A 227,672-nucleotide genomic window follows, 5' to 3' on the forward strand; every position below is an offset into this window, starting at 1 on the left:
GCCTTCCAGCGAGGCCAGCACAGCGCGGACGTCCTTGGCGACAACGCCGGAGACTTCAGCGATGTGTGCAACCAGGCCCGACTTGGTCAGCACTTCCTTGATCGGCTTCGGAGCGGCCGGCTTGGCGGCGGCAGCCTTCGTCGCGACTTTCTTCACTGCCTTCTTCGGGGCAGCCTTCTTAGCGGTCTTTGCCATGGTTTCCTGTTCCGTGAACGGTTGGTTGTTTGGTCGGCGCCGAACCCCGTCGGCAAGCGCAATGTAGGGCAACTCTTGGGCGCCGCCAATAGCCTGGAGCGCTGAAAGTGCATGTTTTTTCATATCCAGGCCGATTCAGTACATGGCCGGTCGTGCGGGAAATGGGTGTCGTGGTGCACTGCACCGCAGTGTCCGTGTTTGCGGTCGTGTTGGCGAAATGACTGAAAACAAGGGAAAAATCGCCGGGTTGGTGGCGAAGAAGTGTCCACTCGCTGGCTCGGGACAGGCGCGGCGCATGCGGCGGAGCGACGCAGGGCTAACGTGGTGCGTGCCAGGGTATCGGTTCATCGCAGCCACAACGGAGCAGGACATGGGAATCTCGCGACACGCTACCGCGCATTGGGAAGGCGACCTGAAGTCGGGCAAGGGCCAGTTGAGCACGCCACAGAGCGGCCTGCTGGACAAAACCCGCTATGGCTTCAACAGCCGTTTCGGTGATGAAAAGGGCACCAATCCCGAAGAGCTGATCGCCGCCGCGCACGCCGGTTGTTTCACCATGGCGCTGTCGGCCAAGCTGGGCGAAGCCGGTTTCACCCCGACCTCGCTGGATACCGAAGCCAAGGTCGACCTGTCGATGGAAGGCGGCCCGCAGCTGTCGCAGATCCGGCTGAAAGTGAAGGCGGTGGTGCCAGGAATCGATGCGACGCAATTCCGCGCGATCGCCGATGACGCCAAGCAGAACTGCCCGGTTTCCAAGGCACTGAGCGCAGTGCCGATCAGTCTGGAAGCCGAGCTGGGCTGAGAAGGTGGTAGCGCCGGGCCATGCCCGGCGAGCGCAGCGGAAAGACGCCGGGCATGGCCCGGCGCTACCTCGTACGGGCAGTCACCAGTCGATGGTGCCGGAAATCACCGTCTGCACCTGGCCACCGGACCAGACCTCGCCGTCTTCGTCGACCAGCAGGGTCAGGCGCGCATCGTGGCCGACTTCGCGGCCTTGGCTGACTTCGAAGGGCTGGCGGCCGCGCGGCAGGGCATCACGCAGATCCAGCCAGGCCGCCAGTACGGCGTTGGCCGCGCCCGAAGCGGCATCCTCGAAGCGGCGTCCATTGCCGACGAAGGCGCGTACGGCCAGGTCGTAACCGTCGCTGCCATCGGCAAAGGCATAGGCGAACACACCCATGCTGTCGGTCGATTCAGCCAGCGTGGCGATCGCGTCCCAATCGGGGCGCAGGGCGCGCAACGCGGCTTCGTCCGCAACCTGCACGACCCACCAGCTTCGACCGCCCTGCATGCGCGCAGGTGGCAGCGTACCCAGCGGCCAGCCCTGCAGGGCGGGCTGCAGGCGCGGATCGTCGGCAACCGCGGTCTCGGCCAGCTGTGCACGCGGCGTACGGATCGCGATGCGCTGCTGGGCGCCTTCGCCGGTCACGCGCAGTGGCAACGCCCCGGCGATCCCGTCCTGCACCAGTACTCCGTCAACCGGCACGGCGATGCCTGCCTGCAGCACCGCGTGGGCAGTGCCGACGCTGGGATGGCCCGCGAACGGCACTTCCTTCTGCGGGCTGAACATGCGCAGCCGATAGCTGCTGCCGGGCGCCTGTGGCGGGAACACGAAGGTGGTTTCGGGCAGGCGGGTCCAGCGGGCGATGGCCTGCATCGCTGCATCGTCCAGGCCTTCGGCATCGAGCACGACAGCCAGCGGATTGCCAGCGCCCGGGCGCGGGGAAAACACATCCAGCTGCAGGAAACGGCGTGCGGACATCAGGCGGGAACTCCAGGAAACAGGCCGCATAGGGTAGCGCGGGGCCATGCCCCGCGAGCGCGCAGCGCAGCAGGCCGGCGGGCGTGGCCCGGCGCTACCCGCGGATGTGGCCGTCGATCACCGGCTGCACCTGGCCACCGATCCATACCGTGCCCTGCGCGTCGACGGTGATCTGGACGCGGCCGTCGCGACCGACCTCGCGGCCCTGGCTGGCCACATAGCTCCCGTTCTTGCCGGGCAGGGCATTGCGCTGCCGCAGCCAGGCGCCGATCAGCGCGTTGACGCTGCCGGTCACCGGATCCTCGGGTACGTTGGGCGCATCGGCAGGGCAGAACGCACGCACCACCAGATCATGGTCGGCACCGGGTTCGAGCGCGAACACCGCTACGCCGAGCGCATCGGTGGCCATGCTCCAGTCGCGCAGGGCCGCCATGTCCGGTACCAGCGTGCGTACGGCGTCGGCATCGCGCAACGGCAGCAGCCACCAGCGCGGGCCGTTTTCCCAGAGTTCGGCGCCCTGGCCCTCGGCGATGACGGCGCGCAGCACTTCCGGGACGGCGCCCGGTGCTGTCGGCAGCAGGCGCGCCGCTGGGCTGGCCAGCCGGATGGTGGGCGCGTTGGCCGGGCCGGCGACCTGCACCGGCAGCAGGCCGGCCGCGCACTGCTGTACCAGGGTCCCGTCGCGTGGCTGCACAAGGCCGCAGGTGACCGCGGCCCAGGCGGCGCCCACGCTGGGATGGCCGGCGAAGGGCAGCTCGCTGGCAGGGGTGAAGATGCGGATGTGGTAGTCGGCGCCGGCATCGGTGGGGCGCAGGAAGAACACGGTCTCGGACAGGTTCAGCCAGGCAGCAAGGGCCTGCATGCGGTCGGTGGACAGCCCATCCGCGTCGAACACGACACCGAGCGGGTTGCCGGTACCGGGGTGATGGGCGAAGACATCGAGCTGCAGGTAGCGGTAGGCGGTCATTGACGGGTGTATTGGGCTTAGAATCGAAGGTTCCGCCCCCAAGGGCGGCTTCCCCACATTACACATAGCCTATCCATGTCAGCTTCCCCCCTTGTCGATCGTTGGATCGTACTGAAGTTCGGCGGCACCTCGGTGTCGCGTCGCCACCGCTGGGACACGATCGGGAAGCTGGCGAAAAAACGGGCGGAAGAGACCGGATCGCGCGTGCTGGTGGTGGTTTCGGCACTGTCCGGGGTCACCAACGAACTGACCGCGATTGCCGATGGCGCGCCGGACAGCCGCGATCGCGTGGCGGCGCTGGTCGAACGCCACCAGGGCTTCCTGGCAGAACTGGGCCTGGGCGCCGAGGTGCTGGCCGAGCGCCTGGCCGCACTGCAGGGCCTGCTGGACGACCCGCGTGCGCCCAACCGTCCGCTGGACTGGCAGGCCGAAGTGCTGGGCCAGGGTGAACTGCTGTCTTCCAGCCTGGGCGCGGCCTACCTGCGCGCCAGCGGCCTGGATTTCGGCTGGATGGATGCGCGCCAGTGGCTGGACGCGCTGCCGCCGCAGCCGAACCAGAGCGACTGGTCGCAGCGCCTGTCGGTGAACTGCCAGTGGCGTGCCGATGCAGAATGGGCGCAGCGCTTCCGCGCGCAGCCCACGCGCCTGCTGATCACCCAGGGTTTCATCTCGCGTCATGCCGACGGTGGCACGGCCATTCTCGGCCGCGGCGGTTCGGATACCTCGGCGGCGTACTTCGGTGCGCTGCTCGGCGCCAGCCGCGTGGAGATCTGGACCGATGTACCGGGCATGTTCAGCGCCAACCCCAAGGACGTGCCGGACGCGCGCCTGCTGACCCGCCTGGATTATTACGAAGCGCAGGAAATCGCCACCACCGGTGCCAAGGTGCTGCACCCGCGCTCGATCAAGCCGTGCCGCGATGCCGGCGTGCCGATGGCGATCCTCGATACCGAGCGCCCGGAACTGCCGGGTACCAGCATCGACGGCAACGCCGCGCCGGTGCCGGGGGTGAAGGCGATCAGCCGCCGCAACGGCATCGTGCTGGTGTCGATGGAAGGCATCGGCATGTGGCAGCAGGTCGGCTTCCTCGCCGATGTGTTCGGCCTGTTCAAGAAGCACGGCCTGTCGGTGGACCTGATCGGTTCGGCCGAGACCAACGTCACCGTGTCGCTGGACCCGTCCGAGAACCTGGTCAACACCGATGTGCTGGCCGCGCTGTCGGCCGACCTGTCGCAGATCTGCAAGGTCAAGGTGATCGTGCCGTGCGCGGCGATCACTCTGGTCGGCCTGGGCATGCGCTCGCTGCTGCACAAGCTGTCGGACGTGTGGGCGACCTTCGGTCGTGAGCGCGTGCACATGATTTCGCAGTCGTCCAACGACCTGAACCTGACCTTCGTCATCGACGAGGCCGATGCTGACGGCCTGCTGCCGATCCTGCACGCCGAACTGATCGACAGCGGCGCGATGCCGGTGGAAGAGACCGAAGTGTTCGGCCCGCGCTGGCGCGAAATCGCCGGCACCGTGCGCCCGCGCGGTACGCCATGGTGGCGTGGCCAGCGAGCGCATCTGCTGCAGTTGGCCGATGCCGGCACCCCGCGCTACGTCTACCACCTGCCGACGGTACGGGCACGTGCCCGTGCGCTGGCGGCGATCAAGCCGATCGACCAGCGTTATTACGCGATCAAGGCCAACAGCCATCCGGCCATCCTGCAGCTGCTGGAAGCCGAAGGTTTCGGCCTGGAGTGCGTGTCGCACGGTGAGCTGAAGCATGTGTTCCAGGCCATTCCGGAACTGTCGCCCAAGCGCGTGCTGTTCACCCCCAGCTTCTGCCCGCGCAGCGAGTACGAAGCGGCGTTCGCGCTGGGCGTGACCGTCACTGTCGACAACGTCGAAGCCCTGCAGCGCTGGCCGGACCTGTTCCGCAACCGCGAGCTGTGGCTGCGCGTGGACCTGGGCCGTGGCGAAGGCCATCACGCCAAGGTCCGCACCGGTGGCAAGGAATCCAAGTTCGGCCTGCCGATCGCGCGCGTGGACGAGTTCGTGCGCGCGGCCACCGAGCTGGGCACCCGCGTGGTCGGCCTGCATGCGCACCTTGGCAGCGGCGTGGAAACCGCCCAGCACTGGCGCCTGATGTGCGATGAGCTGGCCGGTTTCGCGCGCCGTATCGGCAGCGTGCAGACCATCGACATCGGTGGTGGCCTGCCGATTCCGTACAGCGACGAAGACGAGCCGTTCGACCTGGATGCCTGGGCCGAGGGCCTGGCCGAGGTCAAGGCGCTGCATCCGGCGTTCCGCCTGGCGATCGAGCCGGGCCGCTTCCTGGTGGCCGAATCGGGCGTGCTGCTGACCCACGCCACCCAGGTGGTGGAAAAGGACGGCGTGCGCCGTGTCGGCCTGGATGCCGGCATGAACACGCTGATGCGCCCGGCCCTGTACGACGCCTGGCACGACATCGAGAACCTCAGCCGCCAAGGCGGTTACGCCGAAGCGGCGTTCGATGTGGTCGGCCCGATCTGCGAATCCAGCGATGTGTTCGGCAAGCGCCGCAAGCTGCCGGTGTCGACCGCGCCGGACGATGTGATGCTGATCGCCGACGCCGGTGCCTACGGCTATGTGATGTCCAACACCTACAACCAACGGGCGATGCCGCGCGAGGACGTGATCGAATGATCGCCGCCTTCCGCGCCCTGCACCCGCCCACCGACACGTCCCGCGCCTGCGCGCGGGCACGTGCCTGACCGTGCTTGAACTGGATTCACCATGACTGCTTTCGATAAACACCAGGTTTCCCGCTTCCGCTTCGTTCGCTGTGAATTCGCCGCGGACACCGGCGTGGCCAAGCTGGTCTACGCCTTCGATGACGGCCCGGAAATGGTGGAAACCGTTACCGTGCCCGGCGCCCCGTTCGTGCTGGAGCCGGCGCGTGCCGACGCCGTGCAGCGCGCGCTGCGGCTGCTGCACCTGATTGCCGGTGTGAGCTACTACAAGGCCGGTGTGCCCGATACGGTCAGCATCGACAGCTACAGCATCGATGCCGATACCGCGGCGCTGGTGGAGACCATCTACCTCAACGGCCTGGGTGAGTTCGCCTACCGCAACGGCCTGAACCTGCGTGGGCGCTTCCGCCTGCCGGTGCAGGGCGAAACGGTGCAGGCACCGGTGCTGGGCCTGCAGGCGCATGCGCTGGTGGCCATCGGTGGCGGCAAGGATTCGCTGGTCAGCATTGAAGCGCTGCGTCGCGCCGGCGTGGACGAGACGGTGACCTGGATTGGTGGTTCGCAGTTGATCCGTGCCTGTGCCGAGCGCACCGGGCTGCCGACATTGAACCTCGGTCGCGCGCTGGCGCCGGAACTGTTCGAGCTCAACCGCCAAGGCGCCTGGAACGGCCACATCCCGGTCACCGCGGTGAACTCGGCGATCATGGTGCTGGCTGCAGTGCTGCAGGGCGTGGACCAGGTGGTGTTCTCCAACGAACGTTCGGCCAGCTACGGCAGCCAGATTCCGGGCACCGGCGAGGTCAACCACCAGTGGTCGAAGGGTTGGGCGTTCGAGCAGGCCTTCGGCATGTACGTGCAGGAACAGGTGGCCGCTGATCTGCAGTACTACTCGCTGCTGCGGCCGATGTCGGAGCTGGCGGTGGCGCGCCAGTTCGCCAAGAGCGATTTCTACGACGCGCATTTCTCCAGCTGCAACCGCAACTTCCACATCCTTGGCGAGCGCCCGGTGAACCGCTGGTGCGGCGTCTGCCCGAAGTGTCACTTCGTGTTCCTGGCGCTGGCCCCGTTCATGCCGAAGACCCGCCTGGTGCGCATCTTCGGCCGCAACCTGCTGGACGACATCGAGCAGGCCGGTGGCTTCGACGCGCTGCTGGAATTCCAGGACCACAAGCCCTTCGAATGCGTAGGCGAAGGCCGCGAATCGCGTGCGGCGATGGCAACCCTGGCGCAGCGCCCGGAGTGGAAGGAAGACGTGCTGGTGAAGCGCTTCTGCAATGAAATCCGGCCGCAGCTGGATGCGGCCGAACTGGAGCTGGCGCCGTTGATGCAGCTGCAGGGCGAACATCGTATTCCGGCGACGCTGTGGGAACGGGTGCGTGAAGATTTCGCAGCTTGAAGGCAAGCGCGTAGCGCTGTGGGGCTGGGGCCGTGAGGGGCGTGCCGCGTTTGCGGTGCTGCGAACGCGCCTGCCATCGCTTGGCCTGAGCCTGTTCTGCCCGGCCACCGAGGTCGAGGCGGCGCGTGCGGAAACACGGGGCGTGCTGGATGTACGCGGCGAACCCACGGCCGAAGCGCTGGCTTCATTCGACGTGGTGATCAAGTCGCCCGGGATCAGCCCGTATCTGCCGATCGCGTTGGCGGCGGCCGGGCAGGGCACCGTCTTCATCGGTGGCACGGCGTTGTGGTTCGCCGAACATGCCGATGCCGAAGGCACCGTGCGCGACACCATCTGCGTGACTGGTACCAAGGGCAAGAGCACCACCACCGCGCTGGTCGCGCATCTGCTGCGCGCAGCCGGGCATCGCACCGGCTTGGTCGGCAACATCGGCCTGCCGCTGCTGGAAGTGCTGGACCCGCAACCGGCGCCCGCGTACTGGGCGGTGGAGCTGTCCAGCTACCAGACCGGCGAGGTCGCACGTAGTGGTGCGCACCCGCAGGTGGCCGTGGTGCTGAACCTGTTCCCGGAACACCTGGACTGGCACGGCAGCGAGCAGCGCTACATCGAAGACAAGCTGCAGCTGGTGACCGGGGCCGCGCCGCGCGTTGCCGTGCTCAATGCTGCAGACCCGCACTTGGCCGCGCTGACGCTGCCCGCCAGCGAGGTGGTCTGGTTCAACCAACCGCAGGGCTGGCATATGCGCGGCGACATCGTGCATCGCGGCGAGCAGGCGGTGTTCGATACCCGCAACACGCCACTGCCGGGCCGGCACAACCGCGGCAACCTGTGCGCGGTGCTGGCCGCGCTGGAGGCGATGGGCCTGGATGCGGTGGCGCTGGCGCCGGCCGTGCAGGATTTCCGGCCGCTGCCGAATCGCCTGCAGCGGATTGGCGAGGCCGATGGCCTCACCTACATCAACGATTCGATCAGCACTACGCCGCATGCCAGCCTGGCGGCGCTGGAGTGCTTCGCCGGCCAGCGCATCGCGCTGCTGGTGGGTGGGCATGATCGCGGCCTGGACTGGACCGACTTCATGCAGCACATGGCGCACGACGTGCCGCCGGTGGAGATCGTGACCATGGGCAGCAACGGCCCGCGCATCCACGCGATGCTGCAGCCGTTGGCCGACGCCGGCCGTTTCGGTCTGCATGCTGCTGCCGATCTGCCCGACGCGATGGCGCTGGCGCGTCGCGCACTGGGCGAGCAGGGTGGGGTGGTGCTGCTGTCGCCGGGGGCGCCGAGCTATGGCGCCTACCGCGATTACGTTGCACGTGGGCGGCATTTCGCCGAACTGGCCGGGTTCGACCCGGACACGATCAGCGCGATTCCGGGGATCGGGATCGCCTGAGGGGTCGGATCCCTTTCCGCAGGAAAGGGCTCTGACCCCAACGGGATACCGCGTGAATCCATCCACGCATGGCGTGGATCTACTGTAGAGCCGAGCCCACGCTCGGCTGCCTTCATTCGTCTTCGTTGATGAACGCGTAATCGCGATCAATCAGCTGCTGCAGGTACGCATCAAAGCTGGGGGCGATCACCACGTAGCTGTCCGGGTCGTGCAGGTAGCGCACCACCTGACCAACGCTGCCGCCGGGTGCGGGATCGAAATCCAGATACAGCATCGAGGTGCCGCCGTTGTTCATGCAGTGCGAGAAGCACAGGCGACGGCTCATCGGCAGGTCGGCATCGATGCCGGCACCGAGGATCTCCGGTTCTTCATCCAGCCATTCTTCGTAGATGGAGCGGATGCTGTCGTCCCACTGCTGCTGGTCTTCGAAGATCTGCGCCACCGAGCGCAGGTAGTACGGATAGTCGCCCACGTCCGAGCCCAGCATCAGCACGCAGACCTCGCCCTTCGGGTACTCGCGGAAATGCGTGCCGTCCACGCGCGACAGCAGCTCGACCAGGCTGGCGGGAACCTGCGGCCACTGCGCGCGCAGGCGTTGCAGATCGGCGTCGCTGGCGCCTTCGGTCCATGCCCAGTGCGGGGCATCGTCTTCGGGCAAGCGCGGGATCAGGCCGGAGAGAAAGCGTTCGACAGGGTTCATGCAGAAAAGGGGGCGGAGGGGATCAGGTGGTATCCAACCACACCTGCGTCACGCAGCCAATGCAGAATGCGACGCGGGAGGGGCGATTACGGCTTAATCCCCTCCGTCCCCTTTTTCTGGAGCAGGCGCATGAACCGTTGGCGTTGCGGCGTGGCGATGGTACTGGGGCTGGCGGCGATGCCAGCGTTTGCAGCAATGAAGACGCATCCGGTGGAGTGGAAGCACCAGGGCACGACCTTCAGTGGCGTGCTGGTCTATGACGATGGCGACAACGACAAGCGCCCGGGCCTGGTGATGGTGCCGAACTGGAAGGGCGTGAACGAATCGGCCATCGAGAAGGCCAAGCAGCTGGCTGGCGATGACTACGTGGTGCTGGTGGCCGATGTGTACGGCAAGGGCGTGCGACCGAAGACCGATGCCGAGGCCGGTCCGGTGGCGACCAAGCTGCGCAATGACCGGCCGCTGCTGCGGGCGCGGGCGCTGGAGGCGGTCAACGTGCTGAAGGCGCAGGCGGGCAAGGCACCGCTGGACGCCAGCCGGATCGGCGCGGTGGGCTTCTGCTTCGGTGGCACCACGGTGCTGGAACTGGCCCGTGCCGGTGCGCCGCTGGCGGGCGTGGTCAGCCTGCATGGCGGGCTCGGGTCGCCCTTGCCGGCGCAGGCCGGTGGCAGCCATCCGTCGGTGCTGGTGTTGAATGGCGCCGACGACAAGAGCGTGACCGCGGAGGATATCGGCAGCTTCCAGAAGGAAATGGATGCGGCCAAGGTGGACTGGGAGTTCACCAACTACAGCGGTGCGGTGCACTGCTTTGCCGAGCGTGATGCCAACAGCCCGCCGGGCTGCCAGTACAACGAGCGTGCGGCGAAGCGTGCCTGGAAGGCGCTGGATGAGTTCTTCGAGGAGCGCTTCATGTAGTGCCGACCAACGGTCGGCACCCACGGATATTTCCGTGCCGACCAACGGTCGGCACCCATCTGCCCTGGTAGGTGCCGACCGTTGGTCGGCACTCCTTCATCAATGCGAACGCTGTACCGCGTAGCGGGCCAGGCCGCGCAGGGCGGCGACGGCGTCGTTGTCGGCCAGGCCGTCGAGCGCGCGCTCGGCGGTTTCCGCATATTCCTCGGCGCGGCGGCGGCTGTATTCCAGGCCACCGGTGGCCTGGATCGCAGCCAGCACTTCCGGCATCGCCGAGGCGTCGCCGTTCTGCACGATCTCGCGCAGGCGCTGGCGGGTGGCCTCGTCCGAATGCGCCATCGCGTGGATCAGCGGCAGCGTGGCCTTGCCCTCGGCCAGGTCATCACCGAGGTTCTTGCCCAGCTCGTCGGCGTTGGCCGAGTAATCCAGCACGTCATCGGCGATCTGGAAGGCGTAGCCCAGATGCATGCCGTAGTCGTACAGGGCCTGCTGGGTGGCTTCATCGACGCCGCTGGCCAGTGCACCCAGGCGGGTACCGGCGGCGAACAGCACCGCGGTCTTGCGCTCGATCACGCGCAGGTAGGCCGCTTCGTCGGTGTCCGGGTTGTGCACGTGCAGCAGCTGCAGCACTTCGCCTTCGGCGATGCGGTTGGTGGTGTCGGCCAGGATCTGCATCACCGACATCCGGTCCAGCTCGACCATCAGCTGGAAGCTGCGCGAGTACAGGAAGTCGCCCACCAGCACACTCGGCGCGTTGCCCCACAGCGCATTGGCGGTGCTGCGGCCGCGGCGCAGGCTGGATTCGTCCACCACGTCGTCGTGCAGCAGGGTGGAGGTGTGGATGAACTCGATGATCGCGGCCAGCTGGTGGTGCTCGGGGCCGGCGCCGCCGACCGCATGGCCGGCCAGCATCACCAGCATCGGCCGCAGGCGTTTGCCGCCCGCGGAAATGATGTGGTCGGCGATCTGGTTGATCAGCACCACATCCGAGGACAGCCGGCGGCGGATCAGGGCATCGACGGCAGCCATGTCGGCTGCGGCAAGCGACTGGATCTGGGACAGGCCCAGGGCGGGACGGGTGTCTTCAGTGATGGTCATGCGATCAGGCTTTCAGGCTCATCCCTGATTATAGGCGTTGCCTGTGAATTGGGGAGGAAACCGGTTCCCAGGCCGCCGCCCGATGCCGCCGACCACGGTGTCCGGCGTGAATACGTATGCAGGCGGCGCCATCGTCGTGGGCCGCCGCTAAGCTTGCGGGAGTTGGTTTTCAGCCCGCTTGCAGCGGGTCCCGCATGCCCGGAGGGGGGCTGTCGATGTCGCACTATCCATGGTGGCGCGGAGCCGTCATCTACCAGATCTACCCGCGCAGTTTCCTCGACGCCAACGGCGACGGGGTGGGCGACCTGCCGGGCATCATCCAGCGCCTGGACCATATCGCCGCGCTGGGCGTGGATGCGATCTGGATCTCGCCGTTCTTCCGATCGCCGATGGCCGACTTCGGCTATGACATCGCCGACTACCGCGATGTCGATCCGCTGTTCGGCAGCCTGGACGACTTCGACCGGCTGCTGGCCAAGGCGCATGGTCTTGGCCTGAAGGTGATGATCGACCAGGTGCTCAGCCATACCTCGATCGACCATGCCTGGTTCCGCGAGAGCCGGCAGGACCGCCACAATCCGAAGGCGGACTGGTATGTGTGGGTGGATCCGCGCGAGGACGGCACCCCGCCCAACAACTGGCTGTCGCTGTTCGGCGGCGGCGCCTGGCAGTGGGAACCGCGCCGCGAGCAGTACTACCTGCACAACTTCCTGGTGGACCAGCCGGACCTGAATTTCCATCACCCGGAGGTGCAGCAGGCGACCCTGGACAACGTGCGCTTCTGGCTGGACCGCGGCGTGGATGGCTTCCGCCTGGATGCGATCAACTTCTGCTTCCATGACGCGCAGCTGCGCGACAACCCGCCCAAGCCGGCCGACAAGCGCGTCGGCCGCGGCTTCAGCGCGGACAACCCGTACGCCTACCAATACCACTATTACAACAACACCCAGCCGGAGAACCTGCCGTTCCTGGAGCAGCTGCGCGCCCTGCTGGACGAGTACCCGGGGGCGGTGAGCCTGGGCGAGATCTCTTCGGAGGACTCGCTGGCGACCACCGCCGAATACACCCAGGACGGCCGCCTGCACATGGGTTACAGCTTCGAGCTGCTGGTCAACGACTACAGCGCGGCCTACATCCGCGACACGGTGTCGCGCCTGGAAGCGGCGATGACCCAGGGCTGGCCGTGCTGGGCCGTGTCCAACCACGATGTGGAGCGGGCGGTCAGCCGCTGGGGTGGGCATCCGGCCGACCCGCGCCTGGCGCGGATGCTGGTGGCGCTGCTGTGCTCACTGCGCGGCTCGGTCTGCCTGTACCAGGGCGAGGAGTTGGGCCTGGCCGAGGCCGAGGTGCCGTTCGAGGCGCTGCAGGACCCCTACGGCATCACCTTCTGGCCGAACTTCAAGGGCCGCGACGGCTGCCGCACGCCGTTGCCGTGGATCGACGCGCCGCTGGCCGGCTTCACCACGGGCAAGCCGTGGCTGCCGATCCCGGCCGAGCACCAGGCGGCGGCCGTGGCGGTGCAGGCGCAGGATCCGCAGTCGGTGCTGTCGGCCTTCCGCGGCTTCCTGGCCTGGCGCCGCACCCAGCCAGCCCTGCTGCACGGTGACATCCGGTTCCTGGACAGTGCCGAACCAGTGCTACTGTTCGAGCGTATGCTTGCAGATGAAACTCTCCTGCTGGCCTTCAACCTGTCGGCCGAAGCGGTGACTCATCCGCTGCCGGCGGGTACCTGGCAGCAGGTGGCCGTACCGGGCCCGGATGCGGGCACGGTGCAGGGCAACGAACTCCAGCTGCCGCCGCGCGCGGTGTATTGCGCACGACGCAGCTGACCGATTTCTCCGGTGGCGGTACTTGCGGGGACGGGGCCGAAGCGCCCCGTCCCTTTTTTGTGGGCGCGGTTGCGGTGCAGGGCATCCACGCATGGCGTGGATCTACTGGAGAGGCGATGTTCCGGCGATCGGCATCCACGCATGGCGTGGATCTACTGGAGAGGCGATGTTCCGGCGATCGGCATCCACGCATGGCGTGGATCTACTGGAGAGGTGATGTTCCGGTGATTGGCATCCACGCGTGGCGTGGATCTACCGGGGCCGTGCGGCGGTGATCGGCATCCACGCATGGCGTGGATCTACTGGAGAGGCGATGTTCCGGCGATCGGCATCCACGCATGGCGTGGATCTACTGGGCCGTGTGGCGGTGATCGGCATCTACGCATGGCGTGGGTCCACCGGAGGCGACGTCGCGGTGATCGGCATCCGCACGTGGCAACGGTGCACCGATGTCAGTAGATCCACGCCATGCGTGGATGGGCCTTGCCGATCATCTGTCGGCACGCGCGCAAAAGAAAACCCGCTGCCTGCGCAGCGGGTTTTCGATGGGTTGCCGGCCAGCGGCCGGCGCTACCGTGCAGGTCAGAACTTGTAGTTCACGCCCAGCATGTAGGTGCGGCCCCACTCGATGTACTCCAGCGGACGATCCCGGGTGCCGGCGTAGGTACGGTACGGCTCGTTGGTCAGGTTGCTTCCCTGCAGCAGCAGGGTCAGCCCGCGCAGGCTGCTGCTGTCGCTGAAGGTGTAGCTGATCTGCGCATCGGTCACGTTCTCGCCCACCACGTAGCGCAGGGTGCGGTTGCCGTTGAAGTTGCCGATCTCGCCGATGAAGTCCGAACGACGACGCTGGCTGACGCGTGCTTCAAAGCCACTGCGCTCGTAATAGGCAGTGAAGTTGTACACACGCTTGGACAGGCCGGGCAGGCTGATCGGGTCGGTGCCGACGCTGGATGCGCTTTCCGGATCGAGGATCTGGATGTCGCTCTTGTTGAAGGTCGCGCTGGCCTGCACGCCGAAGCCACGCAGGTTGTCGGTCAGCATGTCCAGCGGGAACGACGCGGTCAGCTCCAGGCCCTTCAGCGTACCGCCCTTGCCGTTCACCGGGGTCGAGAACGTGCCGGTCGGCAGCACCGGCACCACCATGCCCGGCGGCGGCACATAGTTGCCCAGCAGCCCGGTGAAGTCGTAGTTGTCCACCGACTGCGTGTAGACGTAGCTCTTCAGGTCCTTGTAGAAGATCGCGGCGGCCACGTAGGCCTTCTCGCCGAAGTACTTCTCGTAGGACAGGTCGAGCGCGGTAGCGCGCCACGGATCCAGCAGCGGGTTGCCGCCACTGCCGCCGGGGCGGCCGGTACCGGTATCCACGCCGAACTCCAGGCCGGCCCGCATCTGGTCCACGCGCGGGCGGGCGACCTGCTTGGCTGCAGCAAAGCGCAGGGTCTGCTCGTGCGGGAACATGAAGGCCAGGTTCAAGCTCGGCAGCCAGTCGTTGTACTTGCGGCCATCGGAGTACGGCTGGATGTTGTTGCCGGCCGCCTGCGAGCTGTCCCAGTAGCGTGAGTCCGAGCTCTGGTCGGTGTGCTGCATCTGCACGCCGATGTTGCCGCGCACGCCGACGACGCCGATGTCGGTGTTGATGTTCAGGCGCGCCCAGGCGGTGGTGATCTTTTCCTGCACCGTCCACGACTTGGGAATCAGGTAGTCGAGGTTGTCGACCGGATTGAAGGTCATGTAACGACCGACCGCGCCCGGCACGTTCCAGGCCGGGATGGTGCCCAGACCGGCGAAGCCGAGGTTGACCGGGCGGTACTGCAGATCCGATGCGATGTTGGCATCGCCCTGCGCGCCCAGCAGGATGTTGCCTTCAGACTGGGTCTTCACCTTGCGGCGATCGGCGTAGTTCACGCCGATGTCGAGGTCCGGTGCCCAGGACGCCATTGCTTCCGGCAGCGCGATGGTCGCGGCCAGCTTGCCGCCCTTCAGGCGGTCTTCCACCTTCGGCACCTTGCCGTAACCAGAACCGTAAATGGTGTTGGTCAGGAACAGCGCATCCGGGTTGGAGTAGTTCAGGCCCGGGCTGATCTGCGAGAAGCCATCCTGGCGGAACTGCACGCCGACCGTATCCAGCTGCGGCATCGGGGTCAGCTGCAGGTTGTTTTCCAGGTTCAGCTCGTCACGGGTGGCCTTGGAATAGTTCAGGTCGGCGACCAGCTTGACGCTGCCGAAGGTGAACTCGTTGTTCCAGCCGAACGCATCGATCTTGTCCTTGCGCTTGTTGTACATGCCGCGCACCAGCGGGTACACGCCACTGGCGGTGCCACCGGTGAAGGTGCCATTGGCATTGACCTGCGGATTGCTGACCAGCAGCCCCGGGGTGTAGTTGCCGTTGTAGTTGCTGAGGTTGAGCTCGAACTGGTTGGCGGTGTCGATCTGCTCCGCCTCGGTATGGAACGCGTCGAAGGTGCTGGTCCAGCTGTTGTTCGGCCGGAACTGGATCGTGGCCATCACACCGTCACGCTTGTTGTTGCCGGTGCGGCGCAGTGCCTTGATGCCGTCGGTGAAGTAGGTGCCAGCGGCAACACCCGGGCGGTTGCCGTTGGTGGTGTGCTCGGTGGTCCACGGTTCGTACAGGCCGACCTGGTTTTCCTGGATCGGCATGTCGCTGTGCGCGTAGCCGATGGCGATGCCGAGCGTCTTGTCCAGGAACTGGTCGATGTAGCTGGCGCTGAAGCGGTTGCCGTACGGATCGGTGTCGGCGGCGCGGCCCAGCGAACTCTTCTGGTAGCGGCCGCTGATCGCGATGACACGGTCTGGGAAGCTGAGCGGACGTGCGGTCTGCATGTCGATGGTGCCCGACAGGCCCTGGCCGACCAGCGCCGCATCCGGGGTCTTGTACACGGTCACGCCGTTGACCAGCTCGGACGGGTACTGGTCGAACTCGACGCCACGGTTGTCGCCGGTACTGACCACTTCACGGCCGTTGAGCAGGGTGGTGGCGAAATCCGGCGACAGGCCGCGCACGCTGATCACCTGCGCACGACCGGCCACACGCTGCGCGGCGAGGCCGGGCAGGCGCGAGATCGATTCGGCGATGCTGACATCGGGCAGCTTGCCGATGTCTTCGGCGGAAATCGCTTCGACCACCGAGGTGGCGTCCTGCTTGGTGGCGATGGCGCTTTCGATGCCGCGACGGATGCCGGTGACCTGCACGGTATCCAGGTTGGTGGCGGCAGTGCCGGTCGGCGGGGTGGTGGTCTGCGTGGACTGTGCTGCTGCCAGCGACGGCGTCAGTACGACGGCCAACGCGATGCTCAGCGCACTGCGCTTGTGGTTCAACATTTTCCCCTCCCAGGCAATGTTGTAGTGCGATTCGTGGTCGTCCCGATGCTGTCGAGGACGTGCGACGCGGTGGCCGCTGTCGTCGCCGCTATGGTAGGCAGCGCGTTCTTCGTGGGAATCACCCTGCATACGTATTCAATGGCGTTTGCAGGGTTGTAATCGCTTTCAGGTGCATCGTTCCGTAGAGCCGAGCCCACGCTCGGCTGCGTTCCGGTGCTGCGCACCGCCGCCCGAGCACGGGCTCGGGCGCTACATGGGCGCGCAGGCCGGCAAGCGTTCAGTGGACCGGTGTAAATCGGATTGCCTGCCCGCCGCCCGGCGCCAGCACCAGGGTGAGTGAATCGTTGCTGCTGACCTCGCGGGTGTCGCGCTTGAAGGCGAAGGGATTGCTGCGGAAATCCGCGCCGTCGCCATCGCGGTAGATCTCGGCGCGGTAACGCACGCCCGGCTCCAGGAAGCCCAGCGACACCGGCAGCACGCGGCCGTTCTCATCGGTGATGCTGCCGAGGAACCAGTCGCGGCTGTTGCGGTCGCGGCGCACGATCGTCACATAGTCGCCGACCTCGCCATCGAGCACGCGGCTCTGCTCCCAGTCCACCGCGACGTCCTCGATGAAGCGGAACGCGTCGCGGTGCTGCAGGTAGTGCTCGGGCAGATCCGCGGCCATCTGGATCGGGCTGTACAGCACCACGTACAGGGCCAGCTGGCGGGCCAGCGTGCTGGGGATGGCCTGGCCACCGCGGCCCTTCAGGCTGAGGATGCCGGGGGTGTAATCCATCGGCCCGGCCAGCATGCGGGTGAACACCAGGTTGACCTCATGCTCGGGCGGGTTCGGTGGCTGGCCCCAGGCGTTGTATTCCATCCCGCGCGCGCCTTCGCGCGAGATCCAGTTCGGGTAGGTGCGACGCAGCCCGGTGTCCTTGATCGGCTCGTGCGGATTCACCGCCAGGTGCCGGCGCGCGGCTTCCTGCACCACCTTCAGGTGATGACGGGCCATGAACTGCCCGTCGTGCCACTCGCGCCACAGCGGGCCGCCTGCTGGATTGCGGCGATCGACCTGGCCGTCGTCGCAGACGTAGCCGGTCTTGAACTGATCCACGCCCAGCCGCGCATACAGGTCCAGCGCAGCATCCAACTGGTCTTCGTAGTGTTCGATCGCGCAGCCCGTTTCATGGTGGCCGATCAGGTGCACGCCCTTCTTCAACCCGTACGCCGACAGTGCTTCGATGTCGAAATCCGGCGTGGCGCGGGTGAAGTCGAAGTCGTAACCGTTGCCGACCCAGTTGCCGTCCCAGCCCGGATTCCAGCCTTCCACCAGCACACCACGGAAACCGTGCGCGGCGGCGAAATCGATGACCTTCCGCGTTTTCGCGGTGGTGGCGGCATGCTTCGGTCCGGTCGCCCAGCTCTCGTTGTCCAGGTGCATCGACCACCACACCCCCAGGTACTTGGCCGGCTTCACCCAGCTCACATCGCCCAGCGCATTGGGCTCGTTGAGGTTGAGGATCAGGTCGGACTCGACCAGCCCGCCGGCGCGGTCGGCAATCTGCAGGGTGCGCCATGGCGTGGCGAAGGGCAGGGCGCGGCGTACCTTCCAGCCTTCGGCCGAAGGCGAAAGCTGCGCGCGCAGGCGCTGGCCCTCGGTGCGGCGCAGCCACATGCCGGCGTAGTCGACCAGGGCCGCTTCATGGATGGCCACGTGCAGGCCGTCGTGGCTGCGCAGGGTCATCGGCGTGTGCACCAGCGGCACTTCGCGCAGCGGCGTGCGCTGGTACAGGTATTCGTAGTGGATCGGTTCGCCAGCGGGTATCCACCAGGCGGTGGACTCCGGTGCGATGGCGAACTCGGTCAGTTCGTCATCGATGATCGCTTCGCGCAGGTTTGGTTGCTCGGGGAACACGTAGCGGAACCCCAGGCCGTCGTCGTAGACGCGGAACACCACGTCCAGCCGGCGCTTGCTGCCGGTGGTTTCGGCCAGATGCACGGTCAGTTCGTTGAAGTGGTTGCGGGTGAGGCGGCGCTCGCCCCACGGCTGCTCCCAGCGGTCGTCGACACTGCGGCGTTCCTGCGCCAGCAGGCTGAAGTCGCGGTCGAGGCGACCATCCCGTAGTTCAAAACCCAGCTTCGAATCGGCCACCACGGTCTGGCCGAGACGCTCGACGCGGTAGCGTGCGGTGCCGCCGTCCAGCACCAGGCTGACCTTCAATACCTTGTCCGGTGATTCGACGCTGGCGATCTGCGGTGCAGCCGCCTGTGCCAGCGTGGCCAATCCCAACAGGGCCAGGCCGAAGGCGTGCGCGATCACTGCGCGTACCGTTGTGGGTGACGTCGGCATTTCCCCTCCCAAGGCGCCGTTGACAGACCCGGACCATAAGCCAGCGCAGCAGGTGCGCCGGTGCCGCGCGCCATGAATACGTATGCAGCTGGACGCAGCCGACAGCCCCGCGTCTACCATGGGGCCAGGGCACCTTGAGGGAGGTGCCGCGCCCGCACGCCGGCAACGGCAGTGCGGACCCACAACGGTGCAGAGAGGGAGGGAGGTCGACGGGCGCAAGCCGGTCTGCCGCTTCGATGCTGAAGATCATTTGCCTGACCGCTGCCCTGGGGGCAGCGCTGGGGACGACCGCGCACGCGGCCGACCTGACATTCGACGGCCGCCAGGCGCGTGCCGAAGCCGCTGCCAATGGCAGCTTCGTGCTGCATGCGCGCACACCGGAAGGGCGCGGCGAGGTGCGCATCGCCGCCGCGCCCATGCGCAGCCAGACCGGCAGCGTGATGTTCGACGCGCTGTTCGCATTGGCCCAGCAGGAAATGGACCAGGACCGGGTGGACGCCATCCGCGATCCGGCCTTCGATGAAGGCCGTCCGGTACCCTGCGAGTGCTTCCAGACCGGCGCGCGCTGGCCGTACGTGTGGACGCGCGACGTCAGCTTCGCTGCCGACCTGGCGCTGGCCAAGCTGGACCCGAAGCGCACCCGGCAGTCGCTGCAGTTCAAGTTGTCGGCGGCGCGCGACGGGCATACGCCCGGCCTGTTCGTGGCCCAGGACACCGGCTCCGGCGGCAGCTGGCCGATCAGCAGCGACCGCGTGGTGTGGTTCCTGGCCGCACGCCACCTGCTGGATGACCCTGCGTTTGCCGAGCAGGTCTGGCAGGCGCTGCAGGGCACGCTGGCGCAGGATCGAGCGATGGTGTTCGACGCGCAGATGGGCCTGTATCGCGGCGAGACCTCGTTCCTCGACTGGCGCGAGCAGACCTATCCGGACTGGACACGCGAGGACGTGCGCTTCATCGGCGACTCCTACGCACTGTCCACCAACGTGCTGCATTACCAGGCGCTGCGCCTGGCGCGGCAGATGGCCGCGCAGCTGGGCGACGAACGCAGCGAGCAGTACAAGGCCTGGGCCGACGCACTGGCGGTGCAGATCGACGCGCGTTTCTGGCGCGAAGACATGGGCCAGTACATGAGTTACATCGGCGAAGCGGCGCACCCGGTGCCGTACGCCAAGATCGATCTGCTCGGCCTGTCGCTGGGCATCCTCGCCGATGTGCTGCCTGCTGAGCGTGCGCGCCGTGCGCTGGCGGGTTATCCGATGGGTGCTGCCGGCAGCCCGGTGGTGTGGCCGCAGGAGGCGCAGCAGCCGATCTACCACAACCGCGCGATCTGGCCGTTCGTCAGCGCCTACTCGCTGCGCGCGGCGCGCAAGGTGGACGATGCGCCGCGCATCGCCGCGGAGATCCGCTCGTTGATGCAGGGGGCGGCGTTGGCCGGATCCAACATGGAGAACTACGAGCTGGTGACCCAGGCCGTGCACGTGGACGAAGGTGCCTTGAGCGGCCCGGTGGTCAACTCCGAGCGCCAGCTGTGGTCGGTGGCCGGCTATCTGTCGATGGTGACCGAGGGTGTGTTCGGCGTGCAGGACGACGGTCGCGTGCAGCCCAAGCTGCCGGCCGAGCTGGTGCCGGAGCTGTTCGGAAAGCAGAAGCGGATCAGCCTGGAGTCGGGTGGCAAGCGCTATGTGCTGGAGCGCCCGAAGCAGGTGGGCGCTGGCTTGCTGGTCGCGGGCAAGACGCGCACGCGTGGTGCCACGACGACCGTGCAGCTGGTCGCCGCGCCGGCAGCGGCGAGCCATGATGTGCTGCGCGCCGATGCCAATGCACGTGCGCCGGCCACGCCGCTGGCGCCGCAGGCAAAGCGCAACGGCAAGGGCTGGACCGTCGCGGTCGCCGCCGGCCAGGTGCTGTGGCAGGACGGTGTCGCGGCCACTGCCGCCAAGGGCGTGGTGCGCATCGGCGATGATGGCCTGCAGCACTGCTTGAGCCTGACCCGTCGCGAAGGTGTGCTGGAATCACTGCACAGTCCGATGGTCTGCGTCGGCCCGCAGCAGGTGCTGCGTGGCAGCAGGCAGTGGCAGTTCAACGCCGCCAAGGCGGGCCACGTGCGCCTGCGCCTGCAGTACAGCAACCCGAACGGTCCCATCAACACCGGTGTGACCGCGGCGGTGGAGCAGCTGGCCGTGCAGTGCAAGGGCCAGCCGCCGCAGCGGCACACGGTGGCTCTGCCGCACAGCGTGGCGGCGCAGGATTCGACCGCTGCAACCTTCGTGGTGCCCAAGGGCCGCTGCACGGTGACCCTGGAAGAGGGCTTCAACATGAGCGCGCTGCAGCACTTCGCGCACTACACCGGCGGCAAGGGCGGGCGTGATGGCGTGCTCAACCAGGCCCAGATACAGGCGCTGAAGATGGCGCCGGTGGCGGCAACAGAGGACGCACGATGAGTCGTCCTGCAAAGCCGCAGTTGTCGTTCTGGCAGATCTGGAACATGTGCTTCGGCTTCCTTGGCATCCAGTTCGGTTTCGCCCTGCAGAACGCCAACGCCAGCCGCATCTTCGAAACACTGGGTGCGGACATGGAGGCGGTACCGGGACTGTGGATCGCCGCGCCGCTGACCGGCCTGCTGGTGCAGCCGGTGATCGGCTACCTGTCCGACCGCACCTGGACGCGCTGGGGACGGCGCCGCCCGTTCTTCATGATCGGCGCGGTGCTGACCACGCTGGCCCTGCTGGTGATGCCGAACTCGCCGACGCTGTGGATCGCGGCCGGCACGCTGTGGGTGCTGGACGCCTCGATCAACGTATCGATGGAGCCGTTCCGCGCCTTCGTCGGCGACCAGCTGGCCCCGCGGCAGCGGCCGGCCGGCTATGCGATGCAGAGCTTCTTCATCGGCGTCGGCGCGATCGTTGCCAGCTTCCTGCCCTTCATCCTGGCCCACTTCGGCGTTGCCAACACGGCAGCGGCGGGCGAGGTGCCCGATACCGTGCGCTATGCGTTCTACTTCGGCGCGGTGGTGCTGCTGGCGGCGATCACCTGGACGGTGGTCAGCACACGTGAGTATTCGCCCGACGAGCTGGCCAGCTTCGATGACGCCGAACCACCGGCGCATCACGCCGGCACTGCGGTCACCGGCCCCGCGCCATGGGCGCAGGTTGCGCTGAGGCTGGGGCTCGGCGTGCTGCTGGCGGCGCTGATCGCGTGGCGCCAGGGCGACAAGATGCTGTACGTGCTGGCCGGCCTGTGCGCGGGCTACGGCGCACTGCTGGCGGCGGCGCGGGTACTGCCGGGCACGCACATGCTGGCAGCCATCGTCGGCGACCTGCGCGCGATGCCGATCACCATGCGTCGTCTAGCCTGGGTGCAGTTCTTCTCGTGGTTTGCTCTGTTCGCGATGTGGATCTTCACCACGCGCGCAGTGGCCGGCATGCACTTCGGTTCCACCGACGTCGAATCGGCGGCCTACAACGAAGGCGCCAACTGGGTGGGCGTGCTGTTCGGTGCCTACAACGGCTTCGCCGCACTGGCCGCGCTGCTGATCCCGCCGATGGTGCGGGCGATCGGGCTGCGTTGGAGCCATCTGGTCAACCTGTGGCTGGGCGGGGCAGGGCTGATCTCGATGATGTTCATCGACGATCCGCAATGGCTGCTGCTGTCGATGGTCGGCGTGGGTTTTGCCTGGGCCTCGATCCTGTCGTTGCCCTATGCGCTGCTGTCGGACAGCGTGCCGGCGGCGAAGATGGGTGTGTACATGGGTATCTTCAATTTCTTCATCGTGATCCCGCAGCTGGTCGCGGCCAGTGCGCTCGGTTTCGCCCTGCGCGCATGGCTGGGAGGCCAGCCGATGCATGTACTGGTGCTGGGTGGCTGCAGTCTGTTGATTGCCGGCCTGTGCGTGTTGCGGGTTCCGTCCCGTCCGGAGGTGGTGTGATGCGTGGTGCCCTGTCTGTTGCTGTATCCCTTGTGCTGTTCACTGGCCACGCCGCGGCTGCGCCACGTCCGTCCTATGTCGGCACCACCGAACCGTTCGCCAGCGACGCGGTGTATTTCGTGGTCACCGACCGCTTCGTCAACGGCGATCCGTCCAACGATCACCGCGACCAGGGCGGCAAGCACCGCACGTTCGATATCCCGGTGCCGTGCCCGGACAAGGTGGACGGCAACATCGGCTATCTCGGTGGTGACTTCCGCGGCGTGCTCGACAATGCCGATTACATCCGCAACCTCGGTTTCGGTGCGGTATGGATCACCCCCATCGTCGACAACCCGGATGAAGCGTTCACCGGCAGCAAACCGATCAGCTGCACCAGCACCCTGACAGACCGTGGCAAGACCGGCTACCACGGTTACTGGGGGATCAACTTCTACAAACTCGATGAACACCTGCCGAGCAGGGACCTGGACTTTGCCGGGTTGACCAAGGGCCTGCACGGCGCCGGCCTGAAGGTGGTGCTGGACATTGTCGGCAATCACGGGTCGCCGGCCTGGACCATGCCGAAGCGGCAGCCGCAGTTCGGCCAGATCTTCGACAAGGACGGCACGCTGATCGCCGACCACCAGAACCTGCCGCCGCAGAAGCTGGACCCGAAGCACAATCCGCTGCACGCGTTCTACAACAACATCGGTCCGGTCGACAGCAAAGACGGCTCGATTTTCGACGGCAACCTGGCCGAGCTGAGCGACTTCAACCAGGACAACCCGGCAGTGATGGATTACCTGGTGGGGGCCTACCTGCAGTGGACCGCGCAGGGCGTGGATGCGCTGCGCATCGACACCATCGGCTGGCTGCCGCATCCGTGGTGGCACGAGTTCGTCAACCGCATCCGCGCGCAGCACCCGGGCATGTTCATGTTCGGCGAAGCGTTCGACTACAACGCGGCCAGCATCGCCGAACACACCTGGCCGGCCAACGCCAATGTCAGCGTGCTCGACTTCCCGCTGCGCGGCGCGCTGGAACAGACCTTCGGCACCGCCGGCAAGGGGTTTGAAACCCTGTCCGAGCCACTGCACCTGACCGGTGGCCCGTACGCCAACCCGTACGAGCTGATGAGCTTCTACGACAACCATGACATGCCGCGCCTGCAGGCCAGCGACAACGGCTTCATCGACGCGCACAACTGGCTGTTCACCGCGCGTGGCATTCCGGTGGTCTATTACGGTTCGGAAACCGGCTTCATGCGTGGCCGTGCGGAACATGCCGGCAACCGCGCCTACTTCGGCCAGCCGCGGGTGGATGCCGCCCCGCAGAGCCCGATCTTCGCGCCGCTGCAACGCATCGCCAAGCTGCGTGAAGCCACGCCCGCACTGCAGCGCGGCCTGCAGGTGAACGAACGTCTGCAGGGCGATGAAGCGGTGTTCTTCCGCGTGCTGCAGCACGCCGACGTAGCGCAGACTGCGCTGGTGCTGTTGAACAAGGGCGATGCCGCGAAGACCTTCAACGTGGACCGCTACCTGCAGGCCGGCACCTGGCGGGACGCGCTGGACGGCGGCGAGGTGAAAGTGACGGGGGCGCTGAAGGCTGACGTGCCTGCGCACGGGGTGAAGGTGTTCGTACTGGATGCGGACGTGGAGCAGCCGGCGTTGCAGGCCGAGCTGGACAAGGCCGTGGCCGATCAGCAGGCGCGCGACCAGCGGTTGAAGCGCTGAGAGGTCCGGGCCGGGCGGTTGTAGAGCCGAGCCCACGCTCGGCTGCCGCCATCCACAGTCCGTGGAAGCGCAGCCGAGCGTGGGCTCGGCTCTACAATAGGCCCCTTACCTCCCTGTTGCAGCCGCCATGACCGACCTTGCCCCGCAGACCCCGATCGAAACCCTGCTCAAGGCCGCGATGGACGGAACAGTGCCGATCCGCGCGTTCATGGAGGCCTTCGTCGCCTCCGATGTGGTGCTGCTGACCGGCAGCCTGGTCACCCCCGATGGCAGCGGCTTCGATCCGCTGCTGTTCGACAAGCAGGGCACCCTGCACGTAGCCGTGTTCACCGATCCGGCGCGGGTGGGCATCTACAGCCAGCAGGCCGAGCATCAGGTCCGCTGGCTGATGCTCGACGTGTTGCGTCGCGTGCCGGGCGGTTACGGTGTGGTGATCAATCCGGGTACCACGCTGGGCTTTGAGATCTCGCCCAGCGGCGTCGGCGAGATCCTGAAGGATTTCGCGCAGGGCTGACCGTTCTGTAGCGCCGGGCCGTCGCTCGTCTGCTTCCAATTGAAGGCCGTACGTGATCCTCTTGCACGACATAGGGATCGAGGCTTCGCCATGGAATTCAGGGTGCTACCCGCTGACGCGCCGGAAAGGCTGCAGCTGGCACAGTGGTACAACGCGCAATGGGGCCGGGACGCCGGCGTGTCGCTGGAGCAGGAACTGCAGCGGCTCAACCAGCCGCAGGATGCGGAAGGCTTTCCGCACCTGATCACCGCATTCGATGGCGCCCAGGTGGCAGGCGCGGTGCAGCTCAAGCGCCGGGAGATGCAGGGCTTGCCGCAGTACGAGCATTGGCTGGGCAGCGTGTTCGTGGCCGACAGTCATCGTGGCCGCGGGCTGGCCAGCGGATTGGTCGAACAGGCTGCGGCGCAGGCGGTGCGGATGGGCGTCTCGCATCTGTACCTGCAGACCGAAGCCCTGGATGGCGGCCTCTACGCGCGGATGGGCTGGACGCCCCTGCAGGAAGCCGACAACCACGGCTGTCGCGTACTGGTGATGGTACGGGAGCTGGGCGCATGACCGCCGCTTCGGTACACCATTCCCGCCTGGCGCTGGTCTTCCTGATCGGCGCCATCGTCGCAGCACTCATCGCCATGCCATTGCTGCGCGCGGTCGGTTTCGTGCAGTGGCCGGTGTTCGTCATCGCCTGGCTGATCAACCTGGGGGCGGCCTGGCATCTGGGGCAGTGGGCGCGGCAGCAGGGCCGTTCGGAGTTTGCCTTCATGTTGCTGGCTGCACTCGGCACCGTGGCGTCGATCGTGATCTACGTGCTGCTGGCGGTGCTGGGGCCGAAGGCCGGTTCGCAGAGCCCCGCAGCGTAGCCGAGGGCGTCAACGGGGCAGCACGGCATCCACGCATGGCGTGGATGCGTTCCAGTAGATCCACGCCATGCGTGGATGCTTCCGCAAACGATGCCGGCCCGAAGGCCGGCACCATCACGCGTGTTACATCGTCACCTTGCGCCGGTTGTCCTCGCTCACCCGGTCGATCAGCTTGTTGTACGGATCGAAGCCCGCCTCATCCGGCCTGGCATCCACCGTCACCGTGATCTTCGGCTCGGCCGTGGTGATGTGGTGGCGCTGCAGGTACAGCACCTTCTGGTCATGTTCCTTGCCGGACGGACCATTGGCGAACACACCAATCTCCACCCAGTCATCCATCGTGCCGGCGGTCTCCTTGCCCTTGCCATCGGCGTACTGCTTGCTGGCATGCAGGTCCAGGGTCACGTCGTAGCGTCCGTCGGCACGCTTGCGCGCGCTGGCGGCCAACAACCGGTTGTCGTAGAAGCTCATCTTCTCGAACAGGTCGGTGACCAGCTGCTGGCGGTCGGCGGGCGTTTCGGCGCGAATGTAGGCCAGCAGCTCCCGCGAGGTGGTGTACGGCGGCTGCTGGTAGCCCTTGTCCTGCAGGAAATGCTTCAGGGCACGGTTCAACGCCTCCTCGCCGATTTCCTCACGCAGCCGGTAGAACACCAGCGAGCCCTTCTGGTAGTGGATGTACTGCTGGTTCTCGACACGCTCCAACGGCAGCTCCTCGATGGCCTCACCGCCGCGCCCGGACAGGTAGCCATCCAGCTCGCGCTTGAGGAACTGGCGCATGTGCTGGCGACCGTATTCCTGCTCCATCACCATCAGTGCCGAATACTGCGACAGCGACTCGGACAACACGGTTGCGCCCTGCACGTTGGCGCCGATCACCTGGTGCGCCCACCACTGGTGCGCGACTTCGTGGGCGGTCACGTAGAACACATAGTCCACCTTGTCCGGGTCGCGCAGGTCGGCGATGAAGCCGATCGACTCCGAATAGGGAATGGTGTTGGCGAAGGACTGGGCGAAGCGCTGGTAGCCCGGGAACTCGATGATGCGTACCTGGCGATGCTGGTACGGAGTGAAGTTGGCTTCGTAGTAGGCCAGCGACTTCTGCACCGCGTCGATCATGCGGTCCACGTTGTAGCCATGGGCGGGATCGAAATACACCTCGATCGGGATGTCCTTGTACCTCGCCCGGCGAACCTCCCAGCGTGCCGACAGGTAGGCGTAGAAGTTCAGCATCGGCCGGTCCATCGCATAGCTGAAGCAGCGCCGCCCGTTTACCGTGGTCTCGTGCTGCAGGTAGCCCGGCGCCAGTGCCACCTGGTCCGGTGCCGTGCAGATGGTGCTGCGGAAGTCGAGCCAGTCAGCGTCGTTGGTGACGTAGTTGTTCGCGCGTGCGGCTTCGTCCTCCAGCTTGGGCATGCGCCGTGGCTCGCCGAGGTCACGCTTGCGCCGCTCGTTGCGGTCGCTGATCTCAACGCCTTCGTTGTAGCCGAAGGACGGCAGTACGCGGCTGTTGAAGAAGCTGCCGTTGTCGACGATGTTGCTCGGCGCCTGATCCGCGGTGATGCCATGGGGCTGCTGCACCACACGGAAATGGATGCGGCGCTCTTCGCCCGGCTGCAACGGCGTGGCCAGGCGATAGATGCGGTAGCCAAGGTCGGCGTCGTGCATCGACAGCGTCTGTCCGCCCAGGTCGACGGCTACCAGCTGTTTGTCGTCGGCCGTGGCCACGTGCACCTCCTGGATGGGCGCGGCGTGGGTATTGCGGATCGTCCAGTTGGCGTCGATCACCATCGACTGGGTTTCGGGATGCAGGTCCACCCGGTTGTCCACGGCGATGATGCGCGGCTGCGGCAGGTTGCGGTATTTCGACAGTTCGCGTTCGTAACGGGCCTGCAGGTCCAGCTGCTGGTCCGGTGAAAGGAAGTCGTTGCGGATGTTGGTGCTCCAGTACAGCCAGCTGCCTACCGCGATGAACGCGACGGCGGACAGCGCTGCCATCGCGCCGGTCGGGCCACGCAGGCGTCGCCCGGCCAGGGCAAGCCGCTGGCGCAGGCCCTGGCTGACGCCACGTACCCAGAATGCCGATGCCAGGCACATCAGTGCCAGCAGGAACAGCGCCCAGTAGCCCTGGAAGGCCAACTGTCCGGTCAGGAAATGGCCGTAGCCGTTCATGTCCGAATAGGGGGCAATCGGCCAGCTGCCGAAGTTGTAGATGTTCTGGGTGTAGTCGAGCATGCCCAGCACGCCTTGGCCGATCATCACCACGATCAGCAGCGCGTAGCCGAAGAACTTGTTGTTGGTCAGCACCTGCAGCACCAGCGCCAGACCGCCCATCAGCACGTACACCACCGAATCCAGCGCAAGGCTGCGCAGGTACAGCAGCGGTTCGAGATGGGTATAGCCCTTGGCCAGCTGCACGGCCATGGCTGCCAGCGCGCCGGCCGCCTGGAAGCAGGCGATCACCGCCAGCAGTGCGACGAACTTGGCCAGCAACGGCACCCAGTTGGGTACCGGCATCGCATCGTTCACCTCGTTGATGCGTGCGCCTCGCTCCTTCCACACCAGCTCACCGGCGAAGAACAGCACGATGATGATCAGCAGCCAGCTGAAGGCGCCTTGCAGGGCCATGATCATCTGCGAGGTGACCGGCCAGATGGAGGTGCCGTACAGCGTCTGCCGGAACAGCGCGGACGGCAGGAAATTGGCCAGGCCCAACACCAGCAGCACGATGAAGGGCACGCTGCGCAGCACGCCGCGTGTATCGAAGCGCACCTGGCGCAGGAACTGCCGCCACGCGGTGCCTGTACTGAACACCGGCGTCACCCGCGGCAGCGTGGTCGTTGCCGGTCGCAGCGGCGCGGGATCGGCTGATGCCACCGCCTTGCCGCGCCCCCAGCGCCGGCGGCCGCTGCCGCTGCGCTCGGTACGGAACAGGGCGAAGGTGGCGGCGAACAGCGCGGCGGCTACGGTCAGCCACAGCACCCGGTTGGCCAGCAGGTAGCCGGCCAGTTCCGGAATGCCGCTGTTGCGCTCTTCGGTGGACCAGTAGCGGATGGTGCGCGACAGCGCACGCATGCCCAATGGCTCGGTCAGCACCGCGATCCAGGTGTTGTCGATGTCGCGCAGCAGGGCGGCGCTGACCCCATACAGTACGAAGTAACCGACCACGCCGATGTACACCCACAGGATCGAACGGGTGGTCACCGCCAGCAGCGACAGCAGTGCCGTGGTGAACAGCAGGTTGGGAATGACCACCACAGCGAAGGTCCAGGCATAGCCGGCCCAGTTGGTGGGCCCCAGGCGCTCGGCGTCGACCCAGGGCATGAACTGCGCCACCAGTATGCCAACGGCGATCAGCACGTATACCAGCAGGCCCGACACCAGCGCTGCGGCGATGCGCCCGGCCAGATAGTGGCGGCGTTTGATCGGGCTGGCGAAGATCAGTTCGGCTGTGCCCAGTTCGAAGTCACGCAGCAGCGCGTTGCTGACAAACAGGGTGGACACCAGCATGCCGAGCAGGGTGAAGATGCCCAGCATCGAGGCGACAACGGTGGGGGCATTGCTGTGCACGTTGCCGCTGCCGCCCCCGATCTGCACCGCATCGCTGGACGCGGCGCCGAAGGCGAGCAGGGCGAACAGACCGGCAAACAGCCACAGCAGCGGGGAACGCAGCTGCTCGCGCAGCTCGAACCGGAAGAAGTCGAGGGTCATGGTGTACTCCGCTCAGGCTGCACGGGCACGCGCCTGCAGGCGCAGGCGCTGGAAATACACGTCCTCGAGATCGGGTGCGACCGGCGCGAAGCCATCGCCCGGGTCGCTGGCGCTGTGCACGTGGATCACCGGACGGCCCCCCACCAGGCGCGAGGACAGCACCGTGTAGCGCGCCTCATGGTCGGCCAGTTCGGATGGATCCACCTGCTTGCGCCAGACCTGCTGCTGCAGCGCGTCGATCGCATCGGTGGGGCGGCCGGTCAGCAGCACCTGACCCTTGTTCATGATCGCCATGGTCGGGCACAGGTCGGTCACGTCCTCGACGATGTGGGTGGACAGGATCACCGCCACGTTCTCGCCGATGGCCGCCAGCAGGTTGAGGAAGCGGTTGCGCTCTTCCGGGTCGAGCCCGGCGGTGGGCTCGTCGACGATCACCAGGCGCGGATCGCCCAACAGCGCCTGGGCGATGCCGAAGCGCTGGCGCATGCCCCCGGAGTAGGTGCCCAGCTTGCGCTTGCGTGCATCCCACAGGTTCACCTGCTGCAGCAGGCCATCGACCACCTCGCGACGCTGGCCACGCTGGGTCAGGCCCTTCAGCACGGCGAAGTGCTCCAGCAGGTCCAGCGCGCTGACCTTCGGGTACACCCCGAAGTCCTGTGGCAGGTAGCCCAGGCGGCGGCGCACGGCGTCCTTGTCGCGCAGTACGTCGATCGGTGATTCACCCGGAATGCTCAGGGTGGCACTGCCACTGTCAGCCTCCTGCAGGGTGGCCAGGGTGCGCATCAGCGAGGATTTCCCCGCGCCGTTCGGGCCGAGCAGGCCGAACATGCCGCGGGGAATATCCAGGGTGACCCCGTTCAACGCGTGCACGCCGTTGGCGTACGTCTTGGACAGCGAATCGATCTTCAGCATGCGACGTACACCTTTCCGTGTATTGATCTGCTGTTTATCGCGCTGAACGGGGGCCGCGTCATGCCCCTTTGGTCATGGTGCCTTTGGCCAGCGGTCCAGCTGCCAGCACAGCAGCGCACCGTCCTCGGCATCCACGCGCCGACCGACCGTGCGGAAACCGTTCCGGCGCAGCACTGCCTGCGAGGGCAGGTTGTCCACCGCCGTTTCGGCCTTCAGCACGTGTATGCGCGGCTCCGTCCACGCCCATTGCACGAACTCGGCCAGTGCGGCGCCGGCCAGGCCGCGTCCCTGGTGGGCCGGGGCGATGCCATAGCCGAGGGTGAGAACACCGGCCTGCGGCGTGCAGGTCAGCGACAGCAGGCCCACCGTGCGTGCCGCCACGACGATCCGCCATGCGGCCGGCGCAAACTGCGGCTCGATGGAGGCGGTGAGGTCGGCCAGCAGGGCGATCACTTCGGGTGGGGCGACAGCGTTTTCAGCGGTATGGGTGCAGGACAGCAGAGCGCGCACGTCGTGTGCGGACGCAGGAATGAGCATGGGAACCTCGACAGGGAGTTGCCCGGAAGGGCATTTCCGGTGCGAGGGCAGGGCAGCGTGAGCCTCAGCCCAGGTGCAACTCGCCGTTCGCCGCCGTCACCGGTGCGGTGTGGGAACTGCTGGCGGAGGACAAAGGCCTTCTCTTGGCGGTAGGGAGTGCTGCGCGGACTGCGCCCGCATAGCGTAACTGCGGGTCGCTGGTGCAGTGAAGCGGCGGCCGTGAAATCTTCCTGAATGCGTTGGCATCGGTGCGCTGGATCACACAATGCGTCGACAGGGGCGCCGATACGCTCTGCCCCTCATACAGCGAAGTCAATGCGAGCGCGCATGCGGATCACAACCGGAATCGAAGGACTGGACAGCATCATTGGCGGCGGGCTGCCGCAGGCGCGGCTGTACCTGCTCGAAGGGCCACCGGGCTCCGGCAAGACCACGCTGTCCCTGCAGTTCCTGCTGGAAGGCCTGCGACGCGGCGAGCGCTGCCTGTACATCACGCTCTCGGAAACGGCCGAGGAGCTGCGCGAAGTCGCGTTGGCCCACGGTTGGTCGCTGGACGGCCTGCACCTGTTCGAGCTGGGTACGGCCGAAGGGGCGATGGGCAACGGCCGCCTGCAGTCGGTGCTGCACTCGTGGGAAATGGAGCTGGACGAGACGGTCAACCTGATCATGTCCAAGGTGGACAGCATCGGGCCGACGCGCGTCGTGTTCGATTCGTTGTCGGAACTGCGCCTGCTGGCACAGGATTCGCTGCGCTATCGCCGGCAGATCCTCGCACTCAAGCAGTTCTTCGCGCCCAAAAGCGCGACGGTGTTCCTGGTGGACGACCTGACGTCCACCGGCGATGAGCGCGATGGCCAGCTGCACAGCCTGTGCCACGGCGTGCTGTCGCTGGAACGCCTGACCCTGGACTTCGGCCCTGCGCGGCGGCGGATGCAGGTGCAGAAGCTGCGGGGCGTCGATTTCGTTGCCGGCTACCACGACATGGTGATCCGTCGTGGCGGCGTGCAGATTTTCCCGCGCCTGATCGCCTCCGAGCATCACGGCCGGTTCGTCGGAACGCCCATCAGCAGCGGGGTGGACGAGATCGATCGGCTGTTGGGCGGTGGACCGCTGCGCGGTACCTCCACGCTGCTGACCGGTCCGGCCGGCAGCGGCAAGACCAACGTGGCACTGCAATACGTGTGGGCCGCCTGCGAGCGCGGTGAGCGCAGCTGCATCTTCGAATTCGACGAGCGGGTCGGCACGCTGCTGGCACGCGCCTCCGCGCTGGACATCGACCTGGACAAGCACCTGCGTTCGAGCCTGCTGGAAATCCTGCAGATCGATCCCGCGGAAATATCGCCCGGCGAGTTCTCCTGGAACCTGCGCAAGGCCGTGGAAGAACGCAACTGCAGCGTGCTGGTGATCGACAGCCTCAACGGCTATGTCACCGCCATGCCGCAGGAAAAACAGCTGATGCTGCAGCTGCACGAGATGCTGTCCTACCTGAACCAGAAGGGCGTGGCGACCTTCATGATCAACCCCCAGCATGGGCTGGTCGGCACCATGTCCACCGGCAGCCTCAACGTGTCCTACATCGCTGATGCGGTGGTGCTGTTCCGCTTCTTCGAAGCCAAGGGACGCATCCGCAAGGCGATCTCGGTGATCAAGAACCGCGGCGGTGCGCACGAGGACACCATCCGTGAACTGAAGATCGACGGGCGCGGCATCACGGTCAGCGCCGCGCTGGCCGATTTCCAGGGCATCCTCACCGGTACGCCCGAATTCGTCGGCGACAGTGCGGCGCTGCTGGGCCAGTCCAATGTCCGATAGCGATGATGGCGGCACGGTTGTCCGCATCGTTGCTCCCTTCGGCCGCGATGCTGACAGCATTGCGGCGGTGCTGGCCAACGCGTGTCTGAAACCGCACATCGCACCCGGTCTGGAGGTATTGGCCAGCCAACTCGATGACCGCACCGGGCTGGTGGTGGTGACCCAGGAAGCAGTGGCGCGCGACAGCGAAGCGTTGCTGCAGGCGCTGCAGCAGCAGCCGGCCTGGTCGGACATTCCGTTCATCCTGCTGCGCTCGGCGCGTTCCTATCGGCGTTCCACCCGCGAACCGCTGCTGCCCGGCTCGATCAACGTGGTGGAGATGGACCGGCCGCTGGGCAGCATGTCGCTGCTCAGCGCAGTGCAGGGTGCGCTGCGTGCACGCGCGAAGCAGTTCGTGGTGCGCGACCAGGTCACCGCATTGGCTGATGGCCGCGCGGCGCTGGCACGCAGCGAGTCCGAACTGCGCCTGATCGCCGACGCGATGCCGGTGCTGATCGCGTTCGTCGATCGCGCGCTGTGTTTCCGCTTCGCCAACAAGGCCTACGAAAGCTGGTTTGAACTGGCCACCGGCGACGTGATCGGCAGGCATGTGCGCGAGGTCATCGGCGAGCCGGTATGGCAGCAGCGTCGGCCGGCGATGGAAGCGGCGTTGGTCGGCCGTGAGGCGGTGTTCGAGATCGTCTGGCCGCATCGCGTGTACGGGCGCCGGGACTGTGAAGTGCGTTACTCGCCGCGCCGGGATGCCGAAGGCCGCATCGACGGCTTCCATGTCTTCGTCACCGATATCACTGCCGCCAAGCTGGCCCTTGCCAGCAGCCAACAGCACGCGCACGCGCTGGAGGCGATGGTGGCCGAGCGTACCCGTGAGCTGGAAGCGCAGATGGCGGCGCGCGAGGCCAGCGACGCCGCACTGCGGCAGTCGCAGAAGATGGAAGCGATCGGCCAGCTGACCGGCGGCATCGCCCACGACTTCAACAACATGCTGACCGGCATCCTGTCCGCGCTGGACATCGTGCGCCTGCGTCTGGACATGGGCCGGGTCGACGACCTCGAACGTTTCCTCGACACCGCCACCGCCTCGGCCCAGCGTGCGGCGGCACTGACCCAGCGCCTGCTGGCGTTCTCCCGACGGCAGTCGCTGGATGCGCGGCCGGTGGAGATCAACACCCTGCTGGTTTCGGTACAGCACCTGCTGCACAGCACCCTGGGCGAAGCCGTGCGTATCCGCGCCGAGCCCTCGCCGCTGCCGTTGCACGCCACGCTGGATGCCAACCAGTTCGAAAGCGCGCTGTTGAACCTGGCCATCAACGCGCGCGATGCGATGCCGCACGGCGGTGATCTGACCCTGCGCGCATCGGCGGTCAGCGTTCGCCAAGGTCAATACACCGCCGTGCCCGCAGGCGACTACGCGATGGTGGCGGTGGCCGATACCGGTGCCGGCATGGCGCCGGAAGTGGTCGAGCGTGCCTTCGAGCCCTTCTTCACCACCAAACCCATCGGCAAGGGCACGGGTCTGGGCATGTCGATGGTGTACGGCTTCATGCAGCAGTCCGGCGGCCACATCGCGATCGAGTCCAGTCTGGGCGAGGGCACGACGGTGCTGTTGTTCATTCCGTTGTCGGAAGCCGTGGCGGAGGACGAGCCTGCACCCTCGCAGCCGATCCGGCGTGGTGCCGGCCAGTCCATCCTGGTGGTGGAGGATGACGAACAGGTACGGATGCTGGTGACGGTGGTGCTGGAAGACCTGGGGTATCACGCCCAGGTGGTGGGCGATGCGGATGCGGCCATCCCGATCCTGGCTTCGGCGCAGAACATCGACCTGCTGGTCACCGATGTCGGGCTGCCGGGGCTCAACGGCCGCCAGTTGGCGGAGATCGCGCGGCAATCGCGGCCAGCGCTGCCGATCCTGTTCATGACCGGCTATGCGGAAAAGGCACAGGAACGCGCGGCCTTCCTCGATGAAGGCATGGCGATGATCGCCAAGCCGTTCCTGCTGGATGAATTCAGCATGGCGGTACGCACGGCGATGCCGGGCGGCGCGTAGTGGCGTAGGTCCTGTAGAGCCGAGCCCATGCTCGGCTGTCGTCGGACTAGCGTCTCACGCATGTTGCCGAGCATAGCTCGGCACTGCAAAAGTGCTATGCGCGCAGCGACGACTCGCGCACCACCAGCTTCACCGGGATGCTCTGGCCTTCCACCGGCTGCCGGCCGATCAGCGCCAGCAGCTTCTCCACCAGCAGCTGGCCGGCCTGCTTGGTGTCCTGCTGCACGGTGGTCAGCGGCGGCGACACCGAGGCCGCCAGCGGGATGTCATCAAAGCCGGTCACCGCCACGTCCTGCGGCACCCGCAATCCCTGCTCGCGCAGGGCGCGCACCGCGCCGATCGCAATCAAGTCGCTGGCCGCGCAGATCGCATCGATGGAACGGTGCTGGGCCAGCAGTGCCAGGCAGGCCTCATGACCGGATGCCTCGGTGGTGATCGCATCGTGCTGCAGCGCCGGGTCGGCGGCCAGCCCATGCGCACGCAGCGCTTCCACGTGGCCGCGATAGCGCTCCTGGAATTCCGGGTAGTGGCTGGAGGCATGGCCGAGGAACGCGATACGGCGGCAGCCCTGTTGCAGCAGGTGGGCGGTGATGTCATGCCCGCCCTGGAAGTTGTCGCTGCCGATCGACACCCCCGGCTGGCCGGGCAGGGCCGCGCCCCAGCGCACAAAGTGGGTGCCTTGTTCCACCAGCCGCTGCAGGCGGTCGCGTGACTCGTGGTAGTCGCCATAGCCGAGCAGGATGATGCCATCGGCCTTGTTGCTGTCTTCGTAATCGGCCTGCCAGTCGGTGGACAGCTGCTGGAAGGACACCAGCAGGTCCTGCCCGTGCAGCGCGCAGGCACGGGTGATCGAGCCCAGCATCGAGTGGAAGAAGGGGTTGATCAGCGAGTCGTCATTGGTTGGGTCCTCGAAGAACAGCAGGGCCAGGGTGCCGGCGTTGCGCAGGCGCAGGCTGGAGGCGTTCTTGTCGACCTTGTAGTTCAGCTCGCGGGCGATGCGCAGGATGCGCTCGCGGGTCTCGGCGTTGACCATCGGGCTGCCGCGCAGGGCCCGCGACACCGTGGGCTGGGAGACCCCGGCCAGGTGGGCGATGTCCAGGGAGGTGGCTTTGCCTTTGATGGTCATGGGGGCCGGAAGGGGGATGATCGGGGAATGATGCCATGGGTGGACGGCGGTGCTGCTGGCCGGCGCTTGGCCCCGGCTGCCACACTTGGTGGCATCACCGTTGGAGCTGCGCTGTGACGTATCGCCTGTACCCGGTCGCCGATGACTTCGAGGCCCGCATCCGGATCCTGCGAGCTGATGAAGGCGGTCGCCTCAGCCCGCCCAGGAACGGCATCCGCTGGGATTTCGCCTACGCCGAGCGATCGGGCGAGCTGGAGCTGTTCATGATCTGGCCCGACTTCGTGCTTCCCAGCGGCGACAGCTGGGCCTGCGATGTGCCGCTGCCGGTTGACCAGATGCTGCTGGCGAGGATGTCGGTACTGAATGACACGCTGCGGCTACAGGTCCATCGGCCACGGATCCGGCCTGGCTTGCGCTTCCACTGCCATGAGGGGCCGAAGGTGGTCGCGGTGGGGGAGGTCACCCGCATCACCGGCCTGGATCGGGCGCGGCCTGCCGGCGCCTGAGCCGCACCCGCCACGCCTCGATCGCGGCTGGATCCGACGCGGATCCAGCGATTTCCCGACGGGGTGGGGCTGGCAGGAATGGTAAGATGACCCATTCCGATATCCCCCATTCTCAACCGTGGGCGGCCCAGCGTATCGGCACCCCGCTGGGTGTGCTATCACTGGAGCAGCCCCGGACAACGGAAGAACCCATCTATGGCGCGCGGCATCAACAAAGTCATCCTGGTCGGCAACCTCGGCAACGACCCGGACGTGAAGTACACCCAGGGCGGTATGGCGATCACCCGCATCAGCCTGGCCACCACCAGTGTCCGCAAGGACAAGGATGGCAACCAGCAGGAGCGTACCGAGTGGCACCGCGTGGTGTTCTTCGGCAAGCTCGGCGAAATTGCTGGTGAGTACCTGCGCAAGGGCAGCTCGGTGTACGTCGAAGGCAGCCTGCGTTACGACAAGTACACCGGCCAGGACGGCGTGGAGAAGTACTCCACCGACATCATCGCCGACGAAATGCAGATGCTGGGCGGCCGCGGTGAAGGCGGCGGCGGTGGTGGTGGCAACTTCAGTGGCGGCGAGCGTCCGCAGCGCCAGCAGGCCCCGCGCCAGGAGTACGGCGGCGGTGGCGGTGGCGGCGGCAACGCGCGTGGCGGCCAGGGAGGTGGTTACAACCAGGGCGGCAACCAAGGCGGCGGCTACGGCCAGCAGCGTCCGCAGCAGCAGCCGCAGCAGGCGCCGCCGATGGACGACTTCGCTGACGACGATATTCCGTTCTGATTGGCGGCCTGGCTGCAGACAGCACAAAACCCCGGCAGGGCCTTGAGGCTGCCGGGGTTTTTGATTTACCGCCTAAGTACTTTCTTTTTCAGCCGTAACCGAGCGTGCCGCTCTGTCTGGTCAGCACATGTTTCATAGCGAGGGTCGGCGCAGGAACCGCACTTTTCGCATATGAGTCGTCCACAAGCACAAGTTTTTTGCTTGCCGTACACCAGAGGGCGATGTCCGCATTCAACGTTCTTTTCTTCTAGTCGTCCTCCACAATGTGCCAGTAGGGTCTTCCGCTGTCCGTCGGGGAAAGTGCCAACCAGTACACCGTTGTAATAGATGGTGATGTCCGAAATGGCAATAAACTGCGACCGGGAGACGTGCTTCTCAAGGATAGATAGTGCGTTTAGCAGCGTCTCTATCATGTTGGCGGGATCGATAATTCCTATGCCTGAAACTGCTGATGGTTGGTTGGAAGCCGGGTCATTTTGGAAAATTGATGGGTCTGTAATTCTGAGATCTCTGGCTCTGGCTGTTCGCGCTAGGGATGCGGCATGCATAGCATCTTCGGGTGAATGAGCGTGCCATCTCAGAATGCTTAGAATAGATTTTGTATCTGCCAATTCACTCGCGGCGCGCCAGCGTGCCCATGCGTGAAGAGTGAAAAGATAGAGCCAAGGAAGTCGTGGAACGCATACTTCCTGTCGTGCTGCGATGCGATTCGATTGGGATGATCGGAGAAGATCCAGGAAGTCTCTCTGTTGCGTGGTCAGGCGGTCATTTCCGGGAGGTTCCATGCCCCAGAATGAAAAGAGTACAGGTGGAATTGCTGTGATGCAGCGCCGACCAACTGCAGTTTTTTCTAAGGATGAAAGGGAATTACGCAGCACCGCCATAGCCTGGTCGCGCTCCTCGTACTGAGCCTTTGGGTAGTCCCATGCCCAAGCCGGTAGCTCAATCAGTCTTGAAACTGGATTTGTTCGTAGCGTGAAAATATCTTTGAATTGCTCTAGAAGTTTATATATTTCTATTGATTTTGTGACGCCCAGAACCCGCATGTATTCTGAAGTTGTGCACCTTAATCTGCCACCAGTCTTCCATGTGTAAGGGCTACTGACCCCGCACAGTGTTACATCGTTACCGGCAGCATCGCTTTTGAAGCCCTTGACCTTCCAGCGGCTGGACTGTATCCCGCCGTTGATGTTGCGCCGGAGGTTTTTAACATCCACGCCATGCTTTCCGCCTACGCGCAGATCCATCTGTTGCCATTCCGTCGTGCTTCCATCCAGTTGATGCAAAGCGATATCTTCTGTGGGCAGCCCCAATCCGTTGATGTAAGTCGCAGCGCATTTTTCCGCTGCTCGCGCAGTCATCATTTGGGCGCTCAGGGCGTGCGCCATCTCTTCCGGCGTGTCAATTCCTAACTGTGGGATCCACATGTCGGATAAGCGTTGATCATTATGGTTGAGGCTGGAGAGAACAAGAGTTGCGTCCATGCGCCCAACTTCGTGGGATTGATTCGCAATGTAGCTAAGTCGTTCGATTGAATTGCCTGGATCTGCGTCACATTTTTGTAAGGCGATTGCGACTGTTGTCCAAGGCGCGTCTGTCCATTTTTCCCACTGCAGCCAGTGCGAATCCAATGGCAGTCCCGATTTTATCGATTCCTTAAGGACATCCCACCAGTTGGTCCCAGTTTGGGGCTGGTTTTCGAGGGCGAGACGTGCCCATTGCGCTGCTTCCGAAACCAACATCTGCGTCCTATTTGCAAATGCGATGCGTTGTAACTGATCTCGGTGGGCAGGTAATGATTCCCACATTGGCTTAAGCCATGTGATGTCAATTTCCCTCTTGTTATCCTTGATTTGGTCGAATAGTGTCTCTACTGCACGCGGCGTCCTGGCGTTAAGATGGTGCGAAATGGCGCGCTTCCATACTGGCTGTGGCGCAAGAGCTAAGGTGTCGAGCATTGCAGGTGAGAGCCACTCTGCTTCCGTCATTGCATCAATCATTGGATGCAGCAAGCGGTCGATTGCCGGGCTAATACCCGCTAGTAATCGAAGAATAGGGGCAGGGCCGACGTCGGCATCCGACGAGGCTTCTCTATGCGCAAGATGCTGCCGAGCCAGTTCGATAGTGTCTGCGTCGGTTGGAGCGAGTGGCCTGACACTGCTTGCGGATAGACGGCCGTCTGGCTGTCCAACCACGCGCATTCGGATTAGGCGACCTAGTAGCTGGCTATTTATCGATTTGAGAGATGAAATCCGGCTTTCATTAAGGAAAATCTCGCGATTCCGATCGCCAGTCAAACAGCATGCGAAGCCAAATCCACGATTGTGGACCTGTACCACAACGCCGAAATCCTCCATCTCTACTGTGACGCCCTGAGTGAAGCCTCGTTTTGAGCTATTTCCCATCCTTGGTCATGTCCTGAATGCGGCATCAGCATTCTACTTGCGTCCCGGCGGTTTCCATAATGCAGTTGGTAATCTGAGTGGTGATACTCCAGAATCCCTCACCCCGCCGCGTTCATACGATCCACCGCGTCATCGGCCCCGGGAGTGCGTACCGGCGCGTTCTCCTCGGTTGCCGCGCGCCATAGCGATTCGACCGTCGTCTCAAGCGTTGGGACGCGCCCGCTGCTGTCGCGGGCGCTGCCTATTACGCCCTGCACCCGCGGCTCATAGGCCGGTTGCTACATGCCCCGGATGTGGGAACGCGTTTTCGCCAGAACTCGTGGTGGGTGAGAGGCAGGGGCGCACCAGGCGCACGCGCAGGCTCAGCGGCGCGACTTCGATGGCCAGACGGGTCCGCTATGCCAGGGCAGTCAACCTCGGGGCGGCCTTTACGCGATTGGTAGGGATGTCGCAGGCGCGGATCGCGCGCCTGGGCGCTTGATTACTTGGCACGTCATTGGTGTTGTGCCCCGCAGCATGGACTTTCGTGCACTGCGTCTTGCAAAAAAACAATTTCCTCCCCATGGTGCAATCGATTGCATTGCAGCGAAATCGTCAGCGTTTGATACCGGTTGGGAGGCCGGAAAGTGGATGTCCATCCATTCGATCAGACCGGGCCCGGGGCTCACGCGGCGCGATGCGCTGCGCATCGCGGTTGCCGGCAGTCTCGGCCTCGGCGCTGCGGGCGTTCTGCCTGCGTTTGCAGCCACTGCGCCGCTCAAGGGCAACCTGAAGCATTCCGTGGCCCGCTGGACCTTCCCGCAGCTGTCGGTCGCCCAGCTCTGCCAGACGGTGAAGGGCATCGGTTTTGCCGCCATTGACCTGGTGGGCCCGGAGGATTGGCCCACGCTGAAGGCGCATGGCGTATACAGCTCGATGTGCAACGGCGCCGAGCTGGGCCTCACCAAGGGCTTTGCCGGCCGTGAGTTCCACGATCTGCTGGTGGAGCGCTACACGCGGCACATCGACCTGGTCGCCGATGCCGGCTATCGCAATCTCATCTGCTTTTCCGGCAACCGCAACGGCATGGACCCGCAGGACGGCATGGCCAACGCCGAGGCTGGCCTCAAGCGCATCCTCGGGCATGCCGAGAAGCGCGGCGTGGTGCTGGTGATGGAGCTGCTGAACTCCAGGGTCGACCACCACGACTACCTGTGTGACCACTCCGCCTGGGGCGTGCAGCTGTGCCAGCGGCTCGGCTCGGACAACTTCGGTCTGCTGTACGACATCTATCACATGCAGATCATGGAGGGTGACATCATCGCCACCATCGGCAGGCACCACGCCTGCTTCAAGCACTACCACACCGCTGGCGTGCCTGGACGGCATGAGATCGGGGACCAGCAGGAGCTCAATTACCCCGCCATCTGTCGCGCGATCCGCGACACCGGTTTCGATGGTTATCTGGCGCAGGAATTCATGCCTGCAGCGCCTGATGCCGTCGGCTCGCTGCGCGAGGCGATCCGCCTCTGCGACGTCTGAAACGATATCCACCCAGGTGATAGACCCATGGCAGATAATCATTACGACGCCATCGTTGTTGGCTCGGGAATCAGTGGCGGTTGGGCGGCGAAGGAGCTGACCGAGAAGGGCCTGAAGGTCCTGATGCTGGAACGCGGACGCAACATCGAGCACGTCAAGGACTACGTCAATGCGATGAAGGAGCCGTGGGATTTCCCGCATCGCAACCGGCCTACACAGGCGATGAAGGCTGCCTTCCCGGTGTTGATGCGCGACTACGCCCTGGCCGAGAACCTGCAGGGCATGTGGGCCGACGAACAGGAGTCGCCCTACATCGAGACCAAGCGATTCGACTGGTTCCGCGGCTACCACGTGGGTGGCCGTTCGCTGATGTGGGGCCGTCAGAGTTATCGCTTCTCCGACCTGGATTTCGAAGCGAACCTGAAGGACGGCATCGCCGCTGACTGGCCGATCCGCTACGCCGATATCGCACCCTGGTACGACCATGTGGAGAAGTTCGCCGGCATCGCCGGCACGCGTGAAGGGTTGGACGTGTTGCCGGACGGCGAGTTCCTGCCGCCGATCCCGTTGAACATCGTCGAAAAGGACGTGGCCGCGCGGATCCAGAAAGCCTTCGGCGGAACGCGGCACATGATCCACTCGCGCACCGCCAACATCACCAAGCCCATGCCGGAGCAGGGCCGCGTCAATTGCCAGTACCGCAACAAGTGCATTCTCGGCTGTCCCTTCGGCGCCTACTTCTCGACCCAGTCGGCAACGCTGCCGGCGGCCATGAAGACCGGCAACCTGACGTTGCGGCCCTTCTCGATCGTCAAGGAAGTGCTCTACGACAAGGACCGCAAGCGTGCGCGCGGCGTGGAGGTCATCGACGCAGAGACCGGCCAGACCTACCAGTACACGGCCAAGGTCATCTTCCTCAACGCGTCCTCCTTCAACTCGACCTGGCTGCTGATGAACTCGGCCACCGATGTGTGGGAAGGCGGGCTGGGCTCTTCGTCCGGCGAACTGGGGCACAACGTGATGGACCATCATTTTGGTGCTGGCGCCTCGGGCCGGGTCGAGGGCTTTGAGGACAAGTATTACTTCGGGCGTCGTCCCTGCGGCTTCTACATTCCGCGGTTCCGCAACATCGCTACTGACAAGCGCGGCTACCTGCGTGGGTTCGGCTACCAGGGCGGTGCCAGCCGCACCGGCTGGTCGCGCGAGATCGCCGAGCTGAACATCGGTGCCGACCTGAAGGACGCGCTGACCGTGCCGGGCGACTGGCGCATCGGCATGACCGGCTTCGGCGAGATGCTGCCGCACCACGACAACACCATCCGCCTGGACCGCGACCGCAAGGACAAGTGGGGGCTGCCGGTGCTGGCGATGGACGTAGCCATGCGTGCCAACGAACTGGCGATGCGCAAGGACATGGCTGCCGATGCCGCCGAGATGCTGGAGGCGGCCGGCGTCAAGGACGTGGAGATGCACGACAGCGACTACGCTCCGGGCAAGGGCATCCACGAGATGGGGACCGCGCGCATGGGTCGTGACCGCAGGACCTCCGTGCTGAACCAGCACAACCAGGTGTGGGATGCGCCCAATGTCTATGTGACCGACGGTGCCTGCATGACCTCCAGCGCCTGCGTGAATCCCTCGCTGACCTACATGGCGTTGACCGCGCGCGCGGCCGACCATGCCGTGCGCGAATTGAAAGCGGGGAATCTCTGATGGATCGCCGCGAACTGTTGAAGATGATCGTCGCCGCCACCGGCGCGGCCATGGTCGGCCTGCCTGCGCTTGTTCATGGGCAGGCGCCGGCTGCCGGTACGAAGCCTCACTTCTCCGACGCCGATGTCGGCACGCTGGACGAGATCGCCGAGACCATCCTGCCACGGACGAAGACGCCGGGGGCGAAGGACGCCGGCGCCGGTGCTTTCATGGCGACGTTCGTCAGCGACTGCTACACCGCCCGGCAGCAGGCGACGTTCCGCGCCGGTCTGGCCGATATCGATAAGCGCGCCGGTGGCCGCTTCGTTTCACTTGCGCCGCAGGCCCGCACCGAACTGCTGCGCACGCTGGACGCAGAGGCCAGGAAACACGCGGTCGAGGTGACCGAGACCGGCACTGCCGAGGAAGGAGAAGCGATGCCGCATTACTTCACGATGATCAAGCAGCTGGCCATCTTCGGCTTCTTCACCTCGAAGGTCGGTGCGACCGAAGTGCTGCAGTACGTTGCCGTGCCGGGCCGCTACGACGGCGACCTCGCCTATGTTGCCGGCATGCCCGCGTGGGGGACCAGCTGATGGAAAACGCCGTGATGATCCGCTCTCTGTTGCTTGCCGCCGGCCTGCTGATGGTAGCGCCCGCATTCGCACAGGCCGGTGCCGATCCTGCGCGCGATCCGAAGAAAACCGAGGTGTGGACGCCTGTGCCTGCAGTGGTGGCCACGCCCGCGGGCAGAGCGCCCTCCGACGCGATCGTGCTGTTCGATGGCAGGGATGTCTCCGCGTGGGAGTCCGAGCAGGGTGGGCGCGTGCCTTGGACCGTAGCCGACGGCGCGCTGACCGTGGTGCCGGGCAGCAAGGGCATCCGCACCAGGCAACGCTTCTGCGACATCCAGTTGCATGTCGAGTGGCGCACGCCCACCGATACGAAGGGCTTCGACGGCCAGAACCGGGGCAACAGCGGCATCTTCCTGCAGGAGCAGTATGAGCTGCAGGTGCTCGACAGTTACAACAATCCGACCTATGCCAACGGCCAGGCGGGCTCCATCTACAAGCAGGCCATGCCGCGGGTGAACGCTTCGCGTGCCCCGGGCGAGTGGCAGGCCTACGACATCCTCTGGAAGGCACCGCGCTTCTCGCCGGGTGGCGGGCTCACTTCGCCCGCGCGTATCACCGTGCTGCACAACGGCGTGCTGGTGCAGGACGACACCGTGCTGGCGGGCAAGACCGAGTACATCGGCGCGCCCTCGTACTCGCCACATGCGTGCGCGCCGATCTATCTGCAGGAGCATGATTCCAAGGTCAGCTACCGCAACATCTGGGTGCGCGAACTGTAACGGCTGCCTGCTACTTCGCCAGGAAACTGGCGATGTCATCGATTTCCTGCTGCGACAGCTGGGAGAAGGGCGGCATCAATCCGCCGCCCTTCCTGATCTTGTCCTTGATCTGCGCCGGTTGCAGCCGCTTGCTGACGTCGGTGAGGGCGGGGAACGCGCCCGGCATGCCCGCACGGTCTGCGCCATGGCAGGCCGTGCAGTTCGCGGTGTAGAGCTTTGCGCCGGCGGCAGGGTCATCCTTGCACCACGCCGCAGTCGTAAACACAGCACAGGAAAGAACCACGGCCACTGTCAGGATCGTCTTCAAGGAGGTCTCCTTCGCTAGCGCTGTGCGCTGGCGGGCAGGGTGACGGTCAGGTGTTCCCGCAGGTAATCCGCGCCGGTCTGGATGACTTTGGCCGGGTCGCGCGGCTGGTCGTGCTCGACGATGTACCACTGCACGCCGGCCTTTGCCGCGGCCGGCAGGATCGCCTTCCAGTCCAGCACGCCCTGGCCGACGGCGGCAAAGCCACCCTCGTCTTCGGCCTGGCCTTTGGGTGCGTTGTCCTTGGCGTGTACCGCGAACAGCCGACCGCGGAATTTCGCCAGCATCACCGCCGGGTCCAGGCCCGCACGCGCGACCCAGGCCAGGTCCAGCTCGGTCTGCAGGTCGGGCCCCGCCGCTGCGAACAGCAGTTCCAGTCCTGTCCGGCCATTGAAGTCGACGAGCTCGAAATCGTGGTTGTGGTAGGCCAGTCGCATGCCCTTGGCGCGTACCTGTTTCGCGATCCTGCCCAGCTCCGTGCCCAGTGCGGTCCAGCCCGCGGCATCGGTCGGCCGATCCTTCGCGTCCAGGTATGGCACCACCAGCGTGGTGTTGCCGATCAATCGGTTGAAGGCCACCACGCCGTCAAGGTCCTTGCGCAGCTCGGCCAATGGCACGTGCGAGGAAATCGCCTTGATCGAATACCTCCCCAGCAACTGCTTGAGTTCGGTAGCGCTGACGCCCTGCGTGCCCACCGTTTCCACCGCACCCACGCCCGCGTCTTGGACGATCTTCAGCTGCTGCTCAAGCGAGCCGGCATTGCGCAGGGTGTACATCTGTACCGCGATGGGCTTTTGTGGGCCGGCAGCTTCGCGTGCGAAAGCGGGCAGGGCAGCGAGCAGCAGCACTGCGAGCGTCGCAGCTCTACGAACAGGGGTGTTCATCAAAAGATCCTCCCGGGATTCAACCGATGGCGGTCCAGGCGCGCGTCCTGGCCGATGTGATGACGCGGTCGACGATCTGCGCCGAGCGCATGCCGTCTTCGAAGGTGGGCAGGCCGTGCGGCCGCTCGCCTTCGATGGCGCGATAGGTGTCGGCAACAAATGCTTCGAAGCAATGGCCATAGCCCTGCGCGTGCCCCGCCGGCAGCACCGACAGCCGGCGCTGTTCGGCACTGCCGGCGCCTGGCCCACGCACGAAGATTTCCTCGCGCTGCTCGGGCAGGCCGATCCACAGCCGCTCGGCGTCCTCCTGGTTGAAGGCCACGCTGGCTCTGGCGCCATCGATCTCGAACCAGAGGCGATTGCGGCGTCCCGCCGATACCTGACTGACCGTCAACGATGCCAGCGTACCGGCGCCGGTACGGAACATCGCCGCGGCCACGTCCTCGCTCGCCACCGCCTGCATCGCGCCACCTGCCGCCGCTGTCGTGAAGCTCTTGCCGGTGTCGGCGCTGCGTTCGGCGATCACCGTGTCGAACGCCGCGCTGACCTCGGTGAAACGCTCGCCGCTGACCCACTCCACCAGGTCGCACCAGTGCGAGCCGATGTCGGCGAACACGCGCGATGCGCCGCCCAGTGCCGGGTCCACGCGCCAGTTGTTGCTGGCCGGGTCCAGCAGCCAGTCCTGCAGGTAGCTGCCATGGATCAGGTGCAGCGGTCCCAGTTCGCCCTGCGCGATGCGTGCGCGCGCCTCGCGGACGACCGGGTGGTAGCGGTAGACGAAGGGCACCGTGGCGATCAGTCCGGTCGCGGCAGCCAGCGCAGCCAGGGCCGCGGCGTCTTCCAGCATGGTGGCCAGCGGCTTCTCGCAGATCACATGCTTGCCGGCCTGCAGTGCGGCCTGTGCCATGGAGTGGTGCAGATGGTTGGGCGTGCAGACATGCACGACCTGGACCTGTGGGTCGGCGACCACCTCCTCGATGTCCCGATAGCCGCGTGGAACATTCCACGACTGCGCCACTTCAAGCGCGCGTTGCGGGGAGGAGGCGGCCACGCCACGGATATCGGCGCCGGCCAGCAGTGCCGCGCGGCGATGCACGGCAGCGATCATGCCCGTACCGACGATGGCGATTCCAAGCTTTGGCATCGGGTAGTGTCCTCAGGGCGTGGAAGGTGCGGCCGCGACCACCGGCCGGTCGCGGAACAGCAACAGGAAGGCGACCAGCACGATCAGCGCGACGCCTGCCGGGAACAGCCAGATCTGCTGCCAGTCCGGTCCCGCCGCCGTGGTGAAGTGCTCCACCACCGCGCCGGACAGGAACGTGCCGATCAACATGCCCACGCCGTACGTGGCCAGGGTGATGAAGCCCTGCGCGCTGCTGCGCGCGGCCGGGCCGGCATGCGCATCGGTGTAGATCTGGCCGGTGACGAAGAAGAAGTCGTAGCAGATGCCGTGCAGCACGATGCCGATCACCAGCAGCGAGAAGCCGCCGCCTGCATCGCCAAAGGCGAACATGGCATAACGCACTACCCACGCGGCCATGCCTACCGCCAGCATCGTCTTCACCCCCAGCCGCACGAACAGGAACGGCATGGCCAGCATCAGCAGGACTTCGGAGACCTGCCCCAGCGACTGCAGGCCCGCTGCGCCGCGCACACCGAGATCATTGAGGTACGGGTTGGTGAAGTTGTAGTAGAACGCCAGCGGGACGCAGATGGCGATGGACGACAGGAAGAACACCAGATACGAGCGTGACTTCAGCAGCCGCAGCGAATCCAGCCCCAGGATCTGTCCCAGCCCGGCATCGCGCTGCTGCGCCAGCGGCGGCGTATGCGGCAGGGTGAACGCGTACAGACCGAGGGCCAGCGACGCCATCGCCGCCATCCGGAATGTCAGCTCAAGCCGGTGCGCCTGCTCCCAGCCCAACCAGCCGATCAGCACGCCGGCCACGATCCAGCCGATGCTGCCGGCCACGCGCACCGGGGGGAATTGTTTCTCGGGCGATTGCATGTGCCGCATCGCCACGCTGTTGGCCAACGCCAGCGTCGGCATGAACAGCAACATGTAGCCCATCACGCAGGCGAAGAACGTGTTGAAGTCCGTCGCCGTGGACGCCAGCCACATCAGCGCCGCGCCGGCCAGGTGAAGTACCGCGAGGATGCGCTGGGCGGCGAAGTAGCGATCCGCGATCAGGCCGACCAGGAAGGGGGCCACGATGGCGCCGATGGACTGGCTGAGGAAGGCCGTCGCCACCTGGCTTGCACTGGCCTGCAGCGGGCCTTGGACGAGATAGGTTCCCAGGGTCACGAACCACGCGCCCCAGATGAAGAACTGCAGAAACATCATCGCGCCCAAGCGCGACATCGCGTGCGTCATGGCTTGCCCTCCCGGGGCGGTATCGGCTCAGATTCCCAGCATGCGGTGCAGTGAAGCGGCGTCCGTGCCGCTGTCGGCAAAGTCGTCGAAGGCGCGTTCGGTCACGCGGATGATGTGGTCGCGGATGAAAGCGGCTCCTTCCCGTGCACCGTCTTCCGGGTGCTTCAGGCAGCACTCCCACTCCAGCACTGCCCAGCCGGGGAAGTCGTACTGCGCGAATTTCGAGAAGATCGCCTTGAAGTCGATCTGCCCATCGCCGAGTGAACGGAACCGGCCTGGACGATCGATCCAGTCCTGGTAGCCGCCATACACGCCACTGCGCGCGCTGGCGTGATATTCCGCATCCTTGACGTGGAAGATGCCGATGCGCGCGTGGTAGCGGTCGATGAAGCCGAGGTAGTCCATCTGCTGCAGCAGCATATGGCTGGGGTCGTACAGGATCTTCGCGCGGGGATGCTGGTCCACCACGTCGAGGAAGCGCTCGAAGGTCGCGCCGTCATGCAGATCCTCACCCGGGTGGATCTCGAAGCACAGGTCCACGCCGCACGCGTCGAACGCATCCAGGATGGGGCGCCAGCGGCGGCCGAGTTCGGCGAAGGCTTCTTCCACCAGCCCGGGCGGACGTTGCGGCCAAGGATAGAAATACGGCCAGGCCAGCGCGCCGGAGAACGTGGCATGCGCCGTCAGCCCCAGGCGCTGGCTGGCCTTGGCGGCCAGCAGCAGCTGCTCCACCGCCCAGGCCTGGCGGGCGGCAGGATCACCGCGTTTGTCCGGCGGCGCGAATCCGTCGAACAGGCTGTCGTAGGCGGGATGGACGGCGACCAGCTGCCCTTGCAGGTGAGTGGACAGTTCGGTGATCTGCAGGCCATGTCCGGTCAGCATGCCGGCGATGTCGTCGCAGTACGTCTGGCTGTGCGCCGCCTCGGCCAGATCGAACAGGTGGGGCGCGCTGGTCGGCACTTGTAGGCCAGAATAGCCCAGGCCCGCGGCCCATCCGGCCAGCGTGTCCAGCCGATCAAAAGGAGCTGTGTCGCCGATGAACTGCGCCAGGAACAGCGCTGGACCCTTGAGCGTCTTCAACGTGATTCGCCCTCGATGCAATCGATTGCATTATCCTAGCAGGGGCTCACGCAGGACCTGTTGTGCACTGCACAGCGGACAGGAGAACTAACGCCATGGCCACCATCTACGACATCGCAAAGCACGTTGGCGTCTCTGCCGGCACGGTGTCGCGCGCACTGTCCCGGCCGGACAAAGTCCTGCCGGCCACCCGCACGCGCATCGAGCAGGCCGCTGCGGCGCTGGGCTATGTTCCCAACACGGTGGCCAGGACGCTCAAGACCCAGCGCAGCGGCAAGATCCTGGTCACTGTGCCGGACATTGCCAACCCGTTCTTCGCCCAGATTCTGCAGGGCGCGGAGGACGCGGCGCAGGCCGTCGGCTACGCCGTCCTGCTGGGCGATACCCAGAACCTGCCCGAGCGCGAGGAGCGTTACGCGCAGATGCTCCGGCGCAACGAGGCCGATGGCCTGATCGTGCTGGGGCATCGCCTGCCGCCGACGGCACGCGATATCGTCGAGCAACGGGGGGTCGCCGCGCCGGTGGTCAACGGATGTGAGTTCGACCCCGCGCTGGGCATTCCCAGCGTCCACATCGACAACGCCGCCGCCGCGCGCGCGGTGATGGAACATCTGTACGGCCTGGGGCATGAGCGGATCGCCGTGGTAGGCGGGCCGCCCGACAATCCGCTGCACACGCAGCGACTGGAAGGGGTTCGCGCCGCCGGAAGGGCGCGTGGCCGCCTGCGCCACCTCAGCATCGTGCCGGGTGACTTTTCGGTGGAGTCCGGCCATGCGGCCGCGATGGCGCTGTTGGCCGTCGCGCCGGCGCCCACCGCGATCTTCTGCTTCAGCGACCAGATGGCGCTGGGCACCCTGGCAGCCTGCCGGGATCTGGGCATCCGCGTGCCGGATGACGTCTCCATCGTCGGCTTCGATGACCTGGCCTCATCACGTTACCTGACGCCTCCGTTGACGACCATCAGGCAGCCGATGCGGGAGATCGGCGAGCGCGCAGTCAACCTGCTGCTCGCCATCATCGAACAGGTCGATGTGCCACGTCAGCAGACGCTGGAGTTCAGTCTGATGGTGCGGGGCTCGACGGCGTCGCCCAGACGAAGCTGAGCGCAACGGCGGGGTGGCGTGATGCCGCGCTTTCCCCGCCTCAGGGCTTGCCGCGCTTTGCGTCCACGCTATAGCGCCCTGGCCCGCTGCACGCCAGCAGCAGGAAGCCGCCGGCGATGGCCAGATTCTTCAGGAACATGATCTGCTGCACCGGGTCGGCCAGCTGGTGGTGGAAGATGAAGGCCGTGACCAGGCTGAAGGCGGCCAGCACCGCTGCCACTGCCCGGGTCTGGAAGCCGAACAGGATGCACAGGGCCGTGCCGATCTCGAACAGGATGGTGGGCCACAGCAGGATGCCGGGAAGACCCATCGCCGCCATGTAGCCCTGTGTTGCCGCCGGGTCGGACAGCTTGCCCAGGCCGGATACCAGGAACAGCAGCATCAGCAACACACGGGCGGCCAGCTTCGCAAGAGAGTGAAGTGATGTGTTCACGGCAACGTCCTCAGGGTGGGCAGCGTGGATGGAGGTCGAGAACCTGTGCGGGCATCGAAGCCCATCACGAGTGAAGTCGGTGTTGAGACCAACAGCTCCGGCATCCTGCGGGACAGGTCCTTCGATTCATATCCCACACGCATGAGTGATATCCAGCTGATGCTCTGTTTCCATCAGTGCGCGGCCGTTAGCGTGGGGGCTCGTCGAATGAGCACGTGCCCCGATGCCAGCCAGAGCTACCTTCCGCACCCTTCTTCCGCGCACAGGCATGCTGGTCGCCCTGTTGGCCGTAGCCAGCCTTGCATCGGCGGCAGTACCGCAGCCGCTGCAGATACAGCAGCAGGGCAGCCTGCTTGCCGGCGGTTCGGTCGCCACTGCGCCGGGTACGTTCGATCCGTACCGGCCGCTGCTGCCTGAAGGTCAGACCTTCCATGGCGACCATGTCTATGCGTTCTACCAGATACCGGTAAATGCCCGGCCATTGCCGATCGTGATGCTGCACGGTGCGGGTCAGTCGTCCAGGAGCTGGGAAACCACGGCCGATGGGCGCGAAGGTTTCCAGAACCTCTTCCTGCGCCGGCGCTTTGCGACCTACCTGCTGGACCAGCCCCGGCGCGGAAAGGCCGGCAGGAGCATGGTCGAGCAGACCATCAAGCCATTGGCCGATGAGCAGTTGTGGTTCAACCAGTTCCGCATCGGCGTATGGCCCGACGCGTTCGCGGGCAGCCAGTTCCCGCCTGGCGGAGTCGCCCGCGAGCAGTTCTTCCGCTCCATGACGCCCAATACCGGGCCCTACGACAGCGCGGTTGTCGCCCAGGGGATCTCCGCGCTGCTGGACAAGACAGGCCCAGCGATCCTGTTCACCCATTCGCAGGGCGGTGGGCCCGGTTGGCTTGCCGCGATCAGCAACCCCGGCGTGCGCGCCATCGTTGCGTTCGAGCCAGGCAGCGATTTCGTGTTCCCCGAAGGCGAAGCACCGGCACCCATCACCAGCGCATTCGACACGCTTGTGCCACGCGTCGTTGCGCAGGACCAGTTCGATGCGCTGACCCGCATTCCGATCCTGATCTTCTACGGCGACAACATACCCGCCGACCCCGTGAGGCTGCCGGCCCAGGACAGCTGGCGGGCACGGCTGCAGATGGCGCGGCTGTGGCGGGACGCCGTCAACCGCCATGGTGGCGACGTGCGGCTCATCCATCTGCCGGAGATCGGCATCAAGGGCAACAGCCACTTCATCTTCTCCGACCTCAACAACATCGAGATCGCCGATCTCGTATCGACATTCCTTGCCGACAAGCACCTGGATTGAAGGGAGACATCCATGAAGCGAAATGCCCTCCACGCCACCCTGCTGGCCATCGCGATCGGACTGGGCGTGGGCAAAGCGCAGGCGGCCGATTACCGTGAGAACCCGTATACGTTGGCCTATGAAGGGGCCATCACCGGCAACGTCGCCGGTGAGGTGAACATCCATCCGGTGTCGTACACGCTCAATGGCCTGCGGATCGCCGCCAACGTCTACACGCCGCCCAACTACGCACCCGGCAGCAAATACCCGGCAGTCGTGGTGGCGCACCCCAATGGCGGGGTCAAGGAACAGGTTGCCGGCCTGTATGCCCAGCGGCTGGCCGCGGAGGGGTACATCACCATCACCGCCGATGCGGCCTACCAGGGGGCCAGCGGCGGTCAGCCACGCAACGTGGACAAGCCCGCCTTCCGCATCGAGGACATCCACGGCATGGCGGACTACATCACCCGCTATCCGGGCGTCGACACCACGCGGCTGGGACTGCTGGGCATCTGCGGCGGAGGTGGCTACTCGCTGGCTGCGGCGCAGACCGACAAGCGCTTCAGGGCGGTGGCAACGATCAGCATGTTCAACTCGGGGCGTGTCCGCCGCAATGGTTATGTGGACTCGCAACTGCAGACGATCCAGCAGCGCCTTCAACAGGCATCCGCCGCACGCGCGCAGGAAGCTGCCGGTGGCCAAGTGCTGTACTCGGGCGACGCCAACCTGACCGATGAGCAGATCGCCAGCCTGCCTTTCGATCTCTACCGGCAGGGATATGAGTATTACTGGAAGACGCACGCTCATCCGGGCTCCACCTTCAAGTACACCACCAGCAGCCTGCTGGACCTGATGCGCTGGGATGCGACCGACCAGATCGAACTGATCGACCAGCCGCTGCTGATGATCGCCGGCAGCAAGGCCGACAGCCGCTACATGACCGAGGACGCGTTCGCCAAAGCGACAGGGACCAAAGACAAGGAGCTGTTCACCCTGGAAGGTGCCACCCACATCGAAACCTACTGGGTGCCGCGGCATGTGGATGCGGCGGTGGCCAAGCTGACGACTTTCTATGGACGCACGTTGTGATCGACCGTGCCCGTCCGGGCGGCGACAAACAGAACGATCTGCATTGAGGACTTCATGATGACCAGAACACTGTTGGGCATTGCACTGGGTGTCGCCGCGCCCTTGGCGCAGGGCGCCGAAGCAGACACGCAGCAGATCGTGCGTGGTGGCACGCAGGCTTCCACCGCAGGTCCAGCCGAGTACTTCACCGGCAAGGTCCGCGTTGATCCGTTGTTCCCGGCCGAAGCGGGCATTCCTGCATCGGCGGCCTATGTGACGTTCGACGCCGGCGCGCGATCGGCGTGGCATACGCATCCCGCCGGGCAACGGCTGGTGGTGGTGTCCGGTGTCGGCCTGACCCAGCAATGGGGCAAGCCGGTGCAGGAGATCCGACCGGGGGATGTGGTGGTCTGTCCGCCGGGAGTGAAGCACTGGCATGGCGCATCGGCGAGCAGTGCGATGACTCATCTGGCGGTGAGCGGCACGGTGGATGGCAAGACCGTGCACTGGATGGAGAAGGTCAGTGATGACGCTTACAACGCCCGTTAGCCGGCGACGATGCGGCTGGGTTGCTGCCGGCATCTGCATGGCGGCCCTGACCATGCCACATGCCTACGCCCATCCGCCGCAGGAGACACGCGCCATGAGCAACACCCACGCCGACGCACAGCAGCTATCGGCCCGACAGCAGTCCATCCCGTTGATTGCCGCTGCGATGGCCACCAGCAACATGCCCCGGCTCGACATGGCGCTGAACCGTGGTCTGGATGCCGGCCTCACCGTCAGTGAAGCGAAGGAAATCCTGGTGCAGCTTTACGCCTATACCGGTTTCCCGCGCAGCCTCAACGCGCTGGCGGAACTGCTGCGCGTGACCGATGCCCGCAGGCAGCGTGGCATCGAGGACGCGCCCGGACATGAACCCAGTCGCGCCATTCCGGTAGGGAATGCATTGCTGGCCGCAGGTACCGCCAACCAGACGCGTATCTCCGGCGCACCGGTCACTGGCCCGGTGATGGAGTTCGCGCCGGTCATCAACCAGTACCTGCAGACGCACCTGTTCGGTGACATCTTCGAACGCGACACCCTGGACTGGCAGAGCCGCGAGCTGGCCACCGTCGGCGCATTGGCAGTCACGCCCGGGGTGGAAGCACAGCTGCGCTCACATGTTGCGGCCAGTCAGCGGGTTGGCCTGACCATCGCGCAGCTGCGCCAGGTTGCGCGGCTGCTGGCCGAAAGCGGAGAGGCCGCTGCGGCAGCGCGTGCCGATGCGGCCATTGACCAGAACGTCGCCGCTTCCGCGCGTTGATGCTTGCCTGCGCTGCGGGCCGGATCAGCGTGCGTAACGCAGCGCATCGCGCAGCAGGGTGAAGGCCGGTGAGGACTGCCGGCGGCTTGGGTAGTACAGGTGATAGCCCGGGAAGGGCGGGCACCAGTCGGCCAGTACGCGAACCAAGGTGCCGGCCTCGATGTGTGCGTGCACCAGATCCTCGGGCATGTAGGCCAGGCCCAGCCCTTCCAGCGCGGCCTGCAGGCGCATGGCGATGTTGTTGAACACCAGCTGGCCTTCCACTCTCACCTTCAGTTCCTTGCCCTTCTTCTCGAACTCCCAGGCGAAGATGCCGCCGTGGGTGGGCAGCCGGATGGTGATGCAGTTGTGCCCGGTCAGGTCATGCGGCGATTTCGGTCTGGGGTGCCGCTGGAAATAGGCGGGCGAACCCACCACCGCCATCCGCAGCTGCGGACCGACCGGCATCGCGATCATGTCCCGTGCCACCTGTTCCCCCAGGCGGATGCCGGCGTCATAGCCCTCGGCGACGATGTCGGTCAGTCCGTAGTCCACGATCACTTCGATGTTCAGATCGGGATGGTCGGGCAGCAGCTTGCCCAGCACCGGTTGCATGACGGTGATCGCCGCGTGCTCGCCGGCGGTGATGCGCAGGCGGCCGGCGGGTTTGTCACGGAAGGCATTGAGCTGGGCAAGTTCGCTGTCGATTTCTTCGAATCGGGGCGCGATGACGCGCAGCAGCTGTTCTCCAGCTTCGGTCGGCGACACGCTGCGCGTGGTGCGGGCAAGCAGGCGCACGCCCAGGCGTTCTTCCAGTTGCCGCATGGACCGGCTCAATGCCGGCTGGGACATGCCCAGCTGGGCGGCGGCGCGGGTGAAGCTGCGCTCGCGCGCCACCAGCGCGAAGAGGGCCAGCTGATCGTAATGTTCGATCCCCATTGATGCGCACCAGATATAAGCGATATCCGATTATGCCTCTGCAAGACCAGGTGCGGGAGGCGTAGATTGCCGCCATGACGACTCGGCTGCCCGATGCTGGCCACCCCACGTACCGCTCGACAAGGAGCCAGACATGAAGACCCGAAAGCTTGGACAAGGCCTGGAGGTATCTGCCCTCGGGCTGGGCTGCATGGGCATGAGTTCAGCCTATGGGCTGGCCGCCGACAAGCGGGAGATGATCGCGCTCATCCGCACCGCGGTGGAACGCGGCGTCACCCACTTCGATACTGCTGAAGCCTACGGTCCCTTCGTCAATGAAGAACTCGTGGGCGAGGCGCTGGCGCCGCTGCGCGACCAGGTGGTCATTGCCACCAAGTTCGGCTTCGACATCGACCCTGCAACCGGTGCACGGGGCGGCGGCACCAACAGCCGGCCCGAGCACATCAAAGCCGTGGCCGAAGCCAGCCTGAAGCGGCTGCGCACGGATCGCGTCGACCTGTTCTACCAGCACCGGGTGGACCCGGCGGTGCCGATCGAAGAGGTCGCTGGCGCCGTCAAAGAACTGATCGCTGAAGGCAAGGTCAAGCATTTCGGGCTATCCGAGGCAGGCGTGCAGACCATCCGCCGGGCACACGCCGTGCAGGCAGTGACCGCGGTGCAGAGCGAGTACTCGCTGTTCTGGCGAGGCCCGGAAGATGAGCTGCTTTCCGTGCTGCAGGAGCTGCAGATCGGCTTCGTGCCGTTCAGTCCCCTGGGCGCGGGTTTCCTGACCGGCAGGATCGACGAGCACACCCGGTTCGACGCCACCGATTTCCGCACTGTCGTGCCACGTTTCTCTGCAGCGTCGCGCAGGGCGAACATGGCACTGGTCGACGTAGTGAAGACCGTGGCATCGGAGAAGGGCGCAACGCCGGCGCAGGTTGCATTGGCCTGGTTGCTTGCGCAGAAACCCTGGATCGCGCCGATTCCGGGGACGACGAAGCTGCATCGCCTGGAAGAAAATCTCGGTGCCGTTGAACTGGTGCTTGATGCGCAGGACCTGGCCCGTATCGATCAACAGCTTGCGGACATCCACCTCAGTGGCGAGCGGCTTCCCGAGGCAGCACTGAAGATGACCGGCCTGTAGTCCATGCAAGCACGGCGCGGCCCCGCCTCAGCGTCGCTCATACCAGCCGCGCGACGCATTGACGATGCGCACCACCGACAACATCACCGGCACTTCGATCAATACACCGACCACCGTCGCCAGCGCCGCACCGGAATGCACGCCGAACAGCCCCACGGCAGTGGCCACTGCCAGCTCGAAGAAGTTGCTGGCACCAATCAGCGCCGAAGGACCGGCCACGCAGTGGGCGACCCCCAGGCGTCGGTTGAGCAGGTAGGCCAGCCCTGAGTTGAAGTAGACCTGGATCAGGATCGGTACTGCCAGGATGGCGATGACCAGCGGCTGCCGCACGATCTGCTCGCCTTGGAAGCCGAACAGCAGCACCAGCGTCAGCAGCAACGCCAGCAGCGAGACCGGCCCCAGCTTTCGCAGCGCGGACTGCAGGCCGGCCTGCCCGCCGCGGGCCAGCAGCCAGCGCCGCAGCAGTACGGCCACCAGCACCGGCGCGATGATGTATAGCGACACCGACAGCAGCAGCGTGTCCCACGGCACGCTGATCGCCGACAGGCCCAGCAGCAGTGCCACCACCGGTGCATACGCCACCACCATGATCGCGTCGTTCAACGCCACCTGGCTGAGGGTGAAGTTGGCATCGCCGCGGCACAGGTTGCTCCATACGAACACCATGGCGGTGCAGGGCGCTGCCGCCAGCAGGATCAGCCCGGCGATGTAGCTGTCGACCTGTGCGGCGGGCAGCGCATCGGCAAACACGTGGCGCAGGAAGAACCAGCCCAGCAGTGCCATCGAGAACGGCTTGACCGCCCAGTTGATGAACAACGTCACGCCGATGCCTTTCCAGTGCTGGCCGAGCTGGCGCATCGCACTGAAATCAACCCGCAGCAGCATCGGGATGATCATCAACCAGATCAGCACGGCGATGGGCAGGTTGACCTTGGCCACCTCCGCCGACGCCAGCGCAGCAAATGGCTGCGGCAGTGCGTGGCCAAGCAGGGTGCCGGCCACGATGCACAGCGCCACCCACAGCGTCAGGTAGCGCTCGAACAACCCCATCGGTGCCGTCGCGCTCACGCCTGGCCGTCCTCGGGTTGCACGAAACCGATGCGATCCAGCGCGTCTTTCAACTGCCCGCGGTCGGACCAGGTGGCAGCGGGCAATGCCAGCAGCGCCAGCAACCGCGCCTTGACGATGGCATGCGCCTGCGCGAACGCGGCCGCCTTGTCATCCGCGCTGCCCTCGACGGCGGCCGGATCTGGCAAGCCCCAGTGCGTGCGCACGAAGTCGCCGAACACCACCGGGCACGCCTCGGCCGCTGCGGCATCGCAGACCGTGATCACCAGGTCCATCGGCGCGGCATCGGCGAACTCGTCCCACGATTTGCTGCGCAGGCCTGCGGTGGCGATGCCCTCGGCCTGCAACTGGGCAAGGGCGAATGGATTGACCGCGCCGGCTGGCTGGCTGCCGGCGCTGAACACCTCGAAGCGGTGGCCGGCCCACGCCCGCAGCGTGGCTTCGGCAAGAACACTGCGGGCGGAATTGCCCGTGCACAGGAACAGGACGCGTTGGGTGGTCACGAAGCGGATCTCCGGTCAGCAGGCGCAATCAGGGGACGTCGGGCTGCAGGCCGGATCGGGCGAGCCTGCGCAGCAGTTGTGGGTGAGGTACTCGATCAGGCCGGTCATGGCACTGAAGTTGGCGCGGTAGCAGACGTTGCGGCCCTGGCTCTCGCTCTCGACCAGCCCGGCCTGCAGCAGCTCCTTCAGGTGGAAGCTGAGCGTGGCCGGCGGCACCTGCAGGGCGGTGCCGATGTCGCCGGCCATGCGGCCGGCCGGGCCGGCTTCCACCAGCAACCGGAAGGCGGCCAGGCGGGTGGCATGGCCAAGGGCGGTGAGGGCGGCGATTGCATTTTTCGTTTCCATATTTCTAGAATAGTCGAATGAATGAATCCATCGCAAGTCCCATCCTCCCGAATCTGGCCGAAGCCTCGCTTCCCCAGCCCGACCTGTCTCAACTGGGCACCGGCCGCACGCATGCGCCGCGGATCCTGCTGCTGTATGGCTCGCTGCGCCCGCAGTCGTTCAGCCGCAAGCTGGCGCTGGAGGCCGAGCACCTGCTGCGTCACCTCGGCTGCGAGACCCGGGTGTTCGATCCGCATGCGTTGCCCATGCTCGACAGCGTCGGCGCCGATCACCCTGAAGTGCAGCGCCTGCGCGCGTGGTCGCAATGGTCCGAAGGCCAGGTCTGGATCAGCCCGGAGCGTCACGGCACGGTCACCGGCGTGTTCAAGAACCAGATCGACTGGCTGCCGCTGGAAGATGGCAGCGTGCGCCCGACGCAGGGCAGGACGCTGGCGGTGATGCAGGTCAGTGGCGGTTCGCAGTCGTTCAACACGGTCAACACGCTGCGCGTGCTGGGGCGGTGGATGCGCATGCTGACCATCCCCAACCAGTCGTCGGTGGCCAAGGCATGGCAGGAGTTCGACGAGAACGGGCAGATGAAACCCTCGGCGTACTACGACCGGGTGGTGGATGTGATGGAGGAGCTGGTCAAGTTCACTCTGCTCACGCGGGACCGTTCGGATTACCTGGTGGATCGCTACAGCGAGCGCAAGGGTGATCAGCAGGCGGCCGCATTGGCGCGCTCGGCCGGGGCGGTGGTTGCACGTTGACGGCAGGCGGCGGCCGCAGGGATGCGCGTGTGCGCGGGCGCATCACCTCAATCCACTACCATGGGCCACCCCTCCAGGATGTGCCCCGATGTCGCTCGTCATCCCGACCCTGCCCAAGCCTCCCGCCGCACGCATCGCCGCCTGGTTGATGATGCTGCTGGGCATGTGGCTGGCACTGAAGCTTGGCCTGGTGGTGACCCTGCTGTCGGGCCTGCTGGTGTTCCAGCTGACCCATGTGCTCGCCTCCACCGTGGAAGGCAAACTGCGTCCCGGGCGGGCACGGGCGATCGCGGTGATCGTGCTGTCGGCGGTGATCATCAGCGCATTGGTGCTGGCAGGTATCGGCGTGGCCTCGTTCTTCCGCAACGAGACCGGCGGCCCTGACGTGTTGCTGGCACGGTTGATGGACATCCTCAACACCTCCCGGCACCAGGTGCCGGCCCTGCTGCAGCCCTACATCCCTGAAGACCTGACGGCGCTGCGTGCGGCCGTCAACGAATGGGCCGCCGAGCACCAGCGCCAGCTGGGCGTGGCCGGCACGTCGGTGGTGCAGGTGGGGGTGCGCGTGCTGATCGGCATGGTGCTGGGCGCGATGATCGCGCTGTACGACGAACTGCCGCTGCCGAAGATGGGCCCGCTGGCGCAGGAACTGATCGGCCGTACCAGCCGCCTGGCCACCGCGTTCCGCCAGGTGGTATTTGCCCAGGTCAAGATCTCGCTGCTCAACACCGTGTTCACCGCCATCTTCCTGCTGGGCGTGCTGCCGCTGTTCGGCGTGCACCTGCCACTGTCGAAGACGCTGGTGCTGATCACCTTCATCGCCGGCTTGCTGCCGGTGGTGGGCAACATCATCTCCAACACCATCATCACCATCGTCGCGTTGTCGGTATCGTTCTACGTGGCCGTGGCTGCGCTGCTGTACCTGGTGGTGATCCACAAGCTGGAGTACTTCCTCAACGCACGCATCGTCGGCGGCGAGATCCAGGCGCGCGCCTGGGAGCTGCTGCTGGCCATGCTGGTGATGGAAGCGGCGTTCGGCCTGCCTGGGCTGGTGGCCGCGCCGGTGTTCTACGCCTACGTGAAGCGCGAACTGGTGGACCAGCGCTGGATTTGACCCACCGTTACGCGAGCGCAGCGCTACACTGATCCGCACGCCAGGGGGTACATCGATGGGCCGCAGGGCATCGCCAAACGGACTGCAGACCTGGCTCTGGATCCTCGGTGGCCTGTTCGTGCTGTGCACCCTGCCGCTGATGGCCATTGCGCTGGTGCAGGGCACGCAGCGCTACACCGAAGCCGAGGCCAACCTGGTCAGCCTGCGGCAGCTGCGGCAGACCTTCGAGCTGGCCAATCTGGTGTCAGCCGAGCGTGGGCCAGCCAACAGCCTGCTCGGCGCCGACAGCACCGATGCGCAGGAGCAGCGCCGGTTGGCTGCACAGCTGGTGGTCGCCCGGCAGCGGGTGGACGCAGCGACGCAGCACCTGCAGAGCGTGTTCCAGACCGACCCGCGGGTGGTGGACGAAACACCGCGCCTGCATGAAGCGCAGCGGCGGCTGCAGACCGCGCGCGCTGCGGTGGACCGCGTCGCCGCATTGCCCAGGGGCGAGCGCTCGGCAGAGGATGTGGAGCACGCGATCAACAGCATGTTCGCGGTGTACGACCGGCTGCAGGCGCTGACGTCGGTGCAGATCAGCGACCTGGTCGCCGCCGATCGCGAAGCTGCGATTCCTGCCATGCAGGGGCAGATCCTGATCGACCTGCGCGAGCACGGTGGCCGCTTGGCATCCAACGTGATGGTGCCGCTGGCGGTGCCCGGCGCGTGGCGGGAGCCACAGGTGCGCGCTGCGCAGCAGACCGAGGGCCGCCTGCTGGAGCTGTGGCGGTTGGCGGCCAGCCACGAGTCTGTATTCCGCAGCGAGCCGACGCTGTCTTGGCATTGGGACATGGCGCGCCGGCAGTTCTTCGGCCAGTCGCTGCCGATGGTGGAACAGCTGATCGAAGATGGGCGGCGTGGGGTGCCGCCACCCTGGACGGCGGCCGAGTTCACCTCGCGCTACGTGCCCACCCTGCAATCGCTGGAAGCGCTGCGCGATGGCTACCTCGGCGTTTCGATCGCGCGCTTCGAGCACACCCGCAACAAGGAAGCGGTCCGCCTGGCCGTGCTGGCCGCCACGGTGCTGGGGACGTTGCTGCTGCTTGCGCTGGCCCTGCGCATCGCCCACGTGCAGATCCTGCGGCCGTTGCTGCAGGCGCAGGCGCAGGTGATCCAGATCGCCTCGGATACGCCGGGCACCGAGCAGCATGCCACCCACCCGATGGCGGAAATGCAGCGCCTGTTCGATGCCATCGAGGTACTGCGGGCGAAGTCGCATCAGCGCTCTGCATTGACCCGTGAGCTGCGTGAGCTGGCCGATACCGATCAGCTGACCGGCCTGTTGAACCGGCGCTCGCTGGAAGAGCTGGTACGACAGCGGCATGCCGATGGAAGCACGCAGGCGGTGGTGATTCTGCTGGATGTCGATCATTTCAAGTCGATCAACGATGGGCAGGGCCATGCGGCCGGCGACGATGTGCTGGTGCAGGTGGCGCAGCTGCTGCGCCGCCACCTGCGCCGCAACGACAGCGTCGCCCGTTACGGCGGCGAGGAATTCCTGGTGCTGCTGGCCGAAGGCGATCTGGCCAGTGGCCGGCAGCTGGCCGAGTCGCTGCGGGCGGCACTGCGCGGCAAGGACATCGTGCTGGGCAGTGGCGAGATCCTGCGGGTCACCGCCAGCTTCGGCGTTGCTCAGGGCACGCTTGACCCGATCGGCTGGCACGCGCTGGTACGCGCCGCCGACACCGCCATGTACGCGGCCAAAGCGCTGGGCCGCGACCGGGTGCAGGTGGCTACGGGTGGGCGTGCAGCACGCTGAGGGTAGCCTTGTTCATCGCCAGCGCACGCGCTTCTGCCTAGACTGGCCGCTCGTCTGCCGGAGGAGTACGCCATGACTCTGCGTTCCGTTGTGACTGCCACGCTGGTGGCGGGCCTGTTCGCTGGCTGCGCCAGCAGTGCACCGCAAGCCGATGCGGGCGCCGATGCACCGCGTCATCCTTCGATCGCCGCGGATGCCAGCCCGGTACCAGCCTTCACCGGCGGTGGTGAAGGCTGGTCCATCGAGATCGCCTCCACCGGCAAGGGCAACCACGATGCCACGCTCACCATCGCCGGCCGCAACAGCACCGGTACGCTGCGCTACCTCGGCCAGCCGGCCGGTGCGCCCAGTTCGTTGACAGTACTCAACGGTGAGCTGGGCAAGCAGCCCACCATCGTCGAGATCAAGCGCGAGCCTTGCCGCAATGCCGAAGGCGTGGATACATCGGCCAGCGTGCAGGTGACGGTTGAAGGCCAGCCACAGCGCCGCGGGTGCGGCTTCCTGGCCGTGTACTGACCGATACACGCATGATCGACATTCCGCTGCTGGAAACCCCCCGCCTGCGCCTGCGCGCGCAGCGCCTGGACGACTTCCCCGTGTATGCCGCATTCCTGGCCTCGCCCCGCGCACGCGGCATGGGTGGGCCATTTGGTGAGGTTGCCGCGTGGGGACAGTTCTGCCACGACCTGGCCAGCTGGCATCTGTTCGGGCACGGCGCGTTGATGATCGAGCGCCGCGATACGGGCGAGTGCATCGGCCAGGTTGGCATCAACCATGGCCCGCTGTTCCCGGAACAGGAACTGGGCTGGTTGCTGTATGCCGGGCAGGAAGGGCAGGGTTTCGCCAGCGAAGCCGCTGCGGCGTTGCGTGATTGGGCGTTCGTGGTGCGTTGCCTGCCGACCCTGGTCAGCTACATGGCAGCGGACAACCACGCCTCGCAGGCTGTGGCGGTTCGCCTTGGCGGTGTGCTGGATGGGGCGGCGGTGCGCAGCGATCCGGACGATCTGGTGTTCCGCTATCCGCGTTGACGCTCGAGTGTCACTGCAGCGCGAGCGCAGAAGCACCGCCGGGCTCACCGCGTGAAGAAACCGGCAGCAGTCATCCACGCCTCGGTCACCGCACTGGGCAGACGCTGGGCGCCCACCTGTCGAAGGAACTGCGCATGACCACGCTCACCCTGCCCGAACTGGCCAAGAAGATGGCCGGCATCGATTTCACCATGCTGCAGACTCATGCCGGTGGCCAGATCGCTGGGCGCCCGATGAGCAACAACGGCGATGTGGACTACGACGGCGACAGCTGGTTCTTCACCATGGAAGAGACCGACATGGTGCGCGAGATCAGCGCCGACCCGAACGTGGCGCTGGGTCTTACCGGCAGCAAGTCACTGCTGGGCAAGCCGCCGCTGTTCGTGCACGTGCAGGGCAGGGCAGCGCTGGTCCGCGATCGCGGCACGATGGCCCAGCACTGGGTGAAGGACCTGGAGCGGTGGTTCGAACAGGGTGTCGACACGCCAGGGCTGGTGCTGATCCACGTGCACGCCAGCCGCATCCACTACTGGGATGGCGAGGACGAGGGCGAAATCGTGGTCTGATCGCGGAACCCGTACAGGGCCCCGTGCCTTGCGTCCATGGGTCAGGAGTGCGCAGGCTCGCCGGACCACGCTGCCAGTTCCGGCGCCAGCGCATGTTCCACTGCGCGGCGCAGCAGGGCCGGGGCCACGTAATGCCGATGCGCGCTGTCGATCATCGCCATGTAGAAGCGACCGAACGCATTGAGCGTCTGCACGCGCGAGCCCAGGCTGATCTCGACCTGGCCGTCCTCGTTGAACTGCACGCGTACGCTGCTGCGGAAGCACAGATGGCGGTCATCGGCACCGAGCAGCACTTCGGCACACCGGTCTTCCGCATCCACCTGCGCATCCAGTACCGGGAAACGACCACCGAAGACGCGGCTGCGGTCGCTGGACAGCAGTGACGACACCGGACAGCCCAGCGGGGAGGTGCGCAGGCGCAGCGGCGCAACCAGGCGATTGCGCAGGGCCATCAAGCGGCCGACGCCGGCTGGCGGGTTGCGCAGGAATCCGTCCAGTACGTCGGCCAGCAGTGCGGAGGCGGAGCGGTGGCCGGTCTGCCCGCCGTGCAGCGCCAGCGTGGTCGTGTCGTTGTAGTGACTGTGCGGCAGTGCGCTGGCGAGCATCCCCTGCGTGGGCGCCGCGCTGCTGCAGACCGGGTACGCCGGCGTCGCCCGTTCCACGAATCCGCGCAGTGGCTCCAGGCTGAGGCGGCGCAGCGGCCCGAGCAACGTGCGCGTCTGCGCGCACAGGCGCGCGCGCAGGCTGGGTGCTGCCGCCTGCAGTGACAACTGCAGCAACGGTGTGGCCGCCAGCGTGGTTGCGGTGGGCCAGTGCGCTGCAGGCAGCACGTCGGTCAAGCTGGGGATGTCTGCGGCATTGGCCTGTGCCTGTGCGCGTGCCTGCTCGCTCATTGCCCCGGCCAGTTCATTGCTGTGGCACGAGAGCGCGAACAGCGCAGGGTGTGCCGGACTGTTCGAGGCGAACTGGTGCCAGGTGCCGCCGCCAAAGCGCACGGTGAACAGGCAATCCGGTGGGATGCGGACACGACGCAGTGACCGCAGGAAGTGTGCGGGATCGTCCGCCAGCTGCCCATCGGACGCGCTGGCAAACCGTAGTTCGGCACCCGCACTGCCGGCGATGGCGGTGAACATGCGCGGCCCGGCATGACGATGGAAGGGATGGCCACCGGCACCCACCACGAAGCTGTACAGCGACGACGCATCGCCGTGCTGCAGGTGCATGCCACCCAGCCGCGCTGAAGGCTCGTCCAGTGCATCGATGAAAGCGGGGTGGTGGCGCTGGCGCTGGCTGGCATCGCTCACCAGCGCATCGCCGGCACCGATGCCGAGCTGCGCGATCAGAGTGACTTCCACCGGGCCACCGCCGTCCTGTGCCGGAAGCTGGATACTCGGGAACGAACGGCTGGTGCGGGTCGAACCGGGCATCGCAGTGCTCCTCAGCGGGCGGGTGTCTTGCGGCGTGCGCGCGCTTCGCGCTTCAGCGGGCCACCGACCGGACAGACTTCGGCGGCCCAGGAAAACAGCGTGTTGGCCAGGCGCTCGGGCACCTGCCGGAAGTACACGAACTGGCCGCGCTTCTCGCGTTCGATCAGGCCGGCGTCTTCCAGGATGCGCAGGTGGCTGGACAGTGCCGGCTTGCTGAAATCGAAGCGCTCGGCCAGCTCGCCCGCGCTGAGCTCGCCGGCGCTGAGGTAGGCCAGGATCTGCCGGCGTGCGGTGGAGGCCAGGGCTTCGAAGATGCGGTCCATGGGGTTAGTTAACTAATTCGTTAACTGATGTTCTCCCTGGGGCTGGATGATGTCAAGCGCGGGCGTGCCCGTTGCGTTCTGCCACCCGGCTTTGCCATCCTCCCCGCTGTTTTCCGTTCCCTGGAGTTGCGATGCGCCCTGCGCCCTGGCTGACGGCTGGCCTGCTGCTGCCGATCGTGGTGATGGCCCAGCCCGCGCGTGCGCCGAAGGCACCGGCGCAGGATCCCTTCAGCGAACTGTTCGACACCGCCTGCATGCAGCACATCGGCGCACCGGCGCGCCTGCAGTCGCTGATGGATGCCAACGGCCTGACCCCGCTGCAGCCGGCCGAGGCGGCCACGTTGCTGCAGGGCCAGCCGGGCATGGCGTGGATGGTGCCGTTGGCCAGTGGCCGCTATGCGGTCAGCTGGGCCGACGATGGCACCTGTACCGTGTATGCCGAGAAGGCCGACCCGGCAGTGGTGCAGAAGGGCTTCGCGCGGCTGATGCAGGCCGCGCCGAAACCGCTGCAGATCCGCTCGCTGCCCTCGCGCGGTCCATTGTCCGGCGACCAGGTGGCGATCCAGTACGGCTGGGCAACGCCGGGCGAGAGCAAGCTGCGCGTGCGCTTCCGGCTGGTTACCCGGCAGGCCGCCGAAGCGGGGGTGCAGGCGATGGCCTCGGCCACGCCGGGCGAAGCGATGCGCGAACAGGCCGCGCCGCCTGCATCCGCACCCGCCCGGTAACGGCGCCGGAGCGGAAGCGATTCAGCCAACAGCCCCCGGATGTGATATATCGTTTATCGATAAATCCACCCCGGGGCGGCAGGGCCGCTCCACATCGGAGGCTGCTTGACCGTTCGTCCCGCCCGCGCCCTTCCTGCGCGCGGCTTGTTCACCCTGGCCCAGACCGCCGTGCAGGCGGTGCGCGCGATGTGCTGGCTGGGCATCCTGGCCGCGCTGCTGGCAGTGCCGCTGGTGGCCTACGACCGCAGCTGGCTGCTGGACAGCGTGCACGATGCGCACGCGGCGGCCATGCACGGTTCGCATCTGTTCCTGCATTTCTGCGTGGGCCTTGCCGCCATCGTCGCGCTGCTGGTGCTGTGCCTGGTGTTCCTGCGCCACCTGGCGCGGCTGCTGCGGTCTGCGGCCAACGAGCGCCCCTTCACCCATGCCAATGCCGTGCGCCTGCAACGCATGGCCTGGCTGATGCTGGCGATGGAGGTGCTGTCGATCGTGATCGGGCTCTACGCCAGCTGGATGGGGCCGGACTTCGCCTGGATGGAGGTGGGCGGCGGCATGTCGATCACCGGCCTGGTCGCGGTGCTGATGCTGTTCGTGCTGGCGCGGGTGTTCACCGTCGGCGCAGCGATGCGCGACGATCTGGACAGCGTGATTTGATGAGCATGAGCTGATGGCGATCATCATCACCCTCGACCGCATGCTGCAGCAACGTGGCATGACCCTGTCCGAGCTGGCCGGGCGCATCGACATCACCCTGGCCAACCTGTCGATCCTGAAGACCGGCAAGGCACGTGCGATCCGCTTTTCCACGCTCGATGCGATCTGCCGCGAACTGCAATGCAGCCCCGGCGACCTGCTCGGGCATGACCCCACGCAGGCGCAGGATGCGGATTGACCTTCGCCCCGCCGCGCGCCTGAATCGCATCACTTTCCCCTTACTGACGAAACGGACCTGAAATGGAATGGTTGGCTGACCCCTCGATATGGATGGGCCTTGCAACCCTGGTCGTGCTGGAGATCGTTCTCGGCATCGACAACCTGGTGTTCATCGCGATCCTGGCCGACAAGCTGCCGCCGCACCAACGCGACCGCGCGCGGGTGATCGGCCTGGCGCTGGCGCTGCTGATGCGGCTGGTGCTGCTGGCCGCGCTGGCCTGGATCATGAAACTGACCGAACCGCTGGTCACCCTGTTCGAGCACAGCTTCTCCGGGCGTGATCTGATCCTGCTGGGCGGCGGCCTGTTCCTGCTGTTCAAGGGCACGATGGAACTGCACGAGCGGCTGGAAGGCCGCGAGCATCACGAAGATGGCAAGAAGGTCTACGCCAGCTTCGCGATGGTGGTGGCGCAGATCGTGGTGCTCGATGCCGTGTTCTCGCTGGACTCGGTGATCACCGCCGTCGGCATGGTCGACAACCTCGGCGTGATGTATGCGGCAGTGACCATCGCGATGGTGCTGATGCTGTTGGCCAGCAAACCGCTGACCCGCTTCGTCAACAAGCACCCGACCGTGGTGGTGCTGTGCCTGGGCTTCCTGCTGATGATCGGTTTCAGCCTGGTGGCCGAGGGCCTGGGCTACAAGATTCCGAAGGGGTACCTGTACGCGGCCATCGCGTTCTCGATCCTGGTGGAAGCGTTCAACCAGTGGATACGTTTCAACCACGAGCGCAACGAGCAGCGCCAGCCGTTCCGCCAGCGTACCGCCGATGCAGTGCTGCGCCTGCTGGGCGCGCGCCAGGCCAATGGCCACGATGAAGAAGAAGCCGATGAACGTGGCAGTACCGAAGAACGCCTGCAGCCGGCCGAGCACGAGATGATACGCAGCGTGCTGGGCCTGGCTGACCGCCCGGTGTCCAGCGTGATGACCGTGCGTGCCGACGTGCAGTGGATCGACATGGCGCGCGGTGACGACGACGTGGTCGCCCGCCTGGTGGCGTCGCCGCATACGCGGATGCTGGTGGGCGACGGTGACCTGGACAGCCTGCGTGGCGTGGTGCAGAGCCGCGACCTGCTGGCCGACCTGCTGCAGGGCAAGCCACTGCAACTGGAAGGCAACCTGCGCGAGCCGCAGTACGTGCTGTCCAGCGCCAGTGCGTTGCAGGCCCTGGAGCTGATCCGCCAGCATCCGGTGCCGCTGGCGGTGGCGGTGGACGAGTACGGCAGCGTGGAAGGCCTGGTGACCGCCAACGACCTGCTGGCGGCCATCGCCGGTGATCTGGCCGATACCCAGGACGAGCGCTATGGCGTGGTCGCGCAGGGCGAGGACTGCTGGGACGCCGACGGCGCGCTGACCCTGGACGACCTGCAGCGGCTGGCCGGCGTGTCGCTGCCGCGCAGCGCGGACTACATGACCATCTCCGGGCTGGTGCTGGAACAGCTGGGGCGCCTGCCCGACATCGGCGACACGCTGGAGGTGGCCGGTATCCGCATCACCGTGCTGGCAATGGAGAAGCGCCGCATCACGCGGTTGCGGGTGGAGCGCTTGCCGGAGGCGTGACGACGGTAGAGCCGAGCCCGTGCTCGGCTCTATCCATTGCCATCTTCTGCCGTCACCATGGCGGGCCTGTTTACCGTTCTGGATTGTCGTAGTGCTGAGTACGATTGGTTTTCTGATGGGCCTGTATGTGGCCTGGCGCCTGTTCTGGCCACTGCGCCTGCCTGTCTGGTTGAAGGTGGTGCTGTCCGTGCTGCTGGTGGGCATTGCCGTGCAGCTGCGCATCGTCGCCAGCTTCTGGGGCACGATGGCCTCGCCGGAAATTCCGAAGATGGCCATCGCCACGCTGGCCACCGGCTCCACCGCGGTGCTGCTGCTGGCCCTGGCGCTGCTGGTGCTGGACGCCGGACTGTTGGCTGCCCGCCTGTTGCGCGCACCGCGTGCCCTGTCTGCACTGCGCAGCAGGGCGCTACGCCCGTCCGTTGCGGTGCTGGCACTGCTGCTCAGCGGCTTCGGTGTCAGCCAGGGCATGGCCGTACCCCAGCCGCGGCAGATCGAGGTGGCCATCGCCGGCCTGCCGCAGGCCTTCGATGGCTACCGCGTGCTGCAGCTCACCGACATCCATGCCAGCCGCCTGCTCACCGGCGACTGGGTGCGCCAGGTCGTAGCAGCAAGCAATGCGCTGCAACCGGACCTGGTGGTGATCACCGGTGACCTCATTGACGGCAGCGTGCAGGCGCGCCGCAACGATTACACCCCACTGGCTGACCTGCGTGCGCCGGACGGGGTGATCGTCATCACCGGCAACCACGAGTACTACGCGCAGTACAGCGAATGGATGCAGGCGTTCCGCGCGCTGCACATGCAGGTGCTGGAAAACAGCCACACCCAGGTGCTTCGTGGTGATGCAGCGCTGACCATCGCCGGGGTGACCGACCCGGTGGCCTCGCGCTATGGCCTGCCACTGCCCGACCTGGACGCCGCACTGGCCGGTGCCGACCTGACCGCACCGGTGATCCTGCTTGACCATCGGCCACGCAATGCACGCGAAGCGGCTGCACGCGGGGTGAAGCTGCAGCTTTCCGGGCACACCCATGGCGGCCAGATCATCGGCATGGACGAGCTGGTGAAGCGTGCCAACGGCGGCTTCGTTTCCGGCCGCTATGCGGTGGATGGCATGACGCTCTACGTGAGCAACGGTGCCGGCCTGTGGGCGGGATTCCCGGCGCGCATCGGCGTGCCGTCGGAGATCACGTTGATCACCCTGCGCCGGGCGCCGTAACAGAGTGGGGTCGGATCCCTTTGCCAGCGGCAAAGGGCTCTGACCCCATTTAACCCGGGGGGCATCCACGCATGGCGTGGATCTACTGCGTTCCTTCCGGGGCATCCACGCATGGCGTGGATCTACTGCATCGTCACTGCCGCCATGACACCCTTCGGCGATGAAGGAAAACACGCAATGACTGCGGGGCGGCAGCGCTCGATGTGGGTGGCCGGCCTGTCCACGGTGGTGGAGTGGTACGACTTCACCCTGTACCTGTACTTCGCCACGGTGCTGTCGCGGGTGTTCTTCGGCGGCGGCCAGGAGGCGATGCTGGTTACCCTGGCCGGCTTCGCGGTGTCCTACCTGATGCGTCCGCTCGGTGCGCTGTGCTTCGGCCACCTGGGCGACCGGCTCGGCCGGCGCTGGATGCTGCTGGCCTCGATGGCGCTGATGGCGGCGGCCATGCTGGCCACCGCGTTGCTGCCGACGGCGGCGACCGCTGGTGCGACTGCCGGCGTGCTGCTGTTGATCCTGCGCTGCGTGATGGCATTCTCGGTGGGCGGCGAATACACCGGCGTGGTCGCCTACCTGCTGGAAAGCGCGCCGGCGCGACGACGCGGCCTGGTCACTTCGTTGGCCTCGGCGGCCAGTGAAGTGGGCGCGTTGCTGGCGGTGGCGATCTCCGCGCTCACGGTGGCGCTGTTGCCTGCGCCGCAGCTGGACAGCTGGGGCTGGCGAATCCCGTTCTTCTTCGGCGCGGCGCTGGCACTGGTGATCCTGATCGCGCGTTCGGGCATGCACGAATCGCCGGAGTTCGAACGGCAGCGACGCGAAGGCAGCATTCCCGCCACGCCGCTGCGGCATGTCCTGCGCAACCATCCTGGTGCGGTGGCACGCACGTTCGCGATTTCCGCACTGGGGTCGATCACTTACTACGTAGGCATCACCTATGTGCCAGCGTTCCTGCACGCGCAGGGACACGACGAAGGCGATGCGCTGTGGCTGTCGACCATTGCAGCGGTGGCGGTGATCGCAATCACTCCGCTGTGCGGCGCGTTGTCCGATCGCTTCGGGCGGCGTCCGCTGCTGCTGGGGCTGACGGTACTGGCGGCGCTGCTGCCGTTGTCGATGTTCGGCTGGATGGCGTCTGCCGCGCCACTGGGCATCGTGCTCGCAGCAGTGGTGCTGGCCTGCGTGGCCGGTGGCATCAGTGCCGTGGCGGCACCGGCCACGGCAGAACAGTTCCCGGGCGAGGGCCGGGTCAGTGGACTGGCGTTGGGGGTGACCATGGCCACCGCGGTGTTCGGCGGGGCGACGCCGTGGTTGGCGCAATGGTGGGTGGAACGCAGCGGATGGTCAGCAGCGCCGGGGGCGATGATCGCGCTGGTGGCAGTACTGGTGCTGCCGGTGCTGTGGACGTTGCCGGAGACCGTGCCGAAGACCCGCCCCGTGTCCCGGGGCGGGCAGTGAGCGCTTAGACCTTCAGGGTCTGCTCGATGTCGGCCAGTACCGCACCCGCATCGACGCCGATGGCAATCGACTGCAGCACGTGGCCATCCCACACGCTGGGGCCGAAGCCCATGCCTTCCGGCTTGGGAATGGTCATGCCGCGGGCGACGCCGTCGGTGGCCACGCGCACGCTGGCGCGCTCGAACTGGAACAGTTCCGGGCGGGTCAGGGCGATGCAGGCGCAGCAGTCGTGCACGACCATGCCCTTGTGGCCTGCCTGCAGGTAGAAGTCCACGTAGTCCTGCGACAGGGCGCGCACCAGTTCGGCATCGGCGCCACCGATGGCGGCCAGTTTGTCCAGGCCGTCACGGTCCATTTCCACGCGGGTGGTCACGTCCAGGCCGATGGCGGTCACCGGCCAATTGGCGGTGAACACAATGTCAGCCGCTTCGGCGTCGCCCCAGATGTTGGCTTCGGCCGCCGGGGTGATGTTGCCGTTGACGTGGAACGCACCGCCCATCAGCACAACGCCGCGCACCAGACCGGCGATGTCCGGTGCCTGCTGCAGGGCCAGCGCCAGGTTGGTCATGCGGCCGACTGCCACCAGGGTCACTTCGCCCGGGTGGGCGCGGACCAGGTCGATGATCAGCTGGTGGGCCGGGCGGCCGTCGGTGGCCACATCCAGGGCCTCCGGCACCGGGTGGTTGCCCAGACCGTTGTAGCCATGGATATGCACCGGCCAGGCTTCCGGAGTGGCTTCGGGCTGCAGCGGGCCTCCAGCGCCGCGCGCGATCGGCGCGGACAGGCCCCAGGCCTGCTTCAGGTACAGCGCGTTGTGCGTGGTCGACTCCACCGAGGCATTGCCGAAGGTGGTGGTGACGCCGATCAGGTCGATCTGCGGGTGCTTGTGCAGGTACAGCAGCGCCAGCGCGTCGTCGACGCCCGGGTCGGTATCGAAAATGACTTTCAACATGTTGTTGTTCTTCTTCTTCCGTGTGGTGCAGGGGGGCCGGCGGCCCCGAGGGCAGGCCGGCGCGCCCTACATTGTCCCATCTTCATGACAGGCAGGGCGAACCGGCGGCGGTGGTATCGTCTGCGGGCCCGAACCCGTCGCAAGGAGCTGCGCCATGCTGGCTGTGACCCTCGTCCTGATTGCCCTGGTGCTGGGGCTGAACCTGGTGGCCAGCTTCGTGGTGCTGGGACGCGACGACCTTCGCGTCAGCAGCCGCGCCGGGCAGCTGCTGGTGGTGTGGCTGCTGCCGCTGGTCGGCGCGATCGTGTGCATGGCGATGGCTACTGCCGATGGCTCACCCGCGCGCGGCGATGGAAATGGCGGTGGCGCCTATGATTCTTCCGGTGGTTCTTCCGGCGACAGCCACAGCCACCCCAGCTACAGCAGCACGGACTGCGGCAGCGGCGACAGCGGTGGAGGCGGGGACGGCGGCAGCTGCGGCGGCGGCGATTGAGGAGACGTTCCAGGTTGCCGGCCAGCGGCCGGCACTACCGTGACCTGGCCTCGCCTTGGTAGTGCCGGCCGCTGGCCCGCAACCTCGAGACGTCACGCCCTGGTAGCGCCGGCCGCTGGCCGGCAACCTCGACAGGTCACGCCCTGGTAGTGCCGGCCGCTGGCCGGCAACCCCATGAACTCAGCTTCCACCTTCGGTCGGCAACGGCGCAGGCACGTTCAACAATCCGCCGCTGGCCACATACGCGGCCAAGGCTTGGCCCTGGCTGAGCAGATGCCGCTCCATCGTGCGTTCGGCGCCGGCCGCATCGCGCTGGCGGAAGCACTCCATCAGTTCGCGGTGTTCAGCCAGCGACTGCGCGGTGCGGCCCGGGGCCAGCAGCTGGCGCCCGCGATGCATCTTCAGGATACGGTGCAGGTCGTGGGTGATGCGGATCAGCCACGGGTTGCCGGCGTAGTGCTGCACCGTCTCGTGGATGAGGTAGTTGTTGCGGTAGTACTCGGCGATGTTGCCGTCTGCGGCCGCCGTTTCCATCGCTGCGTGCAGGTCCTCGAGCTGCTGCACGCCGGCGTCGTCGATGTGCTTGACCGCTTCATGCGCACAGCGTCCTTCCAGCATTGCCATCACCGGGAACAGCTGGTTGAGGTCTTCCAGCGTCAATCGGGTCACCCGCGCACCGCGGCCGGCATCGATCTGCACCAGGCCTTCGGCGGCGAGCAGCTTCAGCGCTTCACGCAGCGGCGTGCGGCTGATGCCCAGTTCCTCACACAGCGCCGGCTCGTCGATCCACTCGCCCGGTGGCAGGCGGTAGTCGTAGATCCGCTCGCGCACGTGTTCGGCCACCTCCTCATACAGAGGGGCGCGCTTCTTGGGTGTACGTGGAGCAGGAGCGATGGCCATGCACAAAGTGTAACGCCAGGTAGTGCCGGCCGCTGGCCGGCAACCCATGATCGCTGGATGGCTTCATGAGATTGCCGGCCAGCGGCCGGCACTACCGTTGGCTGGTTACATCCAGCCCGGCACCACGAACACCAGCCAGGCCAGCAGTGGGCCGAATGCCACCACCAGGCCGCTGTAGACCAGGAAGCGGCGGAACAGCGTTTCGCGTTCTTCCTTCGCGGCAGAGGCCACTACCAGTGCGCCGTTGGTCGAGAACGGGCTGACATCGACGATGGTGGAGGAGACCGCCAGCGCGCAGATCACGCCGGCGGCGCTGAGATGGCCCTGCATCAGGAATGGCACGGCCAGCGGAATGGTGGCACCCAGCACCGCTGCCGACGAGGCGAACGCGGAGACGATGCCACCCACGTAGCAGACCAGCAGTGCGCCCAGCAGCGGGATGCCGATGCTGGAAACACCGTGGCCGATGAAGTCCACGGCACCGGCATGTTCCAGCACGCCGATGTAGGTGACCACGCCGCAGATCAGCAGCACGGTGGACCAGCTGATGCCATCCACCGCACCCTTCTGGCTCTGCGGCGACAGCAGTGCCAGCACCACCGCAACGGTGATCGAGACCAGGCCGACGTTGAGGTTGTAGATCAGTGCGGCCACGCCCAGGCCGAGCAGGCCGATCAGGGTGAACAGCCGCTCGCGGGTCAGGCCCACCGCATCCAGTGCCACCGGATCGTTGGACAGGGTGCCACCACCGGCCGCGACCAGCGCACCGTGGCCTTCGATGGCGAACTGCCGCGACGAGGCCTGCGGACCACCGGCCATCGCCAGTTCCGCCGTGCCGACCGTGCCCGCCGCAGTGATCGAACCGCGACGCAGCAGCGCGATGCCGCCGAAGGCGAAGAAGCAGATCGTGGCCATCATGAAGTTGAAGCCGAGGCTGGTCAGGAACACCGCCATCTCGGTGACTTCCAGCCCGGCCTTCTGCACCACGCCATTGGTGATGCTGCCGTACACGCTGATCGGCGAGAAGCCACCCGCCTGCGCACCATGAATCACCAGCAGGCCCATCATCAGCGGGTTGATGTGGTACTGCTTGGCAAAGCGCAGTGCGACCGGGCCGATGATCGCCACTGCGGCCGGGCCCAGCGCACCGAAGGCGGTCAGCACGGCGGTGATCACGAACATCACCCACGGAATGGCCACGATATGGCCGCGTACTGCTTTCACCGCCCAGTGCACCAGCAGGTCGATGGTGCCGTTCTTCTGCGCGATGGCGAACAGGTAGGTGATGCCGACCAGGGTCAGGAACAGGTCACCCGGGAAGCCAGCGAGGACTTCCTTGCCCCCCATGTCGACCCAGAGACCGCCGACGATGAAGGCCAGCGCGAAGGCGACGGCACCCATGTTGATCGGCATCGCGGTGGCGACGATGAACATGATCACCAGACCGATGATCGTTGCAATTTGTGGAGTCATGCGCCCTCCCAGACACCTGATTCGCGTACTGCACGGATGGAAGCCCGCCATCCCGGGGTATGGCCTGTTACGTACTGCGCGTTACGTACTGCTCAAACCCGCTACTGCTCAAACCCGTTACTGCAGCCGCTGCAGCGCGCTGCGGACCCACGCCGCCGCGCCGTCCAGGCTCTGGAATTCCTCGATCGCGCGCACCTCGCAGCACGGATAGGCGGGCGCGATCATGCGTGCCGGCGCGTTGCCCGGGCCCAGCTGCAGGAACACGCGCGCGCCGCGCTCGAAGGCCTGGCGCATCACCTGTGCCCACTCGATGGTCTGCGCCAGCTGCGCGGACAGCGTATGCACCGTCGTCGTGGTGTCGCGCACCGGCCGTGCATCGATGCCAGCCAACAGCGGCAGGCGAGGGGCATGCAGGGTGGTGGACTGCAGCGCCACCGCAAACGGTTCGACTGCCGCCGACAGCAGTGGCGTGTGCGCCGGCACATGCACCGGCAGCAGGCGCACCTCCGCGCCCTGCGCGTGCGCGGCAGCGGCCAGCGCCTGCAGTGCCTGCTGCGTGCCGCCGATGATGAAATGATCTGCGCCGTTGGCGATGGCCACGTGCGCGCCATGGGTTTCGCACAGCGCCTGCACAGTCTGTCGATCCAGCCCCAGCACGGCCTGCATACCCGCACCGGTGGGACTGGCGGCATCCATCAAACGCGCGCGCTGGGCAGACAGCGAAAGGCAGGCGGTGGCATCGAAACTACCGGCGACGGCATGCGCCGCCAGTTCGCCGATGCTGTACCCAGCCACCACGATCGGGCTCGGCAGGGTGTCGCGCAGGACATGCCATTGCGCGATGCTGGCGGCGCACAGCAGCGGTTGCGCTCGTGCGTTGTCGAAGCGGTCGTCGGCGGCCGCGGCAGCGAACACGTCGCGGCCCAGAACGTCGCCCGCCGCGTCCAGTACCGCGCGTGCAGCGGCGATGCCACGCACGCGGTCGAACATCGCCGGATGCTGCGCACCTTGTCCGGGGCAGAGCAGGGCCAGGCTCATGCACCCTCCTGCTGCAGCAGGAACCAGGCGCAGGCCAGTAGATCGGCACTGCCACCCGGGCTGAGCCGACGCATCACGAAGGCATCGCCCATGGACTGCAGGCGCATGCGCCAGTCCGGCGCGAAGGCCCCGCCCGAGGAAAGGAATGTGGTCGCTTGTTGCTGGGCCCAACGCAGACCCTCGGCGCCACCTCGGTGCAGCAGGTTCAGATCGTCCACCTGTGCCACCAGTTGCATCAGCGTGTGGCACAGTGCGGCATCGTGCGGCAGGCCGTTACCCAGCGCGTGGCGCAGGGTAGGCAGGGCCAGCTCGCGCAGCACCGGGTAACCGGCGGCGGCCTGTTCGCGTACCCCGCAGACGCCATGCCGTGCACGCGCGCGCTGTCCCGGGCTGTGCGGGTCCAGTGGCGCCGCGATCAGCGCGTCTTTCCATTGCTGGACCGCCAGACACACCTGCGCGGCGGATACGGCCTGGCCATGCACGCGCCGGCACCCAGCCGCGGCGGCCACCAGCAAGCCAAGGCTGAAGATCGCACCGCGATGGGTGTTGATGCCGGCGGTGGCGGCCAGCATGGCCGCTTCGGCGGCAATGCCGTGATCGCGCAGCATCGTGAAGGGGGCACCCGCGGCACCGGCCCTGGCCACCGCAGTGAAGTAGTGGCGCAGGGCGAACAGGCTGCGCAGGAACGTGCTGGCATCCATGTCGTCATGGCTGCCACTGTTGAACGGCGTGACCAGGCCCGGTTTCGGGGCGCAGGCCAGCTCGGTGTGCAGGCTTGCAATGGCCAGCCGTCCCAGGCGTGCGCTGTCGACCGTCGCGCCGCATGCAGGCAACGGCTTGCGGGCGGCACTCATGCGATCGCCTCGCGCGTGGCGAACAGCGTATCGCGCGCTTCCAATGCGGCTCCGTCCAGGCGCTTCACCAGCACCTGCCGACTGCGGCCGGCAAGTTCGCGCCAGTTCACCGCGCCGCCATCGGGCAGGCACAGCTCGCCATCGAGACGATGCGGATGGCGGCTCTCCCATGCCAGCAACTGCGCGATCAGCGCCTCGGCCTGCGCGGCATCGGTCACCTGCCACAGCAGGTCGATGTCGGAACGCTCATGAACGTAGGGCAGGGCAGTCAGCCATTGCCAGGCGAAGGCGCCGAACACCCGGGCCGGGGCCAGTGCCTGCAGGTCGTGAAGTGATTCCTGCCATGCCTGCGGCACAACGGCGTCGCCTGCTGCCAGCAGCTCACTCAATGCCGGCGGTGCGTGCATGCGAGCAACGTGGCGCAACGGCACGCGCAACGACAGGCGATGCTTGCCCTCGGCCGGTGGCAATGGAACGCCCAGTCGCAGGCGCGGATCGGGATCATCCGCTGCACGACGCGCCACCACCGCAGGCAGGCCCTGCGCCAACCATGCGGCAAGGCGCGGCTCGTGCGTGGGCACGTCGGCCCGCCAATCGGCATCGGCCGACAGCCAGACCAGCGTGTGCCGGGCAGGCCGCTCAGGCATTGCCCTGGCTCACGGCAATGGCCACCTGCGCAGCCAATGTGCGGCCACCGCGTTCGGCGCCCAGCGCGGCGCGATGGTCACCGTCGGCGGGTGCGCGCAGTGCATCCAGCAGGTGACGCGCCAGATCACCATCCCACAGCGATTGCACTGCGCCCATCGCCACATAGTTCTCCACGCCCGGCGCGAACACCGGCGAGGTCAGGCTCAGCGCCTGCAGTTTTTCCAGCGGCTGCTTGGTCACCCGTGCCATCGCGCGCAGGTCCATCACCCGCACCTGTGCATCGGGCAGGGCATGGATGTGGTCGGCCATCAACCCGAACGACAGGAAGCCGCCGCTGACCGACTCGCCATACACCAGCGTGACCAGGCGCGCGCCACGGCGGCGGGCCAGGTCCAGGGTCTGTGCGAGGTGGGCGAAGTAGCCGTTGATGCCCAGCAGTTCATCGCGGCGCGCCAGCCGCTGGCCGGCGGTATCGACCAGCATCACGATCGGACGCTGCGGATGTACAGCGGTGCTGGCCAGCACGGTATCGGCCAGCACCAGGGCGTGATCCACGCCCACTTCGATCTTGTCGGTGGTGCCGATCACCGTCACCTCGCCGTCGTCGGTGGTCGCTGATCCGGTCAGTACCGAATCGTTTACCGCGATTGCGTGGCCACGCGGGAACAGCGCGTCCAGCAGCGTAGTCAATGGCAGGCTCATGGCAGGCTCCGGTGCGCGGTGGCGGCAAGGAAGGCATCGGTTTCCAGCAGCGCCAGGCGTTCTGGATCCGCAATGCCCTGGCGCGCCCAGATCTGCAGTCCATCGTTGCAGTCGCCCCATGCTTCCACGCGCGCTTTCAATGCGGCGTGGCGTGCCTGCAGCGCGGCCAGCGCCGCGTCGGTGTCGGCGCTGGCGGTGTCTGGCTGCAGTGCATCAAAGGCCGCCTGCGCAAAGGCGCTGATCGCATCGGGTACCAGCACCTGCGCCTGGTCGATCAGGTAGCGGTGCTTGCCGCCGGTTACCCGCCACACCAATGCGCGGTCGCGCGAATCGAATTCCTCCACGCCGCGCACGGTCTCGATCACTTCCGGGCCAGACAACGACAGCCGCCCCTCCTCGGACATGATCACCGTAGTGCAGCAGCGGGCGACGATGCCCATGCCGCCGAAGGCGCCGTTGCCACTGCCGATCAGCGCCACTACCGGAACACCGGCTGCACGTGCACCCAGGGTGGCGCGCATGATCTCGGAAATGGCGATCAGGCCGGCGTTGGCTTCATGCAGGCGCACACCACCGGTATCGAGCAGCAGCAGCACGCCGTCGGGCCGGGTGGCTGCCGCGCGGCGCAGCAGGCCGGTCAACTTGGCGCCATGCACCTCACCGACACCGCCGCCCATGAATTCACCCTGCTGCGCGGCCACCAGCACGTGTTTATCGCGCAGGCGTCCTTCGCCGACGACGATGCCATCGTCGAAGGCGGCCGGTTGGTCCAGCTGCGCCAAGTGCGGGCTGATGGCGCGCTGGGCAGGGCCGAGAAATTCGCGGAACGATCCCGCATCGAGCAGTCCGCCGATGCGCGCGCGGGCATCGGCTTCGTAATAGCTGCTGCGCTGTGCGAGCGTCATGACTGGCCTCCGGCATGCAGGGTCTCTACCGCCTGGTCCAGGCGCAGGCTGACCACGGCCGGTGTGGCGCCGGCATCGTTTATCGACACACGTACATCGCGTAGGGGGTGACGCTGGGCGAAGTCGGCGATCACCGCCTGCCATACCGTGCCGAAGCCACGCGCGGCGGTGATGATGCGCACCGTCATCGCACCTTCCAGGTCGGCCGGTTCCAGCAGGATTTCCAGGTTGCCCGAGGCCAGTACGCCCACCAGCACGGCATCGGTGGGGAAGCGGACAGGCGTCGTGCCGTCGAATCGATAGTCGAGGGTTTCCATGGCGTTCCCCTTACCAGTTGCGGAAGCGCTTGGGCGGGTCGTACAGACCGCCGGACCAGCGCACCAGGTCTTTCACCGAACGCGCGGCAAGAAGATCGCGGCTGGCATCGCGCACGTTGATGCCGAGATCGTCCGGGCGGCGGATCACTCCGCGGTCGCGCAGGTTTTCCACCATCGCGCGGTCGCGGCCCCTGCCGACGGCGGTGTAGCCGGCCACGCCGCGGATCGCCTGCTCGCGTTCTTCCGGGCTGCGGCAGAGCAGCAGGTTGGCGATGCCTTCCTCGGTCAGCACATGGCTGACGTCGTCGCCGTAGATCATCACCGGCGGCAGCGGCATGGCTGCGCGTTCGGCCAGCTCCCAGGCATCCAGTCGGTCGACGAAGGCCGGCGCCATGTGCTCGCGGAAGGTTTCCACCATCTGCACCACCAGCTTGCGCCCACGCGGCATCTCGCCCGGTCGCGCGGCCTGCTGGCCTGCCTTGATCCAGGCGTCGCTGGCATGGCGACGGCCGCGTGCATCAGAACCCATGTTGGGTGCACCACCAAAGCCTGCGATGCGGTCGCGCGTTGCGGTGGAGCTGTTGCCCTGCAGGTCGATCTGCAGGGTGGAGCCGATGAACATGTCGCAGGCATACAGTCCTGCAGTCTGCGAGAACGCACGGTTGGAGCGCATCGAACCGTCGGCGCCGGTGAAGAACACATCCCCGCGCGCGGCGATGTACTTCTCCATGCCCAGTTCCGAGCCGAACGAGTGCACCGATTTGACGAAGCCCGATTCGATGGCGGGAATCAGCGCCGGGTGTGGATTGAGCGCCCAGTGCTGGCAGATCTTTCCCTTCAGCCCCAGCGATTCGGCGTAGGTCGGCAGCAGCAGTTCGATCGCCGCGGTATCGAAGCCGATGCCGTGGTTGAGCCGGTTCACCCCGTACTCGGCGTAGATGCCCTTGATCGCCATCATCGCCATCAGCACCTGGATCTCGGAGATCTGCGCCGGGTCGCGGGTGAACAGCGGTTCGATGTGGTTCGGGCGCGGCGCCTGCACCACGAAGTTGACCCAGTCGGCAGGAATGTCGACGCGGGGGAGGGTATCGACGATCTCGTTGACCTGGGCGATGACGATGCCGCCACCGAATGCGGTGGCCTCCACGATCACCGGCGTGTCTTCGGTGTTGGGGCCGGTGTAGAGATTGCCGTGGCGGTCGGCGGCCTGCGCCGCGACCAGTGCCACGCGCGGGGTGAGGTCGATGAAGTAGCGGCCGAACAGTTCCAGGTAGGTGTGGATGGCGCCGATCTGGATGCGGCCCTCGGCCACCAGGTTGGCCAGCCGCACCGACTGCGGCCCGGAGAAGGAGAAGTCCAGTTTGGAGGCGATGCCGCGCTCGAACACATCCAGGTGCGAGGGCAGCGACAGCACCGACTGCACCATGTGCAGGTCATGCACCCTTGCCGGATCGAGGTCGGCCAGCGCCTGGGCGAGGAAGTCGGCCTGCTTCTGGTTGTTGCCTTCCAGGCAGACCTTGTCGCCCGGCTCCAGCAGCGCGTGCAGTAGATCGGCGATGTCGCCGGCCGCCACCTCGTGGCCCTTGGCCCATGGCGCGGCGCGCTCCAGCCGCGCCTGGCGGCCCCGCTCCAGCGTGTCCCAGCTCGGGTTCATCGACGGACTTCCGAATGGCGTTGGAATAATTACGCCATAATTATGGCGAACTGTGCAACCCGCAGCGCAGCAAATCTGACCGCCTGGCGTGCCGACCAACGGTCGGCACCCACCAAATGGCACCCAGCAAATGGCACCCACCAAAAAGAAGGGCCCGCGCGGAGGCGGGCCCATTCAGGTGGGCCACGACCGTTGGTCGTGGCGGAGCGTCGGCCGACCAACGGTCGGCACCCACCGTTTCCGCTGCGCGCCTCAGAACTTCCAGCGCAGGCTGGCCGCCACGAAGCGCGGTTCGCCGTAGTTGTTGTAGTCCAGGTTGGCCCAGTAGGTCTTGTCCAGCGCGTTGCGCACGCTCAGCGTCGCCGTCCAGTTGTCGCTGATGCGGTAGTTGGCGTTGAACTGCACCAGCGCATACGCCGGCTGGTTCACCGTCACCGTGGTGCCCACACCCACCGGGTAGGGGATGTTGTAGCCCTGCACCTTGCTCTGCCACTGCACGCCACCGCCGATGCTCAGGCGCTCCAGCGCGCCGCGCAGCTGCAGCTGGGTATTGAGCTGCAGCAGGTTCTCGGCCGGATTGGCGTACAGCAGGTCGGTGGCCGCGCGGGTCACCTTGACGTGGGTATAGCCGGCATTGACCGTCCAGCCCGGCAGGATCTCGCCGTTGACGTCCACTTCCCAGCCACGCGCCTTGGTGCCGTTGACGCCGATGTAGGCCGAGCTGCCATCGCTCAGCGAGCCTTCCGGCACGCCCATGTCACGCACCGCGTAGTTGTCCTGCTTGGCTTCGAAGATCGCCGCGTTGGCGGTCAAACGGCCATCAAACCACTGCGTTTTCAGGCCCGCTTCCAGGTTGGAGCCCTGCACTGGCGCCAGCAGGTTCTCGTTGCGGTCCTTGTAGTTCTGCGGGTTGAAGATCTCGGTGTAGCTGGCATAGGCCGCCACGTTCGGGGTGATGTCGTACACCAGGCCCACGTACGGGGTCACTTCATCGCTCACCTTGTACGCGCCGCTGGTAGCGGTATAGGCGCCGGCGGCGTTGTAGGCGCGGGTCTGGGTCTGCCAGCGGCTCAGGCGTGCGCCGGCGATCAGCGCCAGCGGGTCGGCCAGGCGCAGGCGGGTGGCCAGGTAGAAACCGCTCTGCGTGGTCTTGGCCACGCGGCGTGCGCCGGTAAGGGTGTACGTCACTTCGGAGATGTCGCCATCCCAGGTGTGCACGTTGGGGATGTAGTAGCAGCGCTCACGGCCACACGTCGCCCAATCGCGCGGGTAGTTCAGCGCCAGGGTATTGGTGGTGCCTTCCAGGTCGGCCCACTGCGCGCCCAGGGTCACGTCGTGCTCCTGGCCCCACAGGTTGAAGGTGCCGGTCAGGTAGGCGTCGACGTTGCGGCGGGTGTCTTCCGAATCGCCGGCGGCAGTGCGCAGGTAGATGCCCGCGCCGGTCACCGGGTCGGGATTGCCGGTGCCGTACAGGCGCATGTTCTGCACGTTGCCGCGGGTGTAGGCGGTGTTGATCTTCAGCAGCCAGTTCTCACCGAAGCGCTGTTCCAGGTTGGCGAATACCGTGCTGGTCTCGCGCTGCCAGTAACTCCACTTCGGTGCCAGGTTGGTCGAGCGCGGCAGATGCGCGAAGTTGCCCTTGCTGTCGAAGAACGGCACGGTGCCCCAGGTCGAACCCACCGGGTTGTTGTCCTGGGTCTGGTAGCCGACGGTGACCGTGGTGCTGTCGGTCACATCGCCTTCCAGCACGGCCATGCCGGCCATCTTGTTCTCTTTGTAGCGGTCGTAATAGAAATCGCGATCGGTGTAGGCGGCGACCACGCGGCTGCGGAAGCGGCCGTCGGCGGTCAGCGGCGCGGTCACGTCCGCCTCCATGCGGCGGTAGTCCCAGCTGCCGGCACTGACCGAGAACGAGGCGTCGAACTCCTTGCCCGGGCGCTTGCGCAGCAGGTTCACCGTGGCCGACGGCACGCCGGCGCCGCTGAGCAGACCATTGGCGCCGCGGATCACTTCCACCCGGTCGTAGAAGGCGGTGTCGTATTCCTGGTTGGTCGAGCCGCTGTAGGTGGGGATGCCGTCCACCTGGAAATCGGTGATGGCAAAGCCGCGCGCGTAGTACAGCGGGCGCTGGGTGTCATAGAAGGACACGCTGACGCCGGTGACATTGCGCAGCACGTCGTTGAGGCTGAACAACGATTCGTCCTGCAGGCGCTGCAGGCCGATCACCGTGGACGACTGCGGCGTTTCCTGCAGGGTGATCGGCAGGCGGGTGGTGCTGGACGGCGGCGCGGACTGCTCGGCGCGCACGCTTACCCGGTCCAGGGTCTTGGCGTCGGAGGCGTCGGCAGCGACCTCGGCGAACGCCGACGGTGCAACCACGGCGAGGGAGGACAGCAGGGCAGCCGGCAGCAGCGCACGGCGGGGCAGGCGGGTACGGAGAGTCAGGGACATGGCGGGCTCGAAGCGTGAAGGCGGGGAAGGGGCGGCAACAGTCGTCCAGCACCCGGGCGGCGGCTTCGGGCACATCAGGTCCATCTGGGAGCGGCGCGGTCACTGCGCAGGACGCAAATGTAAATAATTCTTAACAACATTACAATTCGCGTCATTGCGCACGGGTTTGTCGGCGCCTGGCAGGGGCTGGAGCGGGGTCGGATCCCGTTGCCCAGGCAACGGGCTCTGACCCCGCCCTCGGCGCTCAAGCGCGGGTCAGAGTCCTCCCGCACGGGAGGGCTCCGACCCGCCGCCGCATAAACGCAGACGGCCACCCGAGGGTGGCCGTCCGTTTGCATCCGTAAACCGCAGGCTTACAGCGCCTGCAGTTCCTCGTTGGCGTTGCGCTTTTCCTTGGCCGGGGCCGGCGCGGCCGTCGGTGCGAGGGCCGGTGTCGCGCCTGCTTCCACCGGGACCTCCAGGTAGGGCAGGTGCAGGGTCTGGCTGGTCAGCGTGCGGATCTCGTTGGTCAGCGCGGCACTGTCGTTGAGCTTGCGGCCGTACGACGGCACGATCTCGCGCAGGCGGGCTTCCCAACCGGCCTTCATCTGTTCCGGGAAGGCCTTGGCCATCAGGTCGAGCATGATCGGCGGCGAGGTCGAGGCACCCGGCGAGGCGCCCAGCAGCGCGGCGAGGGTGTGGTCCTTGTCGGTCACGATCTCGGTACCGAACTGCAGCACCGCGCCCTTCAGCGGATCACGCTTGATGATCTGCACGCGCTGGCCAGCGGTGACCAGCTTCCAGTCGCCCGGCTTGGCGTTGGGGAAGTACTTGACCAGTTCGGCCTGGCGATCGGCGTCGTTGAGGCGCGCCTGGCCCATCAGGTACTGCACCAGGTCCAGGTTGTCCTTGCCCACTTCCAGCATCGGGCCGACGTTGTTGTGGTTGACCGACGAATACAGGTCCCACCACGAGCCGTGCTTGAGGAACTTGGTGCTGTACAGCGCGAACGGTCCGAACAGGACCACCGGCTTGCCATCCAGCTTGCGCGCATCCAGGTGCGGCACCGACATCGGCGGGGAGCCGGTTTCGGCCATGCCGTAGGCCTTCACGCCATGGCGCGAGGTCACGTCCTGGCCCTGGAAGGCGAGGAACTGGCCGCCCACCGGGAAGCCGGCGTAGTCCTTCGATTCCGGGATGCCCGACATCTGCAGCAGCTTCAGCGCGGCGCCACCGGCACCGATGAACACGAAGCGGGCGTGGGTGGTGGATTCGGTGCCGGCCTTGAGATCCTTCACCGTCACGTTCCAGCTCTTGTCCGCGTTCTGCCGCAGGGCGCTGACCTCATGGTTGAGGTGCAGGCCGAAGTTCGGGCTGTGCAGCAGGCCGGCGGTCAGCTGGCGGGTGATCACGCCGAAGTTGACGTCGGTGCCCAGCGGCATCCAGGTCGCGGCGACCTTCTGCTTCGGGTCGCGGCCTTCCATCAACAGCGGTGCCCACTGCTTGATCTGCGCCGGGTCCTCGGAGTACTGCATGCCGTAGAACAGCGGGTTCTTCACCAGCGCCTGCTGGCGCTTGTGCAGATAGGCGATGTTGTCATCGCCCCAGACGAAGCTCATGTGCGGGGTCGGGTTGATGAAGTCGCTGGGCTGGCTCAGCCGGCCTTCCTTCACCTGGTGCGACCAGAACTGGCGCGAGACCTCGAACGATTCGGCGATGCCGACCGCGCGCTTGGTCTCGATGCTGCCATCGGGCAGTTCCGGGGTGTAGTTCAGTTCGGCGAATGCCGAGTGGCCGGTGCCGGCGTTGTTCCAGCCGTCCGAGCTTTCACCGGCGACGCCGTCGAGGCGCTCATAGACCTGGATGTTCCAGTCCGGCTGCAGTTCCTGCAGGTAGGTGGCCAGGGTGATGCTCATGATGCCGGCGCCGACCAGCACGACATCGACGGGCTTGTCGTTGCTCGCGGCGGGCACCGAGCGCTTGGTCAGCGGCCAGTACAGGAACAGTGCGGCGACCAGCAACAGCAGCACGAGCAGGGCGAGCAGGGCCTTGCCAAATTTCTTCATGGGGGCGGAATCGTTGGCGGGGGGAAGGGGTCAGGATGCGCAAGAAGCAGGGAAAGAGCGTGAAGAAACAACGCCTTGCAGCATTCCAGGGGCAATTTTAACCGCTTCTGGTCCGATTTTGATGCAACGCAGCATCCGGCCTGCGCGTTCGACCCCATCCCCGGTAGCGCCGGGCCATGCCCGGCGGCTGTTCCCGGCACCGCGCGTCAAGACAGCTCAAGTATCTCGTCACCGGCCTCGTCGACCTCGCCGGTCGCCTTCCAGCCCAGATGCCGATAGAAGCCATACGAGCGCGAACGCGGGTCCGCCGAGCAGGCCAGGAACAGGCGGGTGTGGCCTGAATCGCGGGTCAGGCTGACCACCTCCTGCAGCAGCTGCCGGCCGACGCCGCGGTTCTCGAATTCCGGCAGCAGGGCCAGCACCAGCACCTCGCCGCTTTCGCGGTCGGCAAAGCAGTAGCCGGCCATCCGCTCGCCCTCGCACGCGATGCGGCCAATCGAATCGCCATCGGCGATGCCGGCGGCCCAGCTCTCTTCGGTGATGCCCAGTTCGGCCAGCTGCGCGGCGCTGAAGGCGTTTTCGCGGGTGCGCCCGCGCAGGTCGATGCAGGCAGCGGCATCATCGGGGAGGGCATCGCGGTAGTGGATCGTCATCTGGGAAACCTGTGGTCGAACGGACCCACATGATTGTGGACGACCCGGATGGAGATTGGATGGAGACGGCGGCGGTCTTCAATCACTGCCGATGGTGAAGTATTCCGCCGCGAAGTAGGCCAGTTGATAGGCCAGTGTCGCTGCGGCCAGCACCAGTTGCATGCGCGCGCTGCGCAGATGCCATCCCAGCGCCGCAACGATGAGCATCAGCGCCGTGTGCAACGGGTAGGCATCCCCCAGCAGCCGCCATCGGCTTCCCCCTTTGATCGCGGTGTCCACAAGGTCCAGTAGCGTCAATATCGCGATCACCCCGAAGATCCAGCGCCGCCGCTGCATCAGGTAGTGGCCGTAACTGCCGTAGTCGCGCAGGTCGTCGGGAAACAGCAGCGCGCACAGCAGGAACCAGGTCGCGCTGTAGGTGATCACGAACAGATAGGTTTCAAACGTCCAGCGGTGCACTTCAACGAGGCGGAATTCCCACCACCAGAAGGTGACCAGCGACACCAGCGTCCACATCACCCAGCACAGGTGCAGCGCCGAACAGCCGCGCCGCTGCGGGTGTTCGATGATCTGCGCCAACCCCTTCAGCAGGGTGGTGATGGACAGGCCGAGGATGATCCCCATCACCACGCGGATATGCAGGAATACCGGTTCGGTTTCCATCAGCCAGCCCCCTCGTCGGTTGCGCCGATGCTTGCACAAAAAGGGGACGTAGGGATCAAGTCGTTTGTGGCAAGAAGGACTTGATCCCCTCGCTGCCCTCTTTTCAGCGCCTGCGCTGCACCAGCGCCGAGGCGGCGTCCAGCACCGCCCGGGTCAGCAGGGCCATGGTCTGCACGTCGCCCTTCCAGTGCTGCCAGTACAGCGGCACGTCTTCCCACGCGCGCTGCCGCACGTAGACCAGCCGTCCTGCATCCAGATGGCGCTTCACCAGCGGCAACGGGTTCATCGTCCAGCCGAGCCCGCCGAGATTGGCCTGGACGAAGGCGCGGGTCGAAGGAATCCACCAGGTCGGCGCGGTGCTGGGCAGGTCGGCACCGGCCATGCGCCGGGCAAAGCGCGACTGCATGTCGTCCTTGCGGTTGAACACCAGCACCGGTGCCTGCGCCAGTGCCTGCGCGGTGACGCCCTTGGCGAAATGGCGCTCGCGGAATTCCGGAGTACAGGTCGCGGCGTAGCGGATGCTGCCCAGCGCGTGGATCTGGCAGCCCTGCACCGGCTCGTCCAGGGTGGTCACCGCACCCAGCACGGTGCCCTGGCGCAGCAGCTCGACCGTGTGGTCCTGATCTTCCACCCGCAGGTCCAGGGTGGTGCCGGTGCCCTGCGCGAACTGCTGCGCCGCCTGCGGGAACCAGGTCTCCAGGCTGTCGTGGTTCACCGCCACCGGGATGCTGGCCTGTGGCAGGTCCTCGTCGGCCAGGCCCATGCGATGCAGGGCATCGTGCTCCAGCAGGGCGGTCTGCTCGGCCAGCTGCACCAGCAGCTGGCCCTCTGCGGTGGCGGTCGCAGGCGTGCCACGTTTGACCAGCAGCCGGCCGATGCGGTCCTCCAGTGCCTTGACCCGCTGCGAGATGGCCGAGGGGGTGACGTTGAGCGACTGCGCGGCACGGTCGAAGCTGCCTTCGCGGATCACCGCAGCCAGGGCCCGCAGCTGGGCATGGTCGATGCGCATGGCGATTAAGTTCCGCTAATGTTGGTTTAGTAAGTTTAGCTCGTCTTTTCTATGTTGCGGCGCGACAATGGCGCCCGTTCCGGTGCTGTCCGCCTTCGCGAGGCACCGCTCCCCCAAGCAAGACAAGGTAGTGAATCCCATGTTCTCGGTCATCTCCGCCAGCACCGGCCTTGGTGCCTGGTTCAGTGGTGCGGCTACCGGCATCGGCCTGTTTGCCGTGGTCGGCGCCCAGAGCGCCTTCATCCTGCGTCAGGGCATCCTGCGCAAGCACATCGTGCCGGTGGTGGCCACCTGTGCGGCCATCGATGCGATCTTCATCTTCGCCAGCGTGGCCGGCCTGCGCACGCTCACCACGGCGCTGCCGTGGCTGACCACCGCCGTCCTCTGGACCGGCGTGGCCTTCCTGGCCTGGTATGCGATGAAGTCGGCACGCCGTGCGATCGCCGGCGGCGGCGGCATGGGCGAAGCCGACAGCGATGACGGCAGCCGCCGTGCGGTGCTGATGGCGGCGGTCGGCTTCTCGTTGATCAACCCGCACTTCTGGCTGGACATGATGGTGATCGGCTCGATCGCCGAGAACTTCGGCAATGCACGCATGGCCTTCGCGGCCGGCGTGGTCACCGCCAGTTGCCTGTGGCTGACCGCGCAGGGCCTGGGCGCGCGCCTGCTGGCGCCGCTGTTCACCAAGCCCAGCACCTGGCGCGTGCTGGACGGCACCATCGCTGTGATCCTCAGCATCCTGGCCCTCACCCTGGCGGTGCGCGGGGTCCATTGACCCGGCGCACGCCCCCCGAACCCACGTCCTGACTCTCTCTCCAAGGTAAAGGTAGTGGTAACGACGGCACCGGTAACGGTGCCGTCGTTTTTTCTGTCCACTGGCGGATGCGTCGACGGGTTGCCTAGAATCGGCCTGCGGACAAGGGGTCCGTCTCCAAGGGGGAAGGATGCGCAGGACTGTGCTTGCCGTGCTGCTGTGCACGGTCGTGGGAGGGGCGACGGCGGGGGCCGGCGTGGTCGATCTGGACCGCTATCTGCGGCAGGAAGCGTTTACCGACATCCGGATTTCGCCCGGGGGGGAGTACGTGGCTGCCACGGTCCCGATCGAGGCCGGCACTGCGCTGGCGATCTACAGGATCGCCGACATGAAGATGGTCGGCACCTTCCGGCCGCCCCGCAACAACCATGCCCACACCTTTGATTGGGTCAGCAATGACCGTCTGCTGGTGGGAATGGCGCAGAAGTTCGGCGTGCTTGATCGCCCCGTGCTCACCGGCGAACTGTTCGGTATCAACGCCGATGGCAAGGGCGGTGAACTGCTGGTCGGCTACCGCACGGCTGAAACCGGCCTGGGCACCAACATCAAGGTCAAGCCGGCCGGCATGGTGGCCGCGTTCCTCACCGACGAATTGAAGGATGACGACCGCAACGTACTGGTTGCGGTAACGCCGTTCACGGCCAACGCCTTCACCCAGCTGGAGCGGATGGACGTGAACACCGGTCGCCGCAATGCCGTGGTGCGGGCGCCGATCGCACAGGCGGAATTCACTACCGATGCCCAGGGTGAGGTGCGCTTTGCCTACGGTTCCGGTACCGACGAGACGAGCAAGAAGCTCTATTACCGCGCAGGTGCCAGCAGCGAGTGGGTGCTGCTGAACGATGAGGCGCTCAGCCGACGCATCGAGGTGGCTATCGGCTTCTCTGCTGATGGTCGCCTGGCCTATCTGCAGACCGAGCAGGCCGAGGGACCCGATGCGATCGTAAGTTGGGACCCGCAGAGCAACGAGCGTCGGGTGGTACTGCGCGATGAGGTGGTCGATCCGCATCGGATCATCTTCCGGCCGGGAACCCGCGTGCCGGTGGGAGCCGAGTTCCTTGGAGACGTGCCACGGACGCGCTTCTTCGATGAAGCCTCGGCCGAAGCGCGCCTGTACCGCAGTCTCGAGGCAGGGCTGGGCGGCCCCGTGTACATCACCTCCAGTACCCGCGATGGCCGCACGGTGCTGGTGGAATCGCACTCCGCGCGCAACCCGGGCGACTTCTATCTTTACGACACCATCGACAAGCAGGCGCGCCACCTCATCAGCCGCAGTGACTGGATCGATCCGGCGCAGAGCGCCGTCGTCCAACCGGTCAGCCTGAAGGCGCGTGACGGGTTGGCGCTGCATGGCTTCCTCACCCTGCCGGCAGGCCAGCCGGCCACCGGCCTGCCCATGGTGGTGATGCCACATGGCGGGCCGATCGGGATCTTCGACGACGGAACGTACGACGTGGATGCGCAGATGCTGGCTGCTGCCGGCTATGCCGTGCTCCAGGTCAACTACCGTGGTTCGGCCAACTATGGGCGTGCGCACGCCCAGGCCGCGAAGCTGCAGTGGGGACGGGCGATGCAGGACGATGTCACCGATGCCACCCGCTGGGCGATCGCACAGGGCACGGCCGATCCGGCGCGCATCTGCATCTACGGCGGCAGCTATGGCGCCTATGCGGCGATGATGGGACCGGTGCGCGAGCCCGGCCTGTATCGCTGCGCTGCCGGCTATGTCGGTGTCTATGACCTGCCGTTGATGTACGCCCGCGGTGACATCCAGGATGATGCATCCGGATTGAGATACCTGCGCGAATGGGTCGGTCGGCCGAAGGAGCTGGTCGAGCAATCACCGGTCAACCTCGCTGCACAGATCCGCGTGCCGGTGCTGCTGGCGGCAGGAAGGGAAGATCAACGCGCACCGGTGGTGCATACCGAACGCATGGAAGCGGCGCTGAAGCAGGCCGGCACGCCGGTGGAGGCGCTGTACTACAAGGCCGAGGGGCACGGTTTCTACGGTCCGGCCAACCGGCGTGACTACTACACCCGGTTGCTTGCCTTCCTGTCGCGCAGCCTGGGCGGCGAAACCGCCAGCGCGACCGCAGGTGCTGACAAGGCGCCGTGAGGCAGACCAGCCGCGTCCTGCGGACCCGATGCCGGGCAGGGGATGCCCGGCTTCAAGGAGAACGTCATGAAGCATGCGAGGGTGCTGGCTGCATTGATGGCCATCTGCGGCGCGGTTGGGGTAGAGGCGGCGGAGGTTTCGCTGGACGGGTACGTGCGCCGCGCGGAGTTCAATGACATCCAGCTCTCGCCCACCGGCGAGTACCTGGCCATGACCTTGCCGCTGGACGGCGCAACTGCCGTGGCGGTGCTGCGTACCGACACGATGGAACTGGTCGGCAATTTCCGGCCGCCACGCAACAATCATGCAGCCCAGGTCGACTGGGTGAGTGATACCCGCCTGCTGATCGGTCTGGCCGAAAAATGGGGTCCGCTGGACCAACCGCGGCCGACGGGCGAATTGTATGCCATCGACGCCAATGGCAAACGCGGTGATCTTCTGGTCGGTTACCGTGCGCGCCCGGACGAGCCCGGCTTCGTGACCGGGCGGGTGGCCGAGCAGGTGGCTGCATTCCTGGCCGATCCGCTGCCTGCCGACGAACGCAATGTATTGATCTCGCTGTGGCCATTCGCCAACGACACCAATACGCGCTTGGAACGGATGGACGTCATCACCGGGCGCCGCATCCCCGTTTCGCGTTCACCGGTGCAGCGCGCGACGTTCACCACCGACAATCAAGGTGAACTGCGCTTCGCCCACGGTGCCGCTGCCGACAATGTCAACAAGCTCTACTACCGCGAAGGGCGCGATCGTTGGACGCTGGTCAACGACGAAGGCAACAGTCACCGCATCGAACGCCCGATCGGCTTTTCCGCCGACAACCGCCTGGCCTACCTGGTGGTGGAGCAGGCCCGCGGCCCGGACGCGGTGGTCAGCTGGGACCCGGTCAGCGGAGAGCGGCGCACGCTGCTGCAGGACGATACCGTTGACCCTACCCGCGTGGTCTACCAGCCCGGCACACGCGTGCCGGTGGGCATCCAGTTCGTCGGCGCTGTTACGCGTACGGCCTTCTTCGATGAGCAGTCGCCGACCGCCAGCATCCAGCGCAAGCTTGAAAAGGCGTTTCCAGGGCAGGCGGTGAGCCTGCTCTCCGGCACCCGCGACAACGCTCGCCTGCTGGTGAAGGTGAGCTCGGCGACCAATCCCGGCGATTATTTCCTGTACACCACCGCCACCCGCAACGCCGCTTTTCTCACCAGCCGCCATCGCTGGTTCGATCGCGAGAGCGGTGCCAGCGTGCGCCCGGTTACCCTGGCTGCGCGGGATAGCCTGCCGCTGCACGGCTTCCTAACCCTGCCCAAGGACAGTGATGGGCACAATTTGCCGATGGTGGTGGTCCCGCACGGTGGCCCGATCGGTGTGTTCGATGACGGTGGTTTCGAGCGCGAGAATCAGTTGCTGGCCGACGCCGGTTACGCGGTGCTGCAGGTCAACTTCCGTGGCTCGGGCAATTACGGCCGGGCGCATACACAGGCCGCTGCCCAGCAATGGGGCCGCGCGATGCAGGACGATGTGACCGACGCCACGCGTTGGGCGATCACCCAAGGCATCGCTGACGGCGGACGCATCTGCATCTACGGCGCCAGCTACGGTGCGTACTCGGCGATGATGGGCGCCGTGCGCGAGCCCGGGCTGTACCGGTGCGCGGCGGGCTATGTCGGCGTGTACGACCTGCCGTTGATGTTCAAACGTGGCGATATCCAGGATCGTGCGTCGGGCGTGACCTACCTGCAGCAGTGGCTGGGCGACCCGGCGACACTGGATGCCGTGTCGCCGGTCAACCTGGCGGCACGCATCAAGGTGCCGGTGCTGCTTGCCGCTGGTCGTGAAGACCTTCGCGCGCCCGTGCAGCACACCGAGCGCATGGAGGCCGCGTTGAAGCAGGCCGGCGTACCGGTGGAAGCGGTGTACTACCCACGCGAGGGGCATGGGCTGTACAGCGAAGCCAACCAGCGCGATTACTACACCCGGTTGCTTGCCTTCCTGTCGCGCAGCCTGGGCGGTGGTACGGCAGCAGCCGCGACGGCTCCGAGCAAAGCCAAGGCACCCTGAAACAGATGCGGCGGCAACCGCCATGGTTGCCGCCGCAGCCACTCGCCAATGGGGGTTACTTCACCCCGTGCATCATCCGCTTCAACAACGGCGCGGCGATGAAGGCCAGCAACGCGCAGCCCAGGCCGATCCACATCAGCAGCCAGAACAGGTGTGCATAGGCACCGGCGGCAGCGGCCATGTCCAGTGTTTCGCCTTCGGGCACGTCAATCGCCGCCAGCTTGCCGAACAGCGCGGCCAGTGTTTCCGAGAAGGCCGTGGCCAGGAACCAGGTGCCCATCATCAGGCTCATCACCCGTGGTACCGCCAGCTGGGTCACCGCCGACAGGCCCACCGGCGACAGGCACATCTCGCCGCTGGCCAGCAGGAAGTAGGCCAGTACCAGCCACCACACGCTGGCCATCTCGCCGGTGGCACCGACGTGCTGCGCGGCCAGTGCCAGCGGCACGAACGACAGCGCGCCGATCACCAGGCCCCAGGCTGATTTCACCGGCTTGCCCGGTTCCCAGCCGCGGCGGTCCATCCACGTCCACAGCGCAGCGAAGGCTGGCGCCAGCAACACCAGGAACAGGCCGCCCAGATAGGTCAGCGAACCGGCGGTCTGCGGAATCACCAGGCAGTCACGCACCAGCAGCACCAGCATCAGCGCAACGATGCCGATGAAGAACGTACGCGGCGCGGCCGAACCAGGACGGCGTTCGGACAAGCGCGCGCTGACCACGAAGCCCAGCGGCGCCAGCAGCAGCGACACGATCGACCACGGCAGCGGCGAGCCTTCGCGGATCACCAGCGCCGGCACGATGTCCTTGGTCAGCAGGCGATCAGTAAAGGTCACCCACGAGCCGTACGACTGCTCGTACATCGTGAAGAACACCAGCGCCATGAAGATCAGCACCATCAGCGCGATCATCTGCTGGCGCTGCACCGGCGTGCACTTCGTGCCGGTGAACCACGCGAACCAGACCAGCACGCCGCCCAGCACCACCAGCATCAGCATCAGCGCCAGGCTGATTTCACCGCCAAGCGCGAAGGCACCGTTGCCGGCCGCCCACATCAGCCAGGCCACCGGCAGCACGCCGATCACCGCGCACAGGTAGATCAGCCATTCGCGCGGCAGGCCCAGCACCTTCTGCTTCAACGTGGCCGGCTGCGGCGGTTCGGCGTGGCCCTGCAGGTACTTCTGGCCCCACAGGAACATCGCCAGGCCGGCGATCATGCCGATGCCGGCCGCACCGAAACCATACTTCCAGCCGTAGACCTCGCCGAGGAAACCGCACACCAGCGAGGAGAACAGGGCGCCCAGGTTGATGCCGGCGTAGAACAGCGAGAAGCCCGAATCGCGGCGCGGATCGTCCTGTGGGTAGAGCTTGCCGACGATGGTGGAGATGTTCGGCTTGAGGAAGCCGACGCCCATGATGATCAGCGCCAGCGACAGGTAGGTCACGGCCAGTGCCGAGGTGTCGCGCACCACTTCACCATTGACCCGGTACGCCGCGTGGCCCTCGAAGGCCATGCCGAGGTGGCCGAGCACCAGCAGGATGCCGCCGAACAGCACCGCCCGGCGCATGCCCAGCCAGCGGTCGGCCAGCATGCCGCCGAACACCGGGATGCAGTACACCAGGCCGCCGTAGGCACCGAGCAGGTCCAACCCGGCCTTGTCGCCGAACAGGTGGTATTTGGTGAGATACAGCAGCAGCAGCGCCTTCATGCCGTAGAAGGAGAAGCGCTCCCACATTTCGGTGAAGAAGCAGACGTAGACGCCCTTGGGGTGACCCAGGAAGTCGTCGGAAGCGATAGCAGTGGAATTCATCGCGGAATTATAGGCCCGCGCCCGCTTTCAGTAGATCCACGCCATGCGTGGATGGCCGCCCCGGTACATGGCCTACAGATACCGCAACCAGGCCAGGTCGCGTCGCCGTGCCTTGAACCGCGCGAACGCCCGCGTTGGTGGATACAGCACCACCGCCAGCGCGCAGGCCACCAGCAGCAGGCCGGCCACCGAGTCCAGTGCATACAGGCAACCGTGGGTCGGGCCCCAGGCCTTCAGCGCGGCCAGGTACAGCAGCTTCAGCACGTACAGGTGCAGCAGGTAGAAGAACATCGGCGCTGCACCGATATCGGCCAGCGGCCGCAGCGCACGCGCCAGCGGCGGCCACTCATACAGCCGCAACAGCAGCAGGCCCGCGCCAAGGGTCAGCAGCAGGAACTGCAGCGAGGGCGGGTACTTGGTGATGTTGAACACGCTCATCCACGTGCGCAGCGTGGTCTGCTGGTACTGCCAGGGCGCGTCGCCATAGTCGTTGGCGAAGCGCAGCAGGGCGAAGGCGGCCAGCGCGCCCAGCCCGGCCCACAGCAATCGCTGTCGGCGCTGTTCCGGGTCGCTGCTGGCAGCGAACCACGGCGCCATCAGGTAGCCCAGCGCGATCACCCCGATCCACGGCAGCACCGGGTAGGAGGTACGCAGGCTCAACGGCCCCGCCTCGATCCAGTCACGCTGGTGCAGCACCTTCCACAGCACCGCCAGGGCGCCGTCGCCCTGCACGCGTACGCCATCCAGCAGGTTGTGGCCAACCACCAGCGCCACCGCCAGCATCGCCAGCACCGGCCGCGGCAGCCACAGCAGGCCAGCCAGCGCGATCATGCTCAGGCCGATCGCCCAGATCACCTGCAGGTACACCGTGTCCGGCGGGAACTGGAAGGTCCAGGCGAAGTTGACCAGGGTCAGTTCCAGCACCACGAGGAACAGGCCGCGCTTGAGCAGGAAGGCGGCGATGGCGCGGCGCGGGTCGGCCTGGCGTTGACCATACAGCCACGCCGACAGGCCGGTCAGCAGCACGAACACCGGTGCGCACAGGTGCGCCAGCAGGCGGCAGGCGAACAGGGCAGGGGACACGGTCGCCGCGTCCATCGGGTCGCTCACCTGGTACTGCAGGAAGAACGTCTCGCGGACGTGGTCGAGCAGCATCAGCAGCATCACGGTGCCGCGCAGCTGGTCGATGGAGGCCAGCCGGGGGGAGGCAGAGGAGGGCATGCGGTGGGGGCGTATGGGGCGGCGGAAAGTTATAACATAGCGTTTGCGGCATGCCCACTCGGGCTTTGCCGCATCGGTTCGCTGGCCGTGCCGCTGCGGGTCTGTGTCTGTTCCGTGCTCGGCCCCCATCCTTTGGCACGCTGGACTTGCTGGCCCCTGAACGCTAGCGTGCAAGGGATTTTTTGCCAGCAGGGGCTTTCATGAACCATGACGCTGCGCCCAAGCAGCTCACTTTCCGCGCGGTGGTCCTTGCCATCGTGCTGGCGGTGGTGCTGTCGGCCGCAAACGCCTATCTCGGTCTGTTCGCAGGCCTGACCATCGCCACCGCGATTCCCGCCGCGGTCATTTCCATGGGCGTGCTGCGCCTGCTGGGTGGCGGTTCCATCCTTGAGAACAACATCGTGCAGACCGGCGCTTCGGCCGGTTCGTCGATCGCCGCCGGTGTGATCTTCACCATCCCCGCGCTGGTGATCATGGGCTACTGGCCGGACTTCAAGTACTGGTGGGTGCTGGGCATCGCCGGTCTCGGTGGCCTGCTGGGCGTGCTGTTCTCGGTGCCGCTGCGGCGTTCGATGATCGTCGAAGACCCGCTTCCGTTCCCGGAAGGCAAGGCGGCGGCCGAAGTGCTCAAGGCCGGTGAAAACCCCGGCCCGGGCCTGAAGATCCTCGGCCTGTCGGCAGTGATCGGTGCCTTCGTGAAGCTGGCCGCGGAAAGCGGCATGCGCCTGATCCCCGATGCCTGGGCCACCTCGGCCTATGTCGGCAGTTCCAAGATCACCGCGTTCATCGGTACCAACCTGTCGCCGGCGCTGCTGGGCGTGGGCTACATCGTCGGCCTCAACGTCGGCATCGTGGTGGTGTCCGGCTCGATCCTGACCTGGCACATCGCCATTCCGATCTACCAGGCGTTCTTCATGAACACCGATCCGGCGCTGGCCGCCTCGATCGCCACCGCCTCGTCCACCGAAGCGGCGTTCGCCATCTGGGGCGCGAAGATGCGTTACCTGGGCGTCGGCGCGATGCTGATCGGTGGCATCTGGACCCTGATCTCGCTGCGCAAGTCGCTGCTCAACGGCGTCAAGAGCGGCTTTGCGGCCGCGCGCAAGAGCGGTGGCCCGGTACTGGCGCACACCGAGCGCGACCTGCCGATGAAGTGGATGCTGGTGGCCCTGGTGGTGTTCACCCTGCCGCTGCTGGCGCTGTACCAGGCCATCGTCGGCCAGTGGCACGTATCGATCCCGATGACCCTCATCATGATCGTCGCCGGCTTCCTGTTCGTTTCGGTATCGGCCTACCTGGCCGGTCTGATCGGCTCGTCCAACAATCCGGTCTCGGGCATCACCATCTCCACCATCCTGTTCGCTTCGGCGGTGCTGGTGCTGCTGCTGGGCAAGGATGGCCTGCAGCCGGTCGGTGCCTTCGGTGCGCCGCTGGGCGCGGTGGCCGCGATCATGATCGGCGCGGTGGTGTGCTGTGCCGCCGCCGTGGGTGGCGACAACCTGCAGGACCTCAAGGCCGGCTACATCGTCGGTGCCACCCCGTGGAAGCAGCAGCTGATGCTGGGCATCGGCGCGTTCTCGTGCGCGCTGATCATGGCCCCGGTGCTGAACCTGCTGGCCACCGCCTACGGCATCGGCGTCAAGTCGGAGCTGCATCCGAATGCGCTGGCCGCACCGCAGGCGAACCTGATGGCGTCGGTGGCCAAGGGCCTGTTCGGCGGCGAGCTGCCGTGGACCTTCATCGGCATCGGTGCCGTGGTCGGTGCCGCCATCATCGCGTTCGACAGCTGGCTGAAGTCGCGCAACTCGCGTTTCCGCGTGCCGGTGCTGGCCGCGGCGATCGGCATCTACCTGCCGCTGGAACTGATGGTGCCGATCTTCCTCGGTGGCCTGATCTCCTACCTGGTCGAGCGCTTCCACAAGGTGCGCGCCGATGACGAAGAGGGCCGCGACCGCGTGCACAAGCCGGGCGTGCTGTTCGCTGCCGGCCTGATCACCGGTGAGGCGCTGATGGGTATCGCCATCGCCGTGCCGATCGTGGTCAGCAGCCGCGCCGACGTGCTCGCCGTGCCGTTCCACCTGCCGGCCGCGCAGTGGATCGGCCTTGCCGTGCTGTTCCTGGTCGGCTGGCTGATCTACCGCACCGGCAAGCGCGCCGTGGCATGACGCCCACGGGGTCGGATCCCTTCCCGCAGGGAAGGGCTCTGACCCCATGCTGGCAGCGTTTGGGGTCAGAGCCGATTCCTGCGGAATCGGATCCGACCCCGACCTCCGACAAACCGCGCTTCGGCGCGGTTTGCTTTTTCTGGCGGCAGCTCAGCCCGGGCCATGACCGATGGCCTTGGCAGGCCCGGCCGCGCAGGCCTACCATCGGTTTTTTGCCGTCCTGCGGAGACCCCGATGAAACTGCGTCATGCCCTGCTGCCACTGAGCCTGCTGGCTGCCCTGCCCAGCGTCGCCGCTGCCCGTGGCCTGGAAATCCGCGACATGGTGGCCATGGACCGCGTCTCCGCGCCGGTACTGACCGCTGACGGCGGCACCGTGGTGTTCGCCAAGCGCAGCACCGATGCCAACCTCAAGGCCAGCACCGCCCTGTTCGCGCGTAACCTGCGCACCCGCGATGCGGCACCGCCGAAGCAGATCACCCCGGCCGGCTGGAACGTCAACTCGGCCTCGTTGTCGGCCAATGGCCAGACCGTGTACTTCCTGAGCGCCAAGAACGGCAGCCAGCAGCTGTACTCGCTGCCGATCACTGGCGGTGCTCCGCACCAGCTGACCGATTTCCCGGTGGACGTGGACAGCTACCACGTGTCGCCGCAGGACGACCGCGTGCTGTTCAGCGCCGGCGTGTTCCAGGCCTGTGCCTCGGACCTGGCCTGCACCGAAAAGAAGCTGAAGGACGTGGCCGGCGCCAAGGCCAGCGGCAAGGTCTTCGATTCGCTGTTCGTGCGCCACTGGGATACCTGGAACGACGGCCGTCGCAACACCTTGTTCGTCGCCCCGCTGCCGGCGGCCAAGGCCGGTGCGGTCAAGGGCGCTTCGGCGCTGAGCGCGACCATCGATGGTGACGCTCCGTCCAAGCCGTTCGGTGGCAATGATGATTTCGCGTGGTCGCCGGATGGCAGCAGCGTGGTCGCCAGCATCCGCGTGGCCGGCAAGCAGGAGTCGTGGTCGACCAACTTCGACCTGTACCGCTTCGATGCCGCCGGCAAGCAGGCGCCGGTCAACCTGACCGCCTCCAACCCGGCCTGGGATGCCGGCCCGGTGTTCAGCGCCGACGGCAAGACCCTGTTCTACCGCGCGATGAAGCGCCCGGGCTTCGAGGCCGATCGCTTCGGCCTGATGGCGATGGACCTGGCCAGCGGCAAGACCCGCGAGATCGCTCCGCAGTGGGACCGTTCGGCTGGTGGCATCGCCCTGTCCGCCGACGGCACCAGCATCTACACCACTGCCGATGACCTCGGCGAACACCCGCTGTTCCAGATCGATGTGGCCAGCGGCAAGGCCACCAAGCTGATCGGCGACGGCAGCGTCACCGCTGTCGACGTGGCCGGCAACAGCGTGGCGATCACCCGCAACAGCCTGAAGAGCAACGACCAGGTGCTGGTCGGCCTGCTGCCGGCCGCTGGCGAGCCGATCGGTGCGCTGCGCGCGCTGACCCCCGCCGCTGGCGAGGTGCTGAAGGACGTGTCGTTCGGCGACTACGAGCAGTTCGAGTTCAAGGGCTGGAACAACGACACCGTCCATGGCTATGTGGTCAAGCCGCACAACTACCAGGAAGGCAAGTCCTACCCGGTCGCGTTCCTGATCCATGGCGGCCCGCAGGGCAGCTTCGGCAATGGCTGGAGCTACCGCTGGAACCCGCAGACCTATGCGGGCCAGGGCTACGCGGTGGTGATGATCGACTTCCATGGCTCCACCGGTTACGGCCAGGCCTTCACCGATGCGATCAGCCAGCACTGGGGTGACCGTCCGCTGGAAGACCTGCAGAAGGGCTGGAGCGCGGCGCTGAAGAAGTACGATTTCCTCAACGGTGACAAGGCCTGTGCACTGGGCGCCAGCTACGGCGGCTTCATGGTCAACTGGATCGCCGGCAACTGGAACAGCCCGTTCAAGTGCCTGGTCAACCATGACGGCGTGTTCGACCAGCGCATGATGGGTTACGCCACCGAAGAACTGTGGTTCACCGAATGGGAGCAGGGCGGTACCCCGTACCAGAAGGCGGCGAACTACGAGAAGTTCAATCCGGTCAACCACGTGGCTGACTGGAAGAAGCCGATCCTGGTGATCCACGGCCAGCAGGACTTCCGCATTCCGGTCGAGCAGGGCCTGGCCGCGTTCACCGCTGCCCAGCGCCAGGGCATCGAGTCGAAGTTCCTGTACTTCCCGGATGAAAACCACTGGGTGCTGAAGCCGAACAACAGCATCCTGTGGCATGACACCGTCAACGCCTGGCTGAAGCAGCACATCGGCGAATAAGCGATACCGGTGCCGCCCTTCGGGGCGGCGCTTTTGTTTCGCCATCTGCTTCACCGGTGGGTGCCGACCGTTGGTCGGCACACCTTCCTGAGCTTCCGCCAACAGCAGCCGAGCGCGGCTCGGCTCTACAAGAGCGCCTGCATGCCTTCGACTGCCCTGATCCAGAACGACATCGTCGTCTTCGGTTTGATCGCCGCCACTCTTGGCGCCGTGTTCTGGACCGCTTCGCGCGAGCAGGGCCTGTGGAAGCGCTTCTATACCTTCGTGCCGGCGCTGCTGCTGTGTTACCTGCTGCCGGGCATCTACAACACATTCGGCCTGATCGACGGGCAGAACACCAAACTGTACAACCCGGTCGCGCGTGACATCCTGCTGCCGGCGGCGCTGATCCTGTTGACCCTGGCGGTGGACATCAAGGGCATCCTGCGGCTGGGGCCGAAACTGGTGCTGATGTACCTGGGTGCCTCGGCCAGCATCATGCTGGGTGCGGTGGTGGCGTTCCTGGTGATGCGTGCGATCCATCCCGATACCGTCGCCGGCGATACCTGGGCCGGCATGGCCGCACTGGCCGGCAGCTGGATCGGCGGTGGTGCCAACATGCTGGCCATGCGCGAAGTGTTCGACGTCAACGCGACCACCTTCGGCCAGTTCGCGGTGGTCGATGTGGGGGTTGGCTACGTGTGGATGGCGGCGCTGATCTTCCTCGCCGGGCGCGCGGCGAAGATCGATGCACGCAGTGGAGCCGACACGTCGGCAATTGATGAGCTGAAAGAGCGCATCACCCGCTTCCAGGCCGAACACGAGCGCATCCCCAGCCTGACCGACCTGATGCTGATCGTGGCCGTGGCCTTCGGTGGCGTCGGTCTTGCCCACGCCATCGGCGCGCCGCTGGCGGCGTGGTTCAAGGTCAATGTCAGCTGGGCATCGCAGTTCAGCCTGGATGCGCCGTTCGTGTGGGTGGTGGTGCTGTCGACCACGCTCGGCCTGGGGCTGAGCTTTACCCGGGCTCGCAACCTGGAGGGTGCGGGCGCCTCACGACTGGGCTCGCTGCTGCTGTATTTCCTGATCGCCTGCATCGGCATGCAGATGGATCTGCTGGCGCTGCTGGATCGCCCGTGGCTGTTCCTGCTCGGCATCATCTGGATCAGCGTGCACATCGCGCTGCTGTGGTGCCTGGGCAGGCTGCTGAAGGTGCCGTTCTTCTACTTCGCCATCGGCTCGCAGTCGAACATCGGCGGCCCGGCCTCAGCGCCGGTGGTGGCCGCTGCGTTCCATCCGGCGCTGGCACCGGTGGGCGTGCTGCTGGGCACGATGGGGTATGCCACCGGCACCTATCTGGCGTATGTGGTCGGCATCACCCTGCGCGCGCTGGCAGGGCAGGGTTGATCCTGTAGAGCCGAGCCCATGCTCGGCTGCTTGTGCATTTGTGCAGGCAACGGCGAAGAGCAGCCGAGCATGGGCTCGGCTCTACAGTAGATCCACGCCATGCGTGGATGCTTTACGCCTGCAGCAACCCGCGTTCGATCAGCCACGCTCTGGCGTCTTCGGCATCCTGCTCGAACCACGCCTTCGTCGACCCCAAGCGATACGTGTAGCCCCACGCATCCATGTCGGCCATCAGCCGCTCGCTGCCGACGCCAGGCAGGTGCCCGGCCAGCACGATCTGCAGGTAGCAGGTGGCGTCTTCTTCGGGTACCGAATCGGTGGCGTCGGTATGCACCTGCGCGCGCCGCTCCGGCGGCAGCACGATCAGGTGGCAGGCCTCGTGCAGCATCGAGTGCACCGGCGTGTCATCGCGCACGTACACGTCGCTGGCGATGATGCCGGCCTCGGGCTCGCCCCAGTAACTGCCCGGGATCGGTTCGCCGGCCGCAACGTGGTGCAGCCGCAGCTCATGTGCAGCGAGCAGGCGCTGGGCATCGGCGAAGGCGATGTCGCCGACGCGGGTAACGTTCGGTTCGGGCGTGGTATCAGTCATGCGGGTCAGGCAGCCCCGCCCATGCAGGCACGGGCGGGGCAGGGGGTCAGGGTTTGTCCGGGCCTTCAGGCAGCGCCACGGAAATGTCCAGCACGTCGTGCTGGCCATCCTTGACCAGATCCACCTTCACTGCATCGACGTCGATGTTGACGTACTTCTTGATCACTTCCAGCAGCTCGCGCTGCAGCAGCGGCAGGTAGTCGGGACCGCCACGGTGGCTGCGCTCCTGCGCGATGATGATCTGCAGGCGGTTCTTGGCGGTTTCGGCGGTGGTCTTCTTCGCTTTGAGGAAATCAAACAGGCCCATGCTTACCCTCCGAACAGCTTGCTGAAGAAGCCCTTCTTCTCGACGTTGGTGAAGCGCATCGGGCGTTCTTCGCCGAGGATGCGTGCGACGGCGTCGTCATAGGCCTGGCCGGCAGCGGATTCGCCATCCAGGATGACCGGTTCGCCCTTGTTGGAGGCATTGAGGACGTCACCCGATTCGGGGATCACGCCGATCGCCTTCAGGCCGAGGACCTCCTCGACGTCGGTGATGCTGAGCATCTCGCCGCTTTCCACGCGCACCGGGGTGTAGCGGGTCAGCAGCAGGAAGGCCGGCACGTCCTGGCCGGATTCGGCCTTGTGGGTCTTCGAATCGAGCAGGCCGATGATGCGGTCCGAGTCGCGTACCGAGGACACTTCCGGGTTCACCACCACCACTGCGCGGTCGGCGAAGTACATCGCCAGGAAGGCGCCTTTCTCGATGCCTGCCGGGGAGTCGCAGATGATGTACTCGAAGCCGTCGGCGGCCAGGTCCTTCAGGACCTTGCCCACGCCTTCCTGGGTCAGCGCATCCTTGTCGCGGGTCTGCGAGGCAGCCAGCACGAACAGGTTGTCGAAGCGCTTGTCCTTGATCAGGGCCTGCTTGAGGGTGGCTTCGCCGTGCACGACATTCACGAAGTCGTACACCACGCGGCGTTCGCAGCCCATGATCAGGTCGAGGTTGCGCAGGCCGACGTCGAAGTCGATCACCGCCACCTTCTTGCCACGCTTTGCCAGGCCGCATGCAAGGCTGGCGCTGGAAGTGGTCTTGCCGACGCCGCCTTTGCCGGAGGTGACTACGATGATTTCAGCCAAAGGACTTCTCCTGATGATTCTGTTTGAGGTGCTGCGTCAGTCCAGCGCAGCGATCTTGATCTGGTCCTGTTCCAGCCACACCTGCACGGCCTTGCCGCGCAGGGTTTCCGGGACATCGTCCAGCACCTTGTAATGGCCTGCAATGGCGACCAGTTCCGCATGGAAATCACGGCAGAAAATGCGTGCCGCGGTGTTGCCCTGGGCCCCTGCCAGCGCACGGCCGCGCAGGGTTCCGTAGATATGGATGCTGCCATCGGCGATGACCTCGGCGCCGGCGCCGACGGTGGCCATCACGGTCAGGTCGCAGTTTTCCGCATACAGCTGCTGGCCAGAACGCACGTTGCCCAGCTGCATGCGACCCGGCTGTGGCGCGGCGGCATCGGCCGCCTTGCCCATCGGCGTGGCCGGAGCCGCTGCCGGTGCGGCCTTCGCCTCGGCCCGCGCGGCACGCCGCGGTTCCGGTGCGGGTGCCGGCGGCGGGGCAGGCTCTGCTTCGGCGCGCTCGTACTGGGCGCGGAACTTGGCCAGCAGCGGCAGGCCGAGCTGCTGCGAGAGCAGGTCGACCGCGCTGGTGCCATAGGCCAGTGCCACCGGCAGTACGCCGGCACCGCGCAGGCCATCCACCAGCGCCTGTGCCGTCGCCACGTCGGGCACCTGGCTGAGGCCGCCGAAGTCCAGGATCACCGCTGCACGGCCGAACAGCTTCGGCGCACGGCTCACCCGCTCCTGCATTTCCTGCACGAGGCGTTCAACATCAAGGGTGCGGATGCGCAGGTTGGCGATGCCCACCTGGCCGATCTTCAGTTCACCGGCCTGTTCGTAATCGAAATTCACCGCCACGCTCAAGTCCCCGTCGACCGCTGTGCCTGCGCCGGCAGCTGCCGGTCGCGTGCCCACGCCACATCGGGCAGCTTGCCGCCGTAGGTTTCGTTCACCCACGGGAAACTGCACAGTTCCTTGGCCAGCATGCTGGCCCGCACGTCCACCTGCGGCATGGTGTTCTGGCCCAGCTCGCGGAAGCCGAAGCTGCCGTGGAAGAGCAGGGCGGCATCGGCGCCGTGGTCCAGGAACACTTCGCAGGTCATCTGCGGGTAGCGCAGTTCGGCAAAGCTCTGCGCATCGGCGTAGAACGCACGGCCGACGCCACCACCGCGACGGCGGCTGGCGACCACGATGCGGTCGATATAGAAGAAGGGGGTGTTCAGCTGCTGCTTGAACCAGGCGAAATTGCTGCTGTCGTGCTGGCTGTCGCTGCCGAAGCCGATCAAAAAACCGGCCAGGTTGCCGTCGCGCTCGGCGACGCGGAAATACTCAGCGGTTGCATAGAACAGGCGCAGGCGCTCGGCATCCAGGGGAAGGATGGCCAGGCCAGCATTGTTGTTCAAAGCCAGGACGGAATCGAGCTCGTGCTCGCGCACGTCGCGGATGACAATCGACATTGTGACTCCGTGGGGTAACGCGGTTGGTCCATTACAAGACCCTGCGCACGATTATTGCATGCCCGGGGTGGGCTGCGGCATGAACAGGGGGATATGCCCAAGCATGACTTTCGGCGCTTGGGAGCAGCCACACACAGGCTACGATGGGTGATGCTGGCCCGACTCAACCACAATGCGATGCTGCGCTACTCCGGGTTGTTCACCTGGGGCACCGTCGGCCTTTGGCTTGCGATCTACCTGATCGACCCGGTGTCGCTGACGCTGGAGAGCCTGGACGGCGAGGCCGGCTTCCGGATCATTCCCTGGGCGTCGGCCTACCTGGCCTTCGGCTTCGTGTACTGGGTGCTGACCCGCTCGCTGGGCGAAAGCCGGCCCGGCTTCTTCGACCATGCCGCGCTGATCCTGCTGACCGCCTGCGCGATCGGCGTGAGCTATTTCTCCGGCACCGCGCTGGGCAGCATCCTGCTGATGGTGGTGGCCGGCCTGCTGCCCTGGTTGCTGGGCCCGCGCATCGGTGTGGTGTGGCTGGTGGCCAGCAACCTGGCCGTGCTGCCGGTCTACATCCAGCCACTGGGCTTCCCGCCGGTCATCGCCGTGCTGCAGGCCGTCGGCTACATGGGCTTCTCCAGCTTCGTGTTCGTGATCGCGCTGGTGGCCCGCCGCCAGGCCGAGGCGCGCGAGGAGCAGCGCCGCCTGAATGCCGAGCTGCGCGCCACCCGTGCGCTGCTGGCCGAAAGCGCGCGGGTGAACGAGCGCACCCGCATTTCGCGCGAACTGCACGACCTGCTGGGTCATCAGCTGACTGCGCTGACCCTGAACCTGGAAGTGGCCGGCCATCTGGCCGAGGGCCAGGCGCTGGAGCACGTGAAGCGTTCCCATGCCCTGGCCAAGCTGCTGCTGGGCAACGTGCGCGAGGTAGTCAGCCAGCTGCGCGAGACCGGCGCCATCGACCTGGCCGCTGCCCTGCGTCCGCTGACCGAGCACGTGCCTTCGCTGGACATCCAGCTGGAGATCGAAGAGCCGCTGAACGTGGAAGACCCGCAGCGGGCCCATGTGCTGCTGCGCTGCACCCAGGAGATCATCACCAACACGGTGCGCCATGCCGGCGCCCGCCACCTGTGGCTGCGGGTGTACCGTGAGGTCCCGGACCAGGTCGTAGTGGAAGCCCGCGACGACGGTGTCGGGGCGGAAACGGTCAATGTGGGCAATGGTTTGCGCGGCATGCGCGAACGCCTGCAACAATGTGGAGGCCAGCTGCAGGTGGAGACCCGCCCCGGCGAAGGCTTCCGGCTGCGGGCGACGGTACCGGCAACGGTGCTGGCGGCCCTTACCCAGGTTCCTGAAGGAGTGCGTTGATGATTCGCGTCTGCCTGGTCGACGACCAAACCCTGGTGCGGCAGGGGATCCGCTCGCTGCTGGCGCTCGACGACGGCATCGAAGTGGTGGCCGAGGCCGCCGATGGCCGCCAGGCCGTCGAGCTGATCCCGCAGATCCGTCCGGACGTGGTCCTGATGGACATGCGCATGCCGGTGATGTCCGGGCTGGAGGCGCTGCAGGTGCTGTCACGGCAGGAACAGCTGCCGCCGACCATCATCCTGACCACCTTCGACGATGACCAGCTGGTGCTGGCCGGGCTCAAGGCCGGTGCCAAGGGCTACCTGCTCAAGGATGTGACTCTGGCGCAGCTGGTCGGGGCGATCCGCACGGTGGCCGATGGCGGTTCGCTGGTGCAGCCGGCGGTGACCCAGCGCCTGCTGTCCGGGCTGGAGCACATGCGCAACGACTTCGTCAGTCTGGACCGCCCCGACCCGCTGACCGACCGTGAGACCGAGATCCTGCGGCTGATGGCCAGCGGTTTCTCCAACAAGGAGATCGCCAATTCGCTGGGGGTCGCCGAGGGCACGATCAAGAACCATGTGTCCAACATCCTCTCCAAACTGGGCGTACGTGACCGTACGCGTGCGGTCCTGAAAGCGTTTGAACTCCAGTTGGTGTGAGGAAAATCCTTTAACGACAAAGACTTGGCATGCAGTCCGGGCCCGGATTCAGGGTTGCCCCCTGTTTGCCCCCTACTTGCCGGGTACGCGGATGCGTTACCCTTCGAATTCTTTGTCCATACAAATGCGCAGCCGGCACGGAAACCGGTGCGCCAATCCCGATAACCAATGCCCGCGAAGCCTGCTAGGATTGGCGCTTCGCTTCAATCAACCCGGCCGTGGGATCGGCCCCGGAGACTCTCTGAATGACCCGTATTATCGAGTTCCTGATCGCCTTGGGGATCGTGGCTGGCCTGTTCGTCATCATTGGCGTCTGTCTGCCGGGCGAGCGTCACATCACCGAAAGCATCGAGACCAACCGCAAGATGACGATCGTGTACGACACGGTCAGCAGTCTGCGCCGCTTCAAGGACTGGAACCCGCTGGTACTGCGCGATCCCGCCGTTGAACTGAAGCTGTCCGGCCCGGTCTCCGGCGTCGGTGCCACTCTCGACTTCACTTCCAAGGACCTGGGCACCGGTTCCTGGAAGGTGACCGAAGCCGAAGAGAACAAGCGTGTTGTTATCGCCATCGACGACGCCACCAAGGGTCACGACAAGGTCAGCACCTTCACCCTGGAGCCGACCGGCAAGGGCGGTCGCAACGTCAAGATCACCCAGGACTACTCGGTGAAGTATGGCTTCGACCTGTTCGGCCGCTACGCAGGCCTGTATGTCAGCCGCCAGATCGGCGATGACATCAAGATGGGTCTGTCGCGCATGGCGAACATGCTGGCCACCGTGCCGAATGTCGACTACCGCACTTCCGAAGCTCCGCTGACCGATCTGGGTATCGTCGATGTCCCGGCCGAGGACCTGCTGGTCGTCACCGCCGGCAACGTCGATCGTGGCCAGGACTCCATCAGCAAGTCCATCAAGGACAACCAGGAGTGGATCAAGCGCGTGATCGAGGCCAATGGCCTGGAAGCCGCAGGTCCGCTGCGTATCATCACCACCGATTTCGGTGCTGAGAAGTACGCCTTCGACATCGCCCAGCCGGTGAAGAAGAAGGGTGCCGAAGGCGTGCCGGCCGAACAGCTGACCGTCAAGATCGACGGTGGCGCTCCGGTCAAGTACGTCCGCGTTGCTCCGCACCGTTCGGCGCATGCGGCCTACACCGGCCACATGGCAGGTCTGGACGTTGCCCGCAGCGCCCTGCGCGCCTGGGCCGTGACCTCGGGTAACGAAGTCATCGACCGTCCGTACGAAACCTGGAAGGACGGCGTGGACAAGTCGTTCACCCCGGAAGCGACGTACGACATCTACTGGGCCGTCAAGTAAGCCTCGGCTGACCCATGTAGTGTTGGACACGAAAACGCGCCGCTTCCTGCGGCGCGTTTTTTTTTCATCCCGAGCCCGGTGTCGGGCATTGCGCAAGGAGCTGTCATGTTCAATACCGAACGACGCGCGCGTAAACCGTCGTTGCTGGCCTGCCTGGGGGCGCTGCTGGCGGCCGCCTCGATCGGTCTGTCCGCCTATGCCGCGCATGGCGTGTCCGATCCGCTGGCGCAGCAGCACCTGAACATGGCGGCGTTGTACGCGTTTGCCCACGGTGCGGTACTGGCGGCCCTCGGCCCCCGCGCGCAGGGCGCGATCGCGCATCTGGCGTTGTACGTGTTGCTGCTGGGTGTGCTGCTGTTCTCCGGCAGCCTGCTGGGCGGTGCGCTGTGGCAGTTGCCGACGCGGCTGGCGCCGGTAGGCGGCACCACGCTGATGGCAGGATGGGTACTGCTGGCGATCAATGCACTGAGGCGGTGACCGCAGCGTCCAAGCATCGGTAGTGCCGGGCCATGCCCGGCTTCGAGCGCAGCGACCCGCGTCTGCCTTTGCTCTCTTGTTCCATTCCGTGGCGAACGCACGCGGAAACTGTCCGCGGCCGGGAGGGTGGGCGGCGCAGGGGCGTAAGCGCCATGGATGGCGCGCCCGAGCTTACATGGACGTACTTGCAGCGGCCCCTGCGCCGCCCACCCTCCCGGCCAACCCTGGATCGCAGTCAAGCAGCCGCCACGAGGGGCTCAGCCGTTGGCCGGTTTCCAGCACCAGTGCCACGGTTCGTAGACGATCCCATGCGGGTTGTCGCGCGGATAGCTCAGATGGAACCCGTGCGTTCCCGCATTGGCCTGCAGCCACGCAAACGCGGCCGTCGCCTCGAAGGTCTCTTCTGCCGGCGCATCCCCCGGCGTGCCGATGTCCAGTGCGTGACCACTGTGGTGTTCGCTGAAGCCGGGCGCTGCATTGACCTGCAGAATCTGCGGCACACTCTGCCCGCGCGCCAGCTTCCGTTCGAAAATGCCGAGCTGATACGCATGGCTGCGGAAGCCGGAGATCGCGTCCAGTGCAATGCCATCCCGCGCGGCATGCAGGCGCATCCGTCGCCAACCCTGCGCGGCACCGCGACGCAGCCACAACGGGCGCGCGAAGCGGTCACGTCCGGCGAAGTGCAGCAGGCAGGGCTCGGCCTCCAGCGCCAGCCCACTGTCCTGCGCATAGCGCTGCACATCCAGGCCCAATTGCTGCAAGCGCTGTTGCAGGCCGGCCAGCGGCAGCCACTGCTCTTCCAGTGCAGCGCCAAACGGCCGTGACCACGCGCCATCCAGCAACGCCAGCGCTTCCTCCACACCCGGTTCGCGTGGCAGGCGCGGCACAAGCGAGTGCACGCCGTGTGCCAGTACCGCCGCCAGGTAGCGGCCATCCTGTTTGCGCCTCAATACCCATTGCGCACGCGCCAGCAGGCGGGCGTCGAGATTGCTGCGCGCGCGCAGCAGCGGCGCTGGCCACAGTTCGACGGTCTCGGTGTTGATCAACAGTGGAGTGGTGCGGTGCATCGATCCAGCTTACTGCCGTGGCGCCGTGGCGGCCACCTTGCGCAGCGCTTCCAGCAGCGCCTGCGGGCGCTCCAGGCTGAGCAGCAGGGTGCTGCCGCCGCGCACCGGAATCACCAGCGTGCGCGCGCGGTCGGTGACCAGGGCAAAGCCCTTGCCGCCGCCCTGCAGGCGGAAGTGCCCGGAGTAGAAGCCGGGCATGCTGTAGCCGTTGGTCTTGAAGCGGATGCCGTAGCGGCGATCACGGCCGAGGTCGACCACCTCGGCCTGGTCCAGCAGCAGGTCGGCCACCGGGGTGCGGCGGCGGTACAGCGTCGAACGCACGTCCAGTACGTTATCTGCCAGCTCCACCCGGCGGCGGAAAAACGCCCAGCCCAGGCCGACGCCCATCAGCACGATCACCGCCAGGCTCCATGCCGCGCTGCCACCCATCAGGAAAAACGGGGGCGACAGCGTGACCTCCATCCAGGGAGCGTCGGTGCGGCTGTCGTGCAGCTGCGACCAGATGCCGACGCCCAGTACCGCCAGCAGTGGCAGCAGCACCCACAGCACCCGCAGCGAGGAGCTTTCGGCGACGTCGAACGGACGTGCATCACTGCCGCTCATCGTTGCGACTCCACCCAGCGCGCGACGTCATCGATCAGCTGCCCATCGACGTGGCCCGGCTGCGCGTATTCCTTCAATGAACTGGAGCCGCTGCCGGCGATGCCGATGTGGTTGAGGGCAGGGTAGGCCTTCCATTGCACGTCCGTGCGATCGGCCAGGGCTTTTTTCCACAGTGCCCAATCCGTTTCCGGTACCTGGAAGTCGCGGCCGCCGTGCAGCATCAGCAGTGGTTTTTTCAGTGCCGCCGCATCGCCACGAGCGTTCACCGATTCGATGCTTTTCCAGAACGCCTGCGGCACACCCAGCGGCAGTTCGCTGGCGGGTATGGGCTTGTCGCTGCGGGCCGCGGCGATCTGTGCGGCCAGCTTGTCCAGGAACGCTTGTTCCGGCGCACTGATCGAGCCGTCCAGCGACAACAGGTAGCGGTTCTGCTCCGGCAGCAGCTCAAGCAATGTGCGCGCCGGCGCGGCCCACAGGATCGCGCCGCGCGCCTGTGGCCAGCGGCTGGCGATGCGCGGGGCGAGCATGCCGCCCTGGCTGTGGCCGAGCACGAAGATCCGCTTGCCGTCGATGCGTGGGTCCGCAGCCAACGCGCTCAGCGCGGCGACGGCGTCGTCGGTGGTCTCGTCATCAACGTTGAAGCTGCCGCTCTGGAAATCCTGCGGGCGGGCATGGGTGCGCTTGTCGTAGCGCAGTACTGCGATGCCGTGCGCGGCCAGGCCGCGGGCGATGTCCAGGAACGGGCGGTTGCCACCGATGGTTTCGTCGCGATCCTGCGGGCCGGAGCCGTGCACCAGCACTACGGCCGGGAACGGTCCTTTGCCCTTGGGCAGGGACAGCGTGCCGGGCAGTGCACCGCGCGCCTGCGGCACGCTGAAATCGGCTTCGCTGTAGTCCGCGTCGGCCGGCGGCGGCGCTGCCTTGGCGGCCGGGGCAGGCCGCAGCAGCAGACCCGCTACTTTGTCCTGTGCGTTCACCGCCACCTGCGCAATCACCGCGCCACTGGCGAACTGCAGCGGTACGTCCACCAGGTGCAGGCCTTGCTGCTCGCTGCTGTGCGCTGGTCCGCGCTGCTTCAGTTCACCCAGCGATTGCCAAAGGCCCCGCAGCTTGTCGGCAGGCACGGCCGCGGCCATCTGCGGGGTCAGCATGGCTTCGGCATCGGCGATCCGCCCCGCCTGCAGGTGATCGAGCAGGCGTGCTGCGACCTGCTGCGGTTCACCAGCGGCTGCACTGGCGGACAACAGGGCGAGCGAAACGGCAAGCAACGAACGGCGTGCGCTCATGGTCACAGCTCCTTCTTGAAGACCAGCAGGGCCGGGCGCATCGGCGCCGGGATGATGATGTTGACCAGTTCCCAGCCGAGCTGGCCCTGGCGGCTGAGTTCGGCCTGGATGTCGTCGGCTTTCTGCAGTCCCATCATGGTGGTCTTGACCTCGACGGTCAGGTAGCTCCAGCGCTTGCTCATTCCTTGTCCTCCGGCGATGGCTTGGGTTTCGGCAGGCGTCCTGCCTTGCGCAGTGCGTCGCGCAGCACGTATTCGATCTGCGCGTTGAGGCTGCGCAGTTCATCGTCCGCCCAGCGCTGTGCGGCCGCCAGGACCTCGGCGTTGATGCGCAGCGGATAGGCTTTTTTCTCGCTCATGCAGACTCCTGGCGGGGCGGTGGGGCGCCCCGTTGCGAGGGTGGCTCAGTACAGCGAGCCGGTGTTGACGACCGGCTGCGTGCCGCGGTCCGAGCACAGCACGGTCAACAGGTTGCTGACCATGTGCGCCTTGCGCTCCTCATCCAGCTGCACCACGCCGTTCTTCTGCAGTTCGGCCAGCGCCATCTCGACCATGCCGACCGCACCGGCAACGATACGCGAGCGTGCGGCGATCACCGCGTTTGCCTGTTGACGCTGCAGCATCGCCTGGGCGATCTCGGCGGCGTAGGCGAGGTGGCTGATGCGCGCATCGATCACCTGCACGCCGGCATCGGCCAGGCGCTCGGCCAGTTCGTTCTTCAGGTGCTGGGAGATCTCGCTGGCGTGGCTGCGCAGCGCTAGCTGGCCGTCCTCGTGCTGGTCGTAGGGATAGCTGGTGGCCATCGCGCGCAGCGCCGATTCGGACTGGATGTGCACGAAGCTCTCGTAGTCGTCCACGTTGTAGACCGCTTCGGAGGCATCGACCACCTGCCAGACGATCACTGCGGCGATCTCGATCGGGCTGCCGTCCAGCTCGTTGACCTTCAGCTTGCCGCTCTCGAAATTACGCACGCGCTGGCTCACGCGGCGCTTGCTGAAGAAGGGATTGTTCCAGCGCAGGCCGTTGTCCTTGACGGTGCCTACGTACTTGCCGAACAGGCTGACCACCGCCGCCTGGTTGGGCTGCACGGTATACAGGCCGGCCAGCGCGACCAGGGCCAGCGCGGCGATCAGCAGGCCGGCCAGGATCAGCAGCACGTTGGGCGAGCCGGTGCTGGCCTTCGCCGCAACCCCGGCCACGAACAGGGCGCCGCCGGCGAGGGCCACGACCAGGGACCCGGCGAGCGCGCCGAGGCCGTTGAGGGAGGACAGCGACTTCTCTTTCATGGCGGTACGTCCTTGAGGGTTCGAAATGAAGATATCAAATTGATATCATATTCGGGCTGCCGTTCGTCGGGTGGGCTTGCTCAGGCACTTCGGCCGGACCGGATAGAATGCCCACCCGCCTTCACATTGCTGCTGGAACCCCGTCATGGCCAAGCTTGGAACCCCGCTGTCCCCCTCCGCCACCCGCGTGCTGCTGCTGGGCTCGGGCGAACTTGGCAAGGAGGTGGCCATCGAGCTGCAGCGGTTGGGCGTGGAAGTGATTGCCGCCGACCGTTACGCCGATGCCCCGGCCATGCAGGTGGCACACCGCTCGCACGTGATCGACATGCTGGATGCGATGGCCCTGCGCCAGTTGATCGCGCAGGAGCAGCCGCACCTGGTGGTGCCGGAGATCGAGGCGATCCATACCGAGACCCTGGTGCAGCTGGAACAGGAGCAGGACCTGCAGGTGATTCCGACTGCGCGTGCCGCGCGCCTGACCATGGACCGTGAGGGCATCCGCCGCCTTGCCGCCGAGACGCTGGGCCTGCCGACCTCGCCGTACCGCTTTGTCGATACCGAGGCCGAGTACCGCGACGCCGTGGCGGCGATCGGCCTGCCGTGCGTGGTCAAGCCGGTGATGTCGTCCTCGGGCAAGGGCCAGAGCACGCTGCGCAGCGAGGCGGACATCGCCCCGGCCTGGGAGTACGCGCAGACCGGCGGCCGTGCCGGTGCCGGGCGCTGCATCGTCGAGGGATTCATCGACTTCGACTACGAGATCACCCTGCTGACAGTGCGCCACGCCGGTGGCACCTCGTTCTGCGCGCCGATCGGCCACCTGCAGAAGGATGGCGACTATCGCGAAAGCTGGCAGCCGCAGCCGATGTCGGACAAGGCACTGGCGCGTGCCGAGGAGATTTCGCGCGCGATCACCGATGACCTGGGTGGCTGGGGCCTGTTCGGTGTCGAGCTGTTCGTGAAGGGCGACGAGGTCTGGTTCAGCGAAGTATCGCCGCGTCCGCATGACACCGGTCTGGTGACGCTGGTATCGCAGGAACTCAGCGAGTTCGCGCTGCATGCGCGGGCCATCCTCGGCCTGCCGATCCCGCTGATCCGCCAGAGCGGTGCATCGGCCTCGTGCGCGCTGCTGGCGCATGGCGAGGGCGTGCCGTACTTCAACAACGTGGCCGCCGCACTGCAGGTGCCGGACACCGCCGTGCGCCTGTTCGGCAAGCCCAGCGTGCACGGCCATCGCCGTGTCGGCGTGACCCTGGCGCGTGCGGAAACCATCGACGAGGCGCGTGCCATCGCGCGTGATGCCGCCGAAGCCATCGGCGTCGAACTGCGCTCTTGAAAAAGAAGCGACGACCAACGGTCGTCGCCTACCGAATTTCGGTGGGTACCGACCGTTGGTCGGTATAGATTTCCGGTGGGTACCGACCGTTGGTCGGTACTCCATCAACACCTGTTACGGCTTCACGTCCACCCACACCAGGTGGTGGTCGCTGCCGTCGGCGATCTTCGCTTCGGCACTTTCATTGGCAGGCCAGAACACGCCGCTGCCGATGTACTCGAAACCGGTCGAGGGCAGTACGTAGTCCAGGCGCATGGTGCCTGACTTCGGCCCGAAATCGCCGGTGGCATGGAACGGTGCGCCCTTGCGTTCGATGCCCTTGGCCGCATAGGCCAGGCTGGTCTGCTCGGCGCCGACGCTGCGCGGGGTGGGGTAGCGCAGAACGCGGGCGTTCTCGATCAGTTCGACGATCGCCTCGTGGCGGCCATCGCCATCGACCGGATCGTTGTTGAGGTCGCCAAGGATGACGAAGCGTGCATCCTGGGCCAGGCCGCCGCACTGGCCCTTGTCGTCGCACAACCACGGCTTGTCACCCTTGGACAGGTACTCCTGCCACAGGCGCAGTTCGTCGTGGTTGCGCGCGGCGTTGCGCTTTTCCGGGCCGTCGAACACCGGCGGCGTCGGATGCGAGACCAGCGCATGCACCACGCCGGCCGGAGTCTTCACCGGCACGTCCCAATGCGACTTCGACGACAGCCGCAGCTGCGACCAGACGGTGTCGTTGTAGAAGTTTTTGCCGGTACGCGGATCGATCGGGCGGATCGCGCCCGGCATCGCACTCCACTTCAGCAGCTGGAAGCTGCGCACCTTGGCTTCGTCGATCGGGTAGCGCGACAGCACCAGCATGCCGTACTGGCCCGGGTGCAGGCCGTAGCCCCAGGCGTCGTTGCCACGGCCTCGGCCTTCACCACCGACCACGCCGTTGTTGTCCAGGTCCAGGCCGCTGGGCACGCCGGTGTTCACCGGTGCCAGGTAGCGGTAGGCGAAGTGCAGCGGCTTGCCGCCACCGGGCTGGGCCACTTCCAGGTAACGCTTCTGGAACAGGTCGGCAGCGCGATGGGCGTCGTCGAAATCGAATTCGTTCAGCAGCACCAGGTCAGGGCGCGCCTGCTGCAGTACCGCAGCGATCTTGCGCGCGTGTTCGCTGTCGCCTTCCAGCTCGGCGATCAGGCCGCCGGCTTCGTCCGAATACAGCGAGGTGTTGTAGGTGGCCAGGCGCAGCGCTGCAGACGGTTTTTCGGTCATCGCGGGGGGCGTGGCGAAGGCGGGAGCGGTGGCGCCACAGAGCAGGGCCAGGCCGAGGATCAGGGGTTTGGCGTTCATGGGCCGTATTGTGCACCCGGCCCGGTGTCAGTGGTTTGTCAGCGTCCGTCCAGATCGTCATCGAAATCATGCCAGCGGCGGCCGTCGTAGGCCTCCAGCGGTCGATAGCGCCGCTTGTAGTCCATCTTCTGGTGCTCACGTATCCAGTAGCCCAGGTACAGATGTGGCAGGCCCTCGCGGCGCGCCCACTCCAGCTGCTGCAGGATCGCGAACGTGCCCAGCCCGCGCGCGGCATGGGCGGGGTCGAAGAAGGTATAGACCGCCGACAGCCCGTGCTCGGTCACATCGGTCACCGCCACACCCAGCAGCTGGCTGGGCTGGCCGTCGTGGCCGGGCAGGCGCATTTCCATGAAGCGTGTGTGTGACCAGCTGCCGATCAGGAACTGCTCGAACTCGTGCGGGCCGTGGTCGTCCATGCCGCCCTTGGCATGACGATGCACCAGGTAGCGGTGGTACAGCTCGAACAGATCCTCTCGCGGCATGGCTGCAGTGATGCGCACTTCCAGGTCGGCATTGCGGGCGGCGCAGCGGCGCTGGCTGCGGTCGGGGGCGAAGCGCGCCACCGGGATGCGCACGGCGACGCAGGCGTGGCAGTTCGCACAGTGGGGGCGATAGACCAGATCACCGCTGCGGCGGAAGCCCCAGCTCAGGGCCAGCGGGTACAGCCCGCCGAGGCGACGGTCCTGCGGGTCCAGCACCAGATCGCGCGCGACCCGGTCCGGCCAGTACCCGCAGGGGTGCTCGCCGGTCTGGAACAGTCGCAGTTCGTCGTCTCTGTCGCCGTGTCTCGCCATGGGCACAGCATAGCTCCAGCCTGTCGCAATGGCGGCGACTGTCCGCCGGATGAATGGAACGGGCGGCTGCGTCAACCGAGGTCGTGGTCAGGCGTTGTTGTCCTCCGAGGGTGAGGTGTTCACCCCGATGCCAATCCCATTCCCAGGAGTGACCCCATGATCCGTACCCCCCTGCTGCTGGCCCTGCTGCTCGGCACTTCCGCGACCGGTATCGCCTTGGCCGCCGACACCCCGGCTGCACCGGCACCGCGACCGGCCAAGCTGGATACCAATGGCGATGGCTTCATCGACCGCAGCGAAGCGGCGGCCAACCCACGCCTGGCCGCGAAGTTCGATGAGCTGGACAAGAACAAGGACGGCAAGCTCTCGCGTGATGAGCTGCCGCGCTGGAAGCATGGCCGCCACGGTGGTCGCGGCGGCGAGCGCTGGGCCAAGCTGGACGCGAACAAGGATGGCCGCATCAGCCGTGAGGAAGCCAAGGCCGATCCGCGCCTGGCCGAGCGTTTCGACCAGCTCGACCTCAACAAGGATGGCTACCTGGACAAGGCCGACCGCGAGCTGCGCATGAAGCAGCATCGTGACGCCTGGTTCGCCGCCGCCGATACCAACAAGGACGGCCAGCTGAGCAAGGCCGAGTTCGACGCCGCCAAGGGCCCGATGCACGGTGGCCCGCGCCACGGTGGCCCGCGTGACGGCGCCGCGCCGAAGCCGCAGCGCTGATTTTCACTGCAGTGATCGACGACAACGCCGGCGTGATGCCGGCGTTGTCCGTTACAGGCGGCCGCTGTGCATCAGCGAGTACGCCACCAGGCCGATCACGAACACGTTCGCGCCGATGATGCCGGTGCGGCCATACATGGATTCGAATTTCCAGTTGGTTCCGCTGCGCCCGCGCCGCGCCGAATCGCGCGCAATCATCGGTGCCATCACCCGCTGCAGCGGCACCAGACACTGGTAGTTGACCACGCCCAGGCCCAGTGCCAACGCCAGCAACTGCCCCCATACCGGTGCCTGCAGCAGCACCGCCAGCAGGATCAGCAGGCACCAGACCAGGCCGGTGCCGGTGTTGAGGCGTACAAAACGGCGTACCTGCGTGCGTTCGCTTTCGGTCTCGGTGTACGACATCAGGAAGCGGGCACCGAGATAGCTGCCGATCGCGCCGCCGATGACACCGCCGGCAATCGCACCCCAGCTTTCGGCTGGGAGCACGTGCAGCTGGCCCAGCGTAGCGGTCAACGTGCCCATCGCGGTGCCGCCCGCAGCGCTGACGCCACCCAGGCCGAGCTTGCTGCCACCGATACCGACACCGGTACCCAGCAGGATCGCTGCGCTTGCCGTGCCGGGCGCAGCGATCATCACCATCGACACCACCGTCGTTGCAAACGCGGCACTGGGCGCGCTGCTGCGGGCGAATTCACCGAAGCGCTGCAGCAGGCCCTCGCGCACCTGCGCACGGGCGCGTGACAGGCGCTTGCGTACCGCCGCGTCGCTCAGCCCGAGCAGGTCAGCGACCTGCTGCGAATGCTGGCCCTCGCGGTAGTACAGCAGCAGTACTTCGCGGCTGTCGGCGGGCAGGGTAGAGATGATGTCTTCGGCAGCGATTTCCTCTTCCAGCCGCTGCAGGCGATCCGCCGCACCGGGGGCCGGATCCGCTGCCATGGTCAACGCCACTTCGGCAGCTTCGCCACTCAGCGGTCGGCCACGTTGCGCGCGCAGCCAGTCACGGGCGAGGTTGCGGGTGATCTGCCGCAGCCAGGGCAGGAAGCTGCTCGCGCTGCGCAGCTGGTGCAGCTGCTGCCAGCCTTTCACGAACGCTTCCTGGGCGATGTCCTCGCTGGCCTGGCGGTCGCCGGTGATGGCCAGGGCGATGGCGGTGACCGTGTTCTGGCAGGCCAGCACGATGCGCCCATATGCATGCTGGCAGCCGCCGCTGGCGGCCGGCAGTTCGCGGTGCAGTGTGTCGTCGATGCTTGCGGCGAAGGTCGTCATGGCGGCGGGCTCCTGCAGGGATTGTGTCCCATGACGGAGGCGCGTGCGGAATGTGACCACGAAAAAAGGGGACGGAGGGGATTAAGTCGTTTGTGCCACAAACGACTTAATCCCCTCCGTCCCCTTTTTGCGGTTGCCGGCCAGCGGCCGGCACTACTTCGCCGGCTGGATGCGGACCCGCACTTCCTCTTCTTCCGGCGGTGCCGGCGCGGCCGGCTGGGCTTGCTGCGGCTGGGCCTGCGGTGCGGGCACCGGGGTTGCGGGGGCAGGGGTTGCGGGGGCAGGGGCACCGCGATGGCGCAGGCCGATCACCAGCGCCACGCCGGCGATCACCACCAGCAGGGCGATGCGGATGCGCCAGGCCCAGCCACGACCACCAGCACTTTCCTGCACATCATCGCGGAAGGCGAACTCGGCGGTCGGGTGGTCACGGCGGGTGGTGTCGAGCAGGCGGGCGTCGCGCAGGATTTCGCGCGCGCGCGGCTGGTCGTCGGCACGCACGACCCAGACCGCCGGGTAGGCACCGGCATTGCCCAGGTCGGTATAGCTGAACTGGCCCCGGCGGCGCGTCTTGTACGAGCGCCCGTTGGTGACCTTCACCTGGATGTCGTGACTGCGCAGGAGCTCGGCCACGCCTTCCACGGTTTCCACGCGCTGGCTGCTGAAAATCTGACGCATCGGATCAATCCTTGGCCGGCACGGCGGCCGCTGCTGCCTGGTCCGGAACCACGCGGATCAAGCCTTCCTGGGCGGTGCTGGCAACCAGCACGCCATCACGGGTGAAGAACTGGCCGCGGGCCAGGCCGCGCGAATCCTGCGCGCTGGGGCTGTCCAGCGAGTACAGCAGCCAATCGTCGGCGCGGAACGGGCGATGGAACCAGATCGCGTGGTCCAGCGAGGCCATCTGCACGTGCGGATGGTAGTAGCTGATCCCGTGCGGGAAGGTCGCCGTGCCCAGCAGGTGGAAGTCCGACGCGTAGGCCAGCAGCGCCTGGTGCAGCTCGGGAGCATCGCCTACACGCTCGCTCAGGCGCAGCCAGACCTGGTGGTAGGGCGGGCGCTTGGGCGGGTTCAGTTCATCGCGCGGATACACATGGCGGAACTCGAACGGACCACCGCGCGACAGCCAGCGCTGCACCTTGATCGGCAGGCGCTCAAGCACCTCCGCCGGCAGCGGCCTGTTCGGTTCGATGTCTTCCGGCTGCGGCACTTCGGGCATCTTGTGCTGGTGCTCGGCACCGGATTCGGCCTGCTGGAACGAGGCAGCACAGAAGAAGATCACCTTGCCATGCTGGATCGCGGTCACCCGGCGCACCGAGAAACTGCCACCGTCGCGGGTGCGGTCGACGTCGTAGACGATCGGATGGTCGATGTTGCCGGCGCGCAGGAAATAGGCATGCAGCGAATGCACATGGCGACCGTTGTCGACCGTGGCCTGGGCGGCCGCCAAGGCCTGGCCCAGCACCTGCCCGCCGAACACGTACTTGGTGCCGATGTCGCGGCTCTGGCCGCGGAACAGGTTGTCCTCCAGCCGCTCCAGGGTGAGCAGATCGATCAGCTCGGAGACGACGGGTTCGGGCGTGTCGTTCAAGGGGGCGGCCACAACAGGGAAAGAGGGCCTGATTATACCGGTGCAGGCCGGATGCCCGATCTTCGGTAGTGCCGGCCGCTGGCCGGCATCCGCAGGCGTCCCGGAAGGATCGCCAGGCTGCCGGCCAGCGGCCGGCACTACCGTTTACTTGCCGAGGCGGGCGGCAAGCGCCTGCAGCGCGTTCTGCGCATCCGGGGCGAACCAGGCCTCGACGAAGCGGTCGAGCTGGATCAGGTCCGGGTGCAGGGCGTCGTGCAGCTCCGCGCGGGCGATGGCCCGGGTCAGCAGCATCGGCTGCCGCGGCTGCTTCAGCAGGTCCTGCAGCCAGGCCACCGCGCGGGCCACCACCAGCTCGCCATCAACCAGTTCATCCACCAGGCCGATCTGCAGGGCCTGTTCGGCGGGTACCAGTGCGCCGGTGCCCAGCAGGACGCTGGAGCGGTGTGCACCCACCGCACGGCGCAACAGGCGCTGGATTCCTTCCGGTGCGATCAGGCCGACCTGCACTTCGTTCAGGCCGATGGCGTACGGGCGCGCCGGATCGGCACTGCGTGCCATCACCCGGTAGTCGCAGCACAGGGCCAGCACGCAGCCGCCGGCCGGTGCATGGCCGGTGATCGCCGCAACCACCGGGATGCGGCTCTCGGCAAGCGTGCGTACCGCGCCGAAGAACGCGTTCCAGGTGTCCAGCAGCTTGTGCTTGTCATCGCCATGCGAGAGCAGGTGCGGCACGTCCATGCCGCCGGTGAAGATGCGCTCGCTGCCGGACAGCACGATCCCGTGCGCGTCCTCGGCCATCGCCAGTTCGATGGCATGGATCAACTGCCGGCACAGCTCGGTGTCCAGTGCATTGACCGGCGGCCGCGCCAGCCGCAGTTCGCGGATGGGGCCATGGTTGATCACCTCGATGAGCGTCGTCATGCTGCGGGTCTCGTTGCGAAGAAGGAACCTGGGCGATGATAACCAAACCATGCGTTGGCGTACTGTTCGCGTTGTGTGCGCTTGCAGCATCAGCGTCGGCGGCCGAACAGCGCTGCGTGACGGTGGAGCAAGGCTGGGCGCGGATGCCGCCGAATCCAGCGATGCCGATGACCGCTGGCTACGGGACAATCCGCAACGGCTGCAGCAAGGCCGTGACCATCACCGGTGCCAGCAGCGTTGCGTTCGGTGATGTGTCATTGCACGAAACCACGGTGGTGGACGGCATCAGCCGGATGCGCGCGATCGAACGCCTGCCGCTGGCGCCGGGCGCGCGTGCCGAGCTTAAACCCGGCGGCCTGCACCTGATGCTGATGGATGGCAAGGGTGCGCTGAAGGAGGGGCAGGCGGTGCCGCTGCGCCTGCAGCTGGAAGGCGGTGGTGAAGCGGGTACGACGCTGACCGTGCGCAAGGTCGCGCCGTAACGCGGCGCTCGTTCCGCCGGGCATGGCCCGGCGCTACCCAGGCATCACGGCCGAATCGACACCGGTAGCGCCGGGCCATGCCCGGCGAGCGCGCAGCGCGGTGGGGCTTACGACCAGTCGTACGAGAACAGCACCGTGCGGCTTTCCGGCTCGTACAGCATCACGATCGCATCGGCACCGGTGGCGCACCAGTTGTAGCCGGCCACTTCGGCAACGGCGAAGAATTTCCTGCCATCGCGGGTGATGATCGCGCACTCGGCATCGTCCGGCGCATGGCGGTCGTCGGCCGCCTCGGTGAACGCCAGCGCGAAGGCGGCGGGAATCTCCGCAGTTTCAATCCAGTTGCCGGTCGAGATCTGCCCGCCCAGCACATCAAGGTAGGCCTGCTCGCCGGGCTCGCCATCGCCATAGCGCGAATAGCTGGCCAGGCGTCCATGCTGCTGGAAGTAAGCGTGTGCCTTGCTGTAGCTCTCATGCATCTCCGTGATGTGCTCCAGCGCGTCGTTGTCCTGCACCTGGTCGCCGATGAAATAGCCCTCCTCACCGAGGAAACGCATGCGGTTGTCGGCGGTCAATTCAAAGGCGATCCAGTTGGTGCCAGTGAACGCGTTGTGGTGATCTTCGGTGGATTCGCCGATGCAGCCGTCATAGGGTTCGATCGGGCACAGCATGGTGACCACGCTACCGGCCAGTTCCGGGCGCAGCACGCCGAGGTCGATCTTCAGCAGCGGCAGCAGGTGCTGGCCAAGCCAGGCCTGGTCATCGGGGAATACGTCGGCGGGGAAGGGGACCATGCCGGGCAGCAGGTCGCGCAGTTCAGTCTGGTGGATCATGTCAGTCCTTTGAAAAGTGTCGGTAGTGCCGGCCGCTGGCCGGCAACCTCCGCAGCAGAGGCGGAGAGCAAAGGATACGGGACGCGCGCCACGCATGCGTGCACTACCGTCCTGGCTGAGGCGCAGTGCCTGGGGCGCGATTCAGATGAGTCCTTCGAACGCCATCGCCTCTTTCGCGGCGGGTCGCTCGCCAATCCGCAGCAGCAGTGCCTGCAGGTGTGGCCATGGCGTGGTATCGATGCCCAGGTGCGCCGTCCAGCCGACAACCACGAACAGATAGAGATCGGCGATGGAAATGGACCCGCCCAGCAGGTAGCGGCGGTTGTCGGACAGCATCGCTTCGATGTAGTCGAGCTTGGTATGCAGCCGGTCCTGGGCCTTCTCCCGCGCCTCGGGCGACTCCGGGTGGAACAAGGGGCCGAACGTCGGATGCAGTTCCGCAGCAACGTAGATCAGCCATTCGTGAAGTCGCGCCGCACCGATCGCACTTGTCGGTACCGAGAATTCCACGCCGGCGACATCGGCGAGGTAAAGCAGGATCGCGGCGCCTTCGGTGAGGACCTCACCGTTGTCCAGCCGAAGTGCGGCGACATACCCCTTGGGATTGATATGCAGGAAGTCTTCGCCCTGCGCTGTGCGCTTGGTCGAGTGATCGACGCGATCGAGCTCGAAGCGGATTCCCAGTTCGCGCAGCAGGATGTGGGCGGCAAGCGAGCAGGTGCCCGGCGTGTAGTAAAGCTTCATCGTCGTTTCATCGTGGGGGGAGTGCCCGGAAGTATGCTGCGGGGAAACGGTGGTCGGAGCGCTTTGCTGCGACATGACGCGAGAATCGGGTTTCCATATGGATACCCGTCGAAGGAGCGGAAGAACATGGGGCTCAAGGTGCGGAAGAACCGGGCAGTAGATCCGGACAGTGTGTGTCCGTTGAGCAAGTGCATGGCGTTGCTTGCCGGCACATGGACGGCGGAGATCATCTGGTCATTGAGTGCTGGGCCGCGACGATTCGGCGAGCTGCGTGTGGACCTGGCGCCGGTGACGGCCAAGACGCTGACCGCGCGCCTTCGGGACATGCAGCAGAAAGGTCTGGTCACACGTCATGAAAGGGACACCTCGCCCCCTTCCATTGAGTACGAACTCACCCGCCTGGGCGCACGGTTGTTGCCCGCGATCCATGCAATCGCACAGGTTGGCAATGAACTGAAATTCGGCGCCGAGCCAGCGGGCTGAGCGATCTTCTTCCAGCAACGAAAAGGCCGCCCATGGGGGCGGCCTTCGCGGGTGCAGTGATTGGGCTGCTCAGCTGGAAGCGTTGCGGATCGCCTCCGGCAGCGGCGCGCTCTTGCCGGTCTGCGTGTCCATCCACACCACCACCACGTTGCCGTCCGAATACAGCTTCGACTCATCCTGCTGGTCGACGATGCGATGACCGATGGTCACGCTGCTGTTGCCCAGGCGCTCGACGAACAGCTCGACCAGGATGTCGTTGGGCCACACGATCGGCAAGCGGTAGTTGACGTTGGTGGCAGCCACCACCGGTGCGATGCGGTCGGTCATCGACACGCCATCCACGCCCAGCATCCAGCGCACGCGCGCCTCTTCCAGGTAGGAGATGTACTTGGCGTTGTTGACGTGGCCCATGCTGTCCATGTCACGCCAGCGCACGCTGATCGGAATGCGGGCCAGGATCTTGTGTTCGCTGCTCATCAGGCGTCCTTCTTCTTCTTGGTGCCGGCCGTGGCGGTCTTGCTGGCCTTGCCGGTGCTCTTGGCGGCGGCTGCCTTCTTTGCCGGCTTCTCGGGCTTCACCTTGCGCGGCGGGCGCGCATCGGGCTTGTTGGCCACGGCGGCGGGCTGGTCCGGTCGCGCAGTAGTGGAGGGCAGCATCCGGGCGAGGAACTGGCCGGTGTACGAATCCGGGCAAGCGGCCACGTCTTCCGGCGTGCCGGTCACCAGGATGGTGCCACCGCGATGACCGCCTTCCGGACCCAGATCGACGATCCAGTCCGCGGTCTTGATCACGTCCAGGTTGTGCTCGATCACCACCACCGTGTTGCCCTCGTCGCGCAGCTTGTGCAGCACGCCGAGCAGTGCCTCGATGTCGTGGAAGTGCAGGCCGGTGGTCGGCTCGTCGAGGATGTACAGAGTGCGGCCGGTATCGCGGCGCGACAGTTCCTTGGACAGCTTCACGCGCTGCGCTTCACCACCGGACAGCGTGGTCGCGCTCTGGCCCAGCTTGATGTAGCTCAGGCCGACATCGACCAGGGTTTCCAGCTTGCGGGCGATGGACGGTACCGGCTCGAACAGCTTCAACGCATCTTCGACGGTCATTTCCAGCACGTCGTTGATGTTGAAGCCCTTGTACAGGATCTCCAGCGTTTCGCGGTTGTAGCGCTTGCCATGGCAGACGTCGCAGGGCACGTACACGTCCGGCAGGAAGTGCATCTCGACCTTGATCAGGCCATCGCCCTGGCAGGCCTCGCAGCGGCCACCACGCACGTTGAAACTGAAGCGGCCCGGCGAATAACCGCGCGCACGCGATTCGGGCACCTGTGCGAACAGCTCGCGCAGGGGAGTGAACAGACCGGTATAGGTGGCCGGGTTCGAACGCGGGGTGCGGCCGATCGGCGACTGGTCGATGTCCACCACCTTGTCGAACAGGTCCAGGCCATCGATCTCCTTGTAAGGCGCGATCGGGTGCGAGGCGCCGTTGATCTCGTTGGCAGCCAGCGAGAACAGGGTGTCGTTGATCAGGGTCGACTTGCCCGAGCCGGACACGCCGGTCACGCAGGTCAGCAGCCCCGCCGGAATGGCCAGGTCCACGCCTTTCAGGTTGTTGCCGGTGGCACCACGCAGATGCAGGGTCATCTTCGGGTTCGGCTTGTGCCGGCGCGCCGGGATCTTGATCGCGCGCCTGCCCGACAGGTACTGGCCGGTCAGCGAACGCGGTGCATCGAGGAGGTCCTGCAGGCTGCCCTGGCCGACGATCTCGCCGCCATGCACACCCGCGCCCGGCCCGATGTCCAGCACGTAGTCGGCCAGGCGGATCGCATCTTCGTCATGCTCGACCACGATCACCGTGTTGCCGAGGTCGCGCAGGCGGGTGAGGGTGCCCAGCAGGCGCTCGTTGTCGCGCTGGTGCAGGCCGATGGACGGCTCATCGAGCACGTACATCACGCCCACCAGGCCGGCACCGATCTGGCTGGCCAGGCGGATGCGCTGTGCCTCGCCACCGGACAGGGTGTCGGCCTTGCGCTCCAGGGTCAGGTAATCCAGACCCACATCGACCAGGAAGCCGAGACGCTCACCGATCTCCTTGACGATCTTCGCAGCGATCTCGCCGCGCCAGCCCGGCAGGCTCAGTTCGCTGAAGAACTTCAGCGCTTCATCGATCGGCAGCACCACCAGTTCCGGCAGCGGGCGATCGGCCACGAACACGTTGCGCGCGGCCTTGTTCAGGCGTGCGCCGTTGCACTCGGGGCAGGCATGCTCGCTGATGTACTTGCCCAGCTCTTCCTGCACCGCCGCCGACTCGGTTTCCTTGTAGCGGCGTTCGAGGTTGGGAATGATGCCTTCGAAGCGATGCTTGCGCTGGGTGCGGCCACCGGCCTCGGTGAAGTAGGTGAAGGTGATCGCTTCCTCGCCGCTGCCGTACAGCACGGCCTGCTGCACCTTGGCCGGCAGCGAGTTCCACGCCGCGTCGGTGTCGAACTTGTAGTGCTTGGCCAGCGAGGCGATCAACTGGAAGTAATAGGCATTGCGGCGATCCCAGCCGCGCACGGCACCGGCAGCCAGCGACAGCTCGGGATGCACCACCACGCGCGAGGGATCGAAGAATTCGGCCATGCCCAGTCCATCGCAACCGGGGCAGGCGCCCATCGGTGCGTTGAACGAGAACAGGCGCGGCTCCAGTTCGGGCAGCGAGTAGTCGCAGACCGGGCAGGAATACTTGGACGAGAACAGGGTAGGGGTCGCACCGGCGTCGTCCAGCGACTGCACCGACGCCATGCCATCACCCAGCTTCAAGGCCGTTTCGAAGCTCTCGGCCAGGCGCTGCTTGATGTCTTCGCGCGGGCGGAAGCGATCGATCACCGCTTCGATGGTGTGCTTCTGGCGCAGTGCCAGCGGCGGCACCGCATCGATTTCGTACAGTTCGCCATCGACGCGCACACGCACGAAACCCTGCGCGCGCAGCTGGTCGAACACCTGCGCGTGCTCGCCCTTGCGGTCGCGGATCACCGGCGCCAGCAGCATGTAGCGCTGTTCCGGGTCCAGCGTCAGCATGTGGTCGACCATCTGGCTGACCGTCTGCGCTTCCAGCGGATAGCCGTGGTCGGGGCAACGCGGGGTGCCGACACGTGCGTACAGCAGGCGCAGGTAGTCGTAGATCTCGGTGATCGTGCCGACCGTCGAGCGCGGGTTGTGCGAGGTCGACTTCTGCTCGATCGAGATCGCCGGGGACAGGCCTTCGATATGGTCCAGATCCGGCTTTTCCATCACGCTCAGGAACTGCCGCGCATACGCCGACAGGGACTCGACGTAACGCCGCTGGCCCTCGGCATAGATGGTGTCGAACGCCAGCGATGACTTGCCCGAACCGGACAGGCCGGTGATCACGATCAGTTTGTCGCGAGGCAGGTCGAGGTCGATGTTCTTGAGGTTGTGCGTCCGCGCGCCGCGGATGCGGATGAAATCCATCGCCATGGGGAATCCGGTTGTGGGGGCGTGGCTGGGCCGCCGGGCCAGCGAGAGGGCGGCAATCGGTCAGCCTACCGAGGTGACCAGATGGGGGCAATGGGCGACAATGCCAGCCCGGTGTCTCACCTCGTGAGACGGCCAGTAGAGCCGAGCCATGCTCGGCTGGCCGGACCCCGAACCGTTCAGCCGAGCATGGCTCGGCTCTACTGAGGGCGGGGGACAGGTCCCCGCAGGCCCCGCCCAGGGGTTGACTTGACCCGTCCCCGGTGGTCCACGTACAATTCCGCTCCTGTCCGCCCTCGACGGCGGCAGTCCATAGACCACAATAACTACAGAGGAAGTCTGGTCATGTACGCAGTACTGGTCACCGGCGGTAAGCAATACCGCGTGGCGCAGGGCGAAAAGCTCCGCATTGAAAAGCTCGAAGTCGAAGTCGGCAGCGAGATCAAGTTCGACAACATCCTGCTGCTCGGCGACAGCGATGGCATCAAGATCGGCGACGCCCTGAGCGGCGCTGCGGTCACTGCCACCGTCCTGTCCCAGGGTCGTGCCGACAAGGTCCGGATCATCAAGTTCCGTCGCCGTAAGCACCACATGAAGCGCCAGGGTCACCGTCAGTACTACACCGAAATCGAGATCACCGGCATTGCCGGTGGCAGCAAGTAAGGAGATAGGTCATGGCACATAAAAAAGGCGTAGGCTCTTCGCGCAACGGTCGCGACTCCAACCCGAAGTACCTCGGCGTCAAGATCTTCGGCGGCCAGGCCATCGAAGCCGGCAACATCATCGTGCGTCAGCGCGGCACCCAGTTCCACCCGGGTTCCGGCGTCGGCCTCGGTCGTGACCACACCCTGTTCGCCCTGACGGACGGCAAGGTGGAGTTCACCGTGAAGGGCCCGAAGAAGCGTCGCACTGTCAGCGTCGTCTCGGTCGAAGCCTGATAAGGCAACGGCCGGCGCCCATGCCCCGGCATGGAGACGCTGCATGAAGAGCCCCGCTTCGGCGGGGCTTTTCGTTGGAATCAATGGTAAAACGGGCATCGCCCGGTTGTCGGCCAGCGGCCGGCACTACATCAAGGTGGCGGCGTGCATGCCGCGCCCATCGCAGGCATCGAAACAATGAAACTGGTAGACGAAGCAGAAATCGAAGTGTTCGCCGGCAACGGCGGCAACGGCTGCATTGGCTTCCGTCGCGAGAAGTTCATTCCGCTCGGCGGCCCGGACGGCGGCGACGGCGGTGCGGGCGGCAGCGTGTGGATCCGCGCCGACGAAAACCTCAACACCCTGGTCGACTTCCGCCATGACCGCATCTTCAAGGCGCAGCGCGGCGAGAACGGCATGGGCCGCCAGGCCTATGGCAAGGGCGGCGAAGACATGGTCATTACCGTGCCGGTCGGCACCGTGATCATCAACGTGGCCACCGATGAAATCATCGGCGACCTGACCCAGCATGGCGACCGCCTGCTGGTGGCCAAGGGCGGCCGCGGCGGCCTCGGCAACATGCATTTCAAGAGCTCCACCAACCGCTCGCCGCGCCAGGCGCTGCCGGGTGAGCCGGGTGAAGAGCGCACGCTGAAGCTGGAGTTGAAGCTGCTGGCCGACGTCGGCCTGCTGGGCTTCCCCAATGCCGGCAAGAGCACCCTGATCCGCGCCGTCTCGGCGGCGACGCCGAAGGTGGCCGATTACCCGTTCACCACGCTGTACCCGAACCTGGGTGTGGTGAAGGTGGAAAACTACCGCAGCTTCGTGATCGCCGATATTCCGGGCCTGATCGAGGGTGCTGCCGACGGTGCCGGCCTGGGCGCGCAGTTCCTGCGCCACCTGCAGCGCACCCGCCTGTTGCTGCACCTCGTCGACATCTCGCCGATGGAAGGTGGTGTGGAAGGTGTTTCCCCGGTCGAGCAGGTGCGTGCCATCGAGCGCGAACTGGAAAAGCACGATCCGGAGCTGCTGGCCAAGCCGCGCTGGCTGGTGCTGAACAAGGCCGACCTGATGTTCGAGGACGAGGCCAAGGCCGCCGCCGAGAAGATCGTGGCCGAGCTGGGCTGGAAGGAGCCGTGGTTCCTGGTGTCCGCACTGGGTCGCGAGGGCACCTTCCCGATCATGAGCCGGATCATGGCGTTCTTCGATCGCCAGAAGGAAGACGAGCTCGAGGCGGCACGCAACGCGCAGTAATGCCTGTTGCGGTTCCCGCGAAAAAACCCGGCTTCGGCCGGGTTTTTTGTGGGTGCCGCTCTTCTGTAGAGCCGAGCCCATGCTCGGCTGCTGTTCGCGCGGCCAGCCGAGCATGGGCTCGGCTCTACAGAGGCGGAAACTGCAGGCAACAAAAAACCCGGCCGAAGCCGGGCTTTTGCGTGCTGCCGGAGCCGGGGCTCCAGCAACCAACCGGATCAGGCGGCCTGGAGGGCCTTGATGCGGTCGTTCAGGCGGCTCTTGTGGCGAGCAGCCTTGTTCTTGTGGATCAGGCCACGCGCGCTGAAACGATCCAGGATCGGCTGGGCAACGGCGAAGGCGGCTTGAGCGCCGGCGGCATCGTTGGCGTCCAGCGCCTTGATCACTTTCTTGACAGCGGTGCGCAGCATCGAGCGCTGAGCCACGTTGCGCGCGTTGCGCACGACGGTCTGCTTGGCGCGCTTCTTGGCGGACTTGATATTGGCCACGGTGGTGGTTTCCTGAAAAATCGGTGTTATGGGAACAGCAAGCTAGCTAGTATGATGGCGTAAGAAATGTACGTCAAGTCGATTGTCAAGAGGGACGTTGAGTGAGTTCACCCAAGATGTTGCGGGGCCTGCTGTCGTTCAGCAGCATGACCATGGTCTCGCGGGTTCTCGGCCTGGTCCGGGACCAGGTGGTGACCTCGACCTTCGGCACCAACGCCATCACCGATGCTTTCTGGGTCGCCTTCAGGATACCCAATTTCCTGCGCCGGCTGTTCGCCGAGGGCTCCTTTGCCACCGCATTCGTGCCGGTGTTCACCGAGGTGAAGGAAACCCGCAGCCACGCCGAGCTGCGTGAACTGATGGCCCGCACTGCCGGCACCCTGGGCGGCGTGCTGATGCTGGTCACCGCGCTGGCGCTGATCTTCGCGCCGCAGCTGGCGTCGGTCTTCGCAAGTGGCGTCGACACCGACCCTGCCAAGCAGGGCCTGCTGATTGACCTGTTCCGCCTGACTTTCCCGTTCCTGCTGTTCGTTTCGCTGACCGCCCTGGCCGGTGGTGCGCTGAACAGTTTCCAGCGCTTCGCGATGCCGGCGCTGACCCCGGTCATCCTCAACCTGTGCATGATCGCCGGCGCGCTGTGGCTGGCGCCGCGGCTGGGTGGCACGCCGGAAAAGCAGATCCTCGCCCTGGGCTGGGCCGTGCTGGCCGCCGGCCTGCTGCAGCTGCTGTTCCAGCTGCCTTCGTTGAAGGGCATCGACCTGCTGACCCTGCCGCGCTGGGGCTGGAACCATCCGGGCGTGCGCAAGGTGATGACGCTGATGGTGCCGACCCTGTTCGGCTCGTCAGTGGCGCAGATCAACCTGCTGCTGGATACCGTCATCGCCGCCAAGCTGACCGATGGTTCGCAATCCTGGCTGTCGCTGGCCGATCGCTTCCTGGAACTGCCGTTGGGCGTGTTCGGCGTGGCCCTGGGCACGGTGATCCTGCCGGCGCTGGCCCGGCATCATGTCAGCACCGACCGCGAAGGCTTCTCGCGCTCGCTGGACTGGGGCTTGCGCATGACCCTGCTGATCTCGGTGCCGGCCATGCTCGGCCTGCTGCTGCTGGCCGAGCCGCTGATCTCCACGATCTTCCAGCACGGCCAGTTCACCGCCTTCGACACCCGCATGACGGCGCTGTCGGTGTACGGCCTGAGCTTCGGCCTGCCGGCCTTCGCGCTGCTGAAAGTGGTGCTGCCGGCCTTTTACGCGCGCCAGGACACCAGGACGCCGGTGCGTGCTGGTGTCGCCGCGTTGGTGGCCAACATGGTGTTCAACTTCGCCCTGCTGGCGGTGCTGTACCAGGTGATGGTGCCCGATGAGCTGAAGGCGCAGGGGGTGATGGCCGCCCTCGGCAAGCAGCCTGGCCTGCACCTGGCGCTGGGCATTGCCAGCGCGCTGTCCAGTTACCTGAACCTGGGGCTGCTCTGGTACTGGCTGGGCAAGACCGATGTCTACCAGCGGCGCCCGGGCTGGGGCGGCTACCTGCTGCGCCTGCTGCTGGCGTGTACGGCGATGGTCGGCGTGCTGCTGGCCCTGCTGTACTGGCTGCCTGGCTTCTCGTCGATGGGCGTGTGGGAACGGATCGGTGCCCTCGGCCTGCTGGTCGGCGGTGGCGGGCTGACCTATCTGCTGGCGATGGTGGCGATGGGCTTCCGCCCGCGCGACCTGCGTGGGCATTGATCGTGGCTCCCGGCGGCTATACTTCAGGGTTACACCATTGAAACGGCGGGCTTGGGCCGGCCGGAACGAGAGTTGATGAGCAGGCTGTTCAGAAGCGTCGAGGGCGGGGAGCTGTTCCCCAACGGAAGCGTGGTCTGCATCGGTGCATTCGACGGCCTCCACCTGGGGCATCGTGCGCTGGTGCGGCACGCGGTCGCGCGCGCGCGCGCCTTGGGTGTGGCTGCGGTGGCGGTCGCCTTCGAGCCGTTGCCGCGCGAGTTCTTCGCCCAGGGCACGCCGCCGCCGCGGTTGACCCTGGCCCGCAGCAAGGTCGAGATCCTGCGCGAACTGGGCGTCGATGCGATCGGCCTGCTGCGCTTTGACGCGGCGATGGCGGCAATGCCGGCCGAGGCATTCGTACGCCAGCTGCTGGCCCAGCGCTTGAACGCCCGCGAGGTCTGGATCGGGCCGGAGTTCTGTTTCGGCAACCGTCGCCGTGGCGATCTGGCCCTGCTGCAGGCGCTGGGCGCTGAGCTCGGTTTCAGCGCCGGTGAAATCGAAGCGGTCGACCTGCATGGTGATCGCATCTCCAGCACCCGTATCCGCCAGCTGCTGCAGGAAGGCGACTTCGCCCGTGTCGGCGATCTGCTGGGGCGTCCCTACTCGATCAGCGGGCGGGTGGTGCGCGGGCGCCAGCTCGGCCGTACGCTGGGCTTCCCCACCGCCAACCTGCGGTTCCCGAAGACCCCGGCGCTGTCGGGCATCTACGCGACCTGGGTGCACGGGGTGTTCGACCAGCCGTGGCCGTCGGTGTCCAGCTTCGGTACCCGGCCGACCGTGGACGGCGTGGAGCCGCTGCTGGAAGCGCACCTGTTCGATTTCCAGGGCGACCTGTACGGGCGCCACATCGAAGTGGAATTCGTCGCCAAGCTGCGTGACGAAGAGAAATTCAACGGTCTGGCGGCGCTGACCGACCAGATGCACCGCGACGCCGAACAGGCGCGTGCCATCCTTTCCGAACATAGATTGCGAGCCACTGCGTGAGCCAGGACTACAAGACCACCCTCAACCTGCCGGCCACCGAATTCCCGATGCGCGGCGACCTGCCCAAGCGCGAGCCGGGCATTCTGGCGCGCTGGGAAGAGCAGGGGCTCTACCAGCAGCTGCGCGACAACGCCGCCGGCCGCCCGCTGTTCGTGCTGCATGACGGCCCGCCGTACGCCAATGCGCGCATCCACCTGGGCCATGCGGTCAACAAGATCCTCAAGGACATCATCGTCAAGTCGCGCTACCTGGCCGGCTTCGATGCGCCCTACGTGCCGGGCTGGGACTGCCATGGCCTGCCGATCGAAATCGCGGTGGAAAAGAAGTGGGGCAAGGTCGGGGTGAAGCTCGATGCGGTCGAGTTCCGGCAGAAGTGCCGCGAGTTCGCCGAGGAGCAGATCGACATCCAGCGCGCTGACTTCAAGCGCCTGGGCGTCACCGGCGACTGGGACAACCCGTACAAGACCCTGAGCTTCGATTTCGAGGCCAACGAGATCCGCGCGTTGTCCAAGATCGTGGCCAACGGCCATCTGCTGCGCGGCGCCAAGCCGGTGTACTGGTGCTTCGACTGCGGCTCGGCTCTGGCCGAAGCCGAGATCGAGTACCACGAGAAGACCTCGCCGGCGATCGACGTGGCCTACGCCGCACGTGATGCACAGGCGGTGGCGCAGGCGTTCGGCGTCAGCCTGCCGGCCGATGTCGAAGTGGCCGTGCCGATCTGGACCACCACCCCGTGGACGCTGCCGGCCTCGCTGGCGGTGTCGCTGGGCGCGGACATCCGCTATGTGCTGGCCGAAGGCCCGGCGCACAACGGCAAGCGCCGTTGGCTGGTGCTGGCCGCGGCCCTGGCCGAACGGTCGCTGCAGCGCTACGGCGTGGACGCGGTGGTGCTGCATGGTGAAGCCGAAGGTTCGGCACTGGAAAACCAGCTGCTGGCGCACCCGTTCTACCCGGAGCGCGAGATCCTCGTGCTCAACGGCGAACACGTGTCCGACGAGGACGGTACCGGTGCGGTGCACACTGCGCCCGGCCACGGCCAGGAAGACTACGTGGTCAGCCAGAAATACGGCCTGCTGGACAAGTACAACGCCGGTCAGATCACTCCGATCGACGGCCGTGGCGTCTACCTGGAATCGACCCCGCCGGCCGGGGACGTGGTGCTGGCTGGCCAGCACCTGTGGAAGGCGCAGGAGGCGATCGTGCAGGTGCTGCGTGACAGCGGCGCACTGCTGGCCTTCGTCGAGATCCGCCACAGCTACCCGCACTGCTGGCGGCACAAGACGCCGGTTGTGTTCCGCGCCACCCCGCAGTGGTTCATTTCGATGGACAAGGCCAACCTGCGCAACGATGCGCTGGCCGCCATCGACACCGTCGGCTGGTTCCCGAGCTGGGGCAAGGCGCGCATCCAGAGCATGGTCGACGGCCGCCCGGACTGGACGATCTCGCGCCAGCGCACCTGGGGCGTGCCGATCGCACTGTTCACCCACCGCCAGACCGGCGAGATCCACCCGCGTTCGGTGGAGCTGATGCAGCAGGTCGCCGACCGCGTTGAAGCCGAAGGCATCGACGTGTGGTACTCGCTGGATGCGGCTGAACTGCTGGGCGCTGAAGCGGCCGACTACGAGAAGGTCACCGACATCCTCGACGTCTGGTTCGATTCCGGCGTGACCCATGAAGCAGTGCTGGCCGCGCGTGGCTTCGGCAAGCCGGCCGACCTGTACCTGGAAGGCTCCGACCAGCATCGCGGCTGGTTCCAGTCCTCGCTGCTGACCGGCGTGGCCATCGACAAGCACGCGCCGTACAAGCAGTGCCTCACCCACGGTTTCACCGTGGACGAGCACGGCCGCAAGATGTCCAAGTCGCTGGGCAACGGCATCGAGCCGCAGGAAATCATGAACAAGCTGGGCGCGGACATCCTGCGCCTGTGGATCGCCTCGGCCGACTACAGCAACGAGATGTCGCTGTCGCAGGAAATCCTCAAGCGCACCGCCGACGCCTACCGTCGCCTGCGCAACACCGCCCGCTTCCTGCTGGGCAACCTGGACGGTTTCGATCCGGCCCAGCACCTGCGCCCGCTCAACGAGATGGTCGCGCTGGACCGCTGGATCGTGCACCGCGCCTGGGAGCTGCAGGAGAAGATCAAGGCGGCGTATGACAATTACGACATGGCCGAGATCGTGCAGCTGCTGCTGAACTTCTGCAGCGTGGACCTGGGCTCGCTGTACCTGGACGTGACCAAGGACCGCCTGTACACGATGCCGACCGATTCGGATGGTCGTCGTTCGGCGCAGAGCGCGATGTACCACATCGCCGAAGCGTTCACCCGCTGGGTGGCGCCGATCCTGACCTTCACCGCCGACGAGCTTTGGGGTTACCTGCCGGGTGACCGTGCCGGCCACGTGCTGTTCACCACCTGGTACGAGGGCCTGGCACCGCTGCCGGCCGAGGCACAGCTCAGCGCTGCCGACTTCGACCAGCTGCTGGCCGTGCGCGAACAGGTGGCCAAGGTGCTGGAGCCGATGCGCGCCAATGGTGCGATCGGCGCCGCGCTGGAAGCGGAGATCACCATCGCCGCCAGCGAAGACCAGGCCGCACGCTGGCAGCCGCTGGCCGATGAACTGCGTTTCCTGTTCATCAGCGGTGACGTGCAGGTGCGCCCGGCGACCACCGACGAGGTGTTCGTCAGCGCCCAGCCGACGCAGAAGTCCAAGTGCGTGCGCTGCTGGCACCACCGTGCCGACGTTGGCAGCAATGCCGACCACCCGGAACTGTGCGGTCGCTGCGTGACCAACATCGCCGGTGCCGGCGAAGTGCGGAGCTGGTTCTGATGGCCGCCCCGCGCCCGCATCCCAACGCACTGATCTGGCTGCTGCTGTCGGCAGTCATCATCGGCCTGGACCAGTGGTCGAAGGCCTGGGTGCTGTCGAGCCTGCCGGAGTTCCAGCCGGTGGTGGTCATCGACGGCTTCTGGAACTGGTACCGCACCTACAACACGGGTGCAGCGTTCAGCTTCCTGAGCGACGCCGGTGGCTGGCAGAAGCATTTCTTCACCGTTCTGGCGATCGCCATCAGCGGCCTGATGGCCTGGTGGCTGCGTGCTACCGCCCGTGGCAACTGGAAGGCCGCCGTGCCTTATGCACTGATCATCGGCGGTGCGATCGGCAACGTGATCGACCGCCAGGTGCATGGTCATGTGGTGGATTTCATCCAGTGGTACGTCGGCGAGCATGTCTGGCCGTCGTTCAACATCGCCGATTCGGCCATCGTGGTGGGTGCCGTAGGCATCGCCCTGTTCGGCCTGTTCGACGGCAAGTCCGCCAAAAAGGCGGATAATGCCAACCCGAAACCGTAAGCCGGCCGCTGCCGGGAGACTGAACTGATGGATGTGCTGCTCGCCAACCCGCGTGGTTTCTGTGCCGGTGTCGATCGTGCGATCGAGATCGTCAAGCGCGCGATCGAAACGCTCGGCGCGCCCATCTATGTCCGCCATGAAGTGGTGCACAACCGCTTCGTGGTTGATGACCTGAAGCAGCGCGGCGCGATCTTCGTCGAAGAACTCGACGAAGTGCCGGACAACAACACCGTCATCTTCAGCGCCCACGGTGTTTCCCAGGCCGTACGCCTGGAAGCAGAGCGTCGTGGCCTGAAAGTGTTCGACGCCACCTGTCCGCTGGTGACCAAGGTTCATTTCGAAGTCGCCCGTCACTGCCGTGCCGGCCGTGACGTGGTGCTGATCGGCCATGCCGGCCATCCGGAAGTGGAAGGCACGATGGGGCAGTGGAACCGCGAGGCGGGCACCGGCCAGATCTATCTGGTCGAGGACGTGGAGCAGGTGGCCACGCTGCAGATCAACCAGCCGGAAAACTTCGCCTACACCACCCAGACCACGCTGTCGGTGGACGACACGCGCGGCATCATCGAAGCCATGCGCGCGCGCTTCCCGGCGATGCAGGGGCCGAAGAACGACGACATCTGCTACGCCACGCAGAACCGCCAGGACGCCGTGCGCGACCTGGCCAAGCGCTGCGACCTGGTGCTGGTGGTCGGTTCGCCGAACAGCTCCAATTCCAACCGTCTGAGCGAGCTGGCCCGCCGTGAAGGCGTGGAGAGCTACCTGATCGACGGTGCCCACGAGATCGACCCGGCCTGGGTGCTCGGCAAGCAGCATATCGGCGTGACCGCCGGTGCGTCGGCGCCGCAGGTGCTGGTCGATGGCGTGCTGGCGCGTCTGGCCGAGCTGGGGGCTTCCGGCATCGGTGAGCTGGACGGCGAGCCGGAATCGATGGTGTTCGCGCTGCCGAAGGAACTGCGCCTGCGGTTGGTTGACTGACCGATAGCGCTACGGGTGGGTGCGAACCTTGGTTCGCACGGCTTCGGGATGCATGTCATCCACGCATGGCGTGGATCTACCCGGTACTCCTCCGCTTTCCAGTAGATCCACGCCATGCGTGGATGCGGTCCGCCCTCGATGTCGCTGCGATGAGGCTTTGCTGCATCAGGTCGATGCACTGGCAACCATGACCTTCGGCCATGGGGCTCGGCATCGCACAGGCCTAGCATCGGGAAATCCTTCGCTGCTGGAAGTTGCCGATGAAAACCCGTGCCCTGGTGATGTCCGTGCTGATCGCGCTGGCGGCCACGCCCGCGCTGGCGCAGACCCCGCCACCGGGTGATGCCGCCGCCCCCGGCCTGCTGCGCATCGATGTCGACGCGCGCGACCTGGCCCGGCGCATCTTCAAGGTGACCGCCACCGTGCCGGCCAAGCCCGGCCCGCTGACCCTGCTGTACCCGCAGTGGATTCCCGGCAACCATTCGCCCACCGGCCCCATCGACAAGCTGGCGGGGCTGCGGGTGACCGCCAACGGCAAGCCGTTGGCCTGGCAGCGCGACCAGTTCAACGTGTACGCGTTCAAAGTGGACGTGCCGGCGGGTGTGAGTGAGATCGTCGCCCACTTCGATTTCCTGTCTTCGCAGGGTGGAAGCCAGGGCCGGGTGGTGATGACCCCGGAAATGCTCAACCTGCAGTGGAACGCCAACTCGCTGTATCCGGCCGGCGTGGACGCGCGCAATCTGCAGGCGCAGGCGAGCGTGACCCTGCCCAAGGGCTGGGCCTATGCCACCGCGCTGGAAACCGCACGCCGCGATGGCGACACCGTGGTGTTCAAGCCGATTTCGTACGACCACCTGGTCGACTCGCCGTTGTTTGCCGGTGAGCATCACCAGCGCATCGACCTCGACCCGGGCGCGAAGGCGCCGGTGCATCTGAACGTGTTCGCCGACGATGCCAAATCGCTGAAGCCAACCGATGCGCAGTTGAAGGTGCATCGTGCGCTGGTGCAGCAGGCCGACAAGCTGTACGGCGCGCGTCACTACGATCACTACGAATTCCTGCTTGCGCTGACCGATCGTCTCGGCGGCATCGGGCTGGAGCACCATCGCTCCAGCGAGAACAGTGCCGACCCGGGCTACTTCACCGAGTGGGACAGCAATGCCTGGATGCGCGACCTGCTGCCGCATGAGTACACCCACTCGTGGAACGGCAAGTACCGTCGCGGTGCCGACCTGGCCACGGCCAATTTCAATACGCCGATGGGCGACAGCCTGTTGTGGGTGTATGAAGGCCAGACCCAGTTCTGGGGCCAGGTGCTGGCCGCGCGTTCGGGCCTTTGGACCACTGAGCAGGCGCGCGACATGCTGGCGAACGTGGCGGCAACCTATGACCGCGGCCGCCCGGGACTTGCGTGGCGCCCGCTGCAGGACACCACCAACGACCCGACCATCGCCCAGCGCCGCACGTTGCCGTACCGCAATTACCAGATGAGCGAAGACTACTACTCCGGTGGGCAGATGCTGTGGCTGGAGGTGGAGGGCAAGCTGCGTGGGCTGACCGGCAACCGCCGCAGCCTGGATGACTTCGCGCGTGCGTTCTTCGGCGTCGGCAACGGCGATTGGGACGTCAATCCGTACACCTTCGATGACGTGGTGGCGACCTTGAACGGCATCGCGCCGTACGACTGGGCGGGCTTCCTTCGGCAGCGCCTGGACGGGCACGGATCGCTGACCGGCGGCCTGGAACTGGCGGGCTGGAAGCTGGTCTACCGCGATGCGCCGAACGAGGCCTACAAGGCACAGGAAAAGCGCGCGAAGGCAGCGCTGCTGGCCTACTCGCTGGGCGCGACGGTGCTCGACAGCGGCGTTGTCGGCGATGTGGTCTGGGACAGCCCGGCGTTCAATGCCGGCCTGGCGCCGGGCATGAAGGTGATCGCCGTTGGCGGTCGCGAATACAGCAGCCAGCGCTTGAAGGATGCGGTGGCTGCAGCGGCCACTGACAAGGCGCCGATCACGCTGCTGGTCAAACAGTTCGACCGCATCGATACGATGAAGATCGACTATCACGGTGGCCTGCAGTATCCGGTGCTGGAACGCATCACCGGCCGCCCGGACCGCCTTGCAGAGCTGTGGAAGGCACGATGAAGCTGCGCACGCGTGATGGGGTGATCCTGGTGGTGGCCGTGCTGGCCATCGTCGGCGCCTACCTGGACGACGATGGGCGCTGGCTGCACTGGTTGGCCAAGCCAGCGACCACGTTGCTGATCGCCGCCATCGCCTGGCAGGCGCGGCCGGTGGTGGATGCGTTCTACCGGCGCGCGGTGCTGGCCGGCATGCTGCTGTCCTGCGTGGGCGATATCGCGCTGATGCTGCCGGTCGACGCGTTCGTGCCGGGGCTGGTTGCCTTCCTGCTTGCGCATCTCTGCTACATCGCCGCATTCCGCGCCGGCCTGCGTGCGGGCCGCGGATTGCTCGCTGCCTTCGTGCTGCTTGCCGCATTCGCTTCGATCAACGTGGCCGGCCTGTGGCCACATCTGCCGCTGCCGATGCGCATTCCGGTGTTGGCCTACGTCGTGGTGCTTGCCGCCATGGCGGTGCTGGCATTGGCCCGTTACTGGAAGCGGCCGCACGCCGATGCGTTGGAAGCGGGCAGCGCGCGTTGGGCCGCCGGTGGCGCATTGCTGTTCGTGGCCAGCGATTCATTGCTGGCGTGGGATCGCTTCGGCGGTGGCCTGCCGCTGGCCAGCCTCCTGGTGCTGTCCACCTATTACGCCGCGCAGTACGCCATCGCCCGCTCGGTGAGATAGCAGAAAAGGGGACGGAGGGGATTAAGTCGCTTTGGCCATCGTCGCGCCACTTGCGACCTAATCCCCCCCGTCCCCTTTTTCTACTGCAGGTTGCCCTTGGTGTCGTAGCGCAGGCGCACGGTCTGGCGGTCGCCGGCTACTTCATCCGGCAGCCACACCAGCTTGCCGCCCTTGCGGATGACCACATACACATGGCCGACCTGGGCCGGCGTACGCATCAGTGCATTGCGCTGTTGCTGCAGGGCCTGCGTCACCCGTGGCACGGCATCGAAATCGATGTTGGCCAGTGCGGTGCTGCTGCGGCGCAGGCTGATGGTCGGCGCGAACTGTTGCGGGTTCACCGCATCGCCCTTGCGCCACTGCCCGCGTTGGTAGTGGTAACCATCCACGTGGCCCGGCTGCTGTGGATCGACCAGGTCGATGTCGATGCGGCCGTCGTCATGGAAGTGGATGCTGTGGAAGACGACCAGGCGTTCGCCGGCCAGTCCGGGCATCGCTTCCAGCGCCTGCCGTGCAGCCTGCAGGCGCTCGGCGTCGAGCAGCAGGTTCGGCCGCGTGCGCCCGGGTACCTGCATCGGTTCGGGTGCCGCCCGTGGCGTGGCGATGGCCGTGGTGCGCAACGGTTGTTCCCAAGGATGTTGCTGCGTTGCATCCGCAGGCGCGATCGATGCGGCGCCACGCAGGGTCGCGTTGACGGTCTGCAGTGCCCCGCCCGCCGTGGCGACACCGGCCAGGGCCAGCACCACGCCAGCGAACACCAGCGGTGTGGACACGGGCCGCTTCACGCGCGCTCCATGCGCACGCTGCGGCGATCATCCGGGTCGTACAGGATGTCGACCTGCCCGCGTGGAATGTTGGCCAGGTCGAGCAGCGCAACGAAGCGGCGCACGCTGGCCTGCTGTACGTTGCCCTCGCGGTCGAGATATTCCAGCTGGAATTCCACCTGCGGTTGTTCGTTGACGTAGGTGCCGGTCTGGCGCACGTCGAGCACCCGCGCTTCGGCAGCGACGCCGCGGTACTTGAGGGCTTCAGCGCGCGCGTCGATCTGCAGTGTGCCGGCAAGCAGTCGCGCCAGCAGGCGCAGGGCGATCAGGTAGCTGCACAGCACCAGCGGGCAGATCAGCAGTGGATGACCGAAACCCAGGAACGTCCAGCCCATGCCATCGCTTTGCAGCCGGTAGGCCATGACGTACGCAGCAGCGACCCCGACGATGCCGATCAGGCCGCCGATCGCGCGGCGCCACAGGCTGGCGCTGTCCAGTTCCGGTTGCGCTCCTTCCAGCATTACGTTGGGCGAAGGCCCTGGCGTGCGGCTGAGCAGCACGCCCAACTGCTTGCCCACGGCAAAACGCTGCAGCTGTGGCTTGCTGTCGACCACGACCAGCGTTTCGGTGATCGGCGTGCCGGACAGATTGTCGAAGGCCAGTTGCAGCCGCCACTGCGCGAAGCCACGCACCTGCACACCGGTCTGTTCGGCCTGCTCGATGCGCGCGCTGCGTGGCTCGCCGTCGGCGAGGATGCTGCGCACGCGTTGCAATGCGCGCGGTGGCGCCAGCAGCAGGTAATGCAGGAAGGCGTACAGCAGCACCAGCCACAGTGCCAGCGACGCCGCCAGCAGGCCCAGTGCCAGCCCTGGCGCGCTGCGGTCGCCCACGTCCAGCGGCCAACCGGTGCCGAAGTAGATCAGGCAGGGGAAGGGCAGCGCGAAGAACAACATGAGCGCGCCCAGGAACCAGAGGTAGGCTTTCATGACTCGCCTTCGACGCCGTGGAACAGGCGGCGTAGGGTACTACGCTCAGCGGAATTGCAGGGTCAGCAGGAAGTAGCGCCCCAGGGGATCGTCCAGCCCGGGCATCTGCCCGCCGCTGCCGACAAGGTAGTTCACCGGCCGCGTATCGAGCAGGTTGTGCACGTCCAGAGCGGCAATCACGCGCGGGCTCAGCCGGCGCGCCAGATGCAGGTTCCAGCGCAGCTGCGCAGGGTTCATGCAGCGGCGCTGGTCATGCTGCTCCTGCGTGCAGGCTTCACCGGCCAGCCATGCGCGGGTGCGGCCGACGCGGTTGCCACGCAGGGCGATGTCCCAGGATGGGTTCTGCCACTGCACGTTGAGGATGCCTGCGTTCGCCGGTGTGGCATGCCCGCGCAGGTCCACCGATTCGCCATGGCTGCGATCACGTCGCAGTTCCTGCTGTTTCAATGCATCCAGCGAGAACAGCCATTGCCCGTTGCGGCCGGCATCCACCCGGTACTCGCCACGCAGTACCCAGTTGCGCGAGGTGGTGCGGCCGATGTTGTCGAATGACAGTCGAAGATCCCGCAGGCGGCCCTGCTCATCCAGCTCCCAGGTACCGGGATTCCACAGTGCGTCGCTGGGTTGCAGGGCGAGGATCTCGTTGCGCAGTTCGACGATGTTGTGGGTCAGCGACAGCGAGAACGCATCATTCGGAGTCCAGCTGGCAGCCAGCGAGTGGCTGCGCGAGGTCTCGGCTTTCAGCGCATCGTTCTCGACCACCTCTACTTCCACCGCGCAGCCGCCACCGCGCAGCGGGCGCGCGCACGGCGGCAGGGAAGCCGATGCGGGCAGGGGATACAGGCCGAAGTAGCCCGGCGGTCGCCGCCGCTCGAAGATGCTGGGCGCGCGGTAGCCGCGGCCACTGGCCAGCAGGAACGACCAGTGCGGGCTCGGGCTCCAGCGCAGGCCGGCACGCGGCGAGAACGCGGTGTCACCGCCATCGCGGTCCAGCCGCGCGGCCACGTCCAGGCGCAGCGTCGGCGCCAACGGCAGGCCCAGTTCGGCGTAGGCGGCGTTGCTCTGCCGCGACAGACGGCGTTGCTCCAGCGGCAGGCTCAGCGCCAGCTCGCCCTTGCCCAGCAGCGGATCAGGAAGCGATGTCCAGCGCTCGCGGCGCAGGTCGATACCGGTGGCCAGTTGTGCGGCACCGCCGGGCAGTGTCATCAGGGTTCGCTGCATGCCCCACCAGCCCTGCCACTGTTCGGTGTGTCCGCGGTTGTGGATGGCCGGAAACAGCTCCTCTGCCAGCCCCGGTGGCAGAGTGGAAAAGCCGGGCAGGAAATCCAGCGTTCGCGCGGCCTCCAGCAGGCGTTCGCTGCGCACGGTACCTTCGGTGCGCAGGTCCACCTGGCTGCGCTGCGCGCTGAGGCCGGCATCCCAGCTGCGGCCCGCGCGCTCACGGCCCATGCCAAAACTGATGTCGCCCTCGGTGGCATGCACGCGCGGGCGCACTTCGCCGCCTTCCTGCAGGACCACATTGAGGATCGCGCCACGGTTGAATTCGAGTGCGACGGCGGTCGGGCCCAGTTCAAAACGCTGGCGGTTGTGACTGGCGCGTGCTTCCACATAGGCGTAGCGTCCGTCACCGCGTTCGTGGCGATAGCGCAGGTAGCCGGACAGCGTCTCCGATGCCGGTTGCAGCGAACGCGGACGTGCGCTGTCGAGCCAGCAGCCGTCGTCTTCGCGCTGCAACGGCGGATGGCACTGCGTGGCAGGGAGGTAAACACCGTTGGGTATGATCAGCCCGATCGGGTACAGCGAGGTTTCTGCATGCCAGTCGCGCTGGTCACCGGCTACATGCTGGAGGCGATGCAGGTCGATGCCGGCAAACCAGCGGTCGCCACCTTCGCGCACGCCACCGGTGGCTGCCTGCACACGGTACTGATCGCCATCACCACGGCTGCTGACCCCCGATTGCAGGGTGGCCTCCGGCCCCTCGGCCTGGTCGCGCAGGATGATGTTGACCACGCCGGACATTGCATCGGCGCCGTAGATGGCCGAAGCACCGCCGCGCACCAGTTCGATGCGCTCGACGAAGCTGAGCGGAATGCCACCCAGATCGGTCAGCCCGCCTTCTTCCAGTGAGACCATCGGATAGCGCGGCAGGCGCCGGCCATTGACCAGGAACAGGGTCGCGCGCGGGCCCATGCCGTCCAGGCTGGTGGTGGCTGCTGCGCCGACCGGCAGGTACAGCGAATCACCACTGCGCGAGGTGCTCAGCGGCGGGTGGCCGTTCATGCCGGGCAGGTGGCGCAACAGGTCGAACAGCGTGCCGTAGCCGCTGCGCAGGATGTCTTCGCGGTCGATCACCGTTACCGGCAGCGTGGTCTGCACGGAGGTGCGCGGCAACCGGCTGCCGGTGACATGGATCGGAGCCATTTCCACCTGCACCGGCTTCGGTGGCGCTGGCGGCGGTGGCCGCCGTACCGGCTGCGCGACCACATCGGGTGGCGCAGCATGCCGGCGCACTACGAATCCGCCGCTGGGTGTCTGCAGGATGTTCACCGGCATGCCAGCGACGAGTCGCTTCAGTGCGGCGGCCGGCGCCAGCGAGCCGGCGACGCCGCTGGTGCGCAGGTCTGCCAATTCACGTGCGTCGAACACCAGGGCGATGCCGCTCTGGCGCGCCCATTGCTGCAGTGCCGGCGACAGGGCGCCGGGAGCGATCCGGTAATCGACCTGGGTGACTGCCTCGGCAGCGCCTGTCGTGGCCGCCACACCGGGCACCAGCACAACGCACAGCAGGGCCTGCAGCAGGCCCCAGCGCAGCATGTCCCAACGAAGCACACCCGGCGCCGGCATCGGCCGCCGCCTCAGTAGGTGCGGCGCAGTTCCAGCGCGCCATCCGAGCGCGGCTGGCCAGCAATGGACCACCCCAGTTCCAGGGCGGAAAGCAGTTCGTGCGCGTCGCCTGCACGGAAGGTGCCGCTGACCGCGAGGTCGGCGATATCCGGGTCGGCGACCACCAGTGGCGTGCTGCCATAGCGGTTCATGCGTTCGACCACGGTGGCCAGGGGCGTGCCGTCGAACACCAGCTTGCCCTGCGGCCAGGCCTCGGCGGCGGCAGTTGAGGACAGCTGCGGGCCCGGTTGGATCTTCCCGGAGGCCAGGACCTGCAGCTGCTGGCCCGGCGAGAGGGTGTGCTGCGCGCTGCCACTGGTGACTTCCACTACGCCTTCCAGCAGCGCGACCTCGACCCGGCCGTCAGCCAGGCGCTCAACCTGGAAGGTAGTGCCGATATCGCGGATCGAACTGCCACCGGCCTGCACCCGCAGCGAGCGCGATGACGGTTCGACCTGCAGCTGGATGCGGCCCTGTTCCAGCGCCAGTTCGCGTTTGCGCCAGCCGAAGCGTGCGGTGAGCGTAGTGCCGGCGTCGAGCATGGCGATGCTGCCATCGGCCAGCGTGCGCTGCTGCGGCAGCAGGCTCGCGTTGGCATAGGTCAGGGGTGTGGGATTGCCATCGGTGTACAGCATCCAGCCCAGGCCAACGGCCAGGCATACGCCGGCAGCGGCGGCCACACTTGGCAGCCAACGACGCTGCGGCCTGCGTGCCGCGCGCGCGGCGGCGGTGCGCAGCCACGGGTCGCCGGCCAGGCCGGCACTGCGCTGGTGCAGCTTCTCGGCCTGCACCCATGCGCTGACGTGCGCGGGATCCTCGGCCAGCCAGTCCTCGAAGGATTGACGCTCTTCGGGGCTGCAGTCGGGGGCTTCCAGCCGGGCTACCCAGGCGCTTGCGTGTTCAAAAAGCAACGTGTCATCCCTGTTGTCGTTGCGGATCATTCGGTGTCTCCATCATTGTGGAGAGGATCGGGGCCCAGCTCCTTGCGCAGGCCCTGCAATGCACGGGCAATGTGTTTTTCCACGGTCTTGGCGGTGATGCCGCAATGCCGGGCGATCTGTGTATAGCTCATCCCGGTGATGCGGTTGAGCAGGTACACCTCGCGGGCACGTTCGGGAAGCTTGAACAGTGCCTGGCGCAGCAGGGCGAGCATCTGCCCGGATTCTGCCTGACGCAGCGGATCAGGAGAAGCACTGGCGGCTTCTTCGTTGCCGTCGCGTTCGGTCAGCGACAGGTGGTTGCGCGATTGCGGCGAGCGCCCGCGGTCTGCCAGGCGGTTGCGGGCGATGCGGTACAGCAGCAGCCGCAGTTCCTCGGTGTCGTGTGCGCGGTAGCGGATCAGGCGCTCCATGCAGTCCTGGGCGATGTCCTCGGCATCCTCGGGACCGACACCGCGGGCGCGCAGGAAAGCGCACAGCGGCGCGCGTTCCTCACGTACGAATGCAATGAAGACGTCCGGAATCCCAGGCAGTTCCGGCGCAGCACGGAGCAAAGGGGAGGGCACGGACAGGGGAGGACCTCGGACGACAATGACGGACGCGTCATCGAGTTTTACGCGACGGTGACCGGATGGGGAAGCCCGCATTTCTTCTGTATTTCCATTGTGAATGCATTCATCTTTTTTCTCGTCGCCGACTGGGGGCGTCTGCCCCGCTGCTGCGTTCTGCTTTCGACCCGCGTGGTGCGGGCGGAGAGAGAGAACGCAATGAAGCATTCGAAGTTGAGCATCGCCCTGGCGGGCCTGGTGGGTATCGCGACCCTGGGCCAGATGGATGACGTCATGGCAATGAATTATCACGTACAGGGCGATCGCGTCGTGCTCAGTGGCGGTGTCACCGTCGCCGACGTGGTCGCACTGCCGGCGTTGCTGGCCAAGGCACAGGCCGAAGGCCGTCCGATCCGCGAAGTCGTGCTGCGCACCTCCAATGGTGGCGCGCTGATCGCGGGTGAGTGGCTGCAGGCAGTGATCCGTACCAACGGCCTGAACACCATCGTGTCCGGCCACTGCATCTCGTCCTGCTCGATCATGCAGTCCGGTGGCGTCGAGCGTTACCTGGCCGGCGACCTGCCGCTGGTCGACTCGGTGCAGATCCACGCCGCCAGCAGCGGTGGCAAGGTGATCTATACGCCTTCGCCGCGGATGACCGAGATCTACACCGGCAACTACGGCGGCGGCATGGATGCCGGCCTGCTGCACAAGGCCATGTACGAGGTGGTGCAGCCCAACGGTCTGCTGGTGTTCCGCGATCCGGCCCGGACCACCGGCGCGTCGATCAGCTTCGATCCCGATGGCAGTGGCCGCAAGCTGGAGACCTTCCCGGGCCAGGACATCTACAGCAACAACATCATCACCGCCGCCGGTTACCGCGACCCGGGCGACACCCTGACGGTCACCGGCAATGTCAGCGGCGACATCAATCCGGGCTACCTGCGCACCGCACGCCAGCTGCAGGCGTTCGTCGACGACGACTTCTCGCGCTGGAACGATACCGACTTCGCCACCACGTACATCAACCAGGCCGTTTCCATCTACAACGAGGCTGCACGTGGTCCCAACGGCATCGGTCGCTTCTCGGTGCAGGACTTCCTCAGCGATCCGGGCTTCCAGGCCGACCTGCTGGCGAGCCTGCGCCTGTCGGAGCTGGATGCCTCCACGCTGGGCAATTCGGCCGGTGTGATCCGCGTGGCCAAGGGCGGCACCTGGCGTACCGCCGAGACCACCGGCGCCGATTTCATGCTGGTGGAGAACGGCACCATCGCCCTGGAAGGCGGCGCCCTGCGGACCCCGGAGCTGCGCGTGCTGGCGGCCGGCATGGTGGTCGGCCACGGTGACATCGCCTCGGTCGCCAACGACTCGGATGCGCTGTTCGCCGGCACCGGTCCGTCGTACCGCGAGGACGGCTTCAACCGCCTGCGCGTGTTCGGCACCCTGATGCCGCGTGGTGGTGACCTGGTCACCCACGGTTACGTCAACATCATGCCGGGCGGCAAGGTGCTGTTCGACGTCACCGAGGCGGGCGGCGCCAACAGTGGCCGCCTGCGCGTGGGCGACTTCTACGACAGCGGCGCCAACGAGGGCGCGTTGGTCATCTCGCCGGGCGCGCACCTTGAACTGAACGTGGCGCAGGGTTTCTACGCCGGCAACTACCAGCGCGAGCTGGTGAGCGGCCCGATCTTCCAGGGCTTCACCGATGCGGTGCGCCTGGGCGACACCGGCTATACCGCCAGCATCACCGGCGGCGAAGTATTCCGGCCGCGTCACAACTCGTTGCTGAGTTTCAACATCAACCAGACCGCCGAGGGCCTGTCGCTGACGGCGAACCCCGGCTTCGACCAGCTTGCGCAGCTCACCGGCAACAACGGTCTCGGCCGTGCGCTGGCAACCGCCGGCCAGCGCCAGGATGCCGGCCTGAAGCCGCTGCTGGGTGCATTGCAGTTTGCCGATCGCGATGTGATCGCACAGCAGGCCGGTGCACTGCGCGGTGATGGCCACGCCAGCCTGCGCCTGGCCGACAACGCGCTGGTTGGCAGCATCGGCAGCGTGGTGCAGCAGCACCAGGCCGCACGACGCAGCGGCAGCGGTGACGCCGGCGGCCTGGCGGCACAGGCCGCGCAGGCGGCTTCGGCGCAGCCCGGCATGGCCAATGGCAGCCTGTTCAACCAGTTGGCGATGCACCTGGTGGAGCCGGCGGGGGCGGGCGGTGGCAACACCAACTTCGGCGGCGAAGCACCACGCAACCACGGCCTCTGGGGCCGCGGCTTCGGCAGCCATGGCCGCATCGACGGTGAGGGCGGCGTGGCTGGCCTGAGCCATACCGTCGGCGGCATCGTGCTCGGTGCCGATACGCAGCTGGCCGATGACCGGGTGACCCTGGGCGTCAGCGTTGCCGCTGCGGACATGTCGACCAAGGGCCGCGATGGTTCCGGCTTCACCGGTGATGTGCGCGCGCTGGATGTGGGCGGCTACCTGGATGCCACCTACTCGCGTGGCTACCTCTCGGCCTCGGTGCGCTACACCGACCTGCGCCACGACACCCGCCGCAGTATCGAGGGCATCGATGGCCTGCAGGGCCCGCTGCGTGCCAAGTACAACAACGATGCGATCTCGGCCCGCCTGGAGCACGGCTTCTCGTTCACCACCGCCAAGGGTGTGGTGATCCAGCCGCTGCTGCCGGTGGTCGACTACGCGCGCACCTCGGCCACCCGTTTCAATGAAGGGCAGGGTGCCGGCGCGCTGGTCGGGCGTGGTGACAGCCTGGAAAGCATCCGCGTCGGCGCGGGCCTGCAGTTGTTCAAGACCTTCGAAGGCAACAACGGCGAGCGCATCACCCCGCGCGCGCGCGTGGTCTGGCAGAAGGAACTGGGCGACACCCAGGCCCGTTACAGCACCGGCTTCGCCGCTGCGCCGGACCTGGTGTTCGGTGCCAGCAGCCAGACCGTGGGCGAGCAGGTGCTGGCCTGGAATCTGGGCGTGACCAGCCGCGCCAGCGATCGCCTGTCGGTGATGGTCGACTACGTGGGCGAGCGCCGCGACGGCCAGCTGCAGAACGGCGTGATGCTGGGCCTGGGCTACACGTTCTAAGGCAGTACCGGCACCGGCGGCAGTCACGCCGCCGGTGCCATCCCCATCGATGTGCGGGTGCGCTATGGTCGTGGCGGATTTCCGCGCAGACCTTGCCATGCAGATCGCCGTTTTCAGTGCCCGTCCCTACGATCGCCGCTTTCTGGAGGAAGCCAATCTGCGCGAAGGGGCAGGGCAGCCGTTCCAGTTCGTGTACTTCGATGCCGCGCTGGACGTGCACACCGCCGCACTGGCACAGGACTGCGCCGCCGTCTGCGTGTTCGTCAATGACAGGCTTGATGCGCCGGTGCTGCAGGCCCTGCATGCGCTGGGCGTACGCGCAGTGCTGCTGCGCTGCGCCGGTTTCAACAATGTGGACCTGGCCGAGGCCGCGCATCTGGGCCTGTTCGTCGCCCGCGTGCCGGCCTACTCGCCCGAAGCCGTCGCCGAGCATGCACTGGCGCTGGTGATGACCCTCAACCGGCAGACCCATCGCGCCTACAACCGCGTGCGTGAGGGCAACTTCATGCTTGATGGCCTGCTCGGCCGCACCCTGCATGGCAAAACCGTGGGCATCATCGGTACCGGCAAAATCGGGCTGGCCACCGCGCGCATCTTTCGCGGCATGGGTTGCACCGTGCTGGGGCACGATCCGTATCCATCGCCCGCCTTCGCAGAGATCGGCGCGATGGTTGAACTGGACGAGCTGCTGTCGCGCTCGGACATCGTCTCGCTGCATTGCCCGCTGACACCCGATACCCAGCACCTGATCGACGATGCCTCGCTGGCGCGGATGAAGCCCGGCGCGATGCTGGTCAACACCTCGCGTGGCGGCCTGGTCGATACCCATGCGGTGATCCGCGCGCTGAAGTCGCGCCGGCTGGGCCACCTGGCCATCGACGTCTACGAGCAGGAAAGCGCCTTGTTCTTCCAGGACCTGTCCGGCGAGATCATCGACGATGAGGCCTTCCAGCGGTTGATGACCTTCCCCAACGTGCTGGTGACCGGCCACCAGGGCTTCTTCACCGTGGAGGCGCTGCAGGAGATCTCGGCGATCACGCTGGGCAACCTGGCCGATTTCGCGGCGGGGCGGGACTGCGGCAACCGGGTGATGGCGGGCTGAGGGGCTGGGTGGGCGGGCGTTTGGCGGCAATCGTCACGACCGGATTGACCGCAGGGGTAGGCCGACCGTAAAATTGCCAGCTTCGCCGGAATAGCTCAGTTGGTAGAGCGGCGCATTCGTAATGCGTAGGTCGTAGGTTCGATTCCTATTTCCGGCACCAGTTTCAGCAAAAGCCCCGGCCTTGGTCGGGGTTTTTTGTTTGGGCGGCACGGCCATTGGTAGTGCCGGCCGCTGGCCGGCTGGTTCAGTAGTGCCAGCCCATGGCTGGCAGTCATGAGCTTCCGGTAGCTGTTCAATCCCTCGCGAGGCATCGCCCTCGGCTTCGCTGGTGCTTATAGTCAAGCGTCTTGTCCAACTCAGAATGGCCCTTTTGGCTTCAGCCCTGGAGTTGGATTCCGAAGACCTCCTTGTTGTCATGAATGCCGAACCTTGCTTCGAGGCTCTTTCAAGGAGCGTAAAAGACCCTGCAAAGGTCGCCGAGCAGGTCGGTGGCAGGACTGCTTACAGCGGAAAGATGCGAAGGTAGTCCTGAATGGTGAGGGGAAGGTCATAACTGCCATTCCAAGAAGCAGCGATGGGTTGAGAGACCCGAAGGTGAAGTGAAATGAAGCGGTCTATCTCGTCCCGTCTGCATTCTCTGCTGGCTGAAATCGCAGCGAAGCACAGCTTTCACTTGCCTGAAGAAGGCATCAAGCACCTTGTCAAACAGGACCGCGAGTCGCTGATCGGTGCATTAGCGCAGGAGTTTTCGGAGACCGGTTTGGGATCTGACGATGAGCCTAATCAACGAGGCGTCGAGATCGAAGAGATCATCGATTTCGTTGGCGCTATCGCTGATCAGACTGATGCGTCCAGCGACTAGGCAATGGTTTATTTGGAGCCGTAGGCGGCTGGTCGTAGGTTCGATTCCTGTTTCCGGCACCAGTTTCAGCAAATGCCCCGGTCTCGGTCGGGGCTTTTTGTTTGGCCGGCACGCCTCCCCGTCAGACCTCGCCCCCTGGACCTCCAGCTCCCCCTATAATCGGCCGCGCAGATCACCTGCACCGGTTCACCCGCACGGAGGCTTCCCATCATGTCCATTGCCGCAATCCCCGATGTTTCGCTGGTCGACAACAGTGAGCAGCGCACGCCGCTGATCCTGGTGTTGGACTGCTCCGGCAGCATGGGCGGTGGCCCCATCGAGCAGTTGAACGCGGGCCTGAAGCTGTTGGAGCAGGAGCTGAAGGCCGATGTGATCGCGGCCAAGCGCGTGCGCGTGCTGCTGGTCGAGTACGGTGGCATGGACAACGCCGCCATCAGCGGTGACTGGTGCGACGCGATGGATTTCGCCGCGCCCACGCTGTCGGCCAACGGCACCACGCCGACTGGCGCGGCGGTGGAACTGGCGCTGCAGGAAATCGAAGACGAGAAGGCGCGCTTCCGCCAGGCTGGCGTCGCCTACACCCGGCCGTGGCTGTTCCTTATGTCCGACGGCCAGCCCACCGATGCCTGGGAAGCGGTGGCCGAGCAGTGTCGCGATGCCGAGCAGCAGAACAAGGTGGCGGTGTTCCCGATCGCCGTCGGCAATGCCGACATGAGCGTGCTGGGCCAGTTCAGCCGTAATGGCGAGCGCGGCGTGAAGCGCCTGCAGGGCCTGCAGTTCAAGGAGCTGTTCCTGTGGCTGAGCGCGAGCATGCGGGTGGTCTCCAATTCGACGCCCGGCGGGCAGGTGCAACTGCCAGCCACCGACAGCTGGTCACAAGTGCCGGTCTGACCATGGCCTGGCGCGTGATGGCCGCATCGGCCACGGGACGGTCCCATCTGGACCGCGGGCAGCCCTGCCAGGACGCCTATGCGTCGGTGCAGGTGGGGCAGACATTGGTCGCGGTGGTCTGCGACGGTGCAGGCTCCGCATCGCACAGCGATGTGGGCGCCCGGCATGTATCCAGCAGCGTGGCGGCGTCGGTTACCGGATCTGCCCAGCTCGGTGCCGATCCACTGGCACTGCCGGTGGATGCGTTGCGCGCCATCATCGAAACCGCCGTCGACGATGCGCGCGGTCAGCTGGCGATGCTTGCGCTGAGCCAGGGCCTGAAGCTCTCCGACCATGCCTGCACGCTGGTAGGGGCTGTCGCCACGCGCGATGGCGGCTGGTTCTTCCATGTCGGCGACGGCGTCGCCGCCTGTGCCTTCAGCAATGAGTCGCCCGATGCGGTATCGCTGCCCGCCAACGGCGAGTACGCCAACGAAACGTGGTTCGTGACCGGTGGCAACTGGCGCGAGCAGCTGCGGCTGACCCGCTTCGAAGGGGCGATCGACGCGCTGGTGCTGATGTCCGATGGCGTGCAGCCGTTTGCGATGTCGCGCGCGGGCGACAGCCTGTTCCAACCGTTCATCGCACCGGTGATCCGTTATCTGGCCGGCGTCGATGAGACCCACGGCAGCCAGGCGTTGCACGCGACGCTGGCCGACCCGCGCACCGATCAGATCACCGGCGACGACAAGACGTTGCTGGTCGCGCTGCCGGCCTGAGCACATGCCCGGGCGCAGCGGCGAACAGGTCTACGACACACAGCGCAGGCCGCTGACCCTGGAGCGGCTGCTCAAGAGTGGCGGCGCGGGCAGTGTGTTCACCCTCAAGGAGCGGCCGCGCGAAGTAGCCAAGCTGTATCACTCGGACAAGGACGCGCGCGTCTACGAGCGCAAGCTGCAGGCGATGCTGGAGCTGCAGCCGGACCTGCCGTCGATGGAGGGGCAGGGGGCCGACCAGGTGCAGATTGCCTGGCCGTTGACCCTGCTGCGGGACCGCAGTGGGCGCTTCATCGGCTTCACCATGCCGATCCTGGATCTGTCGGCCACCAGCGATCTGGAACATGTGCTGCAGGAGCGGCAAGCGCGTGCCGAGGGCCTGCCTACCGGCTTGGGGTCGAAGATGACGCTGGCGGCCAACCTGGCGGTGATGCTGGCTGCGCTGCACCGGCGGCAGCACTATGTGGTCGACCTCAAGCCGCTGAACGTGCGGTTCTATCGCAGCACCTTGTTCATCGCGATGCTCGATTGCGATGGTTTCAGCATCCAGGGCAAGGGCGAGCGTTTCCCGGCCGGGCAGGTCACCACCGACTATCTGGCGCCTGAGTTCCAGCAGCCGGGGGTGAAGCCGGGCCAGGAGGAGGCGCAGGATCGCTTCGCGCTGGCGGTGATGGTGTTCCAGCTGCTTAATTCCGGCCTGCATCCGTATGCGGGCAGGCCGCAGGGGGCGACGGTGCCCAGCGACCTGCCGGCGCGCATCGCCGCCAACCTGTACCCGTATGCGCGCGGCAAACCGCATCCGCGGATGTTGCCCTCGCCGGTCAGTGGGCATGAGATGTTCCCGCCGGCACTGCGCGACATGTTTGATCGTGCGTTTTCGACGCAGGCGCGGCGGCGGCCTTCGGCGCAGGAATGGGCCACGCTGCTGCTGGACTACGCGCGGCGCAACGCCGGGCAATTGGTGACGTGTGGCAAGGATGCGGCCCACCAGCATTTTGTCGGCATGCCGTGTGCTGCCTGCGCCCGCGTCGAACTGCTGGCCGGCAGCGCACGCGCGGCGCAGACCCGCTCGCGGCAGAAACCGGCCAAGGCCCGCAAGCAGCGCGGACGTACTGCCGCGCGCGGTAACCAGGCGCAGCCGGTGGCCGCACAGGCGTCGGCTGCAAGCGGCGTTCCCGGGGTGATGTCGCGGGTGACGATGGCGGTGATCGGCACGTTGTTGCTGGGTTGGGTGATGGGCTGGGGCATGCCGGCCTACCGCCGCTACAGCGCGCTGGTGGATCCGAGCATCTGGGATGGCGTGGGGCTGGCCGTGCAGATGGCCATGCTGGCAATCGCGATCCTGCTGTTCATCCTGTTCGTGCCGATGCTGATCATGAGCAAGCGTCCATGAAGCTGCTGGGTGTACTGGCCGTGCTGCTGCTGGCCCTGCTCGGGATGGCGCCGTTCTGGGGCGACCTCGGCGTGCTGGTCTACGGCTCGATCGGCTGGCTCGGACGGCTGCTGTCGAGCGGCGCGTTGAGCGACGGCAGGGCGGCACTGCGTGCTGCGTTGCTGATCGGCGGTGCGGTGTCGGTGCTGTCGTTCCTGCGCGTAGCGGTGCAGGACCGGGCCGTGGACTATCTGATCGCGTCGGTGATGTTCGGCTTCCTCTCGTTCGTCATCTTTGTTGTCACCGGCATTTCCGGGGATGGGGCTGCGGGCGCAGGGAGCATGCAGGGAGCGCGCTCGGTCGTGGTCGGCGAGGATCGCACGACGGTTCCGCGCTGGTATTCACGCGGTCATTTCGAGCGGGAAATGCTCAACAAGGTGCACGAAACCGCACGTGCCGCTGCCCGTGGCGATCTGCCGCGCACGCAGGCGCTGATGCAGGAGCTGGATCTGTGGGCGCGCAATGGTCCAGCGCTGCGCGAAGACCGCACGGAGTACGAGCGCTTGCGTGCGGCGTACAACGAGACGATCGAGACCCTTGCCGCCCGGTCCGGCCGCCGTACGCAAAGAACGGGAGGCCTGGCCAGCGACGCGGGCGCGATGGTGGATCGGCTTACCGCCGAGGAAGCGCGCGAGCTGGAACTGAAGCAGATCGAGTTGCTGCAGCAGATGTGGAAACTCTCGCCGTCGAGCACGACGGTAGCGATGCGCCTGCTGGCGACGGATCTGCAGGAGCTGGCGATCCGCTCACGTTGGTCGCCACGCAAGCCATTCGACCGAGAGGGCGACGCGGCACTGGAAGAGCGCCTGTGGCGCGTCCACGGCACGCAGGAGGTGTTGTTCGCCTATGCACCGCTGGAGGAGCGCCTGTGGAATGCCTACGCGTCGACGATGGTCGACACGGACGAAGAGCTCGCGCTGGGTGCGCTGGTGATCGCCGGGCTGATCGACCGCAGCGACAAGACCGCCTCGGCTGATCCTGCCCGGTTCGACGTGAATACACTGCTGCTTGGCAGCGACGTGTTCATGCTCTCGACGCTGCTGGCCAGTGCGTCCGAAGACCGCATGGAGATCCTGAAGGCGCGCGCGACGCTGCTGTTGGGCGATGACGACCGGCAGGCGGCGGCAAGCAAAGGCGAGACGCCGGACGCCTCCGGCACTGCTGCAGACCCGCCGGGCCCGGTGGTCTCGGAGCCCTCACCACCGGCAACCTCGAAAGTTGACACCGCCAGGCAGGCGCAACGCGCGATGCCGCCAGCGGGGATGCTGGTCGATCGCAAGGGCCTGGCGCTGCGTACGTCGCCACTGCTGCCACCGCCGTCGCCACCGGCCGAGTATGGACAGGTGCTGGTCGACCTGCCCGCCGCCGGGTTCAAGGACCTGCGCCACGGCATCCCGCTGCGCGCGCCTGTGCAGGCCGACAGCACGGTCATCCTGCAGGTGGATGTCTGGCAGAGCGGCGTGGTTACTTCGGTGCTGATTGAAAGCAGCAGTGGCAACGCCGTGCTGGATGAGGCCGCGCGGCAGGGCGCGCGCACCTGGCACAGTGCGTCGAAGGTGCTCACGGGCGGCGAGCGCAGGCAGGTGACGGTCATGTTCAAAGCGCCTGTGGCTGCCGCACCACCGCCGGTGACCGTGGACGCACCATCGCCGATCGCCATGAGCCCGCCGCCGCCCCAGCTGAACCCCGAACAGGCGCTGGGCGCGCAGCTGGCGGCGATGGCGCGCCGGCAGCCGCCGCGTTATCCGCGTGGTGACGGGGAGACGGCGCCGGAGGGCAGCGTCGAGCTGCTGATCACTCTGTCAGCCGAGGGCCGCGTTCTCGATGTGAGCGTGGACCGCAGCAGCGGGCACCCTGCGCTGGATCGCGCCGCCCGTGACGCTGCGCTGAAATGGCACGTCACTCCCACACGGCCGGTGACCACGGTCAAGCAGATCATCCTGCGTGTGCCGGTGCGGTTCCAGGGCGGATAGCGGGGGCATGGCACGGGTCGGAGGCAGTGGCCGCTTCATCGACTGGCTTCGTTCGCAGGTCCCTTCAGTTCCACCGTGTTGCCGTCCGGATCCTTGAAGTACAACGACAAGCCATCGCCCTCTGCGCCGAAGTTGACCTCGGCCGGCCCCAGTACCGGCACGCCGTGGGCAGCAAGGTGGGCGACCAGCGCGGTTTCGTCGAAGGGCTCGACGCGCAGGCAGAGGTGGTCGACGTTGCGACCTTCGCTGCCCGGCCCGCTACCGCCGTGGCGACCGAGCGTGCCGTCCAGACTGATCAGATCGATCATCGACGCACCCGCACGCAGGTGCACCAGGCCCAGGTGCTCGCGCTGCCGCACCGCCACGCACCCCAACACCTGGGCATAGAAGGCTTCGCTGCGGGCCAGCTCGCGCACCCGCAGCACCACATGGTCGATGCGTTCAACGCTGAAGGGTCTGTCCATGCCGGGTTCCTCGAAGAAAGGGAGCTCAAAACTTGCTGAACCTGTTCAGTGGACTTTGCCGAACGAGGGGCCTCGTCGTCGCCGAGACCGATGCTACGCTGCCGTCCCCGCGCGTTCTGCCCGCCACAATGGCGCGGTGCGACAACGTGTCGCAGCCAGATCCGGGCCTTTCCTGCGCCTGATCATTGTCAATGCCTTTCTTAAATGGTGGGTGACGGCCTAAAATTGAAAGGCTGACTCGACCCCACCTTACCTGCCTGTCTTCTGGACGGGTGGGCCCGGCTTTGGCCGGTGCGGGCAGGACGGGGAACGGCATTCCCTCGCAATTGGATCGACCGATGATTCCGTTGAAAACCCTTGGGCGCTGGTTGCGCCCGGGCTTGCTGCTCGCATTGCTGGTGATGCTCACCGGCTGCGATGCCGTGGCCATCCTCAGTCCGAAGGGCCAGATCGGCCAGGATGAAAAGACACTGCTGATCACGGCCACCGTGCTCATGCTGCTGGTCGTCATCCCGGTCATCATCATGACCCTGACCTTCGCGTGGAAGTATCGCGCCTCCAACACCAAGGCCCGTTACGAGCCGAAGTGGTCCCACTCGACGGCGATCGAGGTGGTGGTGTGGTCGATCCCCTGCATGATCGTGCTGGTCCTGGCGGTGCTGACCTGGCGGTCCTCGCACGCGCTGGATCCGTACAAGCCCCTGGAATCGGACGTCAAGCCGGTCACCATCCAGGCGATCTCGCTGGACTGGAAGTGGCTGTTCATCTATCCGGAAGAGAAGATCGCGGTCGTCAACGAGATCAAGTTCCCGGTCAACACCCCGCTGAACTTCGAGATCACCTCCGATACGGTGATGAATGCGTTCTTCATCCCGCACCTGGGCAGCATGATCTATTCGATGGCGGCGATGGAGACCAAGCTTCACCTGATCGCCAACGAACTGGGTGAATTCCCGGGCATGTCCTCGCACTACAGCGGTGCAGGCTTCGCCAAGATGCATTTCACTGCCTACTCGGTCACCGATGCGCAGTACCGCCAGTGGCTGGACCAGGTCCGTGCCGGCGAGCAGACCCTGGACAAGACCACGTTCAAGGCGCTGGGCGAAGCGAAGAATTCCGAGTGGTACCCGGTCACCTACTTCGGCAAGGTTGAAGAAAGCCTGTTCGATTGGGTCATCGCCAAGCACATGGGCGACAACAAGCACTACGGCATGAAGCATTCCCACGCCGGTGCCGCTGCTGCCGACGCTGCCAGCCATGAAGCGCACGAGGGCCATGCCCCGAGCGAGGCCCACGATTCCAAGGAATCCGGTGAGAACCTGGATGCCACCGAACACGAACACGCAGGCCATGCCGGCCACGCGGGTTCGGGAGAATGAACATGTTGGGAAAACTCTCTCTTGAGTCGATCCCCCACGATCCGATCGTGCTGACCACCCTGGTCGGCGCGATCCTTGGTGGCCTGGGCGTCGTCGCCCTGATCACCAAGTTCAAGCTGTGGGGCTATCTGTGGAAGGAGTGGTTCACCTCGGTGGATCACAAGAAGATCGGCGTGATGTACATCATCGTCGCCTTCGTCATGCTGCTGCGCGGTTTCTCCGACGCGATCATGATGCGTACCCAGCAGGCCATCGCCGTCGGCGGGTCCGAGGGCTACCTGCCGCCGCACCACTACGACCAGATCTTCACCGCCCACGGCGTGATCATGATCTTCTTCGTGGCGATGCCGCTGATCACCGGCCTGATGAACCTGGCCGTGCCGCTGCAGATCGGTGCGCGCGACGTCGCGTTCCCGTTCGTCAACTCGCTCAGCTTCTGGCTGTTCGTGTCCGGTGCGGTGCTGATCATGCTGTCGCTGTGGATCGGTGAATTCGCCGCCACCGGCTGGTTGGCCTTCCCGCCATTGTCGGGCATCGAGTACAGCAACAATGTAGGTATGGACTACTACATATGGGGACTACAGGTGGCGGGTCTGGGTACCACGTTGAGTGGTATCAACTTCTTCATCACCATCCTCAAGATGCGCACCCCGAGCATGAAGCTCATGCAGATGCCGGTCTTCACCTGGACCGCGCTGGTGACCAACGTGCTGATCGTCGCCGCCTTCCCGGTGTTGACCATCACCCTGGTGCTGCTGACCCTGGACCGTTACCTGGGTACGCACTTCTTCACCAATGACGGTGGCGGCAACGCCATGCTGTACATCAACCTGATCTGGATCTGGGGTCACCCGGAAGTCTATATCCTGGTGCTGCCGGCCTTCGGCGTGTTCTCCGAGGTCATCGCGACCTTCTCGCGCAAGGCCCTGTTCGGCTACAAGGGCATGGTCTACGCCACCGCCTGCATCGGCGTGCTGTCGTTCATCGTGTGGCTGCACCACTTCTTCACCATGGGTTCGGGTGCCAACGTCAATGCCTTCTTCGGCATCACGACGATGATCATCTCCATCCCCACCGGCGTGAAGATCTTCAACTGGCTGTTCACCATGTTCCGCGGTCGCGTGCAGTTCACCACGCCCGTGCTGTGGACCATCGGCTTCATGGTCACCTTCACCATCGGCGGCATGACCGGCGTGATGCTGGCGATCCCGGCCATCGACTTCGTGCTGCACAACAGCCTGTTCCTGATCGCCCACTTCCACAACGTCATCATCGGCGGCGTGGTGTTCGGCATGTTCGCCGGCATCACCTACTGGTGGCCGAAGATGTTCGGCTTCCGCCTCAACGAGTTCTGGGGCAAGTGCGCGTTCTGGTGCTGGTTCATCGGCTTCTATGTGACCTTCATGCCGATGTACGTGCTGGGCTTCATGGGCATGACCCGTCGTCTGCAGAGCACCGTCAACCCGGCCTACGAGCCGTTCCTGCTGGTTGCCGCTGTTGGCGCCTTCATCGTGGGTGCCGGCATCCTGTGCCAGATCATCCAGGTGGCCGTGTCGATCCGCGACCGCAAGAAGACTGCCGACCTGACCGGCGACCCGTGGGATGCCCGTACGCTGGAGTGGGAAACCTCTTCGCCGCCGGCCTTCTACAACTTCGGCACCTTGCCGGAAGTCACCGAGCTGGACGATTTCTGGGAGCGCAAGCAGCGTGGTGAGGCCTGGCCGAAGCCGGCCAAGTACACCGACATCCACATGCCGCGCAACACCGGCACCGGCGTTGTCATCGGCGCCTTCAGCATGGTGTTCGGCTTTGCGATGATCTGGCACATCTGGTGGCTGGCCATCATCGGCTTCGTCGGCATGATCGCCACGTTCATCTACCGCACCTTCGACCAGGACGTGGACTACTGGGTCCCGGCTGCCGAGGTGGAACGCATCGAGAACGAACACCGCAAGCACCTGGAAGCCCAGGGCCTGGTGAAGTCGGAGCTGAAGGCATGAGCACCAATACCTCCACCGTGAACCACGGGCACGCCGCACACGCGGCGGCCCATGGCCATGACGACCACGAGCACCACGACACCGGCGGCAACACCGTCTTCGGTTTCTGGGTGTACCTGATGAGCGACTGCCTCATCTTCGCCTCGCTGTTTGCCACCTACGTGGTGTTGGCCGGCGGCACCGATGGTGGCCCCGGCGCGAAGGACCTGTTCGAGCTGCCGTTCGTGGCGTGGGAAACCGCGCTGCTGCTGACCTCGTCGCTGACCTTCGGCCTGGGCATGATCGCCATGCACCGCAAGCAGGTCGGTCAGATGTTCCTGTGGCTGGGCATCACCTGGCTGCTGGGCTTCGGCTTCATGTGCATGGAAGTCTATGAGTTCCAGCACCTGATCCATCAGGGTTACGGTCCGGACCGCAGTGCCTTCCTGTCGGCGTTCTTCGCCCTGGTCGGTACCCACGGCCTGCACGTCAGCGCCGGCCTGCTGTGGCTGCTGGTGATGTTCGTGCAGCTGAAGAAGTACGGCCTGACCCCGACCAACAAGACCCGCATGGCGTGCCTGAGCCTGTTCTGGCACTTCCTGGACCTGATCTGGATCGGCGTGTTCTCCGTCGTCTACCTCAATGGAGCGCTGTAATGGCACATGACAACCATGCACACGACCACGCCGCCGGCGGCGAAAGCCATGGCACCGTGAAGTCGTACCTGATCGGCTTCGTGCTGGCGGTGGTGCTGACCGTCATCCCGTTCTACATGGTGATGTCGGGTGATTTCTCGCGCACCGTCAACGGTGTGGTGATCGCCATCACCGCGGTGCTGCAGATGCTGGTCCACCTGGTGTTCTTCCTGCACCTGGACCGCTCGTCGGAGAGCCGCTGGAACGTCAACGCTGCGGCCTTCACCGTGGTGGTGATCGGCATCATCGTGGTCGGTACCCTGTGGGTCATGCACAACATGAACGTGCACATGATGCACTGACGTCTTTGCGACGTTGCCACGCAGAAAGGCCGCCTCCGGGCGGCCTTTCTGTTTTTCCGTTGTCCGGTAGTGCCGGCCGCTGGCCGGCAGCCAGTAGATCCACGCCATGCGTGGATGCAGTTGCCTCTCAACCCACCTTGCGCAGGAACTCCTCGGCGTCCATCGGCCGTCCAAGGTGATAGCCCTGCAGCTGGTCGCAGCCCAGCTCACTCAGGTAATCGCGCTGCGCCTGGGTCTCCACGCCCTCGGCCACCACCTGCAGCTGCAGGGTGCGGCCCAGCGCGATGATCGAGGACACGATGGCCGCATCCTCGTCGTTGCGTTCGAGGTCATGCACGAACGCCCGGTCGATCTTCAGCTCGGTGGCCGGCATGCGCTTGAGGTACAGCAGGCTGGAATAGCCGGTGCCGAAGTCGTCGATGGCGATGTGTACGCCCATCGCGGTCAGATCGTTGAGGATCGCCAGGCTGGCTTCGACATCCTTCATGGCGATGGTTTCGGTGATCTCCAGGGTCAGCCGCGCCGGGTCGATGCGATGGCGTTCCAGCACCGACCGCACGCTGTCCAACAGGGCCGGCGAGGCGAACTGCAGCGGCGACAGGTTTACCGCCATCGTCCAGTCGCTGTGCCCGCCGTCATGCCAGGCGCGCAGCTGCGCGCACGCCTGGTCGAGCACCCAGTCGCCGATCGGCAGGATCAGGCCGCTGCGCTCGGCGATGGGAATGAACACGTCCGGTGCCAGCAGGCCCAGTTCCGGGTGCTGCCAGCGCAGCAGCGCCTCGGCGCCGGTGGCCGGTGCATCGGCCGCCGGGAATTTCGGCTGGTAGTGCAGCAGCAGTTCGTTGCGCGCGATCGCCTTGCGCAGGTCCTGCAGCAGGCGCAGCTGGCGGTTGGCACTGAGCTGCATTGAAGGGATGAAGAAGGTGTAGCCGTTCCGTCCGGTTTCCTTGGTGTGGTACATCGCCGCATCGGCATGTGCCATCAACTCGCGTTCGTCGCCGGCATCGTCCGGATACAGGGCAATGCCCAGGCTGGCGGTGACCTGCAGTTCCGCCGCATCCAGCACGAAAGGTTCGCTGGCCGCCGCGATCACCCGCTCGGCGACCACCGCCGCATCGTCAGGCGCATCGATGGCCAGCACGATCACGAACTCGTCGCCACCGAGGCGGGCGAGGGTGTCCTGCGGCCGCAGCTGCGCCCCCACGCGTTGGGCCACCGCGACCAGCAGGCGATCACCCAGCTGGTGGCCATAGGCATCGTTGACGGCCTTGAAGCCATCCAGGTCGCAGAACATCACCGCCACCGACTGCTGGCGGCGTTGCGCCTTCTCGATGGCCTGCTCGATCCGATCCTGCAGCAGCATGCGGTTCGGCAGCTGGGTCAGTGGATCGTGCAGTGCCGCCTGGATCAGCTTGTCATTGGCGTGGGCCAGGGAGTCGGCCAGCAGACCGGTGCGCACGCGCATCTGGCGGTCGAACAACGAGGCAACCAACGCGATGCCCAGCGTGGCCAGCGTGGTCACGATCACCAGCACGGCCAGCCAGCGGGGATCGATGCCGCCGCTGCCGACCGCGCCGCAGACGCTGCCTGCCGGGAAGCGTGCGGCGGCCATGCCGGTGTAATGCATGCCGACGATGGCCAGGCCCATCACCAGTGATGCCAGTATCCGCAGGCGCACCGTGTTGCGTTGCTCGACGCGCAGCCGGAAGGCGATCCACAGCGCTGCACCGGCGGCGCCGATGGCCACCGCGATCGATGCGGCAAACCAGCCCGGGTGGTAGTCGATGCCCGGCTGCATCCGCATCGCGGCCATGCCCAGGTAGTGCATGGCCGCGATACCCAGTCCCATCAGCACCGCACCGGCGGCCAGGCGCTGCAGCGGCAGGCTGGGCCGCGACACCAGCCACAGCGCATAGGCCGATGCGCCGATCGACACGGCCAGCGAATACAGGGTGATCGCCAGGTCGTAACCGACTGGAATCGGCAGCTTGAACGCCAGCATCGCGATGAAGTGCATCGACCAGATGCCCAGGCCCATCGCGGCGGCACCGCCGGCCAGCCACCAGCGTGCGACCCGGCCCTCGGCCGTGGCCAGGCGGCCGGCCATGTCGAGCGCGGTATACGATGCCAGCATGGCCACCAGCAGCGAGATGGCGACCAGGCTCTGACTGTAACTACCAGTCATGTTGAATCCAGAGGAGAAGGGAGGGGCGCCCGCAAGGCGCACGCCCGCCACCGCTATCGGCACCGGCGGGTGGGACTTGAGTGGTCGCAGCACGTGCGACCCGGCTCGGCTATCCTGCCACGCTCGTTGCCCCTGCAGGAAATCTCCGATGGCCAAAGCCCGCACCGCGTATGTCTGCAATGAATGCGGCGCCGAATACAGCAAGTGGCAAGGCCAGTGCACCGAGTGCAACGCCTGGAACGCGCTGTCGGAAATCGTCCTTGAGAGCGCGACGGCGGCCAAGGCGCCCGCCTCACGGCGTGCCGGCTGGGCGGGCAAGATCGACCCGCCAAAGATCACCGCACTGAAGGACGTGGCGCAGACCGAGCACAACCGGGTCAGCACCGGCATCGGTGAATTCGACCGCGTGCTCGGCGGCGGCCTGGTCGAGGGCGCGGTGGTGCTGGTCGGGGGCGACCCGGGCATCGGCAAGTCCACCCTGCTGCTGCAGGCCGTGGCCAAGATGGCCGCGGTGCTGCCGGTGCTCTACGTCACCGGTGAAGAATCACTGGCCCAGGTGGCCGGTCGGGCGCACCGGCTGGAGCTGCCGCTGGAGGGCGTCAACGCGCTGGCCGAGACCGGTGTCGAATCCATCCTGCAGCACGCCACCAAGAGTGGGCCGCGGCTGATCGTGGCCGATTCGGTACAGACGCTCTGGACCGAGACGCTGACTGCCGCGCCCGGTTCGGTCAGCCAGGTACGTGAGAGCGCTGCGCGGCTGGTGCGCTTCGCCAAGGAAACCGGAACCGCGGTGTTCCTGGTCGGCCATGTGACCAAGGAAGGCGGCATCGCCGGCCCGCGGGTGCTGGAACACATGGTCGATGCCGTGCTGTATTTCGAAGGCGAGAGCGGCAGCCGCTTCCGCCTGCTGCGCGCCTTCAAGAACCGCTTCGGTGCGGTCAACGAACTGGGCGTGTTCGCGATGGGCGACAAGGGCCTGAAGGAAGTCTCCAACCCGTCGGCGATCTTCCTGTCCGGTGCCAGCACGCACCAGCCGGGCAGCTGCGTGATGGTCACCCGCGAGGGCACCCGGCCGTTGCTGGTGGAAGTGCAGGCGCTGGTCGACGCATCGCCGCTGTCCAATCCGCGCCGCGTGGCGGTGGGCCTGGAGCAGAACCGCCTGGCCATGCTGCTGGCGGTGCTGCATCGGCATGGCGGCGTGCTGGTCGGCGACCAGGACGTGTTCGTGAACGTTGTTGGTGGCATCCGCGTGCAGGAGACCGCCGCCGACCTGCCGGTGCTGCTGGCGGTGCTGTCCTCGCTGCAGGACCGTCCGCTGGCCGAGAAGACCATCGCGTTCGGTGAAGTCGGCCTGTCCGGTGAGATCCGGCCGGTACCCAACGGCGAGGACCGCCTGCGCGAGGCGGCGACCCACGGCTTCAAGCGCGCCATCGTGCCCAAGGCCAATGCGCCCAAGGGCGGCTCGGTGAAGGGGATGGAAGTGATCGCGGTCGAACGCCTGTCCGAGGCCATCGACGCGGCGTGATGCCGGTACTGTAGAGCCGAGCCGATGCTCGGCTGCTTTTCCGGCAAAGGGCAGCCGAGCGTGGGCTCGGCTCTACAAACGTCACATGCGGCAACGGTCAGCCTGCCTGTGCTAGTTTTCCCGGCTCGACGAAGGCGCCCCCTGGCGCCTTTCCGTGGCAAGGAGTAATCGATTACATGCAGGACCCGATGTTCAGCACCCCCGCCGCCGAAATCCGCCGCGCCGGGGTCGATCTCAATGGACTGATGACGGTGCTGGGCAAGCACCTGTACTCCACCCCGATGGTGGCGCTGCGCGAGCTGGTGCAGAACGCGCACGATTCGATCATCCGTCGCCGTATCGAGCAGCCCGGCATCCAGAATGTGTCGCGCATCGACGTGCAGGTCGATGTCGCCGCCGGCGTGCTGCGCATCACCGACACCGGTGCCGGCCTGACCCGGCAGGAAATCCACGATTACCTGGCCACGGTCGGGGTCGGTTACACCCGCGGCCTGCGCCAGGACGGCGAGGACAATGAAGGCCTGATCGGCATGTTCGGCCTGGGGTTCCTGTCGGCCTTCGTGCTGGCGCGCCGTGTCAGCGTGCGTACCACCTCCTACCAGTCACCCGAGCTGGGCCACCTGTACGTGTCCAGCAATGCCGAGCAGTACACCGTCAGCGAAGTGCCGGCACGCGCGATCGGCACCGAGGTCGAGCTGGAGCTGCATCCGGACTTCCTGCCGCTGGCCAACGAAGCGCGCCTGCACGAGGTGCTGGGCCGCTACTGCGCGCTGCTGTCCGAGCCGATCTTCATCGGTGCGGCGACCGCCGCGATCAATCCCGAACCGCCGCCGTGGCGCGGGCAGGGGGACGTCGCGCTGCATCCGGTGCAGGCACGCCGCCAGGCGCAGCAGTTCGCGGCCCGCTTCGAACACGATTTCGAGCCCATCGTGACGATGCCGCTGCAGTCCGATGGCAGCAGTGACGCCATCGGCATGCTCTGGGTGCAGGACGGTGCCACCTACGGCACCAGCGACAACCGCAATCTGTCGGTGTTCGTGCGCGGCATGCTGCTGGACGACGACGCGCGCGACCTGCTGCCGCCGTGGGCCGGCTTCATCGGCGGGGTGATCGAATCGTCGAAGCTGACCCCGACCGCCAGCCGCGAGGACCTGCAGCGCGATGACCACTATCGCGCCGTGCAGCACGCCCTGCTGGAAGCGCTGATCGATGGCCTGGCCGACGTTGCGCGGCAGCAGCCCGAAGCCTGGCGACGCGTGCTCAGCCGCCACAACGAAGCCCTGCTGGGCGCGGCGCTGTGCGATGAGCGCCTGTTCGACCTGCTGCTGGAACACGTGCGCGTGCCGACCTCGCAGGGTGACCTGCCGGCCAGCGCGTTGCCGGCGCGCGGCGCCGTGCATGTGATCCTCGACAACGGTGGCGGCTTCGAGGAAATGCTGTTCCGTGCGATGGGCGTGCCGGTCGCGCATGGCCATCGCTATGCCGTGGTGCCTTTCCTGCGCCGCTGGGCCCAGGCCAAGGGCCTGCGCCTGGTCGAACTCGGTACCGAGCAGGGCAATCGAGCGCTGTTCCGCACCGACGACAGCCTTGACGATACGCAGTTGGCCTGGCTGCGCGAACACCTGGGCGACGGCGAACAATTGCTGCCGGCGCATTTCAGCCCCGAGGCGCTGCCGGTGGTGGTGGTGCCCGACCGCGAAGCCGAACTGAAGCAACGCCTGGAAGACGACGAGAACGACAAGCGCGTATCGATGGCCGCATTGCGGCTGGCGCGCCAGTTCACCGCGCGCATCGAGGCACGTGCACCGTCGCGGCTCTACCTCAACCTGGACAATCCGGCGGTGCAGGCCTTGCTGCAGGCCCAGCGCGATGGCCACCCGCAGGCCGCGTCTGCCGCGCGCCTGCTGCGCTCGCTGAAGATCATCGTGTCCGCGCAGGGCCGGCCGTTGCAGCGCACTGCGGCGACGCCGGGCCCCGATCTCAATAGTGCATTTACCGATATTGCCGGTGCCCTGCAGCAGATGCTGCGCTGAGCACCGCCCCCTCTCATCCAGCCTTCGCTAGACAGGAGCATTACCCCCATGGATATCTGGAACTGGGTCGAAAAACTGCAGGAAGACCTGCGCCAGGCCGGGCAGGCACAGAACGCCCACCTGCTGACCCGCCTTGCCGATGAAGTCAGTGAACTGCAGGTCGACCGCGTCGATGCGTTGCTTCCCGAAGCGCGCGCGCTGGGCAAGGCGCTGGACAACCCCTGGGTCGACGTCTACGTCGGCCATTGGGCGCTGCGCAACCGCGTCGGCAACCGCGTGGAAGGTGAAAGCGCGCTGGGCGAGTCAGTAGCGCTGTTCGAACGCGCACACCGTGCCGATACCCTGGACTGCCCGCAGTCGATCTGCGTCACCCAGGATCTTGCCGCCTGCTACGGCAACATCGATGGTCCGGGCTGGGTGCCCGAGCGCATCGAGGTCTGCGACGAGACGCTGGGACGCATCGACCCGAGCTGGGCCTGCTTCCAGTGCCTGAGCTGCGAGAAGGCCGACGCGCTGCTGGACGACGGCCGCGGCCAGGACGCGCTGGATTACCTGCAGGTGCAGGCGGCGGCGATCCAGGCGCGTGGCAAGGAAGTGTTCGACAGCTTCCCGGAAATGCAGATCAAGATCCTGCTGGCCAGCGGCCGCGCGGCGGAGGCGCTGGCGTTGATCGAGCAGCGTGAGGCCGAGGTGGCCGCTGCAGGCGAGTACGAGCCTGCCAACTGCACCGTGCCGCGCCGGCTGTCCAAGGCCTGGGCGCTGGCCCAGCTGGGGCGTGATGAAGAGGCGCTGCAGCAGCTGGTGCCCTGGAGCGAGCTCACACCGAACCACTGGCGGCTGTGGGCCAATACCGCGTCAACGCTGTGCAGTCGTGATGGCGAACGCAACACCTGGGATCTGGGCACGCGCTTCAACACCATCATCGAGCACTTCGCCACTGTTGGCGCGCATCGCCTGGTGATCGAGATCGCTGCATTGAGCCTGGAACTGGCCCTGCAGCGCGGAGCGCGCTGGGTGGCGCAGCGCCAGCTGGGCCTGGCCCGCACCCATCTGGCGCAACTGCGGCAGGACCGTGGCGCTGCCGCGCTGGTGGCGGGCTTGGCGGCACGGATCGAGGCGCTGCCGGAGACGGCACCGCTACCGGTGCCTGCTGATGAACTGCTGGCGTGGCTGCAAGTGCAGGGCGAACAGAACCAGTCGCGCGATCCCGAGCGTGAAGCGCAGTGGCTGCTGCAGGCGCACGCCGAGCGGCCGGATGACGGCGCATTGGCCGAGGTCGCCGCGTCGGCGCTGCATGCCTGTGGCGCGAAGAGCGAAGCGCAGGCACTGCTGTGGGACTTCGTGCGCGGCCACGCGCAGGAAGATGGTGCAGCGGCCTACACGCTGATGCGTTGGCTGGCCGAGCAGGGCGATGATGACGGCCTGCGCAGGCTGGCCGCGACCTACCGCGACAGCGTGCCTGTGTTCGCGCACTGGTGCGAGGTACAGCGTGCACGGCGCGCGTCCGACTGGCCGACGCTGGAGCAGGCCGCGCAGGCGTTGCTGGCGTTGTCGCCGGGCTCGAACGGTGCACGCGGGACGCTTGCCCGGATGTACATGGAGACCGGCCGCTTCAGCGAGGCGCAGGCCTGCTATGCGCAGCTGGTGGAACTGCTGGAAGAGCCAAACGCCGCGCACTGGGACCACATGAGTGCGGCCAGCGCGGCGCGCGACTGGGATGCGGTGCGCCGCTCGGCAGCAGCGATCGGCATGGAACTGTCCAGCCAGCAGGGTGTGGTCGAAGAGCCGTGGGGCTGGGTGATCATCCGCAGTGAAGAAGGCGGCGAGCCGATGGAGTACTACGCCCGCCGCAGCGGCCCGGTGACCGCGCGCATCGTCGAGAACGCACCGGCCAACCGTGCGCAGCAGGTGGGTGACTGGGTGGTGTTCGACGCCGGCCTGGTGCACCCGGCACCAGAAGACGAAGCGGAGCGCGAGCACTTCATTCCGACCTATGCGCAGGTGCATGTGCTGGAGCGGGGTGGTTTCGCACGCAGCTGGCTGGTCGACGGCGCGCACCCCGGTGAAGATGCATGGAACGCCTTCGTGGAAGCCGCCGAGGCACAGGGCTGGCAGGTGTGGTCGCACAGCCGTGCGGACTACACCGTGACCGATCCGGACGCGGAAGACGGCACGCTGCCGGGTCTGCTGTTCACTGTCGCCCAGCCGCAGGATCACGCGCCGCTGGCACTGCATCGTTTCCTGCAGCAGGCTACGGCGGATTGGGCGCACCCGCACTGCTGGCTGCGCCTGGCCGAGGCCTGCGACCAGGACCGCCAGCCGCACCTGGATGCGATCGAGCGGTACGGGCTGTAATCTCTGCTGCGCTGCGGGCTCGCCGGGCACGGCCCGGCGCTACGCCTACGTGTTGCCGGTAGTGCCGGCCGCTGGCCGGCAACCCCATGAGATCCTGTGTTGCCGGCCAGCGGCCGGCACTACCTCAAGGAGAAATACATGCGAAAGACAGGGATGTTGGTGATCGTCAGCCTGCTGTTGGCCCCCGCCGTGCAGGCTGCGCCTGCCTGCCAGCAACCGGCCGACGTAGCACGGGCCTTCTTCGAAGCGACCACCGGCAAGGGCGATCTGCTGCAGCCGCCGCAGGCACTGGTCAGCGCGGCATTTGCCAAGTCGCTGCACGCCGAGCGTGCCTGCCAGATGCGCGAAGAGGGCATCTGCACGATCGATTCCGATCCGTGGCTGGACGCGCAGGACGGGGATATCGACGGCCCCGTGCGCTACAGCTGGAAGCAGGCGTCAGCCACGGCGGGCCAGGTCGAGATGCGCTACTCGGTTTGGAACAAGGCCTACGTGACGAGGTTGCCGATGGTGCGCAAGGGCGAGGGCTGCTGGCAGGTCGATGACATCCTCACCAACAGTGGCCGCTCGGTGCGCAGGATCCTGGCCCAGCCGGTGCCCTGAGCATCTGGGGCATCCACGCATGGCGTGGATCTACTGTGCTCCGATTGCCGGCCGGCGGCCGGCACGCCTCTATCGCGAATGCCCGAACACCAGTTCGATCACGAACTGGCTGCCGAAGAACGCCAGCAGCAGCAACAGCATCGCCGTCAGCGTCCAGTGCACCGCCTTCGTGCCGCGCCAGCCGTAGCGACGGCGGCCGATCAGCAGCACGCCGAACACGATCCACGACAGCACGCTCAGCACCGTCTTGTGCACCAGCTTCTGCGCCAGCAGGTCGTCGACGAACAGCACGCCGGTGACGAGGGTCAGGGTCAGCAGGGCGAAGCCGACGGTGATCACCCGGAACAGCAGCGATTCAAGGTCGGCCATCGGCGGCAGCGCACGCAGCCACGGACGGAATTCACGGCGACGCAGCGCCCGTTCCTGCAGCCACAGCATGATCGCCAGCAGCGCTGCGATGCTCAACGTGGCGTAGGCCAGCAGCGCCAACCAGGCGTGGCTGGCCAGACGCCAGCCCAGCAGCTTGCTCGGTTCGTGGCCGTAGCTGTGATAGACCACCAGCAGCAGCGCGGCCAGCGGGAACACCACCACGCCCAACGTGGACATGCGCCCGCGCGCGCCCACCAGCGAGGTCAGCCAGGCCATGCCCAGACCCACCAGCGACAGCGCGGCGAAGAAGTGCATGTCCGGTCCGCCGGTCGTGCGCATCGCCACCAGCACGTGGTAGCCGCCATGCAGCAGCATCGCCGGCAGCGCAGGCCACAGCCACACAGGCGAGGTCACCCCGTCGTTGCGACCAAGGGCGCGCACCAGCAGGGCGCTGGCGGCCAGGTAGAGCAGGACGGCGATGAGAACGATTGTCATCGTTGAAGTTTCGCATACCCCCGGGGTGCTGGCGACGGGCCTGGCGTCGCAGTCCGGGGAGCGCGGTGGACCCGTTATACTGTGGGCCTTATTGTCCCCCGCTTTCAGACAGGTTGCGCCGCATGTTCGAGTCCCTGACCCAGCGCCTTTCCGGCACCATCGAGCGCCTGCGCGGCCGTGGCCGCCTGACCGAAGAGAACATCCGCGAGGCGACCCGCGAGGTCCGCATCGCGCTGCTCGAAGCCGACGTCGCGCTGCCGGTGGTGCAGGCCCTGATCGAGCGCATCAAGGTGCGTGCGGTCGGCCAGGAAGTGCTGAAGTCGCTGACCCCGGGCCAGGCCCTGATCAAGGTCGTGCGCGACGAGCTGACCGCGGTGATGGGCGCCGAAGCCAGCGACCTGAACCTCAACGTTCCCGCTCCGGCCATCATCCTGATGGCGGGCCTGCAGGGCGCCGGCAAGACCACCACGGTCGGCAAGCTGGCCAAGCACCTGAAGGAAAAGCGCAAGAAGAAGGTGATGGTGGTCTCGGCCGACGTCTACCGTCCGGCGGCGATCGAGCAGCTGAAGACGCTGGCCGAGCAGGTGGGCGTGCTGTTCTTCCCGTCCAGCGCCGACCAGAAGCCGGAAGCCATCGTCCGCGCCGCCATCGACGATGCACGCAAGTCGTTCGTCGACGTGCTGCTGGTCGATACCGCCGGTCGCCTCGCCATCGACGAAGCGATGATGGCCGAGATCAAGGCCCTGCACGCTGCGGTCAACCCGGCTGAAACGTTGTTCGTGGTCGACGCCATGACCGGCCAGGACGCGGCCAATACCGCCAAGGCCTTCGGCGATGCACTGCCGCTGACCGGCGTGGTGCTGACCAAGACCGATGGTGACGCCCGTGGCGGCGCCGCGCTGAGCGTGCGCTACATCACCGGCAAGCCGATCAAGTTCGTCGGTGTCAGCGAAAAGCCGGAAGGCCTGGACGTGTTCCACCCGGACCGTATCGCCAGCCGCATCCTCGACATGGGCGACGTGCTGTCGCTGGTCGAGCAGGTCGAGCAGCAGGTCGACAAGGACAAGGCGCAGAAGCTGGCCGAGAAGGTCGCCAAGGGCAAGAAGTTCGATCTGAACGACATGCGCGACCAGCTCGAGCAGATGCAGAACATGGGCGGCATCGGCGGCCTGATGGACAAGCTGCCGGGCCTGGGCCAGATTCCCGAGCACCTCAAGCAGCAGGTCAGCCAGGGCAAGGAAGTGCCGCGCATGATCGCCATCATCGGCTCGATGACCAAGAAGGAACGGCGCAACCCGAACCTGCTCAACGGCTCGCGTCGCGCCCGCATCGCCAAGGGCTCGGGCGTGACCCCGGCCGACGTCAACAAGCTCATGAAGCAGTACATGCAGATGGAAAAGATGATGAGCAAGATGGCCGGCGGCGGCATGAAGGGCATGATGCGCAGCATGAAGGGCATGATGGGCGCCATGGGCGGCCGTGGCATGCCGTTCCGCTGAGCGCTTGCTGTATCGAACGCTTGAACAACCCGCGGAATCAATCAAAGGAATGTGCATGAACAAGTCGATCGTGGTGATGGCGCTGGCCCTGGGCCTGGTTGCCTGCAAGGACGACACCTCCGTGTCGCAGAAGGCCGGCAGTGCCATCAGCGGCACCGCTGCCGATTTCGTCGCCGGGCTGGGCGAGGGCGTGGACAAGAAGATGAACGTGACGCTGCAGGCCGATCCGGGCCTGGCTGCGCGCGGGCTCACCGTCACCTTGGGCAAGAGCCGCGGCATGGGCTCCAAGGACGCAGCGGTCTACGTGGTGGCCGACAAGGCCTTCAAGGGCAAGCTGGTGGCGCGCGCACTGGATGCCGAGGGCACCGAGATCGGCCGCGCCAGCGCCGAGGAAGAGTTCGCCGCTGATGACGCGCGCTATGTGACGTTCAAGTTCAACGAAGAAATGGACAGCCAGCTGGTCCGCACCTACGCGGTGTCTGCACGCTGAGCAACGCGGGAGCGGATCGCCCGATGCGACGCTCCCGGCAACAATGTCTGGCGTATGCTGGCAGCGACTCCTCCCACAGGTGCGTCGCGTGAGCCTTTCGCCGATTCTCGAACGCGCCGACGATTTCTGTCGGCGTTTTTCATTGCAGCTGCCGATCCTGCTGGCACCGATGGCCGGCGCCTGTCCGGTTCCACTTTCCGCCACGCTGGCCAACGCTGGCAGCATGGGCGCGATGGGCGCCGTGTTGTCGCCCGCGGCGGATATCGGCCGATGGATGCAGGACTTCCGGGCCGCGTCCAGCGGGCCGGCGCAGGTGAACCTGTGGTTGCCCGATCCCGCGCCGGTGCGCGATGTGGCCGCCGAGGCCGCCACGCGTGCATTCCTGGGGCAGTGGGGGCCGGAGGTTGCGGCGAGCGCAGCGGATGCCACGCCTGCCGATTTCGAGGAGCAGTTCAGTGCGCTGCTGGCGGCACGCCCGGCGGTGGCCTCGACCATCATGGGTGTGCTGTCGCCGCGTCATGTGCAGCAGTTGAAGGGTGCGGGCATCGCCTGGATCGCCTGCGCTACGACGCTGGCCGAAGCGCGCGCTGCACAGGATGCGGGTGCTGACGCCGTGGTCGCGCAAGGTGCTGAAGCCGGTGGCCATCGCGGTGCCTTCGATCCGATGCGTGCCGAGCAGCAGCTGGTCGGCCTGTTTGCGCTGCTGCCGCGGCTGGCGGACAACCTGAAGATTCCGGTGATCGCTGCGGGGGGAATCGGCGATGGTCGCGGCATTGCTGCTGCCTTGATGCTCGGAGCCAGCGCGGTGCAGATCGGCACGGCCTTCCTGCGCACACCCGAAGCAGCGGTGGCACCGGCATGGGCCGATGCGTTGGCCCGCAGCGAACCCGAAGACACCTGGCCGACCCGCGCTTTCAGCGGGCGTCTGGGGCGTGGGCTGGCGACCGCCTACGTGCGTGCCGCTGCCACCGAGGGCGCACCCGCGCCGCGCCCGTATCCGGTGCAGCGTGGCCTGACCGGACCGATGCGCAAGCAGGCCACGCAGGAAAACCGGCTTGCTGCGATGCAGGCCTGGGCCGGGCAGTCGGCGTGGATGGCACCGGCAGCGCCGGCCGCCGACGTGCTGCGTGGCATGTGGGATCAGGCGCAGGCACTGCTGCGATGACGGTGACCTGCAACGGCGCCACGGCGCGGGTCGAAGACCTGTTGCCGGCGCTGACCAACTATGGCCACTTCACCTCGCTGCAGGTGCGCGGCCACGCGGTGCAGGGTCTCGATCTGCATCTGCAACGGCTGGCGCGGGCAACGCAGGCGTTGTTCGGCAGCGCGCTTGATGTCGCACAGGTGCAAGCGTGGATGGCGCAGGCGCTGCAGCAGGCCGGCCAGATCGATGCATCGATGCGGGTCACGGTGTTCTCGCGCCGTTTCGATTTCCGCGATCCGCTGGCCAGCGTACCGGTGGATGTACTGGTTGCCGTCTCCGCGCCGGTCGCGCTGACGGCGCCCAAGCGCGTGCGCAGCGTGACATGGCAGCGCGAGCTGCCGCAGATCAAGCATGTCGGCACGTTCGGCCTGTTCGCCCAGCGCCGTGCTGCGCTGGCTGCCGGCTTCGACGATGCGCTGTTGGTGACTGCCGATGGGCAGATCACCGAGGGCACGACCTGGAACCTGGCCGTGCATGACGGCGAACACCTGGTCTGGCCGCAGGCGCCTGCGCTGCGGGGAACCGCTGAAGCGCTGCTGCAGGCGGGCTGGGAGGGTCCACAGCAGGCCCGCCCGTTGCGGCTGGATGCGCTGGCCGGCATGCAGGCCGCCTTCGCCTGCAACGCCAGCGGGCTGTGGGCGCTGGACGCCATCGACGGTCAAGCGCTGCCGGGTTCGCAGGCGCTGGCCGAGCAGGGCAGGGCGGTGCTGGCGCGGGTGCCCTGGCAGCCGCTTTCCTGAACGGGAAGTCCTGAAAGCCGCCGGGCATGGCCCGGCGCTACCGGGCAGGTCCGTTTTTCCGCGGGGTTGGCTCGGCCGGAATCTGCCGCTATAATCGCCCGCTTACCGCGCCATCCTGGCGACTGGGCAATAGGAAAAAACCACCATGGTCAAGATTCGACTGACCCGCGGCGGCGCCAAGAAGCGTCCGTTCTACCACATCATCGTCACCGACGTCCGCAGCGCCCGCGACGGCCGCAACATCGAGCGCGTTGGTTTCTACAACCCGGTTGCACAGGGTGGCGAGAAGCGCATCGAGCTGGACCTGGCCCGCGTTGACCATTGGGTCAAGAACGGCGCCCAGCCGACCGAGAAAGTTCGCAACCTGATCAAGGAAGCGAGCAAGTCCCAGGCCGCTGCGGCCTGATCCTGACGGGCCGCGCCCTGGTGCGGCCCATCTGATTGAACGCAGATGAAAGATAACGAGCGCCGCATCCTGCTTGGCAGGATTGTCGGCGCTTTTGGTGTGCGCGGCGAAATAAAGCTCGAGTCCTGGACCGAGCCGCGTTCCGCTATTTTCCGTTACCAACCGTGGATCCTGCGCAGCCCCAACGGGCAGGAATCGACGCTTGAAGGCGCCCGTGGCCGGGATACCGGCAAGCACCTGGTGGCCCGTTTCCCGGGCATCGAGGATCGCGACACGGTCGAGGCGATGCATGGCACCGAGGTCTTCGTGGCCCGCAGTGCGCTGCCGCCGCCGAATGCCGACGAGTATTACTGGGTCGATCTGGAAGGCCTGGATGTGAAGACCGTCGAAGGCGTTGCCCTCGGCCAGGTCTCGCACCTGTTCAGTACCGGCGCCAACGATGTGGTGGTCGTACGCGGCGATCGCGAGCGGATGATTCCGTTCGTCGTGCCGGAGTTCGTCAAATCCGTCGACTTCGAGGCCAATCTGGTCGTGGTCGACTGGGACCCCGAGTTCTGAGTGTAAGCATGCGTTTCGACGTCATCACCCTGTTCCCCGATTTCCTCGCCCAGTCCGCTGGGCTGGGCGTGGTCGGCCGTGCGCAGGAAAAGGGGTTGTTCAGCCTGCATGGCTGGAATCCCCGTGACTACGCCGAGGGCAACTACCGCCGGGTGGACGATCGTCCGTTCGGCGGTGGCCCGGGCATGGTGATGCTGATCGAACCGCTGCAGGCCTGCCTGCAGGCGATCCGCGACGCCGATCCGACGCCTGCGCGGGTGATCCATCTCAGCCCGCAGGGCGCACCACTGACCCAGGCCAAGGTGCGGGAACTGGCGGCATTGCCGCGCATGGTCCTGCTCTGCGGCCGCTATGAAGGCATCGATGAGCGTTTCCTGGCCGCCGATGTCGATGAGGAGATCTCCCTCGGCGACTATGTGCTGTCCGGTGGCGAGCTGGGGGCTGCGGTCATCATCGACGCGGTGGCCCGGCTGCAGGAAGGCGCCTTGAATGACGCCGAATCGGCCGCGCAGGACAGTTTCGAGGGCGACCTCGGCCTGCTCGACTGCCCACATTACAGCCAGCCGGCCCAGCATCCGCTGGGTGACGTGCCGGACGTGCTGCGCTCGGGCAACCATGCCGCCATCGCCGCCTGGCGCCGGCAGCAGTCGTTGATCCGTACCGCGCAGCGGCGCCCGGACCTGCTGGATGAACAGGCGCTGGGCAAGGCCGACCGCAAGTTGCTGGCCCTGGCCCGCCAGGCCCCGGCAGAAAAGGGCAGGCCCTAGCGCCAGCCCCGCTTTATCGGCTATCATGGCCAATTACCGCCGGCCCAGGCTGGCGTGCAATACCCAAAACAAACGTGCAGCACAGTCCGGTGACTGCATGAGCCCACGCTGTCGAATGACACGCCCACCCGAACAATGAATCGGTGTAACCCATGAGCAAGCTGAACAAGTCCATCGTCGCGGAATTCGAATCCGCCCAGATCACCCGTGAACTGCCGCAGTTCAGCCAGGGCGACACCGTTGTCGTCAACGTGAAGGTGAAGGAAGGTGCCCGCGAGCGCGTGCAGGCCTATGAAGGCGTTGTCATCGCGACCAAGAACGGCGGCCTGAACTCCTCGTTCACCGTGCGCAAGATCTCGCACGGCTACGGCGTCGAGCGCGTGTTCCAGACCCACAGCGCCATCATCGACTCGGTCGAAGTGAAGCGTCGTGGTAAGGTCCGCGCCGGCAAGCTGTACTACCTGCGTGGCCTGGAAGGCAAGGCTGCCCGCATCAAGGAAGATCTGGCTGCTGCTGCTGCCGCCAAGGTTGCCCGTCTGGCAACCAAGGGCTGATAAACAACTTCGGTTGTTGCCGCGACGGCCGCCTTCGGGCGGCCGTTTGCGTTTGTGGTGTCGCCTCGTTAGTTTCAAGGGATGGATGAGACCGACCATCGATACCCGGCCGACATCCAGGTGGCATTGCGCTTCCTGGACGGTTCCGGCGTTCCGCGGCGGGAAGCGGCCCCTCTGCTGCACCGCATGCTGTGGCGGCTGGGTATCGCGCTGCCACCGCCGATACTGGCCGGGTTCCTGACCAATACGCTGCTGCAGGGCCTGCTGTTCGGCGTGTTCTGGACGGTGCTGATGTGGCTGCTGCTGTGGCAGGGCAGGGCCCCGGCAATGGCGTTGCTGGTGCTTGCTGGCGTGCTGGCAGGCGTAATGTTCGGCCTGGTGATGGCCACCCTGATGTGGTTCCTGCGCGGGACCCGCAAACTGCCCACCTGGCAGCAGTTCCGCCGCAGCCTCTGAGGCCATGGCGCAGTGCGCCGTGACCGCTGCCGGGCGGCGGCGTACGCTCGGGCCTTCAACCCCCATGGCCCCTGCGATGTCCGCCAAGCGAACCGCCAACAGTGCTGCGCCGAAGCTGCTGTCCGGCGGTAATCCGCAGATCGCCAAGGGTGAGGGCGATGCGCCCGTGCAGGCCTACATCGCCGCCATGCCGGACTGGAAACAGGCCGTCGGTGCACGTCTGGATGCACTGATCGAGCAGGCCGTGCCCGGCGTGCACAAGGCGGTGAAATGGAACTCGCCGATGTACGGCGTCGCTGCCGGCGAGGGCTGGTTCCTCAGCTTTCATTGCTTCGCCCGCTACATCAAGGTCGCCTTCTTCCGCGGTGCGCGGTTGCAGCCTGTTCCGCCGGAACCGTCCAGGAGCGCCGACACGCGCTACCTGCACATCCTTGAGGATGGCGTGCTGGACGAGGCGCGGTTCCTCAACTGGGTGCGGCAGGCCAGCGAGCTGCCCGGCGAACGCATGTAGTTCTCAAGGATCTTTCCCCGTACGAGACCACACGATGGCCACGCAGAAGACCGATCCCGCAGATGCTGCTCTCCCCGCCGCCGCACTGATCGATGCTCGTATTGCCGAGCTCGGTGATTGGCGCGGCGACATCCTCGCCCGCGTGCGCGCGCTGATCCACGAGGCGCTGCCGGACGTGGAGGAAACCTGGAAGTGGCGCGGCACTCCGGTGTGGGAACACAACGGCATCCTGTGCACCGGCGAATGCTACAAGCAGGCGGTGAAGCTGACCTTCGCCCACGGCGCTGCGTTGCCGGATCCGAAGGGCCTGTTCAATGCCAGCCTGGAAGGCGGCACGCGCCGCGCGATCGACATCCACGAAGGCGAAATGCCGAATGCCGCGGCGTTCAAAGCCCTGATGCGTGCGGCCGCAAAGCACAACGCCACGAAGAAAAAGCGGTAGTGCCGGGCCATGCCCGGCGGATTTCTGGCAACCGCTGCGCTCGCCGGGCGTGGCCCGGCGCTACCGGGTCACAGCATCCGGGTCGGCCACCGGCGACGGCGGGCAGGCCGGAATCTCCGATGGCGTGGCCAGTTCCTCCGCGTGCACCGGCTTGCTGATCATCCTCGCCTTGCGCCAGCCACCCCAGCGGTAATACGCCAGCGACAGCAGCATCGACACCAGTGAACCGGCCGGGAAGCTCCACCAGATCGCGTCGGCGCCCCAGTACGGCTGCAGGAATTCGGCGAATGGCACGCGCACGCCCCACAGCGACGCTGCCAGGATCAGCAGCGGCGGCAGCACCGCGCCGGTGGACCGCACCACGCCGGAGATCACGAAGCTGACGCCGAAGAACAGGAACGAACCGATCACGATGTGGTTCAGGTGCCGCGCGATCTGCAGCGACTCGCTGCCCTGCGGCAGGAACAAGGCCAGCGAATACTGGTCCAGCAGCACCAGCGGCAGGATCAACGCGCCGGTCAGCAGGAAGTTGAACAGGATGCCCTGGCGTGCGGTACCGCGCACGCGGTCCCAGCGCTGCGCACCGACATTCTGCGCGGCCATCGACGAACACGCCGCACCGATCGCCATCGCCGGCATCTGCACGTAGTTCCACAGCTGCAGCGACGCACCGTAGGCCGCGCCGGTGTCGGTGCCGTACTGGTTGACCATCGTCATCAGCATGATCACCGACAGCGAGATCAGCACCATCTGCAGGCCCATCGGCACGCCCTTGATCACCAGCGCACGCAGGATGGTCATGTCCAGCTTGAACAGGTGCATGTCGGCGCGGCCCAGCCACAGCGTGTGCCGCTTGTGCCGCATGTACAGCAGCAGGCCGGCCAGCGACAGCGTCTGCGACACCAGCGTGGCCCAGGCCGAGCCGGCGATGCCCAGTTCCGGGAACGGCCCCATGCCGAAGATCAGCACCGGGTTCAGGGCGATGTCCAGCACCACCGAGACCAGCAGGAAGCGGAAGGGCGTGCGCGAATCGCCGGCGCCACGCAGCGCCGCACTGAGGAAGGCGAAGGCGTACAGCGTCGGCATCGCCAGGAAGATGATGCGCAGGTAGGCCTCGGCCAACGGCAGCGAGGCGGCAGGCGTGCCCATCGCCGCCAGCAGCGGGTGGGCCAGGAACCAGCCGGCGATGGCGATGATCACCGACAGGCCGATGAAGAACGTGGCGCTGGTACCGACCACGCGCCGCGCCTGGGCGATGTCGCGCGCGCCGATGGCCTGGCCGATAAGGATGGTCGAGGCCATGCCGAAGCCGAACACCGAACCGATCAGGAAGAACATGATGTTGTTGGCGTTCGCGGTCGCGGTCAGTGCCGCTTCGCCGAGGAAGCGCCCCACCCATACCGCATTCACCGAGCCGTTCAGCGACTGCGCGATGTTGCCTGCCAGGATCGGCAGCGCGAACAGCAGCAGGTTGCGGCCGATCGGGCCGGAGGTCAGGTCAAGCGGCGCTTTGGCCATGGAGTGGTGATCGATTACCGGGAGGCGCACACTAGCATCAAGCCGGTTTGCAGGATGTGGCAATGCATCAACGACAGCAGGCGATGCGGATGATCGCGGTGGCCTTGATCGCAGCGGCACTGGCCGCATGTTCGTCAGGTGACCGGCTGGGCGATACCCAGGTGCGGCCGACCGACCGCCCCGAGTGCCTGGTCGGCAGCCAGCGCCAGGATCTGGCGGCCGGAACGCCGGCATTGATCGGGGGCACTGGTTGCCGTACCGACCCCGACAATCCGCGCCCCCTGAACAAGCGAACGGAGTAGTCCCTACCGATGTCCGAGCTTTCCCCGTTGGCGCCCAGCGTCCGTCTGGACATCTGGCTGTGGGCGGCCCGCTTCTTCAAGACCCGCAGCCTGGCAAAACAGGCGATCGAGACCGGCAAGGTATCCGTGGCCGGGCAGCGCCCGAAATCCTCGCGCGCGGTGCGTGTGGGGGAGCAGCTGCTGGTCGATCGCGGTGAAGAACACTTCGAGATCCAGGTGCTGGGCCTGAGCGACCAGCGCGGACCGGCGCCGGTGGCGCAGCAGCTGTATGCCGAGAGCGAGGCCTCCAAAGCGCGTCGTGCCGAACTGCGAGCGCTGCGCATTGCCGCGCGTGATGGCTACCAGGCGCCGGAGCACAAACCGGACAAGCGCGCACGCCGGTTGATCCGCGCCCTGGGTGATCTCGATGCGTTGTGACGCAGTGGCCGGACTGAAAGCGCTCTGGTAGCCGCCCACCTTGGTGGGCGCTGTGCCGCCTGCGCTCAGCCACCGTTCGGCTTGCGCCCCGCACGTTGGAACGTCCTCTTCATGGAAGCCCACCATGTTCCTGCGCCGCAGCCTGCTGTGCCTGGCCCTGTCCGCCGCCGTCCCGGTGTTCGCCGCCGACATCACCTTCTGGGATACCCCGCAGCGCGGTGGCAACAGCTTCAACGAAGCGCCGCCGGACAAGGCCTATTTCCAGGCGTTGCGTGCGACCGGCGCCACCTGGGTGCGACTGACCCCGGACAAATGGCGCAGTGCCGGCGGCCGCGATTTCCTGATGGGCGATGCCGACCACTATCAAGGACTGGTGCCGGCCGATGTGGAGACCCTGCGTCGCGCGCTGGATGACGCCAATGCCGTGGGCCTGAAGGTGGTGCTGGTGCCGCTGTCGCTGCCCTTGCTGCGCTGGAAACAGAAGAACGGCGACGTGGTCGACCAGCGCCTGTGGCAGTCCTTCGACAACCACGCACCTGCGCAGCGCTTCTGGCGTGACCTGGCCACCGCACTGAAAGGGCATCCGGCGCTGGCCGGCTACAACCTGATCAATGAGCCGGCGCCGGAATACGCCACCACGCTGGCCGAACATGCCTCCCGCGAGGACATGCTGAAGTGGTATGCGGGCGTGCAGGGCGGGCCGCGCGATCTGCGCCAGCTGTACATGGAATTGGTGGCCAGCGTGCGCGAAGTCGATGCAGAGATACCGTTGATGCTTGATGCCGGCTGGTATGCCGCGGCCGATGCGTTCGACTACTGGCCTGCGCCGCTGGACGACGCGAAGCTGCTGTACAGCGTGCACATGTACGAGCCGTATGCGGCCACCAGTGCGCCGAACCAGAAGCGCAGCACGCCGTACCGCTATCCCGCGGAAGTGCCGTTCGGCGACCGCAGCGAGCGCTGGGACGCCGTGCGCGTGCGCAGCTACCTGCAGCAGCCAATGGACTGGGCGAAGACCCATGGCATCGGCGCCAACCGCATGGTGATCGGTGAGTTCGGCTGCATGCGACGTTGGCCGGACTGCGGCCGCTACCTGCGCGATGTACTGGACGTGGCCGAGCAGCAGAAGGTGCACTGGGCGTTCTACGCATTCCGCGAAGACGGCTGGGACGGCATGGACTACGAACTGGGCGACAAGCCGCTGCCGGGATCGTACTGGCAGGCCGTCGAGAAGGGCGAAGCCGTGCAGCCGCCGCGTTCGATGCAGGCGCCGCTGTTCGCACCGATTCTGGAGCGGCTGAAGGCCGGAGCGCGCTGACGCCTACGCGGTAGCGCCGGGCCACGCCCGGCGGTTGCATCGGTAGACGCCCACCTTGGTGGGCGTTGTGCCGTGTGCCGCGTGCCGACCAAGGTCGGCATCTACCAGGGCAGGGTGCGAACGCTCTGGTAGTCGCCCACCTTGGTGGGCGTTGTGTTGTGTACCAATCAAGGTTGGCACCTACCAGAGCATGTCAGCCGTGCAGGTCGTAGCGGTCCAGCTCCATCACCCGCGTCCAGGCGGCGATGAAATCCTGCACGAACTTCTTCTCGCCATCGGCACTGGCATACACCTCGGCCAATGCACGCAGCACGGCGTTGGAGCCGAACACCAGATCCGCACGGGTGCCGGTCCAGCGTGCAGCGCCATCGTTGCGGCCGCGGCCTTCATAGCTTTCGCGGCCGGTCGCCTTCCAGGTCGTGCCCATGTCCAGCAGGTTGACGAAGAAGTCGTTGCTTAACGTGCCGGGGCGGTTGGTGAACACGCCGTGCTTACCGCCATCGACGTTGGCGCCGAGCACGCGCAGGCCACCGACCAGCGCGGTCATTTCCGGTGCGGTGAGGGTCAGCAGCTGAGCCTTGTCGATCAGCAGCGCCTCGCCAGGCACGCTGTAAGCGCCCTTGAGATAGTTGCGGAAACCATCGGCAGCCGGCTCCAGTACCGCGAACGATTCGACGTCGGTCTGCTCCTGGCTGGCATCGGTGCGGCCCGGGGTGAACGGCACGCTCAGGTCGTGGCCGCCGGCCTTTGCCGCTTGCTCGATGCCGACGCCACCGGCCAGCACGATCAGGTCGGCCAGCGACACCTGCTTGCTGCCCGAGTCGTTGAACTCGGCCTGGACCTTTTCCAGCGCGGCCAACACCTTGGCCAACTGCTGTGGCTGGTTCACCGCCCAATCCTTCTGCGGCGCCAGGCGCACGCGCGCACCGTTGGCACCACCGCGCTTGTCCGAGCCGCGGAAGGTCGACGCCGAGGCCCATGCCGTGGACACCAGCTCAGCCACGCTCAGGCCGGTCGCCGCAATCTTCTGCTTCAGCGCGGCGATGTCCTTGGCGTCGATCAGCGGGTGCTTCGCTTCCGGCACCGGGTCCTGCCAGATGAATTCCTCGGCGGGGATTTCCGGGCCGAGATAGCGCGCACGCGGACCCATGTCGCGATGGGTCAGCTTGAACCAGGCGCGGGCAAACGCATCGGCGAAGGCCTGCGGATCCGCAAGGAATTTCCGCGAGATCTTTTCGTAGGCCGGATCCATGCGCAGCGACAGATCGGTGGTCAGCATCGTCGGGCGGTGCTTCTTCGACGGATCGTGCGCATCGGGGATCACCGCATCCGCGTTCTTGGCGACCCACTGGTGAGCGCCAGCCGGGCTCTTGCTCAGCTCCCACTCGTGGCCGAACAGGATCTCGAAGAAGTCATGGCTCCACTGTGCGGGGGTGCGGGTCCAGGTGACTTCCAGGCCGCTGGTGATGGTGTCGCCACCCTTGCCGCTGCCGAAGCTGTTGGCCCAGCCCAGGCCCTGGCTTTCCAGGCCCGCTGCTTCTGGTTCCTTGCCGACGTTGTCGGCCGGGCCGGCACCGTGGGTCTTGCCGAAGCTGTGACCACCGGCGATCAGGGCGACGGTTTCTTCATCGTCCATCGCCATGCGGCCGAAGGTGTCACGGATGTCATGCGCGGCCAGCACCGGATCGGGATTGCCGTCCGGGCCTTCCGGGTTCACGTAGATCAGGCCCATCTGCACGGCGGCCAGCGGGTTTTCCAGTTTGCGCGAATGCACGTCGCCATCAGCGTCGTCATCGGACACCAGCACGCCGTGGTTCTCTTCCACACCCTCCGAGCCGTGCTTGTAACGCACGTCGCCGCCGAGCCAGGTGGTCTCGCGGCCCCAGTACACATCCTGGTCCGGCTCCCAGGTATCGGGACGGCCGCCGGCAAAGCCGAGCGTCTTGAAGCCCATCGATTCCAGTGCGACGTTACCGGTCAGGATCAGCAGGTCGGCCCAGGAAATGGCCTGGCCATACTTCTGCTTGATCGGCCACAGCAGGCGTCGCGCCTTGTCCAGGCTGACGTTGTCCGGCCAGCTGTTGAGCGGAGCGAAGCGCTGCTGGCCGCGGCCACCGCCGCCACGGCCATCGTCGATGCGGTAGGTACCGGCGCTGTGCCACGCCATGCGGATGAACAGGCCGCCGTAGTGACCGAAGTCGGCCGGCCACCAGTCCTGCGAGTCGGTCATCAACGCCTTCAGGTCGGCCTTCAGCGCGCTGTAGTCCAGCCCGTTGAAGGCCGTGGCGTAGTCGAAGCCCGCATCAAGGGGATTGGAGCGCGTGGAGTGCTGGTTGAGCAGGTCCACGCGCAGCTGGTTCGGCCACCAGTCGCGGTTGGTCGTCGCATCACCGACGACGGCATGGTTGAACGGGCACTTCGCTTCGCTTTTCATGGGTCTCTACCTGTGGACTGGCGAATGAGGGAATCAGATCGCTTACCCACCATAGGCATCGCCTAACGATGGGTAAATTCGATTGATTCAACCGCTGCGATAGTGGCTGCCTATGGTTGGCAGCGCTTGGATCGTTGTGCGCGATCAGCGCTTGAGCAGGCCCGCGCCGAGCTTGAGCAGATCGCTGGCGCCGAACTGGCCATCGCCGTCCTGGTCGAGCGCACCGCCGAGCAGGCTGCCGATGCCGCCGCCGGATTGCTGTGCTTCCTGGCCCAGGGCCTGGCTGAGCTGGCCGGCGTTGCCGCTCTGGGCAAACCGCTGGGCCAGGAACGACATGACGATGGGGGCGAGGATCGCCAGCAGCTGACTGGACTTGCCGCTGTCCAGGCCGGTCTTCTGGCCCAGCGCTTCGGCCGCCTGTGAGGTCTGCCCACCGAATACATGGCCGAGGATGCCGGCGCCGTTTGTGGCGTTGCCGCCGCCGCCGCCCATCACCGCGCCGAGGATGCTGCCGAGATCGAAACCTCCACCGCCGCCGCCGGCCGAACCGAGGTGGTCGCGCTGCAGGGCATTGAGCAGGGACTGCGCACCCTGCGGCTCACTGGCGTTCTGGCCCATCGCGCCGAGCAGCAGGGGCAGGGCGCTGCCGACGGCCTGGGTGGCTTGGCTGCTGTCCAGGCCGAGCTGCTGCGACACCTGCTGCAGGCCTTGGCCCTGCTGCAGCTGCTGGAAGAGGGATGCAGCGAGGGATTCGGTGTTCATGGCGGTCTCCGGTCTGTGAAGGACGAACCGCCCGAGCATAACGCCGTGTACACGACGGAAGTGCGAAAGGCAGCCGAGCGTGGGCTCGGCTCTACAACGGTAGCGCCGGGCCATGCCCGGCGGCCGGGATTACAGCAGCGCCTTCAACCGGTACAGCGCTTCCAGTGCCTGCTTCGGCGTCAGCTCGTCCGGGTCGAGCGCGGCCAGCGCCTCCTGCGCCTTGTTCGGCGGGGCGGCGAACAGTCCGAACTGCTGCGGTGCATCCAGCGCCTGCGGGGCGAGCTCGGCAGCATGGCTTTCGCCGCCGCGCTGCTCCAGCTCGGCCAGGCGTCGACGCGCCTGTGCCACGGTGGCACGCGGCAGGCCGGCAAGGGCAGCCACCTGCAGGCCGAAGCTGCGGTTGGCCGGGCCGTCCTTCACCGCGTGCATGAACACCAGCGCTTCGCCGTGCTCCACGGCATCCAGATGCACGTTGGCGATGCCGCTGCGGCCGCCCTCGTGCTGTTCGTCGGCCAGCGCGGTCAGTTCGAAGTAATGGGTGGCGAACAGCGTGTAGCAGCGGTTTTCGTAGGCGAGGTGGCGCGCCACCGCGTCGGCCAGGGCGAGGCCATCGTAGGTGGAGGTGCCGCGGCCGATCTCGTCCATCAGCACCAGCGAATGTGCGGTGGCGTGATGCAGGATGTAGCTGGTTTCAGCCATCTCGACCATGAAGGTCGACTGCCCGCGGGCAAGATCGTCGCCTGCGCCGATGCGGGTCAGGATGCGGTCGATCGGGCCGATCAACGCGCGGCTGGCCGGCACGAAGCTGCCGATGTGGGCCAGCAGCACGATCAGCGCGTTCTGCCGCATGTAGGTCGATTTACCGCCCATGTTCGGGCCGGTGATGACCAGCATGCGACGGTCCGGGTGCAGGTCCAGATCGTTGGGCTCGAACGGCTGGTCACGCACCGCTTCCACCACCGGATGGCGGCCGCGTTCGATCTTCAGGCACGGCCCGGCCTGCAGTTCCGGACGCGCCCAGTCCAGCGCCTGCGCACGCTCGGCGAAGGCGGCCAGCACATCCAGTTCGCTGAGTGCGGCGGCGCACTGCTTGAGCGGTTCCAGCTGCGTGCCCAGCGTGTCCAGCAGCTGCTCGTACAGATACTTCTCGCGCGACAGCGAACGGTCGCGGGCAGACAGCACCTTGTCCTCGAACGCCTTCAGTTCTTCGGTGATGTAGCGCTCGGCGTTGGTCAGTGTCTGGCGGCGGGTGTAATGCACCGGCGCGCGCTCGGACTGGCCCTTGCTGATTTCGATGTAGTAGCCGTGCACACGGTTGTAGCCGACCTTCAGGGTGGCGATGCCGCTGCTCTCGCGCTCGCGCTGTTCCAGGTCGACCAGGAACTGGTCGGCGTGGGTCGACAGGCGGCGCAGTTCATCCAGCTCGGCGTCGAAGCCATCGGCCAGCACGCCACCATCGCTGAGCTTGAGCGGTGGCATTTCGGCAATGGCGCTGGCCAGCAGGTGCGCGCACTCGTCGTGCTCGCCGAGCGCGGCGTGCAGGGTCTGCAGTCGCGGTGAATCCAGCGGTGCCAGCACCTCGCGTACGGCCGGCAGCAGGCCGAGGCCATCGCGCAGGGTCGAGAAGTCGCGCGGCCGTGCCGAGCGCAGGGCGACGCGGGTGAGGATGCGTTCCAGGTCGCCGAGGCGGCGGAACTGCTCGCGGATGTCGGCGTCGCTGCCGCGGTCGATCAGTGTCTCCACCGCGTGGTGGCGCTGCACCAGCACCTCGCGCAGGCGCAGCGGCCGATGCAGCCAGCGGCGAAGCAGACGGCCACCCATCGGCGTCACCGTGCTGTCGAGCACGCCGAGCAGGGTGTTGCGGGTATCGCCGTCGACGCGGGTGTCCAGCTCCAGATGGCGTCGCGTTGCCGCATTCATCGCAATCGCTTCGCTGGCGGTCTCCATCGAGATGGAGGTCAGGTGCGGCAGGCGCTGCTTCTGGGTTTCCTCGACATAGCCGAGCAGGGCGCCGGCAGCGGCCGTGGCGCGCGGCTTGTCGTCGATGCCGAAGCCGCTGAGGTCGTGCAGCTTGAAGAAGTTCAGCAGCTGGCGGCGACCACTGTCGGCGTCGAACAGCCACGGCGCGCGGCGACGCACGCCGCTGCGCTGGCGCAGGAAGTCGGGCCAGTTCTCTTCATCCGGCACCAGCAGTTCGGCCGGTTCCAGACGGGCCAGCTCGGCCTCCAGCGCGTCATCGGTGTCGACTTCGTTGACCAGGAATCGGCCGCCGGCCAGGTCGGCCCAGGCCAGCCCATAGCCGCTCTTGTTGCGCGACAGGGCCATCAGCAGGGTGTCGCGGCGCTCGTCCAGCAGCGCCTCGTCGGTGACGGTGCCGGGGGTGACGATGCGCACCACCTTGCGTTCGACCAGACCCTTGGCCAGTGCCGGGTCGCCGATCTGTTCGCAGATCGCCACCGATTCGCCCAGCGCCACCAGCCGTGCCAGGTAGCCCTCATAGGCGTGCACCGGCACACCGGCCATCGGAATCGGTGCGCCACCGGAGCTGCCGCGCTGGGTCAGGGTGATGTCGAGCAGGCGCGCGGCCTTGCGCGCGTCGTCGTAGAACAGCTCGTAGAAGTCGCCCATGCGGAAGAACAGCAGCAGGTCCGGATAGTCGGACTTGGCTGCGAAGAACTGCTTCATGAGTGGCGTATGCTCTGACGAGACCGTTGATTTTTTGGATTGTTCTTTTTTATCAGTCATTTAGAGCGCATTTTCACAAAGCGGAAGTGGTGGTGAGTAGGTGCTAGTGGAAGGGTTTGGAGACCATTGTAGTAGCCAAGGGTAGCCAAATCCCTGCAGGGGCCGATTCATGCCAGAATTTGGCTACCCGGCACCGGGCAGCGTGCCGCGACATTCATCCAAAGGACAGTGGTCGCCATGGCATTCCGACTGAAGCTCACCCCTGAACAGCTGAGACAGCTTCGCAGCACCCTGCGCCCGAAGCTAGACAAGAGCGGTGCGGTCGTCACCAACGCCAAGGGGTATGCGGTGCTCGAACCCAACCCCGACGGCAAGCAATGGCGGTTCCTCGATGGATCCCCAGGCGCGCCCATTGGGTTTGGGGTGTTCGTGGGCAAGCTCAAATCCACTTATGAAGTTCAGCGCAAGATCGGTGGCAAGGTCATGCGAATCAGCGTGGGGGACACCAGCGAACTGGCCCTCAAGGACGCCCACGACCTTGCCGGGGTGAAGGTGGCCGGGGCCAAGAAGGAGGGGCAGCACCCCAAGGCACTGGCGGAGAAGGAACTGTCGATCCAAGCCACCAAGGCGCTGACCGTTAACCAAGCGATCCAGCTCTACCACGACATGCTGGCCCGTCGGACCCGTCCGGCGACCGCGGGCACCCTCAAGGCGTTGACCAATTCCATGGCCCGCTTGGAGCGGCCGGAGGTGGGCATCGGCCACACCCCGATCATGGAACTGGACGAAGACAAGGTCAGCAAAGCCTTCGAGGCCACCCGCCTGTCGGCCGCCTTGCATTCCAACCGGTTGTCCCAGCCCATCAAGGACGCCATGGCGCGGGTGGGGCGGGTGGAGCTGACCGACGAAGAGCTGGCCAAGTTGGGCGTTGACAGCGAGGCCATGCGCACCCGCATTCGGGCGGCGGGGGTGTCGGCAGCCGAACAGACCTTCTCCACCGCGTTTCGAGCGATCAACTACGCGGTGGACAAAGAGGCCCGCGCTGCCAAGAAGGCCGAGCGCAAGGCGGTGCTGTTCGGAAATGACTTTGGCGTGCTGTGGGAGGAGGGGCGGATGCGCGACGCCGCGGGCCTTCACGTCTACTACGAGAAAGCACGCGTCCGAAACCCGTTGGGAAGCGAAGACAACACGCTGGGTCGGGCCATCGACTACCTGTGGAGCCGGCGCGAAGCCCAGCGGGGGCAGAACGAAAGCGGCGTTTACTACCTACTCACCACCTTGTTCCTGGGCGCGCGGCGCAACGAGACGGCGAAGCTGGCGTGGTTCGACCGGCTCACCCCGGTCGAGCGGGAAACCCAGTCTTGGGTGTGGCTGGATGAGATGGACCCCAAGGCCCGGCGAGAGGGGCGCGTGTCGGTGAACCCGCTCACCAAGAAGCCTGGCCCGCAGGTTTATTTTGCAAAAACGAAGAACAAACGCGACCACAGCATGCCGTTGGGCCCGTTCTCGCTCCAGCTCATCAAGCGTCGGTTTGATCAACGCCTGCCGGTGGAAGAACCTCGGGGGCGGTGGGTGTATCCGGCGCGCAGCTCGCGGGCGGCAGAAGGCCACTACAAAGACAGCAAGGCCATCATGAAAGGCTTGGGGGAAAAGCTGTCGGTGGAATTTGGGCCCACCCCGCACGACCTGCGGCGGACCTTGGGGCGCTATGCAACGCGCGTTGGGATCTCCAACCGCATCACCAGCCGGCTGTTCAATCACCTTCCGCAGAAGAAGGACGGCGAGGACGAGGGGTCCAAGTCCTCGGTGCGTTACCAGGAGCCGGAATGGTTTGAACTCCAGGATGCACTGCAGCGGGTGGAGCAGTTGATGGCGTCGAGTTCGCCCGCGTTCTACAACATGCTCAAACCGGTGGACTGGCCGCTGCTCCCTCCGCGCAACGACACGGCTACTCCGCAACAATAGCCACCGATAGAATGGGGCCATGGATGGCTCTTTCCCCTTACAACGTGATCCCGATCTCGCCTCGCCGGTCACCGACGCCAATAAATGGCGCCAGGAGATTGCCGAGGCCAAACAAGGGTTGCGAGCCAAGATCAGCACCAAAGCGGCTGCGCACTACGTCGGCGTGCACCACACAACCTTGAGGGAGTGGGTGCGCGAAGGCCAAGGGCCCCAGCCCATGCAGAACCCGGCAAAGGCCGGCACGATGGCTCGAAACCAGCACCTGGGTTTCAGCTTGGACGCGCTGGACGCGTTCTTGGCCAGCCGCAGCGGTGAACCCATCACGCGCGGCAAACGCACCGACGCGGACGACGTGGTCCGCAAAGCCGAACGCATCGAAGCCTTGATCGCGCTGAAAGAGGCTGAGGACCGGTTGGCCAAGGCCCGGGCCCGGGCGCGGCGGTTGGGCGTGGTGGCTTACGCCTCGCTGGCCGACGTGCTGGAGATCCAGCCTTGGGTCACCCTGGGTGGGCGCATCGCAGGCCACGCATGGGCGGTGGACGACACCACGTTCAACGCCGCCGATGAGGACCAGTGGGAAGGAACCTTGGAAGAAGCGTTGGCCCAGCCTTGGGCAAGCACGGAGGCACGTCAGGCTTACCAGGATGCGTTTGTGGCCGTGCTCACCGGCACCGAGCAGGCCATCCAGGCCGCACGGTCGCGGCAGCTTGCCAGTGATCTGGACGAGCGGTGGGACAGCGCGAACCACGAGCCAAAGCCCGTGCGGCCGTTCGAAAAAACAAGGGGGCGGCTTTGAGCCCGCGCGATCCAGACATTCTCGGCGGGCGCCCTGGCCGGCCGTCGAAGAAGCCGAAGCCTCTGGCGTTGACAGCGGCTGAAGATGAAGAGTTTTCCAGGGCAAAGTCAGGCAAGCTGGAATGGGTCGGCCCTGGCGTGGCTGCCTACATGCTGGGCATCTCGAAGGACGCGCTGAAGAAGCGCCGGCAACGAAACGAAGGGCTGATCCCGGAATACAGGCCCGTCAAAAGCAACCGCCAAGGGGCGCAATACCGGTGGTCATCGGTGGAGCGTTGCGGCGGTGCCGAACGCATGACCCGGTCCACGTTGCCGCTGGTTCAAGCCGTGGAGCCTTACGCCGGTGCCGAATGCATTCCGCCCAACGTCTTGGCGCAACGCCTCGACGACGTCGTGGCCTTGCTGAAGAAGCTCGGCGTTGAAGGCCTGAAAAAGGACCTTGCCTGGGCTTACAACGACGCCGATCGCCTGGTGGGGTTTGCTTCGCTTCATCCACAACTGCCCGCGCGTGCGCTCACGCTGCTTGAAGCGCTGGACGCCCCGTGGGTGAGCAGCGAAGCGCGTCAGCCCTTCCACGACTGGGCCATGGGCGTGCTCCACTCCGCCGCCGAGAGCGCCGCGAAAGCCGCCGACTAAACCCCATTCCCGACTTTTTGTCGGGAAACGCATGAGTAAGGCGCACCAACGCTTCTAGGCCGTTGTCGGGACAGTTGTCCCGATAAAGCGGCGTTTTCGCATGGGTGGCCTACAGGGCCAGAACTGCAATCTCGTGTCCGTTCCGATTGGGAACGACATGCGGGATCGACATGCAGTCCAACGTTCTTCAATTCAAACTGGCCACCCGACCCAAGCGCCTGTCGGTGTCTAAGCCCACCCGGCTCACCTCCGTTTGCTACAAGGCAAGCGACAAAGCCCACACGAGCGTGGATTGGTATACCCCGCCTGCCATTGTCAAGGCGCTGGGGGGCAAGCGCGGCTTTGACCTCGATCCTTGCACGCCCGAAGATCCGTCGCGGCTGCCGGCGCCCACGGCCCGCCGAATGATCCCGCCGAGTCAGGATGGCCTGCTCACGCCGTGGCCCTCGCAAGCGTTCGTGTGGATGAACCCGCCCTACGGAAAAGGGATGGAGAAGTGGCTGAGCAAGCTGGCAAACCACCCCGGCGGCGGTATCGCCCTGGTGCCGGTCAGCATGGAGACGGGATGGATGCACGACTGCGTGCTTTCCCACCCTAACGCCACGGCGATTCTGTTGACCCGTGGGAGGCTGAAGTTTGTGCGTCCCGACGGAACCACCGGCACGGCAGCGCCGTCGGGATCATTGGTGGTGGCTTACGGCAAGCGCGCAGCAGGGCACCTTCAGCAAGCGCAAGCAAGCGGTGTGCTGCTCGGGAAGTTCTTTGCCATCCAGCGGGTAGCACAGGTGGCCAATTCCAATCAGGGGAGTGCCAACGATGAGTAATCAGACCGACGCCGCTTTGCGCATCTTTGATGGAGAGATCTCATGATGCATAAGGAAATGTCTTTGAAGATGGCCAGTAAACTGCTCAAGGCGATCCGCGAAATCCCCACGCGGCCGAACCGTCCCTGGAACGCCCGTGAGGCCATGGAATTGTTTGTCCAGCATGCCTTGGTGGGTTTAATTCTTGCGGGTAAGAAGTCGGCGCTCAATGAGCTGGATGCTTCCTTCTACGGCCCCGAACTTGGTTTTCGGACGTTGAAGGAGCACAGCCCTCCCGTGGAGCCCTTGGCTCATGCCCTCAGGGCCTACATGGAACTGGTGATCGAGTGCCGACCATTCGAAGACGTGTTGGTATGGGTGCATGCCGAGTTCTTGGCCACCAAGCGCGGAGAAGGACTTGGTCAGTTCTTTACGCCGCCAGACATGGTGGAATTGCAAGTCGCTCTTTCTCGGCATGTCAAACCTCATTCGGCAAGTCCTCGCCGCATCAGGATCCACGAGCCGGCATGCGGTGCCGGTGGGTTGCTGTTGGGTCAGATTCGTTCGCTAATGAAAGAACTTGCCACCGACACGATCGAGGTGAGTGCCATTGATTTGGATCCGTTCTGCGTGGCGATGACCGCTTTGCAGCTGCAGGCAGCCCAGGTGCTGCACTACTCCCCGCTCAAGCATGTCGATCTCTGGGTGGGAAATGCCCTGGCTGGCCCACGGAAGCTGGGTTACGCCACCAACCGGTGGAATGGAACGATGGAGGAGTTGTTGCGCCGGAAGAGGATGATGGCTGTTTAGTCAGGCGTGGTCTCTGTTCTCGCCGTAACAAGCACCCGTTACACCCGTCACAGGTGCTTGTTACGGCAGTTTGTCCAATGGATTCAATGGCTTTGCAGCGGCGAAGGCGCGTGTAACGGGTGTAACGGGTGGGTAGGTATTACTTGCAGCTGCATCAGAGATTTTGGCGTCAGAGCCAATCACTTTTTTCAAATCAATGGATCTACTTGTTACACCTGTTACACCCGTGACAAACCTTGTCTGGTCAGGGTTTCAGCCGTAACGAGGGGTGTAACAAGCACCTGTTACACCTTGGCTGAAAAGCGTGAATTGCCTCTCGTTTATGCAAAAAATGCTGTTGAGGCAACAGATACTGGTTTTAGTCAAGAAGTCGATCTGGACAAGTTCGTGGGCTCTGTTTGGATGGGGTTGTGGCCACAACGGGACCACATCACCCAGGAAACGAGCAATGACGAACTCCCCCACATCGAAGAAGGCGACGCAACCGCGAGACGAAATGTTGAAGGCGCGGGTGAGTCGAGCGTTCAAGCGGCGGCTTCAAGCGGCGGCTGATGCCCAGGGCAAGACTTCATCGGAAGCCATGCGTCAAGCGCTGGTGGAATGGATGAGTCGCGTCCAGCAGGCCGCGTAATCAACAAAAAACCCCGGCGCCAACCGGGGTTCAAAAAAACGGACAACACACACATGAACGATACAACACCAACTTCGGGTGTCAATGGGCGCCCCAGCAATGTCCTTTCCTTCCGTGGGAATGCGGCCCCCAAGGCGGCTTTTGGAGCACCAGCGCCTAAGGCAACCTTGAGCGATCAAGCATTCGAGGCCGATTTTGCCGATCACCTGAAAGCGACGGAGGAGTATGCGATCGGCGGCAAGTTGCCGGATGGCGACGACGACTGCAGCTTCTTCCGCTGGCTTCCTGAGCAAGGCTACTGGGACCGTTGCTCGGAGAAGGACATGGCGGCCAAGGCGCTTTCCTGGCTCCGATTGGAGCGCAAGGACAAGGCGAACGCAGGTCATGCAACCAGCTGCATCAACACAGCGGTGCTTGAGCTGATGGGGGATCGGAAATGCTGGTTGCCCAAGAAGTCCGATCGCAGGGCCATCGTTCCCCTCAAGGGGGGCTACCTTGAGATCGTCAAGCCTGACGAGCCGCGTTGCGCTCGCGCAGCGGCGGATGGGGAAGAGGTCTTTGATCAGGACGTTTTCTCTGCGACCTATGGACAGGGTTTGGGCCCGCGGCAAGCACTCCTGTTTCAGAACGACGAGACGCCGTCCAAGGCGCGCATTCGGGTGCTGGCGACCGCCAAGGAGCATGGAATCACTTACCAGGTCCCTGCCAAGCTGCGGCTGGAACAGGTTGACGGCGATGGCTATTACACTCCCAAGCCGCTGGATCCCAATTCGAAGTTCGGTCAATACCTGGATCTCTTTCAGCCCGACCTGGAGGTGCGTGCACTCCTTCAGGAGGCGGTGGCCAGCTCGTTGATGTCGATCTGCTTTGAGAAGGCCTTCTTCCTGGTTGGGTCGGGCAGCAATGGCAAATCCACGTTCCTCCACATCCTGCGCGCCCTTCACCCCCGCAACGTGTCGCTGCGTCTGGAGAAGCTGGACGGGACTTTTGCCATGGCCCCGTTGGTGGGCAAGAGCGCCTACATCGTCACGGAGACGCCAAAGGTCCTTGCCGCATCCATCCAGGAAGTCCTGAAAGCGCTCATTTCCCGTGACCCCATCCAAGTCGAGGCCAAGCGCAAGGACGCATACACCACGCTCCCGATCGGCACCCTGTTCGCCAGCGTCAACGCCTGGTTCACGGTTTCCGGGCATGAGCACGGGTTCTGGCGAAAGGTCCTGGCCATCCCCTTCAATGTTCGCATGGGTGAGAAGACCCATGAGGGAGCGAAGGGTGGAAATGGAAAGAAGCGTGAGCCTGACTTCCACCTTCAGATCACCGAAAGCGAGGAGGAAATGGCCCAGGTGCTGGACTGGGTGCTGGAAGGGGCGCTGCGCCTCATGGAGCGTGGCGGGTTTTCCGAAAAGCTGCCCGACGCCGTGCTGGCGCTGGCCGAGCAAAACCGAATGGAATCGGACACGACCATGGCCTACATGGCGGACCGAGACGCCTCCTACGACAGCGGTGTTTGCACCGACAAGACGGCCATTTACGCCGACTACCGCCAATACGTGTTGGAAGAGTTGGGCAAGAAGCCTGTCAACGCGGAGGACTTCTGGAAGCGCGTTCGCGAGAAATTTCCCGAGGCCGGCATCTACCAAATCTCCCATGGGGGCAAGAAGCCTCGCGTGGCCGAGATTCGAATTGGGGGGATCAAACCACTGCGGGACATGGCAGATTTGGAAACGCCTGTGTGAAGCTGTTCGCCCGAGACATCCTATTAAATGCACTCGGAAGCAGGGGTTGCTGTGGGTGCGCCACGACGACTTTCCCCTGACCACCAATGCCGGCTGGCCTGGGCCGCCAACCGGGGTGATCGGGGCGCGGTCAGGAGCGCGCGATGCTTTTCGGCCACAACCGGTTGCCGTCCAGTAAGCACCTTGCCAGGGGATGCGCTTGTGACTAAAGCGACGGCGGTCGAGGTGGCGGGTTCTTCTGAAAACTCTCCTTTCGCCGCCCCCCTTGCGTGTTTCCCGCGAAGCGGTAGAACAAAGGTTCTGATCACATAAACGGGAGGGGCCATGAACGTCAAGGCAGCGAACAGTAGGAGGTTCGGAGGTTTGTTGAGGACTGCTGGTATCAGCGTTGAAGAACTACGCGCCATTGTGGCGGCAGCTGAACTGTCTGATTTTGAAGAAATTCAAGAATTGTTTGGGAGCGCTGTTTGCAGGGACGAATTCGAGAAAGTAACGGTGTTCTTGGATGCAGGTGTGAAGCCCGGCAGTTCCGTCATGATCGAAGCCGCTAGGTCCGGACCGGCAGATACGCTCGAACGCCTCTTGTCGGCGGGTGGGGATCCAAATGCACGTGAGTGGCACCTTTCGCCGCTTTCCGAGTCCGTTAGATGGGGGGACGCGAAGAAGGTGTCTCTGCTCCTGGACGCTGGTGCAACCCCCACCGCTGCAGCGATGACCCAGGCGGCAACTCACCGAGATCCAAACATTCTCGTTCAGCTGTTGGCGGCAGGTGGGGATCCCAATGGAGGCGAGTTGAGCACTAGACCTCTCCATGTTGCCGCATTTCGCAACTTTACGGAGTCAGTGAGTATTCTTCTCGAAGCCGGTGCTGATCCGAACAAGGAAAGCAACGGAACATTCCCCCTCCACTGGGCTTGTCTGGCGGGTGGGACGGAAACAGTAGCGCTGTTGCTGGAATCCGGCGCTGATCCCCATGCGAAATGTGTCGCTGACCATTCCCCTCGCAATGGGGATTCACAATTATACGAGACTGGGCATGCCCCCATCGATCTCATCCGCTCCTATGTAACGGATGAGTTGGACGTCTTGCTGAAAGCCGGTGTCGATCCAAATCATAAGTCGGAAGTGTCGGGTCTCAGTCTCCTGCATCGCGCTGCCATGGGCGGCAGTGGCGACTTCATTGCAAAGTTGTTGGAGGCAGGTGCCGATCCAAACCATCCCAGCCGCCACGGTGATATGCCATTGCACGGTGCCGCGGAGAAGGGCAGGACGGATGTGTTGTCAACGTTGATGGCAGCTGGAGCTGATCCAAATGGGCGGGGCAACAATGGAAACTCGCCTCTGCAATACGCCGCGCGGGCGGGGTATTCTGATGTGGTTGAAGCGTTGCTGGCCGCAGGCGCTGATCCCAATCATGCCAATGAGGAAGGGCAAACCCCGCTGCATTCGGTGTGTTCATACAGGGTAAGGAATTCATACGGGGTAAGAAATATCGACACGTCGAAATTGGGTGAAACGGCAAGGTTGCTTTTGGAGGCGGGATCGGATCCCAACGCGCGCGACATCTGGGGCAGAACTCCTCTGTTTAACGCAGCCTCAGCTGCTGATGAGCATGGGAGGGTCATCCAGTCGAGTATTGAATTGGTGGAAAACCTCGTTGAAAAGGGCGCTGACATCTTGGCCAAGAATAACGACGGGAAGACCGCCTCGTTCTATGCTTTCCATCTAGAAGTCCAGGCACACCTGGTAACCGCCGAGGCCCAAGCTCGCCAACAACGGCTCGAAGTCAAGGTTCAAGAGGTTGGCGAATTGGCATCACCGAAGCGGCAATCGAGCGATGGCCCGTGCTTGATTGTGGGGGGTGACTTGTTCAACCCGCGGGAGGTGGCCAAAGCACCAGCCCCCACGGCGCTCCAGGAAGCTCCCCTCCAGCGGATGCGTTTGTGACCGGAGGTTGCCAAAACCCGACCACGTCGCAGGCTGAAGCCATGGACCATCCCGATGCCCTCCACGAATCCGCCCTCGATCGGCAGGACGCCCTGGCGGCGTCCCCCCGTTTCACCGTGCACCGAACCCCGGATGGCGTCCGTGTGCGACTCCAGGAGGGCGACGGGGACCCTAGCACTGGTTTGACCATCGATCGGGTCTTGGCGTTGCTGGAGAGCCTGCTGGAGCAGGGGCGCGCCGTCACCATTCACGATTGAAGTTTCCAGCCTAACCCCCTTGGCGTTGCCGACAGGCGCCTTTCCTTGCCTTCCAGGAGAGCCTGCCCGTGTCCGATGCCACCCCCAACGAAAGCTTCCTTCAGCGCCATTCCCGCGACGTCGTCGAGCGCTTGATCCGCCAGATGGAGGAGGGCACCGGTCCCTTCCTCAAACCTTGGGACGCCCGCGTGGACCTCGGCTTGCCCATGAACCCCACGACGGGCAAGAGCTACCGGGGCGGAAACCTGCTCCACCTGTGGGCCCTTCAGAGCGCCTGGGACACCCAGGACAACCGGTGGATGACTTACAAGCAAGCCGCGGCCGTGGGCGCTCAGGTGCGCAAAGGCGAGAAAGCCAGCGTGATTGAGTATTGGGACTGGTCGCCGGTGGAAGAGGCCAAGAAGAGCGGGGACCCCGAGCTCATCGCCAAGGCCCACCCCAAGGTCTTCTTCCCCCGGGTGTTCAACGCGATGCAAATCGATGGGTTGCCGGCACTGGTCTTGCCAGCCCCGCGGCCAGAGCCCGATATCCATCAGGCCTGCGAAGCGGTGCTCAAGGACAGCGGAGCCGAGATCCACCACGACGGGGGCAACCAAGCGTTCTACCGTCCGATGACCGACAGCATCCACTTGCCCCAGCGCAACAGCTTCCACTCGGCCAGCGGCTACTACGCCACCGCGTTGCACGAACTGGGCCACTGGACCGGCTTTCCCACCCGCCTCAACCGCGATCAGAAGGGGACTTTTGGGAGCATCGACTATGCCAAAGAGGAACTGGTCGCCGAGATCTCCAGCATGCTGATGGGCGAACGCCTGGGCATTGGCCACGACCCTACCCAGCACGCGGCTTATGTGAAGTCGTGGATCCAAATCCTCCGGGACGATCCCCGGGAGCTCTTCCGAGCCGCGGCGGCGGCCGAGCGGGTGGTGGAATTCCTGAAGGTGCCCGAGTTGGTTCGCGAGCCGCTCCCGAAGGTTGAGCGGGAGCGGCAGCTTGTGGCAGCCAACCAGCAGGAGCTTGAAAAACCTAACGGCACGAAGGTCCGCACGAAAGCGCGTGAGAAGGCCAGGCAGAGGAGCCAGGTGATGGTGGCCTGAACCCCCTTGCGCATTTCCAGAATCGATCTATGCATAGGTGAACCTACTCATGAAATGGAGGTGCACCTTGAAATCCATTGTTCTGTCCCTTGCGCTGGCGTTGTCTGCTCCGGCCGCCTTTGCTGCCGATTCCACCTCCGCTCGCCGTTACGGTTCGTCCGAGGCCCTATCCGTCCAGGATGCCCGATTGGGCGAGGTCCTGATGGTTCGCACGGTTCAACTGAAGTCCGACCAGCGGCTCAACGCTGGTTCTGCCATTGGGGCGGCCGTTGGTTATGGGGCTGCTAACCAGGTCAAGAACCGGGACTACCGCAATGCAGCCCGGGTGGCCGGTGGCGTCATCGGTGCGGTTGCCGGAACCGCTGTTCAAAAGGGCCTCAGCGGCCGCCCGGCGGTGGAGATCTACGTGCGCGACTTGTCCGATCGACGCCAGCGCGTCCTCGCGGTGGTCCAAGACGCCGACATGGACGTGCGCGAAGGTGATCGGGTGTTCCTGGTGGGGAAGGGTAAGAAGACCCGGGTGGTGCCGATGGCGCGGGTTGAAGTGTGGGATGGTGCCGAGAACGCAAGTGCGTGCGGGGTGGGCGCTTGTGGCGTGAGTTTAGGGGACATGCGCTGATGGACATCGCGAACCCCATCCTTGCTGTTCTGTTCCTTGGCGCGTTTGCCTACGTAACCGCGTTTGCGCCGATCTGGGCCGGGCACCGTTTCCGACTGGTGTGGGACGGACTGCGCCGACGACGCAAGGGAATCTCCACGGTCGTCGTTCTCAATGCTTTGGCTGGGCTGCTCAGCGTGTTGTTCTTGCTCGGAATCTGGTTGGTCTTGTTCTCAGGGGCGCAAACGGAAATCTCAGCTCCCAAAGTGGTTGTTCTACTCGCAGTTGTCCTTGTGGACGCTCTGCTCTTCCAAAAAGGGTGGAGCCGGGCAGCACTGAGAAGCCAGGGTTGAGCCGAGACCTTACCCACCGCCGCTCCGAGGTCGCCCGGATGTTTCGAGAGGGACACCGCCGGGCGGCCATCGCCCAAACCCTGGGCGTTCCGTCGCCCGTGGTGAGCGCCGACCTCGCTCACCTGGGGTTGCGTCAAAAGCCCCGGCGCCCACTGGCTGACCAACACGCCCTGGTGGTGCGCCTCCTGGAGCAGGGGAGCAACGGCCCTGCAATTGCCAAGCGCCTCGGCGTGACCCGACAGGCAGTCCACGCTTACCTGCAGGCCCATGGCCTGCTCCGAACCCAGAGGAGGATCCCATGACCGTTTTTCTGGTGGTCGTGCTGTTTAAGCTCGTCATGTTTGCGATCACCTTCGGAATCGCATGGCTGTGCGCCTCCAAGGCACGCAGCGCACGCAGCGGCTGGGAGGCGTTCCAAGCCGGCCAAGAGGACGCCCCATCCGTGGCTGCGTTGCTGTGGCGGTTGGCCCTGTTCTACGCGTGCTTGGCATTGCTGGCCTACCAACTTCAGCACCTGGTGACCGGGGTCTGGTTGGATCCTTCCAACCCATACCTGTCATCCTCGCTGGCTCTTGTCGTCTATTCGATCACGTGTGGGCTGCTTCACGGCAGCGGGCTGGCGCGGAGGCGGGCATGAGAAGCAGCCATGGCCGGGTGCGCCCAGACCCCGTCGACGCCCGCCCTCGCGACGACGGGCTGTTCCAGGGCGAAGGCACGGGCGAAGAAGCTCATCAAGAACGTGACTCATTGCTTCAAGCGCTTTACACCGAATCGCTCCATGCCCGCGGGGACGTGGACGCGATTGATCGCTTGCTCGACGCCCACCGAGAGGCGTTTGGGGATCCCGATCAAGTCGCCTATGCCCGTCAGCGAGACGGACGCCATGATCGGGCGTTGCCATTGCCGAGCGGTGGCCTGCCGTTTGGGCCGTCCATGGAGCGCTACCTGGAGGAGCATCGGTCATGGAACCCGCCGACCGCCAAAGAGGTCGCCATCGCACGTTCCAGGGGCCCTTCCTTGGTGCTAGAAGGGAAGGCGTGGCGTGCTGCAGACGACGTTGCCGAGGTTGCCGTGGAGGCGCCCAAGGACGCCCCACGGCAGCGGATGCGATGACCGCCCTATGGGGCTTGAAGCGGTGTCTTGCCCAAGCCTTTGGCGGTGCGCTTGTTATGCAGGAAACACGCGAAGAAAACTGTGTGTGTTCTTTCCAATGGCAGGATTCGGTAGGACCTTCTCTCCACCCAAAATCTTGCGGGCGATCTTCAGCGACGCGTCGTTGCCTTCGTCAACCACCGCCTCAATGACGTATCCACTCTTAAGCTTGCCCTGCATGCCGTTGGTGAACTCCATCAATGACTTCAACGCCACGGCGATGCCAAAGCCTTGCCCTCTGTAGCTTTCAAGAACCGCCCAGTCCATTTGAAACACCGGCGTGTTTGCTTCGACGCGATCGAGCAGCATGACGCAGCGGGCGATAACTTCGTTCTCGACGGTGGGGCTGATCATGACGTAAGTCAGCCTCATCATTCCAGCAGGTTGATCAGCGTGCGCAAAGATGTCTTCGTGAACCCGCCCGCGCTGGAAATCGATGTCCCCGTTCTTGGCGGCGATGGCCACCTGCCGAAGGCCTTCTTCCGCCAGCTCCGCCCCGGTCATAGGCTTGCTTGCCTGCTTTTTGAACTTGCCGAACATTCCTGTGTCCCCTGTTTGCGGTCCTTGATCACTCAATGTATCGGATCGTTTGCATCCAGGCACGTGTTTGACCACTGATTGCTCTCCTTGATTGCAATCCCCAACCGGACAGTGGCCTCTTCGACGGGGATCCTGGCTCCGCTGACGCAGCCGCAAGGGCAGGCCTCCTCCACGGTGTTCCGGCCCTTTGCTGCGCGCCTGGCAGTGCTCTCTCCCGGGTGCGGATTCGTCCAACGCTTCGCCCACCGGTCCCCACGAGGCGCATCCCGCGCCGGTGGAGAAAGCAAATGAAGCGAGCCAACGACATTCGGGCCCAATATCAGCTGGCCATGGACGAAGAGGGCATCCTCCTGGCCGCCTCGCACATCCTGGAGCGTCGCCTCCACCGCCAAGGGGCCATCACCGACCCTGCCAGCGCCAGTAGCTACCTCACCGCCCGCTGCGCGCACCTGGATCACGAAGTGTTTGGCACGGTGTTTCTAGACACCCGCCACCGCATCCTTGCCACCGAGCACCTCTTTCAAAGCACCATCGACGGGTGCGAAGTCCATCCCCGCATCGTCGCCAAGAAAGCGCTGGACCACAGCGCCGCCGCGGTCATTTTCTTTCACAACCACCCCAGCGGAAACCCCGAGCCCAGCGCGGCCGACCGCGCCATCACCGACCGCCTCAAGCAGGCCCTTGCCCTTCTCGACATCCGAGTGCTGGATCACCTGGTGATCGCGGGCACCTCGCACGTGTCGATGGCCTCACGGGGGTGGGTGTGACCACCCCCGTGGGAGAAAAAGCCTGTGCCGGAAGCCGCCGCCGGCCGCTGCGCGCCGGCATCTGAAATAGCATCCGCATGGATGAAAAGCACCAACGCCTTCGGCGCGATAAGTGATGTTAGGAAAAACTGCGGCCTTAGCTCCGCAGTTTTTGCTTTTAGTCAAAGTTTTGTCCGCTACAGCCGTGGACAAATTTTCAGGGCGATCTACCTTGAATTCAGTGGTAGGCACTGCCGCCGACCAAGACAAGAGGTGTCAAATGAGCGGAACCTTCACAGTCCACGAAACCAAGATCATCGCGTTGGGATTGAATCCCGGCTTGATTGAAGATTATGCAGCGGTCTCCTTGGAGCCCGTGAGCTTTGAAGAAGAGGACAGCCTAGGCTGGGCGACCACTTGGACCGCGGTTCATGCCGTCGAGCTCCACAACGGCGGGAAGGTCTACGTTAACGGCCGATCCTTCCACGTCACCCAAGCCAAGCCCGGTTACAAGCACTTGCTCAAGTGCTGGCGAGAAGAGCAGGGGCGGCGCGCGGACTTGCCTTATTGGGAGGCTCGGGATGGGCACTGACCTTGGCTCCTTTTCTCACCCAGGCCAAAGATGCGCCGGTTGTGATGGGTGACTCGATCCCCCGGATGAACGGACATTGGGGGGAGGGAGAGCTCGGAAAGAGTGAGAGGGCAACCGTGCTTCACGGCATCCATTTCATCAGTCCCTCGGTGGGTGGCCCGCTGTTCAATACGGTGTGGCTTCCCACGCTGGCCGACTTGCGGGCGCTGCTCGCTGACGCCGATCTCTGCAAAGCAGCCGAAACCGAGGTGGGCGCGTTCATTGACACGCGCGTTGATCCGTTGCCTCCTGAGCTCGATGAGGCCATTTACCAGCGATCGATAAGGCAGATTTCCAGCCTGCCGGATAACTATGGGATCGGCGTGGGCGTTTTTGTGACTGACGCGTTTGCGTTCGTCCTTCAGCGCATGATTCAGGAGGCAATGGCTCAGCACCGGGCGCGTGAGCTGGATCGGGTATGGGAACAGTCAGCCACCGGTGGCAAGCGCCCCAGGCTCTAACGGCTGGCTGGGTGGCCCCCTTGCGCGTTTTCAGATTCGAGGTATCGGTAAGGGGATGGCCCATTAAGGGTTACTCATCCCCACTCAATCCCTCTCAAGGAGACGATACCCATGACACGCAAGACCTTCCTTCGCGCCCTGCTGCCCGTCGCCCTGGCTTCGCTGGCCCTGCCTGCGTTCGCCGCCGACACCACCGCAGACCTGACTATTCAGGGCACCCTGACCAACACCTGCAACTTGTCCGTTTCTCCGGTCACGGACATGGATTGGTCGGGCACTTCTGACAACTCCACCCGAACCTCTGCGTTGAGCATCGTGTGCAACCAGGGAACCACTTACTCCATTTCCCCAGGACAGGGACAGAACTTCGGAGCGTTGGCGGGTTACGAGACCTACCGCGCCGTGAGCAACGGTTCGGGTGCCTTCATTCCGTATGGGTTGTTCAAGGACATTCCCGGCACCCAGGCATGGGGCGATGATGCCGATGCGTTCGCGGGCACGGGTAACGGTGCTGTGCAAACCCACGAATTCGCGTTGAAGTTCTTCGCCCTCAAGCAGGCCGTGGGTGGCAACTACACCGATACGGTCACCGTCACCGCCACTTACAACTGATTACAACTGATCCCCATCGGTTGTCCCGAAGCCCCCGGTTCGCGCTGGGGGCTTTTTGTTGTCGAAAAGATGAGTAGGTATGGGTTGACGTAATAGCATTCTGATCTAGCTTGAAAGGAGACCCCCAAAGGAGATCCCATGACCCATTCCCAACGCTCCCTGGCCGCGGTCGCTGCGTCCTTGCTGTCCTTTTCGGTGTCCGCCGGTTCCATCTCCGTGGGCCCCACCACCCTGATGGCCGATACCTCGGCCAAGCACGTCGCCGTGACGCTGCACAACAGCGGCGACGCGTCGGTGCGTTACCAGGTGAAAGCCGTGGGGTGGGATCAGGCCACAGGGCAGAACGTGTTTTCACCCACCACGGAGATCGTGGGGGCGCCCACCTTTGTGAACGTCCCGCCCCAATCCAAGCGCACCGTTCGGTTGATGCGGGTGGGCGCGCTGGGCGAGCGGCGCTACTACCGCGTGCTGCTGATGCAGCTCAAAGACCCCAACGCCCAGGGCGTCCAGTTGCTGGTCAACCAGGACTTGCCCGTGGCCTTTGAAGCCGCCAACGCGCCCGTCCCCAAGGTGACCGTCCAAGCGGTGCCCAATGGATACCGCTTGACGAATCACGGCCAGACCGCCGCCCGCGTTTCGTCCATCGGCCCGGCCGGTGGCAAGCCGTGGCGCGAGGGTGCATTGGGCTGGACGCTGCCGGGGGCTTCGATGACCTACGAGACCCAACCCGGCCAGCGCGCTGAAAACCTTTCAATCACCGTCAACGGCCAGCCCGTCACCGTCCCTGTGGGGCGGTGATCCATGCGTGGCCGGGCCCTGGCCTTGGTGTTGCTGGCTGCATCGTCGGCCAGCGCAGCGGTGCCCGACGGCGTGGCGCCCGCGTTCCTGGTGCCGGTCATCGGCGGCAAGGCCAAGGCGGAACCGCTCACGTTCTGGCAGCAAGGCGGTCAGTGGTTCGCCGAGCCGGCCACGTGGCGCGAGGTCGGGCTCCAACTTCCCCCGGGTCAAACGGAGCCGATGAGCGCCCAAGCGTTGGGTGTGGGCTTTGTTGTGGACGAGGCCACCGCGACGGTCGCCCTGGATCTGCCGGCCGATCGGCTCAAGGCCCAACGCGTGGCCCGTGATCGCACCGAGCGCGGACCCATCGCGCCGCCCGCTCCTGGGGTGCTGGTGAACTACAGCGTGGCCGGCATGGTGTCCGAGCAACAGCAGGCGTTCTCGCTGGGCCACGAGGTCCGCAAGGCGGGGCGTTGGGGCGTGATCAGCACCAGCGGGCAGGTCAACACCGACACGGCCGGCACCGGCTACGTTCGCGGCGTGACGCGCTGGCAGAAAGATGATCCCAACCGCTTGGTGACCTACCAAGCCGGCGATGTGTTCGCTGGTCCGTCCTCCTCGCCGGTCAACCTGGGCGGGGTGCGCGTGGCCAAGGACCCGCGGGCGTTGGACCCGTTGACGCCCACGTATCCGGTCCCGATGCTCGGCGGCGTGGCGCTCGATCCGGCCACGGTCGAGGTCTTGGCCAACCGCGCCCGCGTGCTGCAAGGCCGGGTGGGGAAAGGGCCGTTCACCGCCGATGGCAGCGCCTTGGGCACCGGAGCACAGCAAACCCAAGTGGTCGTGCGAGACCCTTACGGCCGCGAAACGGTGGTGAGCGATCAGCGCTTCTACGTCGCCCCCACGTTGCTCCGCAAAGGGCTCACCACTTGGGAGGTCGCGGCCGGCCGGGTGCGGCAAGGGGAGAGCGATTACGGGACGTTGGGCGCGACCGGGTCGGTGGCTTGGGGCCTCAACGACCGGTGGACCCTGCGCGGCACCGCCCAAACCTCAACGGACGGGAAGGCCAACGTGGCGTTGGGGGCCACGACGGTGCTCGGCACCTATGGCACGCTGGACATGGAACTAGGCACCTCCACGCGAGGCGGCCAACGGCAGGCCGTGGCCTACGACTACCGCGGCCCGAGGTTTGGCGTGCGCCTGGAGCACGAGCGCCAGCAGGACTATTGGCGCCTGCGCGCCCCCGGTGCGGTGGAGGTGGAGCAGCGCACCCGGGGTTCGGTGTTCTGGCGGCCCACGCCCCAGTGGTCCCTTCGGGCCAGCTATTCGGACGTGCGCACGCCACGCTTTCGCACCGCTTACGCCGACGCCGGGCTGACCTGGCGTGGCAACGGGCACACCGTGGCCGTCTCCGCCTTGCGCGATCTGGAGCGCAAGGAAACCCGGGTGGAGGTGGGCTACAGCTACGATTTCGGCCGGGGCAAGGGCGTGAGCGTTAGGGCCCGGCAAGCCCCGGATGCCACGGCCTGGGCCGTCCAAGGACGCGCCCGCCCCACGGTCTTTGGAACCCCGGTGGGCTTGTCCTTGTCGGTAGACGAGGGAGCGGCTGGCCAGACGGCCCGGGCCAACGCCAACTGGACCACCCGGGCAGGGTGGGCTCAGATCAACGCCGAGCACGGGCCCAGCAGCACTTGGACTTCCGGTTCGATGGCCGGTGCCGTCCACCTGGACCGCCAAGGCGTGACGTTCCTGGGCCCGGCCGAATCCTTCGCCGTGGTGGACGTGCCCGGCCAAGCCGGGGTGCCGGTGAGGGTGGGTGGCCGCTTGGTGGGGAAGACCAACGCCCAGGGCCGCCTGGTGGTGGGCGAGGTGACCCCGATGGTCCCCACCGAAGTCCGAGTGGACGATCGGGCCTTGCCGCTGGGCACCCAGTTGGCCGAGATCGAGCAAACCGCCACCGCGGGCCGCCAAGCTGGCATGCACCTCACCTTCCCGGTCCTGACCGAGACCGCGCGAACTTTCCGCCTCACTGGCCCGGCCATCGAAGCGGGCACCGCGGCCAAGACAGCGACCGAAACCACCCAGGTGGGTTACGACGGGGTGCTCTACCTGGAGCAGCCGCGCCCCAGCCAGACGGTGGAGGTGGAAGGGGTCTGCAAGGCCCAGCTGCCTGCGGACCTTGGGGCTGCGCAAACGGTGGCTGAGGTGGCTTGCCGGTGAGTGGGAAAAGCGCTGTCTGCGCAGTGCGAGTTGGATGGCACAGATGGTCCCCTAGCGCCTTCGTTGCAGCTCAACGGTTTGCGGGTCCTACATCCATGCGCGGAGGGGCTAACTTGCTGATTGTATTGGTCGAGGCGAAAATGGCGAAGGGGATGAGTTGCGACCTTTCGGAGGCGCAACGGCTGTGCGGCGGCGCAGCCCATGAGACGGAGTTCGGGTATGTTCCGAAGCGTCGTCCTAGGGCTTTTTCAGCGCATAGGCTTCCCATGGCCCTAAGGGGCCATTTTTGCGGCTGGTCCGCGATCGAAGAACACAAGGTAATCAGATGAAATACGAAGAGCTGTCCAGGGCAGCGCTCATCAAGCTGCTGCAAGAGCACGATGCCGAACGCGCTGAAGCAGGGAGAGATGGCATCGTCTTGAACTACAGTGGGCGCACAGCTCCTTGGCAGATCGTTCGTCAGGTCAAGCCTCGGATGTTTGACTTCAACAAGCGCGCTTCCGTGGGCAGCGCTGAGGAGGAGTGCGTTAACGAACTCTGGGATGGCGAGAATCTCGCCACCATGGTCACGCTTTACAAGTATCGTGGCCAAGTAGATCTGGTGCTGACGGACCCGCCATACAACACCGGCGAGGACTTCCGTTACAACGACAAGTGGGACAAAGATCCCAACGACCCGGATATGGGCGATTTGGTGGCCAAAGACGATGGTTCGCGCCACAGCAAGTGGCTGCGATTCATGACGCCTCGTCTTTGGATGATGCGAGAAATGCTCAAGCCTGGTGGCGTCATCGCCATCTGTATCGATCATCGAGAACTCTACAGGCTGGGGATGCTGATGGATGAGATTTTCCACGAGGAGAATCGCATTGGCATCATCAATTGGCAAAAGTCATACTCTCCCAAGAGCGACGTAGGTGGAAAGAAGGGCGGCCTCTCTACCGCGACGGAATACGTTCTTGTCTATGCGAAGGATATTGAGCGGGCGAAGACTGGGCTTCTCGACCGAACTGAGAAGATGAATTCGCGCTATCGAAATGACGATGGTGATCCGGAAGGGGATTGGACTGCTGCTGACGCCACTGCCCCCGAGTATCGAACGACCGGAACCTACGCCATTCAATCGCCTTTCACAGGAAAGCTCTACTACCCCACAAGAGGACACTGGGTCTTCGAACGAGCCGAAATGAAGCGCCTGCTCCAAGGCTGGGGTAGTCAATACGTGTCCCACAAATTGGATGACGAGTGCGAGGCGAGCGCTCTTGTAATCAAAGGGTGTGCCTTTGCAAATGGCGAGCCGGTCTCTGATCAGGTATGCCTTGAGCGTGCAAGAGAAAAGGCGTTTGCTATTCGGAATGGAAGTGTCTGGCCGGGTCTCGTTTTCACGGATGGCGGTGAAGGTGGGCCTCGAGCAAAAAAACACCTTGCCAAAGTGAAGAAGGGTAAAGTGCCGCTCACATACTGGGCGAATGAGGACTATGAAGGTCTTCTAGACTTGGGCGTCCAATCATGGGACCACGCCGAATCCGGCCATAGCCAGGCTGGCATCAATGAGCTGGATTCTATTGTGGGCAAAGGTCATGGGTTCCGAACCGTGAAACCCTTGCGTCTGATGAAGAAGATTATTCAGATTTGGTGCAAGCCGGACGGAATCGTGTTGGATCCCTTTGCTGGCTCTGGCACCACGGCAAATGCGGTGTTGGAACTCAACAAGGAATCCGACGCCAACCGCCGCTTTATTCTTGTAGAGCAGGGCAATGACGAGAAGGGCGATCACTACGCCAAGACCCTTACGGCTGACCGCATCCGGCGCGTGATCACTGGGAAGTGGAAGTCTGGGGATCGTGAGCCGTTGGGTGGAGGCTTCCGCTACTTCACGCTTAAGCGTGAAAAAGTGGACGCCAACGGCGTGAATGCCCTGGCGCGCGAAGAAATGATGGATCTCCTTTTGGTCAGCTATTGGGATCGCAATGACAAGGCCAAATCCTATCTTCGTAGGTTGCCTGTCGGCGGGCACAAGCACCTCTTTGCTGTGAATAGCCGCAATGAAGGCTTCTTCTTGGTCTGGAGCGCTCCAGATCAGCCCTCCATCCTGACGCGGACTGTGTTCAAAGAGATTGTGCAAGAAGCAAAGGCGGTCGGTTTGGCGGGGCGTTATCACGTCTACGCCGCTTTGGCGCCCTACACGGGCAGCGACATCGAGTTCTATCAGATCCCGGACAAAGTTCTGGAGCACATTGGCTTTAACGCCCGCGCGGACGCTTACAACAACGATGGTGGCATGGATGCAGATTGAGCTGAAACCGTTCCAGGTGCGTGCAGCCCAGCAAATCGCTGGCCGATACGCCTTCTTTGCCGGCCACCCTTACCGGCCGGTCTACAAGGGCAAGCTTCCTCGTCCGTTCTATCAGGCGCTGTCGGCAATCACGGGCGCCGGTAAAACACCGGTGCTGGCCGAGGCCGTCACGTTGATGCGCATGCACATGGGCGTTGAGCCCATCGTGTTCTGGATGAGCAAAGCCAAGTCGGTTGTCCAGCAGACCTATACAAATTTTTCCGGTGGCGGAAAGTATGCCGAGATCGTTGACGATTTCCGTGTCATCCGGGCGGCACAGCTGGAACCCAACCTGATCTCGGATGGGAGTTCTCCCCTCATCGTGATGGCCACGACCGGGCTGTTCAACAACAAAGAGCAGGCCGATGGCGCGCTGAACATCTACAAGAAGGATCAAGACCTGTTCGGTGACCAATCGCCCTGGGAGCGATTGATCGCCCGTGATGCCGGTGGGGTTCGGCGGCCGTTGATCATCGTCTACGATGAAGGTCACAATCTGTCCGAACAGCAGACCCAGATCTTGGCCGAACTGGAGCCGGAGGCCTACCTCTTGGCCAGCGCGACGCTCAAGCTGCCCTTGAACTTTGCTAAAACCGTGCTGGCTCCCCAGGAAAGCTGGGTCGATGAGGCGGGCGAGGATGAAGCCAGTCTTGAGCGTTTTGCGCTGTTGGCAGCGGTTGACGGGAAGGGCGCTGCCGACGCCACTGCATTTGCCATCACCGCGGTGGACAGCAACGCGGTCATCAAGGCTGAGCTGATCAAGACTTCCATTCAGTTCGACGGCACCACCGCGCCGATGGAACGTTGCTTGGACGATCTCCATGATCGGCTCCAACTGATTGAGCAGGAAATTCAGGGTCGGGCGCTGGGGTTCACACCGAAGGCCATCTATGTGTGCAAGACCAACATCACCGACGACGGTGATAAGGACGATCACACCAAGCCCTTTGAACACCGCAATGCTCCGCCGATCCGCATCTGGCGCTATCTGGTTGAGCAGAAGAAGGTGGACCCGGCCAAGGTGGCCATTTACGCCGACCTGAAATTCGCCGATGGCAACAAGCCCGACGCAGTGAATTTGTTCTCGAAGGGCGAGAGCGATTTTGACGAATTTCAGGCCGGCGACTTTCAGCACATCATTTTCAACCAAGGTTTGCAGGAAGGTTGGGACGATCCTGCTTGCTACCTTGGCTACATCGATAAGTCGATGGGTTCTCAGATCAAGGTTGAGCAGATCATTGGCCGCGTTCTGCGCCAATTCGACGCCAAGCATTACGATTCACCGTTGCTCAACAGCGCCCATTTCTTCTTGCGTGTGGACAAGAAGAACGTGTTCACCGAATCGATCGAGGCCGTGCGGGCCAAGCTCCAAGAATCTGGAGCAGCCATTGAGATCGTTCATACCTATGGCGGTGGGGAGGGCGGTTCAGAAGATCTCGGCCCCAAAGAGGGGGTTTCAGTGCTCCTTCATCAGGTCCATGCGGACGCCGACGACGCAGTGGGTGCCATTGCCCAGTTGGTAGCGCAGTTCCCCACCTTTAAGGAAGGAGAGATCGATACTCAGGGCGACGCACACAGCAAGACCGAGACGGTGGACATCTCTGACTTGGCCAAGGAGATCGGCCACGACTGGACGGCCAGTGGGCACGCGAACCGGGTGCGCCTGCGTTGGCTGGTGAGCAACGCCATCCGTGGGCGCTCTAGGGCCGCATTGGCCGTGGTAGACCTAAAGGCTTCCAAGTTTGACGTGAGGGTGGAAGCCGGTAGCAACGCCGCAGCTGCAGCTGACACCCTGGCTAGGGAGATCGTGTCCACCTACTACCAGCTGACCTCGCTGGTGTATGAATCTGAGCTGGAGTTCACGTTCTCGACCATGCGCGTGCCGAAGAAGGCGCAGGCCTTCGAGAACGGCCTCTATCCGCGATACGCAGGCCTCAACAAGTTTGAAGCCCCGTTCGCCGCCGCCTTGGACAAGGCCGGACACACATGGCACCGGAACCCGAGCAATGGGGGCTTCCGTATTCCGCTGTTGTCGGAGGGGGACAGTGCCTCCTTCTCACCGGACTTCCTAGTCTGGAAGGGCAAGTATGTGTTCTGCCTGGACACCAAGGGCTCGCACCTGCTCACCGATGCCGTGGCTCGCAAGCTGTTCGATATCCAAGATGAGGGGGCGACCAAACTGTTGACCCGCTTTATTTCCGAGGGCAAGCAAACCGCGATCGGTGGCAAGGCAACAAAGGATGGCTACACCGTATGGAAGATGAAGAACGGGTCGCCCACTCCGATCCATGTGTCTAATCTCGATCAAGCCGTGAAGGAATGTTTGAAGGCTTGACAGACTGACTCTAGACATCTCCCGTGGCTAGGGAATGCTGTCTCACATTGGAGAATGCTGGATGAGTGAAGCGGATCTCGTATGCGAAAGCGTCGAGTGGGTGAGGTGCGAACTGCGTGACCTCATGGGTAAGCAAAAGAAGGAACGTCCGTGGCTAAAGTGCCCCAATGAGCGGGAGTGGGCCATTGCCAAGCTCTGGGACCCGGACATGTCTGACACGGAGTGGGCATACGTTCTTAAGCTCCTGCGCCCGATCATTGCCGAACGACAGCGCCGGCGCATCTTGGAGGTGATCGGCGGTGCCGCAGCGAATCCAAAAAAGATGCCTCGTCGGAAAATGTAGACCCTGCATGCGGCCGTTGTTTCCTGCTCCGGCGATCTGAAAGATGAAGATGGCAGCCAAATTCAACCAAATTCTCATCGTGGATTCCCTCCCGGAAGGCCAACTCAACACCGCAGCCCGCCTGTTCGCGGATGCCCAAGACTGGGCGCGGGTGATCGGCGACGTTCCTCACATCGCCAGCGTTCGTGTTCCTTCCAGCGGGGCTTTTCTCGATCTGTTGGCCCAGCTTGCTCAGCAAGCATCCAGGGAGCCCTGCGTGCCGTTGCTTCACATCGAGTGCCACGGTGGAGAGGGCGGGCTGGAGTTCGCTGACGGGTCTTGGTTGACGTGGGATGACATGAAGCCGGCGTTCGTAAACCTCAACGTGGCCACGCGCTTGAACCTCATCGTGGTGGTGGCCGCGTGCCATGGCGGCGCGATCGCTGGTTTTGTTCGTGCCGAGCAACGTGCGCCATTTTGGGCTTTCCTGGCTCCAAAGCGACAGATATCTGCAGGTGATCTGGAGGCGGCTCTGTCTGCGTTCTATCAAGCGCTGCTCATGACACGATCGTCAGAGCGCGCGATGGACGCCCTCCGCGCAACCCATGCGGGGCAGGAATTCTGGCAGCTGAGCGCACAAACCATTTATCGATTGATAGTTGAGGGCTACGCAGAACGCCGCCTTACGGAAGATGCTGTGCAGAAGGACGCAGAACGTCTGCGAGCTCGCGCTGCCGCGCATGGCGCGATGTGGTCACAAGCTCAGGTTGAGGCAATGATCCGCGATCCCGGAATCTTTGAAGGATTTCGCCGAGAGTTCTTCATGGTAGATCTGTATCCCGACCACGCAGAGCGCTTCCCCGCCGTGGCGGCTTAGCTTCGAGTCCGCGCGACGACAGGTCATCTGACCCGCACCAACTGGTCCCACCGGGTGGTGTAAGCCGGCGACAAGTTTTTCTGGTTCATGGCCCACACGGGCTTGGCCAGCGCTGGCCCCTTCGATCGCCAGGCCGAGGACGCCATGCCCATGGTGCCCCGGCCGAACTTCGCGTTGGCCTGATCCATGACCTTCATGAGCGCTTGCGAGCGGGGATCGATGCCGGCGAACAGATCGCCTTGGTGGACATCGCCGTGCGTGAGGTCGAGCAACCCCACGCCGGCTTTCTTGTAGCGGTAGCCGGTCTTCCACATCGCCTTGGCCAGCCCTTGAGCCACCAACAGCACTTCGCGGGTGTCGCTCGTCGGGCCGATGAAGTTGAACGCCTTGCTGGGGTGATACTGCGCCGCGCCGGGCTTGAAGGGGTTGGTGTTTAGCCACACCCACACCCCGCTGGCCTGCAGCGAGCGCGACCGCAGCTTCTCGCACGCCCGCTGGGCGAACGTAGACACGGCTTGCTGAAGGTCTTCGAGTGAAGTGACCTCCTGGCCGAACGAGCGACTCACCACGATCTGCTGCCGCTCCGGTTCCACTTCCTCCAGGTCGCTGCACACCACCCCCTGTAGCTCCCTTTGCGTGCGCGCCAGGGTGACCCCGTAGCGGGCCCGCAGGGTGTCGGGATCGGCTCTGGCCAGGTCCGCCGCGGTGAGGATGCCTTCGGTGCCCAGTTTGGCCGTGAGCTTGCGCCCCACGCCCCACACGTCTTCCACCGGATAGGTTTCGAGCTCGGGCGAACCGGGCAGGGCGGTGACCACCCCGTGCGGTGTCTTCTTGGCCAGCTTGTTTGCGAGCTTGGCCAGCGTCTTCGTGGGGCCAATGCCCACGCAACACGGGATGCCCACCCATTGGAGGATCTGGGCACGGGCCTGGCGGGCCATCGCTTCGCGTTGCTCCGCCAGAACGCCGTCGAAGGTCACGAACGATTCGTCGATGGAGTAAACCTCCACGCGCGGGAACCACTCCCGCAGCACCGACACCACCCGACCTGACAGATCGCCGTAGAGACCGAAGTTGGCCGAGAAGATTCGCAGCTGTCGGCGGATGTGGGGCGGCGCCTCGTGGATGGGCTGGCCCATCTTCACTCCAAGATCCTTGCACTCCTGGCTACGGGCGATCGCGCACCCGTCGTTGTTGGACAAAATGCACACCGGCTGGCCGCGCAGGGAGGGATTGAAAACCCGCTCGCAGCTTGCGTAGAAGTTGTTTCCATCCACCAAGCCGAACATGTCAAAGGGTCCTCGGGTCCACGTTGTGCCACTGACTGATTTCTTGCTCCAAGCCATCCCATGTCGCTTGGAGCTGCCGCCTGTCACCGGTGAAGAGCGGCTGATCCAGGTGCGCGAACTGGTCGAACTGCGGATGGGGGAGGACGGTGCCAATGCCACTGAAGCAGAACCACTCGCCCACCAACTGGGCAATCTGGGCCAGTTCCTTGATGGAGCCCTTGGCGTCGTCCAAGTTCCACTGTTGAAGCGCGCGACCGGTGCGGCTGAACTCCGTCGCCGCGTGGGCGATCTCGACGTTGACGTGTTCCACCACGCCGTCCAGGCGTGCCAGACGGCGATCCAACGTATCGAACACCTCTTCCCGAATCAGATCGTCTGGGGTTGACGTTGCGGGAGTGGTTCCGCTCAGCCAGTCGAACACGGCATGCCGTTGGACGGACGGTTCGTAGTGATACTCGCGAGGCACCCAGTGGGCTTGGCCAGGCGCTTGGGCGCGCAGGAACCGCCAATACCGCTCTTCCGTGGCCGAGTAGTTGTATTCCAGGCCAGCGATGTTTTCCACGAACACCCGTCGGGTGATGCGTTGTCGAACTTCTCTTGCATCCATCAGCAGGCCGCCCAGGGAACACACCCCACGTTGGCCGTGGATGGTTTCCCGCTCGGCCAGTCGCCGAACGCCTTGCATGGTGGTGCTCCAGAAGCCGGACACGAGCATTTCCAGCACCATGCCATTGAGCCGCTTGCCTCCATCGGCATCGGGGGCTTGGCGCACCATTTCCACGACGCAGGAGAACGCGGCTAGATCCCACGTCAGCTTGGACAACGCCTTGGAAATGGCGTTGTCGTCGGTGTCGAAGACGCGTTTCCAGAGCTCGATGCGCTGGCGCATCACGCCTCCTGGATGATCGACACCCCAGCCAGTGCGTCGCCGTCGTTTTCGCGGCGCCGCACCTGGGACAACACGCCCTCGAACCGTTCCAGCTCGCCTTCGTCGGTGGCGGCCCGCCGGTAGGTGTCCCCGTCGTCGAGCACGTCCACCACCACGGCCACGCCCGTGCCGTCCTCGGCCAGGGTCACCTGGCTTTCGTAGATGCACGTGCCGGTCCACGAACGCCAGCAGCGCAGCGTTTCCCCGTCCAGCCACACCGCCCACCGATCGTCCATGTCGCGCGGCCAGAGGCCCTCGCGCAGGCGCACCACATCCTCGGCGGTGAAGACATGGCCACACCGGATGGGCCAGCGCGGCCCCTCCATCGGTTTGAGCTTGCTCCAGCGGCTTGCATCGTCCATGTCAGCGCCTCAGTTGTTTTCGGAAGGACCAGGTCACCACGCCCCACACGTCCAGCTCCACGTCTTCCGGCACGACGATGGGAGCGTTGGCGGGATTGCCCGAATGGAGCTCGTATCGGCCTGCGCGCAGGCGCAGCTGTTTCACGGTGAAGCCACCCTCCCAACACACCATGACGATGTCCCCATGGCGGGCGGAGAGTGAGCGATCGACCACCAGGGTGTCGCCCGGGAAAATCCCGAACTCGACCATCGACGTGCCGGTGTCCGCTTCAACGTAGAACGTGGCCACCGGGTTTCGAACGACCCGCTGGTTGATGTCCAGGACGTCCTGCGAGCCGTAGAAGTCCTCAGCAGGCGAGGGGAAGCCACACGTGGCCCGCACCGGCAGCAACGGCAGGTGCAGCGGCAGGGGATGGAGATGGGCGGCGCCTAGGTAACCGGGCGGGAGCGTGGTGTCGAGCATGGCGGAAGTCTCTACAAGTCAGAATCACCCGGTGAGACGCACCGGGGAGACAGGCTAGACCGACGCTCGAGGAGCCGCCAATTAGTATTTCGCTGAACGGGCTGAAGCCCTTGTCACTGCGAGGGTGGGCGAGGCCGTGAAACCGAGGGGGCGGTGCGCAGCGTCGGTTCCACGCGCAAACGCTTAGGGATGATCGGGTGGTCCGAATGCTCTTTGGTCCAGGAGGTCGAGCAATGTCTGCGCCACGTCGAGGGCGGCGCGACCCCATTCGTCGTCGTCGCCATCGAAAGGTTGCTCGCCCGGATCTTCTTTGCCGCCATGGAATAGGTTATTGCGCACGCGCTTGGTCGCTTCCACTAAGGCGCGGGCGTCGGATTGAACTTCGTTGGGTGGCTGAAGAGGGCGAGGCTCGAAGGTTGCCTCGCGCTGGCCACCCGCATTGACGACCACCTGAACTTTCGGTCGATCACGGGCTCCCCCAAGCATCTTCTGACGAGTAACCGACCCCAACCGAAGGACGAAGTCGGCAGGTGGAAACCTGTCCACCTGCGCCTTCACTTCGGACCAGTCCACCATCGCATTGCCGAACCGATCCGCTTTCAGAAATGCATGACGGCGCTTGAGCTGGTATTCGAGCAAGGCGAATGCGCGAAACAATGGGATGGCGAGGTTGTCAGAGACGGGCATGACCACATCGTAGCCCAGCCTCCTGCTACCCCGCAGCCTTCCACGGACGCCCCTGGCGGGCAGCGATATCCGCCGCGTCCTCGACCCCTTTCATCCACCAGTGGGTGTCGTCCAGGTGTGGCAGCGCGCCGCGCTCATCCAGCAGGCGGTCCAGTGCTTCGCATACGGCGAACTCCGCGTCCCGCTCTCGGCTGCCCGGTGGGTGCGCGTGCGCCCGGCCGTGGCGATATGCGGCCAGGGTCTTGGCGCCCATGTTCCGGCCCTGGGCCAACTTCGTGCTCACCAACGGATCAGCCCCGTTGTCCAGTAAGGCGCAAACGGTCGGAGCGTCAGCAGTAAGCAGGGCGACGTGGAACGGCGAGTAGCCACGGGCGTCGTGCGCGTTGGGTTGGGCCCCGCGCCCGATCGCCGCAGCCACCTGAGCGGGGTTGCGCTGTTGGATTGCAGCGAGCAACTCGGTGTTGGCCATGCGTCCTCCTTTCCCACTGGTTTACCGCGGCAGCGGAAACGCGCAAGGGGGCAGGCGTTTGAAAAACTGTGGGGCAACCCCAGCAGTTTTTCGCTTTAGTCGGGAATGCCCACTGGACAGATGGATCTTATCTGCTTGCATGGGGTTGAAGGGATACAAATGTATTCCATGGGGGAGACGGGGATGGGGATCGCGAAAACCATTGATGGGGCGGGAGGAAAAACGCTGAAGCGGTCGAAACGTCCACCCACCCGAAACGCCGAGCTCTACACCGTGACCGTCTACCCCGAGCGAAAGAACGCCGCGATCGCCGTGACTTGGCGCACCCCCACGGGGCATGCGAGAAGCCTTAACCTGGGTTGCCACGCCTTGCGGGTGATCGAAACCCAATCGGGGCTTCCCGACACCAGCAACGGGCAGATCGCCTTTGAGCTTCGCATTCCGTTGCCGATGCTCGTGGCCATCCAGGCAGAAATGGGAATCGATAGCCGGCGGCGGAGGCGGGCCTATGTGCAAGCCATCGAGCGCGCTATCGCCATGACGCGGGAGCTGGGATTCCCAATTGGTGGGGCAAACCCCATCGGGGTTCCCCTCGACTTCAACGGCATGCTGCTCCCCGAAAAGCCGACCCTTGTCACGGACAAGCGGCGAGCCGGGGTCCCAAGGAGGCCATTGTGAAACCAATCAATGGAATCAGGAAACGGGTGAAATGGTGGATTGACGAGCTTCGTGATCTCAATCCCTGGGGGCAAGTGAATTGGTGGATCGAAGCGTTTCGTGATCCCAGAAAGGGCTTGGATGACGACCCCTGTAAGGCGCGAGTGGACTTCTTCCTCTTTACGACGTTTTCCCCCCTCTTGATCCCCTACCTAAGGGTATTGGAGCGCCTCGGAATTCGCGTGGGTGTCAGGACTAAGCGGTGGCAGCGGTTATGGAAGGAGCCGCCTATCTTTCGGTTGTTGCGGTTTCGCCACAAGGAACGGGAACGATTCTATCTGAATGAACTTCAGCAACTGATTGCTGAAGGCGCCGATGTGAATGCTCGGGAGAAGGAAGGCGGAGAGACCGCGCTTCACCTGGCTGCACGATGTGGGCGGGTGGCCGTCTGTCGCGTGCTGTTGGCGGCTGGGGCAGATCCGAATGCCGAGCGTTCCGCGCAAGATTTCTCCGAGGAGGAGGGTATCTGGGTGCCCATCTTTTCGGCTTACCTTGAGAGCAATGTTGAGTTGCTCGAGGTGTTGCTGGAGGCGGGGGCGGACCCCCATGTTGAAGCATGGGTGCGAAAGCTTGCTCCAGAGGAGAAGACGCACCCTGATGCGTGGCTTGAACAGCAACGTCCGGAAATACGCGATCGCCTATGCAGATGGGAAACGGAACAAGAGGCCCTGCGTTTGGATGCGACTCTCCCTGGCGCAACGAAAGCCGTTCCGAATAGTAGGGCACGGCTATGAGGGTGATCCCATGAACCTGCAACTCACATGCATCTGCCGGGAGGACGTGTTCGCCGATGGGTTTTCCTTCGCAGAACTGCTGGACGCGCCCTTGGCCGCGTTGCGCTGGGGTGGTGCGTGGTTGACCCAGTTGAAGCCCGGTGGGCCGGTGACCGAGGGCGCCATGCGGCGCTTTGCTATGGGCCAGGAGCTCGATGGGCAACAGCGGTTGTGGGAAGGCGAAGACCACCACACCTGTGCGGCGGGCTACCGAGTCTCGTTGCGCCTGCCCAAAGGGTTCGCGGCGTTACTGGACACCGACAGCGAGGAGAGGGCACGACTACAGGCTGCCCACCGCCACGCCGTTGACCATGCGCTGTCGTCCCTGCCGTTCCAGCGTGATCACCGGGTGCTCTTCGTTGCATCCGATCGGTTGGAGGATGACTGGACGCACCACTGGTTGTTCGCCATCGCATGCGCACCGAACGGAAAGTGGGAACGGCTTGCGCTGAGCTTGCGGTTGGCGGCCAGCGAGGACGCTTACACCCACGCCATGGGTGCCTTCATGGAAGCGTTGCTGGAGACCAAACGATTGGAGCGCTTCTTCCGCCCAGCCCCCGTGGGCCGACCGAGGCAGAGGCTGTGACGCTGACGTCCAAGCCTCCCTTGACGGCCGTGCTGCCGAAAGTGTCCCTTTCTTCAACCTTGCGCCAGGCATTGGCCGCACGCGCTAGAGCAGCCGGGGTGAGCGAGAGCGAAGCCGTGCGCCAATGGCTCACCGCCTACCTGGCGCGCCCCCAGCTGCTGCGCTCCCCCGTTGCCGGCCCCAGGGACGACCGCCTGCCGCCTATCCGGGCTTCCCGAGACCTGGCCGACCGCGTCCGCCGCGAGGCGCAGCGGCAGCACGTGAGCGTGGCGGAACTCATCCGTCGGGTGGTTGCGTTCCACGCGTTCTGAGGCGCAACTTGGCCACGCTCGGCGGGTGCCACTTGCCCTTCGCCAAGCGTTTCTGCACGAACGCGCGGTAAGCCTCGGGGGAGGGCGGCGATTTGCGTTTGTGCCGGCGTGTGTTGCAGAGCCAGCAGGCGGCAGCGATGTTGCCTACCACGTCCTTGCCGCCTTCTTGTTGGGCGACCAGGTGCTCGGCGGTGCAACGGAGCGGCGTGGCCGTTTTGGCGCGCAGGCCGAACGGCTTTAGTTCATCGGGAGAGGCGTTCCACATCGGCACGCTGCAATAGCAGCACCGGCCCTTCTGGGCGAGGAAAGCCTCGGTTCTCAACCGTTGGAGTTTGGGCATGCTTAGATCTCAAAAGACAGGAAAAACCATCCCGTCGTCGCTTGTGCGATCGAATCGGGAACCTGTTGCCTTGAGCTAAGCAGGCAATACGCCGGGGGCATTTCCCCTCGCGGCAAGGGAGTTATCGCGCCCAGGGGCGATGGGTGTCAAGATGGGCCATGACTACCCTTGGACAGTTGACTGGCCTGCTCGACTCCCTGGAAGCACGTTTTCAGGAGCTGCCAACTTCGAGCTCCCACGGACGGAGAATTTTGGATGGCGTTGGTCGGAGACGCCGATGTGATTGAAAACGAGGCTGGTGACCACATCGATCCCGTGAACCGCTGGATCAACATTATGTTGCGCCGGCACGGGCGCTACTTGGTGGCATTGAGGAGGGGCAGTGAGTCTTTCTAAGCGAATGATGGGGTTGGACGACGAATTGCCGGAGGTTGATTCGGAGGCTTTCAGCGACCTGGACACCTGCGAGGTCGAGGACGACTGGTTGCGCGCAGCCGATCCCGAGCAGCAATCGGCCGCGATGCGGCACTGGCTGATGGCCCGTTACTGCGATCCGGCTAACGAAACCCCCTATAACTCCGAAGTGGGCTACATCTACACCCGCGGTGGTCCCTGGCATCCCCGCGACGTGCTCATGGAGCGCTTTGAAGGGGTTGCCGACTTCGACACGATCGAGCAGCTGGTGGCCGACATCTTCGCCGAGATAGGTGATGAGTTGGCACCGACAGCGCTCACCGCCGAGGAAGACTGGGATGTTGAGGTCGAAACCGCCGACAGCCCCATCCAAGATCTCCGGAAACGGTCGGGCGACCTGATGTTGGTGCTGCAGATGGAAGGGCCCGAGCCCGGCAAGTTTCAGGCAAGGAACTTGGTTTACGCCGCTCTGATCACCGCACTGGAAACTTTCCTGTGGGAAACGGCTGTGTGGTGGCTGGCCAACGAAGCTGGCAGCGTCGACCGTCTGGTGGCCGCACGGGCATCCTTCTCGAGTGATCGCCGGTTGAAAGACATGGTGGGCGGAGAACAGATGGAAATGGAAGGGCGACGACAGCGGATCCACAACGGCATGAAAGACATGGTCTGGCATCGCTGGCGCAGCAACTGGCCGTTCCTCGCGGCTCTGCTGGACGTTGAGATGCCTAGCCATGACACGTATGGCTTCACTGCAGCCGCGTCGAAACGACATGACATCGTTCATCGGTTCGGGCAGAACAAGGATCGCACCGAGGCCGTCTATGCGACCACCGCCGAGGTGGAGGCCCTGGCGGACGCCGTGCTGGCCTTCGCAGATGACTTGAACGCCCGTATTGCGGCGAGAGGGCTTTGACATGTGCCACTCTGACGAAGACGAAGACGAAGACGAAGACGAAGCGAGGGCTTTTCACGATGGGCGCGCCCCGTATTACGAGCTCGTCAAGGCCACAGCCTGATGCGTTTCAGCGAGCGCGAGATCGGCGCGTTGGTGTTGGCCCTTGCCGTGGGCGGTCTGCTGTTCGCATTGCTTGACGAACCCAACCTACCGTCGCGGTGTGCCGACGGTTGGCACTCGCCCTCTATCGGGGAAACCGGTGCGTGTTCACACCACGGTGGCGTTGTGCCTGGGCGCGACCCCACCCCATGGTGGAAACGCGCGCTTCCCCTCGGGGCTGGCTTGGTGATTTTCCTGGTGCCAGCTTGGCGCAACGGGGCGTTTCGACGCCAGACGCATGATCCCATGGCCACCTTCACCGATCCGGTGTCGATGGAGATTCGCCAAGCGATGGAGGAAGGCAGCGATGTTCGCTTCCTCTACACGAAGGAAGGGCAGGTGCCGCAGTGGCGCACCGTGACGCCCTTGGAGTTGACACACCTGCACCGCGCCAGCCATGCGTCCCGGTGCGTATTGGCCTACTGCCATCTGAGGCAAGCCAAGCGTCACTTCGTCCTGTCCCGTATCGAGCAGATGAGTCGCGTGGCGGCTATGCGCCCGTAATCTAACTTCCGGCCACTATTTGGCCTCTACCCAGCCTATGGGCTATAACCCATGGCTCCCTTGAACGGAGGTGCCCCTTGGCCCTGACCACCCTGAAATCCCTCAACGCCGAAATCAAACAGCTCGAAGCCCAGAAGAAGTTGGTGGAGAAGCGCGACGGCGAGGTGCCCAAAGCCCTGGCGGTCCTGCAGAAGTATGCGAAGGTCCTCAGTCCGGCCCAGCGGCGGCAGGTGGCCAAGCTCATCGGAGAAACGATCGACGCCAAGCCGGCGCGTGCCGCCAAGGCCGCCGCGGGTCCCCTCAAGGGACGCAAGCTTGGCAAGGTGGCGCCGAAGTATCGCCTTCCTACCGGTGAGGCGTGGGCAGGCCGTGGCTTGGCCCCCAAGGCCTTCACCGCGTGGGCCAGGTCCGCAGAGGGCAAGGCGTGGGCCCAGGCCAACCCGGGCAGCAAGTTCCCGTCGGCTGATGGGACGGTGAAGAAAGCTCCGGCCAAGGCGGCCAAGACTGCGGGCAAGCCGGTGAAGAAGGCCGCCCAGAGGGCCGTCAAAAAACTTGCGAAGAAGGCCGTCGCCAAGAAGGCCAGCAAGAAGGCCAGCAAGAAGGCCTGATCATGCGCGGCCTGTTTCCCAAGAAGAAGGGCCGGCTCTCGCCCCAAGGTAAGGCCATTGCGGCGGCCCACGCACTCCTGGACACCATGGAGGGCCGCCTTGACGAGAAGGCGGCTGGGCGTTGGTTGCGAGACGAGGTCGGGCTTCAGTGGTCAATGCTGACCTGCGTGCAATACCTCTCGGGAAAGGAAGCCCTCGGGGCGCTAAAGGCGCTGCCGAACGACTGGTCGGAGCGCGGTCGCACCAAGCAGCACCTCCAAGCCGCTTCCATCCTGGCCGCCCATGCCGTCGCAAACATGAGGCAAGACGGGAGAATGCTGTGCGCCAGCGACTTTGCTCACGAATTCAAAGGAAAGACAGTCGAGCAGTGGTTGGCTGAAGCTTCCATTGATGCGGCGAGCGGTGCGGGGCCAAGCGTCTGACAAACTGGCATCGGAGCGTTGGCAGCGGATCCGTCAGCTCAATCTCCGTCCCTGATCGGAGGTGCCCCCAACCCTGGCGCCTCTAGGCATGCTCTGACCTCGCTGGCGCCCATGGTCACCCATTGTGGATAGAGCGCGTTTGGCTCCCGATGCTTTGTCTTGTTGGCATTCCTTGGGCCGGCAATGCAGTGTTCGAGAAGCCCTCTATTTTCAGATCGTTAGCTCCTTCGATCGAGGCCGCGCTCCACCCGGTGGTTCCAAGAATCGGGATCTCAAGCTGGGCGCTTGTCGGCCGCTAACCTCACGGACGACCAGGCTTGTGGTGCCAGTTGCGCAAGGGGGCGGGGGCACAAACTATGTTCTCCACTTTCTCAATCCGTGCGACGAGATTTGGTTCCACTGGCGTCCCAACCAACACAAGGAGCTTCAAGATGGCATTGGATATTTCGGCCGCCCAGGCGCGCGGCAACATGGCCTCGGTGCGCGATCAGTGGGTGTCGGCACACTTGGAGCAGATCACTGCGGTGATTTCGGCCGCCTCCGACAGCGGCGAGATGGCAGCTTCGTATGAGCTCCAGGTGAGTGAGAGCCAAGAGGCTGGGCTTGAGCGAGTCATGGAAGCCTTGACGGTCCAAGGATTCTCTGTAGTTCGGCGTGGTAGGCGCACTGTTGTTAAGAAGTCGGCTGTGCGACGCAGCCTTGCTGACCTCGCTGCCGGCAATCCGGTGCCGGAGGGCGAGACGGGTCACAAGGAAGATGTGGTGTTGGATATCAGCTGGGCCGATGAGGAGGAAGTGTCCGAAGACGCAAGTGGTTTCAGCCTGCCGCTGACCCCGGCGCCGTTGATCTGATCACCTCGCCAAGCGAAAGGAGCTCGTTTTGAACACGATTGTTTCGGCTGCAGACCTCCGCCGGACGGCGCAGCAGCGTTCCGACGCCTGGGCGGACAAGGTTCTGTCCACGTTGACCACCCACATCGATGCAGCGTCCCGCGGCGGGCATGGCGCGTTGCGCTTTGCGATGGATACCCCAGTGATCGCTGGCGGGCTGGAGCGGGTGTTGAAATCACTCGATGCTCAGGGTTTTGTGGTCACCAACGTCGCGGGGGAGGGTGAATCCCCGATTCTGATGATCCGTTGGGATGAGACTGCTGCGTCCGTGGTCATGGGCACGGTGGCGTTGTCCGATCCGCCCGGTATCGGCAACCTGTATGAAATGTTGTCAACGTCGGCGGTAGCCGTCGCCTTGGAACGCACCCAGATCAACAAGTTCCACACCAAAGGTGGAACGGGCTTCGCCGCCGAAGAGGCAAACGCGTTTGCCGACACCCTTGCTGGCCGTAAGGTTGAGCAGGTTGGCGCGGACAATTCGCTCAATGGCCCGGATCGAATCGTCGATGGCGTTCGGATTCAGACCAAGTATTTCGCGACGGCGAGGGAAACGGTTGGATCGGCGTTTGGAGCGGATGGGTATCGATACGAAGGGCAGTTGCTCGAAGTGCCCTCCGATCAGTATGAGGACGCAATCGAGCTGATGCGCAAGCGCATCAGCAGCGGTCAGGTGCCGGGGATCAGCGATCCGGCGGAAGCCGAGCGCATCATCAAGAAAGGCAGCACGACTTACCGCCAGGCGAGGAACATCGCCCGAGCCGGCAACATCGATAGCCTGACTTACGACATGAAGACGCAGAGCATCGCCTCCAGCTATGCGTTTGCGATCTCCTTCTCCATCAACTTCGCTCGGCAAAAGTGGGATGGGCGAACCAACATGGAGGCGCTCAATGGTGCGCTGACCATGGCACTGGAATCCGGTGCAACTTCCTTTGTTTCTGGGATTGCCACCGCCCAGATCCTGCGAACCAAGGCCGCGGCCATCGGAGTGGTGGCGGCCCGTGATGGGGTCAAGTTCGTGTCCCAGAGCGCCCTTGGCCGCAGTGCAATTCAGAAGGTCGCTCAGGTGTCCTTGGGCAAGGCTGTCTACGGGGCCGCTGCGGTCAACCACGTCGCCAAGCTGTTGCGGACCAACGCCGTCACAGGGGCTGTGACCACTGCCGTGATTTCTGGCCCGGACTTCTACCGGGCTGCGTTCAGTCGCAACATTTCTTGGGCGCAGTTCGGTAAGAATCTGGCGGTCAACGGCGCAAGCGTAGCGGGCGGTGCTGGCGGCTGGATGGCTGGCGCTGCGGGTGGGGCCGCCGTTGGTTCGGTGGTTCCGGTCATTGGCACCGCCGCTGGTGGGGTGATCGGTGGCATTCTGGGAGCGCTGGCGGGTGGCACTGCTTCCAGTGTGGCGTCCAAATACCTGCTTGATGGGCTGGTGGAGGACGACGCCAAGGAGATGCTACGCCTGCTTCCTGGCTATGTAGAAGCCGTGGCGAACGACTACTTGCTGTCCGAATCGGAGACCAACGCGTTGGTTGAGATCATCAAGTCTCGGCTCAATGCGGCATTCTTGAGGGACATGTATGCGAGCAAGGACAGGGCTCGGTTTGTCTACCAAGCCTTCGAACCGGATTGCGAGAAGATGGCCAAGGCCCGCCCAACGATCACGCTGCCGAAGGAGACCGTCGTTCAGGCTTCCCTCGACGAGATCGAGGAAGAGGTGCTGAACCAGGTTGAGTGACGCGGCTGGCCGTGGCCCGGTGAGTTGTCGCCGGGCCACTAGGTTGGGAGTGCTGAAAGTTTCGTCGAGCGCGCCTAAGAAAAGACCCCGCGCCTGATCAGGCGCGGGGTCTCCTTTTGCTCCGTTGGCATCTCTGCGTCGCGGTGTCAGTCCTGGTGCTTCTGGCCGCTGTTCTCCACCTTGGTCACCTTAACGATGGTCGCGTTGTCGATGTCAAAGTCTCCGGTGATGGCGCAAATATCGTCGATCTTGCAAGCAGCAAAGATCTTGGGTGCAACGTTCTTGTCTTCCATCTCGAAATCGAAGGTGCCTGCATCCGGCGTTTCAAAGTTGCAGATCATCGACCCGCATCCATAGTGGCCGACGATGCGTTCACCCTTCAGGATTTCCGCATGGGCAAGCGCTGGCAGGGCCAGGGCCGCAACGAGAGCGAGGGTGGCGGTGCGATAAGAGAGTTTCATCCCGAGTCCTTGAGAAGTTGTCAGTTTGCTTGGGGTCAAGCATGCCCGAGCCATTGTCTGGCACTTTGGTGTATCGGAAGGACATCGGGAATCTTTAGGTTCTACGTTTTTAGTTCGCCAAACGAGCCCGACAGCGGTCGCCATGTTCCTTCAGATGTGCAGGGTTAGGTCGATTCGTGGCCAGCTGGGGGAGCCGCAAGGGAACGCCCTGCAGGTGGGCGTAGTCCGTCTGCAACAGCGATGGAGCCAAAGCAACGGTTTGTTCCTCGGTAACCCAAAGCAACCCGCAATCGAACAGCGTGTGAAGGTCTGCACGCAGCAGTAAGCCGTTGTCGATTCGGTCAGTGTGGTCACCGCGATAGGGCAGCACATGGGCTGCTTCCAACACCTCCACGGCTGAGCAGCCAGTGATGGCGCAACGGCTTCCGTAGGCATCGAGCAGTCTGGCGCGGAAAAGCGGCTGGCCGCGGCGCTGGGCCACGGCCCTCATGCTCCAGACGCGTGCATCGTGTTCTGAGTCGAGGGGAGGCTGATGCTCGAAGGCTTCTTGTTGTGCCTGTGCCTCGACCTTCAATTCGGGAGTCGATGCAATCTTGACCGCAACCCATGCGCCGTCATGCTTCTGCTGCAGGCTCCAGTGGCCATGGACGTTGGCGTTGAAGGGTTCATACGTCACCCCATGTTGCTTTCCTTGGCGGAACACCAGATCCTGGGGGTGGCTTGAAGTGGAGCGCCAGTCTGTTCGAGCCTTGTTGTGATGCCTGCGATTTGCATCGTTCACCGTCAGCAGCGTGAGGTTATCGCCGGCGTCAGAGTGGTTTTCGGTGGGGTAGCGCTCTTTCAACCAAGCGCGGATGTCCGCGATCGAGGACGGGCCTCCAAGCGCTGTGACAGCCTCGGCCACGTGCCAGTATTTGACCGGGGCTCGATCACTTCTGTTTCCGTCGCTCTTGGGCGTCGCCGCTACGCGTTCGAACGTCAACTCAAATCCGTCGGAGTTCAGTGAGGCCACCTGGCCTACTAAGCTGAAGTCGGGCTCAAAATCGTTGCGCACACGGGCTGCATTGCCCGCCGTGACTTCATCGGGCCTTTCAGACGTAGCCACCACGACACGGATGGGCAGCCCCTCATCCAGGGCTTGTTGGAGATGGCGTCGGAAGAAATGCTTTCCCTGTCCCTTCCACTGAGACGTATCACCAACGTAGCGCGATCGGTCCGGCTGGAAGTTGTGCGCCCAGAGACTTACCACCACTTGACGTGGATCGCCCCCAACGGCAGAGGAAGTGAACTGAGGGTTCTTCAGTTCCACGCCATACTGGCGGAACGCCTCTGTGATTCGCATGCTGAGTTCCTTAGATTGGTTTCCAAGAGGATGTAGGGTCTAGGACTGCGAGGTAGTGGCCTGCGGACAGCTTTTCGATCGAAGTAAGAAAGTGCCGGCGCAGGACGGGGTCCGTCGCGAGCTGGCCATGGATTGCAGAAAGGAATGCTTCCCGGTCCTCCCTCAGCCCGTCAAACGACCGCTGGATCGCGGCTTCAAAGTCTTCGTCTGGATGCTGCTGGCTGCGCGAGAACGTTGGCAGTGGGGTGTTCAACGGCGGCCGAGCGTCTTCGGGAGCGTCCCGGTGTGCCTCAATTGCTTCCGACAGCGATTCGTAAGCTTCTCTGAAGCGAGGGTCTTTCAGTTCTTCTTCCAGAGAGATTGCGGATCGCGCGAGATCCAACGCGCTTTCTATCGCGCTTCTTTCAACGAAGATTCGGTGCTTCAAGTCGGACGTCGCGCTTTGCACAGCGCTGGCGCGGGAAACGTTGCGGTTGATTTCCGCCAGCCCATTGTTGAAGGATTCGAGCATGGAGAAAAGCGTTCGCCTGGGAGATGCAGGCTGGGGAACGGAGGCGGGGCGGACTGGCCGGCTCGGAGGCACCACCGACGCGCGTTTGTGGGGCGACGGTGGAGTGGTGGGGAGGGAGCGGGCTGCACCGCGCCGCGTCGGCTTGTAGCTGCAAACGGGGAAGTTGGAACAGGCGCGAAACTCCCCGTAAGGGCCCGTGCGCAGCACCAAGACTCCTTGCTTGCAGGCCGGGCAGGGCGTTTCCTCGACGGCCTCGCCATCGGTGTTGGTGAGCACCACGGCCCCGTCTTCTTCCAGTTCGCGAAGGAACGTCGAGCATTGCCCCTGGGCGGTAAACATCGCCACGGTGCGCCGAGCCCGGGTAAGGGCCACGTAGAACAGCCGGCGCTCTTCGCCCAGCGGGAAGGTGTCTCCTTCGGGCATGGCAAGGGCCAATACCGGATCGTCGGTGCGGGTGTTGGGGAAGCTGCGCCGACGTGGGGCGCTGATCATTTCCGGGAGGATGACGTAGTCCGCTTCGCTGCCCTTGGAGCGGTGGATGGTCAGGAAGGACACGTCCACCCAACGGTTGAACCGGCCTTGCCTCATCGGCACATACTGCCGATCAGCGTTGTAGCGGCCCAAGACGTAAACCGACACCTTGCCGTTGCGCCCCGGTGGGATCGTGCCTTCGCGCACGCCCTCGGCCAGGTTCACCACGAATTGGTCAATTGCATCGGCCAATTTGTCCTTGCTGTCCACCTGGAGCGCTTGGAGCACTGGGCCATGGGCAGGGGTGGCCGAATGCACTTGCTTGGCAATCTGCCCCGGGTTCTTGGAGACAAACGCACCGGAGACGTCGCACAGTGCCTGGGGGCAGCGGAACGTTTGCTCCAGCTTGAGCACCTGGCCGTGGCCAAACCACTGGCGAAAGCCGGTCATCACCGACACGTCCGCGCCGGCAAAGCGGTTGATCGACTGCCAGTCGTCGCCCACGGCGAAGAAGAAGCGGCCCTTGTCTTGGACCAACGCGCGGCACAACCGTGCGCGGGCGCGCGACGCATCTTGGAACTCGTCGGCCATCACCAGGTCGTAAGGCGATTCCACGCGGCCGCTTTCCAGGTGGCCGGCGGCGAGGTTGAGCATGTCCTCAAAGTCGATGCCATCCTCTGCTGCCAAGGCTTCGTCCCACGCCGCCATCACCGGAGCCGCAATGTCCAGGAACATCTGGTAGCGCAGCTTGAAGGTGTCGGTGGGCATCGCGTCCAGCCGTTCCTGCAAATCCGAGGCGCTCAGGCCGTTGCTCTTGGCGTGGCTCATGAACGTGCGCACCAGCCCAATGAGCTCGACCGATGCCATAGGCTGCTGGCCTTCCTTGGGAATCTCCCGGTCGGGGTTCGGATCGAACACCAACCCACGGGCGGTCAGTTCGCGCTCCAGCCGATCAAAATCGTCGCTGTGGCG

Annotated in this window: 212 protein-coding genes, 1 tRNA gene and 1 pseudogene (2 of these 214 cut by a window edge); 128 read left to right on the top strand and 86 right to left on the bottom strand. The window is 65.5% G+C overall.

The window, feature by feature from the left end; all coding sequences use genetic code 11:
- A protein-coding gene (locus CR156_RS02410; protein WP_089239384.1) for an HU family DNA-binding protein crosses the window boundary here: on the bottom strand, positions 1-195 show its start. Its footprint begins 207 nt before the window's first position; only the first 195 of its 402 coding nucleotides appear in the window; the start codon lies at positions 193-195; its stop codon lies off the left edge, out of view.
- Between the two features lie 370 nt (positions 196-565).
- Between CR156_RS02410 and CR156_RS02415 the strand changes: the two genes are divergently transcribed.
- A complete protein-coding gene (locus CR156_RS02415) occupies positions 566-997 on the top strand; it encodes an OsmC family protein (protein ID WP_019659396.1) in 432 nt (143 codons plus the stop codon).
- 81 nt (positions 998-1,078) lie between these two features.
- Here CR156_RS02415 and CR156_RS02420 read toward each other — a convergent pair whose 3' ends face one another.
- Together CR156_RS02420 and CR156_RS02425 are read right to left on the bottom strand one after the other, a co-directional pair.
- Positions 1,079-1,957 carry a PhzF family phenazine biosynthesis protein gene (locus CR156_RS02420; RefSeq protein WP_100551768.1) on the bottom strand — a complete coding sequence of 293 codons (879 nt, stop codon included), beginning with the start codon at positions 1,955-1,957 and terminating at the stop codon, positions 1,079-1,081.
- Between the two features lie 94 nt (positions 1,958-2,051).
- Entirely contained in the window at positions 2,052-2,924 is an 873-nt protein-coding gene (locus CR156_RS02425; protein WP_100551769.1) for a PhzF family phenazine biosynthesis protein, read from the bottom strand.
- A 75-nt stretch (positions 2,925-2,999) separates the two neighbouring features.
- Between CR156_RS02425 and CR156_RS02430 the strand changes: the two genes are divergently transcribed.
- From CR156_RS02430 to murD, 3 genes are all read left to right on the top strand, one after another.
- Positions 3,000-5,594 (top strand): bifunctional aspartate kinase/diaminopimelate decarboxylase, encoded by a 2,595-nt coding sequence (locus CR156_RS02430; RefSeq protein ID WP_100551770.1) that lies wholly within the window; start codon positions 3,000-3,002, stop codon positions 5,592-5,594.
- Between the two features lie 90 nt (positions 5,595-5,684).
- Positions 5,685-7,037, top strand: a complete 1,353-nt coding sequence (gene murL, locus CR156_RS02435) for a UDP-N-acetyl-alpha-D-muramoyl-L-alanyl-L-glutamate epimerase (protein WP_100551771.1) — start codon at positions 5,685-5,687, stop codon at positions 7,035-7,037.
- Positions 7,018-8,427, top strand: a complete 1,410-nt coding sequence (murD, locus tag CR156_RS02440) for a UDP-N-acetylmuramoyl-L-alanine--D-glutamate ligase (protein WP_100551772.1) — start codon at positions 7,018-7,020, stop codon at positions 8,425-8,427. Before murL ends, murD begins: the two co-directional genes overlap by 20 nt.
- Positions 8,428-8,539: 112 nt before the next feature.
- On the opposite strand, the gene CR156_RS02445 is transcribed toward murD, so the two are convergent.
- Positions 8,540-9,127: an SMI1/KNR4 family protein gene (locus CR156_RS02445; RefSeq protein ID WP_100551773.1), complete on the bottom strand. Its 588-nt coding sequence runs from the start codon at positions 9,125-9,127 to the stop codon at positions 8,540-8,542.
- A gap of 129 nt (positions 9,128-9,256) precedes the next feature.
- Here CR156_RS02445 and CR156_RS02450 point away from each other — a divergent pair, with 129 nt between their 5' ends.
- Positions 9,257-10,042 carry a dienelactone hydrolase family protein gene (locus CR156_RS02450; RefSeq protein WP_100551774.1) on the top strand — a complete coding sequence of 262 codons (786 nt, stop codon included), beginning with the start codon at positions 9,257-9,259 and terminating at the stop codon, positions 10,040-10,042.
- Positions 10,043-10,141: 99 nt separating this feature from the next.
- Here the strand turns inward: CR156_RS02450 and CR156_RS02455 are convergent, their stop codons facing one another.
- The gene (locus tag CR156_RS02455) at positions 10,142-11,140 is read right to left on the bottom strand and encodes a polyprenyl synthetase family protein (RefSeq protein WP_100551775.1); all 999 of its coding nucleotides are present in this window, start codon (positions 11,138-11,140) and stop codon (positions 10,142-10,144) included.
- 215 nt (positions 11,141-11,355) lie between these two features.
- Between CR156_RS02455 and CR156_RS02460 the strand changes: the two genes are divergently transcribed.
- On the top strand, positions 11,356-12,969 hold the full coding sequence (locus CR156_RS02460) for an alpha-glucosidase family protein (RefSeq protein WP_100551776.1): 1,614 nt from the start codon (positions 11,356-11,358) through the stop codon (positions 12,967-12,969).
- 582 nt (positions 12,970-13,551) lie between these two features.
- Here CR156_RS02460 and CR156_RS02465 read toward each other — a convergent pair.
- Together CR156_RS02465 and CR156_RS02470 are read right to left on the bottom strand one after the other, a co-directional pair.
- Positions 13,552-16,308: a TonB-dependent receptor gene (locus CR156_RS02465; RefSeq protein WP_165780964.1), complete on the bottom strand. Its 2,757-nt coding sequence runs from the start codon at positions 16,306-16,308 to the stop codon at positions 13,552-13,554.
- A 277-nt stretch (positions 16,309-16,585) separates the two neighbouring features.
- Positions 16,586-18,643, bottom strand: coding sequence for a glycoside hydrolase family 97 protein (locus CR156_RS02470; protein WP_100551777.1), 2,058 nt, complete (start codon positions 18,641-18,643; stop codon positions 16,586-16,588).
- Between the two features lie 236 nt (positions 18,644-18,879).
- Here CR156_RS02470 and CR156_RS02475 point away from each other — a divergent pair, with 236 nt between their 5' ends.
- The 6 genes from CR156_RS02475 to CR156_RS02500 all read left to right on the top strand — a co-directional run bounded on the left by CR156_RS02475 (position 18,880) and on the right by CR156_RS02500 (position 25,654).
- Positions 18,880-21,084: a glucosidase family protein gene (locus CR156_RS02475; protein WP_100551778.1), complete on the top strand. Its 2,205-nt coding sequence runs from the start codon at positions 18,880-18,882 to the stop codon at positions 21,082-21,084.
- Positions 21,081-22,568, top strand: coding sequence for an MFS transporter (locus CR156_RS02480; protein ID WP_100551779.1), 1,488 nt, complete (start codon positions 21,081-21,083; stop codon positions 22,566-22,568). The genes CR156_RS02475 and CR156_RS02480 overlap by 4 nt, the downstream gene beginning before the upstream one ends.
- Positions 22,568-24,283 (top strand): alpha-amylase family glycosyl hydrolase, encoded by a 1,716-nt coding sequence (locus CR156_RS02485; RefSeq protein WP_100551780.1) that lies wholly within the window; start codon positions 22,568-22,570, stop codon positions 24,281-24,283. Before CR156_RS02480 ends, CR156_RS02485 begins: the two co-directional genes overlap by 1 nt.
- Before the next feature lie 127 nt (positions 24,284-24,410).
- A complete protein-coding gene (locus CR156_RS02490) occupies positions 24,411-24,797 on the top strand; it encodes an SseB family protein (protein WP_100551781.1) in 387 nt (128 codons plus the stop codon).
- Positions 24,798-24,887: 90 nt separating this feature from the next.
- Positions 24,888-25,352 carry a GNAT family N-acetyltransferase gene (locus CR156_RS02495; RefSeq protein WP_100551782.1) on the top strand — a complete coding sequence of 155 codons (465 nt, stop codon included), beginning with the start codon at positions 24,888-24,890 and terminating at the stop codon, positions 25,350-25,352.
- Positions 25,349-25,654: a hypothetical protein gene (locus CR156_RS02500; protein ID WP_100463718.1), complete on the top strand. Its 306-nt coding sequence runs from the start codon at positions 25,349-25,351 to the stop codon at positions 25,652-25,654. Before CR156_RS02495 ends, CR156_RS02500 begins: the two co-directional genes overlap by 4 nt.
- 123 nt (positions 25,655-25,777) lie before the next feature.
- Here the strand turns inward: CR156_RS02500 and CR156_RS02505 are convergent, their stop codons facing one another.
- The 3 genes from CR156_RS02505 to CR156_RS02515 form a co-directional block, all read right to left on the bottom strand.
- Positions 25,778-29,362, bottom strand: a complete 3,585-nt coding sequence (locus CR156_RS02505) for an ABC transporter permease/M1 family aminopeptidase (protein WP_100551783.1) — start codon at positions 29,360-29,362, stop codon at positions 25,778-25,780.
- A 12-nt stretch (positions 29,363-29,374) separates the two neighbouring features.
- Positions 29,375-30,274, bottom strand: a complete 900-nt coding sequence (locus CR156_RS02510) for an ABC transporter ATP-binding protein (protein WP_100551784.1) — start codon at positions 30,272-30,274, stop codon at positions 29,375-29,377.
- Between the two features lie 72 nt (positions 30,275-30,346).
- Positions 30,347-30,811: a GNAT family N-acetyltransferase gene (locus CR156_RS02515; RefSeq protein ID WP_100551785.1), complete on the bottom strand. Its 465-nt coding sequence runs from the start codon at positions 30,809-30,811 to the stop codon at positions 30,347-30,349.
- A 315-nt stretch (positions 30,812-31,126) separates the two neighbouring features.
- On the opposite strand from CR156_RS02515, the gene CR156_RS02520 reads away from it, so the two are divergent.
- Together CR156_RS02520 and CR156_RS02525 are read left to right on the top strand one after the other, a co-directional pair.
- Complete coding sequence (locus tag CR156_RS02520; protein WP_100551786.1) at positions 31,127-32,623, top strand: ATPase domain-containing protein; 1,497 nt, start codon at positions 31,127-31,129, stop codon at positions 32,621-32,623.
- Positions 32,613-34,667 carry a PAS domain-containing sensor histidine kinase gene (locus CR156_RS02525; protein WP_100551787.1) on the top strand — a complete coding sequence of 685 codons (2,055 nt, stop codon included), beginning with the start codon at positions 32,613-32,615 and terminating at the stop codon, positions 34,665-34,667. The genes CR156_RS02520 and CR156_RS02525 overlap by 11 nt, the downstream gene beginning before the upstream one ends.
- Positions 34,668-34,761: 94 nt before the next feature.
- On the opposite strand, the gene CR156_RS02530 is transcribed toward CR156_RS02525, so the two are convergent.
- On the bottom strand, positions 34,762-35,793 hold the full coding sequence (locus CR156_RS02530) for a LacI family DNA-binding transcriptional regulator (protein WP_100551788.1): 1,032 nt from the start codon (positions 35,791-35,793) through the stop codon (positions 34,762-34,764).
- A 113-nt stretch (positions 35,794-35,906) separates the two neighbouring features.
- On the opposite strand from CR156_RS02530, the gene CR156_RS02535 reads away from it, so the two are divergent.
- Both CR156_RS02535 and CR156_RS02540 read left to right on the top strand, forming a co-directional pair.
- Complete coding sequence (locus CR156_RS02535; RefSeq protein WP_100551789.1) at positions 35,907-36,299, top strand: hypothetical protein; 393 nt, start codon at positions 35,907-35,909, stop codon at positions 36,297-36,299.
- A 195-nt stretch (positions 36,300-36,494) separates the two neighbouring features.
- Entirely contained in the window at positions 36,495-37,070 is a 576-nt protein-coding gene (locus CR156_RS02540; RefSeq protein WP_100551790.1) for a single-stranded DNA-binding protein, read from the top strand.
- A gap of 65 nt (positions 37,071-37,135) precedes the next feature.
- Here CR156_RS02540 and CR156_RS22635 read toward each other — a convergent pair whose 3' ends face one another.
- A complete protein-coding gene (locus tag CR156_RS22635; RefSeq protein ID WP_133120038.1) occupies positions 37,136-39,058 on the bottom strand; it encodes a hypothetical protein in 1,923 nt (640 codons plus the stop codon).
- Between the two features lie 1,047 nt (positions 39,059-40,105).
- Between CR156_RS22635 and CR156_RS02545 the strand changes: the two genes are divergently transcribed.
- From CR156_RS02545 to CR156_RS02560, 4 genes are read left to right on the top strand one after another with little or no spacing between them, the layout of a single operon-like run.
- Entirely contained in the window at positions 40,106-40,996 is an 891-nt protein-coding gene (locus tag CR156_RS02545; RefSeq protein ID WP_100551791.1) for a hydroxypyruvate isomerase family protein, read from the top strand.
- A gap of 27 nt (positions 40,997-41,023) precedes the next feature.
- Positions 41,024-42,709 carry a GMC oxidoreductase gene (locus CR156_RS02550; protein ID WP_100551792.1) on the top strand — a complete coding sequence of 562 codons (1,686 nt, stop codon included), beginning with the start codon at positions 41,024-41,026 and terminating at the stop codon, positions 42,707-42,709.
- Positions 42,709-43,284, top strand: a complete 576-nt coding sequence (locus CR156_RS02555; RefSeq protein ID WP_100551793.1) for a gluconate 2-dehydrogenase subunit 3 family protein — start codon at positions 42,709-42,711, stop codon at positions 43,282-43,284. Before CR156_RS02550 ends, CR156_RS02555 begins: the two co-directional genes overlap by 1 nt.
- Before the next feature lie 14 nt (positions 43,285-43,298).
- Positions 43,299-44,042, top strand: coding sequence for a 3-keto-disaccharide hydrolase (locus CR156_RS02560; protein WP_409349539.1), 744 nt, complete (start codon positions 43,299-43,301; stop codon positions 44,040-44,042).
- A 10-nt stretch (positions 44,043-44,052) separates the two neighbouring features.
- On the opposite strand, the gene CR156_RS02565 is transcribed toward CR156_RS02560, so the two are convergent.
- From CR156_RS02565 to CR156_RS02585, 5 genes are read right to left on the bottom strand one after another with little or no spacing between them, the layout of a single operon-like run.
- Positions 44,053-44,349: a c-type cytochrome gene (locus CR156_RS02565; RefSeq protein WP_089239438.1), complete on the bottom strand. Its 297-nt coding sequence runs from the start codon at positions 44,347-44,349 to the stop codon at positions 44,053-44,055.
- A 14-nt stretch (positions 44,350-44,363) separates the two neighbouring features.
- A complete protein-coding gene (locus tag CR156_RS02570) occupies positions 44,364-45,230 on the bottom strand; it encodes a sugar phosphate isomerase/epimerase family protein (protein ID WP_100551794.1) in 867 nt (288 codons plus the stop codon).
- A gap of 19 nt (positions 45,231-45,249) precedes the next feature.
- Entirely contained in the window at positions 45,250-46,374 is a 1,125-nt protein-coding gene (locus CR156_RS02575; RefSeq protein ID WP_100551795.1) for a Gfo/Idh/MocA family protein, read from the bottom strand.
- 12 nt (positions 46,375-46,386) lie between these two features.
- Entirely contained in the window at positions 46,387-47,604 is a 1,218-nt protein-coding gene (locus CR156_RS02580; protein ID WP_100551796.1) for a nucleoside permease, read from the bottom strand.
- 27 nt (positions 47,605-47,631) lie between these two features.
- Entirely contained in the window at positions 47,632-48,684 is a 1,053-nt protein-coding gene (locus CR156_RS02585; RefSeq protein ID WP_100551797.1) for a sugar phosphate isomerase/epimerase family protein, read from the bottom strand.
- A gap of 95 nt (positions 48,685-48,779) precedes the next feature.
- Here CR156_RS02585 and CR156_RS02590 point away from each other — a divergent pair, with 95 nt between their 5' ends.
- Entirely contained in the window at positions 48,780-49,787 is a 1,008-nt protein-coding gene (locus CR156_RS02590) for a LacI family DNA-binding transcriptional regulator (RefSeq protein WP_100551798.1), read from the top strand.
- Positions 49,788-49,827: 40 nt separating this feature from the next.
- Here CR156_RS02590 and CR156_RS02595 read toward each other — a convergent pair whose 3' ends face one another.
- Complete coding sequence (locus CR156_RS02595; RefSeq protein WP_100551799.1) at positions 49,828-50,220, bottom strand: DoxX family protein; 393 nt, start codon at positions 50,218-50,220, stop codon at positions 49,828-49,830.
- A gap of 268 nt (positions 50,221-50,488) precedes the next feature.
- Here CR156_RS02595 and CR156_RS02600 point away from each other — a divergent pair, with 268 nt between their 5' ends.
- The 4 genes from CR156_RS02600 (at position 50,489) to CR156_RS02615 (ending at position 53,885) form a co-directional block, all read left to right on the top strand.
- Positions 50,489-51,532 carry an alpha/beta hydrolase gene (locus tag CR156_RS02600; RefSeq protein ID WP_243381682.1) on the top strand — a complete coding sequence of 348 codons (1,044 nt, stop codon included), beginning with the start codon at positions 50,489-50,491 and terminating at the stop codon, positions 51,530-51,532.
- 12 nt (positions 51,533-51,544) lie between these two features.
- Positions 51,545-52,600, top strand: a complete 1,056-nt coding sequence (locus CR156_RS02605) for an alpha/beta hydrolase (protein ID WP_100551801.1) — start codon at positions 51,545-51,547, stop codon at positions 52,598-52,600.
- A gap of 57 nt (positions 52,601-52,657) precedes the next feature.
- Positions 52,658-53,128 (top strand): (R)-mandelonitrile lyase, encoded by a 471-nt coding sequence (locus tag CR156_RS02610; protein ID WP_100554062.1) that lies wholly within the window; start codon positions 52,658-52,660, stop codon positions 53,126-53,128.
- Positions 53,129-53,222: 94 nt separating this feature from the next.
- Positions 53,223-53,885, top strand: a complete 663-nt coding sequence (locus CR156_RS02615; protein ID WP_207764186.1) for a carboxymuconolactone decarboxylase family protein — start codon at positions 53,223-53,225, stop codon at positions 53,883-53,885.
- Between the two features lie 24 nt (positions 53,886-53,909).
- On the opposite strand, the gene CR156_RS02620 is transcribed toward CR156_RS02615, so the two are convergent.
- Positions 53,910-54,803, bottom strand: coding sequence for a LysR family transcriptional regulator (locus tag CR156_RS02620; protein ID WP_100551803.1), 894 nt, complete (start codon positions 54,801-54,803; stop codon positions 53,910-53,912).
- Between the two features lie 133 nt (positions 54,804-54,936).
- Here CR156_RS02620 and CR156_RS02625 point away from each other — a divergent pair, with 133 nt between their 5' ends.
- On the top strand, positions 54,937-55,929 hold the full coding sequence (locus tag CR156_RS02625; protein ID WP_100551804.1) for an aldo/keto reductase: 993 nt from the start codon (positions 54,937-54,939) through the stop codon (positions 55,927-55,929).
- A gap of 27 nt (positions 55,930-55,956) precedes the next feature.
- Here CR156_RS02625 and arsB read toward each other — a convergent pair whose 3' ends face one another.
- The 3 genes from arsB to CR156_RS02640 are packed head-to-tail and all read right to left on the bottom strand — an operon-like array spanning position 55,957 to position 57,845.
- Positions 55,957-56,979, bottom strand: coding sequence for an ACR3 family arsenite efflux transporter (gene arsB / locus CR156_RS02630; RefSeq protein ID WP_100551805.1), 1,023 nt, complete (start codon positions 56,977-56,979; stop codon positions 55,957-55,959).
- A 14-nt stretch (positions 56,980-56,993) separates the two neighbouring features.
- Positions 56,994-57,500 carry an arsenate reductase ArsC gene (locus CR156_RS02635; RefSeq protein WP_100551806.1) on the bottom strand — a complete coding sequence of 169 codons (507 nt, stop codon included), beginning with the start codon at positions 57,498-57,500 and terminating at the stop codon, positions 56,994-56,996.
- 15 nt (positions 57,501-57,515) lie between these two features.
- Positions 57,516-57,845, bottom strand: a complete 330-nt coding sequence (locus tag CR156_RS02640; RefSeq protein ID WP_100551807.1) for an ArsR/SmtB family transcription factor — start codon at positions 57,843-57,845, stop codon at positions 57,516-57,518.
- A gap of 17 nt (positions 57,846-57,862) precedes the next feature.
- Here CR156_RS02640 and arsH point away from each other — a divergent pair, with 17 nt between their 5' ends.
- The 6 genes from arsH (at position 57,863) to CR156_RS02670 (ending at position 63,100) form a co-directional block, all read left to right on the top strand.
- Complete coding sequence (gene arsH / locus CR156_RS02645; RefSeq protein WP_100551808.1) at positions 57,863-58,594, top strand: arsenical resistance protein ArsH; 732 nt, start codon at positions 57,863-57,865, stop codon at positions 58,592-58,594.
- Between the two features lie 88 nt (positions 58,595-58,682).
- The gene (locus CR156_RS02650) at positions 58,683-59,708 is read left to right on the top strand and encodes an AI-2E family transporter (protein ID WP_089239458.1); all 1,026 of its coding nucleotides are present in this window, start codon (positions 58,683-58,685) and stop codon (positions 59,706-59,708) included.
- Between the two features lie 55 nt (positions 59,709-59,763).
- Complete coding sequence (locus tag CR156_RS02655; RefSeq protein ID WP_100551809.1) at positions 59,764-61,506, top strand: GGDEF domain-containing protein; 1,743 nt, start codon at positions 59,764-59,766, stop codon at positions 61,504-61,506.
- Between the two features lie 72 nt (positions 61,507-61,578).
- Positions 61,579-62,022: a hypothetical protein gene (locus CR156_RS02660; protein ID WP_100551810.1), complete on the top strand. Its 444-nt coding sequence runs from the start codon at positions 61,579-61,581 to the stop codon at positions 62,020-62,022.
- Positions 62,023-62,033: 11 nt separating this feature from the next.
- Positions 62,034-62,534: a GNAT family N-acetyltransferase gene (locus CR156_RS02665; protein ID WP_100551811.1), complete on the top strand. Its 501-nt coding sequence runs from the start codon at positions 62,034-62,036 to the stop codon at positions 62,532-62,534.
- 134 nt (positions 62,535-62,668) lie between these two features.
- The gene (locus CR156_RS02670) at positions 62,669-63,100 is read left to right on the top strand and encodes a pyridoxamine 5'-phosphate oxidase family protein (protein WP_100551812.1); all 432 of its coding nucleotides are present in this window, start codon (positions 62,669-62,671) and stop codon (positions 63,098-63,100) included.
- Between the two features lie 41 nt (positions 63,101-63,141).
- On the opposite strand, the gene CR156_RS02675 is transcribed toward CR156_RS02670, so the two are convergent.
- Positions 63,142-64,527, bottom strand: a complete 1,386-nt coding sequence (locus CR156_RS02675; protein WP_100551813.1) for a DUF2867 domain-containing protein — start codon at positions 64,525-64,527, stop codon at positions 63,142-63,144.
- 11 nt (positions 64,528-64,538) lie between these two features.
- Positions 64,539-64,850, bottom strand: a complete 312-nt coding sequence (locus CR156_RS02680; protein WP_089239470.1) for a metalloregulator ArsR/SmtB family transcription factor — start codon at positions 64,848-64,850, stop codon at positions 64,539-64,541.
- A 131-nt stretch (positions 64,851-64,981) separates the two neighbouring features.
- Between CR156_RS02680 and CR156_RS02685 the strand changes: the two genes are divergently transcribed.
- The 6 genes from CR156_RS02685 (at position 64,982) to CR156_RS02710 (ending at position 70,739) form a co-directional block, all read left to right on the top strand.
- Positions 64,982-65,575 (top strand): NMCC_0638 family (lipo)protein, encoded by a 594-nt coding sequence (locus CR156_RS02685; RefSeq protein WP_100551814.1) that lies wholly within the window; start codon positions 64,982-64,984, stop codon positions 65,573-65,575.
- 186 nt (positions 65,576-65,761) lie between these two features.
- On the top strand, positions 65,762-66,229 hold the full coding sequence (locus CR156_RS02690) for a DUF2975 domain-containing protein (RefSeq protein ID WP_100554063.1): 468 nt from the start codon (positions 65,762-65,764) through the stop codon (positions 66,227-66,229).
- A gap of 13 nt (positions 66,230-66,242) precedes the next feature.
- Positions 66,243-66,467 (top strand): helix-turn-helix domain-containing protein, encoded by a 225-nt coding sequence (locus CR156_RS02695; protein ID WP_100551815.1) that lies wholly within the window; start codon positions 66,243-66,245, stop codon positions 66,465-66,467.
- 62 nt (positions 66,468-66,529) lie between these two features.
- Positions 66,530-68,068 carry a TerC family protein gene (locus tag CR156_RS02700; RefSeq protein WP_100551816.1) on the top strand — a complete coding sequence of 513 codons (1,539 nt, stop codon included), beginning with the start codon at positions 66,530-66,532 and terminating at the stop codon, positions 68,066-68,068.
- Positions 68,069-68,150: 82 nt separating this feature from the next.
- Positions 68,151-69,287, top strand: a complete 1,137-nt coding sequence (locus CR156_RS02705; RefSeq protein ID WP_100554064.1) for a metallophosphoesterase — start codon at positions 68,151-68,153, stop codon at positions 69,285-69,287.
- A 177-nt stretch (positions 69,288-69,464) separates the two neighbouring features.
- A complete protein-coding gene (locus tag CR156_RS02710; protein ID WP_100551817.1) occupies positions 69,465-70,739 on the top strand; it encodes an MFS transporter in 1,275 nt (424 codons plus the stop codon).
- A gap of 4 nt (positions 70,740-70,743) precedes the next feature.
- Here the strand turns inward: CR156_RS02710 and CR156_RS02715 are convergent, their stop codons facing one another.
- On the bottom strand, positions 70,744-71,691 hold the full coding sequence (locus CR156_RS02715; RefSeq protein ID WP_100551818.1) for a nucleoside hydrolase: 948 nt from the start codon (positions 71,689-71,691) through the stop codon (positions 70,744-70,746).
- A 154-nt stretch (positions 71,692-71,845) separates the two neighbouring features.
- Here CR156_RS02715 and CR156_RS02720 point away from each other — a divergent pair, with 154 nt between their 5' ends.
- Positions 71,846-72,184, top strand: a complete 339-nt coding sequence (locus tag CR156_RS02720) for a hypothetical protein (RefSeq protein ID WP_100551819.1) — start codon at positions 71,846-71,848, stop codon at positions 72,182-72,184.
- 180 nt (positions 72,185-72,364) lie between these two features.
- Here the strand turns inward: CR156_RS02720 and CR156_RS02725 are convergent, their stop codons facing one another.
- From CR156_RS02725 to CR156_RS02790, 14 genes are all read right to left on the bottom strand, one after another.
- A complete protein-coding gene (locus tag CR156_RS02725; RefSeq protein WP_100551820.1) occupies positions 72,365-73,084 on the bottom strand; it encodes a GntR family transcriptional regulator in 720 nt (239 codons plus the stop codon).
- A gap of 105 nt (positions 73,085-73,189) precedes the next feature.
- Positions 73,190-74,557, bottom strand: a complete 1,368-nt coding sequence (locus CR156_RS02730) for an SLC13 family permease (protein WP_100551821.1) — start codon at positions 74,555-74,557, stop codon at positions 73,190-73,192.
- A gap of 117 nt (positions 74,558-74,674) precedes the next feature.
- Complete coding sequence (gene mdcH, locus CR156_RS02735; protein WP_100551822.1) at positions 74,675-75,595, bottom strand: malonate decarboxylase subunit epsilon; 921 nt, start codon at positions 75,593-75,595, stop codon at positions 74,675-74,677.
- On the bottom strand, positions 75,592-76,449 hold the full coding sequence (mdcB, locus tag CR156_RS02740; protein ID WP_100551823.1) for a triphosphoribosyl-dephospho-CoA synthase MdcB: 858 nt from the start codon (positions 76,447-76,449) through the stop codon (positions 75,592-75,594). Before mdcB ends, mdcH begins: the two co-directional genes overlap by 4 nt.
- A complete protein-coding gene (gene mdcG, locus CR156_RS02745) occupies positions 76,446-77,096 on the bottom strand; it encodes a malonate decarboxylase holo-[acyl-carrier-protein] synthase (protein ID WP_100551824.1) in 651 nt (216 codons plus the stop codon). Before mdcG ends, mdcB begins: the two co-directional genes overlap by 4 nt.
- Positions 77,089-77,793 carry a biotin-independent malonate decarboxylase subunit gamma gene (mdcE, locus tag CR156_RS02750; RefSeq protein ID WP_100554065.1) on the bottom strand — a complete coding sequence of 235 codons (705 nt, stop codon included), beginning with the start codon at positions 77,791-77,793 and terminating at the stop codon, positions 77,089-77,091. The genes mdcG and mdcE overlap by 8 nt, the downstream gene beginning before the upstream one ends.
- 2 nt (positions 77,794-77,795) lie before the next feature.
- Positions 77,796-78,704, bottom strand: coding sequence for a biotin-independent malonate decarboxylase subunit beta (locus tag CR156_RS02755; RefSeq protein ID WP_100551825.1), 909 nt, complete (start codon positions 78,702-78,704; stop codon positions 77,796-77,798).
- Positions 78,701-79,021: a malonate decarboxylase acyl carrier protein gene (mdcC, locus tag CR156_RS02760; RefSeq protein WP_100551826.1), complete on the bottom strand. Its 321-nt coding sequence runs from the start codon at positions 79,019-79,021 to the stop codon at positions 78,701-78,703. The genes CR156_RS02755 and mdcC overlap by 4 nt, the downstream gene beginning before the upstream one ends.
- A 10-nt stretch (positions 79,022-79,031) precedes the next feature.
- The gene (mdcA, locus tag CR156_RS02765) at positions 79,032-80,675 is read right to left on the bottom strand and encodes a malonate decarboxylase subunit alpha (RefSeq protein ID WP_100551827.1); all 1,644 of its coding nucleotides are present in this window, start codon (positions 80,673-80,675) and stop codon (positions 79,032-79,034) included.
- A 252-nt stretch (positions 80,676-80,927) separates the two neighbouring features.
- Positions 80,928-83,126: a TonB-dependent siderophore receptor gene (locus CR156_RS02770; protein WP_100551828.1), complete on the bottom strand. Its 2,199-nt coding sequence runs from the start codon at positions 83,124-83,126 to the stop codon at positions 80,928-80,930.
- 353 nt (positions 83,127-83,479) lie between these two features.
- Positions 83,480-85,171 carry a malate dehydrogenase (quinone) gene (gene mqo / locus CR156_RS02775; protein ID WP_100551829.1) on the bottom strand — a complete coding sequence of 564 codons (1,692 nt, stop codon included), beginning with the start codon at positions 85,169-85,171 and terminating at the stop codon, positions 83,480-83,482.
- A 206-nt stretch (positions 85,172-85,377) separates the two neighbouring features.
- Complete coding sequence (locus tag CR156_RS02780; protein WP_100551830.1) at positions 85,378-85,824, bottom strand: GNAT family N-acetyltransferase; 447 nt, start codon at positions 85,822-85,824, stop codon at positions 85,378-85,380.
- A 78-nt stretch (positions 85,825-85,902) separates the two neighbouring features.
- Positions 85,903-86,487 carry a hypothetical protein gene (locus tag CR156_RS02785; RefSeq protein WP_099819359.1) on the bottom strand — a complete coding sequence of 195 codons (585 nt, stop codon included), beginning with the start codon at positions 86,485-86,487 and terminating at the stop codon, positions 85,903-85,905.
- Positions 86,488-86,590: 103 nt separating this feature from the next.
- Positions 86,591-87,496, bottom strand: coding sequence for a LysR family transcriptional regulator ArgP (locus CR156_RS02790; protein ID WP_100551831.1), 906 nt, complete (start codon positions 87,494-87,496; stop codon positions 86,591-86,593).
- Between the two features lie 139 nt (positions 87,497-87,635).
- On the opposite strand from CR156_RS02790, the gene CR156_RS02795 reads away from it, so the two are divergent.
- The 3 genes from CR156_RS02795 (at position 87,636) to CR156_RS02805 (ending at position 92,478) form a co-directional block, all read left to right on the top strand.
- Positions 87,636-88,271, top strand: a complete 636-nt coding sequence (locus tag CR156_RS02795) for a LysE/ArgO family amino acid transporter (RefSeq protein ID WP_025873889.1) — start codon at positions 87,636-87,638, stop codon at positions 88,269-88,271.
- A 169-nt stretch (positions 88,272-88,440) separates the two neighbouring features.
- Complete coding sequence (locus CR156_RS02800; protein WP_100551832.1) at positions 88,441-90,426, top strand: alpha/beta hydrolase family protein; 1,986 nt, start codon at positions 88,441-88,443, stop codon at positions 90,424-90,426.
- 66 nt (positions 90,427-90,492) lie between these two features.
- Complete coding sequence (locus tag CR156_RS02805) at positions 90,493-92,478, top strand: alpha/beta hydrolase family protein (RefSeq protein ID WP_100551833.1); 1,986 nt, start codon at positions 90,493-90,495, stop codon at positions 92,476-92,478.
- 55 nt (positions 92,479-92,533) lie between these two features.
- Here the strand turns inward: CR156_RS02805 and CR156_RS02810 are convergent, their stop codons facing one another.
- Positions 92,534-94,288 (bottom strand): peptide MFS transporter, encoded by a 1,755-nt coding sequence (locus CR156_RS02810; RefSeq protein WP_100551834.1) that lies wholly within the window; start codon positions 94,286-94,288, stop codon positions 92,534-92,536.
- Between the two features lie 72 nt (positions 94,289-94,360).
- Positions 94,361-95,509, bottom strand: a complete 1,149-nt coding sequence (locus tag CR156_RS02815; protein ID WP_100551835.1) for a DUF1624 domain-containing protein — start codon at positions 95,507-95,509, stop codon at positions 94,361-94,363.
- 200 nt (positions 95,510-95,709) lie between these two features.
- Between CR156_RS02815 and CR156_RS02820 the strand changes: the two genes are divergently transcribed.
- The 3 genes from CR156_RS02820 to CR156_RS02830 all read left to right on the top strand — a co-directional run bounded on the left by CR156_RS02820 (position 95,710) and on the right by CR156_RS02830 (position 101,373).
- The gene (locus CR156_RS02820; protein WP_089239520.1) at positions 95,710-97,674 is read left to right on the top strand and encodes an OPT family oligopeptide transporter; all 1,965 of its coding nucleotides are present in this window, start codon (positions 95,710-95,712) and stop codon (positions 97,672-97,674) included.
- A 234-nt stretch (positions 97,675-97,908) separates the two neighbouring features.
- The gene (locus CR156_RS02825) at positions 97,909-99,987 is read left to right on the top strand and encodes an alpha/beta hydrolase family protein (protein WP_100551836.1); all 2,079 of its coding nucleotides are present in this window, start codon (positions 97,909-97,911) and stop codon (positions 99,985-99,987) included.
- 141 nt (positions 99,988-100,128) lie between these two features.
- A complete protein-coding gene (locus CR156_RS02830) occupies positions 100,129-101,373 on the top strand; it encodes a DUF819 family protein (RefSeq protein WP_100551837.1) in 1,245 nt (414 codons plus the stop codon).
- A 112-nt stretch (positions 101,374-101,485) separates the two neighbouring features.
- On the opposite strand, the gene CR156_RS02835 is transcribed toward CR156_RS02830, so the two are convergent.
- The 5 genes from CR156_RS02835 to CR156_RS02855 are packed head-to-tail and all read right to left on the bottom strand — an operon-like array spanning position 101,486 to position 104,523.
- Positions 101,486-101,965: a hypothetical protein gene (locus CR156_RS02835; RefSeq protein ID WP_100551838.1), complete on the bottom strand. Its 480-nt coding sequence runs from the start codon at positions 101,963-101,965 to the stop codon at positions 101,486-101,488.
- Positions 101,966-102,011: 46 nt separating this feature from the next.
- Complete coding sequence (gene minE, locus CR156_RS02840) at positions 102,012-102,272, bottom strand: cell division topological specificity factor MinE (protein ID WP_005408532.1); 261 nt, start codon at positions 102,270-102,272, stop codon at positions 102,012-102,014.
- Between the two features lie 2 nt (positions 102,273-102,274).
- Positions 102,275-103,084, bottom strand: a complete 810-nt coding sequence (gene minD / locus CR156_RS02845; protein WP_089239526.1) for a septum site-determining protein MinD — start codon at positions 103,082-103,084, stop codon at positions 102,275-102,277.
- Between the two features lie 36 nt (positions 103,085-103,120).
- Positions 103,121-103,924, bottom strand: a complete 804-nt coding sequence (gene minC / locus CR156_RS02850) for a septum site-determining protein MinC (RefSeq protein WP_100551839.1) — start codon at positions 103,922-103,924, stop codon at positions 103,121-103,123.
- A gap of 2 nt (positions 103,925-103,926) precedes the next feature.
- A complete protein-coding gene (locus tag CR156_RS02855) occupies positions 103,927-104,523 on the bottom strand; it encodes a GNAT family N-acetyltransferase (protein ID WP_100551840.1) in 597 nt (198 codons plus the stop codon).
- A gap of 150 nt (positions 104,524-104,673) precedes the next feature.
- On the opposite strand from CR156_RS02855, the gene CR156_RS02860 reads away from it, so the two are divergent.
- From CR156_RS02860 to CR156_RS02875, 4 genes are all read left to right on the top strand, one after another.
- Entirely contained in the window at positions 104,674-105,879 is a 1,206-nt protein-coding gene (locus CR156_RS02860) for a sensor histidine kinase (RefSeq protein ID WP_025873874.1), read from the top strand.
- The gene (locus tag CR156_RS02865) at positions 105,879-106,520 is read left to right on the top strand and encodes a response regulator (protein WP_025873873.1); all 642 of its coding nucleotides are present in this window, start codon (positions 105,879-105,881) and stop codon (positions 106,518-106,520) included. Before CR156_RS02860 ends, CR156_RS02865 begins: the two co-directional genes overlap by 1 nt.
- A gap of 245 nt (positions 106,521-106,765) precedes the next feature.
- Positions 106,766-107,839: a polyketide cyclase gene (locus tag CR156_RS02870; RefSeq protein WP_100551841.1), complete on the top strand. Its 1,074-nt coding sequence runs from the start codon at positions 106,766-106,768 to the stop codon at positions 107,837-107,839.
- A 105-nt stretch (positions 107,840-107,944) separates the two neighbouring features.
- On the top strand, positions 107,945-108,316 hold the full coding sequence (locus tag CR156_RS02875) for a DUF423 domain-containing protein (protein ID WP_100551842.1): 372 nt from the start codon (positions 107,945-107,947) through the stop codon (positions 108,314-108,316).
- A 257-nt stretch (positions 108,317-108,573) separates the two neighbouring features.
- Here the strand turns inward: CR156_RS02875 and CR156_RS02880 are convergent, their stop codons facing one another.
- The 6 genes from CR156_RS02880 to CR156_RS02900 are packed head-to-tail and all read right to left on the bottom strand — an operon-like array spanning position 108,574 to position 112,557.
- The gene (locus CR156_RS02880; protein ID WP_191077497.1) at positions 108,574-109,383 is read right to left on the bottom strand and encodes a M15 family metallopeptidase; all 810 of its coding nucleotides are present in this window, start codon (positions 109,381-109,383) and stop codon (positions 108,574-108,576) included.
- 9 nt (positions 109,384-109,392) lie between these two features.
- Entirely contained in the window at positions 109,393-109,986 is a 594-nt protein-coding gene (locus tag CR156_RS23040; protein WP_180163931.1) for a PH domain-containing protein, read from the bottom strand.
- Complete coding sequence (locus CR156_RS02885) at positions 109,983-111,272, bottom strand: alpha/beta hydrolase (protein ID WP_100551843.1); 1,290 nt, start codon at positions 111,270-111,272, stop codon at positions 109,983-109,985. The genes CR156_RS23040 and CR156_RS02885 overlap by 4 nt, the downstream gene beginning before the upstream one ends.
- Positions 111,273-111,274: 2 nt before the next feature.
- On the bottom strand, positions 111,275-111,454 hold the full coding sequence (locus CR156_RS02890; protein ID WP_089239544.1) for a DUF4177 domain-containing protein: 180 nt from the start codon (positions 111,452-111,454) through the stop codon (positions 111,275-111,277).
- On the bottom strand, positions 111,451-111,630 hold the full coding sequence (locus tag CR156_RS02895) for a type II toxin-antitoxin system antitoxin (RefSeq protein WP_005412615.1): 180 nt from the start codon (positions 111,628-111,630) through the stop codon (positions 111,451-111,453). Before CR156_RS02895 ends, CR156_RS02890 begins: the two co-directional genes overlap by 4 nt.
- 45 nt (positions 111,631-111,675) lie before the next feature.
- On the bottom strand, positions 111,676-112,557 hold the full coding sequence (locus CR156_RS02900; RefSeq protein ID WP_100551844.1) for an SPFH domain-containing protein: 882 nt from the start codon (positions 112,555-112,557) through the stop codon (positions 111,676-111,678).
- Positions 112,558-112,702: 145 nt separating this feature from the next.
- Here CR156_RS02900 and purT point away from each other — a divergent pair, with 145 nt between their 5' ends.
- Positions 112,703-113,890 (top strand): formate-dependent phosphoribosylglycinamide formyltransferase, encoded by a 1,188-nt coding sequence (gene purT, locus CR156_RS02905; protein WP_100551845.1) that lies wholly within the window; start codon positions 112,703-112,705, stop codon positions 113,888-113,890.
- A gap of 114 nt (positions 113,891-114,004) precedes the next feature.
- Here the strand turns inward: purT and CR156_RS02910 are convergent, their stop codons facing one another.
- Entirely contained in the window at positions 114,005-115,213 is a 1,209-nt protein-coding gene (locus CR156_RS02910; RefSeq protein ID WP_100551846.1) for an endonuclease/exonuclease/phosphatase family protein, read from the bottom strand.
- A gap of 38 nt (positions 115,214-115,251) precedes the next feature.
- On the bottom strand, positions 115,252-116,007 hold the full coding sequence (locus CR156_RS02915) for an arginyltransferase (RefSeq protein ID WP_049467687.1): 756 nt from the start codon (positions 116,005-116,007) through the stop codon (positions 115,252-115,254).
- Positions 116,008-116,163: 156 nt separating this feature from the next.
- Between CR156_RS02915 and CR156_RS02920 the strand changes: the two genes are divergently transcribed.
- On the top strand, positions 116,164-116,727 hold the full coding sequence (locus tag CR156_RS02920) for an EF-hand domain-containing protein (RefSeq protein ID WP_100551847.1): 564 nt from the start codon (positions 116,164-116,166) through the stop codon (positions 116,725-116,727).
- Positions 116,728-116,778: 51 nt separating this feature from the next.
- Here CR156_RS02920 and CR156_RS02925 read toward each other — a convergent pair whose 3' ends face one another.
- The 4 genes from CR156_RS02925 to CR156_RS02940 form a co-directional block, all read right to left on the bottom strand.
- Positions 116,779-117,996 (bottom strand): RNA polymerase sigma factor, encoded by a 1,218-nt coding sequence (locus CR156_RS02925; RefSeq protein ID WP_100551848.1) that lies wholly within the window; start codon positions 117,994-117,996, stop codon positions 116,779-116,781.
- Positions 117,997-118,149: 153 nt separating this feature from the next.
- The gene (locus tag CR156_RS02930) at positions 118,150-118,674 is read right to left on the bottom strand and encodes a pathogenicity-like protein (protein ID WP_100551849.1); all 525 of its coding nucleotides are present in this window, start codon (positions 118,672-118,674) and stop codon (positions 118,150-118,152) included.
- 4 nt (positions 118,675-118,678) lie between these two features.
- Complete coding sequence (gene tesB, locus CR156_RS02935) at positions 118,679-119,599, bottom strand: acyl-CoA thioesterase II (protein ID WP_406779147.1); 921 nt, start codon at positions 119,597-119,599, stop codon at positions 118,679-118,681.
- A 132-nt stretch (positions 119,600-119,731) separates the two neighbouring features.
- Positions 119,732-120,508, bottom strand: a complete 777-nt coding sequence (locus CR156_RS02940; RefSeq protein WP_100551850.1) for an enoyl-CoA hydratase/isomerase family protein — start codon at positions 120,506-120,508, stop codon at positions 119,732-119,734.
- A 35-nt stretch (positions 120,509-120,543) separates the two neighbouring features.
- Here CR156_RS02940 and CR156_RS02945 point away from each other — a divergent pair, with 35 nt between their 5' ends.
- Entirely contained in the window at positions 120,544-120,990 is a 447-nt protein-coding gene (locus CR156_RS02945) for a copper chaperone PCu(A)C (protein ID WP_100551851.1), read from the top strand.
- Between the two features lie 107 nt (positions 120,991-121,097).
- On the opposite strand, the gene CR156_RS02950 is transcribed toward CR156_RS02945, so the two are convergent.
- Both CR156_RS02950 and gstA read right to left on the bottom strand, forming a co-directional pair.
- Complete coding sequence (locus CR156_RS02950; RefSeq protein WP_100551852.1) at positions 121,098-121,823, bottom strand: enolase; 726 nt, start codon at positions 121,821-121,823, stop codon at positions 121,098-121,100.
- Positions 121,824-121,964: 141 nt separating this feature from the next.
- The gene (gene gstA, locus CR156_RS02955) at positions 121,965-122,642 is read right to left on the bottom strand and encodes a glutathione transferase GstA (RefSeq protein WP_223880008.1); all 678 of its coding nucleotides are present in this window, start codon (positions 122,640-122,642) and stop codon (positions 121,965-121,967) included.
- A 51-nt stretch (positions 122,643-122,693) separates the two neighbouring features.
- On the opposite strand from gstA, the gene CR156_RS02960 reads away from it, so the two are divergent.
- Positions 122,694-123,050: a winged helix-turn-helix transcriptional regulator gene (locus tag CR156_RS02960; protein ID WP_100551854.1), complete on the top strand. Its 357-nt coding sequence runs from the start codon at positions 122,694-122,696 to the stop codon at positions 123,048-123,050.
- Between the two features lie 69 nt (positions 123,051-123,119).
- Here CR156_RS02960 and CR156_RS02965 read toward each other — a convergent pair whose 3' ends face one another.
- Together CR156_RS02965 and uvrA are read right to left on the bottom strand one after the other, a co-directional pair.
- Positions 123,120-123,527, bottom strand: a complete 408-nt coding sequence (locus tag CR156_RS02965; protein ID WP_100551855.1) for an acyl-CoA thioesterase — start codon at positions 123,525-123,527, stop codon at positions 123,120-123,122.
- Complete coding sequence (gene uvrA, locus CR156_RS02970; RefSeq protein ID WP_100551856.1) at positions 123,527-126,523, bottom strand: excinuclease ABC subunit UvrA; 2,997 nt, start codon at positions 126,521-126,523, stop codon at positions 123,527-123,529. The genes CR156_RS02965 and uvrA overlap by 1 nt, the downstream gene beginning before the upstream one ends.
- A 342-nt stretch (positions 126,524-126,865) precedes the next feature.
- Here uvrA and rplU point away from each other — a divergent pair, with 342 nt between their 5' ends.
- The 4 genes from rplU to obgE are packed head-to-tail and all read left to right on the top strand — an operon-like array spanning position 126,866 to position 128,691.
- Positions 126,866-127,183, top strand: coding sequence for a 50S ribosomal protein L21 (rplU, locus tag CR156_RS02975; protein ID WP_004148331.1), 318 nt, complete (start codon positions 126,866-126,868; stop codon positions 127,181-127,183).
- Between the two features lie 11 nt (positions 127,184-127,194).
- The gene (rpmA, locus tag CR156_RS02980) at positions 127,195-127,458 is read left to right on the top strand and encodes a 50S ribosomal protein L27 (RefSeq protein ID WP_089239574.1); all 264 of its coding nucleotides are present in this window, start codon (positions 127,195-127,197) and stop codon (positions 127,456-127,458) included.
- A 43-nt stretch (positions 127,459-127,501) separates the two neighbouring features.
- On the top strand, positions 127,502-127,639 hold the full coding sequence (locus CR156_RS22845; protein ID WP_157804331.1) for a hypothetical protein: 138 nt from the start codon (positions 127,502-127,504) through the stop codon (positions 127,637-127,639).
- Positions 127,636-128,691, top strand: a complete 1,056-nt coding sequence (obgE, locus tag CR156_RS02985) for a GTPase ObgE (protein WP_025873852.1) — start codon at positions 127,636-127,638, stop codon at positions 128,689-128,691. The genes CR156_RS22845 and obgE overlap by 4 nt, the downstream gene beginning before the upstream one ends.
- A 215-nt stretch (positions 128,692-128,906) precedes the next feature.
- On the opposite strand, the gene rpsT is transcribed toward obgE, so the two are convergent.
- On the bottom strand, positions 128,907-129,176 hold the full coding sequence (gene rpsT / locus CR156_RS02990; protein ID WP_025873851.1) for a 30S ribosomal protein S20: 270 nt from the start codon (positions 129,174-129,176) through the stop codon (positions 128,907-128,909).
- A gap of 116 nt (positions 129,177-129,292) precedes the next feature.
- Between rpsT and murJ the strand changes: the two genes are divergently transcribed.
- From murJ to CR156_RS03025, 7 genes are all read left to right on the top strand, one after another.
- Positions 129,293-130,897, top strand: a complete 1,605-nt coding sequence (gene murJ / locus CR156_RS02995; protein WP_100551857.1) for a murein biosynthesis integral membrane protein MurJ — start codon at positions 129,293-129,295, stop codon at positions 130,895-130,897.
- 75 nt (positions 130,898-130,972) lie between these two features.
- On the top strand, positions 130,973-131,920 hold the full coding sequence (locus tag CR156_RS03000) for a bifunctional riboflavin kinase/FAD synthetase (RefSeq protein ID WP_100551858.1): 948 nt from the start codon (positions 130,973-130,975) through the stop codon (positions 131,918-131,920).
- Positions 131,917-134,748, top strand: a complete 2,832-nt coding sequence (gene ileS, locus CR156_RS03005; protein WP_100551859.1) for an isoleucine--tRNA ligase — start codon at positions 131,917-131,919, stop codon at positions 134,746-134,748. The genes CR156_RS03000 and ileS overlap by 4 nt, the downstream gene beginning before the upstream one ends.
- Positions 134,748-135,272, top strand: coding sequence for a signal peptidase II (gene lspA / locus CR156_RS03010; RefSeq protein ID WP_100551860.1), 525 nt, complete (start codon positions 134,748-134,750; stop codon positions 135,270-135,272). The genes ileS and lspA overlap by 1 nt, the downstream gene beginning before the upstream one ends.
- Positions 135,273-135,299: 27 nt before the next feature.
- Positions 135,300-136,250, top strand: coding sequence for a 4-hydroxy-3-methylbut-2-enyl diphosphate reductase (ispH, locus tag CR156_RS03015; protein ID WP_089239586.1), 951 nt, complete (start codon positions 135,300-135,302; stop codon positions 136,248-136,250).
- Between the two features lie 260 nt (positions 136,251-136,510).
- The gene (locus tag CR156_RS03020; RefSeq protein WP_100551861.1) at positions 136,511-138,394 is read left to right on the top strand and encodes a M61 family metallopeptidase; all 1,884 of its coding nucleotides are present in this window, start codon (positions 136,511-136,513) and stop codon (positions 138,392-138,394) included.
- Positions 138,391-139,056, top strand: coding sequence for a lysoplasmalogenase (locus CR156_RS03025; protein WP_100551862.1), 666 nt, complete (start codon positions 138,391-138,393; stop codon positions 139,054-139,056). The genes CR156_RS03020 and CR156_RS03025 overlap by 4 nt, the downstream gene beginning before the upstream one ends.
- Before the next feature lie 80 nt (positions 139,057-139,136).
- Here the strand turns inward: CR156_RS03025 and CR156_RS03030 are convergent, their stop codons facing one another.
- Genes CR156_RS03030 through CR156_RS03050 form a run of 5 tightly spaced genes read right to left on the bottom strand, consistent with a single transcriptional unit; the run spans position 139,137 to position 145,106 of the window.
- The gene (locus CR156_RS03030) at positions 139,137-139,841 is read right to left on the bottom strand and encodes a hypothetical protein (protein ID WP_100551863.1); all 705 of its coding nucleotides are present in this window, start codon (positions 139,839-139,841) and stop codon (positions 139,137-139,139) included.
- Positions 139,838-140,806 (bottom strand): hypothetical protein, encoded by a 969-nt coding sequence (locus CR156_RS03035; protein WP_100551864.1) that lies wholly within the window; start codon positions 140,804-140,806, stop codon positions 139,838-139,840. The genes CR156_RS03030 and CR156_RS03035 overlap by 4 nt, the downstream gene beginning before the upstream one ends.
- A gap of 45 nt (positions 140,807-140,851) precedes the next feature.
- On the bottom strand, positions 140,852-143,650 hold the full coding sequence (locus CR156_RS03040) for a TonB-dependent receptor (protein ID WP_243381686.1): 2,799 nt from the start codon (positions 143,648-143,650) through the stop codon (positions 140,852-140,854).
- Between the two features lie 11 nt (positions 143,651-143,661).
- Positions 143,662-144,630, bottom strand: coding sequence for a FecR family protein (locus CR156_RS03045; RefSeq protein ID WP_100551865.1), 969 nt, complete (start codon positions 144,628-144,630; stop codon positions 143,662-143,664).
- Complete coding sequence (locus tag CR156_RS03050; protein WP_100465698.1) at positions 144,627-145,106, bottom strand: RNA polymerase sigma factor; 480 nt, start codon at positions 145,104-145,106, stop codon at positions 144,627-144,629. Before CR156_RS03050 ends, CR156_RS03045 begins: the two co-directional genes overlap by 4 nt.
- A 288-nt stretch (positions 145,107-145,394) precedes the next feature.
- On the opposite strand from CR156_RS03050, the gene CR156_RS03055 reads away from it, so the two are divergent.
- The 8 genes from CR156_RS03055 (at position 145,395) to CR156_RS03090 (ending at position 155,286) form a co-directional block, all read left to right on the top strand.
- Positions 145,395-148,271: an autotransporter domain-containing protein gene (locus CR156_RS03055; RefSeq protein WP_100551866.1), complete on the top strand. Its 2,877-nt coding sequence runs from the start codon at positions 145,395-145,397 to the stop codon at positions 148,269-148,271.
- Between the two features lie 97 nt (positions 148,272-148,368).
- Positions 148,369-149,373: a 2-hydroxyacid dehydrogenase gene (locus tag CR156_RS03060; protein WP_100554067.1), complete on the top strand. Its 1,005-nt coding sequence runs from the start codon at positions 148,369-148,371 to the stop codon at positions 149,371-149,373.
- An 84-nt stretch (positions 149,374-149,457) separates the two neighbouring features.
- A tRNA-Thr gene (locus tag CR156_RS03065) sits at positions 149,458-149,533 on the top strand.
- A 444-nt stretch (positions 149,534-149,977) separates the two neighbouring features.
- Positions 149,978-150,235, top strand: coding sequence for a hypothetical protein (locus tag CR156_RS03070; protein WP_100551867.1), 258 nt, complete (start codon positions 149,978-149,980; stop codon positions 150,233-150,235).
- Positions 150,236-150,445: 210 nt separating this feature from the next.
- Entirely contained in the window at positions 150,446-151,126 is a 681-nt protein-coding gene (locus tag CR156_RS03075; protein WP_100551868.1) for a vWA domain-containing protein, read from the top strand.
- A gap of 2 nt (positions 151,127-151,128) precedes the next feature.
- Positions 151,129-151,884, top strand: coding sequence for a PP2C family serine/threonine-protein phosphatase (locus CR156_RS03080; protein WP_133120039.1), 756 nt, complete (start codon positions 151,129-151,131; stop codon positions 151,882-151,884).
- A gap of 4 nt (positions 151,885-151,888) precedes the next feature.
- Complete coding sequence (locus tag CR156_RS03085) at positions 151,889-153,274, top strand: DNA-binding protein (protein WP_100551869.1); 1,386 nt, start codon at positions 151,889-151,891, stop codon at positions 153,272-153,274.
- A complete protein-coding gene (locus tag CR156_RS03090; protein WP_100551870.1) occupies positions 153,271-155,286 on the top strand; it encodes an energy transducer TonB family protein in 2,016 nt (671 codons plus the stop codon). The genes CR156_RS03085 and CR156_RS03090 overlap by 4 nt, the downstream gene beginning before the upstream one ends.
- Before the next feature lie 35 nt (positions 155,287-155,321).
- Here CR156_RS03090 and CR156_RS03095 read toward each other — a convergent pair whose 3' ends face one another.
- A complete protein-coding gene (locus tag CR156_RS03095; protein WP_100551871.1) occupies positions 155,322-155,750 on the bottom strand; it encodes a VOC family protein in 429 nt (142 codons plus the stop codon).
- A 338-nt stretch (positions 155,751-156,088) separates the two neighbouring features.
- On the opposite strand from CR156_RS03095, the gene cyoA reads away from it, so the two are divergent.
- Genes cyoA through cyoD form a run of 4 tightly spaced genes read left to right on the top strand, consistent with a single transcriptional unit; the run spans position 156,089 to position 160,105 of the window.
- On the top strand, positions 156,089-157,129 hold the full coding sequence (gene cyoA, locus CR156_RS03100; RefSeq protein WP_100551872.1) for a ubiquinol oxidase subunit II: 1,041 nt from the start codon (positions 156,089-156,091) through the stop codon (positions 157,127-157,129).
- A 2-nt stretch (positions 157,130-157,131) separates the two neighbouring features.
- The gene (gene cyoB / locus CR156_RS03105) at positions 157,132-159,129 is read left to right on the top strand and encodes a cytochrome o ubiquinol oxidase subunit I (protein ID WP_089239620.1); all 1,998 of its coding nucleotides are present in this window, start codon (positions 157,132-157,134) and stop codon (positions 159,127-159,129) included.
- On the top strand, positions 159,126-159,764 hold the full coding sequence (gene cyoC, locus CR156_RS03110; RefSeq protein ID WP_099821051.1) for a cytochrome o ubiquinol oxidase subunit III: 639 nt from the start codon (positions 159,126-159,128) through the stop codon (positions 159,762-159,764). The genes cyoB and cyoC overlap by 4 nt, the downstream gene beginning before the upstream one ends.
- Positions 159,764-160,105: a cytochrome o ubiquinol oxidase subunit IV gene (gene cyoD / locus CR156_RS03115; protein WP_025873831.1), complete on the top strand. Its 342-nt coding sequence runs from the start codon at positions 159,764-159,766 to the stop codon at positions 160,103-160,105. The genes cyoC and cyoD overlap by 1 nt, the downstream gene beginning before the upstream one ends.
- Before the next feature lie 127 nt (positions 160,106-160,232).
- Here cyoD and CR156_RS03120 read toward each other — a convergent pair whose 3' ends face one another.
- Positions 160,233-162,290 carry a putative bifunctional diguanylate cyclase/phosphodiesterase gene (locus CR156_RS03120; protein ID WP_100551873.1) on the bottom strand — a complete coding sequence of 686 codons (2,058 nt, stop codon included), beginning with the start codon at positions 162,288-162,290 and terminating at the stop codon, positions 160,233-160,235.
- Positions 162,291-162,438: 148 nt separating this feature from the next.
- Here CR156_RS03120 and radA point away from each other — a divergent pair, with 148 nt between their 5' ends.
- From radA to CR156_RS03140, 4 genes are all read left to right on the top strand, one after another.
- On the top strand, positions 162,439-163,815 hold the full coding sequence (radA, locus tag CR156_RS03125) for a DNA repair protein RadA (protein ID WP_100551874.1): 1,377 nt from the start codon (positions 162,439-162,441) through the stop codon (positions 163,813-163,815).
- 176 nt (positions 163,816-163,991) lie between these two features.
- A complete protein-coding gene (locus CR156_RS03130) occupies positions 163,992-165,848 on the top strand; it encodes an ATP-binding protein (protein ID WP_100551875.1) in 1,857 nt (618 codons plus the stop codon).
- 48 nt (positions 165,849-165,896) lie between these two features.
- The gene (locus CR156_RS03135) at positions 165,897-168,203 is read left to right on the top strand and encodes a tetratricopeptide repeat protein (protein WP_100551876.1); all 2,307 of its coding nucleotides are present in this window, start codon (positions 165,897-165,899) and stop codon (positions 168,201-168,203) included.
- A gap of 138 nt (positions 168,204-168,341) precedes the next feature.
- Positions 168,342-168,806: a YqhG/Tai3 family protein gene (locus CR156_RS03140; RefSeq protein ID WP_100551877.1), complete on the top strand. Its 465-nt coding sequence runs from the start codon at positions 168,342-168,344 to the stop codon at positions 168,804-168,806.
- Positions 168,807-168,875: 69 nt separating this feature from the next.
- Here CR156_RS03140 and CR156_RS03145 read toward each other — a convergent pair whose 3' ends face one another.
- Positions 168,876-169,670, bottom strand: coding sequence for a cytochrome C assembly family protein (locus CR156_RS03145; protein ID WP_089239634.1), 795 nt, complete (start codon positions 169,668-169,670; stop codon positions 168,876-168,878).
- A gap of 122 nt (positions 169,671-169,792) precedes the next feature.
- Here CR156_RS03145 and ffh point away from each other — a divergent pair, with 122 nt between their 5' ends.
- The 11 genes from ffh to CR156_RS03200 all read left to right on the top strand — a co-directional run bounded on the left by ffh (position 169,793) and on the right by CR156_RS03200 (position 177,297).
- Positions 169,793-171,169 (top strand): signal recognition particle protein, encoded by a 1,377-nt coding sequence (gene ffh / locus CR156_RS03150; RefSeq protein ID WP_100551878.1) that lies wholly within the window; start codon positions 169,793-169,795, stop codon positions 171,167-171,169.
- A 55-nt stretch (positions 171,170-171,224) separates the two neighbouring features.
- Positions 171,225-171,659 carry a hypothetical protein gene (locus CR156_RS03155; protein WP_099821059.1) on the top strand — a complete coding sequence of 145 codons (435 nt, stop codon included), beginning with the start codon at positions 171,225-171,227 and terminating at the stop codon, positions 171,657-171,659.
- Between the two features lie 88 nt (positions 171,660-171,747).
- On the top strand, positions 171,748-172,824 hold the full coding sequence (locus CR156_RS03160; protein ID WP_100551879.1) for an NAD(P)H-dependent flavin oxidoreductase: 1,077 nt from the start codon (positions 171,748-171,750) through the stop codon (positions 172,822-172,824).
- Complete coding sequence (locus tag CR156_RS03165) at positions 172,821-173,603, top strand: aminotransferase class IV family protein (protein WP_100551880.1); 783 nt, start codon at positions 172,821-172,823, stop codon at positions 173,601-173,603. Before CR156_RS03160 ends, CR156_RS03165 begins: the two co-directional genes overlap by 4 nt.
- Before the next feature lie 145 nt (positions 173,604-173,748).
- Positions 173,749-174,009, top strand: a complete 261-nt coding sequence (gene rpsP / locus CR156_RS03170) for a 30S ribosomal protein S16 (protein ID WP_025873821.1) — start codon at positions 173,749-173,751, stop codon at positions 174,007-174,009.
- A gap of 45 nt (positions 174,010-174,054) precedes the next feature.
- The gene (gene rimM, locus CR156_RS03175) at positions 174,055-174,567 is read left to right on the top strand and encodes a ribosome maturation factor RimM (protein ID WP_025873820.1); all 513 of its coding nucleotides are present in this window, start codon (positions 174,055-174,057) and stop codon (positions 174,565-174,567) included.
- 8 nt (positions 174,568-174,575) lie between these two features.
- Positions 174,576-175,334, top strand: a complete 759-nt coding sequence (gene trmD, locus CR156_RS03180) for a tRNA (guanosine(37)-N1)-methyltransferase TrmD (RefSeq protein WP_100551881.1) — start codon at positions 174,576-174,578, stop codon at positions 175,332-175,334.
- A 152-nt stretch (positions 175,335-175,486) separates the two neighbouring features.
- Entirely contained in the window at positions 175,487-175,888 is a 402-nt protein-coding gene (gene rplS / locus CR156_RS03185) for a 50S ribosomal protein L19 (protein WP_099821063.1), read from the top strand.
- A gap of 81 nt (positions 175,889-175,969) precedes the next feature.
- Positions 175,970-176,344: a DUF6404 family protein gene (locus tag CR156_RS03190; protein WP_100551882.1), complete on the top strand. Its 375-nt coding sequence runs from the start codon at positions 175,970-175,972 to the stop codon at positions 176,342-176,344.
- A 76-nt stretch (positions 176,345-176,420) separates the two neighbouring features.
- Complete coding sequence (locus CR156_RS03195) at positions 176,421-176,855, top strand: DUF1801 domain-containing protein (protein WP_100551883.1); 435 nt, start codon at positions 176,421-176,423, stop codon at positions 176,853-176,855.
- Between the two features lie 34 nt (positions 176,856-176,889).
- Positions 176,890-177,297, top strand: a complete 408-nt coding sequence (locus CR156_RS03200; RefSeq protein ID WP_100551884.1) for a DUF1801 domain-containing protein — start codon at positions 176,890-176,892, stop codon at positions 177,295-177,297.
- 60 nt (positions 177,298-177,357) lie between these two features.
- Here CR156_RS03200 and CR156_RS03205 read toward each other — a convergent pair whose 3' ends face one another.
- Complete coding sequence (locus CR156_RS03205) at positions 177,358-178,815, bottom strand: MATE family efflux transporter (protein ID WP_100551885.1); 1,458 nt, start codon at positions 178,813-178,815, stop codon at positions 177,358-177,360.
- Between the two features lie 62 nt (positions 178,816-178,877).
- On the opposite strand from CR156_RS03205, the gene CR156_RS03210 reads away from it, so the two are divergent.
- From CR156_RS03210 to CR156_RS03220, 3 genes are all read left to right on the top strand, one after another.
- On the top strand, positions 178,878-179,117 hold the full coding sequence (locus CR156_RS03210; RefSeq protein ID WP_100464017.1) for a hypothetical protein: 240 nt from the start codon (positions 178,878-178,880) through the stop codon (positions 179,115-179,117).
- Positions 179,118-179,126: 9 nt separating this feature from the next.
- A complete protein-coding gene (locus CR156_RS03215; protein ID WP_089239660.1) occupies positions 179,127-179,534 on the top strand; it encodes an RNA-binding S4 domain-containing protein in 408 nt (135 codons plus the stop codon).
- A gap of 124 nt (positions 179,535-179,658) precedes the next feature.
- Positions 179,659-180,852, top strand: coding sequence for a glycoside hydrolase family 5 protein (locus tag CR156_RS03220; protein ID WP_223880010.1), 1,194 nt, complete (start codon positions 179,659-179,661; stop codon positions 180,850-180,852).
- A 193-nt stretch (positions 180,853-181,045) separates the two neighbouring features.
- Here the strand turns inward: CR156_RS03220 and katG are convergent, their stop codons facing one another.
- The 3 genes from katG to mutS form a co-directional block, all read right to left on the bottom strand.
- Complete coding sequence (katG, locus tag CR156_RS03225) at positions 181,046-183,286, bottom strand: catalase/peroxidase HPI (protein ID WP_100551886.1); 2,241 nt, start codon at positions 183,284-183,286, stop codon at positions 181,046-181,048.
- 144 nt (positions 183,287-183,430) lie between these two features.
- Positions 183,431-184,048 carry a DUF937 domain-containing protein gene (locus CR156_RS03230; RefSeq protein ID WP_089239664.1) on the bottom strand — a complete coding sequence of 206 codons (618 nt, stop codon included), beginning with the start codon at positions 184,046-184,048 and terminating at the stop codon, positions 183,431-183,433.
- Between the two features lie 129 nt (positions 184,049-184,177).
- Positions 184,178-186,793: a DNA mismatch repair protein MutS gene (gene mutS / locus CR156_RS03235; protein ID WP_100551887.1), complete on the bottom strand. Its 2,616-nt coding sequence runs from the start codon at positions 186,791-186,793 to the stop codon at positions 184,178-184,180.
- 177 nt (positions 186,794-186,970) lie between these two features.
- Between mutS and CR156_RS03240 the strand changes: the two genes are divergently transcribed.
- The 15 genes from CR156_RS03240 to CR156_RS22645 all read left to right on the top strand — a co-directional run bounded on the left by CR156_RS03240 (position 186,971) and on the right by CR156_RS22645 (position 199,474).
- Complete coding sequence (locus CR156_RS03240; protein ID WP_100551888.1) at positions 186,971-188,698, top strand: tyrosine-type recombinase/integrase; 1,728 nt, start codon at positions 186,971-186,973, stop codon at positions 188,696-188,698.
- A gap of 19 nt (positions 188,699-188,717) precedes the next feature.
- On the top strand, positions 188,718-189,494 hold the full coding sequence (locus tag CR156_RS03245; protein WP_100551889.1) for a helix-turn-helix transcriptional regulator: 777 nt from the start codon (positions 188,718-188,720) through the stop codon (positions 189,492-189,494).
- Positions 189,491-190,129, top strand: coding sequence for a hypothetical protein (locus CR156_RS03250; RefSeq protein WP_133120040.1), 639 nt, complete (start codon positions 189,491-189,493; stop codon positions 190,127-190,129). The genes CR156_RS03245 and CR156_RS03250 overlap by 4 nt, the downstream gene beginning before the upstream one ends.
- A 170-nt stretch (positions 190,130-190,299) precedes the next feature.
- Positions 190,300-190,953, top strand: coding sequence for a DNA N-6-adenine-methyltransferase (locus tag CR156_RS03255; RefSeq protein WP_065178077.1), 654 nt, complete (start codon positions 190,300-190,302; stop codon positions 190,951-190,953).
- Between the two features lie 42 nt (positions 190,954-190,995).
- Positions 190,996-191,742 (top strand): N-6 DNA methylase, encoded by a 747-nt coding sequence (locus tag CR156_RS03260; RefSeq protein WP_065178076.1) that lies wholly within the window; start codon positions 190,996-190,998, stop codon positions 191,740-191,742.
- A 291-nt stretch (positions 191,743-192,033) separates the two neighbouring features.
- Positions 192,034-192,294 carry a hypothetical protein gene (locus tag CR156_RS22640; RefSeq protein WP_133120041.1) on the top strand — a complete coding sequence of 87 codons (261 nt, stop codon included), beginning with the start codon at positions 192,034-192,036 and terminating at the stop codon, positions 192,292-192,294.
- A complete protein-coding gene (locus tag CR156_RS23365; RefSeq protein ID WP_223224649.1) occupies positions 192,239-192,373 on the top strand; it encodes a ribbon-helix-helix protein, CopG family in 135 nt (44 codons plus the stop codon). Before CR156_RS22640 ends, CR156_RS23365 begins: the two co-directional genes overlap by 56 nt.
- A gap of 53 nt (positions 192,374-192,426) precedes the next feature.
- On the top strand, positions 192,427-194,109 hold the full coding sequence (locus CR156_RS03270) for a DNA primase family protein (RefSeq protein ID WP_133120042.1): 1,683 nt from the start codon (positions 192,427-192,429) through the stop codon (positions 194,107-194,109).
- Positions 194,110-194,433: 324 nt separating this feature from the next.
- Positions 194,434-196,056, top strand: coding sequence for an ankyrin repeat domain-containing protein (locus CR156_RS03275; protein WP_100551892.1), 1,623 nt, complete (start codon positions 194,434-194,436; stop codon positions 196,054-196,056).
- Between the two features lie 41 nt (positions 196,057-196,097).
- A complete protein-coding gene (locus CR156_RS03280) occupies positions 196,098-196,313 on the top strand; it encodes a hypothetical protein (RefSeq protein ID WP_100551893.1) in 216 nt (71 codons plus the stop codon).
- 68 nt (positions 196,314-196,381) lie between these two features.
- Positions 196,382-197,410, top strand: a complete 1,029-nt coding sequence (locus CR156_RS03285; RefSeq protein ID WP_100551894.1) for an ArdC family protein — start codon at positions 196,382-196,384, stop codon at positions 197,408-197,410.
- 67 nt (positions 197,411-197,477) lie between these two features.
- On the top strand, positions 197,478-198,029 hold the full coding sequence (locus CR156_RS03290) for an outer membrane lipoprotein (RefSeq protein WP_165780965.1): 552 nt from the start codon (positions 197,478-197,480) through the stop codon (positions 198,027-198,029).
- Positions 198,029-198,361, top strand: coding sequence for a hypothetical protein (locus tag CR156_RS03295; protein WP_024956729.1), 333 nt, complete (start codon positions 198,029-198,031; stop codon positions 198,359-198,361). The genes CR156_RS03290 and CR156_RS03295 overlap by 1 nt, the downstream gene beginning before the upstream one ends.
- Positions 198,362-198,659: 298 nt before the next feature.
- Positions 198,660-198,998 carry a hypothetical protein gene (locus tag CR156_RS03305; protein ID WP_100551896.1) on the top strand — a complete coding sequence of 113 codons (339 nt, stop codon included), beginning with the start codon at positions 198,660-198,662 and terminating at the stop codon, positions 198,996-198,998.
- Positions 198,995-199,474 carry a hypothetical protein gene (locus CR156_RS22645; protein WP_133120044.1) on the top strand — a complete coding sequence of 160 codons (480 nt, stop codon included), beginning with the start codon at positions 198,995-198,997 and terminating at the stop codon, positions 199,472-199,474. Before CR156_RS03305 ends, CR156_RS22645 begins: the two co-directional genes overlap by 4 nt.
- Positions 199,475-199,528: 54 nt before the next feature.
- Here CR156_RS22645 and CR156_RS03315 read toward each other — a convergent pair whose 3' ends face one another.
- Positions 199,529-200,053 carry a GNAT family N-acetyltransferase gene (locus CR156_RS03315; RefSeq protein WP_088475505.1) on the bottom strand — a complete coding sequence of 175 codons (525 nt, stop codon included), beginning with the start codon at positions 200,051-200,053 and terminating at the stop codon, positions 199,529-199,531.
- Positions 200,054-200,340: 287 nt separating this feature from the next.
- Between CR156_RS03315 and CR156_RS03320 the strand changes: the two genes are divergently transcribed.
- The 10 genes from CR156_RS03320 (at position 200,341) to CR156_RS03365 (ending at position 211,369) form a co-directional block, all read left to right on the top strand.
- Entirely contained in the window at positions 200,341-200,820 is a 480-nt protein-coding gene (locus CR156_RS03320; protein WP_100551898.1) for a JAB domain-containing protein, read from the top strand.
- Positions 200,821-201,079: 259 nt separating this feature from the next.
- On the top strand, positions 201,080-201,391 hold the full coding sequence (locus CR156_RS03325; protein WP_100551899.1) for a hypothetical protein: 312 nt from the start codon (positions 201,080-201,082) through the stop codon (positions 201,389-201,391).
- Positions 201,392-201,393: 2 nt separating this feature from the next.
- Entirely contained in the window at positions 201,394-201,891 is a 498-nt protein-coding gene (locus tag CR156_RS03330; protein WP_133120045.1) for a hypothetical protein, read from the top strand.
- A gap of 111 nt (positions 201,892-202,002) precedes the next feature.
- Positions 202,003-202,503 carry a Csu type fimbrial protein gene (locus CR156_RS03335; protein ID WP_088475686.1) on the top strand — a complete coding sequence of 167 codons (501 nt, stop codon included), beginning with the start codon at positions 202,003-202,005 and terminating at the stop codon, positions 202,501-202,503.
- Positions 202,504-202,641: 138 nt separating this feature from the next.
- Positions 202,642-203,301, top strand: coding sequence for a fimbrial biogenesis chaperone (locus CR156_RS03340; RefSeq protein WP_088475685.1), 660 nt, complete (start codon positions 202,642-202,644; stop codon positions 203,299-203,301).
- 3 nt (positions 203,302-203,304) lie between these two features.
- Positions 203,305-205,500: a fimbria/pilus outer membrane usher protein gene (locus CR156_RS03345; protein ID WP_100551900.1), complete on the top strand. Its 2,196-nt coding sequence runs from the start codon at positions 203,305-203,307 to the stop codon at positions 205,498-205,500.
- Between the two features lie 325 nt (positions 205,501-205,825).
- Positions 205,826-207,796, top strand: coding sequence for a site-specific DNA-methyltransferase (locus tag CR156_RS03350; RefSeq protein WP_099596796.1), 1,971 nt, complete (start codon positions 205,826-205,828; stop codon positions 207,794-207,796).
- On the top strand, positions 207,786-210,170 hold the full coding sequence (locus CR156_RS03355) for a DEAD/DEAH box helicase family protein (RefSeq protein ID WP_165780966.1): 2,385 nt from the start codon (positions 207,786-207,788) through the stop codon (positions 210,168-210,170). Before CR156_RS03350 ends, CR156_RS03355 begins: the two co-directional genes overlap by 11 nt.
- A gap of 61 nt (positions 210,171-210,231) precedes the next feature.
- Positions 210,232-210,513 carry a hypothetical protein gene (locus CR156_RS03360; RefSeq protein ID WP_100551902.1) on the top strand — a complete coding sequence of 94 codons (282 nt, stop codon included), beginning with the start codon at positions 210,232-210,234 and terminating at the stop codon, positions 210,511-210,513.
- Between the two features lie 49 nt (positions 210,514-210,562).
- Positions 210,563-211,369: a hypothetical protein gene (locus tag CR156_RS03365; protein ID WP_133120047.1), complete on the top strand. Its 807-nt coding sequence runs from the start codon at positions 210,563-210,565 to the stop codon at positions 211,367-211,369.
- 23 nt (positions 211,370-211,392) lie between these two features.
- On the opposite strand, the gene CR156_RS03370 is transcribed toward CR156_RS03365, so the two are convergent.
- The 6 genes from CR156_RS03370 to CR156_RS03395 all read right to left on the bottom strand — a co-directional run bounded on the left by CR156_RS03370 (position 211,393) and on the right by CR156_RS03395 (position 215,564).
- Complete coding sequence (locus CR156_RS03370) at positions 211,393-212,655, bottom strand: Y-family DNA polymerase (RefSeq protein ID WP_100551904.1); 1,263 nt, start codon at positions 212,653-212,655, stop codon at positions 211,393-211,395.
- A 1-nt stretch (position 212,656) separates the two neighbouring features.
- Entirely contained in the window at positions 212,657-213,544 is an 888-nt protein-coding gene (locus tag CR156_RS03375; RefSeq protein WP_099490558.1) for a hypothetical protein, read from the bottom strand.
- Entirely contained in the window at positions 213,544-213,945 is a 402-nt protein-coding gene (locus tag CR156_RS03380) for a hypothetical protein (protein ID WP_088475676.1), read from the bottom strand. The genes CR156_RS03375 and CR156_RS03380 overlap by 1 nt, the downstream gene beginning before the upstream one ends.
- A gap of 1 nt (position 213,946) precedes the next feature.
- Positions 213,947-214,408 carry a LexA family protein gene (locus tag CR156_RS03385; RefSeq protein ID WP_100551905.1) on the bottom strand — a complete coding sequence of 154 codons (462 nt, stop codon included), beginning with the start codon at positions 214,406-214,408 and terminating at the stop codon, positions 213,947-213,949.
- A 183-nt stretch (positions 214,409-214,591) separates the two neighbouring features.
- Positions 214,592-215,095, bottom strand: a complete 504-nt coding sequence (locus CR156_RS03390; RefSeq protein WP_241876495.1) for a hypothetical protein — start codon at positions 215,093-215,095, stop codon at positions 214,592-214,594.
- A gap of 25 nt (positions 215,096-215,120) precedes the next feature.
- Positions 215,121-215,564 (bottom strand): ankyrin repeat domain-containing protein, encoded by a 444-nt coding sequence (locus tag CR156_RS03395; protein ID WP_099490557.1) that lies wholly within the window; start codon positions 215,562-215,564, stop codon positions 215,121-215,123.
- Between the two features lie 183 nt (positions 215,565-215,747).
- Between CR156_RS03395 and CR156_RS22850 the strand changes: the two genes are divergently transcribed.
- Genes CR156_RS22850 through CR156_RS03405 form a run of 3 tightly spaced genes read left to right on the top strand, consistent with a single transcriptional unit; the run spans position 215,748 to position 217,640 of the window.
- Complete coding sequence (locus CR156_RS22850) at positions 215,748-216,242, top strand: hypothetical protein (protein WP_158230162.1); 495 nt, start codon at positions 215,748-215,750, stop codon at positions 216,240-216,242.
- The gene (locus CR156_RS03400) at positions 216,239-217,015 is read left to right on the top strand and encodes an ankyrin repeat domain-containing protein (RefSeq protein ID WP_158229706.1); all 777 of its coding nucleotides are present in this window, start codon (positions 216,239-216,241) and stop codon (positions 217,013-217,015) included. The genes CR156_RS22850 and CR156_RS03400 overlap by 4 nt, the downstream gene beginning before the upstream one ends.
- A 10-nt stretch (positions 217,016-217,025) precedes the next feature.
- The gene (locus CR156_RS03405) at positions 217,026-217,640 is read left to right on the top strand and encodes a relaxase domain-containing protein (RefSeq protein WP_088475672.1); all 615 of its coding nucleotides are present in this window, start codon (positions 217,026-217,028) and stop codon (positions 217,638-217,640) included.
- 276 nt (positions 217,641-217,916) lie between these two features.
- Here the strand turns inward: CR156_RS03405 and CR156_RS03415 are convergent, their stop codons facing one another.
- Positions 217,917-218,291, bottom strand: a complete 375-nt coding sequence (locus tag CR156_RS03415; RefSeq protein WP_099490556.1) for an HNH endonuclease — start codon at positions 218,289-218,291, stop codon at positions 217,917-217,919.
- A 382-nt stretch (positions 218,292-218,673) separates the two neighbouring features.
- Here CR156_RS03415 and CR156_RS03420 point away from each other — a divergent pair, with 382 nt between their 5' ends.
- From CR156_RS03420 to CR156_RS03445, 6 genes are all read left to right on the top strand, one after another.
- Positions 218,674-219,618 (top strand): hypothetical protein, encoded by a 945-nt coding sequence (locus CR156_RS03420; RefSeq protein WP_133120048.1) that lies wholly within the window; start codon positions 218,674-218,676, stop codon positions 219,616-219,618.
- A 387-nt stretch (positions 219,619-220,005) separates the two neighbouring features.
- Positions 220,006-220,263, top strand: coding sequence for a WYL domain-containing protein (locus CR156_RS22860; protein ID WP_165780967.1), 258 nt, complete (start codon positions 220,006-220,008; stop codon positions 220,261-220,263).
- A gap of 77 nt (positions 220,264-220,340) precedes the next feature.
- Positions 220,341-220,871, top strand: coding sequence for an H-NS family nucleoid-associated regulatory protein (locus CR156_RS03430; RefSeq protein ID WP_100551909.1), 531 nt, complete (start codon positions 220,341-220,343; stop codon positions 220,869-220,871).
- A gap of 2 nt (positions 220,872-220,873) precedes the next feature.
- Complete coding sequence (locus CR156_RS03435) at positions 220,874-221,293, top strand: hypothetical protein (protein WP_100551910.1); 420 nt, start codon at positions 220,874-220,876, stop codon at positions 221,291-221,293.
- A gap of 431 nt (positions 221,294-221,724) precedes the next feature.
- Complete coding sequence (locus CR156_RS03440) at positions 221,725-222,144, top strand: hypothetical protein (protein WP_100551911.1); 420 nt, start codon at positions 221,725-221,727, stop codon at positions 222,142-222,144.
- A gap of 28 nt (positions 222,145-222,172) precedes the next feature.
- Complete coding sequence (locus tag CR156_RS03445; RefSeq protein ID WP_100551912.1) at positions 222,173-223,915, top strand: hypothetical protein; 1,743 nt, start codon at positions 222,173-222,175, stop codon at positions 223,913-223,915.
- 146 nt (positions 223,916-224,061) lie between these two features.
- On the opposite strand, the gene CR156_RS03450 is transcribed toward CR156_RS03445, so the two are convergent.
- From CR156_RS03450 to CR156_RS03460, 3 genes and pseudogenes are all read right to left on the bottom strand, one after another.
- Positions 224,062-224,376 (bottom strand): hypothetical protein, encoded by a 315-nt coding sequence (locus CR156_RS03450; protein ID WP_100551913.1) that lies wholly within the window; start codon positions 224,374-224,376, stop codon positions 224,062-224,064.
- Positions 224,377-224,485: 109 nt separating this feature from the next.
- The gene (locus tag CR156_RS23045) at positions 224,486-225,718 is read right to left on the bottom strand and encodes an HNH endonuclease (RefSeq protein ID WP_207764187.1); all 1,233 of its coding nucleotides are present in this window, start codon (positions 225,716-225,718) and stop codon (positions 224,486-224,488) included.
- A 637-nt stretch (positions 225,719-226,355) separates the two neighbouring features.
- Positions 226,356-227,672 (bottom strand): annotated as a pseudogene (locus CR156_RS03460) (UvrD-helicase domain-containing protein) (its annotated part continues 1,434 nt past the right edge of the window); the annotation flags it as partial.

This window comes from Stenotrophomonas lactitubi, from assembly GCF_002803515.1.
Classification (GTDB): Bacteria; Pseudomonadota; Gammaproteobacteria; order Xanthomonadales; family Xanthomonadaceae; genus Stenotrophomonas; species Stenotrophomonas lactitubi.

Coding starts and splice junctions, on each gene's coding strand:
- CR156_RS03020 (WP_100551861.1), top strand. CDS start 136,511: ATGAAAACCCGTGCCCTGGTGATGTCCGTGCTGATCGCGCTGGCGGCC.
- CR156_RS03135 (WP_100551876.1), top strand. CDS start 165,897: ATGGATATCTGGAACTGGGTCGAAAAACTGCAGGAAGACCTGCGCCAG.
- CR156_RS02715 (WP_100551818.1), bottom strand. CDS start 71,691: ATGTTGAAAGTCATTTTCGATACCGACCCGGGCGTCGACGACGCGCTG.
- CR156_RS03335 (WP_088475686.1), top strand. CDS start 202,003: ATGACACGCAAGACCTTCCTTCGCGCCCTGCTGCCCGTCGCCCTGGCT.
- CR156_RS02900 (WP_100551844.1), bottom strand. CDS start 112,557: ATGAAAGAGAAGTCGCTGTCCTCCCTCAACGGCCTCGGCGCGCTCGCC.
- CR156_RS02670 (WP_100551812.1), top strand. CDS start 62,669: ATGACCACGCTCACCCTGCCCGAACTGGCCAAGAAGATGGCCGGCATC.
- CR156_RS02470 (WP_100551777.1), bottom strand. CDS start 18,643: ATGCCGACGTCACCCACAACGGTACGCGCAGTGATCGCGCACGCCTTC.
- CR156_RS03380 (WP_088475676.1), bottom strand. CDS start 213,945: ATGGACGATGCAAGCCGCTGGAGCAAGCTCAAACCGATGGAGGGGCCG.
- mdcB (WP_100551823.1), bottom strand. CDS start 76,449: ATGAGTGCCGCCCGCAAGCCGTTGCCTGCATGCGGCGCGACGGTCGAC.
- CR156_RS02610 (WP_100554062.1), top strand. CDS start 52,658: ATGACCAGAACACTGTTGGGCATTGCACTGGGTGTCGCCGCGCCCTTG.
- CR156_RS03200 (WP_100551884.1), top strand. CDS start 176,890: ATGGCCACGCAGAAGACCGATCCCGCAGATGCTGCTCTCCCCGCCGCC.
- CR156_RS02570 (WP_100551794.1), bottom strand. CDS start 45,230: ATGAACACCCCTGTTCGTAGAGCTGCGACGCTCGCAGTGCTGCTGCTC.
- CR156_RS03025 (WP_100551862.1), top strand. CDS start 138,391: ATGAAGCTGCGCACGCGTGATGGGGTGATCCTGGTGGTGGCCGTGCTG.
- CR156_RS02465 (WP_165780964.1), bottom strand. CDS start 16,308: ATGTTGAACCACAAGCGCAGTGCGCTGAGCATCGCGTTGGCCGTCGTA.
- CR156_RS02655 (WP_100551809.1), top strand. CDS start 59,764: ATGGGCCGCAGGGCATCGCCAAACGGACTGCAGACCTGGCTCTGGATC.
- CR156_RS03230 (WP_089239664.1), bottom strand. CDS start 184,048: ATGAACACCGAATCCCTCGCTGCATCCCTCTTCCAGCAGCTGCAGCAG.
- mqo (WP_100551829.1), bottom strand. CDS start 85,171: ATGAAGAAATTTGGCAAGGCCCTGCTCGCCCTGCTCGTGCTGCTGTTG.
- CR156_RS02830 (WP_100551837.1), top strand. CDS start 100,129: ATGCCTTCGACTGCCCTGATCCAGAACGACATCGTCGTCTTCGGTTTG.
- CR156_RS02805 (WP_100551833.1), top strand. CDS start 90,493: ATGAAGCATGCGAGGGTGCTGGCTGCATTGATGGCCATCTGCGGCGCG.
- mutS (WP_100551887.1), bottom strand. CDS start 186,793: ATGACTGATAAAAAAGAACAATCCAAAAAATCAACGGTCTCGTCAGAG.
- CR156_RS02835 (WP_100551838.1), bottom strand. CDS start 101,965: ATGACTGATACCACGCCCGAACCGAACGTTACCCGCGTCGGCGACATC.
- CR156_RS03375 (WP_099490558.1), bottom strand. CDS start 213,544: ATGCGCCAGCGCATCGAGCTCTGGAAACGCGTCTTCGACACCGACGAC.
- CR156_RS03000 (WP_100551858.1), top strand. CDS start 130,973: ATGAGCAGGCTGTTCAGAAGCGTCGAGGGCGGGGAGCTGTTCCCCAAC.
- CR156_RS03055 (WP_100551866.1), top strand. CDS start 145,395: ATGAAGCATTCGAAGTTGAGCATCGCCCTGGCGGGCCTGGTGGGTATC.
- CR156_RS03165 (WP_100551880.1), top strand. CDS start 172,821: ATGACGGTGACCTGCAACGGCGCCACGGCGCGGGTCGAAGACCTGTTG.
- CR156_RS02605 (WP_100551801.1), top strand. CDS start 51,545: ATGAAGCGAAATGCCCTCCACGCCACCCTGCTGGCCATCGCGATCGGA.
- CR156_RS03155 (WP_099821059.1), top strand. CDS start 171,225: ATGAACAAGTCGATCGTGGTGATGGCGCTGGCCCTGGGCCTGGTTGCC.
- CR156_RS02500 (WP_100463718.1), top strand. CDS start 25,349: ATGACCGCCGCTTCGGTACACCATTCCCGCCTGGCGCTGGTCTTCCTG.
- CR156_RS02730 (WP_100551821.1), bottom strand. CDS start 74,557: ATGACTCCACAAATTGCAACGATCATCGGTCTGGTGATCATGTTCATC.
- CR156_RS02695 (WP_100551815.1), top strand. CDS start 66,243: ATGGCGATCATCATCACCCTCGACCGCATGCTGCAGCAACGTGGCATG.
- CR156_RS02940 (WP_100551850.1), bottom strand. CDS start 120,508: ATGACGACGCTCATCGAGGTGATCAACCATGGCCCCATCCGCGAACTG.
- rimM (WP_025873820.1), top strand. CDS start 174,055: ATGAAAGATAACGAGCGCCGCATCCTGCTTGGCAGGATTGTCGGCGCT.
- CR156_RS03195 (WP_100551883.1), top strand. CDS start 176,421: ATGTCCGCCAAGCGAACCGCCAACAGTGCTGCGCCGAAGCTGCTGTCC.
- lspA (WP_100551860.1), top strand. CDS start 134,748: ATGGCCGCCCCGCGCCCGCATCCCAACGCACTGATCTGGCTGCTGCTG.
- CR156_RS02795 (WP_025873889.1), top strand. CDS start 87,636: ATGTTCTCGGTCATCTCCGCCAGCACCGGCCTTGGTGCCTGGTTCAGT.
- CR156_RS03345 (WP_100551900.1), top strand. CDS start 203,305: ATGCGTGGCCGGGCCCTGGCCTTGGTGTTGCTGGCTGCATCGTCGGCC.
- CR156_RS02710 (WP_100551817.1), top strand. CDS start 69,465: ATGACTGCGGGGCGGCAGCGCTCGATGTGGGTGGCCGGCCTGTCCACG.
- CR156_RS02425 (WP_100551769.1), bottom strand. CDS start 2,924: ATGACCGCCTACCGCTACCTGCAGCTCGATGTCTTCGCCCATCACCCC.
- rplU (WP_004148331.1), top strand. CDS start 126,866: ATGTACGCAGTACTGGTCACCGGCGGTAAGCAATACCGCGTGGCGCAG.
- CR156_RS02505 (WP_100551783.1), bottom strand. CDS start 29,362: ATGACCCTCGACTTCTTCCGGTTCGAGCTGCGCGAGCAGCTGCGTTCC.
- trmD (WP_100551881.1), top strand. CDS start 174,576: ATGCGTTTCGACGTCATCACCCTGTTCCCCGATTTCCTCGCCCAGTCC.
- CR156_RS03450 (WP_100551913.1), bottom strand. CDS start 224,376: ATGAAACTCTCTTATCGCACCGCCACCCTCGCTCTCGTTGCGGCCCTG.
- CR156_RS03120 (WP_100551873.1), bottom strand. CDS start 162,290: ATGACTGGTAGTTACAGTCAGAGCCTGGTCGCCATCTCGCTGCTGGTG.
- CR156_RS03070 (WP_100551867.1), top strand. CDS start 149,978: ATGAAGCGGTCTATCTCGTCCCGTCTGCATTCTCTGCTGGCTGAAATC.
- CR156_RS03385 (WP_100551905.1), bottom strand. CDS start 214,408: ATGCTCGACACCACGCTCCCGCCCGGTTACCTAGGCGCCGCCCATCTC.
- CR156_RS02420 (WP_100551768.1), bottom strand. CDS start 1,957: ATGTCCGCACGCCGTTTCCTGCAGCTGGATGTGTTTTCCCCGCGCCCG.
- murJ (WP_100551857.1), top strand. CDS start 129,293: ATGTTGCGGGGCCTGCTGTCGTTCAGCAGCATGACCATGGTCTCGCGG.
- CR156_RS03320 (WP_100551898.1), top strand. CDS start 200,341: ATGAAGCGAGCCAACGACATTCGGGCCCAATATCAGCTGGCCATGGAC.
- cyoC (WP_099821051.1), top strand. CDS start 159,126: ATGAGCACCAATACCTCCACCGTGAACCACGGGCACGCCGCACACGCG.
- CR156_RS02490 (WP_100551781.1), top strand. CDS start 24,411: ATGACCGACCTTGCCCCGCAGACCCCGATCGAAACCCTGCTCAAGGCC.
- CR156_RS02945 (WP_100551851.1), top strand. CDS start 120,544: ATGATAACCAAACCATGCGTTGGCGTACTGTTCGCGTTGTGTGCGCTT.
- CR156_RS03215 (WP_089239660.1), top strand. CDS start 179,127: ATGTCCGAGCTTTCCCCGTTGGCGCCCAGCGTCCGTCTGGACATCTGG.
- CR156_RS02815 (WP_100551835.1), bottom strand. CDS start 95,509: ATGCCCTCCTCTGCCTCCCCCCGGCTGGCCTCCATCGACCAGCTGCGC.
- CR156_RS02700 (WP_100551816.1), top strand. CDS start 66,530: ATGGAATGGTTGGCTGACCCCTCGATATGGATGGGCCTTGCAACCCTG.
- arsB (WP_100551805.1), bottom strand. CDS start 56,979: ATGGGGTTGTTCGAGCGCTACCTGACGCTGTGGGTGGCGCTGTGCATC.
- CR156_RS02590 (WP_100551798.1), top strand. CDS start 48,780: ATGGCCACCATCTACGACATCGCAAAGCACGTTGGCGTCTCTGCCGGC.
- obgE (WP_025873852.1), top strand. CDS start 127,636: ATGAAACTGGTAGACGAAGCAGAAATCGAAGTGTTCGCCGGCAACGGC.
- CR156_RS02495 (WP_100551782.1), top strand. CDS start 24,888: ATGGAATTCAGGGTGCTACCCGCTGACGCGCCGGAAAGGCTGCAGCTG.
- CR156_RS03415 (WP_099490556.1), bottom strand. CDS start 218,291: ATGCCCAAACTCCAACGGTTGAGAACCGAGGCTTTCCTCGCCCAGAAG.
- CR156_RS03140 (WP_100551877.1), top strand. CDS start 168,342: ATGCGAAAGACAGGGATGTTGGTGATCGTCAGCCTGCTGTTGGCCCCC.
- CR156_RS02780 (WP_100551830.1), bottom strand. CDS start 85,824: ATGACGATCCACTACCGCGATGCCCTCCCCGATGATGCCGCTGCCTGC.
- CR156_RS03395 (WP_099490557.1), bottom strand. CDS start 215,564: ATGGCCAACACCGAGTTGCTCGCTGCAATCCAACAGCGCAACCCCGCT.
- purT (WP_100551845.1), top strand. CDS start 112,703: ATGGCCAAGCTTGGAACCCCGCTGTCCCCCTCCGCCACCCGCGTGCTG.
- CR156_RS02530 (WP_100551788.1), bottom strand. CDS start 35,793: ATGACCATCAAAGGCAAAGCCACCTCCCTGGACATCGCCCACCTGGCC.
- mdcH (WP_100551822.1), bottom strand. CDS start 75,595: ATGAGCCTGGCCCTGCTCTGCCCCGGACAAGGTGCGCAGCATCCGGCG.
- CR156_RS03390 (WP_241876495.1), bottom strand. CDS start 215,095: ATGCCCGTCTCTGACAACCTCGCCATCCCATTGTTTCGCGCATTCGCC.
- rpsP (WP_025873821.1), top strand. CDS start 173,749: ATGGTCAAGATTCGACTGACCCGCGGCGGCGCCAAGAAGCGTCCGTTC.
- mdcG (WP_100551824.1), bottom strand. CDS start 77,096: ATGCCTGAGCGGCCTGCCCGGCACACGCTGGTCTGGCTGTCGGCCGAT.
- CR156_RS02620 (WP_100551803.1), bottom strand. CDS start 54,803: ATGGGGATCGAACATTACGATCAGCTGGCCCTCTTCGCGCTGGTGGCG.
- CR156_RS02540 (WP_100551790.1), top strand. CDS start 36,495: ATGGCGCGCGGCATCAACAAAGTCATCCTGGTCGGCAACCTCGGCAAC.
- CR156_RS03360 (WP_100551902.1), top strand. CDS start 210,232: ATGAGTGAAGCGGATCTCGTATGCGAAAGCGTCGAGTGGGTGAGGTGC.
- CR156_RS02480 (WP_100551779.1), top strand. CDS start 21,081: ATGAGTCGTCCTGCAAAGCCGCAGTTGTCGTTCTGGCAGATCTGGAAC.
- CR156_RS02960 (WP_100551854.1), top strand. CDS start 122,694: ATGGGGCTCAAGGTGCGGAAGAACCGGGCAGTAGATCCGGACAGTGTG.
- arsH (WP_100551808.1), top strand. CDS start 57,863: ATGAATGAATCCATCGCAAGTCCCATCCTCCCGAATCTGGCCGAAGCC.
- CR156_RS23365 (WP_223224649.1), top strand. CDS start 192,239: ATGTTGAAGGCGCGGGTGAGTCGAGCGTTCAAGCGGCGGCTTCAAGCG.
- CR156_RS03245 (WP_100551889.1), top strand. CDS start 188,718: ATGGATGGCTCTTTCCCCTTACAACGTGATCCCGATCTCGCCTCGCCG.
- CR156_RS02660 (WP_100551810.1), top strand. CDS start 61,579: ATGACTCTGCGTTCCGTTGTGACTGCCACGCTGGTGGCGGGCCTGTTC.
- CR156_RS03315 (WP_088475505.1), bottom strand. CDS start 200,053: ATGTTCGGCAAGTTCAAAAAGCAGGCAAGCAAGCCTATGACCGGGGCG.
- CR156_RS02870 (WP_100551841.1), top strand. CDS start 106,766: ATGACCCGTATTATCGAGTTCCTGATCGCCTTGGGGATCGTGGCTGGC.
- CR156_RS02520 (WP_100551786.1), top strand. CDS start 31,127: ATGCGAGCGCGCATGCGGATCACAACCGGAATCGAAGGACTGGACAGC.
- CR156_RS03270 (WP_133120042.1), top strand. CDS start 192,427: ATGAACGATACAACACCAACTTCGGGTGTCAATGGGCGCCCCAGCAAT.
- CR156_RS03350 (WP_099596796.1), top strand. CDS start 205,826: ATGAAATACGAAGAGCTGTCCAGGGCAGCGCTCATCAAGCTGCTGCAA.
- CR156_RS03280 (WP_100551893.1), top strand. CDS start 196,098: ATGGACCATCCCGATGCCCTCCACGAATCCGCCCTCGATCGGCAGGAC.
- CR156_RS03145 (WP_089239634.1), bottom strand. CDS start 169,670: ATGACAATCGTTCTCATCGCCGTCCTGCTCTACCTGGCCGCCAGCGCC.
- CR156_RS03095 (WP_100551871.1), bottom strand. CDS start 155,750: ATGGACAGACCCTTCAGCGTTGAACGCATCGACCATGTGGTGCTGCGG.
- CR156_RS03295 (WP_024956729.1), top strand. CDS start 198,029: ATGGACATCGCGAACCCCATCCTTGCTGTTCTGTTCCTTGGCGCGTTT.
- CR156_RS03085 (WP_100551869.1), top strand. CDS start 151,889: ATGCCCGGGCGCAGCGGCGAACAGGTCTACGACACACAGCGCAGGCCG.
- CR156_RS03440 (WP_100551911.1), top strand. CDS start 221,725: ATGGCATTGGATATTTCGGCCGCCCAGGCGCGCGGCAACATGGCCTCG.
- rpmA (WP_089239574.1), top strand. CDS start 127,195: ATGGCACATAAAAAAGGCGTAGGCTCTTCGCGCAACGGTCGCGACTCC.
- CR156_RS23045 (WP_207764187.1), bottom strand. CDS start 225,718: ATGCGAATCACAGAGGCGTTCCGCCAGTATGGCGTGGAACTGAAGAAC.
- mdcA (WP_100551827.1), bottom strand. CDS start 80,675: ATGAACCCGAGCTGGGACACGCTGGAGCGGGGCCGCCAGGCGCGGCTG.
- CR156_RS02545 (WP_100551791.1), top strand. CDS start 40,106: ATGTCCATCCATTCGATCAGACCGGGCCCGGGGCTCACGCGGCGCGAT.
- gstA (WP_223880008.1), bottom strand. CDS start 122,642: ATGTCGCAGCAAAGCGCTCCGACCACCGTTTCCCCGCAGCATACTTCC.
- CR156_RS02965 (WP_100551855.1), bottom strand. CDS start 123,527: ATGAGCAGCGAACACAAGATCCTGGCCCGCATTCCGATCAGCGTGCGC.
- CR156_RS02875 (WP_100551842.1), top strand. CDS start 107,945: ATGTTCAATACCGAACGACGCGCGCGTAAACCGTCGTTGCTGGCCTGC.
- CR156_RS02675 (WP_100551813.1), bottom strand. CDS start 64,527: ATGCCCGGTTCGACCCGCACCAGCCGTTCGTTCCCGAGTATCCAGCTT.
- CR156_RS22860 (WP_165780967.1), top strand. CDS start 220,006: ATGGCCACCTTCACCGATCCGGTGTCGATGGAGATTCGCCAAGCGATG.
- CR156_RS02930 (WP_100551849.1), bottom strand. CDS start 118,674: ATGCGTCAGATTTTCAGCAGCCAGCGCGTGGAAACCGTGGAAGGCGTG.
- CR156_RS02890 (WP_089239544.1), bottom strand. CDS start 111,454: ATGAGCAAGCGCTGGAGCTACCTGACCGTCGAGGTCAAGACCACCATG.
- CR156_RS02865 (WP_025873873.1), top strand. CDS start 105,879: ATGATTCGCGTCTGCCTGGTCGACGACCAAACCCTGGTGCGGCAGGGG.
- CR156_RS02910 (WP_100551846.1), bottom strand. CDS start 115,213: ATGAACGCCAAACCCCTGATCCTCGGCCTGGCCCTGCTCTGTGGCGCC.
- CR156_RS03220 (WP_223880010.1), top strand. CDS start 179,659: ATGTTCCTGCGCCGCAGCCTGCTGTGCCTGGCCCTGTCCGCCGCCGTC.
- CR156_RS02555 (WP_100551793.1), top strand. CDS start 42,709: ATGGATCGCCGCGAACTGTTGAAGATGATCGTCGCCGCCACCGGCGCG.
- CR156_RS02600 (WP_243381682.1), top strand. CDS start 50,489: ATGCTGGTCGCCCTGTTGGCCGTAGCCAGCCTTGCATCGGCGGCAGTA.
- CR156_RS03305 (WP_100551896.1), top strand. CDS start 198,660: ATGACCGTTTTTCTGGTGGTCGTGCTGTTTAAGCTCGTCATGTTTGCG.
- CR156_RS02665 (WP_100551811.1), top strand. CDS start 62,034: ATGATCGACATTCCGCTGCTGGAAACCCCCCGCCTGCGCCTGCGCGCG.
- CR156_RS02640 (WP_100551807.1), bottom strand. CDS start 57,845: ATGGAAACGAAAAATGCAATCGCCGCCCTCACCGCCCTTGGCCATGCC.
- CR156_RS03080 (WP_133120039.1), top strand. CDS start 151,129: ATGGCCTGGCGCGTGATGGCCGCATCGGCCACGGGACGGTCCCATCTG.
- CR156_RS03260 (WP_065178076.1), top strand. CDS start 190,996: ATGATGCATAAGGAAATGTCTTTGAAGATGGCCAGTAAACTGCTCAAG.
- CR156_RS02415 (WP_019659396.1), top strand. CDS start 566: ATGGGAATCTCGCGACACGCTACCGCGCATTGGGAAGGCGACCTGAAG.
- ispH (WP_089239586.1), top strand. CDS start 135,300: ATGGATGTGCTGCTCGCCAACCCGCGTGGTTTCTGTGCCGGTGTCGAT.
- CR156_RS03240 (WP_100551888.1), top strand. CDS start 186,971: ATGGCATTCCGACTGAAGCTCACCCCTGAACAGCTGAGACAGCTTCGC.
- CR156_RS22635 (WP_133120038.1), bottom strand. CDS start 39,058: ATGACGGAAGCAGAGTGGCTCTCACCTGCAATGCTCGACACCTTAGCT.
- CR156_RS02525 (WP_100551787.1), top strand. CDS start 32,613: ATGTCCGATAGCGATGATGGCGGCACGGTTGTCCGCATCGTTGCTCCC.
- CR156_RS02800 (WP_100551832.1), top strand. CDS start 88,441: ATGCGCAGGACTGTGCTTGCCGTGCTGCTGTGCACGGTCGTGGGAGGG.
- CR156_RS03130 (WP_100551875.1), top strand. CDS start 163,992: ATGCAGGACCCGATGTTCAGCACCCCCGCCGCCGAAATCCGCCGCGCC.
- CR156_RS03325 (WP_100551899.1), top strand. CDS start 201,080: ATGAGCGGAACCTTCACAGTCCACGAAACCAAGATCATCGCGTTGGGA.
- CR156_RS03340 (WP_088475685.1), top strand. CDS start 202,642: ATGACCCATTCCCAACGCTCCCTGGCCGCGGTCGCTGCGTCCTTGCTG.
- CR156_RS03040 (WP_243381686.1), bottom strand. CDS start 143,650: ATGCCGGCGCCGGGTGTGCTTCGTTGGGACATGCTGCGCTGGGGCCTG.
- murL (WP_100551771.1), top strand. CDS start 5,685: ATGACTGCTTTCGATAAACACCAGGTTTCCCGCTTCCGCTTCGTTCGC.
- CR156_RS02680 (WP_089239470.1), bottom strand. CDS start 64,850: ATGGACCGCATCTTCGAAGCCCTGGCCTCCACCGCACGCCGGCAGATC.
- CR156_RS22845 (WP_157804331.1), top strand. CDS start 127,502: ATGAAGAGCCCCGCTTCGGCGGGGCTTTTCGTTGGAATCAATGGTAAA.
- CR156_RS02825 (WP_100551836.1), top strand. CDS start 97,909: ATGAAACTGCGTCATGCCCTGCTGCCACTGAGCCTGCTGGCTGCCCTG.
- CR156_RS23040 (WP_180163931.1), bottom strand. CDS start 109,986: ATGAGCGGCAGTGATGCACGTCCGTTCGACGTCGCCGAAAGCTCCTCG.
- CR156_RS02455 (WP_100551775.1), bottom strand. CDS start 11,140: ATGACCATCACTGAAGACACCCGTCCCGCCCTGGGCCTGTCCCAGATC.
- CR156_RS03035 (WP_100551864.1), bottom strand. CDS start 140,806: ATGAAAGCCTACCTCTGGTTCCTGGGCGCGCTCATGTTGTTCTTCGCG.
- CR156_RS02810 (WP_100551834.1), bottom strand. CDS start 94,288: ATGAATTCCACTGCTATCGCTTCCGACGACTTCCTGGGTCACCCCAAG.
- CR156_RS02860 (WP_025873874.1), top strand. CDS start 104,674: ATGCTGGCCCGACTCAACCACAATGCGATGCTGCGCTACTCCGGGTTG.
- CR156_RS02615 (WP_207764186.1), top strand. CDS start 53,223: ATGAGCAACACCCACGCCGACGCACAGCAGCTATCGGCCCGACAGCAG.
- CR156_RS02855 (WP_100551840.1), bottom strand. CDS start 104,523: ATGTCGATTGTCATCCGCGACGTGCGCGAGCACGAGCTCGATTCCGTC.
- CR156_RS03370 (WP_100551904.1), bottom strand. CDS start 212,655: ATGTTCGGCTTGGTGGATGGAAACAACTTCTACGCAAGCTGCGAGCGG.
- uvrA (WP_100551856.1), bottom strand. CDS start 126,523: ATGGCGATGGATTTCATCCGCATCCGCGGCGCGCGGACGCACAACCTC.
- CR156_RS02430 (WP_100551770.1), top strand. CDS start 3,000: ATGTCAGCTTCCCCCCTTGTCGATCGTTGGATCGTACTGAAGTTCGGC.
- CR156_RS02770 (WP_100551828.1), bottom strand. CDS start 83,126: ATGTCCCTGACTCTCCGTACCCGCCTGCCCCGCCGTGCGCTGCTGCCG.
- CR156_RS02950 (WP_100551852.1), bottom strand. CDS start 121,823: ATGATCCACCAGACTGAACTGCGCGACCTGCTGCCCGGCATGGTCCCC.
- CR156_RS02550 (WP_100551792.1), top strand. CDS start 41,024: ATGGCAGATAATCATTACGACGCCATCGTTGTTGGCTCGGGAATCAGT.
- CR156_RS02690 (WP_100554063.1), top strand. CDS start 65,762: ATGTGCTGGCTGGGCATCCTGGCCGCGCTGCTGGCAGTGCCGCTGGTG.
- CR156_RS02755 (WP_100551825.1), bottom strand. CDS start 78,704: ATGACGCTCGCACAGCGCAGCAGCTATTACGAAGCCGATGCCCGCGCG.
- CR156_RS03075 (WP_100551868.1), top strand. CDS start 150,446: ATGTCCATTGCCGCAATCCCCGATGTTTCGCTGGTCGACAACAGTGAG.
- CR156_RS02560 (WP_409349539.1), top strand. CDS start 43,299: ATGATCCGCTCTCTGTTGCTTGCCGCCGGCCTGCTGATGGTAGCGCCC.
- CR156_RS02920 (WP_100551847.1), top strand. CDS start 116,164: ATGATCCGTACCCCCCTGCTGCTGGCCCTGCTGCTCGGCACTTCCGCG.
- CR156_RS02485 (WP_100551780.1), top strand. CDS start 22,568: ATGCGTGGTGCCCTGTCTGTTGCTGTATCCCTTGTGCTGTTCACTGGC.
- CR156_RS02625 (WP_100551804.1), top strand. CDS start 54,937: ATGAAGACCCGAAAGCTTGGACAAGGCCTGGAGGTATCTGCCCTCGGG.
- CR156_RS02880 (WP_191077497.1), bottom strand. CDS start 109,383: ATGCACCGCACCACTCCACTGTTGATCAACACCGAGACCGTCGAACTG.
- CR156_RS02510 (WP_100551784.1), bottom strand. CDS start 30,274: ATGCTGAAGATCGATTCGCTGTCCAAGACGTACGCCAACGGCGTGCAC.
- CR156_RS02460 (WP_100551776.1), top strand. CDS start 11,356: ATGTCGCACTATCCATGGTGGCGCGGAGCCGTCATCTACCAGATCTAC.
- minE (WP_005408532.1), bottom strand. CDS start 102,272: ATGGGCCTGTTTGATTTCCTCAAAGCGAAGAAGACCACCGCCGAAACC.
- CR156_RS02785 (WP_099819359.1), bottom strand. CDS start 86,487: ATGGAAACCGAACCGGTATTCCTGCATATCCGCGTGGTGATGGGGATC.
- rplS (WP_099821063.1), top strand. CDS start 175,487: ATGAGCAAGCTGAACAAGTCCATCGTCGCGGAATTCGAATCCGCCCAG.
- CR156_RS03255 (WP_065178077.1), top strand. CDS start 190,300: ATGCAGTCCAACGTTCTTCAATTCAAACTGGCCACCCGACCCAAGCGC.
- CR156_RS02925 (WP_100551848.1), bottom strand. CDS start 117,996: ATGACGACCTTCGCCGCAAGCATCGACGACACACTGCACCGCGAACTG.
- CR156_RS03435 (WP_100551910.1), top strand. CDS start 220,874: ATGCGCGGCCTGTTTCCCAAGAAGAAGGGCCGGCTCTCGCCCCAAGGT.
- CR156_RS22645 (WP_133120044.1), top strand. CDS start 198,995: ATGAGAAGCAGCCATGGCCGGGTGCGCCCAGACCCCGTCGACGCCCGC.
- CR156_RS02885 (WP_100551843.1), bottom strand. CDS start 111,272: ATGAGCGCACGCCGTTCGTTGCTTGCCGTTTCGCTCGCCCTGTTGTCC.
- cyoA (WP_100551872.1), top strand. CDS start 156,089: ATGATTCCGTTGAAAACCCTTGGGCGCTGGTTGCGCCCGGGCTTGCTG.
- CR156_RS03205 (WP_100551885.1), bottom strand. CDS start 178,815: ATGGCCAAAGCGCCGCTTGACCTGACCTCCGGCCCGATCGGCCGCAAC.
- CR156_RS02915 (WP_049467687.1), bottom strand. CDS start 116,007: ATGGCGAGACACGGCGACAGAGACGACGAACTGCGACTGTTCCAGACC.
- CR156_RS02685 (WP_100551814.1), top strand. CDS start 64,982: ATGCGCCCTGCGCCCTGGCTGACGGCTGGCCTGCTGCTGCCGATCGTG.
- CR156_RS02475 (WP_100551778.1), top strand. CDS start 18,880: ATGCTGAAGATCATTTGCCTGACCGCTGCCCTGGGGGCAGCGCTGGGG.
- CR156_RS03090 (WP_100551870.1), top strand. CDS start 153,271: ATGAAGCTGCTGGGTGTACTGGCCGTGCTGCTGCTGGCCCTGCTCGGG.
- CR156_RS03405 (WP_088475672.1), top strand. CDS start 217,026: ATGAACCTGCAACTCACATGCATCTGCCGGGAGGACGTGTTCGCCGAT.
- CR156_RS03355 (WP_165780966.1), top strand. CDS start 207,786: ATGCAGATTGAGCTGAAACCGTTCCAGGTGCGTGCAGCCCAGCAAATC.
- CR156_RS02575 (WP_100551795.1), bottom strand. CDS start 46,374: ATGCCAAAGCTTGGAATCGCCATCGTCGGTACGGGCATGATCGCTGCC.
- CR156_RS02725 (WP_100551820.1), bottom strand. CDS start 73,084: ATGGCCATCGCTCCTGCTCCACGTACACCCAAGAAGCGCGCCCCTCTG.
- ffh (WP_100551878.1), top strand. CDS start 169,793: ATGTTCGAGTCCCTGACCCAGCGCCTTTCCGGCACCATCGAGCGCCTG.
- CR156_RS02650 (WP_089239458.1), top strand. CDS start 58,683: ATGTCGCTCGTCATCCCGACCCTGCCCAAGCCTCCCGCCGCACGCATC.
- CR156_RS02895 (WP_005412615.1), bottom strand. CDS start 111,630: ATGAGCGAGAAAAAAGCCTATCCGCTGCGCATCAACGCCGAGGTCCTG.
- CR156_RS03045 (WP_100551865.1), bottom strand. CDS start 144,630: ATGATCCGCAACGACAACAGGGATGACACGTTGCTTTTTGAACACGCA.
- CR156_RS22850 (WP_158230162.1), top strand. CDS start 215,748: ATGGGGATCGCGAAAACCATTGATGGGGCGGGAGGAAAAACGCTGAAG.
- CR156_RS03210 (WP_100464017.1), top strand. CDS start 178,878: ATGCATCAACGACAGCAGGCGATGCGGATGATCGCGGTGGCCTTGATC.
- CR156_RS02580 (WP_100551796.1), bottom strand. CDS start 47,604: ATGACGCACGCGATGTCGCGCTTGGGCGCGATGATGTTTCTGCAGTTC.
- CR156_RS03365 (WP_133120047.1), top strand. CDS start 210,563: ATGGCAGCCAAATTCAACCAAATTCTCATCGTGGATTCCCTCCCGGAA.
- CR156_RS03060 (WP_100554067.1), top strand. CDS start 148,369: ATGCAGATCGCCGTTTTCAGTGCCCGTCCCTACGATCGCCGCTTTCTG.
- CR156_RS02720 (WP_100551819.1), top strand. CDS start 71,846: ATGCTGGCTGTGACCCTCGTCCTGATTGCCCTGGTGCTGGGGCTGAAC.
- mdcC (WP_100551826.1), bottom strand. CDS start 79,021: ATGGAAACCCTCGACTATCGATTCGACGGCACGACGCCTGTCCGCTTC.
- CR156_RS02450 (WP_100551774.1), top strand. CDS start 9,257: ATGAACCGTTGGCGTTGCGGCGTGGCGATGGTACTGGGGCTGGCGGCG.
- CR156_RS03190 (WP_100551882.1), top strand. CDS start 175,970: ATGGATGAGACCGACCATCGATACCCGGCCGACATCCAGGTGGCATTG.
- cyoD (WP_025873831.1), top strand. CDS start 159,764: ATGGCACATGACAACCATGCACACGACCACGCCGCCGGCGGCGAAAGC.
- radA (WP_100551874.1), top strand. CDS start 162,439: ATGGCCAAAGCCCGCACCGCGTATGTCTGCAATGAATGCGGCGCCGAA.
- cyoB (WP_089239620.1), top strand. CDS start 157,132: ATGTTGGGAAAACTCTCTCTTGAGTCGATCCCCCACGATCCGATCGTG.
- CR156_RS03275 (WP_100551892.1), top strand. CDS start 194,434: ATGAACGTCAAGGCAGCGAACAGTAGGAGGTTCGGAGGTTTGTTGAGG.
- CR156_RS02515 (WP_100551785.1), bottom strand. CDS start 30,811: ATGCTCATTCCTGCGTCCGCACACGACGTGCGCGCTCTGCTGTCCTGC.
- CR156_RS02790 (WP_100551831.1), bottom strand. CDS start 87,496: ATGCGCATCGACCATGCCCAGCTGCGGGCCCTGGCTGCGGTGATCCGC.
- CR156_RS02445 (WP_100551773.1), bottom strand. CDS start 9,127: ATGAACCCTGTCGAACGCTTTCTCTCCGGCCTGATCCCGCGCTTGCCC.
- CR156_RS02820 (WP_089239520.1), top strand. CDS start 95,710: ATGAACCATGACGCTGCGCCCAAGCAGCTCACTTTCCGCGCGGTGGTC.
- katG (WP_100551886.1), bottom strand. CDS start 183,286: ATGAAAAGCGAAGCGAAGTGCCCGTTCAACCATGCCGTCGTCGGTGAT.